This window comes from Shewanella sp. ULN5 (assembly GCF_030731885.1).
GTDB lineage: Bacteria > Pseudomonadota > Gammaproteobacteria > Enterobacterales > Shewanellaceae > Shewanella > Shewanella holmiensis.
Map to the genome: position 1 here is coordinate 16988 of NZ_JAPJEE010000005.1, position 179475 is coordinate 196462.

The following is a 179475-nucleotide window of genomic DNA, read 5'->3' on the forward strand; positions in this document are numbered from 1 at the left end:
GTGCGCGTGGGAGGATTCGAACCTCCGACCGCCTGGTTCGTAGCCAGGTACTCTATCCAGCTGAGCTACACGCGCAATATTATCAAGTAAGAAATGGCGGAGAAGGAGGGATTCGAACCCTCGATGGGAGTTAAAGCCCATACTCCCTTAGCAGGGGAGCGCCTTCGGCCACTCGGCCACCTCTCCGTTTTCTTGGCGCACATATTACTGTCTGCCGGAAATAAGTCAAACCCTTTTTAGGAAACCGATTGTCATTTGAACTGTTTTTAATCACATTGCGGAGTTAAACGGCATATAAGGCTGAAAACTCTGTTCTAATAGGTGAATAAATATAGTGAATAAAACGACCTTGAAAGCTGAAAACAAAAAAGCCAGCAAAAGCTGGCTTAATCATTTTGATAAATTTAATCAACAATAGATTAGAAATTACCACCTTCAGACGAGTCTGATTTTTCAGATTGAATTCTTTGGTAGATCTCTTCACGGTGAACAGATACTTCCTTGGGTGCGTTAACACCAATACGTACTTGGTTGCCTTTAACACCTAATACAGTAACAGTGACTTCATCACCTATCATCAATGTTTCGCCGACACGGCGAGTCAAAATTAGCATTCGGTTGCTCCTTTAGTTCACACTGCATAACACGCTTTGTCCGTAATATGCGTTTATTATAAGGTCTGCTCAGTAAAAGTCATAGTACCTTCAATTCGAAGTTTGACGATTAAGCGCACACAATTCAAAAAGTAACAATTAGCTTAAAACCAAATAAAAGTCACCTAACAGCACCATTCAAAAATGATTTTGGTAACGAGTCGTTTATAAACTGGTTAAACACGATAATACTAAAAAGTAATTCGTCCAACATAAGCTAACGAAAAATGCGCTGTGAAACAGACCAGCAACAAAACTTTGTTTACTATGCCAAAAGTGCTTAACACACTCAAGCCCTAAAGCATAATAACCACTTTAAGGCCTGAATAACCAGCAACAAAAGTCAAACAGATGTAACGTTGCTCGATTATTATTTACAATTAGCTTAAACGTTGTTCTAACCAAGGTTGTACAAGCGCTAATGCCGCATCAAGATTTTCAGGTTGTGTACCGCCAGCTTGAGCCATATCTGGACGTCCACCGCCTTTACCACCAACCTGCTGAGCAACCATAGCCACTAACTCGCCGGCTTTAATTTGCTTAGTTAAATCATTGCTGACGCCAGCAATTAAATTAACTTTACCTTCACTGGCAATACCCAACACAATAACCGCAGATTTTAGCTTTTGTTTAAGCTCATCTTGCAACCCACGTAATGAGCCAGCATCAACGCCCTCAAGCTTTTTCACTAACACTTTAATGCCATTAATCTCAATAGCATCACCAGCGAGATCTGCACTGGCTGCGGCAGCCAGTTTATCTTTGATTTGCGATAAATCTTTCTCTAACTGCTTCACTTTATCCAACTGAGCTTTTAACTTTGTGATAACAGATGCACTATCAGATTTTAGCAATGAAGCCGCTTCTTCAATTTGAGCCTGTTGTTCTGCGATATAGGCCATTGCCGCAGCGCCAGTGACCGCTTCGATGCGACGAACACCTGCAGCAATACCACCTTCAGAAGTTACCTTGAACAAACCAATGTCACCTGTACGGCCAACATGTGTTCCACCACACAGCTCTATTGAGAAGTCGCCCATGGTTACAACACGTACCTGAGCGTCATACTTCTCACCAAATAACGCCATAGCGCCTTTTTCTTTGGCCTCATCAATCGCCATTTCAGCGGTTTTAAGCTCATGGTTACGACGAATTTGAACGTTTACTAATTCTTCAACTGCTTTTAACTCAGCAGGTTTAACCGCTTCAAAATGTGCGAAATCGAAACGCAGTCTTTCAGGGTTAACTAACGAGCCTTTTTGGCTAACGTGTTCACCTAGCACTTGACGCAAAGCGGCATGCAGTAGATGCGTTACAGAATGGTTTAGTTCGGTACGATGACGTAATTTTTTATCAACTTGAGCAGTAAGCACTTGGCCAACTTTAATGTCACCAGAAATAACTTCGCCTTCGTGTCCTGTGGCAGGACCAAACTTTTGCGTATCAGCCACTTTAAACACAACGCCTTCAGCAATTAATTGACCTTGGTCGCCGACTTGACCACCTGATTCGGCATAAAATGGCGTGTTGTCTAATACAACCACACCCGTTTGGCCTTGGGTTAATTGTTCAACGGCTTTACCGTCTAGGTACAGTGCTTTGACAGCTGCATTACCGACAAGCTCTGCATAACCACAGAAAGTCGTTTCGGTATCAATAATCAAGTTACTGTTATAGTCAGTGCCAAAATTACCTGCAGCTTGTGCACGCTTGCGCTGCTGAGCCATTGCCGCTTCAAAACCCGCCTCATCCACTTGAATATCACGCTCACGACAAACGTCTGCGGTTAAATCAACAGGGAAGCCATAAGTGTCGTATAGCTTAAAGGCGGTTTCTCCGTCTAATGTTTTAGCGGTTAACTCGTTTAAAGCTGAGTCTAAGATTTGTAGTCCGCGCTCAAGTGTACGAGCAAATTGCTCTTCTTCCGCTTTCAAGGCTTTTTCGACAATAGCTTGCATTTGACCAAGCTCTTTTGCTGCATCACCCATTACTGAAATCAGTGTAGGTACGAGTTTATAGAAGAAAGATTCGTTTGCTCCTAGCTTATTGCCATGACGTACAGCGCGGCGAATGATTCGACGTAAAACGTAACCTCGACCTTCATTCGATGGCATAACACCATCGGCAATAAGGAAAGCACATGAACGGATATGGTCAGCGATAACGCGTAAAGACTTATTCTCTAAATCGGTAACACCAATGATTTCTGCCGTTTTAGCTATTAGGGTTTTAAAAATATCAATTTCATAGTTTGAATGGACGCCTTGCATAATTGCGGCAATACGTTCAATACCCATACCGGTATCAACAGAAGGTTTTGGCAGAGGCTGCATTTCACCATCAGCTTGACGGTTATATTGCATAAAGACGATGTTCCAAATCTCAATGAAACGATCGCCATCTTCTTCAGGTGTGCCAGGACGACCACCCCAGATATGATCGCCGTGATCATAAAAAACCTCAGTACATGGACCGCAGGGACCGGTATCACCCATTTGCCAGAAATTATCAGAGGCAAAAGCTGCACCTTTATTATCCCCAATTCGGATAATGTTCTCTGCCGCTACACCTATTTTTTTATTCCAGATTTCAAATGCTTCATCATCTGTTTCATAAATAGTCACGCATAGACGTTCAGTAGGCAGTTTCAAGGTTACGGTTAAGAATTCCCATGCAAAACGAATGGCTTCTTCTTTAAAATAATCACCAAAGCTGAAGTTACCGAGCATTTCAAAAAAAGTATGGTGACGCGCGGTATAACCCACATTGTCTAAATCGTTATGTTTACCACCGGCACGAACACAGCGTTGTGAGGTAGTTGCACGAGTATAGCTACGTTTATCCATGCCCAAGAACACATCTTTGAACTGGTTCATACCCGCATTGGTAAATAACAGTGTTGGATCATTAGCTGGAACGAGCGAACTACTATCTTCTACCTGATGTCCGTTATCTTCAAAATACTTTAAAAAAGCACTTCTTAACTCTGCTGTGGTCTGAAACATGGAATTGTCCTGAAATAGAGTATACAAAAGTTGTCAGCCTGCAATACAGGCCACTAAATGTGGGTATTATATACTGAATTTACTTTAATATGCGAGATGAGAGAATGGATTAAGGTATCCATAAAAAGCGATAATATTTATCACTTGATTTGAGCTAATTTGACTTGAATTAGTATTGGTCAAATTATGTTTATACAGAGATTAGTCGAGTTTATGAGCCATAGTCTATGAGGCATAGTGTTCGCACTACGTATGATGACACTGGACGCCCTAAAGTTACAAGTGACTTTAAAATCAAATGAAGTGTTAATACTGAAGGGATGAGCCATATATTGTTGGCGTGTTAAGCGGACTTTATCAAGGGAATAGTCGCGGCGCGCAAGGTGCGCTACCGCGATAGATTTTACAAACCAGCTTAGAATACTTCGCCTGTTTCTAAATCGATATTTTCATCAACATCAGTGGCAGAACTTGCACCAGTGCCTGAACTTAACAACATAGTACGTAATGTTTGTTCAATTTCCTGCGCTACTGCTGGGTTTTCTTTAAGGTATTTACCGGCATTAGCACGGCCCTGACCTATTTTGTCACCCTTATAGCTATACCAAGCGCCCGCTTTATCAACTAACTTATGAGCAACGCCTAAATCAACAAGTTCACCTGTACGGTTAATACCCTGACCATACATAATTTGGAACTCAGCCTGTTTAAATGGTGCGGCAATTTTATTTTTAACCACTTTAACGCGAGTTTCGTTACCGACAACTTCATCACCATCTTTAATCGCACCAGTACGGCGAATATCAAGACGCACAGAAGCATAAAACTTAAGCGCGTTACCACCTGTAGTAGTTTCTGGGTTACCAAACATGACACCGATTTTCATACGGATTTGGTTAATAAAGATAAGTAAGGTGTTTGACTGCTTCAAGTTACCAGCAAGTTTACGCATCGCTTGGCTCATCATACGAGCCGCTAAGCCCATATGTGAATCACCAATTTCGCCTTCAATTTCGGCTTTTGGTGTTAATGCCGCTACCGAGTCAACAATGATCACATCAACTGCACCACTACGAGTTAATGCATCACAAATTTCTAATGCTTGTTCACCAGTATCAGGCTGTGAACATAATAAGTTATCAATATCAACACCAAGCTTTTTGGCATAAATTGGGTCCAATGCGTGCTCCGCATCGATAAAGGCACATGTTTTACCTTCACGTTGTGCAGCAGCAATGACCTCTAAGGTTAGTGTTGTTTTACCAGATGATTCTGGACCGTATATTTCAACGATACGCCCCATTGGTAATCCACCAGCACCTAACGCGATGTCTAATGAAAGTGAACCGGTAGAGATAGTTTCAACATCCATTGTGCGATCTTCGCCCAACTTCATGATCGAACCTTTACCGAATTGTTTTTCAATTTGACTTAACACTGCGGCAAGTGCTTTCTCTTTATTTGGATCAGCTTTCATTTTAAACCCCTTCCAGACAATAACTGCAAAATTGGCAATTAATGGATAATATGCTTTTGGTAAATGTGTTGTTAACCGACATTATTAACATCGGCCAGCTCAATATGTTGTCAAGTATACTGTATAGTCATACAGTATCAAGCCCTGAGGTTAAATTTTTTTATTAACAAATAAAATCAGTTAATTAGTAAATTAATGGCGATAATAGGTATTTGTATTTTTCTAATCTTGGCAAATTTTGGTAAGATTAGCCGCATTAAAGTAGCATGATAATTCACAGCTAGATTAGATGAATTACGACAAGTAAACATAAGAGTATGACATAACCAATGACCGCAATTGATAACCTTGATTTAGAAAAGCATACCCCAATGATGCGTCAATACCTGACCATGAAAGCGGCTCATTCAGACATGTTGTTGTTCTATCGTATGGGCGACTTTTATGAGCTTTTTTATGAGGATGCAAAAAAAGCATCAGAAATGCTTGGCATTTCATTAACTGCACGTGGGAAAAGTGGTGGAGACCCAATCCCAATGGCAGGCATTCCGTACCATGCAGTTGAAGGTTATCTGGCTAAGTTAGTGCAAATTGGCCAATCGGTTGCGATTTGTGAGCAAATTGGCGATCCTGCAACCTCAAAAGGCCCGGTTGATCGTCAAGTTGTTCGAATTGTCACCCCAGGCACCCTGACCGATGAAGCTTTACTGCAAGAACGCCAAGACAATTTATTAGCTGCACTGTATCAAGGAAAAGTTGGCTATGGATTTGCCACATTAGATATCTCATCTGGTCGTTTCGTTATTTCTGAACTCGCATCAAGAGAAGCTTTAGAAGCAGAAATCCAACGTACCCGCCCTGCTGAGTTACTTTACAGTGAAGATTTCACTGATATGTTGTTAATCAATCAGTTAAAAGGTATTAGACGTCGACCTGAATGGGAGTTTGATTACGATACTTGCATTAACTTATTATTGAATCAATTCGGTACAAAAGATCTGCATGGTTTTGGTATTAGTGACGCTCGCTTAGCATTGCAAGCAGCTGGCTGCCTTATGCAGTACGTGAAAGATACTCAAAAAACTGCTTTACCCCATATCAATTCTATTGTTCGCTTCAATCAAACTGACTCTATTATTTTAGATGCTGCAACCAGAAGAAACTTAGAGTTAACTCAAAACCTTTCGGGTGGTCGCGAAAATACCCTTTCATGGGTATTAGATAACACAGCAACCCCTATGGGTAGCCGCATGCTTCAGCGTTGGATCCATCAGCCTCTAAGAGATCGCCTTCAAATAACGCAACGCCACAGTGCAGTTAATGAGTTAATTGAACAAGATATTTATCCACTACTGCATGATCAGCTAAAAGCATTAGGTGATATCGAAAGAATTATGGCTCGTCTTGCTTTAAGAAGTGCCCGTCCACGTGATTTTGCCCGCTTGAAACAAGCATTGGCATTACTGCCAGAGATTAAACAAACATTGCAAGTTTGCCAGCAACCACATTTGAGCAATTTAGCGATTCTATTAGGCGAGTTTCCAAACGAACATGAGTTACTTGAACGCGCAATCATCGATAACCCTCCGGTTTTGATCCGTGATGGCGGCGTAATTAGAGATGGATACAATAGTGAACTAGATGAATGGCGTAAGTTAAGTGAAGGTGCCAGTGACTATCTTGTAGAACTTGAAGCTCGCGAGAAGCAGGAAACCGGCATTAACACTCTTAAAGTCGGTTACAACCGAGTACATGGCTATTATATCGAAGTCAGCCGATTACAATCCGATCGAGTCCCCATCCATTATCAGCGTCGCCAAACGTTAAAAGGGACTGAGCGCTACATTACGCCAGAATTAAAAGAGTATGAAGAAAAGGTCTTATCAAGCCAAGGAAAGGCCCTGGCGTTAGAGAAGCGACTTTGGGAAGAGTTGTTTGATTTGCTGTTGCCAAAACTGCAAGATTTGCAGCAGTTTGCTAATGCAGCAGCAGAACTGGACGTGGTCAGCAACTTTGCTGAACGAGCCCAAACGCTTGGCTATCATTGCCCTACAATGACCAATGATATTGGTATTAACATAGAAGCTGGTCGCCACCCTGTTGTAGAAAGAGTCAGTCAAAGTCCATTTATTGCTAACCCCGTTTGTTTATCACCCGCTCGTAAAATGTTGATTGTCACGGGTCCTAACATGGGCGGTAAATCGACATATATGCGCCAAGTTGCATTAATCACGTTAATGGCGCACATTGGCTGTTTCGTTCCTGCTCAAAGTGCTTATATTGGCCATATTGATCGTATATTTACTCGAATAGGAGCTTCAGATGATCTTGCTTCAGGTCGTTCAACGTTCATGGTTGAGATGACCGAAACCGCTAATATTCTCCATAATGCGACTAAACAAAGTTTAGTGTTGATGGATGAAATTGGCCGCGGCACATCCACTTATGATGGACTATCATTGGCATGGTCTGCAGCTGAATACTTAGCTCAAAAAGTGAATGCATTAACCTTGTTTGCCACCCATTATTTTGAATTGACTCAATTACCTGAATTAATTAATGGGGTCATCAATGTGCACCTAGACGCCATCGAACATCAAGATACCATAGCCTTTATGCATGCAGTGCAAGAAGGGGCTGCTAGCAAGAGTTATGGTTTACAAGTCGCCGCCCTTGCTGGTGTACCACAAAATGTCATTAATGCCGCTAAACAGAAATTACGTCAATTAGAAAGCCGTGATGACCACCATGATAGCCATAATAGATTACCCTCTCAAATGACATTATCTATGCCTTCTATAGATTACTCACCAATTGCAGATAAATTAGCTCTGATGAATCCAGATGATTTAACGCCTAAGCAAGCATTAGAATATTTGTATCAATTAAAGCAAATGGTTAAGGTGATATAAGCCATCCACAAAACGTTTATAAGTAAAGTTAACGACTCGCCAGAGAAATGAATGCAAAACTTGATGGGGAAATGAATATACAAGTGACGATAAAGTCTTCATCTTGAATTTAATGTTAGAGTGTTTAGCTTTCGAGAGTCGGTTACAATAAAAATACCTATCTAAGATAGGTATTTTTTTATGCTTAATGATATCAATGGCTTTATGTTAATAAACTCCCACATGATTTAGATTATGAAAATTAAAAAACTCAATACCAACAATGTTAAAGGCTGTTTGAATTAATCTCTAAATAGGGCTTCGACCGATAAACCTTGTTGTCCCAACAAATCTTTTAAACGCTTCAATGCTTCAACCTGAATTTGGCGCACTCTTTCACGAGTTAAGCCGATTTCGGCCCCAACATTTTCTAAAGTTGAAGGCTCATAGCCTAATAAACCAAATCGACGAGCTAAAACTTCACGTTGTTTGGTATTAAGTTCATTTAACCAACCTACGATTGAGTTTGATAAATCTTCATCTTGCACTTGGTGATCGGGACCAACGGAATCATCATCGGCAATGACATCAAGCAAGGCCTTTTCATTGTCGCCACCAAGAGGCATATCAACTGAAGTGATGCGTTCGTTTAATTTCAACATCCGACTAACATCACCCGTGGAGACATCGAGTTTTTCTGCGATTTCTTCCGCCGTAGGTTCGTGGTCCAGTTTTTGTGCCAATTGCCTGGCTGTACGAAGGTATACATTTAACTCTTTCACTACATGAATGGGTAAACGTATAGTACGGGTTTGATTCATGATGGCGCGCTCGATGGTCTGACGGATCCACCAAGTCGCATAAGTTGAAAATCGGAAACCTCTTTCGGGATCAAATTTCTCAACTGCACGGATTAATCCTAAATTACCTTCTTCGATAAGGTCGAGTAGCGCTAAACCACGGTTATTGTATCTTCTAGCAATTTTTACAACCAGGCGAAGATTACTTTCGATCATTCGGTTACGTGATTTTTCGCAACCTTTGAGGGCTTTACGTGAAAAAAAGACTTCTTCTTCTGCGGTTAGCAGCGGAGAAAAACCTATTTCACCTAAATATAATTGAGTGGCATCTAAATTTTTATGTAAGTCTTCTTGGACTTTTTCTTCTATGTCTAATTGTTGAACTAATAGAGTATCAACGTCTTGTGGTTTTTTAGCTTGATCAACAGATTTGTCTGCCATAGCAGCGTTTGTTTTCTGGCTCATAATTGCTCTCCCAAACCCTAATTGTGATGTTATAGATCTACACTTTCTTATCCTCCGTTATTAATGTTGCTAAACAATTACTGCTTAGGTAGATATCTTAATGGGTTAACAGACTTACCATGATAGCGAATTTCAAAATGCAACATCACTTGGTTTGCCCCTGTACTGCCCATTTTTGCAACTGTTTGGCCTGCGCTAACATATTGCTTTTCTTTAACCAGAATTCTGTCGGTGTGAGCATAAGCACTTAAATATTCATCATTATGTTTGATAATCACTAAGTTACCGTATCCACGTAACGCATCTCCTGCGTAAACGACTCTCCCATCTGCGGCAGCTTTGATAATGTCGCCGCGATTTCCCGCAATCTTTATCCCCTGATTGCCTTGCTCGCTAGAAGAAAAATATCCAATAATTTTTCCTTTAACGGGCCAGTACCACTTCTGCACTTTACTGGGTAAATCTGCTATCAGTGAACTTTCAGTTTGGTTAATTTTTTGTTGGGTAGTTGTTACAGAATACGCAGGCTTAGCCTTGTGATCAAGATCTTTTTTCGTTGTCGTTGATTTTACTGTTTGCCTAGGTTTTACAGTGCTTTGTGGTTGATTAACTTTAGAATTTTTACTCGAATCTGCACTGCTATACGGCGGGGTAACTGTACCAACACTTACGCCTGAAGCACTATTTTCATTAACATTTGCCGTACTTTTTGATGACAACTGAGTTAAATTGAGCCTCTGACCTGGGTAAATGGTATAAGGTGCTTTGAGATTATTCAGTCTTGCGACTTCGGCAAAATGACGCCCTGCTCCCCAAGAAATAGAATAAAGGGTGTCACCTTTTTTAACAATATAGTCAGAATGGGATAAAGAACCACGGTGATATTTAGGTTGGTGAGCAGAAGATGAGAGGTTTTCAACAGGTGCTGGTCTATGTGCCTGAAAGCTGCAACCAGACAAAGCGATAATTACAATGAAGAGTCGCAGCCAAACCATATACATCAAATTAAATCCTATCACTGCAGTCAAAAAAGGTTAAGCGAGATCGCCATTAATTAATGGCACAAATTTTACGGCTTCGATGACCTGAGATTCGTATTCATCACCATGACGCGTTATTTTTAACAGTTGTTGATGATCATCCCCTACAGGGATAATCAAAACACCATTGTCGCTTAATTGCTCTAATAAAGCTTGCGGTACAGTGACGGCTGCCGCTGTCACCATAATGCCATCAAATGGACCACGATTGCTCCACCCCTTCCATCCATCTCCATACTTGAAAGAGACATTATGTAAGTCGAGCTTTTTGAGCCGCTGCCTGGCTTGAATTTGCAATGACTTAATCCGCTCAATTGTGCACAGTTCTGGCACTAATTGCGCTAAAACCGCTGCTTGATAACCTGACCCCGTACCAATTTCGAGTACACGTTGTGGTTTGGTTTGCATCAAAAGTTCAGTCATTCTTGCCACAATATATGGCTGAGAAATGGTTTGTCCCTGCCCGATGGGTAACGCCGTATTTTCATAAGCTTTATGCGCCAAGGCACCATCAAGAAATAATTCTCGTGGTGTATTTGCTACCGCGTCTAATACGGTTTGATCCCTGATACCTACTTCAGTCAATTTTTTTGTTAAATTGACTGCTCGTGCAGATGAAACACCTGTCATATTTTAGTTACCCAATCCGCTAGCGTTGAAAGTTGATTATATGCTGTTAAATCAACTGTTAACGGTGTGATAGAGACAAAACCCGCAGCGATTGCGCCAAAGTCTGTACCTTCGCCCGCATCTTGTTCAACACCCACTGGCCCTAACCAATAAATATCTTTACCTGCAGGATCAGTTGTTTTAACCATTCCTTCAGCTTTATGACGCGCACCAAGACGAGTCACTTTAATACCTTTAATTTGATCAAGTGGCAGATCTGGCACATTGACATTTAAAATCTGGTTTGACTCTATAGGGTGCCTCAACAGGCTTTTCACTATTCTTACCGCATACTCTGCAGCACTGTCATAATGCTGCAGTTTTTTCCCAGCTAATGAAATTGCAATTGCCGGTAGCCCTAAAAATCGACCTTCCATAGCTGCGGCTATAGTGCCTGAATATAAAGTATCATCTCCCATATTGGCGCCAGCATTGATACCAGACACCACAATTTCAGGCTCAGCAACACAAAGCTGGCGAATGGCTAAATGCACACAATCTGTTGGTGTACCATTAACCGAAATATAGCCGTTATCTAAGCTATTAATTCTTAATGGATTAGTCAAGGTTAAAGAATTACTTGCTCCTGAACAATTACGATCTGGAGCAACGGTCAACACGTTCGCAAAGGCTTTTAATGCATCAGTTAATGCAATGATCCCTGGTGCATTAACACCATCATCATTACTCACAAGAATATTAATCATTTGAGTGGTTGATCCTTTGGGTAGTAAGTTATTACTCGGACGCTTGAGATTGTTGTTCAGCCACCATAGCTTTCCAATTCATTTCTTGTACATCCTGATAATCCACTAGCTCACGCAGCACTGATGTGGCATAGCTACCAGCGGGTAACATGAACTCTATAACGCAAACATCTTCGTTGACTTGCCATTTCATTGCTTGCGGCTTAAGTAACAATAAACGCCGCTCTTGGCTCAAACCTGCATTTTCAAGTCCGCTTAGGTCTTCTTTATATTCACTCAGAGCCAATGCTTCCATTTCTGCAGCATTGGTCAATGCCAATGGTAAGCCTCTTCCCCATAGCGGTGCAGAAAAACCAATATCTTCTTCGGCTAATCGGTTTAGTAATAACTCATCCCATTGCTCTGCAACAAAATAACTTTTACTGCCCGCGAGCATGACACAGTCGCCAGCTATGGGAGTTAATTGATGATGGGCAAGACGGTAAGACACTACCTGATTAAAGATATGCGAGCGAACCGCAGATAAATACATACTTTTCTTGGCTCGGTCATGAACTTTACGAGCACCTGAAAGCATCTGCCTGCCTTGCATCAAGTTTTTACCATTATGGCCAAAACGTTGCTCACCAAAATAATTGGGCACTCCAACACTAGCAATTTGATTAAATCGCTGCTGCAATGCTTCAATATTGGTCACATTACGCAATGTTAGCGTAAATCGATTACCTATAAGTGCACCAATACGCAATTTTTTACCATGACGATGGCTGGATAAAATCGTTAATTTATCGCTATTAAGCTGCTGCCAATCTGGTGTTTCTTTACCTGGAATACGGATACCAAACCATTGCTCAGTTTGTGCATTTTTATCTTTTTGGCCTGCATATGTCACTTCTTTAGGATGTACTTTAGCAAATTTTGCTAAAGTTTCAGCAACATGGCCTGTATTTAAACCATCTTTTCGAATATGAAGCATATGATGCTCCCCCTCACCTGTCGGCGAAAAGGGTAATATTTCTTCAACAATGAAATCACTGTTATAAGTGCGTAAATCGGCGGTACTTGTTGGCTTTGAATGTAAATAATGTAATTCAGATATCATGGATAAGCGCTCTATTTTTGTAGCATTAACACGACAGACTCGACGGCGATACCTTCTTTTCGGCCGGTAAAGCCTAATTTTTCTGTGGTTGTCGCTTTAACATTAATGTCTTCAATTGAGGTGTTTAAGTCCACGGCAAGGCATTGGCGAATTGCGTCAATATGCGGTGCCATTTTAGGTGCCTGAGCAATCACTGTGACATCTAAATTGCCGATGCAATAACCTTTCTGCAGCGCTAAATCATAACAGTGACGCAGTAAGACACGGCTATCGGCACCTGCAAATTGAGCATCAGTATCAGGAAAATGTTTACCTATGTCACCAAGTGCCATCGCACCCAGTATCGCATCACTTATAGCATGCAGAACAACATCTCCATCAGAATGGGCAATGAGTCCAGTCTCATAGGGGACTGTCACTCCACCTAAAATAAGGGGTTTATCAGAGCCAAACTTATGCACATCGAAACCATGGCCTATTCGCATTTTCATTGGATAACCTTATTTATTTCAATATTGTTTGTTGAGTTAGAAACAGCTGAGCTAGCTCTAAATCGTCAGGATGAGTCACTTTTATATTATCAACACGTCCTGTTACTAATCCTGGACACATTCCTGCCCATTCCATTGCACTGGCTTCATCGGTAATGGTGGCTTTAGCTTGCAACGCTTGCTTAAGATTGTCCTTAAGCGCTGACGCTGGAAAAAGCTGAGGTGTTAATGCATGCCAAAGCTGGTTACGCTCAACAGTTTGTTCAATGGTGCCATTGGCATTACCACGTTTCATTGTATCTCTAACGGGTGCTGCTAATATCGCCCCTTGAGGAAACTCATTAAGTGCACAAATCAGTTTGTCGATATCGTTATGGGTCACACAGGGACGAGCAGCATCATGTACTAAGGCCCACGCATCATTATCTACAATTTGAAGCGCCGCCAGCACAGAATCTGCACGCTCAGAACCACCGATGACTTGTGTCAGTTTCGGATGCGCTGCCTGCGATAATTGCGTAAATAAATCATCTTCAGGGTGTAATGCCACAATCACTTGTGAAATGGCTGGATGAGTTAATAAACGATCTAGGGTATGAGACAAAATAGTCTTTTTTCCTATCGTTAAATATTGTTTGGGGATGGCTGCGCCCATTCGACTGCCAATACCCGCAGCAGGAACGATAGCGACAATGTTACGAATAGCTGCTGTCATTTGATTAATGGCCAAAACGATTTCGATCTCGTAATTCTGCTCCGACAACACGATAAAAAGTTTCCCCTTCTTTAACGAGGCCTAACTCGTTTCGGGCTCGCTCTTCTATCGCTTCGGTGCCACTTTTTAGATCGATGATTTCTTCTTTAAGAATTTGATTTCGGGCAATCAATTTGGCATTGCTTTCTTGCTGAGCTTGAATTTGAGTTTGCAGCAGAAAATATTCAGATAAATTATTTTCGCCCATCCACAATCTGTATTGGAGTAACGCTAACAGGAACGTTAAAGCGAATAAAAGTTTCTTCATAGTAGCTAAGCAAATTATCCGAAATGATGAATAAGCTTATGATACAACAAAAAAGGCCACCGAGTGGTGGCCTTTTTAATCAGCAAAGCAAAATATTATGCTTGCCCTTTAACTTCTTTAAGACCGTTGTAAGGTGCTTTTGAACCTAACGCTTCTTCGATGCGTAATAACTGGTTGTACTTAGCAACACGGTCACTGCGGCTTAATGAGCCAGTCTTGATTTGGCCTGCAGCAGTACCTACCGCTAAATCAGCAATAGTTGAGTCTTCGGTTTCACCACTACGGTGAGAGATAACGGCTGTAAAACCTGCATCTTTAGCCATTTTAATTGCAGCCAAAGTTTCGGTTAACGAACCAATTTGGTTAAATTTAATCAGGATAGAGTTGGCAATACCGTTATCAATACCACGCTTAAGGATTTTTGTATTGGTTACAAATAAATCGTCACCCACTAATTGAATTCTATCACCAAGTAATTTGGTCTGGTGAGCAAAACCGTCCCAGTCAGATTCATCTAAACCATCTTCAATAGAAACAATTGGGTACTGGTTAACAAGATCTTCTAAGAAGTAGTTAAACTCTTCAGAAGTAAATTGCTTACCTTCACCTTTAAGATCGTAAATACCTTCTTCCTTGTTATAAAACTCAGATGCTGCACAATCTAAAGCTAGGGTGATGTCTTTACCTAATTCGTAGCCAGCGTTAGCAACAGCAATTTTAATTGCTGCAAGCGCTGCAGCATTTGATTCTAGGTTTGGTGCAAAACCACCTTCATCACCCACTGCTGTAGAGTGGCCTTGAGACTTAAGCACTTTGGCTAAACTATGGAATACTTCAGCACCCATACGTAAGCCTTCACGGAAAGTCGCTGCGCCAACAGGCTGGATCATAAACTCTTGTATGTCTACTGAGTTATCAGCATGCTCGCCGCCATTAATGATGTTCATCATAGGTAAAGGCATTGAATACACACCAGGCGTGCCGTTTAAGTCAGCAATGTGTGCATATAAAGGGACTTTTTTAGATGCTGCTGCAGCTTTTGCCGCCGCTAAAGACACTGCAAGAATGGCGTTTGCACCAAAGTTAGCTTTGTTTTCTGTGCCATCTAAATCGATCATGATTTGATCAAGTTCAGCTTGCGCTAATGCATCTTTACCGATTAATGCTTTTGCGATAGGACCGTTGACTGCAGCAACGGCTTTTAATACGCCCTTACCTAAATAACGTGATTTATCACCATCACGTAATTCTAATGCTTCACGGCTACCGGTTGATGCACCTGATGGTGCAGCTGCCATACCAATAAATCCGCCTTCTAAGTGCACTTCGGCTTCAACTGTTGGGTTACCGCGTGAATCCATGATTTCGCGACCGATGACGTTAATAATGTTAGCCATAATTCCCTCGTAAATAATGTCAGTAATACTGAAAGTTTAAAATCAAATAAAAAATTAACACCAATAAAAACCCATTTATAAGCTTTTTCTAGACTTTTTATTGGTATTAACTTTCATTTTTGTAATTTAAATCCACAACAGCTAGGATAAATCGAATTGAACCTGACAGCAACTATCAATTTATCTACAAGTCGATCTAGCGCAAGTTGTGATTAAGTTTATTCAGACTCAGTAACAAAAAAGCCGCTGACATCATAGTCAGCGGCTTGATTAATTAGTTTAAATCTCTTTTCTGATAAGCTAAAGAAGCAGAAATAAAGCCTTCAAATAGTGGATGACCGTCGCGAGGTGTTGAAGTAAATTCTGGGTGGAATTGACCTGCAACAAACCAAGGATGATTTGGCAGTTCAATCATTTCAACCAATTTACGATCAGAAGATAAACCACTAAATACTAAACCCGCTTTTTCTAAACGTTCAACGTAGTTGTTGTTGACTTCATAACGGTGACGGTGACGTTCAATACACGTGGCACCTTTGTATGCAGTTGCCGCTTTAGAACCATCAAGTAAATGACAAAGCTGTGCACCTAAACGCATAGTACCGCCTAAATCTGACGCTTCATGACGTTGTTCAACATCACCATCTTCATTAATCCATTCAGTGATTAAACCGACTACTGGATATTGGGTATCTTTGTTGAATTCAGTTGAATGTGCGCCGTCAAGATTAGCCACGTTGCGGGCAAACTCAATAAGAGCAACCTGCATACCGAGACAAATACCAAAATATGGTAGGTTATTTTCACGAGCAAATTTTGCCGCTAAAATCTTACCCTCAACACCACGCTCACCAAAACCGCCTGGTACTAAAATACCATCAAGTCCCTGAAGCACTTCTTCGCCTTTAGCTTCAACCGTTTGTGAATCAATATATTTAATATTAACGTTAACACGGGTTTTCAAACCTGCATGTTTCAACGCTTCATTAACTGATTTATACGCATCAGGTAGTTCAATATATTTACCCACCATACCAATGGTGACTTCGCCATTTGGATTAGCTTCTTGATAAATTACATTTTCCCACTCAGATAAATCAGCATCCGCACAATCAATGTTGAAACGCTTGATAACTAAATCATCTAAACCTTGTGAACGTAATAGTGCTGGGATTTTATAAATACTGTCTACGTCTTTTAACGAGATAACCGCACGTTCTTCAACATTACAGAACAATGAAATTTTAGCTTTTTCATTCGCAGGAACCGCGCGATCACCACGACAAACTAACACATCTGGCGCAATACCAATTGAGCGTAGTTCTTTAACAGAATGCTGAGTCGGCTTGGTTTTAATCTCACCTGCAGCACCTAAGAATGGCACTAAAGTTAAATGAATAAATAGGGTACGTTCACGTCCTAGTTCAGCACCTAATTGACGGATAGACTCTAGGAATGGTAGTGATTCGATATCACCCACTGTGCCGCCAATCTCAACGATAGCAACATCGTGACCTTCGCCACCTGCAATCACTTTTTCTTTAATCGCATTGGTAATATGAGGAATAACCTGAATGGTTGCCCCTAAATAATCACCACGACGTTCTTTACGTAATACTTCTTCGTAAATAGAACCGGTAGTAAAGTTATTACGACGGTTCATTTTAGTACGAATAAAACGCTCGTAATGACCTAAGTCTAAGTCAGTCTCAGCACCATCTTCAGTCACGAACACTTCACCGTGCTGAGTTGGGCTCATGGTACCCGGATCAACGTTGATGTATGGGTCCAGTTTCATAATGGTTACATTGAGGCCACGAGCCTCTAAAATTGCTGCTAACGATGCTGCTGCAATGCCTTTACCTAGTGATGAAACAACGCCACCAGTAACGAAGATATACCTTGTAGTCATGCTGAACCTGAGAAAATGTGTTGGAAAATACGTGCTTGTAAGAAAGCACTAGGACGGGGCGATAGTATACCAAAGTGATGTCGATTCGACAAACCAAAACAGCGATAATTTCGCCTATATACGCTTTGCCAATTAATTAGGTCATGTATTTAGTCTGAAAGTGAGGCTTTCTCTTGGCGTTTTACTTGATCCCAATAGCAATCTAGTTGCTCAAGGTTATGGTCTTCAAATTGTTTACCGCTTTGCTGCACACAATTTTCAACGCCTCTAAAACGTCGTTCAAATTTATGATTCGCCTGACGTAATGCTTGCTCAGGATCCACATTTAAATGACGAGCGAGGTTAACAACTGCAAACAATAAATCACCCATTTCATCGACCACTTTAGGTTGGTAATGCTGAGGATCTGACTCGACTAATTTTGCTTCAACGAGTACTTCATCGACTTCCTCATAAATTTTGGCCACGACAGGCTCAAGCTCTGGCCAATCAAATCCAACTTTTGCCACTCTTTTTTGAATTTTAATTGCCCGCTTTAATGCTGGTAAAGCTTGAGGAATATCATCGAGTAAAGATAACTGCAGCTTATCAGCACGCTCTTGTGCCTTAATGGCTTCCCAACTCTGCTTTACCTGGTTGGCGGTATGCTCAGGTGACGCAATAAATTGCGAATTAAACACATGCGGATGTCGACGAATAAGCTTGGCGCAGATCCGCTCAACGACTGTTGCGAAATCAAACTTGCCCTGTTCATTGGCGAGCTGGCAATAAAATACCACTTGAAATAATAAGTCGCCAAGTTCATCTGGCAGCTCATCCCATGCGGTTCGCTCAATTGCATCGGCAACCTCATAGGCTTCTTCGATGGTAAAAGGCACAATAGTTTGAAAATCTTGCGCTAAATCCCACGGACAACCATCTAGGGGATCACGTAATTTTTGCATGATATCTAGCAAAGGCTGAATCTGCGTATTGTGCTTTGTATCCATAATTGCCTAAGTCAATTTAGCTAACAATGTAAAAGGGGGAATTACAAACGTCGCGATTCAATCACGCCATCAACCTGTGAAAGTTTAGATAACACCCGAGATAAATCATCAACATTATATAACTCAAGCTCTAACTCGACGGTTGCCGTTTGAGATTTAACATCTGACGTTGAACTCATAGCCATAACGTTTGATTTTTCAGCGGCGAGAACCGTGGTTAAATCGCGTAATAAACCACTGCGATCATGGGCAACCACTTTCACCCGGATACGATAACCGCCAGAGTAATTCTCCCCCCAAACCACCTCAACTGCACGTTCAGGGTGAGCGCGCATCAATTCTTTGACTTGCTCACAATCACTGCGATGTACTGAAATACCACGCCCCATTGTAATATAGCCAAAAATTTCATCGCCAGGGACGGGTTGGCAACAACGAGCAATGTGGCTGAGTAAATTGCCGACGCCATTGACTTCAACTTGCCCTTTACCTGGCTTTTTAGGGCGATGAACGGCTTTCTTTAGAATGTCTTCAACCAAATCTTCTTCAGATGCAGGCGCAGCACGCAACTTACTTTCAATAAAGTTAACAACCTGATTTAAGCGTAAATCGCCCCCGCCAATAGCAGCAAGCATGTCATCCATACCGTTTAGATTAAAACGCTCTACCGCAATATTGGCATCTTTCAATTTCAAGCCCGCACGCTGCAATTCTGTTTCCAGCATTTCTTTACCTGCGATAATGTTCTTATCGCGGTCTTGCTGTTTAAACCAATGCTGAATTTTTGAACGGGAACGAGAAGACTTGATATAGCCTAAATTCGGGTTTAACCAATCACGTTTAGGATTAGCTATTTTTGAGGTGATAATTTCAATGCGCTCGCCGGTTTCAACCTGGTAAGTAAATGGCACAATTCTGCCATCAACCTTGGCGCCAATACATCTGTGCCCTACTTGAGAGTGAATATAGTAAGCAAAATCTAATACCGTTGAGCCGAGCGGTAAATCGACCACCTCGCCGCTAGGGGTAAAAACATATACGCGATCTTCAAACACCTGACTACGCACTTCATCAACCAAGTTACCACTTTCGGCAACGTCTTCTTGCCATTGCAAAATTTTACGTAACCAATTGATTTTTTCTTCGTAGCCGCTTTGCTTAACGGTATTGGCACCCTCTTTATATTTCCAATGGGCGGCGACACCTAATTCGGCATCCTGGTGCATTGCTTCAGTTCGAATTTGAATTTCAACGGTTTTACCTTCCGGCCCGACAACGACAGTATGAATAGATTGATAACCGTTGGGTTTTGGATTGGCTACATAATCATCAAACTCACGCGGAATGTGATGCCATAAATCATGCACCACCCCCAAAGCGCCATAACAGTCCTGCAGCCTGTCGGTCACAATTCGCACTGCACGCACATCAAATAGCTCGTCAAACTTGAGGTCTTTACCTTTCATTTTGCGCCAAATACTGTAGATATGTTTAGGTCTACCGTAAACTTTGGCACGTATCTGATCATCATCTAAACGCTGTTGAAGTTGAGTGACAAATTTGTCGATATAGACTTCACGGTCCATCCGTTTGCCATCTAATTGTTTGGCAATATCTTTGTAAACGCTTGGATGAAGGTAGCGAAAAGAGATATCTTCTAGCTCCCATTTTAATTGACCTATCCCTAAACGGTTAGCCAATGGTGCATAAATATCTGCAATTTCCCTTGCCAGTAACACGCGGGTTTCTTCATCGGCATTTTTGACAGCGCGCAACGAGCACACTCGTTCGGCCAGCTTAATCACCACTGCCCGAACATCTTCAACCATGGCCAATAACATTTTACGAATATTATCAATTTGAGGCTCGGCGCTGCGGCTATCGGTGACTTTCAAGGCTCCAATGGCATTCATGGTTACGACACTGGCTACTAATTTGGCTAATGAATCTCCGTAAACCTCATCTATCTTATCTTCGCTAATCTGCCCTGTTTCTAAAATGACAAATAACAATGCCGCTTGCAGCGTTTCTAGATCCATATTTAATGGCGCTAAAATTTCAATCATTTCGCGGGCACGAGTCAGCAATTGCGTATGTGCAAACTTATCTTTAATAGGCAATGCTTCCATTTTCCTGAGCATATCTAGGAGCATTTGTGCATCATTTGCATCTTCGATGTACCTTGCTACCCAATCTTCAAGATTGAAATCATCTGTATTGAAATGCGCTTCGCGAACTGAAACCATGTTTTTTCCTTACCCATTGCCATTTACCAAAACAGCAATGTTATGAACTTTTTGCCAAACGGACCATTAAGTGAAAAGGCTTAATCTGCAAATAAAAATGGCAGCAACCCAAGGTAACATTCACTTTTAACGGTCAACAGCACCAAATGTTAGAGAGACTATATTGAGCGTAACGGTTTTATTTATCAATTCAATAAAATGTAAATGACTATGTTTAAGACACATTCAGTTCAAATAATGCCATTGCTTCAATATGATGCGTTTGTGGAAACATATCGACCATACCAATCTTACTTAATTGGTATCCTTGATCAATTAGCACTTTACTGTCACGAGCCAAACTGGCGGGATTACAAGAAACATAAACCACCTTTTTAGGGCGCATTTTTTTAAGCCATTGTAAGCTTTCAAAAGCACCTGCTCTCGCGGGGTCTAAAAGTAGCTTATCAATTTTGCCTAACCATTTTTCATGGGTAAGATCTGCGCTCAAATCGGCATGGTGAAATGATAAGTTGTCTAACTGATTTAACGCCGCATTGTTTTTTGCCTGCTGAACCATATCAGGTACACCTTCCACACCAATCACTTTTGCCGCACTTGACGCTAGCGGGAGTGAGAAATTACCTACGCCACAAAATAAATCAAGCACCCGCTCATCTGCCTGAGGGTCGAGCCAACTCACTGCCTGTGTGACCATATCATGATTAATAGGACCATTGACCTGAACAAAATTACCAGGAGTAAATTCACAGCGAACCGTTTGTTGCGGATGGTTTTCAGCGGCTAATGAATAAAAAGGGAGTGTCACCTTTTGCTTACCTGCCTCGGTTAACAATTGAGGATGCAATTGGGTCAGTTGATTGTCATTGTCTTGCAGCAATAAACAGATGTCATGGGTGGCAGCAAACTCTGTCAACCAACGGATATCTGAAGCGGGTAAGATTTTCGTCACACGCAATACAGCAAATAAGCCATTTTCAGCTTGGCTTAACTCTAAATGACCTAAATTTGATTTTGACTTCAATTGATTCAAATTCGCAGCAAAAGGCGTGATCAAATCCGATAATGGTTTTGCCAGCACATTACACTGGGTAATTGAGACAATTTTACTTGAAGCCGTTTGCCTAAAACCTAACTGCAAGTGGTTAGTGTTTTTATCAAAAACCGTCGCTAAACGGGCTCTGCGACGATAATGCCATGCTTCACCTGTAATGGCTGGTGCCACTATTTCATCAGCAACCAAATCTCGGCCTAGTTTGCTCATTAAATCAATTAATGCATTTTGTTTATGCTCGCGTTGCGCCGCGACATCTAAATGTTGTAAATCACATCCCCCACATTCAACATAATGAGGACAGTTTGGTTCACGACGTTGCGCTGATGCTTGATCTATTTTAATCAACTTGGCCTTGGCATAATTTTTCTTTTGCTCGGTTAATTGCACAGTCACCTTTTCATCAGGTAATCCACCGGCAACAAACACCACTTTCCCTTGATATTGGGCCATACCTGCGCCTAAATGATCCAGTTGAGTGATTTCAAGACTAAGCTTTGAAGATAATTGCTTAGATTTGTTTGGTTTAGCTTTAAAAAATTGTGCCATTTCGGCCTCTAAAAATGAATAAAACACTAGTCAAGAGTGCGCAATTTCTGGCAGTCTAGACTGAATATCAACAATATTTTGTAGGAACGTAAGCCCAAAACATGAAAAGTACCGAAAATATGACTAAATACAGCCTACGTTCATGGGTACTGGTACTGGCATTGGCTCCTACCGTTGTGGTGGGTATTCTACTTGGAAGTTACTTCACCATAAACCGCTTTTATGAACTTGAAGAAACGCTTATGGAAAAAGGTAGCAGTATTATAGAACCTTTAGCATTAGCCAGCGAGTTTGGGATTGTCACTCAGGATCGCATTTCAACAAAAAAACTGCTCTCCGCTTCACAGATGAAAAACTCTTCTCTGGTATTGTCTTTAGCCATTTTTGATAGTCAAAATCAATTATTCGTCACCTCTCATTATCACAAAGACTTTGAGATAATGCGTACGCAGTTGCCATTATCTGAATTAAATGCAACCGAGTTTAGTACCCTGGATGATATTTTAATTATCCGCAGCCCAATTATTGCAAATACAGATCTTGATCCGCTGGCATTTATCAAAAATGACTCGAGCAATTATTCCGTCGAAAGCGGCTTTCAACAAAACCACCTTGCAGGGCAAAGCATCGCTAAGCCTATTTATAATAGTAAGCAAGAACAAGTACTGGGTTACATTGCCATTCTTGTCAATAAAGAAAATGCTCTACTTGAACAGCATCGTGCTGCGATTGCCGCTTTCATTATTGTATTGATTGGAGTTCAATTTAATTTATTTTTTACCTTTCGCTTAGTCAAACATGTTAACCATCCAATCACTGAAATGGTCCGTGTGGTTGCCAAAATTCGAGAAGGCAAACTTGATACCCGCCTAGACGGCAATTTAATTGGTGAGCTGGATTTATTAAAACGCGGTATCAACGCGATGGCGGGCTCATTAAGTGAGTATCACGATGAAATGCAGCAAAATATTGATCAAGCGACATCTGATTTACGCGAAACCTTAGAACAAATTGAAATTCAAAACGTGGAATTGGACTTAGCCAAAAAACGAGCATTAGAAGCCAGTCGCATCAAGTCCGAGTTTTTGGCCAATATGTCTCACGAATTACGAACGCCACTTAATGGCGTTATCGGCTTTGCAAGACAACTCATCAAAACCCCACTGCATTCTAGCCAGCTAGATTACATCAAAACAATTGAACGAAGCGCCAGTAATTTATTGGGGATCATCAATGACATTCTGGACTTCTCCAAACTTGAAGCCGGTAAAATGGCCTTTGAGAAAATGCCTTTCGCATTGAGAGAGACCTTAGCTGACACATTAAATATTGTTTCGGGAAGTGCGCGTGAAAAAGGCTTAGAACTGGTAATAGATATTGACTCTAATGTTCCTGAGAGCGTTAGTGGTGATGCGATGCGAGTGAATCAAATTATCACCAATCTAGTTGGTAATGCGATTAAGTTTACCGATAAAGGTAGCGTGATTCTCAAGATTACCCTGGTGGGGTCAACAGAAGATAATGTCACTTTAAGGTGTGAAGTTATCGACACAGGTATTGGTATTGACGAAAGCCAGCAAGAGTATTTGTTCCAGGCATTTGGTCAGGCAGACTCCTCCATTTCTCGCCGCTTTGGTGGTACGGGTCTTGGTTTAGTTATCACTAAACGTCTAATTAACCAAATGGGTGGACAAATAGGTTTCACATCAAGTCCCAATAAAGGGTCTAACTTCTGGTTTATTTTACCACTGAGTATCAGCCAGTTTGAAATTGGTGAAGTGCTGCCAATGGATGTGCTGTCGGGTAAATCAATACTATTGTTCGAGCCTCGCGAATTAACCCGTGATGTGTTGAATCAACGTTTAGAAGCATGGCATTTAAAACTGACTAGTGTCGGTCAATTAGATCATCTCAATACAACGTTTGAACAGCCCAACATCCATTTTGATTATATATTAATGAGTTGCCATGGCTTTAGCGATCCTGAGCAAATAACTGTCACGTTAAAACAAGCTAAACAACACACTAACTGCCTTATCTTATTACACGATTGTATTGATCAAGAGGTGATTGTGAATCACTTCAAGCCTAATACCGATTTATTGCTCTCTGTACCAATTAGTGATACTCAGTTGGCAAGACACCTAATTTATCCTCCGACACCTGAAACGTTACAGCAGCTAATGCCTTTAGCTGTAAAAGATAACAATGAACGACTAAATGTTTCAGTGTTAGCAGTAGATGATAATGTCGCAAATTTAAAGTTAATTGATTCTTTACTACAGGAGTTAGTATTTAGCGTCACCACAGCCAAAAGTGGTGAAGAAGCGATCAAATTAGCTAAGTGTAAAAGCTTCGAATTAATTTTCATGGACATTCAAATGCCTGGTATTGATGGCATTACTGCGTCTCAAAAAATTCGTCATGAATCGATGAATCGCCACACTCCGATAATTGCTGTAACCGCACATGCTATTGCTGAGGAGCGGGCAAATATTCTGGCATCGGGAATGGATGGTTTTTTACCAAAACCAATTGATGAATCATCATTAAAGAAAGTGATTAATCGCTGGGTAGCTAAACCCAAATTCACCCATTTTGATCTTCACACACTCAATTGGGACTTGTGCTTGCGACAAGCAAATCAAAAACCAAATCTGGCACTTGAGATGCTTAAAATGATGGTTAATTCCATTCCAGATACCATAAACACCATAGAATCCGCTATGCAAAACCAAGATCAGCAGGCCATGCTTCAAGCGGTGCATAAATTACATGGTGCAAGTTGTTATTGTGGAGTGCCTACCACGCAAAAGCTTTGCCAAGAGATAGAGTCTGCGTTGAAACATAAAACCCAAACCAGTGAACTAGAACCGGAAATACTTGAGTTACTTGATGAGCTAACTAAGGTAGAATCAGCAGCAACACAAGTATTAGAACAGTTATCAATGGACATCAAGCATGACTAACAAACCTGGATTTTTTAAACGTTTAAAGGCGTTATCTTTACCTCAAAAGCAATTATTTGCTGTAGCCTTATGCCAGCGTATGTTGCCAAATTATGAATTATTCTCTGAAGTATGTGAGTTTGGTCAACCCATGGTGTTATCAACAGCATTAGAGCTATTGTGGCAAAGCCAATATGATAAAAAAACCAAATACAATGTTGATGTGCACCTACAACGTATAGAGGAAAACACACCCGATCCTGCTGATTTTGAAGCATATGGAGTGTACCCCGCAATGGACGCCGCTGTAGCAATATCAACGCTTATGAGTGCCATTTCTGCTAAGATGGAAGATGATATTATTAATATCAGCAAACTGTCTTCAAGCACTGTCGCTAATTATATTGAAGCAATAAGCGACGAGAGCCTAATGGACGAAGCCTTAGATGACTTTGTTTTTGCTCACCCAGTGATGCAAGAAGAAAAAGAACTGCAAGATATGCTGTTAGATATTATTGAAGCGAATCCAGACATTAATCCAGAGTTAGTTAAAGGCTTAAGAAAAGACATTATTGAAGCTGGCGTATCTAATATTGGTATTAGTATGCAATAGTCGTTAACAAGACGATTATAGAAACAAATACCACTAAAAAACACATCAAAATTAACAGCCTGAAATTCCTTAGGCTGTTTTTTTATGCCCTTTACCGCCATTCAATCCAGCAAAAGAAAAACTATCATTCTGAGGCTTTAGCTTATTGAGTATCTACAGTGGAGTCCTTAGAAATATCGCTTACTCAAGATCTTCATACACAAACATCTAGGGGCTGTTGATCTTTGCTGGTGGAATTTTGTTCGAGATAAAAACGAATTAAGCGCGGCGAGTGGAGTGAAGCCTAGCAATCTAAGCAAAGTTCACTCAACAAAGCGTAATTCGTTTTTAGCCGAATCCTTCGGACAGCGTTTGTTGGCCATTTTTACTTCGTTATCGGCTTATTATGTAGAATAACTACACAGCAAAGCCTCTGCCTTATATAAATGGCCAACAATTCGCTGCAAAAACAACCTTGAAAGATCAACAGCCCCTAGTGACTCAGTTTGAAAACACTTCAGCATAAATTCGATAATACCTCTTCAGAAAATGACAGTTCATTTGATATGTTATTCAGCAAACTAAGTCAAAAATAACAATACAGCCTTAGCATTGTGTTAGGCATAAAAGCTTACAGTCTAGTGACTAAAGACTAAGTGATTAAAGACTAAGCGATAAAAATCTAACTGTATTAAGCCCAATTGATGACTTTTAGCCATAGTCTAATTGCATCACAACAATCAGAAGTAGTAATGTGGCAACACTATCATTTTGCTAAGGAATTTCTGAGGATGTCGAGTGTATTTACGCCCCTATTTGCGGTATTCGCCATCATGTTACTAGGTGGTTTAGTCCAAAAATTAAAAATATTGCCTGTCGATACGGATCTTATCCTTAATCAATTTGTCTACTATGTCGCTTTCCCCGCTATTTTATTGATTGTTTTAGCCGAAACTCGAATAGAAGATATTATTCAATGGGGATTTATAGCGGGTTTTAGCCTAGCAATGATTATTACCTATGTGATTGTCATTTTTGTGTCTTTATGGAAAACCCCAAAAAACCAAGCAATCTCTGCTATGCGAGCCCTAAACTCAACATTCGGCAATACTGCATTTATTGGCATTCCATTATTAAGCATTATGTTTCCAAATAACAAAATGGCACTAGTCGCTGCAGCGATTGCAAGTTTACTCTCTGTCATTATGTTTGCATTTGCACTGGTATCGATAGAGCTAGCCATTAAAAATAAGCAGACTTCTCAACCCGCAATTTTGATTATGGCATCAGCATTAGCTAAAAACCCGATTGTTGTAGGCAGCTTAATTGGCATTACTTTATCAGCTTGCCATATCGAACTGCCTGATAGTATTTCATTAATGTTTCATCAACTGGGTAACACCTCTAGCCCTTGTGCATTATTCGCTATCGGTATGGTGCTGGTAAAAGCCCTACGCCAGCAAAGTGGTAATAAGCCATTCTCGGCTAGCCTTGTTGCCGAGCTAAATGCAATCAACTTGCTAAAACTGATAGTTCAACCACTCATTGCATTCGGATTGCTCCATATCTTCGGTGTTGCAAAAGAGCTAATCGCCATGGGTGTAATTTTAGCAGCATTACCCACTGCAGCGAGCGTGTACTTACTTGCAGACCGTTATAAAGTGCACGCCAATGTCAGTGCCCAAGCTATTCTCTACGGTACCTTAGTGACGTTTTTCAGTTTGCCGATTATTGAAACGCTACTAAAATCCTATGGTTAAATATCACTCACTAACAGATTAACAAACAACCAAAGATAATTTTCCATCAACCACTTTACTGTATAAAAAATCAGTATATACTGTTTATCAATACAGTAGTTTGGTAGTTTCATTGACAGGAATTCATTATGCTTTGCCAACTCAGCATCAACAATTTTGCTATCGTGCGTTTTTTAGAATTAGATTTTAAAGCCGGTATGACCACCATCACGGGTGAAACAGGTGCCGGTAAATCTATTGCTATTGATGCACTTGGTTTGTGTTTAGGTAATCGCAGTGATGCCAATACGGTTCGACCTGGCGCCAATAAAACAGAAGTCAGTGCTAGATTCACCTTACACGATGTTCCTCAAGCTAAGCGTTGGTTGGAAGATAACGATTTGGATAACGAAGATGATTGTATTCTTCGTAGAACCATTAACAGTGATGGCCGCTCCCGTGCCTATATAAATGGCAATCCTGTGCCAATTACCCAGCTAAAAGCCATTGGTCAATTGCTCATCGGTATTCATGGCCAGCATGCCCACCATGCAATGCTCAAAAGTGAACATCAACTGACGTTGCTCGATAGCTATGCCAATCATAAATTATTAATCGATACTGTGCAGGCAAGTTACCAGCGAACAAAACAAGCTGAAAACGATTTAAAAATTTTAGAACTTGCACAACATGAGCGTATTTCTCGCAAGCAATTACTGCAATATCAAGTTGAAGAATTAGATGAATTTAACTTAGGCGAAGGAGAGTTTGACGAAATTGAGCAAGAACATAAACGTCTTGCAAATGGCACTGAGCTTATCGAGTCATGTCAGGCTAGTTTAGCGTTATTGTCTGAAGACGATGAAGTCAATATTGAGTCATTGCTAAACAAAGTCATTCATTTAGCCGATAACTTACAAACGGTAGACGATAAACTTGCTCCTGTAGCCAATATGCTCAATGAAGCATTAATCAGAATACAAGAAAGCTCGGGTGAAATTGAAGACTACTTAAGCCGTTTAGAGTTAGACCCAGAGCATTTTGCATATTTAGAAAAACGCTTATCAAGTGCTATGCAACTGGCGCGCAAACATCATGTTAGCCCAGAAGACTTATCGGCACATCACGCACAACTAAAAGCTGAATTACTTGAACTATCTGATGATGAAACAAAATTAGATGAAGTCAGACAAGCTTTAGTGACCCATCGCGAAGCCTATCTAGTGCATGCACAAAAACTCAGCCAAAGTCGGACTCGCTATGCAAAAGAGCTTGATAAACTCGTGACACAATCTATTCATGAACTCAATATGCCTAAGGGACAATTTAAGATTGCAGTCAACTTTAATCCCGAGATGAACAATAGCTTAGGCTGTGATCAAGTTGAATTTTTAGTGACCACTAACCCAGGCCAGCCTTTGCAACCCATTGCCAAAGTGGCATCTGGAGGTGAGCTGTCAAGAATAGGTTTAGGCGTTCAAGTTATTACCGCTAAAAAAGTATCAACTCCAACACTTATATTTGATGAGGTTGATGTCGGTATTTCTGGCCCAACCGCAGCAGTGGTAGGCAGAATGCTCAGAAGCTTAGGTGAATCAACCCAAGTATTTTGTGTTACCCATTTACCACAAGTCGCCGGTAACGGCCATCAACACATGTTTGTTAACAAGTTTAATAAAGCCGGGCAGACTGAAACCACAATGAAAAACCTTGATAAAGAACAACGAATTAATGAGCTAGCACGCTTATTAGGCGGAGATGCCATCACAGAAAACACCCTAGCAAATGCTAGGGAATTATTGCAATAGCACAGTAATCGGGATACCTTTAAAAATCAGGATTATTTGTAAAATAATGGTTAACTACATCAAGGAAGAACAATGCTAAAAAAAATGGCAAAAATAATCGGTTATAGTGTACTTTCGTTAACCTTTGTTTTTGTAGTTTTATTTGCAAGTGCACTTTACATTAATTCACAGGATCGTTTTTTGTCTGTGAATAGCCAACAGCTAGAAAAGTGGGCTCAATTAGCCGAAAAGGACGTTGAACAAGTCAGTGAGGCGGATAATGCGTTCAAATTTTCTCAGCAGATAGTTGGCACTCAGTTAGCTCCGATAACGCTACCTTTAACCGAGGATGACAATCTTGTATTAAGACAATACAAACAAGCTTGTTATCAATCTTCGATAGAGCAATGCCAAACTTTTATTGCTAAAAACCTTTCACAAATTCAATTAATGGTACAAAACCATGCTGAGTTAATTGCTCAATATCATCAATTGATGACTTTGCCAGTCTGGCATGAAAATATTGATGTTAGCGTTGAAAGGCCACAACTGAACATTGCCGCATTATTTGAAATACAGCAAATTACAGAGATTAATGCGCTGCTTTCGTCTCGGCCTGATAGCCCAAGTATCATTAATGACTTCCTCAATGATGACTATCGTTTTTGGCATAATGTTTTTCACTCCTCTTCATACCTAATTACTTTTAACCTTGCGGGTAATATGATGAAAAGTAATTTAGAGCGCGGTGTGAAATTCCTTTCAGTCGAAGATGCAGACAAAGGAACTTATCCGATATCCTGGACACTCGATAATGAGTTATCAGCAGAAAGTATCCAACGAGTGTTTGCTGGTGAATACATTTTCGGCAAAACAGTGATGAACACTTTACGTGAAAATTCATACCAGCTGACGGATGTGGAATTTTATTCACAATGGATTTTGGGGCATTTTTTCAAAATTAATGACAGTTTGAATATAAATTCCGAAGTATTGTTAGCACAATATCAGAAAGTGATGTTAGAAAAACAAAGTTTGGATAATAAGATAAGTAAGACAGATATTAACGCAAAATTTAAGACAATTGATGATGAGTTAATGCAAAAATTTGCCTATTGCCAAATGGATTCAACTATTGAACAACTATGGGCACTAAAATATAACCCGATTGGCAAAATGCTAAGCTGCTCTCCACCCTATATAGACAAATATTTTGATATTGTTCAGGACATTAAAAAGCTTCAACAGCAATCCACAAATCTACGAGTCAGTTTGAAGTAAATCATTGTAATAATGGTGTTATTATCCGAAGGTATAAGCTGCTATTTGCAAACAGATAGCAGCAAAAATGCCCGCCAGAACATCGTCAATCATAATACCAAAACCACCATGCACCTTGGCATCTAGCCAGCGAATTGGCCAAGGTTTGATGATGTCAAAAAATCTAAAAAAGATAAAACCGACAATCAACCATGTTAAACCAGCAGGAGCTGCAATCATGGTAATAAGTAAACCTGCCACTTCATCCCAAACAATCGCACCATGGTCATGCACTTGCATATCTTTGGCTGCTTTGTCACAAATATAGACGCCAATAATCACACTGAACACAGTTAACGCCAGATAGACAGGCAAACTCAGCTGACACATTAACAAATAAAGCGGAACGGCCGCGAGAGTACCAAATGTACCAGGCGCTTTAGCCGCTAAACCGCTACCAAAGCCTAATGCAAGAAAGTGGATCGGGTGAGAAAGGCGTAAACGCTTTACGGCGGGATCTTGTGATAGTAAATTCATGAGAAATGCTCAAAACCTTTGAATTCAGGTGTAAAAGGCTGACCATCTAAGGTAAATTTAATTTTATTACCTGAGCAAATTTGGCCAATTTTAACAAACTTTACACCCGCATGAAGTAATGCTGTATCAATTGCCCCACGTTGTGCTTCAGGAACAGTGAAAAGTAACTCGTAGTCTTCACCACCAGTAAGTGCATAGGCTAAAGCCTGCTCGGCACCGACACTCTCGGTGAGAGAACTGGATAATGGGATTGCATTGGCATCGATCACCGCACCGACATTAGAGGCCTTGAGGATATGAGAAAGATCGGAAACTAAACCATCCGATAAATCAATGGCACTTGAAGCTAATCCTCTTAAAGCCTGCCCGGCTAACACACGCGGTGTCGGGTAATAATGGCGGTTTAGTAAATACTCTTTGTGTTCGGGTTTTATAACCTGTTTGTTTCTGAGCATATCAAGACCTAAGGCCGAGTCACCTAAGCTGCCAGTCACAAATACCCAGTCACCAATTTTGGCTCCACTGCGCTTTAGCGCCTTACCTTTAGGGACTTGGCCATTAATGGTGACATTAATACAACGAGGACCGCGAGTCGTGTCACCACCAACCAATGCCACACCATAGTATTCCGCAGCTTCAAATAGTCCGCTACTGAAGTCAGCAAGCCATTGTTGGTTAACATCCGGTAATGACAGCGCAAGAGTCATCCAAGCAGGCTCTGCTCCCATAGCTGCAAGGTCTGAAAGATTTACCGCAAGAGATTTATAACCCAGTGCATGCGCAGGCATATCTGCAAAGAAATGAACCCCTTCAACTAAAGTGTCACATGAAATGGCAATCACTTTACCATCAGCAGGTTGAACCAAAGCACAGTCATCGCCAATGCCGAGCATGACATCGCGACGTTTTTGGCCTTTATTCTTAAAAAATTGTTCGATAAGTTGGAATTCTTTCACGCTAACTCCGGTGCGGATCCCCGCCCAACTAACTTTGATGCATTTTGATACAAATAAAAACGGTATCCGAAGATACCGTTTCTAGCATTACTTGTTTTTAACGATCTTATCTAATAAACCGTTAACGAACTTATGACTATCATCAGCACCGAAGGCTTTCGCAAGTTCGATACCTTCATTAATGGCAACCTTAAAAGGGACATCTTTTTTGAAAGTCAGTTCAAATGTTGCTAAGCGTACGATGGCTTTTTCTACTGGTGACACTTCACTAAAATCACGATCTAAGTGTGGTTTTAATAACTCATCAATTTGAGCTACTTTAGCGGTTACACCTGCTAATAACTCACGAAAATAAGCAACATCGACACCGTCTAAACTTTGTTCTGTTAAGAATTCATGTTCAACATCAGCAACATTGTTGTCTGTCAGTTGCCATGAATAAATAGCTTGAACGGCTAAACGGCGTGCCTTACGGCGCTCTGAAGGCTTCATTAAATTTCCTACTATACCAACTGTTGTTCTAACTCTTGCAGTACGTTAACCATTTCTAACAGGCTTAATGCAGCTTCGCCGCCCTTATTGCCTGCTTTTGTACCCGAGCGCTCGATAGCTTGCTCAATGGTATCTGTTGTTAACACACCAAAAGAAACGGGGATGTCATACTCTAATGCTACTTGAGCAAGTCCCTTGTTACATTCACCGGCAACCATGTCAAAGTGAGGCGTACCACCACGAATAACTGCACCTAATGAAATAATACCGTCAAATTTACCACTTGCTGCAACACGACGGGCAGCTAATGGTAATTCCACTGCGCCAGGTACACGCACAACAGTAATGTTGTCATCTTGAACCTGACCAAAACGTTTTAAAGTATCAATTGCGCCACTGAGCAGGCTTTCAACAACAAAGCTATTGAAACGCGATACTACGATCGCCACTTTGGCATTTTTCGCTTCGATATTACCTTGAACTATGTTCATTTTTATCTTACCTAATTTAGCTAAAGCACCCAGCTTGGGCGAAAGAGGCGGTATGATAACACAGCCGACCACTCTGAGCGCAATGCAATTATTGAAATTGTTAAACTGAAAGGGTTAATTTTTACTCTGAAACATATTCAGTCACTTGCAGACCAAAGCCTGATAATGAGTGATATTGCTTAGGTGAACTCAACAAACGCATGGATGTCACGCCTAAACTAGACAAAATTTGCGAGCCTACACCCACGCGACGAGAAGTTCCCTGCCATTGCGCTGGAGCAGTTGCTTCACCATTATCTTGCGCTTCAAATGACTTCACTTTGGCTAAAATATGGCTCGTATGCTCTTGGTTGCCCAATAACACTAACACCCCACCTTCTTGCGCAATGCGCGCCATGGCTTTTTCTAATGGCCAACTACGCTTTTGATCGCGCTCTGAATGTAATAAATCATTGAAGGTATTTTGTAAGTGAACTCGCACCAAACTATTAGCAGTGACTTCACCTTTTATCAATGCATAGTGCAGTTGATTATCAATGGTGTCTCTGAATGTGACCATATCAAAATCACCAAAACGAGTCGGTAATTTACACTTAGCTTCCCGTACTACGGTCGTTTCTTTATTGTTACGATATTCGATTAGATCAGCAATTGTGCCGATTTTAATACCGTGCTTTTCACTGAAAACTTCTAAATCTGGACAGCGTGCCATAGTGCCATCTTCATTTAAAATTTCAACAATCACGCCCGATGGTTCAAAGCCTGCAAGACGAGCCAGATCGCAACCCGCTTCGGTATGCCCAGCACGAATTAACACGCCACCGTCCTGAGCCATTAATGGAAATATATGCCCTGGTTGCACTAAATCAGCTGCTTTGGCATTTTTTGCCACTGCGGCTTGCACGGTTACCGCTCTATCGTGGGCAGATATACCTGTGGTAACACCTTCTGCGGCTTCAATTGAAACGGTAAAATTCGTCGAAAACTGAGCGTTATTATTGGTGACCATTAAAGGGAGATTTAGTTGTTGGCAACGGGCTTTTGTCATGGTTTGACAAATTAATCCACGACCATAAGTTGCCATAAAATTAATCGCTTCTGGTGTGACACACTCAGCAGCCATGATCAAGTCACCTTCATTCTCTCTATCTTCATCATCCATTAAAATAACCATTTTACCTTGGCGGATATCTTCGATGATTTCTTCTATGCTATGTAAAGCCATGTGGGAACCTTTAATCGTTATTAATTATGATTGCTTGTGGGGTCGAACTTTAGGTTTACGTTTATCTGTTTTAACCTGTTTATTTCATAAATCCGGCATTAGCTAACATTGCCATTGTTACGCCAGATTTAGGATGATGCTCTGCTTGCGGCTGCATTAACCTTTCAAGGTATCGAGCGATCAAATCAACTTCAATATTAACGCTATCACCCGCTTTCAAATTGATCAGTGTAGTTTCGCTGGCGGTGTGCGGAACGATTGTTAATCTAAATGAGTTCGCTTTCACTTCGTTTACGGTCAAACTTACGCCATCTATAGTTATCGAACCTTTATGAGCTATGTATTTAGCTAACGTCGCGGGAGCTGTTAACCAAAACTCTATGGCCTGACCGCGATGCTCGCACACATCAACTTTGGCAATACCATCAACATGACCGCTGACCATATGACCACCTAAACGGGTCGTCGCGGTAACCGCTTTCTCTAAATTGACTTTTTGTCCAACCTTGTAATTTGCAAAACCGGTTAATGCCACGGTTTCTGCAGAGACATCGGCAACATAGCCGTCAGCCAAACATTGCACCACGGTTAAACAAACACCATTAGTAGCGATGCTGTCACCTAATTTAACATCAGATAAATCAAGTTTACCGCTAGCCACGGTCAAACGAATATCATTACCTTTACGTTCAATTTTTCGTAACGAGCCTAGGGCTTCAATAATGCCAGTAAACATAATGACTCACTTATATAGAAAATGCTCAACACTGCTGAACATGTATAATTAACTATTTTAGCCTAAACGGAATATCAATCGTGTGTCTTGGCCGACATTTCGCTTATCTTTTAAGACTATTTTAGGGATCATGTCCATCGTCTGATAATTGGGCAGCAACAACATATCTCGTCCTTCACTCCCCATTATTTTATCTGCTTGGTATAACACAAGCTCATCCGCTAAATTTTGTTCAATAAAACTACCTGAAAGCGTTGCACCCGCTTCAATCATAACACTATTACAACTAACGCCGAGATGCTGTAATAACTCAGTTAAGCAAACGCGCCCTTGCGAGTTAGCATTAACTCTTAGCAAGCTGACATGTTGGGCAAATGAGCATTTTACCTCATCAGAATAATCACGCGTGGAGACCAACAAAATCGGACTTTGAATGTTAAATAACTTAAACGATGAGGTTAGGCGGGCCTTTGAATCCAACACAACCCTTAATGGCTGATGTAGAGATGAGGGTAACAGTGAGCTTTTCAAGCTACCTAATTGCTCATAACGGACATTTAGGCTGGGATCATCGGCTAATATCGTTTCTACACCAGTAATAAGTGCGCAATGACGGGCGCGCATTTTTTGTACATCATCACGGGCAGTAGCGCCCGTTATCCACTTGGATTCACCATTGTTAAGCGCTGTTTTGCCGTCTAAACTGGCTGCAACTTTTACAGTTACCCAGGGAAATCCGGTTCTCATGCGTTTCATGAAGCCGAGGTTCAACTCAAATGCTTCAGATTCTAATAAACCTACGTCAACTTGAATGCCAGCATCTCGCAACATGTTAATACCGTTACCCGCCACTTGGGGATTTGCATCTTTAACAGCAATAACAACCCGAGCAACTTTAGCATTAATCACCCCTAATGCGCAGGGCGGCGTACGGCCATAATGACTGCAAGGTTCCAAGGTAACATAAGCCGTTGCACCTTCGGTTTTGTGACCATTAGCAGCAGCATGGGCTAACGCGTTAACTTCAGCATGACCTTGACCAGCCACTTGATGATAACCTTCACCAATAATCTGACCGTTTTGCACCAAAACACAACCTACACAAGGATTGGGGCGGGTGGTGTACAGTCCTTTGCGAGCCAATTGAATAGCTCGACTCATCATTTGGGTATCAAAAACACTCACGTAAGCCATACACAAAATACTCAGTGGATTTTACACATTTACTTTTGTAACTTAGCGATAGCCTCGCCAAATTGAGAGACATCTTCAAAAGCACGATAAACCGATGCAAAACGAATATAAGCCACTTTATCTAGGCTCATTAATTGTTCCATCATCAAGTTACCAATCATTTCAGAATCAATTTCACGCTCACCTGTCGCGCGTAAAGTGGATTTAATTTTGGTAATCGCCTGTTCTATCTCATCCATCGACACGGGGCGTTTTTCAACCGCTCGGAGCATGCCACCACGTAATTTTTCTTCGTCAAATGGCTGACGACTGCCATCACGTTTTATCACTCTGGGCATAACCAGTTCAGCCCCTTCAAACGTGGTGAAACGCTCATGGCATTCAGTGCATTCGCGACGACGGCGAACTTGGTGACCATCTGCCACCAAACGCGAATCGATAACTTTAGTGTCTGTCGCGCTACAAAAAGGACAATGCATTGAACCTCCACAAAATAAAATGGCCGCTAAAATTAGCGGCCATTAAAGTTTATCCTATTTGTTCATCAAGGTTAAGCTAACCTTTGGCTCAGCTTACACTCTGAACATAGAATCAAGTCTAAAACAGAATTACCCGTAAACTGGGAATTTGGCACATAAAGCCAATACTTGGCCTTTAACGCGCTCAATGACAGCTTGATTTTGGGCATCATCTAAAATGTCACAAATCCAACCCGTTAACTCTTTCGCTTCAGCCTCTTTGAAACCACGACGCGTGATTGCAGGTGAACCGATACGGATACCTGAAGTCACAAATGGTGAACGCGGATCATTTGGCACTGAGTTTTTGTTCACAGTAATGTTAGCGCTACCTAATGCGGCATCAGCTTCTTTACCGGTCAATTCACGACCGATTAAATCAACTAGCATCAAGTGGTTTTCTGTACCGCCAGACACAATTTTGTATCCGCGAGCTAAAAACACTTCAACCATCGCTTTAGCATTTTTAACAACTTGCTGCTGATACACTTTAAACTCAGGCTCTAATGCTTCTTTAAAGGCTACCGCTTTACCGGCGATAACATGCATTAATGGACCACCTTGGCCGCCAGGAAATACCGCTGAGTTTAATTTCTTATATAAATCTTCATCATCAGCTGCAGAGATAATGATACCGCCACGTGGGCCAGCTAAAGTTTTATGGGTTGTTGACGTCACAACGTGTGCGTGTGGAACTGGGTTTGGATAAACGCCAGCAGCGATTAAGCCCGCAACGTGAGCCATATCAACAAAGAAGTATGCGCCAATTTTATCAGCAATTTCGCGCATTCTAGCCCAATCAACAACACCAGAATAAGCCGAGAAACCACCGATCATCATTTTAGGCTTATGTTCAACCGCCAAACGTTCCATTTCATCGTAGTCAATTTGACCAGACTCATCGATACCGTAAGGAATGATATTATATAACTTACCAGAAAAGTTAACTGGAGAGCCGTGTGTTAAATGACCACCGTGTGCAAGGTTCATCCCTAATACAGTATCACCTGGCTTCAATAGCGCCATGAAAACAGCACTGTTTGCTTGCGAACCTGAATGAGGCTGAACGTTGGCATAGGTTGCACCAAATAATGCTTTAGCACGTTCAATTGCTAAGGTTTCAACAACGTCAACATACTCACACCCACCGTAGTAACGCTTACCAGGATAACCTTCAGCATACTTATTGGTTAACTGAGAACCTTGTGCTTCCATTACACGTGGACTGGTGTAGTTTTCAGATGCAATTAATTCGATGTGCTCTTCTTGGCGACAAGTTTCATCTTCAATGGCTTTAAATAATTCTGGATCGTAATCCGCAATATTCATCGCTTTCTTAAGCATGGTGACTCCAACGATAGGTTTTATAGTAGTAGGGTTGCGCGGTATTCTACTCTGCAAATGCAAACAATCCCAGCCTTACAGCATGAATTTAGTTACTTATGAGCAATAGAAAATCTCATGCGAAAATGAAATAGATGATTTTATTCATAAACTTAATGTTTTTATTGTAAAAAACTTTTGATGATTAGATTCATAGATAGCTTAAAACAGTCACTAAAAACACTGTTCTACTTTTGATACCTAAAAGGGCTAATTCTTAAAAGAAGCCTATACAGAGTAGCTGCATAAAATTCTGTATTTATGCATTATCTAACATATTCTTGCTCATCACTATCACCGCCTATTACTTAATTCCCCCTGAAACCTTGATACATAGACTTAGTGCTCAAGGTTTCATAATGATAAAAAACACCCATTTACATCGAAGCGATAAAATCCGATTTAAGTTAGATTCAGATTCCATTAGAATCACACCTATTCAGTGTTCATCAAATAATGGGATCCCATGGCTCAATTTGTATACAGCATGCTTAGAGTGGGCAAAATTGTTCCGCCTAAAAAGCAAATTTTAAAAGACATTTCGTTAAGTTTTTTCCCTGGTGCAAAAATTGGAGTATTAGGCTTAAACGGTTCAGGTAAATCAACATTACTGCGCATTATGGCCGGTATTGATACTGAAATTGAGGGTGAAGCTCGCCCTATGCCAGGACTAAAGATTGGTTACCTACCTCAAGAGCCAAAACTCAATCCAAATCAAACCGTGCGTGAAGCCATAGAAGAAGCGGTAAGTGATGCGAAAAACGCTTTGACCCGTTTAGATGCTGTATATGCCGCTTATGCTGAGCCTGATGCCGACTTTGACGCATTAGCTAAAGAGCAAGGTGAATTAGAAGCCATTATTCAAGCGCAGGATGCCCATAATTTAGAACACATTCTTGAACGTGCGGCCAATGCATTACGTTTACCTGACTGGGATGAAAAAATCGAAGTTTTATCCGGTGGTGAACGTCGACGTGTTGCTATTTGTCGCCTATTACTTGAAAAGCCAGAAATGCTATTACTTGATGAGCCAACCAACCACTTGGATGCTGAATCAGTAGCATGGCTTGAGCATTTTTTACAGGAATATAATGGCACAGTTGTGGCGATTACCCATGACCGTTACTTCCTAGACAATGCCGCGGGTTGGATTTTAGAACTTGACCGTGGCGAGGGTATTCCATGGGAAGGTAACTACTCTTCTTGGTTAGAGCAAAAAGATGCGCGTTTACAACAAGAATCGGCAACTGAAAGCGCACGCCAGAAGACCATTGCCAAAGAATTAGAGTGGGTTCGCCAAGGGGCAAAAGGTCGTCAATCTAAAGGTAAAGCCCGTATGGCTCGCTTTGAAGAGTTGAACACCAATGACTATCAAAAGCGTAATGAAACCAATGAATTATTCATTCCACCAGGACCACGCTTAGGCGACAAAGTTATCGAAGTCAATAACTTAACCAAATCCTATGGCGATAGAGTGTTAATTGATAATTTATCATTTACCGTGCCTAAAGGGGCGATTGTTGGCATTATTGGCGCTAACGGCGCCGGTAAATCAACCTTATTCAGAATGATTTCAGGCACTGAGCAACCAGATAGCGGCAGTATTTCGATTGGTGAATCGGTACAAATTGCCTCTGTTGAGCAGTTCCGTGACTCAATGAATGATAAAAATACCGTTTGGCAAGAAATCTCTGGCGGCCAAGACATTATGAAAGTCGGCAATATGGAAATACCTAGCCGTGCTTATGTTGGCCGCTTTAACTTCCGTGGTGGCGATCAACAAAAAATTATTGGTACGCTGTCAGGTGGTGAACGTAACCGAGTTCACCTTTCTAAGCTGCTTCAAGCTGGCGGTAACGTATTACTCCTCGATGAACCCACCAACGATTTAGATGTAGAAACCCTGCGCGCACTCGAAGAAGCTCTGCTTGAGTTCCCTGGATGTGCCATGGTGATTTCGCATGACCGTTGGTTCTTAGACCGTATCGCGACTCACATCTTAGATTACCGTGACGAAGGTAAAGTTAACTTCTATGAAGGCAACTTTACAGAATATTCAACCTGGTTAAAAAATACCTATGGTGCGGATATCGTCGAACCTCATCGTTTAAAATACAAGCGAATGACTAAGTAATCATACTGTTAATAAAACGGGAGCTTCGGCTCCTGTTTTTGTTTGTCTTGCCACAAACTGATTGCACGCTCAAAATATCATTAAATTTATATTCAAAAGCTTCAATTTTATTATCAATAGCGTGTTTTTAACACGAATGACCTTAATACCATGGTTTAAAAACGTTATTCCCCCTGACATGCCATTGGTTATTGATAAGTTGTTAATGGTTAGCGGTTAGCGGTTAGCGGTTAGCGGTTAGCGGTTAGCGGTTAGCGGTTAAGTTTGGTAAAAATATGACATGTTAACCAGCCCTTATATCTTTGCTAATTGAAATCGGCATTTTTAGCTGCAGCAAAGCGGTTGCAACGACCATTGCAATTAAGCTCACACCACTTCCTCCCTCCTCCACAGTGTAACGAATAAATAACCGTACAATTAAACCAATAAAAATCAACAACACATTAAAGCACAAGTAAAACCATTCACATATTTGCATCATCATTATGTTTAGAAACAAAAAAATCGCTGAGTTTTACACACCTTTACGCTCCAATGATAAAAAATGAATACAATAGCCCCACTAAACTCCCACTCGTGTTTTGGCTAATACTCTTATTGAGATCGCTTTTTTATGAAAAAAATTATCATCCTTATTATTTTACTGACCGCTGCAATTACCGGGATGGTGCTTAGCAAAGATAAGCCACAACCTAAAGAAAAACCGGCTTCAAGAACGATCCCTGTAATCACTGCCAAAGTGGATAATCATCCATTAGCTCAATCCATTACACTTGTCGGTAAATTAAAAGCCAAACAATCGGTGTTTCTTGCTCCGCAAATCAGTGGAAAAATAGATCAAATTAACGTCAAATCGAATCAATATGTCAGCCAAGGACAAGTACTAATCACCATAGAAAATGCCAAAGCCACTGCCAATATGGCAGAGGCCAAAGCATACTACGCCGATGAATTACGCATCCAAGATGAATTCGGACGACTCATCGACGTCAACGCCATAACGCAAACAGAAATTGAAGCACAAAAAGCCAAAGTAGATATCGCTTCAGCAAGATTAGCGGCTGCCAGTGCTGATTTACATTATCACAGCCTAATAGCACCGTTTTCAGGAAACGTTGGCTTAATAAACTTTAGTAAAGGCAAAACGGTTAATACTGGTGAGTCGTTACTGACATTGGATGATTTAAGCCAGCTATACCTAGATCTGAATATTCCTGAACATTATCTGTCGTTATTGACTACGGGGATGACAATCAATGCGACCAGTCGAGCTTGGGCTGATAAGACATTTTCAGGCAAGGTGACCGCGATTGATCCAAGAGTGAATGAAGACACATTAAACTTAACCGTGCGCGCCTCTTTTGCAAATGCAAACAACCAACTAAAACCCGGCATGATGATGTCTGCAACGCTGGTTTTCCCTAGCGTGTCATCGCCAATGGTGCCTGTTCAAGCTTTGGAGTATTCAGGTACTAAGCGATACGTTTACGTAGTCGACCAAGACAATATCGCTAGAAAAACCGAAGTTGAACTTGGCGCAAGAATAGACAATGAAGTACTTATCAATGCAGGTTTAAATATCGGCGATAATATTGTGGTGCAAGGTTTAGTCAATATGCGAGATGGCATAACAGTGAATGACTTATCCGACGCCGCTAATCTCTCATCACCTCAACCTCAGGAGCAACGCTAATGTGGTTAAGTGATACCGCGGTAAAACGCCCTGTTGTTGCCATTGTGCTGAGTATTTTATTGTGTGTATTTGGCCTAGTGTCATTCTCTAAATTATCAGTCCGAGAAATGCCCGACGTAGAAAACCCTGTAGTCACTGTGATGACGACCTATAGCGGTGCGTCGGCAACGATTATGGAAAGCCAAGTTACCAAAGCTATTGAGGATGAATTAACCGGGATCAGCGGCATTGACGAGCTGACATCAACTACCCGTAACGGTATGTCGCGAATTTCTATCGCATTTAAATTAGGCTGGAATTTAACCGAAGGTATCAGCGATGTGCGAGATGCGGTTGCCAAAGCCCAACGAAGGTTACCCGACGAAGTTGATGACCCCATAGTATCTAAAGATAATGGCACTGGTGAGCCATCTATTTATGTCAATCTTAGCTCAAGCAAAATGGATCGTACTCAGTTAACCGATTACGCCCAGCGTGTACTCGAAGATAAATTCAGCTTAATCACGGGCGTGAGTTCTGTCAGCATTTCAGGCGGCTTGTACAAGGTGATGTATGTTCAATTACAACCGCAATTAATGGCCGGTCGTAATGTTACCACCAGCGATATTATCAATGCCCTAAGAGCGGAAAATGTCGAAACACCCGGCGGTGAGGTGCGTAATGACACCACAGTTATGACCGTCAGAACCAAGCGCCTTTACAATACTGCTGCCGATTTTGATTATTTAGTGGTAAGAAATAGCAATGATGGTACGCCAATTTACCTTAAAGATGTGGCACAAGTTTTTGTTGGCGCAGAAAATGAAAACTCGACCTTTAAAAGTGACGGCGTGGTTAACCTTAGCTTGGGGATAATTCCGCAATCCGATGCTAACCCATTGGATGTGGCTAAAAATGTTCACCAACAGGTTGAAAGTGTTCAGCAATTTTTACCTGAGGGTACCCAATTAGTTGTCGATTATGATGCGAACGTATTCATTGAACGTTCGATTAATGAAGTTTACAACACACTATTTATCACCGGCGTTTTAGTTGTGCTGGTGCTGTATATCTTTATCGGTCAAGTCAGGGCGACATTAATTCCTGCGGTGACGGTACCTGTCTCACTTATTGCCGCATTTATGGCAGCCTACAGCTTAGGTTACTCAATCAATTTATTAACCTTAATGGCACTTATTCTGGCGATTGGCTTAGTCGTTGATGATGCCATTGTAGTTGTGGAAAACATATTCCATCATTTAGAAAAAGGAGAGCCTCCGTTACTCGCCGCCTACAAGGGCACTCAAGAAGTGAGCTTTGCCGTAGTGTCAACCACACTAGTACTGGTGATGGTGTTTTTACCTATTTCATTTATGGATGGCATGGTAGGACTCTTATTTACCGAGTTTTCAGTCATGCTGGCAATGTCAGTGATCTTCTCTTCGTTAATTGCATTAACGCTTACCCCTGTACTCAGCAGCAAACTGTTAAAAGCCAATGTAAAACCTAACGCCTTTAACCAATGGGTTGATATCCGCTTTCATCGCTTAGAGCAGCTTTATCGAAAAGGCGTGACATGGGCGATAAACTGGCGAGTTGCCGCACCTTTCGTCATTATCGCCTGTTTGGGTGGAAGTTACTTATTAATGCAACAGGTTCCTTCACAACTGGCACCACAAGAAGACCGTGGCGTACTGTTTGCCTTTATTAAAGGGGCTGAAGGAACAAGTTACAACCGCATGATCGCCAATATGGATATTGTTGAACAAAGGCTAATGCCATTGCTAGGACAAGGCACCATTAAATCATTCAGCGTACAGGCTCCCGCATTTGGCGGTCGAGCTGGCGACCAAACCGGTTTTGTCATCATTCAATTAGAAGATTGGGAACACAGAGACACTAATGTTAAACAGGCATTAGCACTTATTTCATCATCACTGAAAGATATCCCTGATGTAATGGTACGTCCTATGATGCCAGGCTTTAGAGGCCAATCGAGTGAGCCGGTTCAATTTGTGTTAGGAGGCTCTGACTATCAAGAATTATTTAAGTGGGCACAGATTCTTCAACAGGAAGCTGACGATAGCCCCATCTTAGAAGGCGCTGATTTAGACTATGCCGAAACCACCCCTGAGTTAGTGGTTACTATCGATAAACAAATCGCCGCTCAGCTGGGTTTAAGTGTAGCAAGCATTTCAGATACCCTTGAAGTCATGTTAGGCGGACGCAGTGCAACCACCTTTATTGACCGAGGAGAAGAGTACGACGTTTACCTTAGAGGTGATGAAAACAGTTTTAACAGTGTGTCCGACCTTAGTAAGATTTATTTACGTTCAAATAAAGGCGAGCTCATCACCTTAGATACTGTCACCAATATCGAGGAGGTCGCCTCACCGCAAAAGCTAAGCCATACCAATAAGCAAAAATCGATTACGCTAAAAGCCAATTTAGGCGAAGGGTACACTTTAGGTGAAGGGTTGGCTTTTCTTGATCAACGAGCCATCTCACTACTACCCGATGATATTTCCATTGCTTACACGGGTGAGTCTAAAGACTTCAAAGAAAACCAAAGCGGCGTCATGATTGTTTTTGGCCTGGCCTTATTGGTCGCTTACTTAGTATTAGCCGGACAATTTGAAAGCTTTATCAATCCTTTGGTCGTCATGCTAACGGTGCCGATGGGTATTTTGGGTGGCTTTATTGGTTTAACACTCACCAGCCAAGGGATCAATATTTACAGTCAAATAGGGATGATCATGCTGATCGGTATGGTGACCAAAAATGGTATTTTGATTGTTGAATTTGCTAATCAGCTAAGAGATAGAGGGCTAAGTTTAAATCAAGCGATTATTGATGCATCAGCACGCCGATTACGTCCTATTTTGATGACAGCGTTTACAACCTTAATAGGCGCTTTGCCGCTCATCCTATCAACAGGTGCAGGCAGTGAAAGCAGAATTGCCGTAGGCACCGTGATATTTTTTGGTATGGCCTTCGCAACGTTAGTCACTCTGTTTGTTATTCCTGCAATGTATCGACTGATTTCGGCTTCAACCAAATCACCAGGATACGTTGCCGCTCAATTAGATGAAGCGATAGCAAAACAGCAAAAGTCCAACAACGAGTGTGTTAACATGCCCTAACCCAGCGACCTTTACTCACACCTTGTAGGTTAATAAATGTATAAAATTGCCGTATTTGTGGATGTTCAAAATATTTATTACACCTGTAAACAGGCTTTTAATCGTAGCTTTAATTACCGTGAATTGTATAAGCAATTAGAAGAGCGTGGTGAAATTGTCCACGCTATCGCCTATGCCATAGCCCCTAATGATGATGGTCAGGTTAAATTTCAGGATGCGTTAAAGCATATTGGTTTTACCGTAAAAACCAAGCCGTATATTCAACGCAGCGATGGTTCAGCTAAAGGCGACTGGGACGTTGGAATTACCATCGATATGTTAGAACTTTCCGCAGACATCAATGAAGTGATTTTACTCTCTGGTGATGGGGATTTTGATTTACTGATACAAGCCATAAATCGTAAGTATGATTGTTTAACCCATGTGATTAGTGTGGTGCGATTAACCGCAAAATCATTAACCGATCAATGTCAATTGCACACGCCTATTGATAATAATTTGCTGCGTTAGCACGTGTATTAGCAATGGTTTTATATAGCGTTTTTGTTAACTAGCGCAACTGATTATGTATTATTTGCATCACTCGTCATTGCTAACGATACTCTGGTTAACGCTAATTTTTACGCCAATTGTGAAGCTAATGGTGACCTACGTTAGTCGACATATTGGCTACGGTTATAATCTATCGTTAAGGTATTTCCCCCTTTACTTTCACCTTAAATCACCAAACAGATTTATGTTTAAAAATAACGTAGTTTGAGCTCTAGCGACTGAAACTTAATCTTCATTTATCCCTAGATGAATTAAACCTAACTTGATCATATGACATAAAAAATGGCCTTGTAACGTCAGTAATCAGGCCATTGTCATATTAGTATTTATCGTTAAACTCAACGCTGGATAGCTCACAATACAAACGACGTTTTAATCACGGCTTAAATATCGCTAGAAGCAATTAGTTTGCACTATGAGTCACTAACGTTGGTTTTAATAAGTTATCGTGTACTGGACAGCGATGACAGACAGCATCAAGAAAATCTTGTTTTTGCTGCTCATCTAAATCAGCATCAATGGTGGCAATTAAATCGATTTGTTTAAATCCAACAGGATCATCCGTTTGCAGCCCTGAAAGCCCTGCGGTATTGAGTACTGCTTTCACTTGCACATCAAATTGACGAATATGGATTTTTTTGTCACGAGCCACCATTTTAGCTATGGCAGAAATGCACCCCGCTAACGAGAACAAAAAAGTTTCCAACGGATTTGCGCCTTCATTGCCAGCCGTTGGCTGATCAATAATTAACGTATGCTCGCGAATTTGCGCAGTCACTTTCCAACTTTCACCCATGGTTGTGTTAACTTCAACAATTTTATCAGCCATTATTGCTCCATTTATAACAACATTCATTAGAAAAATCTTATGGATAAATTATACCGCTGAAATGCTTTTATTTGCAATGCTAACTTAAACTTGCAAAATCAACTGGGATAAATTCACTGAAATAAATCTCAAAATCCTCTACACTGCCCATCGCTTATTTTAAATCGTATTTAAACACTGACAGTTAGGAACATCATGCAAAAGCCAAGTAATAGTAACGCATTTATATGGAGTGAATCAGCCCACTTTGCGGTGCAAATTTACTATGAAGATACTGATTTTTCAGGCGTGGTATACCACCCTAATTTTCTGAAATATTTTGAACGAGCGCGCGAACACGTTATTGGTGCAGATGTTTTACAAACACTATGGAATCAACAAGGTTTAGGGTTTGCGGTCTATAAGAGTGACATGATTTGCCATGATGGTGTGGAATTCGCAGATATCATCGACGTGAGAACGCAATTTTGTTTCGAAAGTAAATATCGCACTATTTGGAAACAAGAAATTTGGCGGCCCAATGCCACGAAAGCCGCTGTAACCGCACATATTGAAATGGTGTGTATGAACAACAAAAGACAACTAACGGCAATGCCAGCACAATTAATAGCCTTGCTGAATCAAACCATGCCCAAATAACGCACATAATCATCACAGCAACAATGACACCGTTTATCCCTGAGATAATTTGGGGTAGACCTGAGCGAACTCAGTTGCATCGCAGGGTTTTGAAAAATACTCCCCTTGAATTCTGTCAGCACCAAATTCAGCGAGGATTTGTAACGTACTGAGGGTTTCTACCCCCTCTACTGTCACATCAAAGCCTAACTCTTTGGCTAAAACAATGGTCATTTTCACAATACTTTGTGCTTGTTTTTCTTGCTGGAATCCCTGTAAAAAGGCTTTATCAATCTTCACTTCGTTTACTGGTAAGTGACGCAAATAAGCAAGTGAAGAGTGCCCGGTACCAAAGTCATCAATGGCCACTTTTACCCCAAGCATTTGTAATTGCTCTATAGTATTGATGACCTGTTCATAGGAGGCCATTAATGCACTTTCAGTAATTTCAATCATTAAACATTCAGCGGGAACTAAATAGCGTGTTAATAGATTAGAAATATCGGCGACTATGGGCTTACCATGCAGATCATCACTTGAAAGATTAACTGCAACCTTGACATAAATACCTTGTTCACGCCATTTTGCCTGCTGAGAAATGACTTTTTCTAACACCCAACCACTGATTAAACTGATCATACCGGTATGTTCAGCCAAAGGGATAAATTCATCCGGAGATATTTCGCCTAACCCCTCATGATGCCAACGGATCAATGCTTCCACCTCAACACACTTTCCGCTTTTTATATCCAGCTTGGGCTGATATACCATAAACAATTGATCTTGTTTTAAGCCTTTTGGCAGGCTGTTAATAATTAGCAGTTCGCGATATTGCTTTTTATCATCATCTTTGTCGTAGTAAGCGATACCTTTTTGATCTGATTTCGCTTTTTTCAATGCTAAATCTAATCTGCGCAGCATAATACTCACGTCTGCATGATGCTCAGTTAACGTTAATGCACCTAATTGTACCGTCACACTGATGGGTTGTTGTTCTATTTCGAACGGTTGCTGTAATTCATCCTTTATTGCAAGCAGCTGCTCATGATCGATTACTTCAGGAAAAAATAACAAAAACTCATTACCATTCATTCTGGCAACAAACTGAGCTTTTCTCGATAACGAATTAACCCGCTGTGAAAACGCTTTTAATAACGCGTCACCAAATACGAAGCCGAAAAGATCATTTACAAAACGAAACTGCTTAATATCAATTAATAAAATCATCCCATGTTGGATAGGCATTCGACTTAATATTTTACGTTTAAAACCAACCCGATTGGATAATCCAGTTAACTTATCGCGTTCAACATTAAAGGGAATGGATTTTTGTAAATTGATTAAAGCGGTGATAAAAGGGGTAAATACTTGGGGGATAGAACCAAAGTCGACGGGTGATATTGTTTGTATTTGACGCTCTAAGATATGTGTTAGCTGCTGTAAATAGCGTTTTTGGCGCCAGCAATAAACCCCAGCGGCAATCAACATGACACCGAGGAATATGGCTAAAATCGTCACACAAAACAAATACATTGTCTGCGTCATTAAAAGTGCCTATTCACAGTTTGGCCTTTCGGAAAAATAAGTATCACTATCAAGCTTAATAACACTTATTGGTAGCTTTCCTTAATCGAATGATATAAATCAGTAAATACATCACTGCCTAAATCTTCTGGTGTTACAGGTAATCCGCGTCCAACAAAAACATCAAGGCGCTGTGCTAATTCTTCACCTGCACGTAACTCACCAGTGTAAAACGCCGCTGCACGGATAAAATCTAAATAGGTAACCTGTTCTGGTAAATAATGGAAATCAGCCCAACGCTCAACAACTTCGGTTACTTCTGCAGCAAAATCCCAACTTTTTAATACCGCACGACCAATAGGACCTTGCATTTTTCGCACTAAACCGCGAAGTTGATCTATGCTGGTGAACAGTTCCGGATGCACCTCAGCTTCAGATAATACTGGTAGCGCGCCAATGTTATGCACTAAACCAGCTAACGTTAAAGTTTCGCGATCTAATTTTTTACTTGGGTTTCGCTTGTTGTAAATTTCTAACATGGCACAAGCAGACGCCGTTACTTCAATGGATGTTTGCCATACTTCATCCATCACTTCCCACACCATTTCATTGGTAGAAATAAATAACTGCTCCATTGCTACAGAGGTCGTAATACTTTTAATTTGCACTAAACCAATACGATTTACTGCCGCTGAAATATTCTCAGCTTTATTGCCTCTTGAGTATAGTGCGCTATTGGCGACTTTAATAATTCGCGCAGAAATTGCCGCATCTTGGCCAATAATGTCACCCACTTGTTTCAAACTAGAGTCAGGGCGCGAAACCACTTCTTGTACTCGCATCGCCACTTCAGGCAATGTCGGTAATACAAGGGCATCGGCCTTTAGTTTTTTTAATAAGCTGACCAATAGTTGATGTTCTGTAGACATGCTGTCTCCATCAAAAGTGAAAAACATAATGATAGAATTGTATACTGAATAAAGCACGTTATGCGAGCTAAGCAGAAGAAAATCAGCATAATTTCAAAACATATTACAAAAGCACGGTTAATTACTCCGGATCTCCGCTATAAATAGACAGCAATACCAAGTTAAAAAATCAAAAAGAGATTCACCTCACAAAAAGAAAGGTCTTACTTGCTCTGCTATTATAACTTCAGTACGATCGCGCCCCCGCAACCTGCGCGCTTTATTTTATCGTTAGATTGAGAGTAATTATGTTTAAACCAGAGCTATTGTCTCCTGCTGGAACCCTAAAAAACATGCGTTATGCCTTTGCTTATGGTGCTGACGCTGTATATGCAGGCCAACCTCGCTACAGTTTGCGAGTCAGAAATAATGACTTCAAAATGGAAAACTTAGCCAACGGCATTCAAGAAGCGCATGATTTAGGCAAAAAGCTCTATGTAGTCAGCAATATTGCGCCTCATAACGCCAAATTAAAAACCTACTTAAAAGACATGGAGCCCGTGGTTGCAATGCAGCCCGATGCATTGATCATGTCTGATCCAGGTTTAATTATGATGGTGCGTGAAGCATTCCCGGATCAAGTGGTACACCTTTCCGTTCAAGCCAATGCCATTAACTGGGCATCAGTAAAATTTTGGCAACAACAGGGCATTAAACGCGTGATCCTATCACGCGAGTTATCCTTAGATGAAATTGAAGAAATTCGTCAACGTTGCCCTGATATTGAGCTAGAAGTGTTTGTTCATGGTGCATTGTGTATGGCTTATTCTGGCCGCTGCTTATTATCAGGTTACATGAACAAACGCGATCCAAACCAGGGAACTTGCACCAATGCTTGTCGTTGGAAATACGATGTTCATGAAGCAAAACAAACTGAAACAGGCGATATTATTGCTGTCAATCCTGCCGTTCAAATTGAAACACCACCCACTTTAGGTGCTGGCGCACCATCAAGTGAAATAGTGCTGTTACAGGAGCCTGGCCGACCTGGCGAATACATGCCAGCATTTGAAGATGAGCATGGTACCTACATTATGAACTCAAAAGATTTACGTGCGATTCAGCATGTTGATCGCTTGACTAAAATGGGTATTGATTCATTAAAAATTGAAGGCCGTACTAAATCGTTTTACTACGTAGCACGTACTGCGCAACTTTATCGCCAGGCCATTGAAGATGCTGCTGCAGGTAAAGATTTTAATCGCACGTTAATGCACAATTTAGAAGGGTTAGCTCATCGCGGCTATACTGAAGGTTTTTTGCGTCGTCATGTACATGATGAATATCAAAACTACGATTATGGTTATTCCATTAGTGACACTCAGCAATTTGTTGGTGAATTTACCGGTAAACGAAATGCTGCTGGTTTGGCTGAAATTGACGTTAAGAATAAGTTTATTGTTGGCGACAGCGTAGAAGTCATGACGCCACAGGGTAATTTTAACCTAACGATTAAACAGTTAATTAATCGCAAAGGTGAAAGTGTTGAGGCTGGATTAGGGTCAGGACATTTTGTGTTCCTAGAACTGCCAGCTGAAGTCAACACAGATAAAGCAATTTTGATGCGTAATCTTCCACAAGGTCAGGATACGCGTAATCCTCATCAGGCAATTTAAACCATGGCTTTACTCATTGATGATAGCTGTATTAACTGTGATATGTGTGAACCTGAGTGTCCTAACTCAGCTATCACTATGGGTGAAGAGATCTATGAAATCGATCCCGATTTGTGTACTGAATGTGTAGGACATTATGACAAACCCACCTGTGTATCTGTATGCCCAATTGACTGTATCGACCCCGATCCTGCTCATGTGGAATCACAGGATGCATTAATGGTGAAATACGGCATCATTACTGGAAAAATTTAGCATAAAATAATGATACAAAAACGGCGCTTAGAAAGCGCCATTTTTATATGCGGTTAATGGATATCAATCTTCAGCGCTAAGTACAATTAACTAAATTCAGTTTATGCAGCCAAAAAAGTATCAAACAGCTGCGTTCCAGTAAACCATAACTATTCCACTCGTAATCAGGTCATGGGAGTGAGAATTGCGCGCTTTCTAAGAAACAGTTATGAAAGGGTAATGGCTCACGATATCAGCGTCTTTGGTGATAGACATCCTGCAACCAGCAGTCGTAAGCCAGCTGGCTATTCAGTAACATAGGGGGGCTAAAAGAGATAACCTGTGCTTATTGGTATTGTTGCAATGTCTGCAGAGTCACCGCTAGCTTCTCTATCGCTAACTTAGCCCCCTTAGGTAATGAGTCAAGCTCAATCCCCAAAAGTAAATTTTTAACTTCCAGCCCTAACTCTGTGTCGCCATCAATCAATAACTTTCGCTGAAAAAACAATGTATCAGGATCCTCTTTACCTGCGGCGACCAAAAGCAATTCGGGGACATTCGCGGTAAAAGTCACATCGGCTTGTTGTTGATGACATAAAATTAATTGGCCATCAAAACTCAATTGAAATTGTAATCCAATATCTGCCACAGAAATGGCAGCCCATTTGCCCTTCAAAAAATCAAGTTCAGCCTGCTCAATTTGCGGCTTCAACATTAAATTCAGAAGCTTGGATAATAGATCTAACTTTAGTTTGTCAGGTACTAAAGCTAATGACTTTTTACTCACCCGGGGGGCTAAATCTAAAACACGCGATGCAAGTTGTTGAGAAATTCCACTCACTTAATTTGTCCTTGAACAGTTGATTCATTTAATCGCGCAAGTTTAGCGATCTTTTATCAACATAAACCTGTCCTAAATCAAATCATGGCGATTGAATCACTTTTACACTCTCCTACTCTAAAAAACACTAGGATAATCCAATGGAGTTGTTGTGCCCTGCGGGCAATTTAGCCTCCCTCAAAGCGGCATTCAATGCCGGAGCCGATGCGGTATATTTGGGACTAAAAGATGACACTAATGCCCGATCTTTTGCTGGTCTTAATTTTTCTGCGGCTCAAATAAAACAAGCAAGCCAATTAGCTAAACAGCAAAACCGTAAACTCTTTCTAACGCTAAATACCTTTGCAAAACCTGGTCATGAAAGTCGTTGGCAACAAGCTATCGATTTAGCTGCTGAGTTGCATCTAGATGCTGTGATTTGTGCAGATATATCGCTTTTAGATTACGCCAGCCGAACCTATCCGGGATTAGCATTGCATTTATCGGTTCAAGCAAGTGCGACCAACGTGGCAGCATTATCCTTTTATAAGCAGCAGTTTAATATTGAACGAGCGGTATTACCCAGAGTGCTTTCGGTTAAACAGGTAAAAGATTTAGCTAAAGTCAGTCCAGTTGATTTAGAGGTTTTTGCCTTTGGTAGTTTGTGTATTATGGCTGAGGGGCGTTGTCAATTATCGAGTTACGTTACCGGACAATCACCCAATACCGGAGGTTCATGCTCGCCCGCTAATCATGTTCGTTGGCAAGATGTTGGCACGGATAAATTAACCCGATTAAATGAAGTGCTAATTGATAAATCTAGCCAAAGTGAGCAATTAGGCTATCCCGTTGTATGCAAGGGTCGTTATCAAACCCACGATGAAATGGCACCAGAATACATGCTCGAATCACCGACCAGTTTAAATACTATGAGCCTAATTCCTGAACTGGCTCAGGCAGGTATTCGTTCGCTCAAAATTGAAGGGCGCCAGCGAAGTCCAGCTTATGTAACTCAGGTCACTCAGGTATGGCGACAAGCCATAGATTGCTATCTGCAGTCTCCTGAAACGTTCGCCGATACGCTGCAAAAAAAACCTCAATGGCATTCAGCTTTAGATAAAGTATCTGAAGGCCAAGTCACGACTTTAGGTGCTTACGAACGCCAATGGCAATAGGTATTTGATATGAATTTATCCCTCGGACCACTCACATACTGCTGGAATAAAACAGTAACGTTTGAATACTATGAAGCCGTGGCAGACACGGCAATAGATACGGTGTACTTAGGTGAAGTGATTTGCAGTCGCCGCCGCGAATTAAAATATAAAGATTATCTTGAATTAGCGAGCTTATTAAACAACAAAGGTAAAAAGGTGATTCTGTCGACTTTAACCTTAATTGAGTCGGCATCAGAATTAGTTGAGCTAAAACGTATCATTGATAATGCTGAATTTGCGATTGAAGCTAATGATATGGCTGCGGTGAACCTCGCTCAGGAAGCTGCAATACCATTCGTAGCCGGCCCCACCTTGAATCTCTACAATCGTGCCAGTCTTGATATCATGCAAAAAATTGGCATGACCAGATTTATAATGCCTTATGAATTATCAAAATATTGGTTGCAGCAAGTGTTGGCTGAAAGCTCAAACACGTTTGAAACTGAAGTGCTCGGTTATGGTTATATCCCTTTGGCACACTCAGCCCGATGTTTTACAGCCAAACACCATCAAAAGCCGAAGTTAGATTGTCAAATTATTTGCCAACAATATCCCAAGGGCATACTAACCCAAACTCAAGAATCGCAACCATTACTGAGGCTCAACGGAATACAAACTCAGTCGGCAGCCAAAGTGAATTTGATTAACCAAATGACCGATATGTCAGCTATAGGAATCAATTATTTTAGAATATCACCATCAGGATTTGAAGATATAGCACTAATCAAACAACTATCTAACCTTGATGAAATAAACTTAACAGGTATCAATATTGAACGCCCTGCCAATGATTGTAATGGCTATTGGTATGGTGAACCAGGAATGAACCTGCAAGACAATGTGACTATTTAATTTTACCTAAACTTAGGTTAATAGGTAAAAATAATGAGAATTGAAGAGTTTACCGCCAAATTGATACTTTGCGCGGTTAACGAGGCGAATTTAAGCGTAAATGGCCAACAACTTGCTTTTATTTAGTAAAAAATAAAAGTAACGGTGAAAACGACTATTTAACATTCATTTTCACCTAAGTTGGCACTATTTATAGCGTTATGATTTTTTTAGCCAAGACAGCAAGGATAATACCCATAACACCAAAGTGATGTCGCTACCCCATTGTGTAAATGCCTGCCACCATAAATCGGGTTTAGGGGATAATGTTGCCGAAGAAGCAATAATGTCCATGTACGTAGCAGTTAAAAATGGCGCAAAAATGAATCCTGCATAAGGTAAAATAAACACACTTAAATTAAGGCACAAACAAATAGTAGCAAGCAATAATGGCAGCTTAACCTCCCGCCACCCTATCTGAATAGCGTAAGCCATAAAGGCAATGCTGGAAAAACACACGAAAATGAATAAGTAGCTTAAACCATGGAGGTGTAAATGATATACGTTTAAAGGAAATAGACCGGTTGCAGCCAAAGCAAGAAAGCTTGCTGAAAAACTGAACCAAAAAGGATATTTAAGCCACCCTTCTGTCACTTGCACAGCAAATAAATTAGCCAAAGCGATACATAAACTACCAAAAAATAGTCCACCGTTTAGCAGGAGTGCTGACTGTGAATGACCATAATATCCCAATTCACTGATACTTTTTTTAAACAGCAAAAAACCATCAACACTAGCATTTGTTGATTCAATGACTATCGAAATGGCTAACCCCAAGAAAAGGCCAAAACACCCCAATAAACCAAAACGTATCGAGAGTTGTTTAATTTTATCTTTGTTTGTCATAACACCAATTTATTATTAGTTACTCAAAGCTAGTTTATGCCACATATAAATAAAAAACTGCGCTCTCTACGACAGAATGTTGATCTATATCGGTTCCATATGGATGTAAAAGGCATATTTATTAACTATTTTAACCTCATTGTTACTGTAAAAATGACAAAAAAATGCATAGACAGTCAACTATGGCAGCTTCAAGTGTAAACACCTTGATATAACAACTACGATCAAGCGAAAAAACACAAGCTTAACACATTGATTACATATTAATTTATCATTACAAATGCCACTTTTTGCTTTACAATATAGTTAATCAAAAATAAGTGATAACTATGCATTTATGTGATTCGTTTTACTTAGACTGAAATTGGCGGTAACCTTGCCGCACAAAATCATGACGAACTTTCAGCAAGCGCCTCATGGACGGATTAGATAATTTATTTGCTGCCAAAATGGGTAGATTTTAAGGTACAGAAACCGTGAACCAACAAAAACCAATACATAACTTAAAAACGATACTGACTTTTATTATCCCGTCTTTAATTGGTCTTTTACTTTTCATCACGCCGGTAACGACTGATAAAGGATTAACCATTCCTATTGCTATCGTTTCTAAAGCATTGCAATCGGCAATGGGTGGCTCAATCCAACTTATTGTTACGGGCATTGTCATTTTTATGGCAATCATTTCAGTATTAGCCGCCATCATCCGCCCCGCTTTTATTCGTAAAAGCCACTTTCTAACAGCGTTACTGAATGTTTCTGGTTTTTGGTTATTAATGCGCGTCGTCGGAGCCATATTTATCACACTGACTTGCTTTAATATTGGCCCTGAAATGATTATTTCAGAGAATACTGGCAGCTTGGTCTATAACGACTTGCTTCCAGTATTATTTTCAGTATTTATCTTTGCCGGTATGCTATTACCACTATTATTGAATTTCGGTTTGCTTGAGTTTTTTGGCACCATGCTAACTAAAATCATGCGCCCTATCTTTAATTTGCCGGGTCGTAGTGCAATTGATTGTATCGCATCTTGGCTTGGTGATGGCAGTGTCGGCATTTTGATGACCAGCCAACAATATGAGACTCGTTTTTACACCCAACGTGAAGCCGCGGTTATTGGCACCACATTTTCAGCTGTATCAATCACCTTTAGTTTGGTCGTCATTTCACAGGTAAGGTTAGAGCACCTATTTGTGCCTTTTTATCTAACAGTCTGTTTTGCTGGTATCATGGCTGCGATAATTGTCCCCAAATTGCCACCATTATCGTGGAAAAAAGACCACTATATTGATAACACACCGCGCCACCCAGATGATGAAATGATCCCTCAAGGACATGGGGTGTTTTCATGGGGATACCATCAAGCGCTAAGCCGTGCATCACAAGCCACCAGCGTTAAGAAAGTTTTTATCGATGGTTTAAAAAATGTCATCGATATGATATTCGGTATTATTCCAGTGGTGATGGCGATTGGCACAATGGCGCTAATTCTCGCTGAATATACGCCAATATTTAACTACTTGGGCATGCCCTTCATTCCGTTACTAGAACTATTACAAATTCCAGAAGCCACTGCAGCGTCGAAAACGATTGTTGTTGGTTTTGCTGATATGTTTATTCCTTCAATTTTAGCTAGCTCAATTGAGTCAGATCTCACACGCTTTGTTATTGCAGCGCTATCTGTCACGCAGCTCATTTATATGAGCGAAGTGGGTGCATTGCTAATTGGCAGTAAAATTCCAGTTAACTTTTTAGAGTTATTTGTGATTTTCATTCTACGTACCGTAGTGACGTTGCCTATTATAGCCTTAATGGGTCATCTCATTTTGTAAAATTTTAATATTAAAAACGAAAAAGGAACCTAAATGGTTCCTTTTTTGTATTTAGAATCAGCACTGATTAGCATTTCATCAATTTAGATCTACACTTAAACTTAACACTCAAAAAGACAATTAAAATAGTAAAAGTGTAAGGATCATTTGTGTGATAAAAGCTAGTTTGTCAGTCTGTTCTTATGGCTTAATTTTGTTTATTTTCGGATTCACTACAGCCGTACAAGCTATGGTGAAATTTGACACGATTGAAGCTGAACATGGCTTATCGATGAATACGGTCAATGATGTTGTTACCGATAAAGATGGTTACCTGTGGATAGCCACACAAGCAGGATTAAACCGATACAATGGCAAAGACATCAAAATCTACCTTAAAGAAGATGATAATGGCCCATCAGGAAATCACATAAGCCATTTATTTTATAGCAAAAAAGGTGAGTTATGGTTAGCAACCATTAATGATGGCCTTAACAAATTCGAACCAAAAACCAAGCATTTTCAATATTACAATTCACCTGAACTCGGTTTACCCACAAGTGGTATTAACGACATAAATGAAGACAACCAAGGTAATCTTTGGCTCGCCACCAATAATGGAGTGTATATCTTCTCGCCATCCGAAAATGTACTTATAGAGCATATCAAAGCGGGAACTAAAGGCTTACTTGATGACAACGTCTCGGGATTATTTCTTGATAAGTATTCAAGACTTTGGCTATATCACGAACGAGGACTGCAACTGTATTTACCCGAAGAACAAAGTTTTAGTGCGTTTACAACTCCCTTTTTATTCGACAAAAAAATACTCAGCATTGCCAATGGCGATAACAATAGTATTTGGCTAGCGACGGATGAGGCGGAATTGCTCCATCTTGATCTATCTGTTGGATTACAGAGCCCTGTCATTACCTCACATCAATCCTTTTTTGCTGACAACTTACAGCATAATAGTATTAGTGATTTATTGTTAGATATTGACGGAAAACTTTGGATTGGCTTTAAACAAGCAGGTCTTGCATCTTACTCTCCATCATCACACCAATTTGAGCATTTTTATCACTCACCAAATAACATTCACAGTGTCAGTAGCGAGTTAATCACTCGGCTATGGATGGATGATGAACGTCAATTATGGATCGGCACACGCGGCGCTGGACTCAGTAAAGCCGATCTCAATAGCCAAGCATTCCATACCATCAATGAACATTCATTTATGACCAGTAATTTGACTGACACAGATATACGAACGATTTATCGAGATAAACAGGACACCCTTTGGATTGGTACCGCACAGGGATTATTTATTGCCGGTGAAGATGAAAACCAAAACATAACCAGATTTACACTTTTTACTCATCCACAATTTGATTCTAAAAGCTTTATCAGTTTTATTAAACAAGACAATAAACGACAACTATGGATTGGTACTCGCGGTAATGGTTTATACATATTGCATCTCGACACACAAAAAATAACCCAATATTTGGCAGACAGTCATAATCAGCAAGCTATCTCAAGTAATGTTCTTTATAGCCTTTTTTTTGATCAGCAACAACAGGCTTGGATTGCGACCAAGGATGCGGGTGTGAATCTGTTTGTATCAGAACAACAGGGATTTACCTCTTGGACGCATGATCCTGACAATCCAAACAGCCTACAAAGTAAAGAAATCAGTAATGTATTGTCTGCCCCACAGGGTGGTTATTGGATATTAACCTACGGCGCCGGCCTAATTCATATGTCCGTTGAAGGTAAGTTTACCCAACTCTCACCTAGCACGATTAAACATTTTCCTAGCAAGCATTTATTCAATGCGTATTGGATTGATGAACAATTATGGATTTCTTCTAGCGATGGCGTTTTTTCATTCAACCCTAAAACCCAAGCGGTTAAATTATTTGATAAACAGCATGGTCTGATCGATAACATTGCCTACCTCATGGTTAAAGATAGTTTAGATCAACTTTGGATTGGTACTTCTGAAGGCCTCAGCGTTATTAATACTCAAGACAATAGCATCCGTAATTACACCCTTATAGATGGGCTTCAAGACAATGAATTTAACTTTAATGCAGGTTTTGTTGATGACGACAACCGCGTTTACTTAGGCGGGATTAATGGATTTAATATGATTTATCCATTTGACTTACCTGTGACACCTGTACCTAAAAAACCAATAATTGATGAGTTTTACTTGTTAAATAAGTTGCAGCGAATACAAGATGACCATCGCTTTAACCAACCCTTTGATATTAGCTACGCCAAATCCATTCAACTTAACTATCAAGATGCATTATTTTCTTTTCGATTTCACAGTAATAACTTACATCAAGCACAACAAATGAGTTATGAATATCGCATGCAAGGATTACATCAACAATGGTTTGATGATTTAGGTAGCCGTGTTGCGCACTTTTCTGGATTAGTCCCGGGTACCTATCAGTTTCAAGTAAGAGCTAAAAATCATAATAATCAATATAGCCCTATAAGAACATTAGACATTTTCATCGCACCTGCACCATGGCAAACCTGGTGGGCTTATCTAATTTATGGGCTATTTTTTATCACTATTGTCGCTCTATTTATCTGGCTTCAAACACGAAAATATCGCTTAAAAGTGGCCATGATGGAACAAGTGTCTAAAAGTGAACAACGCTTACAGTTAGCATTATGGGGTAGTGGCGATGAGTTTTGGGACTGGGACATTCGTAATAAAAGCGCCCATAGAAGTAATACGTTTTTACAATATCCTCAACCAGAAATAGACCTCATGGATACCCTGGAAAAATGTGTTCACCCAGAAGATTTACAAAGCGTCATAGATAATATGACCCCTTGCTTTAAACAGCAGGTCAATAAGTTCGAGTTAACATATCGTGCAAAAACAGCAGACGACCTATGGGTTTGGGTGCTAAATAGGGGCCAAGTGATCGACCGAGATAATCAAGGCCGCGCCAACCGAATAACAGGCACAATTAAGAATATTCAATCGTTAAAAGAAACAGAGCAAGCACTCACACGGCTTAATTCTGAACTTGAAGATAGCGTAAAATCGCGAACAGAAGAGCTAAAACTGACACAAAATGAGCTTATAGATAAAGAAAAAATGGCCACCTTAGGTGGACTGGTTGCCAGTATCACCCACGAAGTGAATACACCGATAGGGATCAGCGTGACAGCCACCTCACATCTAGCAGACAGGGTCGTTGAATTTAATGAGCGCTATCAAGCTGGAGATGTCTCACATGAAGATTTTGAACTATATCAGACTGAAGTCGCTGATTGCACTAAGCTGGTATTATCAAACCTTAATAGGGCGGCAAAATTAATAAAAAGCTTTAAAGAAGTGTCTGTTGATCAATCTAACGAAGATGTCAGAGACTTCAATTTAAAACAGTACTTGGATGAAATATTTATCGCCCTTAACCCGTTACTGTCTCGTACCAAACACCATTATCGATATGATTGTCCAGATGATATTTTTCTCCATAGCCAACCTGGTGTATTTTACCAAATCATCAGTAATCTATTTAATAATTCGATTATTCATGCTTATCCCGATGGTAAAGTGGGTGAACTTTTTTTAAGCGTAACCCGTGAAAGTGAAGGCTTAAAAATTATTTATTCAGATGATGGTTGCGGTATGTCCGCCGATATAAAAGCACAAATATTCACCCCATTTTTTACCACAAAGCGTGGCCAAGGTGGCAGTGGTTTGGGAATGAACATTCTCTATAATTTAGTGACTCAAGTACTCAAAGGTAAAGTGACTTTAAACACTGAACCTAACCAAGGAGCAAGATTTTGTATCGAACTCCCGGAAGAAATAATCAACCATTAGTAAAAATGATTACTGTTTTATCGACAAAGGTAACGTATGCTAATAGTTAGTAATGCGTTAAATTATTAAGGACTGAACGATGGACGAAAGACGCAAGTTTTCTCGAATTTTATTTGATGCTAATGCTTATCTTGCTCAAGATGATTCGACTTGGCGTACCACAATTCTTGATTTAAGCCTTAATGGCGCACTGGTACAAATACCAGAAAATTTCACCGGCGCGCAAAACAGCCAAATCATATTAGAATTTGTGTTACCCGATTCTGACGTAGAATTAGTCATGCATACAGAGGTAGTTCATAAGACCAGTGAGCATTTAGGCTTGCGTTGTTTGCATATTGATGTTGAAAGTATCAGTCATTTACGCCGAATTATTGAGCTTAACCTTGGTGATGCAGAATTACTGAACCGTGAACTGGAAATGCTTATTCAACCGGAAGAATAAGCATCATCATAAACGCACTTTATAGTGCGTTTAATGCTTCAGATAATTTACTCACCCCAATGACTTCCATGCCTAATGGCGGCTTTTTAGGGGCATTAGCTTTAGGCACTATCGCGCGTTTAAAGCCATGTTTAGCCGCTTCGATTAATCGTTCTTGACCATTAGGTACGGGCCTAATTTCACCCGACAAGCCTACTTCACCAAAAACGACGAGGTCGCTAGGTAATACTTCACCTCGAAAACTCGACACCATTGCCAGCAATAAGGTTAAGTCAGCACTGGTTTCAGTTACTTTAACTCCGCCAACCACATTGACAAAAACATCTTGATCAGACATCAACAAGCCACCATGACGGTGCATGACGGCCAATAACATGGCTAAACGGTTCGCATCCATGCCAACTGCAACTCTTCGTGGGTTAGACATTGCAGAGCTATCAACCAATACTTGTAACTCAACAAGTAATGGACGCGTACCCTCCCACACCACCATGACTAAAGACCCCGAAGCAGCTTCATCGCCTCGAGATAAAAATATCGCAGAAGGGTTAGCCACTTCTTTTAATCCTCGTTCGGTCATCGCAAAAACACCCAGTTCATTAATCGCACCAAAACGATTTTTATGGGACCGAAGTGTTCGATAACGACTGTCGCTATCCCCCTCGAACATCACCGAACAATCAATACAGTGCTCTAATACTTTAGGTCCAGCCAAACTACCATCTTTAGTAACATGACCAACCATAATTACCGCGATGCCATGCTGCTTTGCAAATCGAGTCAAATAGGACGCTGACTCTCGTACCTGCGAGACACTGCCTGGCGAAGATTGAATGTCACTCATGTGCATCACCTGAATCGAGTCGACAACAATCACTTTCGGCTTTTCCTGTAACGCCACATCGCAAATCGCCTCTACACTCGTCTCCGACAACATTCGTAAATTCTGTGTCGGTAACCCCAATCTATGGGCACGCATAGCAACTTGCTGTAAAGACTCTTCACCTGTCACATATAACGCTGGCATGGTTTGCGCAAGTTGACATAAGGTTTGTAGTAAAAGTGTACTTTTACCCGCACCAGGATGACCACCAATTAAAATCGCACTGCCAGGAACAATGCCGCCGCCTAAGACTCTGTCGAGCTCACCAAATGTGCTGGCAATACGCGGCAATTCATTTAAATCAATTTGATCAAGTGTTTGCACTTTTTTGCTGGTCTCGCCAGCATAACCACTAAATTGATGAGTTCGAGTGGCGCTACTCGCCCCTAAACGCACCTCTGTGATTGTGTTCCATTCCTGACAAGCATTACATTGACCTTGCCAGCGAGGGAAATCTTGACCACATTCGTTACATACATATGCTGTTTTATTCTTTGCCATAATGCTCATCAGTAAATATGATTAAAAAAGGTCACAAATGAACGTTATTCCGATCACTGTAAATAAACGCCCACACCATAATTGTTTGCTAAACTTTATCATTGATTGTAAATCAGTATAGAATCCAAATCTGACCAAACAATTGATAAAGCAATATCTTTTCATGCCGATAAGATTAACAGCCAGACTCACTAGAAGCATTAAAAACGATAATAGAAGATGAGCCTAGATAATCACAGCGCGCTAATAGAACAACTCAAACCTTTGCTAATGGAACCTGACTTTCAGGAACTGTTCGAAAGCTTCACGGCGGATGAGTCGAATTCTACCCGTTTTTTACTGAAAATGGAGCTTAATCGTATTTCAGCACCTTGTACGCGTATTATTGATTTACGTGATAAAACCGAGTTGCCCTGCGAAGAAGTTGTGATTGGTAAACAAAGGCATTTTTTAGATGCACCGTCAAAAGAAGCCCTTGAACAAGCCTTACCTATTTATCGTAATAAATACACTTTAGGCGTTTACGAAAATGTGATTAAACAGCACAAAATGCGTAAGCAACAAAAACAAGACTCTCCAACTCAAGATAGCGTTACCAGCATTTCACCTTTTATCGTACCAGGTGTGGTATTAGGCAGTTATTTTAATCGTAGTGAAGAACGAATGAACTACAGTATTAAAATCTCAGCATCACAATCTGGCAGCACAGAAGTATTAGGGGCAAGCCTTGATTTATCCATCGGTGGCGCAAGAGTAAAATTGCCGATAAAGCATAACTTTCAACCAGAAAAGCCATTGCGCGTAAAATTGCTTGATTTGAATGAAGAGTTTTATTTTGAAGATCTACAACAAGGTGTTGATTACCAAATTGTTGATATACAGAATAAAGATGACAACGCAATTTTCAGATTAAAACGAGTGGGTGGCGGCGAAGAACTCGATAAGGTCATTACTCAGCTAATTCAGGGATACAAGTTTCGCTATAAAGTGGATGTTAACGATGTCATTGTTAACGCGACAGGTTTAGGGTTTGAGCGTCATTATTTACCTTTACAGCCCCATTTACCTTTGTATATTTCTATCAAAGAAGGTAAACCACACATTACCCATGCGTTACTCGGTCGCGGAAACCATCCTTTGATGCATTTCTTTCAAGATGAAAGGGATGTCAGCCAACTTACTGGAATGCTGACTAATAATCGTTTAGTGCATCTGATTAAATCGCCCGACATCGTAGAGCATCAAATTATTTTTTGTTTTACTCACGTAGCAAACGGCAAAGTACACTTCTATTCAGCCAGTCAATTTGAGTTAATCCAAAATGGTCACCTAGGACTTTTTTTAGGATTCGGGGCCAAAAAACCAAGCTGGCGTATATTTAAACTAACCAGTCAACGAATTGATCATCAGCAAAATTATAAAACCTCCACCTTACCAGGTGATGATGCTCGCTACGGTGCATTAACAGAGCAACAATTAGCGAGTTTCATCCATATCATTCAAGTCTGTGATTTAACCAACATCGAGGTTAATTCACAGTACCAATCTTGGTTTAATAACCAAGATGTTAACCAACTGAAAGTTTTCGCCCAGCGAAAAATAAATGCCAATAGCATCAAAAAAATATCTATGCCATTTACCGAGCGGCGTCACGAATCTCGTTTTGCTTTCAAAACGTTGGTCACAATTAAGCAAGGTAATAAAACCGCCTCAGGCATTACCCATGACATTTCAAGTCGTGGGTTACAAGTCACCCTAGATGAACCTATGGACTTTACCGCTCCTGCATCGGTCAGTATCAGTTTTCCACGCTTACAGGCTAAAGCGGGTAAAACAAACTTAAATGGCTTGTCATATCAGCTAATACGCACTCGTTCATATAGCAAAGTCCTTCATTTAAGCGCTTTGATTGGCCATGATCCCCACATGGGAGTAGAGTTTTTAAGTAAACTTATCAGCCATAATCAAGACAAACTTGCAAAATTATCAGACAAAGACGGTGAACAAAAAGAACTGGCCGATGGCATGAAAAATCTCATGATGCGAGAGATAGCGAGCGTGCCTTATTTTATCGAGAAACGCAGTAAATCATTTAGTATTTCAGCTATTGGCATTGGGACTAAAGTAGATGAAATCAGTCATCTATTCTCGCAAGATACTGAACAAATCATGCAGTATAACCTCGCACCAATCATGGAGAATGGGGTTTTCAAAGACCGGATCCTTGAGCCCATTAAAGCCATGAAAACGATCTCTGAACTGCAGTTTTTTGAAGTGTTTATCCAAATTACTCGCCATGCTCGCGGCACTATCAATCTTAATTGTAAAGTCGTCTCAGATTTAAGCACTGAAGAGCAACTTGCCTTTATTGATCAAAGCCAACGATTAGGCCGATTTATGGCATTAAGAGTTTATTTTGGTATGGCCGACAAACCTGATATGACCTATATAAGACGAGAATTGGCTTACATCCAAATTCATGCCAACCACAAAGCCAAACAACTTGAAGAACAACTATGGCAAGTTATAGGTTTAGGTGAGTTTGTCGATATCAGTCAAGAAGTGATATTGCGTTTCCCGCAATTAACCCAACTAAAAGAACCAAGTTAATGTGAAAGATGCGAACAACTACTGGGCTTGTGCTAAGTACCAGTTTTTCACTTTAATAAAGTGATCATCACTTGCCTGCTTATGGGTCAACATATCTGCATGGCCATAATCGTATAAATTGCCATGTTCTTTGGCTAGCAAAGTATATTCAGCCTGCTGAAAACCACACTCTGACATCATATCTTGTACATCGGAAGGATTACCCAGTACCGAGTCATTTTTACCGGCAATAAACCATGTTATAGGCCAGATTGTATTTTTAGCGGCTATGGCATAATTAAAATGATCATCATGATCTATCCATTCACCTCTTACCCAGTCAATTGATTGAGAAAGAGATTGGTGACTTTCATTATCCATACCAAATCGATAGCGATATGCATCAAAAAAGCCCTGTTTAGTGGCAACTAATGGTGCTAACCGATTCCAAAAAACATCAACCATCAGCCACTTGCGTAGGGATTTGATTTTAATGGTACGTTTGGTGCCAAAGGTTAAAAATGATGCCACATTAGCTTGTAAATCAGTAAAGCGGATCAAACTACTTGCCATCAATACACCGCCCCAAGAATGGGCACACCAATGTACTTTGGCAGCTAAAGGATGACGTTGTAAAATAAATGACTGTACTAAGGGTAACTGCTCTCTAATCACCTCACCCTGTCCAAGGTCATAATACTTGTCGATTAAAGGTGTGCTCTTGCCCCTTCCAGCGGTATCTAGAACATAAACATCAAAACCTTGTTCAGCAAGATAACAACCTAAACCACGACCTGAATCGCTATAAAAAACCCGTCCATTCGACATAGCACCATGTAACATTAAAATGGGAGTCAATTGCTTATTCATCCCTTTAGCTGGAATAAAGCACACATGTAATTGCCCTTGTCGATAAGGGATAAACAAAGACTGTTGGGTAGGTGATATCAATGTGGCAACTATTCTTATTAAAGGCGTAGATCTAAAACTTAATCATAACTGACATTAATATCAACCATAATAGAGCAAATATCCTAAATAAAGTTTTCAATTTGCTCAAGGAAGACCAATTTGTCAAAGATGGAGGTAAGCGGTAAGGATAAATAAACCTGCTTTACATTACAGTCACATTGGTTTTCCTGTTGATAGGGCACTTATTATTTGTTAGCTGCTGACTTTGAAAACAGTATTCATAGGCTGTAAAAAGAAAGGCAGAATAATAATCCTCCCCAAAAAGAGACTTTTTGGGGGGGATTATTTGAATATATTTGACGTAAAAACATTATCTGAGGGATTAATCAGCAATCAGTATGCTTAGCTCTACCCTTGCAAGCAAAATACTAACGCACGTAAATCTAGTTGACTTACCGCTAAGTTTGCCGCAGCAATGAGTTTCGGTTTAGCATGAAAAGCCACACCTAAATCAGCAGCCTGGATCATAGGGATATCATTCGCACCATCACCGATAGCCACAATTTGTCCTGGTGCTATTTGCCACTTTTGAGCGCACTTACTTATGACATTCGCTTTGTATTGCGCGTCAACCACAGCCCCAGTGACTTGCCCTGTGAGTTTGCCCTCCTCAATGACTAACTCATTAGCAAATGCCGCATCTAGCTTTAATAGATGCATAAGGTGATTCACAAATGGCGTAAAGCCGCCTGAAGCAACAACGACACGCCATTGGTTTGTTTGCAACTCTTCTAAAGCTGCGGTCAAACCGGGCATCAAGGGTAATGTTTTACATAGAGTATCAATAATAGCCGCATCTGCACTAGCAAGCTTACTCACTCTTAAGCGCAAGCTTTGTTCAAAATCCAGCTCACCACGCATAGCACTGGCCGTCACAGCTGCCACTTCTTCGCCTACGCCCGCCAATGCGGCCAACTCATCAATACACTCAATTTGAATTGCAGTGGAATCCATATCCATCACCAATAAGCCCTTTTGATATAGCAATGGTAATGGCTCTCCAATAACTAATAACTCGGCTGCTAACCCTTTTTGTGTAATAGTGTGCGCGAATGCTGTTATCAGCTCATCAAGCGGCTGCTGAGTCGCTATCTCAATGCCAATCAAATCATTGCTGCGCGAAAGTAATGAAAATCCAGCGGTAACAGATAATGATGCTAACCAGATATCGATGTGTTGTTGAACAGATTGCTCAAACACCACTCGAACACGCTTAGAAAATGATGGCGCAATCTGATTAAGATAGTCGGACTCGTTATAACGCTGGCATAATAGGCCGTTATGCTGATATTCGTTTATAGAGGATGACAACAACCACGTTAAAATAGTATCTCCATTCTTATTGACTGCGCTTGCCGTAGGCGATGCTGTGCGAAGATTGTGCATGGGTCTAACCTCTTTGATTACAACTATCTACTGATGAGTTTTTAGATTAATATAATTTCCACACCACAAACCATTGAAAAATGGCAGTCAGGCGCTATTGAAAGCGTTTCATTAAATAGAAAAATGACTAAGGATTAAAGTGATTTTTGTTAAAGGTCTCAAGAAAAGACAAAAAATTAGCAGGATCATTCAAGTCATTCTTGCCATAGGCTTAGTTTTTGGACTAATCAATCTATGGCAAAATAGCTTGAAAAACGGTCAAAAACTGCTGAGTTCACAAACACAGCTAATGGCTAGAACCCTTGCCCAACAGGCAGCTAATGGTGCGGCGCCAGCAATGTTTTTACAAAATGATGAGCAGTTGCAATGGCTAGCGTCCACTTTAGCTGCGGATCCTAAAGTAATGTCGGTTAATATCTACAATTCTCAGGGGGTCAGATTGGCTTTTGCCCAGTCAGTCACAACTGATGATTTAGGTCCTGATTCCGAGGCATTACGTCAATTACTGGCAAGTTATCCGCCGTTAATTGAAAATGTGATGCAACAGGATAATAATTTGGGCTATGTTGAGGTGCGTTTAGATCTCAGTATATTTTTTGATGAAATCAAATATTTACATCAAAAAAATATGGAGTTATTAAAGTGGATGCTAATAACAGCTTGCTTTATCGGCTTTCTCCTGTCGCGAGCATTATCATTCAAACGTGCTGACTTTGATCGTCGTAAAACGCGGATCAAACAGTTTAAGAAGCATTTTGCCGCGCAAGAAACCACTGACCAGGATGAGCCTCAAAAATAACCTACAAAAATGGGCGCTATTAGCGCCCATTTTTATTGAAGCTATAACAATACTAAAGTGTTAATGCTGCATCTAAAGTCATAATGATCATGTCGTTAAAGGTCGTTTGACGCTCTTCAGAAGTGGTTTTTTCACCCGTACGAATATGGTCAGACACTGTGACAACACATAATGCTTTGGCACCGAGCTCGTGCGCAACACCGTATAAACCTGCCGCTTCCATTTCGACGCCTAACACACCCATTCTTTCCATAACGTCAAACATTTCTGGATCTGGTGTATAGAACAAGTCGGCAGAGAAAACGTTACCAACTTGAATTTTAGTGCCGTGTGCTTTAGCTGAATCAACAACTGCACTTAATAGGCTATAGTCGGCAATGGCTGCGAAGTCTTGGTTTTTAAAGCGTAAACGGTTAGCTTGAGAGTCAGTACATGCACCCATACCGATAATTACGTCACGTACTTTTACATCTGTGCTAATTGCGCCACATGTACCAACACGGATTAAGTTTTTAACGCCGTATTCTTTAATTAACTCGTGAGCGTAGATAGAACAAGATGGAATACCCATTCCTGAACCCATAACAGAAATACGCTTACCTTTATACGTACCGGTAAAACCAAGCATGTTACGTACATCAGTCACTTGCTCAACATTTTCTAAAAATGTTTCTGCAATATACTTTGCACGTAATGGATCACCTGGAAAAAGAACTGTTTCTGCAAACGCGCCTTCAACTGCATTAATATGTGGTGTAGCCATGTTATAACCCCTATGTTTCTATTTTATTTGGTACCGCTTAATAATGTTGATAGTTTAACAAACACATTAAACTTTTTATAGAACCGTCGTTCGAAAATGTGACTAATTTAAGAAAGATTCACCATATTCCATCGGTTCTAACTTAAAATAGCTTGCAATTGACTGTCCCATATCGGCGAATGACTTACGACGACCTAATGAACCGGCTTTTAATCCTGCGCCATACGCTAAAACAGGCACGTGTTCGCGAGTATGTTCGGTTCCTTTCCAGGTTGGATCACAACCGTGATCAGCTGTCAGTAAAAGGAAATCGTCTTCAGATAAAATAGCTAGCAACTCAGGTAAACGTGAGTCGAAATATTCTAGTGCTTTGGCATACCCAGCGATATCGCGGCGATGGCCATAGTGAGAATCAAAATCAACAAAGTTGGTGAACACAATGGTATTGTCACCTGCACGTTTAACCTGCTCTAACGTCGCATCAAACAGTTGTTCAAGACCGGTCGCTTTATATTGTTGCGTAATACCGCAATTAGCATAAATATCAGCAATTTTACCGATACTCACCACTTCACCACCGGCAGCTTTTAATTTGTCGAGTACTGTTGGCGCAGGCGGCTGAACAGCGTAATCATGACGATTACCCGTACGAGCAAAGTCAGCTGGACCCGTACCAATAAATGGGCGCGCAATAACACGGCCAATGTTATATGGCTCAAGTTCTTCACGGGCGATTTCGCACAAACGATACAAATTCTCTAACCCGAAAGTTTCTTCATGACAGGCAATTTGGAACACTGAATCAGCAGAGGTATAGAAAATTGGCTTCCCTGAACTCATGTGCTCTAAGCCTATCTCTTCTAAAATCGTCGTACCAGAAGCATGACAATTTCCTAGAAACCCATCCAAACCCGCACGGGCTAGAATTTTATCGGTTAGCTCTTTTGGAAATGAGTTTTTCAAATCACTGAAATATCCCCACTCATAAAGCACAGGAACACCTGCCATTTCCCAATGACCACTTGGCGTGTCTTTACCAGAACTTAATTCTTCGGCATGACCGTAAGCGCCAATAACATCTACATTGTCACCAAAACCTGCGGCAAATTGCCCGGTAGACTCAAAGCCTGCGTGTCCTAAACCTAAGCGCGCTAAATTAGGTAACTTTAATGGGCCCTGGCGACCAACATCCGCTAAACCTTCTGCACAGGCTTTCGCAATATGCCCAAACGTGTCTGAACCTACATCACCAAACTTATCTGCATCGCCTGCTGCACCAAGACCAAATGAATCTAACATTAATATAATTGAACGTTTCATACCTAACTCCTATAAATCTTCAGCACGAATATAGCGATATATTTCAGGTGTTTTCTCAGGTTGCGTATCACCAATATGGATAGCCGCTCTAACAGCTGCAGCCGCTTCTTCAAATGCTTGCTCAGATTGAGCATGGATCATGGCAAGTGGCTTATCGGCACTAATGGCATCGCCAAGGGCACAGACTTCTGTTAATCCAACGCTATAATCTAATGCGTCACCTGGCTTACGGCGTCCGCCACCCAAAGTCACAACGGCCAAACCTAATTCTCGGGTATCCATACTGTGCGCAAAACCAACTTGGTTCGCATAGACTGGACGAATAATTTGAGCATGGGGTAAATACTTGTCGTATGCTTCAACAAAATCGCTTGGACCACCTAAGCCACTGACCATTCTACCAAAGATCTCCGCCGCTTTACCGTTATCTAATACAGCATTTAGTTTAGTACGAGCCTGGGCATCATTTTGTGCAATACCGCCCAAAATAAGCATTTCTGAGCATAAACCCATAGTGACTTCATACAATCTTGGATTGCGATATTGACCCGTTAAAAAGTTAATCGCTTCACGTACTTCCACCGCATTACCAGCACAAGATGCCAGTACTTGGTTCATGTCAGTTAACAAGGCTGTTGTTTTAGTTCCAGCACCATTTGCGACAGCAGTAATACTTCGTGCAAGTTCTTCAGATGCTTCATAGGTTGGCATGAATGCGCCACTGCCTACTTTGACATCCATCGCTAAAGCATCTAACCCTGCGGCAAGTTTCTTAGACAAAATTGACGCTGTGATTAATGAGATTGACTCAACGGTTGCTGTGTTATCGCGAATGGAATAAAAACGTTTATCTGCAGGAACAAGATCACCTGTCTGACCGATAATAGCCACACCAGCTTCTTTAACGACTTTACGAAAAAGTTCACTAGATGGCTCAGTTTGATAACCAGGGATCGCGTCAAACTTATCTAATGTACCACCAGTGTGACCTAAACCCCGACCTGAGATCATTGGAACATAGCCGCCACATGCAGCGGCCATAGGGCCCAACATCAAGCTAATAACATCGCCTACACCACCAGTACTGTGTTTATCAATAACAGGGCCATTTAGCGATAAACCACTCCAATCAAGTACCGTACCTGAATCACGCATTGCTAATGTCAGTGCAATCCGCTCATCCATGTTCATATCATTGAAATACACAGCCATACCAAGAGCCGCTATTTGGCCTTCAGAGACAGTATTATGAGTGATGCCGTTTACGAAGAATTGAATTTCTGCAGTGGAGAGTGCTTCACCGTTACGCTTTTTACGGATAATTTCTTGTGCGAGGAACATAATATAACCTCCATCTAGGCAATCCATTATGAGCTAGAGTGGGATCGCCGAAAATATCTGTAGCGATGAGGCTTATTGCCTAAAAGACAATAAACCTCAGCTACAACATTGAATAGGAATTAGTAGCCTTGAGTAGGCTTAGGCGCTTCAGCTAATTCTAATGTATGTAATAAACTATTTAACAGGCTAGAGGCACCAAAACGGAATGTATCTGGCGTTATCCATTCTTCACCTAAAATGCCCGCGGCAACCGCTAAGAACTCAGCTGTTTTCGCTGCATCTTTTACGCCGCCGGCTGGTTTAAAGCCTACTTTTCGGTTCCTTTCACTGATCACAGTTAACATGATCTCTGCAGCTTCTAGCGTGGCATTAACTGGCACTTTGCCCGTAGAGGTTTTAATAAAGTCTGCACCAGCATCAATTGACAACTCAGATGCTTTACGGATTAAAGCTGGGTCTTTTAATTCACCAGATTCAATAATCACTTTTAAAATGGCTTCATCACCACAGGCTTCTTTACAGGCTTTAACGAGTTCAAAACCCACGGTTTCATTACCGGCCATTAAAGCACGATATGGGAAAACCACATCAACTTCGTCTGCACCATAAGCAACCGCAGCACGAGTCTCTAATACTGCAATGGCAATATCGTCATTACCGTGTGGGAAGTTAGTCACTGTCGCGATTTTGATGTCTTCACAATCAAGATCATTCAAGGTTTTACGTGCAATAGGAATAAAGCGAGGGTAAATACAAATCGCCGCGGTATTACCAGCTGGCGTTTTGGCTTTGTGGCACAAATCGATGACTTTTTGATCGGTATCATCATCGTTCAAAGTGGTTAAATCCATTAAAGAAATACCCATTTGTGCCGCTTTTTTTAAATCAGTCATTTTTTGCTCTCCGTAAATAAAATCAGTAGATAATTTTTGTCAGGGCAACAAAGTGAAGTGGCATATGATTATAGTTATGGCCGAGTCTTCATATCTTGCCAGTAAATAGAAATGATTTACTAACCTAAGTATTCAATCTGATAACGAGTACCACGACTTGAATCCTTGAAGACCGGAAAAGGCAAAATAAACAATTTATTTTATCAATTCCGCGAAAAATCCATTTTAGCGCGTTTTGCTTATGCTTAATAAAAGACATTAAAACCCACATAATGCCCTTTAGTAAAGATAAAGTGGAGCCATGCTAACATGGCTCCCAAGCACAATTAGAAGTTGTACTTCGCAGTGAAAATAGCTGCGTTTTGATAAGCTGCGGTACCTAGCTTTTGATCTGCATAGCGGTATTGAACACCTAAAGTGAAGTCTTTAGTTGCATTCCACCATAGTGCTACTGCGCCATTGATACCGGTGCTGTCACCGTTAGTTTTCTGCCAGCCAGCATCACCAAGGCCAGTACAAGTTACACTATTACAGAAACCACGAGCGTGATCATCACGTGCAAATTCAATTTCGTTCCAGTTGGTAACCATAAAGTCTTGGCCAGCTAACTTGAAGTTATAACCTAAAACCCAACCAGCCATACCACCATTAAAACCAGCATTGTTTGGGTTGTTAAGAATATGAGCACCTAAGAAAGGCTTAACCCATAAACCAAAGTCAGTGTTGATGTCATAACTAACACCTAACACGATGTTTTGCTCATAGAAACCTGAAGAATCAGAAAGGCTATAAATGTGGCCGTAGTAATTCCAGTTGCTTTCACCCATGTTTACAGCAACTGAGCCTTTAGCAGCAATACGGAACTGCTTGCTTGGATCATCTTGATCTTCGCTCCAGTTTAAGTTGTTTGGGTTTTCAAAATCGATGAAGCCATAGACATCACCCCAGTTATAACCCGCGCCACCTTCAACTTCGATATAAACGAAGTCAGATTTAGCACCGAAACCATTTTGGATATCACGTGAACGATCTTCTGTACCATCAGACCAATCTAAATAGTTTACTGATACGTTAGCAAACCCGTAGTACTGCTCAGCTTGTACTGTACCAGTTGTCATTGCAGCTACTGCTGCAGCAATTAAAGTTAAAGTTTTAACGTTTTTCATCATCAACCCCATTTTTCATTGTTTGGCTATCTTCAAGGACAGCTTTTGTTTTTAAGCAAGCGCATTTTACCGTTATTGTTGTAAATCACAATATTAAACCAGCAAAAAAACGAATACTAAATTCTACTTTGTGAACAATGTCGCGACTTTCTTGCAACATGCTACTAACAATCTTTGTGTGTCACGGTTAAATGTAATAATTAAAAGCCATCACACTAGACTTAATCATTACTATTTATACTTTGGAAACTGGTGGATTAACGCCAATCATTATGACAACGTAATCTTAAATGTTGGGCTTTACGGCATAGAGCCAGTAAAGCCCGCTTCCTTTGAATATTCAGCGATTAAAGCGCTAAGAATAAACCAGCAAGTGTAGCACTCATTAAGTTAGCTAATGATGCAGCGATAACCGCACGAACACCTAACTTAGCTAAGTCATGGCGACGGCTAGGAGCCATTGCACCTAAACCACCTAATAGAATTGCAATTGAAGATAAGTTAGCAAAACCACACAGTGCAAACGAGATAATCGCTTTAGTACGATCCGTCATTGCTTGACCTGTTGCTTCAACCAAGATGCCGCCATCAGCAACGTCTTTTAGGTAAGGAGCAAAGTTTAAGTAAGCCACAAATTCGTTAACTACAATCTTTTGACCGATGAAAGAGCCAGCAACCATAGCTTCGCTCCAAGGTACACCGATTAGGAATGCTAAAGGCATAAAGATGTAACCAAGAATTAACTCAAGTGATAGACCTTCGAAACCAAACCAGCCACCGATACCACCTAGCATACCGTTAACCATGGCAATCAAACCGACGAAAGCAAGTAACATTGCGCCAACGTTCAACGCTAAGTGCATACCAGAAGCAGCACCTGATGCAGCAGCATCAATCACGTTTGCAGGCTTATCAGTATCTTCTGGTAAGTCTGTCATGTCGTTGTTTGTTTCTTCAGTTTCTGGGTGCATTAGCTTAGCCATCATTAAGCCACCTGGTGCAGCCATAAATGATGCAGCAACCAAATACTCAATTTTAACGCCCATACCTGCATAACCAGCTAATACCGCACCAGCGATTGAAGCTAAGCCACCAACCATGATTGCGAATAACTCAGAGTTAGTCATTGTAGGAATGAAAGGACGAACAACTAAAGGCGCTTCAGTTTGACCTACGAAGATGTTTGCAGTTGCAGACATAGACTCTGTACGGCTTGTACCAAGTGCTTTTTGTAATCCACCACCGATGAACTTAATTACTATCTGCATGATGCCTAAGTAATAAAGAACCGCGATTAATGAAGAGAAGAAAATAATGACAGGTAAAACGCGAACCGCAAATACGAAGCCAACGCCATTACCAAACATTGCGTCAGTACCTAAACCACCAAATAGGAAGTTGATACCCGCTTGAGAATAACCAATTACATCAGCAACAGCAGTTGAAACACCACCTAATACTTGTTGACCAACTGGAACATACAATACGAAACCAGCAAAGAACGCTTGAATTGCTAAAGCGCCACCTACCGTACGTACGTTAATAGCTTTTTTATTTGTCGATAGTAAGAAACCTATCGCAAGTAGGGTGACCACCCCTACTAAACTCATAATTATATCCATTAAACATCACCCTTATTTAATTGTTAACAGTTTTTATTAATGTTGTTAACTCACCTTATTTCCGAGACAGATTATAACCGAGCATTTGAGGAAAAGCGTCGTTTTGATCAAACTTTTAAAGTTTAGTTTCAGATATTTACGCAAGATAACTTCACAAAACAGAGCTCGTTTTAAAAAAAACAATTAAAGCTCATATAGTTGCAAAGTGTTTTTATTAACCTGTTCTAATATAGGAACAGTTGATTTTTTACGCAAAAAAGCAATTTTTTCAATAATCGAAGGCAAAATAAGCGGTGAATTACGTTTTTCAGGTGAATTTAATGGCGTCATACTTGGCGAATCTGTCTCAATGACAAACGTTTCTAAAGGAAGCTCTGACACCACGTGATGTAGCTTTTTTGCCATAGGGTTAAGCAACAAGCCACCAATACCCAGTTTAAACCCTAAAAGTTGATACTGTTTTGCAACTTCGACACTGCCATAAAAACCATGAATGACTCCGCCATGGGTTAATTGTGTTTTGTTCAATAATGTAATTAATTCGGAATGGCATTTCACTGCATGCAATATCACTGGCAAGTGGTATTTTTTAGCTAATAAAAGCTGTTTAAGGCATAGATCAACTTGTGCGGTAAAGTCAGGACGAAGCTTATCTAAACCGCACTCTCCAATAGCCACAAATAAGGGGTTTATCAGGTTATGATTAATTTGTTGTTCAAGCTTAGTTATCGCCTCATCAATACTTGACGGTATAAACCAAGGATGGATCCCCAAGCCAAAATAACATTGATATTGAGTGGCAATTTCTAACTGGCGTGACCATCGCTCAGGACTCACCCCTGGAATTAACACTTTATCAATGCCTCGGGTATTCATCTCAATGAATAATGCATCCCGGTCATGATCAAACTCTGCAAAATCGAGGTGTGCATGGGCATCGAAAAAGGTTTGCTTCATAACTGTCACTCAAAAAAAGGGATTAAAAAAGGCAGTATGCACTGCCTTTAAAAGTTCCACTAAGCCTAGCTCAAAAAGTATTAATTTTCGCGGGTTTTAGCAAACTCAACGTCTGGATAACGCTCTTTTGACAGATTAAGGTTAACCATTGTTGGCGCAATATAAGTTAAATTATTGCCACCATCTAATGCTAAGTTCGGGCTACACTTGCGGCGGAACTCTTCTAGCTTCCGCTCATCCTTACAGTAGACCCAACGAGCTGTTGACACACTGATGCCTTCATAGATAGCTTCAACGTTGTACTCACTCTTTAAACGGCCAACGACCACTTCAAACTGCAGTACACCAACAGCCCCCACAATAAGGTCGTTAGAGTCTAATGGTCTAAATACCTGCACCGCACCTTCTTCAGCAAGCTGTACTAAGCCTTTTAGTAATTGTTTTTGCTTTAATGGATCTTTTAAGCGAATACGGCGGAACATTTCTGGCGCAAAGTTTGGAATGCCAGTAAATTTAAGTGATTCACCTTGGGTGAATGTATCACCAATTTGGATGGTACCGTGGTTATGCAAACCTATGATATCACCAGGGTATGCCTCTTCAACCTGCTCGCGATCACCTGCGACAAAAGTCAACGCATCAGAAATACGCACATCTTTACCAATACGCACATGATGCATTTTCATGCCTTTCTCGTATTTTCCAGACACCACACGCATAAATGCAACACGGTCACGATGCTTTGGATCCATGTTTGCTTGAATTTTAAAGATAAAACCAGAAAAATTAGCATCTTTAGCAGTAACTTCACGCACTTCAGTATTTCGAGGTTGTGGTTTAGGAGCCCATTGGACAAGACCATCTAACATATGGTCAACACCAAAGTTACCTAATGCAGTACCAAAATACACCGGTGATAACTCACCTTTTAAAAAGGCCTCAAGATCAAATTCATGTGAAGCTCCAACAACCAACTCGAGCTCTTCACGCAATTGTTCAGCTAACTCGCTACCAATCGCTTTATCAAGTTCTGGATTATCGATACCCTTAACAATTCGAACTTCCTGAATTGTATGACCTTGACCACTTTGGTACAAAATCGCTTCTTCACGATGAATATGATAAACACCTTTGAATGATTTACCGCAACCAATTGGCCAAGTGATCGGCGCACAGGCGATTTGAAGTTCATTTTCAACTTCATCCATAACATCCATAGGATCACGAATATCACGGTCACATTTGTTCATAAAGGTGATAATAGGAGTATCACGTAAACGTGTCACTTCCATTAATTTACGCGTCCGGTCTTCAACACCTTTGGCGGCATCAATAACCATTAAACATGAATCGACAGCCGTCAGTGTACGGTAGGTATCTTCAGAGAAGTCTTCATGGCCAGGTGTATCAAGTAGATTAACCAGACATTCGCGGTAAGGGAACTGCATCACAGATGTCGTAATAGAAATACCACGATCTTTTTCCATTTCCATCCAGTCAGATTTAGCGTGCTGTTTTGAGCCGCGACCTTTGACCGTACCCGCAACTTGAATTGCTTGACCGAATAACAATACCTTTTCAGTAATTGTTGTCTTACCCGCATCCGGGTGGGAAATGATGGCGAAGGTTCGACGTTTATCGACCTCAACATTTATGCCTGACATGGTAACCTTTGCACTTGATGCTAAAAAAGGCGCAAATTATAGCGCCTATCGGTTAACTTGGCTAGGCAAACTGCCTTTTAGGATTTTGGCGATTGCTCAATGATCTGTTTTACTTTTGCCAGCTCTATACGGGCGTATCTATGCTCAACAAAATCATAAATATTGGTAGCTAACGTTAAACGATAATAATTGGCTGCATCCTGATACTGTCCGAGCTGTTCAGCGCGCTTACCTAAGTAGAAATAGGCTTCACAAAGACGTTCTGCATATTCTTTGGCATCACGTAATTCCACTTTAGCAGCTGAAAAAACCTGTTGTTTAGATAAATTACCAAGATAGTAATCAACCAGTACACTGGGCCAAGATTGATCTGCAAGTTGCGGGCGTTGACTACCCAATGCCGTTAAAGCCAATTCAGCATTCATTTTTGATGACATCAAATACAGCCATAACGCACGATAACCGTCTGATGGGTCGCGATCATAGAAGTCTTGCATGTCCTTAACAGCTAATTCATAGCGCTCACCGTAGTACAAAGCAATACCGCGATTTAAAAAGGCATAATCGTATTCTGGTGCAAGCTCTAATACACCATCAAATGCTTCATATGCACTTTCAAATTCGCCCTCTTGAGTGTAATAAATCCCAAGAAAATTATAAGCATCAGCAAGATTAGGCTGTAATTTTAACGCTTGATGAAAGTCGATTCGACCTAATAAACGTAAACCAACACTATCGTATATGACACCTCGATCGTAATGAAATCGAGCTCGTTGCTCATCGGTTAGCTCCATCGTAGCCAAAATTTCATTTAACTTGGCCAATGTCACTTCAAGTTTATAATCAGGCATAATTGGGGCAATAACCATTTGCCCAGAAGCAGCATCATTTGAACCCGATGTTGCCGCACAGCCTGAAAGCAACAAGCTAGCACCAGCCATAATGGCTACAAACGTGGTGCGTAATTTAAATTCCATCCACTTTACTCTAATCAGGTTCAACATTAATCAGCATCATAGCAACCTAGCAGAATTAGTGCTATTTGCTATTAGCTAAATTTGAAAAAAAAAATAAAAAAGGAGACCCAATGGTCTCCTTAATTCATCATTCAATACAAAAGCCTAAAATGACAACTTATTCAGCAGCTTCTTTAGTTTGTGCTTCTTTAATTGATAAACGCACGCGACCTTGACGATCTACTTCCATTACTTTAACAGCAACTTCTTGGTTCATTTCTAAATGGTCAGAAACGTTAGCTACACGCTCATCACTAATTTGTGAAATATGCACTAAGCCGTCTTTACCTGGAAGAATGTTAACAAATGCGCCGAAATCAACGATACGGATAACTTTACCGTTGTAAATACGACCCACTTCAACTTCAGCAGTGATTTCTTCGATACGACGGATAGCTTCTTTAGTTGCTTCGCCATTGTTAGAAGCAATCTTAACGGTGCCGTTATCATCTAACTCGATAGTTGTGCCCGTTTCTTCCGTAAGCGCACGAATCGTTGCACCACCTTTACCAATCACATCACGGATCTTCTCAGGGTTGATCTTGATAGTCGTAATACGTGGAGCATGGTCAGAGATATCATCACGATGTGAACCAATGGCTTGGTCCATCACGTTAAGAATATGAACACGAGCACCGTATGCTTGTTGCAAAGCAATGTCCATGATTTCTTTGGTGATACCTTCGATTTTGATATCCATTTGCAATGCAGTAATACCATCACGAGTACCGGCTACTTTAAAGTCCATGTCACCTAAGTGATCTTCGTCACCAAGAATGTCAGAAAGGACAACAAAATCGTCACCTTCTTTCACTAGACCCATCGCGATACCAGCAACAGAAGACTTAATTGGCACACCCGCATCCATAAGTGCTAGTGAAGTACCACAAACAGAAGCCATTGAGCTTGAGCCGTTTGATTCAGTAATTTCTGAAACCACACGGATGCTGTACGGGAATTCTTCAGCAGAAGGCATTACAGCATTCATACCGCGCCAGGCTAATTTGCCGTGACCAATTTCGCGACGCTTAGGTGAACCCACCATGCCAGTTTCACCAACTGAGTATGGAGGGAAGTTGTAATGAAGCATAAAGCGATTAGTACGCTCGCCCATGATGCTATCAATTTTCTGTGCATCACGCTCAGTACCTAAAGTACAGGTAACCAATGCTTGAGTTTCACCACGAGTAAATAGCGAACTACCGTGAGTACGTGGAAGTACACCGGCTAATACGCTTAGTGCGCGGATCATATCTGGTTCACGACCATCGATACGTGGCTTACCACTAATAATACGGCCACGAACAACATTTTTCTCTAAGCTACCCAGTAAGTTATCTACTTCACGTTGATCAACTTCTGGATTTTCAGCAATCAGTGCCGCTTTTGCTGCTGCTTTTACAACACCAACTTGAGCATAACGATCTTGCTTCACTTCAATTTGGTAAGCTTCAGTCATGCCGACTTCAGCTAAATCTTTAATTTTAGCGACTAAGTCTTGATCTTGAACTGGTGCAGTCCAGTCCCAAGTAGGTTTGCCAGCTTCTGCTTTGAATTCAGCAATAGCATTAACAACCACTTGTTGTTGATCATGACCGTAAGTTACCGCACCTAGCATAATTTCTTCAGCTAGTGATTTTGCTTCTGACTCAACCATTAGTACTGCACTTTCAGTACCTGCAACAACTAAATTCAAGTCGCTGTCAGCAAGTTGGTCAACTGTTGGATTTAATAGATATTCACCATTGATGTAACCTACACGAGCAGCACCTAATGGACCATTGAATGGAATACCAGAAATCGCTAGCGCTGCAGAAGTACCGATCATTGATATGATGTCCGGCTCAATTTGTGGATCAACCGAAACGACAGTAATGATAACTTGAACTTCGTTTTTAAAACCGTTAGGAAATAAAGGGCGAATAGGACGGTCAATTAGACGTGCGATCAGAGTTTCATCTTCTGAAGGACGACCTTCACGCTTAAAGAAACCACCAGGGATTTTACCCGCTGCATAGGTTTTTTCTTGATAGTTAACTGTTAACGGGAAGAAGTCGCGGCTTAAGTCAGCAACTTTTTTTCCTACTACAGTGACTAATACTGTTGTATCACCCATGCTTGCTAAAACAGCAGCATCAGCTTGACGTGCAATAACACCAGTTTCTAAGGTGACAGTATGTTGACCATACTCAAAACTCTTTACAATTGGATTCACGTGACCCATTCCTTAATTAATGACCTTTAAATTACGCGCACAAGTATACTGCAAATAGATTCAATAGTTAAATAGACACTTATCACTTGTTGAAAAAATTAATTTTTTTCATTTAAAACAAGCTCTAAATTGATCTATTTCTGAATAATTAAAATCATTTATCTCGCAAATGATACCTTATCTCTATTGATGATTAACCAAAATACAACCAATCAGGGTTAATCTGATAAATAGGGGTGACAAGCTAAGCTAATTTGACTAAAGTAAGATTGGCGTATTAACGTTTTCTTACCTATGATTCAACTTGTTACGCAAAATTAGAAACACGAGTTTATTTGTCTTAAAACACTCATAAAAAGCAGGCAAATAACCATAAGTCATCAAAGACATGGAATAAACAATGACACCAAGATTTAAATCCTTAACTTGGAAGCAAACTAATCTGGTCGTATTCACAGCACTTTTTTTCGCCATCGCGATTTTTGTTGTGGAAATAGCATTAGTAGTGGTGACAACCAAACAACAATTGACTAGCTCTCAACAAGAGCTCCTTAACTCTGTCGAACAAACGACCACCAATGCGGTTTGGGCCTTGGACGATAAACTCGCCCAGCAAACGTTAGAAGGTATTATTAAAGTCGATAACATTGGGTCCGCGACATTAGAGCTCGATGATGGCTCTCTTTTTGTTAGTGTGGTTAATGAAGGAGAAGATTTTTCTGAAAACTACGTCATATTAAGCAATCGACTTTTTGGTGATTTGAAAGAGATATCACGCCCGCTTTATAGACCTTTTTATTTCGAAGGCAGTAAGAAACAACAATTAATTGGTAGCCTGACGATATTTTATGATACTCAAAAATTAACAACCCATCTTTTTGATCAATTACAACTGAGCTTTATTGCCACATTAGCCCGCGCATTGCTATTAACCTTAGTATTAACAGTGGTTTTTCATCGTTTCTTAACCCAGCCCATCGCACGGATCAGCGAAGCGATTGATAAAATTGACCCCGATTCACCAGATGAAAACTTACTGCCAATCTCTAAAGCCCATAAAGACGATGAATTAGGTTTAGTAGCCAGTAAGTTTAATCAAATACTTCTTCAGTTTAGCCAAACACAAAATAAACTTCGGAAAATGGCAACCCGTGATCCGCTCACAGGCTTACCTAACCGTACTTTGTTACTCGAAACCCTTAACGTTACGATTCAGCGCTCAAGGGTGCACAAACGTAATTTTGCACTACTGTTTATCGATTTAGACCGATTCAAAAACGTCAACGACTCTTTAGGTCATGCATTAGGTGATCAGTTTTTAGCAAGAATCGCGCGGATCCTTGAGCGTGTGGTTGGCGACAAAGGTAGCGTTGCGCGTTTAGGTGGTGATGAGTTTGTTGTATTAGCTGATGACATTCAAAGCCCTGATCAGGCTGCTGATTTTGTCGATAAGTTATTGATGCAACTAAATACACCACTGCAATTAAATGAACATACTATACATCCGGCGGCATCTATAGGGATCTCGATTTACCCGGATGATGGTAATAGTGCTGAAGACTTAATCCGTCATGCTGATATTGCAATGTACAGTGCAAAAGCGGCTGGCTCTAATCAATGGGCATTCTTTAAAGAGCAAATGACAGAGCGTGCAGCGGTTAGACTTAGAACTGAAGCCTCATTACATGACGCTTTGAAAAACAATGAATTTGTATTATTTTTCCAGCCTAAACTCGACATCAACACCAACAAAGTGATTGGTTGCGAGGCCTTAATACGCTGGCAAAAAGATGGACGCATTATCAGCCCGATGTCATTCATTCCAGTGGCTGAAGAAACAGGTATTATCATTCCTATTGGTCGTTGGGTAATAGAACAAACCTGTAAAACCCTTAGAGATTGGCAAAAAAAATATAACTATGTCATACCGATTGCCGTTAACGTGGCATCACAACAATTTGCTGATGCCAGTTTAGTGCCCGATATAAAACAGTTAGCTTTACGCTATCAAATTAGACCTGAGTTGTTAGAAATCGAAATAACAGAAACATCTTTAATGAATGATATTGAACAAGCCATTGCCAAACTTGAACAATTAAAATCTGCTGGATTTGGTATTGCTGTGGATGATTTCGGTACAGGTTATTCGTCATTATCGTATCTACGACACTTACCTATCACTACCATGAAAATTGATCGGGCTTTTGTGAGCGACTTACCCCATGACAGCGCCATAGCATCGACTATTTTAATGTTGGGTAGACAATTAAACTTAACAATTGTCGCCGAAGGGATTGAAAATGAAGAGCAACTGAACTGGCTTCGAGAAAATGATTGTCCAATCGGACAAGGGTTCTTTTACAGTAAACCTTTGCCGTTAGATGAGTTTGAAAGTAAGTATATTGCCACACAAAGCGCGCAGATAATTCAACTGTAAACCACTTTATTACAGATAACAAAAAAGGAGGCTAAGCCTCCTTTTTTAACGTTCTCAACTTGCCTTAGCAAGCCAAAATCGTATTAACGACGTAAACCTAACTTCTGGATCAACGCAGTATAACGTGCCACGTCAGTACGCTTTAAATAAGCAGTAAGCTTACGACGAGCGCTAACCATACGTAACAAACCACGACGTGAGTGGTGGTCGTGAATGTGCGTTTTAAAGTGACCTTGAAGGTGGTTGATTTGAGCAGTTAATAAAGCAACTTGAACTTCAGTTGAACCAGTGTCGTTTTCACAACGACCGAATTCTGCTAGAATTTTTGCTTTAGTTTCAGCACTTAGTGACATGTGTATCTCCAAAATATATATAAATAATCTTCAGCCGATCACTAACTCAGCTAAAGGAAGCGCGACATTCTAACTAGAAATTGCCATTAGAGCAATACAAATTAACTTCGTATCACGCAAAGGATCCAAATTAATCAGCCGATGTAGCGCTATTTTCATCGCGAATAACAATTAAGCGTTTCGGCGCAAGTTGACCATCATCGTTCATACTACCGATCCCAACAAATTTGCGTGTTTCACCAATGGTGATCCGAACTAACTCATTGGGTTTTAATCCAGAAGCTTGTACTGCTTGCCCTTGCATAACGTAATACAACATCGATTCAGGCAAGTTTATCTCAGTAAAGTTAGCAACGGCGGTGTCCATTGGTAATAATAGTGGGTCTAACAACTCACTCGCTGGAACACCTTGCTCTATTGCCGACTCTATCAATGCTTCAAGTTGCGCTAACGTTACCATCTTCTCATATGGATACTCTGCAACTTGAGTACGACGCAGCATAATAACATGGGCTCCGCAGCCTAGCATTTCACCGAGATCATCAATGATGGTGCGGATATAAGTGCCTTTTGAGCAGTGAATATCCAGAATTAACTCATCACCTTCTAAACCCAAGAAATTCAATTCAAAGACGGTTATAGGCCTTGCTTCTCTAGGGACTTCGATCCCTTCGCGCGCGTACTTATATAACGGCTGACCTTGATGCTTTAAAGCTGAAAACATCGATGGTACTTGCATAGTATCACCACGGAAGTGATTTAACGCCTGCAGTAATTGTTCTTGAGTAAAGTTAATCTCACGCTCTTGAACTATTTCGCCATCTGAATCGCTGGTGTCAGTACGTTGGCCAAGTTTAGCTATAACCGTATAACGTTTATCCGCATCAAGCAGATGCTGAGAAAACTTGGTTGCTTCGCCTAAACAGACAGGCAACATACCTGTCGCTAAGGGATCTAACGCACCGGTATGCCCCGCTTTGTTGGCATTAAAAAAGCGTTTAACCCGCTGTAAAGCATGGTTAGAGCTGATGCCTGTACCTTTATCTAGTAGAACAATACCATCAATAAAACGACCTTTTTGACGACGAGCCATTAATCTTTCTCCTGGGTTTCGTCTTGGTCGATTTCATCAGCACGACCACTGTCTTGCTGTTTCTGTTTGTCTTTAGTAATTACCTGGCTAACAAGATTAGACATGCGCATACCTTCAACTAATGAACTGTCGTACATAAAACGCAATTCTGGCATCACACGTAACTTCATCCGCCCTGCGATTAACGTGCGAATGTAAGGAGCTGCAGCCGTTAATGCGGCAATTTTCTCTTCTACTAGCGTAATGTCTTCTTCGAAGAAAGTAACGAAAACTCGCGCATAACTTAAATCACGAGATACTTCTACATCATTAACAGTGACGAAACCGATACGAGGATCTTTCATATCACGTTGAAGGACCATCGCGAGCTCTTGCTGCAGTTGTTGTCCAATACGACGTGTGCGACTAAATTCTTTTGCCATAATTAACCCACCTGAGTCATTGAATCAAAAAGGGCGGCTAATGCCGCCCTTTCACATATTATAGCGTTCTCGCTACTTCGATGATTTCGAACACTTCAATTTGGTCGCCTACGCGCACATCGTTGTAATTCTTAACCCCGATACCACATTCCATGCCATTACGCACTTCTTGTGCATCATCTTTAAAGCGGCGTAGTGACTCTAGCTCGCCTTCATAGATAACCACGTTTTCACGTAATACACGAATTGGCGCGCTACGCTTGACGATACCTTCAGTAACCATACAACCAGCAATGGCACCAAGTTTCGGTGACTTAAACACGTCACGAACTTCAGCAAGACCAATGATCTCTTGCTTGAATTCAGGTGCTAACATACCTGTCATTGCAGCACGTACTTCATCAATTAAGTTATAAATGATGCTGTAGTAACGTAAATCAACGCTTTCTGCTTCAATAGTCTTACGCGCTTGTGCATCGGCACGAACGTTAAAACCAACCATGATAGCATTTGAAGCGGCAGCTAAAGTTGCATCAGTTTCTGTTAATGCACCAACGCCACGAGCAATAATGTTCACTTTAACTTCTTCAGTAGATAAGCCTTGTAATGAATCACAAATCGCTTCTAAAGATCCTTGAACGTCTGCTTTAAGGACGATGTTCAACTCTTGAACTTCGCCGTCGGTCATATTAGCGAACATGTTCTCTAACTTAGACTTCTGCTGACGAGCAAGTTTAACGTCACGGAATTTACCTTGACGATAAAGTGCAACTTCACGAGCTTTACGCTCATCACGTACAACTGTGGCTTCATCACCTGCTGATGGCACACCTGATAGACCTAAGATCTCTACAGGAATCGATGGGCCAGCTTCAGTAATTGGCTTACCATTTTCATCTTTCATTGCACGGATTTTACCGTATTCTAATCCACAAAGAACGATATCGCCTTGGCGTAACGTACCTTCTTGAACAAGAATGGTGGCAACTGGACCACGGCCTTTATCAAGCTGTGATTCAATAACAACACCGGCAGCCATAGTATCGCGAACCGCTTTAAGCTCTAATACTTCTGATTGAAGTAAGATGCCTTCTAACAGTTCATCAACGCCTTCACCCGTTTTAGCTGAAAGGTGGACAAACATGTTGTCTCCGCCCCAATCTTCAGACATAACGCCGTGTTGTGATAATTCACTCTTAACACGGTCTGGGTCGGCTTCTGGCTTATCCATTTTGTTAACCGCAACGATTAAAGGCACGTTACCGGCTTTAGCATGCTGGATAGCTTCAATAGTCTGTGGCATTACACCATCATCAGCAGCAACAACTAAGATAACAATATCTGTTGCTTTAGCACCACGGGCACGCATAGAAGTAAACGCGGCGTGACCAGGTGTATCTAGGAAGGTGATCATACCGTTTTCAGTTTCAACGTGATAAGCACCAATATGCTGAGTAATACCACCGGCTTCGCCTGCAGCAACTTTTGCACGACGAATATAGTCAAGTAACGACGTTTTACCGTGGTCAACGTGACCCATAATAGTCACTACTGGCGCACGAGTTTCTAACTTAACGTTATCATCGCGGTCTTGAAGCACTTGGTGCTCAAGTTCGTTTTCACGAAGCAGAACAACTTTATGACCCATTTCTTCAGCAACCATTTGTGCCGTTTCTTGGTCAAGTACTTGGTTAATAGTAACCATTGAACCCATTTTCATCATTTGCTTGATGATTTCAGTGGCTTTAATGGCCATCAAATGGGCAAGTTCAGAAACAGTAACCGTTTCACCTAAACGAACGTCACGATTCACTGCGGCAACTGGCTTGTTGAAGCCATGAGCCATAGATTGAGGCGCAGTGTTACGGCGCATATGTCTTTCACGTCCGTCACGAGCATCTTTTCCACCACGTTTTTTATTGGTGTTTTTGTTGCGTGCACGACGTCCACGTTTTTCATCATCCATATCTGAACTATCTTCAGCAGCACGAGCTACTTTCGATGTGGTCACATGGTGATCGCCATTCTTTTCTGCTTCAATACGTTGACGTTCTTCTTCAGCCCAGCGCTTAGAGTTTTCTTCAGCCAATTTACGCGCTTTTTCTGCGGCTTTGTCTGCTTCTTCTTTTTGCTTTTGGGTTAATACTTTTTCTTGAGTCGCTTTGATACGCTCAGCTTCTTCTTTTGCAGCTTGAGCAGCTGGATCTAAAGGTTTATCTGCTTTAGGTTCAGCTTTTGGTGCTTTGGCAGCTTTTGCTTTTGCTTCAGCTTCTTTAGCCGCTTTAGCTTTTGCGTCAGCATCGGCTTTTGCCTTAGCATCTGCTTTTGCTTTTTCTTCAGCAGCCGCTTTTAACTTAGCTTCTTCTTCAGCTTTTGCTTTTGCTTCAGCTTCTTGTTTTGCGATGTCGGTATCTTCGCGCTTAACAAAAGTACGTTTTTTACGCACCTCTACTTTCACATCTTTTGACTGCCCGCCAGAACCAGACACGCTTAACGTAGAAACCGTTTTACGCTGTAATGTCATTTTGGTTGGTGCGGAGTCGCCACCGTGTTGTTTTTTCAAAAAGTCTAACAGCTGCTGTTTCTCTTTTTCTGAAACGGTATCAGCTTTGGTTTTTTTAATACCGGCTTCGTTGAACTGTTCAACTAAACGATCAACACTTTTGCCCACTTCTTGAGCTAATTTATCTAAACTTGTATCTGCCATCAATTAAATCCCCTCTGTTGATCGACTTATGCTTCTTCGCCAAACCAACAGATATTGCGGGCTGCCATGATGAGCTCACCTGCTTTTTCTTCTGTCAATTCTTCTATCTCGATTAAATCATCGATACCTTGCTCTGCAAGGTCTTCCAATGTCACTACACCTTTACTTGCTAAAACAAATGCAAGGTGAGTTTCTAAACCTTCAAGCGCTAATAAGTCTTCACTTGGATGTGCACCATCTAATGCTTCTTCAGAAGCCAGTGCACGAGTAGAAATCGCCGCTTTCGCACGTTCACGTAACGAGGCAACAATATCTTCATCAAATCCGTCAATTGCTAATAACTCTGCTTCAGGTACGTAAGCGATCTCTTCTAATGAAGTAAATCCTTCTTCCGCTAATACTGATGCAAAATCTTCATCTACATCGAGTGAAGATACGAATAAATCGATTACCTTGGCACTTTCTGCCTGGTGTTTCTTATTCATATCTTCAACTGTCATTACGTTTAATTCCCAACCAGTAAGTTGAGTGGCTAAACGTACGTTTTGGCCATTACGACCAATTGCTTGCGCTAGGCTGTCAGCTTCAACGGCGATATCCATCGAATGGTTATCTTCATCAACGATGATAGAAGCGACATCTGCTGGGGCCATCGCGTTAATCACATATTGTGCTGGATTATCATCCCACAACACGATATCAACACGCTCACCACCAAGTTCATTTGAAACCGCTTGAACACGTGCTCCACGCATACCAACACACGCACCGATTGGATCAATACGACGGTCATTAGACTTTACTGCGATTTTGGCGCGAGCACCTGGATCACGAGCAGCGCCCATAACCTCAATCAATTCGTCATAAATTTCTGGTACTTCAACACGGAAAAGCTCAATCAACATCTCAGGCTTGCTGCGAGTTAAGAATATTTGCGCACCGCGAGCTTCTGGACGTACTGCATAAAGTAATGCACGCACTCTATCGCCTGGGCGGAAAGATTCGCGGCTGATTAAGTCTTCTTTGAATAACACACCATCAGCGTTGTTACCTAAATCAACAACCACGTTTTCACGGGTGCTTTTTTTAACAACACCGGTAACAATTTCGCCTTCACGCTCAATAAATTGTTCAACAATTTGAGCACGTTCAGCTTCACGTACTTTCTGTACGATCACTTGTTTAGCTGTTTGGGTAGTAATACGGTCAAATACGACTGATTCGATCTCGTCTTCTACATAATCGCCAGGTTGAAGTTCAGGGTTTTCGTAACGGGCAGCTTCAAGGGTGATTTCGCTATATGGATTTTCCAAAGCTTCACCTTGATCATCAACCACCATCCAACGACGGAAAGTGTCGTAGTGGCCAGTTTTACGATCAATTGCAACACGAACTTCAATATCGCCTTCGTATTTTTTCTTGGTTGCTGTAGCAAGCGCAATTTCTAACGCTTCAAAAATTTTCTCACGCGGAACCGCTTTCTCATTTGAAACCGCTTCTGCTACTAGCAGGATCTCTTTATTCATTTGGTCTAGCCTCGTTCTTCACCTGAAACTATTAAAATTTTGCGATGATGTTGCCTTTGCGGATATTATCCAAAGCAACAACCAAGTCTTTGCCATCTACTTTGATTGTCAGCATTTGACCTTCAACTTTAGAAATGGCGCCTTTTAAATTACGACTACCTGCAACAGGCATAGTCAATTGTACTTTTGCATCTTCGCCGATATATGCCGCATATTGCTGAGCATTAAATAGCGGTCTATCAACCCCAGGGGAAGATACTTCTAGTGTAAATTCTGTTGAAATTGGGTCTTCAACATCAAGTACCGCACTTACTTGACGACTCACCTCGGCACAATCTTCAATATTGATCCCATTTTCGTGATCAATGAAAACGCGTACGATTGAGTGTTTACCAGCCTGAACATATTCGATGCCCCAAAGCTGAAAACCAAGTGCTTCAACTGGTACAGCTAACATCTCTACCAATCTTGATTCTAGTGTTGCCAAAAATGACCCCCAAAAAAACAAAAAAAGGGCTAAAAGCCCCTATCAAATCCGCCTTAAAAACACGGAATATCAAAAGTCCATATAACAAAAAACCCCGTAATTACGAGGCTATTTTATTATAGAACCTGTATCTGTTATCAGAAAATCAATAACAGGGAGCTGGTTGCGGGAGCCGGATTTGAACCGACGACCTTCGGGTTATGAGCCCGACGAGCTACCAAACTGCTCCATCCCGCGTCAACTGAGTGCAAGTATATTGACTTACGTCTTACCTTGCAATAACTATTCAGTAAAATCCATTCAACTGAACATTTTTTAACTGGTGCCGAGAGCGGGACTTGAACCCGCACGTCCGTTAGGACACAGCCACCTCAAGGCTGCGCGTCTACCAATTCCACCACCTCGGCTTAATCTGGTAATTAGTCAGGAATCTTAGTTTCTGACTGTTGCTCTACAACTGGTGCATCATCAATGATTTGCTCAGCTGCTGAACCTAAATCGTTCCACTTATCTTCAGCTTTGTTATGGTTAGCACTTAAATTACCGATAATTAAACTTAACGCGAAGAAAGCGATTGCTAAAATGGCTGTGCTTCGTGTTAGAAAATTACCTGAACCGCTAGAACCAAATAACGTACCTGACGCGCCTGCGCCAAATGATGCGCCCATGTCGGCGCCTTTACCTTGTTGAATAAGAATCAGACCAACTAGGCCAATTGCTACCACCAAGTAAACAACTATAAGAACTTCGTACATAATAATTACGCGCTCATTGCTATGGAACATAAACTTAGGAATTCGGACGAATTTAAGCTAGCTCCGCCAATCAGTCCACCATCAACATCAGGTTGGGCGAAAATATCTGCCGCATTACTCGGCGTAACACTCCCACCGTATAAAATCCTGATATTCTCTCCAATAAATGGAGATACTTCAGACAGGCGATTGCGAATAAACGCATGAACTTCTTGTGCCTGCTCTGGAGTTGCACTTTTACCTGTTCCTACTGCCCATAAGGGTTCGTAGGCGATAATTGCATTATCAAAAGCCATGGTGCCATTTTTTTCAATGACGATATCTAGTTCTTCAGCAATAACTTCAAAAGTACGTCTTGCTTCACGAGCTGGACCTGATTCACCTACACATAAAATAGGGGTCAAACCATGTTTTTGAGCCGCAGCAAATTTCTCTGCTACTATGTTACTCGTCTCTCCGTACATACGGCGACGTTCGGAATGGCCAATAATCACATATCGACATCCTGAATCTTTTAGCATCTGCCCGGATATTTCACCGGTGTACGCACCAAAATCATGTTGACTAAGATTTTGAGCGCCCATTCTAACAAGCGCACCATCTAAGGTTTGCTTATTTGACTCAAGCAGTTGCCTAACACTTTCAAGATAAATTGAAGGCGGGCATAAAACCACTTCAGCTGAATCATTTTGCAGCTTCGAAGCAAACTTCTTGAATAACTCTTGGGCTAATGCCGAATTACCATTCATTTTCCAGTTGCCAGCTACCATAGGTCGTCTGAGTGCCATCACGGTCTCCTCTGAAAGCGGCGTGAATAATAGCGAACCACTTATCAAGTTACAATAGGTAATAGATGAATATTTACAATAAGCTGTCGAAGTGGTTATTTTTCACCCCAGCGACAGCATAAATTAAATATGACTATTTATTTTTAAGATTAGCAGGCCTGTTTTACCGACTCGGCAATTTTATTTGCAAATGCGAGTACTTGATCGTGATCATCACCTTCCACCATAACGCGAATTAACGGTTCAGTTCCCGATTTTCTTAATAGAACGCGACCGCGAGCACCTAGTTGCTGTTCAACGTAAGCCTGGGCTGATTTGACGGCATCTGAATCTAATGGATTATCACTACCTTCAAATCTCACATTGACCAATACTTGCGGTAACATTTTCATTGGTTCGGTAAGAGACTCTAAGCTTGCATTTTGTCGGCGCATTGCAGCCAGAACTAAAATGCCCGCGATAATGCCATCGCCAGTGGTACCGTGATCTAAGTTGAGAATATGGCCAGAGTTTTCACCACCAATACGCCATTCATGTTGCTTTAACAGCTCCATCACATAACGGTCGCCAACATTAGAGCGAACAAAAGGAATATTCAAATCTTGTAAGGCTAAATCAAGCCCTAGGTTGGACATTAAAGTGCCAACAACGCCACCTTTTAATACCCCGCGCTTTTGGGCATCAACAGCCAAAATGTAAAGAATTTGGTCACCGTCAATTACTTCACCACGGCGATTGACCATCATAATTCGGTCGCCATCACCGTCTAATGCAATACCAAGATCTGCATTTTCGGCTAATACGGTTTCACAAATCTTCGCCATTGAAGTTGCACCAACTTTATCGTTGATGTTCATGCCATCAGGTTTATCACCAATAGCAACCACCTCAGCACCTAGCTCACGAAAGACACTAGGAGCGATATGATAAGTGGCACCGTGGGCACAGTCGACGACAATTTTAAGTCCAGTGAGAGTGTGTTCAGCAGGGAAATTGCCTTTACAATATTCGATATAGCGACCAGCAGCATCATCAATTCGACGTGCTTTTCCGAGTAAATGTGATTCAACACAAATTAGCGGTTTTTCTAGTTCTGCTTCAATTTCTAATTCAATCGCATCATCGAGCTTACTGCCATCAGTAGAGAAAAATTTAATACCGTTATCATAATATGGATTATGCGATGCACTGATCACAACACCGGCTTCTGCTCTAAATGTTCGCGTTAAATAGGCAACAGCAGGCGTAGGCATAGGGCCAAGCAATAACACATTTAAGCCTGCAGCGGATAAACCCGCCTCTAAAGCTGACTCAAATAAATAGCCTGATATGCGAGTATCTTTACCGATGATGACTTTCTTTGTACCACTTCGAGATAATACTCTACCAGCAGCCCACCCCAGTTTTAATGCAAGCTCAGGTGTCATTTTGCCTGAACCGACCTTGCCTCGAATGCCGTCGGTGCCAAAAAATTGTCTTTGTTTCACGTTTCCCCACTTAAGTGAATTCACTCAGTTTTTTTCTTTAATCTTGATTAGCTACATGCCTAGCGTAACTGCATGTCTCAGCCATCACCTTTAATACATCGACGGTTTCGGGCACGTCGTGTACACGTATAATATGAGCACCATGTTGTGCTGCTATCAATGCACCAGCCAAGCTGCCAGCAAGACGTTCTGCAGTGTTTCGTTGTAACAAATCACCGATCATACTTTTTCGCGACAAACCAATTAATATCGGTAGGTCGAACTGATGAAATGCCGCTAACCCTGCTAATAGCTGGTAATTATGCGCTAAAGTTTTACCAAAGCCAAAGCCTGGATCTAATATAATCTGGCTTCTTGTGATCCCTGCGTCCTCACAAGCTGAAATTCGTTGTTCAAAGAATTCAAATACATCCTTAAAGACATCTTTATATTCAGGTGAGTTTTGCATTGTTTGAGGTTGACCTTGCATGTGCATTAGGCAAACAGGCACATTCAAGCTTGCAGCCATGGCTAAAGCACCAGGTAATTGCAATGCTCTTACATCATTAATCAAATTTGCACCGGCAGCAACAGCCTGCCTCATCACTTCGGGTTTACTTGTGTCTATCGAAATCCATACATCATGTTTTGACGCGGTATATTTGATGATAGGAATCACTCTATCAAGTTCTTGCTCGACAGTTACTTCAGTAGCACCAGGCCGTGTTGACTCACCACCAATATCGATGATCCTCGCCCCTTGCTCAATGATATGATCAACATGCTGACATGCGCGCTCAAAAAGATTGAACGTTCCACCATCTGAAAAAGAATCTGGAGTGACATTCACAATGCCCATAACAATTGGCTGAGTCAGTTCTAATAGCTTCTCACCATGCGATAATTTGAACATGATTTAATAACCCGTAAATGTTTTCTTATTAAACAAGAAAACCCCTTTCGGGGTTTTCTTTACTCATCACATCAGCTTATTTAGCAGGTGATTCGTCTGTATTCAATTCATCTTTTTTAGATGCGTCATCGGCACTTGAAACGACGTCTTCTGCTTTATCATCTTCTGCCGCTTGAGGTTTACTATTCCCTTTATCGTCAGATGAGTCATCAACTTGCCAATCAGCGGGTTGACGAACTTCACGGCGATTCATCAAGTCGTCAATTTGCAATGCGTCAATAGTTTCAAACTTCATCAGTGCATCTTTCATTGCATGTAAAATATCAAGGTTATCAGTCAAAAGCTGATTTGCACGTTGGTAGTTTTTATCAATAAAGACTTTAATTTCAGAATCGATTAACGCCGCAGTGTCACCAGACATTCCCTTAGCTTTGCCCATACTGCGACCTAAGAATACTTCACCTTCTTCTTCAGCATACAGTAATGGACCTAACTTATCAGAGAAGCCCCATTGAGTAACCATGTTACGCGCTATCGAAGTCGCATATTTAATATCCTGAGAAGCACCAGTAGACACTTTCTCGCTACCGTAAATTAACTCTTCAGCTAAACGTCCACCATAAGCTACGGAAATTTGTGACTCTAGTTTGCGACGACTTTGGCTAACTGCGTCAGCTTCTGGTAAGAAGAAAGTCACACCCAATGCCCGGCCACGAGGAATAATCGTCACTTTGTGCACAGGATCATGCTCTGGTACTAAGCAGCCTACAATCGCATGACCTGCTTCATGGTATGCGGTCATTTCTTTCTCTGCTTCAGACATAACCATTGAGCGACGTTCTGCACCCATCATGATTTTATCTTTTGCACGCTCAAACTCTTCCATACCCACCATTCTACGATTGCCACGGGCTGCGAACAGCGCCGCTTCGTTGACTAGGTTAGCTAGATCTGCACCAGAGAATCCAGGAGTACCACGAGCGATAACACTGGCTTTTACGTCATCTGACAATGGCACTTTACGCATATGAACTTTAAGAATTTGTTCACGGCCACGAACATCAGGTAAGCCCACAACAACTTGACGATCAAAACGTCCCGGACGCAATAAGGCAGAGTCAAGAACGTCTGGACGGTTAGTCGCAGCAATCACAATGACGCCTTCATTTCCTTCAAAACCATCCATTTCAACTAGCATTTGGTTTAGGGTTTGTTCACGTTCATCATGACCACCGCCTAAACCAGCACCACGTTGACGACCAACAGCATCGATTTCATCGATAAAAATAATGCAAGGCGCTGATTTTTTAGCTTGCTCAAACATGTCACGTACACGAGATGCACCGACACCAACAAACATTTCAACAAAGTCCGAACCTGAAATAGTAAAGAATGGTACTTTTGACTCACCAGCAATAGCTTTTGCAAGTAAGGTTTTACCTGTCCCCGGAGGACCTACCATTAAAACACCAGTAGGAATACGTCCACCGAGTTTCTGGAATTTTGTCGGGTCACGTAAATAATCAACTAATTCTTTTACTTCTTCTTTTGCTTCATCACAGCCTGCTACGTCAACAAAAGTCGTTTTTATTTGATCTTCGCTCATCAACTTGGCTTTACTTTTACCAAATGACATTGCGCCTTTACCGCCGCCGCCTTGCATCTGACGCATGAAGAAAATCCATACACCGATAAGCAGCAACATTGGGAACCATGAAATGAAGATTTGCGTCAAGAAACTTGATTCTTCCGCTTCTTGGCCTTTCATCGAGATACCTTTACGATCAAGATCATTGATTAAATCTTGGTCATACATAGGCATGATTGTAGTGAATTTCTCACCTGTACGCTTTGTTCCTTCAATCGTACGTTGGTCACTTTTAATCTCAACAGTATTAATTTGACCATCGCGAACATTATCAAGAAATGCGGAATAATCCATCTTCTGCGAGTTCGAAGAAGTAGGGGAATAACCCTGAAACACCGACATCAACACAACAGCGATGACGACCCAGAGTATTAAATTTTTTGCCATGTCACTCAAATTATTAGACCTCTATTACAGTCTTGCGATAATGGATATTAGACTACTACAACTTGTAACCAGTCGCCACTAAATAGACTTCTCTAGAACGTGCTCTAGAAGAGTCAGGTTTACGGGTTTTTACAACCTTAAATGCTTCTTTAACCGACTTCATATAATCGTCAAACCCCTCCCCCTGAAAGACTTTGACGGCAAAGCAGCCGTTTGGCGCCAATACTTGATGACACATGTCTAACGCTAACTCAACTAAATACATAGCTCGTGGTTGGTCAACAACATCTGCGCCACTCATATTAGGTGCCATATCGGATAATACCACATCCACTTTATCTTCACCTACACGACTAAGCAAAGCTTCAAGTACTTTTTCTTCTCTAAAATCACCCTGAAGGAAATCAACACCCACAATTGGATCCATAGGCAAAATGTCACAGGCGATGACTTTACCTTTATCACCAGCCAATTTAACGGCAACTTGTGACCATCCTCCTGGGGCTGCACCTAAATCGACCACTGTCATTCCAGGCTTAATTAATTGATCTTTTTGCTGAATTTCCTCTAACTTGAATGCAGCTCTAGAGCGCATCCCCCGTTTTTGAGCTAATTTCACATAATGATCATCAAAGTGTTCTTGCATCCAACGACTCGAACTGGCCGTACGTTTTTTAGCTACCATCGAAATTCCGCAACGATTGAGAGTTACATAAAGAGTATATAAGGGTAGAATAGCCGTTTTTCAACAGTAACTCAGCAAAAGTTGGTATAAATGAACTTAACAACCAAACAAAAACAGCATCTAAAGGGATTGGCACACAGTTTAAAGCCAGTTGTGATGCTTGGTGCCAATGGTTTGACTGAAGGTGTTCTGGCTGAAATTGATAGCGCTCTTAATCATCACGAATTGATCAAAGTGAAAGTAGCCTCTTCTGATAGAGAACTTAAAAATGCCATCGTTGACGCCATTATACGTGAAACTCAGTCTACGAAAGTGCAAACTATCGGCCACATTCTCGTTATATTCCGTCAGTCTCCAGAAATGAAGATTGCTATTCCAAAAGCGAAATAATCATTATTAATGAGCTAATTTATTAGTTTATTTTCTGAATTATTCAGTAACAAAAAACCACTGCCTTGCAGTGGTTTTTTATTATCTAATCAATAGCAATTTATTGATGTTAGATGTATTCAACCGAAATGATTTCGTAATCGGTGATACCACCAGGTGTTGCAATACCCACTTCGTCACCTTCATTTTTACCAATTAAGCCACGTGCAATTGGAGAGTTAACTGAAATTAAGTTTTGCTTAATATCTGCCTCATCATCTCCAACGATACGGTAAGTAACTTCAGCATCGGTTTCGAGATTCAAAATAGCCACTGTCGTACCAAAAATAACTCGCCCAGTATTTTCGATTTTAGTGACATCGATGATTTGAGCATTCGATAATTTGCCTTCAATATCACGAATACGCGCTTCACAAATACCCTGCTCTTCTCGTGCGGCATGGTACTCAGCATTTTCTTTTAAATCACCAAGCTCACGGGCAGATGCAATTGCTTCGGTAATTTTAGGGCGTCGATCAAATTTTAAGATTTCTAATTCTTTACGTAATTGATCAGCACCAACAACAGTCATTGGAACTTTATTCATGTTAAGCGATCTCCATAAAACAAAAGCATCCCTTGTCGATAAATTATCAACACAATTAAAATTGGTTTGGAATGACTTACTCTAACAAGTTAAAAGTAATTCGACAGGGATATACACAGATAATGGCAACAGCTTACCTAAGCTTTAACAGACTTGCTAGTCAGATGAGTAAAAATGCTGCCTTTGAAGTAAATAAACAAAACAACCCACTTCAATCGTGGGCTGTTAAACACAAAACTCATTCAAATTATTGAAAAGATAAAATGCTAAATGATGCGATTTTGCGCTAACTTCTCACGGCGCTCTTCTTCCGCCATGCGGCGTTTACGTTTGTCGCAAGGATCATCACAATCACAGGCTTTTTCGATGCCTAACACACCAAGGCCGCCACAGCTTCCTTCCACAGCTTTTTTCTTAACAATATAACCAATTGACATTAAGACGAAAAAAACTAATAACACCACAAATGTCGCTATTAACTCGCTCATTTTGGACTCCAGTTTAATGGATGGTTTAATCAAGATAAGGCTTGAAGGCCTCACTGTAATAGACCTGATAACCCTGTTCCTGCTTTTCAATCAGCATTATTGCTAAATTCTGCTCTTTGGCAAGTGCTAATGATGCTTCAGTCCCAAGAACCATCATGGCTGTAGCATAACCATCTGCAGTCATTGAACTTTTATGTAATACCGTAGCTGAAGCTAATTTATGCTTAATCGGATAGCCGCTACGCGGGTCTATGAGATGTGAAAAACGCTCGCCATTCTCTTCATGGTAAATACGATAATCACCTGACGTAGCTAATGCCATTGTACCAAGTTCAATGACTTGTTGCACCTCTTGGCCATCTTCACTCGGTTTTTCTACCGCGATACGCCACTCACTGCCATCAGCCTTGTGGCCTTTAACACTAATTTCGCCACCTATCTCAACGAGATAACCAGACACTTGGTACTTGTCTAATAAGCTGGCAATTTTATCCACACCAAAACCTTTGGCTATTGATGATAAATCGACATACAAATCAGCATTATCTTTAATGAGTCGATTGCCATCTATTGTTAGCTCTGATATTCCCGTCTTGGCTTTAGCGGCTTGAATGGCCTCTAACGATGGGGATGTAGTTGGGCGTTTATCAGGGCCAAAGCCCCAAAGATTGACCAATGGGCCTAAAGTAATATCCAATGCACCATCGGTGATCTTGTATAAACGAATCGCTTCTTTTACCACTGTCAGTGTATCAGGAGAGACTTCCGTTCCTTGCCTTATCTGCAGTTTATTAAATCGCGATAACTCAGAATTTGGCCGATAGGTAGACATTTGATTATTGACAATTTCAAGTGCCATATCGATTTCGGTTTGCAGTAAGTTTGCTTCAGGTAATTGATCATTTCGAATCACAGTAATGTGATAAGTTGTGCCCATGGTTTTACCGGCTAACTGTAAAGTCGGTTCAGGCTGAGAACACGCAGTGATAAGGCTTATCACTGCCATAAAAATAACGCTGCGAAGTAAATTAACCATAATGCTCTATTTCTATAAAACAAAAATTGCAGTCCGTTAACGAACTGCAATTTACAAAAAATTAAGGTGCTCTAATAGCACCTTAATTTAATTAACTTAACCGCCGAAGTCATCTAGTAAGATGTTTTCATCTTCAACGCCTAAATCTTTTAACATCGCAATAACTGCTGCGTTCATCATTGGAGGTCCACACATATAGAACTCACAATCTTCTGGTGCATCATGGTCGCGCAGGTAGTTTTCATATAATACGTTATGAATAAAACCTGTATAACCCGTCCAGTTATCTTCAGCTTGAGGATCTGATAATGCAACATGCCATTGGAAGTTTTCGTTCTCAGCCGCTAGGCCATCAAAATCTTCCACATAGAACATTTCACGCTTAGAACGAGCACCGTACCAGAAGCTCATCTTACGCTTAGAGTTAAGACGCTTAAGTTGGTCAAAAATGTGCGAACGCATCGGAGCCATACCAGCACCACCGCCAACGAATACCATTTCAGCATCTGTGTCTTTTGCAAAGAACTCACCAAACGGACCTGAGATTGTCACTTTATCACCGGCTTTTAAACTCCAAATGAATGATGACATCTTACCGCAAGGTAAGCTCAAATTGCGTGGTGGTGGCGTTGCAATACGCACGTTTAGCATAATAATGCCAAACTCTTCTGGATAGTTAGCCATTGAGTATGCACGAATAGTTTCTTCGTCTACTTTTGATTCTAACTTGAAGAAACCAAAATGCTCCCAATCGCCGCGATATTTTTCAGGGACATCAAACTCAGCATATTTAACATGATGAGCTGGTGCTTCAATCTGAATATATCCACCTGCGCGGAATGGAACTGATTCGCCATCAGGAATTTGCAGCTTAAGCTCTTTAATGAAAGTCGCTTTGTTATCGTTAGAGATAACTTCACATTCCCATTTTTTGATACCGAAGATTTCTTCTTCTAGCTCAATTTCCATGTCGGTTTTAACGTTAACCTGACAAGCTAAACGACAACCTTGACGGGCTTCGCCTTTGCTAATGTGATCAAGTTCGGTAGGAAGAATGTCTCCACCACCAGACTTGATATGTACGCGACATTGACCACAAGAGCCACCGCCACCACATGCGCTAGATACGAAAATACCGCTGTTTGATAAAGCACCAAGTAACTTGCCACCTGCGCCTGTTTTAATTGCTTTGTCAGCATCACCATTAATACCAATGGTGATATCACCGCTCGCAACCAGTTTCGATTTAGCAAATAAAATCACTAAAACCAACACCAGTACGATAACGGTAAACATACTCACACCTAGATAAACATCTATTGGAGTAGATTCAAGAATACCCATTCACTTATTCCTTAAAGGTTCAAATTAATGCTTCGTCTCAGTACTTCTTACAAAGAAACACCAGAGAACGACATGAAACCTAGAGCCATAAGACCTGCTGTAACAAAGGTAATACCTAAGCCACGTAGACCGTTTGGCACATCAGAATACTTCATTTTCTCACGGATACCCGCTAACAATACAATTGCTAACGCCCAACCGATCCCAGAGCCAATACCAAACACTACGCTTTCGCTTAGGTTATAGTCGCGCTCAACCATAAATGATACCGCACCGAAAATCGCACAGTTAACAGTAATCAATGGTAAGAAGATACCTAACGCGTTGTATAAAGGTGGAAAGTACTTATCTAAAGTCATTTCCAAAATTTGTACTAGCGCTGCAATCACACCAATAAAGGTAATAAACTTCAAGAAGCTTAAGTCTGCTTCTGGAACGCCAGCCCAAGCCAGTGCACCAGGGGCAAGTAAACCTTGATAGATGATTTGGTTAGCAGGTACTGAAATGGCCAAAACCACAATAACTGCTACACCCAAACCCATCGAGGTCGTCACTTTTTTAGACACAGCTAAGAAGGTACACATACCCAAGAAGAAGGCTAATGCCATGTTCTCAATGAATATTGAACGAATTAATAAACTAATATAATGTTCCATTCTGCTTACCCTTTTGCTTCTACTTGCTCTGGCTTATAAGTACGTATCATCCAGATTAAACCACCAATCAAGAAGAATGCACTTGGTGGAAGTAGTAATAAACCATTTGGTTGATACCAGCCACCGTCAGAGATTTTGCTGAGGATTTCAATACCGAATAATGAACCGTTACCGAATAATTCGCGAATGAAGCCTACTGATAATAAGATTGCACCGTAACCTAAACCGTTACCGATACCATCCATAAAACTCATCATTGGAGGTGTTTTCATTGCATAAGCTTCAGCACGACCCATTACGATACAGTTAGTAATAATCAAACCAACGAATACAGATAACTGCTTCGCAATATCATAAGCATAAGCTTGTAATACTTGGTCTACGACAATTACTAAAGATGCAATAACGGTCATTTGAACAATGATACGAACACTGCTAGGAATGTGATTACGCAAAAGCGAAATAAACAAGTTAGAAAACGCAGTCACAACCGTCAATGCTAATGTCATTACGATAGCGGTTTCCATTTTAGCGGTAACAGCTAGGGCACTACAGACACCCAAGATTTGCAGAGCAATTGGGTTATTATTGATGATTGGTCCGGTTAGAACCTGCTTCAGTTCTTTAGCATTAGCCATTAGCTAAGTCCTCCATTGCGTGCTTTTTCAATAAAGCGAGCAAAACCTTCTTCACCTAACCAAAATGTTAATGAATGTTGGACACCATTACTGGTTAACGTTGCACCAGATAATGCATCAACACCATGAACAGAAGCGGCTACTGTCGGTAACTTGGTCACTTGAATAGCTAACTCACCATTCTCATTATAAAGTTTTTTACCTTCCCACTTAGCGATCCACTGTGGATTTTGAACTTCACCACCTAGACCTGGTGTTTCACCAGAACCAGTAAAGTCATAATACACAAGGCTACGAATGGTGTTCATATCCGCTTCAACAGCTAAGAATGCAAACATCGTTGACCATAGACCGTACCCTTTAACAGGAATAATCACAGTCTGTAGTTGCTTGTTATCATCTTTAATCAGATAAACAACACCTGTGTTTGCCACGCGCTTAACCGACGCAATATCGTGCTGCGGTTTGAAAGACGTTGCAGGAGTACGAGCTGCCTTTTCAACATCAAAAGTATCTGCGTTACCTTCTATAAAGTCACCGGTTTTAAGATCAACCAGACGCGCTTCTACGTATTTATTATACGTGTCGATAACGGTTTTCTTTTCAAGCTTGCCAGCTTTAGTATCCACTAAACCCGCCGCTTCAAGAATGTACTTTTGCTTATCTAAAAGCTTATTTTCTTGTTGTGTTGGCTTAAGCAAAACGGCTGCTGTAGACACAAACATCGAGCAGACAAAGCAAAGACCAATCACAACAAATAATGTTTTTCCAAACGAATCTTTATTACTAGCCACGTGCGATCCTCCGTTTGATATTTGCTTGAACGACGAAGTGGTCAAATAACGGCGCGAATAAGTTAGCGAATAAAATTGCTAACATCATACCTTCAGGGAATGCAGGGTTAATCACACGGATGAACACCACCATTGCACCAATTAGGATGCCATAGGCCCACTTTGCAGAGTTAGTAAATGACGCAGACACAGGGTCTGTTGCCATAAACATCATTCCGAAAGCAAAACCACCTAGTACCAAGTGCCAATGCCATGGCATGGCAAACATTGGATTAGTGTCGCTACCAATAACATTCAATAACGTTGCGATTGAAGCCATACCAATCATCACACCACCCACAATGCGCCATGAAGCGATGCGAGTATAGATGATGACTAAACCACCTAATAGGATAGCAAAGGTAGAAACTTCACCCACTGAGCCAGGAATAAAGCCCATAAAGGCATCAATCCAAGTCGCGTTGTTTGCGTAATCAAATGTGCCTTGTGCAGCTTGGCTTAATGCAGTTGCACCAGAGAAACCATCAGCAACAACCCATGTCGTGTCACCTGACATACTTAAAGGATAAGCAAAGAACAGGAACGCACGACCAGCTAGCGCAGGGTTTAGGAAGTTTCGGCCGGTACCACCAAAGATTTCTTTAGCTACAACGACACCAAACGTAATACCTAAAGCTACCATCCATAAAGGAATTGTTGCTGGCAAGGTTAACGCAAACAGTACAGATGTAACGAAGAAGCCTTCGTTAACTTCATGACCACGGACAGAGGCGAATAAGACTTCCCAGAAACCACCTACAGCGAAAGTCACTGCGTAGATAGGTAAGAAGAAACATGCACCATACCACATCAATGATGCAATACCTGAGTCAGCGGTTAACTGAGCACCAAATAATTCAAACAATCCAACTTGCCAAACATCAGGAGTACCAAAGCCTGCAGCTAATGCCACTTGTGCTTGTAAACCCACGTTGTACATACCAAAAAACATTGCTGGAAATGTACACGCCCAAACCGTAATCATCATACGCTTTAGGTCGATGTTATCACGAACATGGGTTCTACCCTTGTTCACTTTACCTGGAGTATAAAATACAGTGGCTGCCGCTTCATAAAGGGCATACCACTTTTCGTATTTTCCGCCTTTTTCAAATTGCGGTTCAATACGCTCGATAAAATCTTTCAAGCTCATTAGCCTTCCCTCTCGATCGTATCTAAACAGTCTCGTAGATATGAACCATAGTCATACTTACCTGGACATACGAAAGTACATAACGCCAAGTCTTCTTCATCTAGCTCAAGAGCACCGAGTGTCACCGCGCCATCATAATCACCTGACACTAAGTCACGTAATAACATGGTAGGAAGAATATCTAGTGGCATAACACGTTCATAGTTGCCAATGGGTACCATCGCACGGTCAGAACCACCGGTACTGGTTGTCATTGGGAATAAACGAGAAGGACTTAAGTGACCTAAGAATGCACGAGTAATCGAATATTTATTGGCACCAGGCATTGCCCAACCAAATAACTCTTTTTCGTAACCTTCTTCAACTAAGCTTACTTGTGCGTGGTAACGACCTAAATATGCATGTGGGCCTTTAGCTTCACGTCCATTTAATACCGAACCAGAAATAACGCGAACGTTACCGTCTTGCACTTCATTTAATGTTAACTCAGCAATGCTTGCGCCAATGTGAGTTCTCACTAAACGAGGTTGTTTGGCTTTAGGGCCTGAAATGGCAATAACACGCTCAGTGTTTAACACACCTTGAGTAAATAATTGGCCAATTGCGATAACATCCTGATAGCCAACATGCCAAACACTACGTTTAGCTGAAGCTGGAAGAATATTATGAATATGAGTACCTACAAGACCTGCTGGATGCTTACCTGCAAACTCTGCCACTTGGGCATTTGCTGAAGGAATATCGGCTCCAGGAGCTTTACATAAGTAAACTTTGCCTTCAGTTAAACGTGCAAGCACTTTTAAACCATTAGCAAAATCATCTTTATGTTCGGCAATGACTACCACAGGATCGGCAGCAAGAGGTTGTGTATCTATCGCGGTAACAAAAATACCTTGCGTCGTAGCATCAACGGCCGGCACTTTGCTGAATGGGCGCGTACGCAATGCAGTCCACAAACCTGATTCAATCAGATTGTCGCGAACAACTTGCGAGTCTAACGTGTCTAATGTACCTGCATCATATTGAGTAAACGCAACGCTATCGTCACCTTCCACCGCAATAACAACAGACTGAAGTACACGCTTTGCACCTCGATTAATTTCTAAAATAGTACCACTGGCTAAAGCTGTATATTTAACGCCTAAATTCTTTTTATCTTCAAAAAGAACCTGGCCTTTTTGTACTTTATCGCCCACTTTAATTTTCATCGTTGGACGTAAGCCAATATACTCTTCACCCAAAGTAGCTAGATGTTTAATGGCTGGGCCATCATGGATAACTTGCTCTGGTCCGCCTGCTATAGGCAGTTCCAATCCTTTCTTAATTGTAATCATATCCACAAGCACTACGTTTGAAGGAAAGACAATGCGCCACGTTCCGCTACAAAAACAATATGTTAACAAACACACCATTATTGAGCTAGCGCAGGTTTAACACGGAAATGCGATCGTAATCACGCTGGTCGCGCGCATTTTACCCCAAATATGAGACTATCGCCACGAAAATAATAGGTGTTTTCAAACCAATGCACCAACTTTGCCCCCTAAACTAGCGCAAAGCAGAGTGTGGCGTTATAACCAATCAATAATAGCGTGGAGGCACCGTGCGAACAAAACTATAGCATTAATTTTAAAAGAAATATTTTTGAAATGAATTTTTTTAAATATTAGAAGTGATGAATAAAGCCCTCGCTAAATTGCCAAGGGCGTTAACATTTTTTAAACACAAGCGAATTATTTATCAACTAGAACAAGCTTTACCATCAAATAAACAGGTTAGCTTAACGTATTAACGCAAGTCTGTTTTTGACTTTCATTAAAAATGACCTTGATAGCCTAGATACGTTGTCATTTCGGTTTGCTGTAACATGCCCATTTGATAATTTTTAGCGACTAAATCTTCATCTAGTAGATTTTCTACACGCACATAAAATTCATGTGATGGTGTCATTTGATACTTTGCTGCTAAATCGACTTTAAGCTGAGAATCAACACCATAATTTCCTGGTGTAAATGCATTGCCTGTTTCTGTCTGATACAGACCATTCGCAACTAGGCTAAATTGTCCCATCATCACACCAATACTGGCACTTAATTGCTGTTCAGGTACCCAAGGTAGCTGCTCACCATCTCTATAGCATCCAATAATGGCGTCACAATCAGTTTGGCCAAATTCTGCTTGGCTGTAGGTATAAGCTAACGACATAGGGATCGAAAAGCTGTCAAATGTCATACTGTAATCAAGATTTACATCAACGCCATTGACAGCAACATCTTTTAAATTCACCTGCGCGGCTTCTTGCCCGGGCAGACAATTTATCCCCCACTGGCAGGTGACATGTTGATTATCAAAATCATGTATATAGGTACTTAAGCCTGCAACAAATGCCCCTTGCTGATATTGCAATGCTAACTGGTATTGCAGCGCCTCTTGTGCGCGTTGCTGGCTATTTCCTGCAGATGCAGCGGTCCAAGCTTGTTTAGCACTTAAGGCAAAAAGCCATGCATCATTTTTATAAGCCACTTCAATAGTTGGTAACCAACCGTCATCAGAAAAATCAGCCGCTGTCATTAAGTCAGTATTATTACCAAGCTCTCGACTCACGCTAACATGTTCGTACCCTAGCCCAATGTTGACTGACCAAGCATCATAGTTAAGTTTGGTATTAACTGATGACGTAATCGCATCCGCTTCATCAGTATAATCTGATACTCCATAAAGAGTATCTTGCAAGGCTAAATGAAGGTTTTCGCCAAGAAAATAATCTAATTGGCTTACTTTTATTTCAGCTTTATCAGTGTGATATCTGGCCTGATACGTCACCTCATGGGCCCCATACATACTGATCCCTTTGGTTTGTACACCAAAGCCATCAAAATCATTGTCTGATATTGCAGTATTCGTTGTTAACCCTTGAGCAGTTGGATTTTTCTCAAATTCAGAGAGTTGCTGCAACAATTGGCGATTAATCAATTGATCATCAACAAACAAGGTGTCCTGCCCCTCCTGCGAGAAGCTCTGATAATAAAAGTCGGTAAACATTGTTGAACCGCTTAAATTCACTTGATGTGCTAAAGCGTAGCGTTGACGTTTGCCTTTTTCATAATCTAATTGTGTTGCCGCATAACGGTTATCAGGCGCTAGTGAAAAATCGTTTTCAGTCAAGCCAATACTGCTATTATCTAGTCTGGTATCTGTAAAATGGTAACTGAACTCTGTTTTTTGCGGATTGCGCGCCCCAGCTAAACTGCCAGCATTGATTTTAAAGAGGATATCGGTTTTTTCATGTTTATCATCAAAACTAGTGTTAAATCCTGCATCATCTTCACTTTTTTGATAATCAACGCCCAAGAGCATGCCATATTCTTTAGTTTTACCGCTGACGATTAACCCACCAGCAGGAGAACCATCTTCATCGATTTCGATATTAACGATGGCATCTGTGTCACGTTCGCTAATGACAGCGGTAGTGTAATCAAGTACACCAAAAGAGCCTTGACCACCTTGTCCTACATTTGTTTGCTTGTTGCTTGAAAGTGAAGATTGAAAAAACAAATTAGGTAAGGAAACAAGATTTTGAGCTGAATAAGGTGCTGCAGAATAAAAAATGTTGTCTTGCATTACCGCTATGCCGTTGGTGGCACCACGGATTGAAATAGCGTTATCTGCATTTGCCACATTGGGATGGACAGTAACCCCAGTTTGAGCAAGTAAGTTAGACGATTGGCGATAATGAAATAAGGAGACGTCAGCCTGCCCCATATCGATATGAGAGTTTTTCGTTTCAAATGATTCAGTTACTGTATCAGCCATACTGGGAAAGCTACCCAGAATTAACACCACTGCAGACGCTACCATTGAAACGCTAAAAGAGCGATCAGACATATAAATCTCCATATTCTATCTTGGCTTTGTAAAATTACGGCTTAATGTTGTATACAATAACGGTTTCAGCAACACAAAAACAGCATCATTCACATACCGCCAAAGAATATCCAACACCTTGCACCCACCAAACCTTAATCGCCAACAAAAATCCTTTATTTACATCAATCTAAACACCCTACCTAAATACACTTGTTAAAATATAATATTTCAGACACAAAAAAAGCGGCTGTGTGCCGCTTTTTGAATACTTCAATAAGATCAAAGTGTGCCTAAAATCTCACCACTTAGAGCAAGATCATCATTTTTATTAACACTTACACCTGCTGCAATGATGTTTTTGGCAATATCTTGTGCCTGTTCAAGTGAGTGCATTTCATAGGTTCCACATTGATATTCATTTAATTCTGGAATATCTTTTTGTTGTGTCACTTTCAATACATCTTCCATTGCCGCCAACCAAGCATTAGCAACATCTTGCTCTGAAGGCTGACCAATGAGGCTCATATAAAAACCGGTGCGACAGCCCATGGGTGAAATATCAATAATCTCGACACTGTCACCATTCAAATGATCGCGCATGAAACCAGCAAATAAATGCTCGAGAGTGTGAATACCACGCTCACTTAATATATCTTTATTTGGTGCGCAAAAACGTAAATCAAACACAGTAATCGTGTCGCCTTTCGGTGTGCTCATATGTTTAGCAACTCTTACTGCAGGCGCATTCATACGGGTATGGTCTACGGTAAAACTGTCTAATAACGGCATGGTTTTCTCCCAAAAATGGATACGTTTACAGGTTAGAACATTAACAAACGTATTTAACGGTAATGGCGATATAGTAACATTAACATTCACTAACTCTCTAGCGTCATTCATCAAACTAACTCAGTGATTATTTTCAACTAGTCATAAAATAACTAAAAAGCCTTTAAAACGTTTGTGTTTATTGACCTAAATCAGAGCTCAACAAAGCACAATTACTGGGGATAATCACCTCATAAAATTTGAACAATAATCAGATTAATACGGTGCTCGAGAAAGAAAACGGGACGACAACAAACAAACTATCACTTAGGATCGCGTCATTTCTGCTAATGCATGTTCAGTATATTGAAAATAGCGTTTCACTTGCTTCTCATTTTCTAGGTAAGCTTGAAGTACCTTTTTGAACATAGGATCTTTTTCAGCTTCAGCATATAGCACAGTATCTCTGGCGCTTTTAAGTTGAGCAATAACCTCTTCAGGAAAACGCTTCAATTGCACATTATGATCATTAACTAAGGTATTTAACGCCTCAATATGCCCTTGGGTATAGTCATCTAACATATCTTGATTAACGGCTCTTGCCGCAGTGATAATAATTTGCTGCAAGTCATCTGGCAGTGCTAAAAAGGCTTGCTGATTAACCATAAACTCCATATTTGAGCCAGGTTCGTGCCATCCTGGATAATAATAAAACTTAGCGACCTGATAAAGACCGAGTGGCAGATCATTGTACGGTCCCACCCATTCTGCCGCATCGATAGCACCGCTTTGTAAGGCGCCATAAAGTTCTCGACCAGCGAGTTCTTCAACCGGTACGCCACCGACTTGCTTTAACACTTCACCGCCAATACCTGGTAATCGCATTTTAAGTCCATTTAAATCTTCAATCGAATTAATTGGCTGATTAAACCAACCGCCCATTTGCATTCCAGTATTTCCTCCAGCCATAGGAATAATACCAAATGGCTGGTAAACCTCTTGCCACAGCTCCATACCACCACCGTGATATAACCAAGCATTCATTTGTTGAGCATTCAAACCAAAAGGAATCGATGAAAAAAATTGTGCAGCGGGAGCCTTTCCTTTCCAGTAATAAGATGCACTATGAGCCATTTGCACTTTACCTTCACTCACACCATCAAATACTGACAATGCTGGCATCAATTCGCCTGCGCCATAAACACTAATATGTAAACGGCCATTGGACATAAGGTTGACCTTTTGCGCGAAGTTTTCTGGAGCCATTCCTAAGCCTGGTAAATTTTTAGGCCACGATGTTGCCAATCGCCACTCGATAACTGGAGAGGTATGTTCAATCACGGTAACTTTTTGGGGGGCTTGTGGTTCACAAGCTTGAAGTAGCGACACGAAAATGAGAATTGGTAACAATAAACGGCGATACATCTAGATATCCTTTTCTAATTGTATTATGAGTAAGACATTGCTAAACAACAAAAATAACACTTTAGCCAACGTACTAAAAAATAACACTATAGCCAACGCACTAAATGAGGGCAATAAAAAACCCCACTAATTAGTGAGGTTTTATGTGGTATGACTGCTCTCAACTAGCCTTTGCAGTTTGGCGTACGAGGGACTTCCTCGAGCTCCTGCCATTCCACCTCAGTATAAGTATTGATTGACAAAGCATGAACGCCATTGGCTAATTCATCAGCAAGTGCGCTATTGACCGCTCTGTGTCTTGCTAACGGTCGCTGCCCATCAAACAACTGACTGACAATCACAACTTTGAAGTGAGTTTCAGAATTAGGTGGCACATGATGGCGATTACTTTCGTTAATAACTTCAAGATGTGACGGTGTGAACGACTGATTCAGTTTATCAGTGATTGTCTGTGCAACTGACATAATGACCTACTCTTGGGTTCTTAAAAATCGAAGGTTACTGGGTTAACACTTAAACGTCAAACACTGTCATGGCAAAACGTTAACTGTTAATCACGTTTTATTGTTATAGGCTTATCTTCGATAAAAATCAGGCGTAATTAACCTAAAAGTAAAATTAACCCTTGGTTGTGTTATCGATAAACGCTTAGGTAACGCATGTTGCCAAGTTTGCTGCATACCTGGCGCCATAATGATTAAGTCACCAGAAAAAGGGGTATATGTCACTTTTTGCTGACTTGCTTTATGACGTACCACAAAATCTCGACAAGCACCTAGAGTAATTGAGGCAATTGCACTCCCCGCAATAATTTCTGGCTCATCGTCACTGTGCCATCCCATACAATCATGGCCATCTTTATAATGATTAACCAATACGGCATTAAAATTAAGCTGACAACGATTGATTAAGGTTTGGCGTAACTTTGCAAGCATAGGCGGCCATGGCAAAGGATTGATTAACGTTTTTGAGTATTTACAATCACATCCATCATCACCAAACCAAGCTTGAGTGCGCGGAATAAGGTGTTTTTTGCCAAAAACTTCAATTTCAATTTTAGTCAGTGGGTAATCACTAACTTCATTTAACAATAATTGTTGCTGACGTTGAGTCAAAAAATTTGGATGTAGCGTAACAGGAGGGGCGATAATATTTGGGTCCTGTCCATCAAATAAGTCCAACATCATAGTAAGCCGTTAATCCTTGGTTCGTGGCTAGAAGAGTAATAAACGTAAACCCCTACCATACGACATAAAATGTCGTTATAGTCATTACCGAGCATAAAAAGACGAATGGATTTATATGAACGACATTGAGCATCAACATCAATCATTACCAAATACGGATATTTATCAATATGGTGAGCCATTGCAAGCACAGCAATTGACCCCCATGACTGAGTTAGTATTAACTCACATCGATGATAATTACCCTAAGTTACAACTCTATGTAGCTGGTGTAGTATACAGCCTGATAGCAACCATTATTTGTTTCTTTATTGGTTTTATAGCCCCTTTATCAATTACAGCCAAATTGCTGCTTATAGTATTTATCTTAATCGTTGCCGTGTTGATCATTCGTCTAACTTACTTGAAGGCATTGACCGTTTGCTACGGGGTTTTTAAAGATGAATTGATCATGCGACAGGGGTTATTTTGGATGTCAACTACGGCATTACCTTACACGCGTTTGCAGCATGTAAATTTATCTCAAGGTCCGCTGGAGCGCCAATATCAACTGGTCACACTGAAATGTTTTAGTGCCGGTTCTGGTGAGGCTGAAATCAATTTACCCGGACTAAACGCTGACACCGCTGAGCACCTAAGACAACATTTACTGTATCAAGCCGCTGAAAATCAATCATCTGAGCACAAGGTGATAACGGCGTCTTTGGACTCATAACATGAATGATCTTCAACCACAACAATCAGACACACAGAAAAATGCGATCCCCTGCGCATTATTAACTGATTGGCAGGCTTTATCTCCCTGGTCGATCCTCAGCTTTGTCATGACTTCATTAAGAAGTATATTCACTAATGGCTATGCTTTAGTACCGATATTTTATGCCGGTTGGACAAATGATATTTCATTATTTTGGATCATTGACGGCGCAGCTATTCTAATCGGACTATTAACAACTTTTGCGTTTATTCAATGGCGTAAATTTCGCTACCGAGTAAAGGTAAATCAGCTAGATGTTAAACGCGGACTTTTTTTTACCAAAAAAGATGAAATCCCACTTAATCGAATTCAAAACATTCGTTTTGAACAACCCTTTTATTTTAAGCCGCTTAACCTAGCTGTGTTAGTGATTGAAACTGCAGGATCCAGTAAAGACGAAGCAAGGCTATCAGCTATTAATGCACAGCATGCACATGTTTTAAAACAGCAATTATTGCAGCTGCAGCACGAAGACGTCGAATCATCACAGCTAAAACAAAATGAGAATACGCCACATCAAAGCCTTGCGTTAACGCAACCAATCATCACCCGCAGTTTGAAAGAGTTAATTCTATTTGGTTTTTATCAAAATAATTTTATTTGGTTTGCCATAATCGCTGGCCCAATAGCGGGTCAGATTGAATGGGAAAAAATTGTCCAGTCAGCGCTTTTTCAACAACTCATCACGTGGGTTAATCACACCACCCATGAAAGCTTTATATTGCAATTAGTGTTGTTTGTGGGGCTGTTTATTGCTGGATACGTGCTATTTTCTGCGATTTCAATTATCGCTTCAGTACTAAAGTATTACCCCTATACATTAGATAAACGCCAACAAACACTGCAAAGAAGCGGTGGTATTATTGCCCATCAACAAGATGCGTTAGCGATCAAACGTATACAGGTGATCCATTTCCACCAACCCTTACTTGCAAGGGTTGTTAATCGCTGGACTCTTTACCTTAAACAAGTAAAAGGCAATGAAGTAGAAGAAAAAACCAAACAGCATATGTTAATTCCTGCTGTAAAACCGAATGAAATTGAGCAGATATTTCACCCGCTCTCGTCTTTAAGCCAAACCCCCATTCGTTTACCAGAGGGTTATATGCCAATTAATATTGCTTGGTTATATAAACGTATTTGGCTGCCTTTTATCCCTTTTACTGCATTGTCGGTTTTAGCGTTACTTACGCCATTACCTATTGATAAAGCACTTATTGAAGTCGCACTGGTTGCCGCGCTAATTGTCTGTGCTTTACTTTTTGTCCGCTTTAAAAGATGGGGGTATTTTTTGCAACATGACGCGGTATGGCAACACAGTGGATTATTTGGTAAGCATTGGAAACGCATTCCTTTTGAAAAAATTCAACACGTTAAAATAATTCAAACACATGCCCAAAAGAAAAAACAACTTGCCTATATTGAGCTCGGATTAGCCAGTGGCGCAATTGTGCTACCCTATATTGCTATCGATACAGCCAATCTGATAGCAGCTAGAGCATTCAACACCATTTCGCCGCATTATAAGCAGTGGATTTAATATCGATTTTCGTTCTGGCAATACTGCAACGAGCCTATTTTGAGGTTAAGAGGCTCAGTCTAAACTGAGCTTCCAATAAATTAATCTCACTATCACCATTAAGAGGATTACAACGATTTAAGCAAGTTTTATCACCAAGCTAAATAGCATTAACACATAGGCGGTTAATAGCCCTAAAAGCTAATTTATCTAAGCGAAGTCATTAGCAAAAGGTTATTTCACCACTAGCACTGGGCAATGGGCTTGATTGGCCACCGTTTCAGCTACGTTTTCATGTAAAAAATGCGCCAAACCCGTTCTGCCATGACTTGCAATCACTACCATACCAATATCGCCGGAATTAGCTTCTGCCACGATTTCAGCGGCAGCATCACCACGACGGATGACTGTTTCAATCGGCATTTTGGTATTTAACCCTGCAAGTAATGAATGCATCTTTTTCGCCGCGGCTTCTTCCATGCTTTTAGCCAATTCCTCTGGCGTAACGGCTAATATCATGTAGTTTTCATCACCAAATGGCTGATCAACAACATGCACAATTCTAATACCTACATCATAGAGATTAGCCATTTCAATAGCATACTGGAGAGCATGAGATGCCGTTTCAGAAAAATCCGTTGGCCATAAAATTGTTTTACTTCGCATAATTTCCTCCGGTCACATGGAAATATCTCAATTCAAAATATCTGTTATCTCAGCCATTATATTGAGTGAGATAGTCAGCACAACTGACAAACATTGTTGAAAACAAGATGTCATCTTGAAAATAATACCAGCTAAAACAGACACCCTTTTACCAACCGCATCTAGGCTCATTAGCCCATAAGATACCTTCTAAAGTGTAGCCTGTTGTAAGATGCAATTATTGATATAGCGCATATTATCAACAATTGTTGCATCTATCAGTCGTAGGGGGTAATATCAGACCGACTAATCAGTCGGCTTTTTTTATTGACGTCTAATTGACATTTTTTTGCTGGAGTAACTTATGAATATGACTGTTGAACAATCACAATTGTCACCATTACAACAATTATTGCAGACGCAACGCAGCCACTATTTGTCGCATCCCGCCCCTAGCTATCAATCCAGAGTAGAAAAACTAAAACAACTCAAGCAATTACTTTTACAGTATCAACAGCCAATCGTTGCCGCCTTGATGAAAGACTATGGTCATCGCTCTGAAAACGACACCGTTATTTCAGATATCATGCCGTGTATCAATAATATTAACTACACCCTCAAAAACCTTAAATCATGGATGAAGCCCAGTAAACGTCATGCAGGTTTATTACTTTCACCGTCAAAAGTGTCTGTGCATTATCAACCTTTAGGCGTTGTAGGCATTATCGTTCCATGGAATTTTCCGGTGATGTTATCTATTGGACCATTGATTACCGCAATCGCTGCGGGTAATAGAGCTATGCTCAAAATGTCAGAATTCACCCCACATACCAATCAAGTTCTCAATGATTTATTAGGGCAGGTTTTTGCAGAAAATGAAGTCGCGTTAGTGGAAGGAGAAGCAGATATAGCAGCACAATTTTCTGCTCTGCCTTTTGATCATATTTTATTCACAGGCTCAACCTTAGTCGGCCGCCATGTGATGCGAGCGGCGGCTGAGAACTTAACACCAGTCACCCTTGAGTTAGGTGGTAAATCTCCAGCGATTATTGCACCAGATATGCCAATTGATACCGCCGTTGAGCGATTAATTTTTGGTAAGTGTTTAAATGCCGGTCAAATATGTGTCGCACCCGATTATGTGCTCTGTCCTGAAGATAAAATTGATGAATTAATCAAAGCCTACCAAGCTAGGTTCAATAAAATGTACCCTGATTTTGATAACAACCCTGATTACGGCAATATTATCAATGACCGTCAGTTTGATCGATTAATAAAAGTGATTGACGATGCAAAATCAAAAGGGGCAAGGGTCGTTTCAGCATCAAACAGTGCAACAACTGTCGGCAAACGCAAACTCGCCACCCAATTAATGACTCAGGTCAATCCAGATATGCTTGTTATGCAGGATGAGATTTTTGGGCCTATTTTACCAATTATCGGTTACAAATCGGTTGATGAAGCAATTGGTTATGTTAATCAGCGCGATAGACCATTAGCACTGTATATTTTAAGTTTTGATAGCAGCGCTCAAAATCATATTCTACATCACACCCATTCTGGCGGCGTGTGTATCAATGATACGGTATTTCATGTAGCCGCTGACGACGCGCCATTTGGAGGGATTGGGCCATCGGGTATGGGGCACTATCACGGTAAAGAAGGTTTTCTCACCTTCAGCCATGCAAAAACCGTATTAAACAGTGGTAAAATTAATACCGGTATTTTTGTGCATCCTCCCTATGGCACATTTATTCAAAAAGCATTGATGAAGTTCTTTTTACGTTAGGAATAACCCACTGTGACCATCGAACATGCCACAAAAAAACAAACAGATAAAAAAAACGCCATTTTAACATCGGCTTTGGCGTTATTTGTTCGTCAAGGGTTTCATGCCACATCCACAGCCTCTATTGCGAAGGCTGCGGGAGTGGCTACTGGAACCCTATTTCACCACTTCCCTACAAAAGACTGTATCATTAACCATCTTTTTTTAACTATTAAACAAGAGTTTGCCGATACTATCATCAGCAAAAGCCAAGTCAGCGGCAATATCGAATCAGATGCAAACGCCCTATGGCAAAATGCCATTGATTGGGCGATCTCTGAGCCATTAAAGCAAAAGTTTTTTCTGCAGTTTTCATTGTCAGCGGAAATTAATGCTGCCACGCGGCAACAAGCAATGAATGGTATTTTAGGTTTTATCGTGGAGTTAATAGAAGAAGGCCAGCAACAAAATATCATTGCGCACTACCCTGTCGATTTGTTGTTGGGAAATTGCCACGGTCAATATTTAGCCGCTATTCGTTTTTTTACCGACCACCCAGAGTTAGGCAAAGACACGTCCCATCGCCATGCCAGCTTTCAATTATTTTGGAAGGCCATCAAAGCTTAAGCCTGTATAATAGCTTTGATGCATCAGTAACATTTTGTATCCAACCGTTGTTAATTATTAATGCCGTAGAGAGATAGTGATAACATGATGTTTACGACTTGTTCTCTATTTAACCGTAACGTGTTTAAAAGGTTAAATATCAGAAATTTAGTACTAAACACATAGAAGGTTATAAAGTCATTTATGCTTAAATACATACGTAATGTTTTATTATTCTTGATTGCCACCCCAGCATCTATGGCGTTGGCAAAGGCTGAACCAGTGTGTTTAACCTCAAGTGACTGTATTACTCAAGGGGAGTGGGACATCTCTTTGGCCGTGGGTTATGGCAAGAAAACGAATCCATTACAAGATTATGATGACATTCCATTGTATGTGCTGCCGTCAATTGCTTACTACGGTGAACAGTGGTTTTTTGACAATGGTAATTTAGGCTACAGCCTAAAAGAGGCGGAAAGATTTTCTATCAATCTTGTGACCAGTTACAGCGATGATAGAGCGTTTTTCTACGATTGGGATCCAAGTAATCTTTTTTTAAGTGGGGATCGCACCTCCGCAGATGTGAATATCATGCCAATGAGAACCATGTCGCGAGAGATAACCGAGCCACCTAAAGTTTTCGAAGAATTAGAAAGTCGTCACTTTACTTTTTACGGTGGCATTGAGGCATTTTATTATGCGCGCTGGGGCTTTTTAAAGTTTGCTTATGCCCATGATTTACTGAATGTTCACAATGGTGAAACGCTTCACTTTAGCTGGAACTATGGCATAGCCATTGAACAATGGGTGTTTGATGCTGCATTACGAGCTGATTGGAAGAGTGCTGAGGTGATTCAATATTACTATGGCGTTAGAGAAAGTGAAAATAGCTATTGGAGCGAACATTATCGCGCCGATTCAGGCTGGAATACCGGGTTAGAATTAACCACACGCTACATTATTAATGAGCAATGGAACATTTTAATGGCATATCGCTACACAGGGTTGTCAGATGAAATAAAAGATAGCCCATTAGTCAATGAAGATAACAGTCAAAGTTATTTTGTTGGCGCAGCTTATAGGTTTTAACGTTGAAGTATTTCACCCTGCGTGCCGCATATTGCTTTTGGAGCATTTTAATTCTATCGATGAGTGCTTTTGGTATAAAAGCTGAAACACTCGAACAACAGGCGCACCTGAAAGCTACGCCTAATTTGTGTTTAACGGATGATCAATTTAGTTACTGTGAAATAGACCTGTTGTTAACATGGGAAACAGTTAATGACGATCTTGTTTGCATCATATCTGATTATCCAACCATACCGCGTTGGTGCTCGGACGATCCAAGCGAAAAATCTGTCAACTTAACAATAAAAACCGATAAAGATATTCAATTTATACTCGTAAGAAAGGACAACAACCTCACCCTTGCTGGCGTAAAGTTGAAAATAAATAAAGCCTCGACACAACAAGTACGCAGGCGCTATCGGAACCCTTGGAGTTTATTTTAATGACCACGCCACAATTTACACATAGAGTTCTATTGGTTGAAGACGACATCAGGTTAGCCAATCTCATTGTTGATTATTTAAAATCCCACGACATGCACGTTGAAGTTGAACGCCGTGGCGATACCGTATTAACCCGTCTAATCAGCTATAAGCCTGATATTATCTTACTAGACATTATGTTACCCGGTCTTGATGGCTTAAGTCTTTGCGAGAAACTACCTGACTATTTCTCTGGCCCTATTTTGTTAATGAGCGCACTAGGCAGTAATGAAGACCAAATTAAAGGTCTTGAATTAGGCGCTGATGACTATATCGTTAAGCCTGTCGATCCTGCTTTATTAGTCGCTAGAATGAACAACCTACTGCGTCGTCAAGCTCAGCCAAACAAACCAGAATCACATTGTCTCAACTTTGGGAAACTCAGCATCGATCCTCACACCCAAGCTATTCGCTTAGGCAATACTGAAGTCGATCTCACCAGTCACGAATTTGAATTGTTATGGTTGCTGGCTTCTCAAGCGGGTCAAATACTCAGCCGCCAATATATTTATCAATACCTCTTAAACATCGACTTTGACGGTAAAGATCGTAAAATTGATGTGCGTATTTCACGTCTTCGTAAAAAGCTCGGTGATAGCATTGAAACACCTTTCCGTATAAAAACGGTTTGGGGGCAAGGTTATTTATTCGCGCCTGAAGCGTGGAATAATTAATTTAGTCGTAAAATCAATTGAAACGCCTCTTCATCAGCCTGTATCTCCTATTAAGCTTAAGCTTTTTAGGGATCGGCTGGACATTAGATAGTTTGTGGCAAAACCATGTTGAAGATAGTGGTGACGTCGATGCACCGCTCATCGCGCTGGCATTAATACTATCTAAACATTCCGAAGCAGAACGGCAAATGCTGCTTGATGAAATAAGCAAGCAGCATGCTTTTCCACTTCAACTACTGCAGCGAGATCAAATTGCCTTAAATGGTAACATGCAGCTTTCTCATAATGAGATTCTCACCACTCAAACCGACAAGACCCAATTGCAATTCATCGCTGTGGGTAACCAGGTGCTGATTGCTGGCCCGTTTGACATCGATCCTCGAGATAAATTGCGCGGCATATTTACCATCATCTTTTACTTATCCTTAGCATTAGTTGCATTAGTGTGGGTATGGCCTTTATCTCGAGACTTAAAAGTACTGCGAAGTGCCACAAAAAAGTTTGGTGAAGCACATTGGGATACACGCATTGAGCTGAACAGCCGCTCACAGGTTGCCCCTCTGGCGTTAACATTTAATGATATGGCGCAGCATATTAGCAGCCTAATAGACAACCAAAAGCATCTGACTAACGCAGTGTCACATGAAATTAGAACTCCATTAGCCAGGCTTAAATTTGCGTTGGCATTACTGCCTAAATATTGCTTACCTGACAGTGATATGCAACAACGCACTCACTTTTTAAATGAGATGCAAACTGATATCAAAGAAATGGAAGACTTGCTGCAAGAATTACTCACTTATGCCAGTTTAGAAACCATGCAGATAGAGCCTGTGTTAGAAAACTGTGAATTAATCAATATCAGTAAGCAGCTTATCATTAGGCTTAAAGATTTAAGCGTGCATCACATTGAGTTAACCTTACCTGATCAGACTGATGAAATTTACATAAAGGGTGAAGGTTCGTTGGTTGAGCGCGCGATTCAAAATCTCATTATTAATGCCCAACGTTATGCTAAATCCACAATCATCATTCATCTCAGGCACGACCTAAATAACGTTTATTTAACGGTTAGTAATAATGGTCCTTGTATTCCTTTAGAAGATCAGCCGCATATATTTAAAGCCTTTTATCGTAGTCAATCACAATATCATGGTAATAAAGGGCATGGATTAGGCTTAGCCATTATCAAAAGGATCATGTTGCGCCATCGTGGTAACGTCAGCATAGAGAGCAATGATCAAAAAACGGCGTTTACACTAAGCTGGCCTAAAAACTAATCCAGCTTAAAATCACTGATATCGCCTAACACATCATTATCGTCCGACTCATCAAAGTCCAATTGAGTATTGATACTGGCTTGCAATTGCTGTTGCTGTAATTTTCTTGCATTAAAAATAGCGTATTGGCGACGCCTTTTACGTTGGACACACAAGCGGATCACATCTTGTTTTTGCAGTTCAGAGAAACTCATCCAATTAAAACGTTCATCTCGGCTACGAAAACAGCCCAAGCAATAACCTTTAGGATCTGACTGGCAGATACCGATACAGGGGCTTGGTACTGCAAAAAAACTTAATTGTTCCATAGTTGAGCGTAATTGACTTATTGACGTATAGTTAAGGTTATACTAATAGCAGTAAAATTGTACAATTTTTGGAGAGTCATATTATGTTGCAGTACATTTTTAGTGGAAATTTTTATCGCTGTATTTTTTCGGCTTCAGCATTACTCATGGCTAGCTTGACAATATCTGGTTGCCAAAGCACACCTAAAAATGACTATGATGTTGACTATGATTTTAGCCAACTGAAAAGCTTTACGCTATTAGATGTGGTTAATGCTGAAGATCCACTGACTGTTCAACGTGTGCGTGAAAACATTATTCAAACACTAACCCAGCAAGGTTTTACCCAACAAGCACAACCAAGTGATTTTAACGTTAGCTTTGCCTTTAAAACCGAAGATAAACCCAAAAGTTCAGGTATGTCGATTGGTTTAGGTACTGGAGGTTGGGGCAGTAGCGGCGGCGCCAGCATTGGTACTAGTGTGGGGGTTCCGATAGGAAGCGACACTGCCAAAATACAAACTATTCAAATCGACATAATCGATCCGATTAAAAACCGTTTAATTTGGCGTGGTTCAGATATGTATGACTTCGACATGGGTGGCCAAGATAAAGCAGACAGGACAGCAGAAACCGTGCAGCAAATTCTCAAACAGTTTCCGCCTAAAAAAAATCAATAACCTTCAACTCCTCATCATTATTGGAAGGTTATCATTCAAGGTTTACGTTGAAGATTGAAGGTTAAGTCTAACACTTAACCACTGATATGATTTATCGATGTAAAAACCTAAGCTAGCAATAAAAAACGTCCGCTATTACGGACGTTTTTATTAAGAGCTGGCGAAGCCACCTCGACTCGTGATAGTCAAACGGCCTGACTTTATTCAGCCAATGTAACGAGGGCCTGTTGTTCTTTGCTGGTTGAGTTTTGTTCGAGTTAAAAACGTTTTAATTGAGGCGAATGGATTGATGCCTAGTCATCTAAGCACTCTTTGTTCGCAAAAAATTCATTAAACAAAGAGTAAAACGTTTTTAGCCGAACCCTTCGGGCAGCATTTGTTGATCATTTGTACTGCGTTCTCGACTTCTTATGTAGAATAACTACACCACAAAGTCTCTGCCTTGTACAAATGACCAACTATTCGCTGTAAAAAAACCTATAAAGATCAACAGGCCATAGGGTATTAGTGGCCCTCACCAAATAAGTAATTTAACCAGCCTTGCATTCTAAGTAATACTTTTCGCATGACCGACACATGGCTGAAATGTTCAGTATAAATTGCGGCCTGCCCTGCGACACCTGCGGGTAACGAATTAATTAACTCGTGATCATCAAGATCAATTAATACTAATACCCTGCCTCGTTGAAATAACCGATTTGATGACTGCAAGCTGCCACTAAACTGAAGCTCACCTTCAGCCATAGCGGGTAGTATTTTAGCGACTTTACCCTTGAATACCATACCAGGCACAGCATCAAGAATCATCTCTGCTTCATCACCTTCTTTTAAACGCAGTAATGAGTTCTGCCAAAACGCACCGGCAAAATAACGCTCTGCATCAGGAATGAATGTTAATGCTGGGCGAAGTGGAAGTGGAACGGCCATTGCACCTTCCCTAAGCGCTAATTGAGTCACCACACCGTTTGATGGGGCACGTACAATGGTTTGCTCTAATTCAAACTGCGCTTTGTCAAGTTCAGCCTGTAAGCCGGCAACTTTTGTATTAACGCCATCAATATTTGACTCATACGCCAAACGATTACGAAGCTCTTCAGCTCTTGCACCATCTAATTGCGCTAACGATGCTAAATACACCTGACGACGATTATCTAATTCAAGTTCAGTAAACGGGGAGTTTTTCCCGCCTTTTCTACGACCCTCATCATATCTTCTAAAGGCTGACTCGTTACGCGTCGCATCTGCTTGAGCTTGTTCAAATTTTGCATGTGCTGCCTCATATGCGGCTTTCAATTGTGGTACTTGCTGCTCAGCTTCTTTTAATGCAGCTTGTTTTTGCTTCACAGTAGCGGCATAAGGTGTGGGATCAATTCTAAAAAGAATATCACCTTTCGATACTGGCATATTGGGGACAACATTAACTTCAGTGACAATACCTTTTACCCCTGGGGTAATAGGAATGGAGACAAAGTATTCCCGAGCAAATTTAGTATAAGGATGGTTATAGTTCATCAATAACAACAGGGTACCGATTAACACTATGCCCCCTAATATTGCGGTTGGCACAGTCCATTTAGTCAAAGGGATTTTGAATATTTTAAAAATCGCGATACACAGTGCGCCATAAGTAAGAATGAGTAATAAATCCATTATTTAAGTTCCTCACTATGAGATTTAGTGGCTTCTTCAGCGTTAAACTCAGCTGTATTGGTGTTTTCCACAAGTGCTAATCGCTGCGACAGTTCTGTAACCTGTTGAATAAGCTCTTTAACCTCCCCCTCAAGAATCAACTCTCTTTTACGACTATCGCTAAAGCCCCAGCCCCTATCTTCTCGATACAAGGTGGCCCATATCCATAAAAATGGCCAAATGGCATGTAAAGTGAACAAACTCACCCATCCGGCAATATGCAGTGCATCTTGCTGGGGATGATTGCGCTTTTTAGCTATTTCATACGGGATATCATGAATAGCGATAATGCCGTAAAAGATGAAAATCACGACAAAAAACAATACCCCTAACGCGAAGTAATCTAGAAACATTTTAGCCTCCAAGCCAAATTTAACACTCTACCCACAAATCTTACATAACCCGTTACACTTTACAATGCTTGTTTTATTGCTAGAACAAACAGAACAGGTAAATCTAACGAATCTATATCACAAATAATGTTCAAAAATGGCAAAGTTGCTTATTGAACAGGTAAACTGTTCCGATAATAGAACACTAAGAAAGGTTTATTATGAGTCATTCTTCATTAGAAATTTTAGGTACTCCGAATCGTGCTGATGCCGTGAAAGCCATGTTACTTGGCTGTGGTGAATTAGGTAAAGAAGTTGCCATTGAGCTGCAACGATTTGGTATTGAAGTCATCGGGGTCGATAGGTATCCCAACGCGCCGGCCATGCAAGTCGCCCATCGCTTCCATGTCATTAATATGCTCGATGGCGCGGTATTATCGGCATTAATTGAGTCTGAAAAACCAGATATCGTGATCCCAGAAATTGAAGCGATTGCAACGGATATTCTAGTGTCTCTAGAGGCAAAAGGCTTGAATGTCGTACCTTGTGCGCAAGCAGCAAAGCTCACCATGGACAGAGAAGGCATTCGTCGCCTTGCAGCAGAAACCTTAGGTTTACCCACCTCTGCATACTTTTTCTGCGACAGCTTAGATGAACTCACCATTGCAATTAACGAGATAGGTTTTCCCTGCGTCATAAAACCTGTCATGAGCTCTTCTGGTAAAGGTCAAAGTGTCATTAAGTCGGCTGCAGATATTCACCCCTCATGGGATTATGCTCAACAAGGTGGAAGAGCGGGCCAGGGACGCGTTATTGTTGAAGGTTTTATCGCGTTTGACTATGAAATCACCTTATTAACCATCAATGCCATTGATGGCATTCATTTTTGTGATCCTATTGGTCATAGACAAGAGGATGGCGATTATCGTGAGTCATGGCAGCCTCAGAACATGCCTGATCATGTGCTAGAAAAGGCACAAATAGTCGCGATGAAAGCCGTTAAAGCATTAGGTGGTTTTGGATTATTTGGTGTTGAGTTATTTATTCAAGGCGATGAAGTGTATTTCTCTGAAGTCTCACCCCGCCCTCACGATACCGGACTTGTCACGCTCATCAGCCAAGACTTATCCGAATTTGCTTTACATGTTCGTGCCATTTTAGGGCTACCTATTGGTAAAATAACCCAGTATGGGCCTTCTGCATCTGCCGTTATCCTTGGTGAAGGAAAATCAGACAATATTCGTTTTCAAGGAATGGGTAAAGCACTGGCTCTGCCAGATACTCAACTCAGATTATTTGGAAAACCCGATATTGATGGCCGCAGAAGGTTAGGCGTGGCTTTAGCAAAAGATATCAGCATCGACAATGCGGTCACAAAAGCCAAGAAGGTTGTAGCAGAAATCACCGTAATTCTGTAACGATCAGCGTTTGTTCTCACGTTCAAAATATCAAAGCAAGTACGCCATATTTCATAATATGGCGTCTCTGTATTTTAGTCGCGAGTTGGTGGCGAGTTATTGGCGACGAGGCAAAGCTTTATCGGCAAGATGGTAATGAACCAGCATGAAAAATCGAAATAACGATTTTAATTTAAGCTGCTGATCATGTTGCCCTGCTGCGATGAGCTTTTTTAGAAGGTGCAATCTTAAATAGGCTCGTTCGATTAACTTATCAGCGTGCCAGTGCAGATATTTTTCAAATTCTTTGTAGCCATTAATTGTTGAACTTTTTAATGGTTTAGCATTGATAGTGTAAGACTGCTGCATAAGCTGTTTAAACACGCTATTTTCCAATCCCGCAACAATCACATCGCTGGGCAGGTGCTGCTTAAAGGCGCTTGCCATATAATGAATATTTGATTCAATTTCAAATTGCAGTTGGCGTAAATGGGCATCGGAAGCTTTCTTTAAATTGCGTTCTTTGTCGAATACATCATAGAGTTCTTTGTAAATACTCATGCTAATTCCGGCGATATCCTTAAACCAAGTTAATTGGTGTACCATTTATATACTGAACAACATTGTTCACCGCTATGTTCATTAGATTTTGTCTGGCTTCCGTAGTTGCCCAAGCAATATGCGGGGTAATACTAACATTATCTGCTGACAATAATGGATTATTCGCTTGAGGCGGCTCAGTTGATAACACATCTACACAAGCATAGCCTTGATTTTGATTAAGCCAATTGGCTAGGGCTTGCTCGTCAATCAGGTCACCTCTGGCTGTGTTTATCACCATGGCATTTAAGGGCAGCGCTTTCAAAGTTGTAGCATTGATCATTCGATATGTTGCCTCGGTCAAAGGGCAATGCAAAGATAAAAACTGCGCCTGAGGTAACAACTCATTCAACTCGCACCAGCTTACGCCCTGTGGCAAATGTTTTTTGCGCTGGGGTGTATGAATCAATACTTTCATTCCAAACGCAAGGGCAATTGCAGCCACTTGCTGGGCAATATCACCATATCCAACTAGGCCTAATATTTTACCTTTTAATGACATTAAAGGCTTTAACGTAAAACAAAAGTCTCGCTGCTGAGTCCACCCCCCCTGTTTAACCGCATGATCGTGTAACGCGACATGTTGGCAGTGATGCAAAATATGAGCAAATACCATTTGCGCGACGGCATCTGGGCCATAAGCTGGCACGTTAGTCACCACTATGCCTTGTTGTTTAGCAAAAGCGACGTCGACAACATTGGTACCTGTCGCAAGTACCCCAATATATTTAACTTGGGGCAGCTGCCTGATCACATCAGCAGTTAAGGCAGTTTTGTTAGTTAATACGATGTCACAATCTTGGCATCTGTTAACGACATCTGCCGCCAAGGTATGTTCGTAAACTTGGCACTGCTCTGCTAAATCGCTAAAACCGTTCCAGCTCAAGTCACCAGGGTTTAAGGTATATCCGTCTAAAATGACTATGTTCATGACTATCCTAACGCTTCAAGACTGACTTAAAAGGCAACCGCAACGCCTATATTGGTTTGACCTTGCCACATTAAATCACCTTCAATTTGCCAAACACAACGGGTTTCGTTACAAAACAAACCACCTGTCGAGTTAACAAACGTGGCATAGCCCCGAATATCAGCAAATAAACTGACGTTGTCGGTTAACTCGTACGCCACTCCACCACCAAATCCCATAGAGAAATTAGTTTCACTTGAATATTGTTTATCAGGGCGAAGTTGGGTTAAACCGGCACTAGCAGTGATGTAAGGTTTAAAATGACCATTGGGGAAATATAATGTACCGCCCAAATGAAAATAGTTAACCTCTAAGTCGGTCAATACCTCGGAAGATAATAATCCTTGACGTAAATCAGTATTATGGTGGCTAACCAGTAGGTAAATGTTCCCGGGGTCATTAGTGGTGATGCCCAGCATTAATCCTGCATTTCCGCCCTCGTTCATCTCTAAGTCTGTGGAAGTCTCATCACTGACTAAAACCTCCAAACCATTGCCGCCAAAACTGTAACCGCCAAAAGGCGCAATAAACACATCAGCATGACTAGAAACACTGACGGTTAAGCATCCTGCTATAAGTCCGAATATTATCTTTTTCATCATTGAATCACTCCTGTATTCACCAACAATAAAAATATTGCCTAATGTCTAACGCATGCCCCTTGACGTTTTTATCACCTCATAAGCCGCTTGAATATCTTGCGCCTTATCTTTAGCAATCATCATCATTTCTTCGGGTAAGCCTTTAGCCACCAACTTATCGGGATGGTGTTCATTCATTAACTTACGATATGCCCGCTTGATTTGCTGATCACTTGCAGACTCATCAGAACCCAATACTAAATATGCATCCTTAATAGGCATTTTACTGCCATGGCTAGATTGATGATGTTGAAATTCAGCTTGCCAACGGGATAACAAGTCTTTTAATACACCCGACATCCCTAACTGTTCAGCGATGACAGCTAATACTTGTTGCTCTTTTGCCTGAAGTTCACCATCGGACAATGCGGTTTGAATTTGAATTTCTAAAAACATCTGCAGCAATTCATGTCGACTTTGGGTGACTCTTTTAAAGTCAGCAAGTTGCTTGAATAGATCAAATCCACTTTGACGCCCAGACCGAAACGCTTCTTGAGCCGCTTGGCGTGCTCGGCCTGTGAGCTGCATTTTATCCATGAGTAATGTGGCAACCCGAATATCCGCTTCAGTAACATGACCCGATGCTTTAGCAACATGCCCCATGACCGCAAAAGTGGTATTAAAGAAAATCGCTTGGCGCTCACCCGCATCTTGGATCAAGCTTGATAATCGTTGACGTTTATCATAAAGGTGCCCCAGCCATAGTCCCAACAGACCACCGAACACTTTGCCAAACATAAAACCTATAATAAATCCGAAAACCTTTCCCCAAATTCGCATCGACTTGTCCGTTATATTAAAAAGTGTATTTTAAGTTAGTGACCTTAAGCGGTCATTCAAAGCATCTAATCTGGCTATCGTGCCAACATCGCACCAATATTGCGTTAAACAGTGGCCATATATCTGCTCTTGCGCAATAGATTGTCTTAATAACGGCCCCAATGGCTGTGAACCCTCTGCGAGCCCAGCAAACATTTTGGGATGATAAACGCCCATTCCACTGTAAGTAAATCGAGGCTCACCCTCTAATGCAACCAGCGATAGAGTTTCAAGATCAATATCTTGTGTGCTAGTCACAAGACTAAAATCACCTTGAGGGTGATGCGCCGGATTATCAACAAACCAAATATAAGCATCGGCTTGCTGCTGATTCAACACCAAGAGAGCCTGGGTGATATCAGGTAATTCATCAATAAAAATATCACCATTTAGCAATAGAAAAGGCTCTGTTCCCAATAAAGAAAGCGCTTGTTTAATTCCGCCTGCGGTTTCTAATGCCTCAGCTTCTGCGCTATATTGAATCGATAATCCCCAACGTTCACCATTGCCTAATGTTTCAGGCAACAGATGTCCGAGCCAAGCGTGATTGATCACCACCTGCTTAATCCCGATGGCGGCTAGCTTTTCCAAATGATATTCAATTAGTGGTTTACCATTAACGGCAACTAAAGGTTTGGGTAAGGTATCGGTTAATGGTCTTAAACGCTCGCCTCTTCCTGCCGCTAAAATCATAGCCTTCATTGAGTTAACTCCTTAGAAAGACGATTTCTCTGTTGCACCAAAGGCAATACAACCTTTTCAACCCACTCACCTAAAGGTGTTAAGTTTTGGTATCGTTTAGCAATATCAATGACATATTGTAGTGTTAGCGGAATATCGGCCATGTAGCCTGGCTTGCCATCTCGTAGCTTTAATCTTGCAAAAATTCCGGCGGCTTTAAGATGACGCTGCAAGCCCATCAAATCAAACCATTGTAGATACTGCGCAAAACTTATATCGGCTGTCATTAATTGATGCTTAATCGCCAATGCATAATGATATTTGATTAATGGATTAATTAAATTTTCAGGCCATCTGATATAACAATCTCGCAAAAGTGATACCGCATCATAAGTAACCGGCCCAATAACCGCATCTTGAAAATCAATCACTGCAAGGCGAACTTGTTGTGGATCATCATGATTAATCAGCAAATTTCGACTGTGAAAATCTCTATGCATCCCCACTTTAGGTTGTTGTTCCACATTATCGACAAGAAGCTGAAAACAGGTTGTTAGCATAGTGGTTTCTGCTGCGGTCATTTCATATTGAAGGTGTTCGCCAATGAGCCACTGAGTGAAAATAGCTAACTCCCGCTCGACAAAGGCCGAGTCATATTCGGGTAAAAGTGATTGCTGCCCCGTCACATTAGTAATGGTAGTTACTTGACTGATGGGAACGAGTAGGTCTAGAGCTTGTTGATAATAATTGCTGACATTGGCTGGCGTAATGACCGACAGTAATTGTGCTTGACCAACATCCGTTTGCAAAACAAAACCATGCTCATTGCAAACATGAATAATTTGCGGCACCAATAGCCCAGCTTGTTGGTAAGCCTTTGCTACCGACACAAAAGGGGCTACAGGCACTAAAGAAATGGGAGAATCTGCGACAATATAATCGACTTTATTAACTGTTAACCTAAAGTAACGTCTAAAACTGGCATCTCCACAAATCAGCGATATGCACACTTCTTGACCAAAGTATTGGGCTAGCCAAGACACTAATAAATTGAATCTTAAATCTGTTTCACTCATCTCAATGGCTCTTCATCAAAAATTGCTTTATTATAGCCAGCATAACATTTGGAAACAGCTAAAGAATGGATTGTTTTGCATATACTTAACTAGCTGCATTTCTTTATCTCTCCAAACTTTCCAGAACAAGAATTCATAATTATTTGACTATAATGCAAATCCGATATTTTCTGGCCTTATGCCTTTTGCCTCATACAGTGTTTGCCCAAGCACCAGCTCCCGAAGCGGAACAACTTCCACTTTGCGTTGTTGAACCCCCTTTTTCACGTTCATTTAATGATCGTGAAAAACTTTCAGGCATTCAAGACACCGACATTGTCATTATTTCAGATAATTCTTCCGCGGCTTTTGATGATAAAGCCCATTTCAGTGGAGATGTAAGTTTTAGCCAAGGCTCTAGGCATATTGCTGCAGATCAGGCTATTTTAGATCAGAAAAAGCAGCAACTAAGTGCCAATGGAAATCTTATTTTTAAAGATGATCAGTTTACGATTACCGCTGAAAGCTTACAGGCGCAAATGAGCAGTAGCAGTGCCACATTAGAAGGCGCTGAATATTGGTTTCATGGGCAACAAGCCCACGGCGACGCTAAAAAATTACAAATCACCTCAGAGAATAACTTAATCCTTTCCGGCACCAACTTTACAACTTGCCCACCTGGCGATGAATCTTGGTTGCTTGAAGCTGACATGATCAAAATAGACAGTGAAGAGGAATGGGGCGAAATTTGGAACGCTAAACTACGGATTGCGGATGTCCCAGTGATGTACATTCCTTATATGACCATTCCGGTGTCAGATAAGCGTAAAACAGGATTCTTATTCCCAAGTTTTAGCACAAGTACGACAAATGGTGTGCAACTTAGTACGCCTTATTATTGGAATATTGCGCCAGAATACGATTTAACCTTTACACCTGATGTGATGTCATCGCGGGGTTTATTTGTCAAAACTGAGTTCCGTTATTTAGCGGGCGAGCAACAAAATGGCCAACTAAATGTTGAATACTTAGGTAATGACCGTAAGTTATTTAATAACCCTGAACGCTATTTATTCCATTGGAGTCATCAAGGTGCAATCGACGAAAATTGGCGAGTCAGAGCAAATTATACCGATGTTTCAGACAACAATTATTTCAATGATTTAAATTCGGATGTAAACCGCTCAACGGATAACCAATTATCACGAATTGGAGAAGCCAGTTATTTTGAACAAAACTGGGACTTCAACATGCGAGTTCAAGATATTAAAGTGCTTGGCGAAGACGAACTTCCTTACCAGGTTATGCCGCAGCTGAACTTCAATTATCGAAAAATTAATTTCTGGAATGCGATTGATTTTAGATTCAACTCTGAGCTGACAAACTTTCAGCATCAAGATAATCAATACACCACAGCCACACGTTTACACATGGTTCCAAGCCTAACATTACCGATTCAAGGCCCTGCCGGAAGCTTAACCAGCGAAATAAAACTGCTGCAAACCCAATATTGGCAAGCACCAGATGAAAAAGACACCCAGCTTTCTGAATCCGTTAGCAGAACCATTCCACAAGTGCGCCTGCACGGCCAAATTAATTTTGAGCGCCCAACAACGTTTTTTGATAGTGAATTTAAGCAAACATTAGAACCACAATTTCAATACCTATATGTCGGTTATGAAGACCAATCTGACATAGGTATTTACGATACAGCTCAACTTCAAGAAGATTATTTCGGGCTATTCCGTGACCGACGCTTTTCGGGATTAGACAGAATTGCTGATGCAAATCAATTAACCCTCGGATTCACAACTCGATTTTTGGATGACAATAATCTAGAGAAATTCAAATTTAGTCTAGGACAAACCCTCTACTTTGAAGACTCCAAAGTGTTATTAGAGAACCATTACCTTCAAGAGTCTGAATCTACTTCGGTTTTAGCCGCCGAACTCGATGCTCACCTTTATAAAGATTGGTTTATTAGCGGCTCAATGCAGCACGATACCGAAAATAATAAAAACAAAAAGAATGAAGTGACATTAGATTTCAGACCGAGCAAAGATAAGTTACTGCAGTTTAGTTATCGTTACGTTCCTGACTTACTGAATACCAATACCAATGATCGAGTCAATATTTCTCAAGCAGGTATCAGAACGTCATGGCCAATAAGTGATGACTTATATTTTGTGGGTAACTGGTATTATGATTTGAATGAATCCCGCCGTATTGAAACCTATACCGGCTTCCAATACGAATCGTGTTGTTGGGCTGTTCGCTTAAGTTATCATTACCGCATCAAAACCAATTACGACGATGACTTATCAGAAAGCATTGATAGTCGTGAAGAGTTTGAAAAAGGTGTTTACTTAAACTTTGTTATCAAAGGGCTCGGTGGTTCTGGACCACTTGGGGTTGATGATATGTTGAATGAAGGTTTATTTAACTACCGAAAACCACTTTACTTAAGGAATTAAGCGGCTTTTATGCTAGCTTATGGTAAATTGCTGAACCAAGATTAAAAAGCGTAGTCCAACGTTAAGTTAATTGAGTTTTACTTAACGAAACAATAACGATAGATTTGGGCTCAACACCCGATTTGACAGAATTAAAGTGCCAAGGATTTTTTGGATGAAACACAGTAAGAAACTTTTTATTGCATTATGCGCACTCGCTATGAGCCAAACAGCTTATTCTGCTCCACAACCGTTAGATCACGTTGCGGTTCAATTAAATGACGGCATTATTTTAGAAAGTGAAATTAGCAATATGATTGCTAATGTTACCGCCAATGCAAAAAAGTCAAATCAGACTTTACCATCGGCTGAAGCACTGCGTACGCAAGTCATCGAACGTCTTATATTGACGCGCTTACAATTGCAAACAGCAGATAGAATCGGTCTTTCAATTGGTGATTTACAATTAGACCAAACCATCGAGAATATTGCTAAAGAGCAAAAATCCACTGTAGCTGAAATGCAACAAGAACTTGAAAAAGATGGCGTAAGTTTTAGTCAATACCGCGAGCAATTACGTGAAGAGATCACCCTAGGTGAAATTCAACGTATTCAGGTTCAACGCCGTATTCAAGTATCACCTCAAGAAGTGAATAATCTTGTTAAACTCATTTCAGAACAGGGATTAAAAGATGTTGAATTTCAAATTGGTCACATTCTGATAGAAATCCCAAGTAACCCATCGAGTGAACAACTTGAATCATCAAGCAAGCGTGCAGAAATTGTTCTTAAACGCTTAGATGAGGGTGAAGATTTCCGCAGTACAGCTATTGCATCATCATCTGGACCTAAGGCACTAGAAGGCGGTATTTGGGATTTCATGAACATTAATGAAATGCCAACCCTGTTTGCTGAAGTCATTTCAGGTGCAAAAAAAGGTGACATATTTGGCCCGATCAAATCTGGTTCGGGTTTTCATATCATTAAAGTGATGGATACCCGTGGATTACAAACACAGGAAATTGACGAAGTAAAATCGCGTCATATTTTATTAAAGCCATCACCGATTTTATCCGATGACCGTGCCCAAGCCATGTTAGCTAATTTCCTAAAAGATATTCGCAGTGGCGATGCTGAGTTTGGTAAATTAGCGCGTCAATATTCTGAAGACCCAGGCTCAGCAACAAAAGGCGGAGAATTAGGCTGGGCTGAGCCTAGCTTGTATGTTCCAGAGTTTTCACAGACGCTAGCCAGCTTAACACCCGGCCAAATCAGTGAACCATTTCGTACAACTCATGGCTGGCATATTGTACAATTAGAAGAACGCCGCAAAACGGATGCTACAGACAAGTTCAACAGCAATCGAGCGTATCAATTAATTTTTCGCCGTAAATTTAACGAAGAATTACAAAACTGGTTAGATGAAATGCGCAGTGATGCATACATCGAAATATTCGAGCCTGAAAATTTACGAGGCTAATATAATAATGATCAAACGTATCGCGATAACGCCGGGTGAACCGGCGAGTATCGGCCCTGACATAGTCATTAAACTAGCTCAGCAGGAATGGCCTGCTGAGTTAGTTGTTTGTGCCGATCCACAATTATTAATAGATAGAGCTAAATTACTCAATTTACCTCTTGAACTGCGCCTATATGACGCATTAAAACCCGCGCAAGCTCAACAGGCTGGCACACTCACCATCATGCCCTTTACCTTGGCTGAACCAGTAGAGTGTGGTGTACTAAATGAAGCCAACAGTGCTTATGTGGTGGAAACGCTGCGCGTAGCCGGTGAGAAAAACATGTCGAAGGAATTTGATGCTGTTGTCACAGGTCCTGTTCATAAAGGTATTATCAATCAAGCTGGTATTCCTTTTAGTGGCCACACAGAATACTTCGCCTTACAGGCTAACTGCCCTGACGTAGTCATGATGTTGGCTACACCAGGGTTGCAAGTAGCGTTGATGACCACACATATTCCTTTAGCGTACGTGTCAAAAGCCATCACTCGAGACAGATTGCACCATATTATCAAAATTTTACATCGTGAATTAGTCAGTAAATTTGGCTTAGGTTCGCCCAAAATCTTTGTATGTGGTTTAAATCCACATGCGGGTGAAGATGGTCATTTAGGACGTGAAGAAATTGATGTCATGATCCCTGCATTGAACGAATTACGTGAACAAGGCATTGATATTATTGGGCCATTGCCGGCAGACACCTTGTTCCAACCTAAATATCTAGAACAAGCGGATGTTGTACTCGCTATGTACCACGACCAAGGATTACCCGTACTAAAATCTATCGGTTTTGGTAAATCGGTCAATATCACCTTAGGTTTACCGTATATAAGAACTTCTGTTGATCACGGCACCGCACTCGATCTTGCAGGCTCCGGAAAAGCAGATAGTGGCAGTTTATTCTGCGCACTTCACAAAGCCATTGAAATGATCGACAAGAGTAAATAAATAAACGTAATGAGCAATAAAGTACACTTAGGCCACACGGCCAGAAAACGATTTGGACAAAACTTTCTCACTGACGAAGGTGTCATTAGCAGCATTGTTGGTGCTATTTCACCTGACAACGACCATGTGATGGTTGAAATTGGTCCTGGCCTTGGCGCGCTAACTGAGCCTGTTGCAGACACAATTGACAATTTAACCGTTGTTGAATTAGACCGTGACTTGGTTGAGCGTTTAAAAGTACATCCAATTTTAAAAGACAAACTCACGATACATCAAGGTGATGCACTGCAGTTTGACTTTACCCAATTACTACAAGATGGCAAGAAAATGAAAGTGTTTGGTAATTTACCTTACAATATTTCCACGCCATTAATGTTCCATTTATTTGAATTTGCTGAACATATCGAAACCATGCACTTTATGCTTCAAAAAGAAGTGGTGCTTCGATTATCCGCCAGTCCAGGTTGTAAAGCATATGGCCGTTTAACCGTTATGGCACAATATTACTGCCAAGTAGTGCCAGTATTAGAAGTGCCACCAGGCTGTTTCACTCCACCGCCTAAAGTGGATTCAGCGGTTGTGCGGTTACTTCCATACGAGCAAAAACCCTGGCCCTGTAAAGATGTGACTGTCATGCGTCATCTATGTACTACCGCCTTTAATATGCGCCGTAAGACACTGCGTAATAATTTAAAAGGAATGTTAGATGATGAAGACTTTGCCGTTTTAGGTATCGATTCAACCTTAAGACCAGAGCAAATAAGTGTCGAACAATATGTGGCGATGGCAAACTTGTTCATTGATAAAAGCCCCGCTAATTAATCTCTACCTTAAAGGGCACATTCATTGAATCTGCCCTTTTGTTTTAGGATCCCCTTATGAGTCAAGCTGAATCTCCGATCAAAATTAAAGTTGAAACAGAATACCTCAAACAGCAATCTGATATCGCAGAACAGAAATTCCTGTTTACGTACACTATCACCATTATTAATACTGGTGACCAAGATGTTACCTTGAAAGATCGCCATTGGATCATCACCGATGCAGATGGCAATAAGAGTGAAGTAAAAGGTCCTGGTGTTGTTGGCGAGACTCCTACAATAGCGCCTAATACAGCATATCAATACTCGAGTGGAACCGTGTTAGATACCCCGATTGGATTTATGGAAGGCGCTTATGGCATGACATACAATGACGGTAAAACGTTCTCCGCCCCTATCCCGACATTCAGATTATCAGTGCCTGGAATATTACAATAGATTATGGCCAATTATTTTGTCGGCGATATTCAAGGCTGCTATGAAGAACTGCAGCGCTTATTGATAAAAGTCAGTTTTAACGCTTCAAGAGATACGCTTTGGGCTGTTGGCGATTTAGTTGCAAGAGGTCCTGGATCACTTGAAACACTGCGTTTTTTCGAATCACTCAACGATAGTGGTAAAGTGGTACTCGGTAATCATGACCTCCATTTAATGGCGGTACAGGGTAACGTAAAACGAGCAAATCCCAATGATCATTTACAAGCTTTATTGAATGCACCAGACTGCCCTAAACTGATTGATTGGTTAAGACTACAACCTCTAACACGCTTTTTACCTGAACACAATTTGATCATGTGTCATGCCGGAGTTCCCCCTCAATGGGATCTCAACACCTTAAAACAAGAAAGTGAAAGAGTGAGTGAGCAACTAGCAAAAGCGGATTATCTTGATGCTGTGATTCGTCAAATGTATCAAAACCAACCCAGTGTCTGGAATAAAGATCTGATAGGCATAGAACGGACAATATATTGCATTAATGCCTTAACTAGAATGCGTTTTTTATATCCAGACGCTAGCTTAGACTTTGAATGTAAACACCCCCCATGCCAAATAAACGATAAAAATTTATCTCCCTGGTTTACATTTGAATCTAATCTTCAAGCCCCCTACCAAATTGTTTTTGGCCATTGGGCTGCATTAATGGGTAAAACACCGCATACTTATCTTCACGCATTAGACACAGGGTGCTGTTGGGGTGAGCATTTAACTATGTGGCACCTTGAAACAAATGAAAAAATTACCCAAAAAAAGTTAAATTAGCGTTAAACTAAAAGTCAAATAAGCCGATACTTAACTATCGGATTTAGAAATACCTGAGTACCCGAGCCCGCATTACAGGGATAAAATAATAATAGGTTGGAGTAACATATGAAAATTAACGTGGCCACTAGGGTTATTGGTGGGTTTTCTGCCGTAACGTTATTGCTGATAATTCTTGGGGGTGTCACCCTCTTAGGCAATAGCAGCATTAAAGATGGGACTCAAATATTACAGCAAGTTAGTCTACCAGCTTTAGAGTCAACAAATTTGCTCAGCGAAAACTTAAGCAGCCAACAACTAGAATCATTACAAGGCTATTACAGTAATCACTCTTCAAAAATTCCTGCTATTGAAAAAAATCTTGCCAACGAAAATAAAAAATTTCAAACAGAGTTTAGTAAGTTAACGAACTTAATCTCTGGTCAAGCACAACTGACGCAACCGTTAAACCAATTGAAATCAGCTTACCTGAGTTATGAAACTATCGCTGAAAAAATGCTTAACGAAAGAACACTGGCGTTATCAAAGCAGGAAACACTACTCAAAATGAGAAGTGATTTAGAAAATGCAGCCGATGATGGCTCATCAATTCTATTGGATATCATTGACTTAGAAACTAGCGAAGATGAAACAGAGAGAAGCCTTGCGGCATCAGCAAGTGTAGTTGATAACACCTTTATCAACTTAATTACCACTGTATATGATTTAGTCGGCGCAACTGAGCAAAGTAAATACGACCTTATAATTAAAGAACTAGATTACATGGTCAGTGAAGCAAAAGGTAAATTAAGCCACATTAATATGCAGGGCCAAGATGTTATCGACAATGATATTTTATCTGATTTAAGCAAAGAAACGGATAAAGTATTTAACCTTTTATCTGGTTCAAATTCTATCATTGCATTAAAAAGTCAGCAGTTACAACACGATGACACATCAACTAAAGCCCTAAACGAAACCCAAAAGAAAGCGAAAGTAGCTAACGCCAAAATGACGGAACTGGCAAATGCTATTGAAGGCTTTACGGATGATATCAGCACTCAGGCAATCGAAGTTATCGATTCTGCAGCAATTAAAACCATGGTCGTGGTATTAATCGCCATTTTTGTCGCAATATTCGTCAGCATTGCTGTGGTGCGACCTTTAACACGCTCATTAGAGCAAGTTAACCAAGCGCTGAACGTGCTTGCTTCAGGCGATTTAACCCATAAACTTGACGATACTGGTCACGACGAATTTGCCGAGCTATCTAAAAACTGTAATCGTTTAGTCGACAGTTTACGCAGTTTGATTGCCGGTATTTTAGACCGCTCTAACCAACTAGCCGCCGCCGCTGAAGAAACATCCGCGATTACCTCTCAAACCACAATAGGTATTCAAGAACAAAAGAGCCAAGTTGATCAAATTGCTACAGCAACTACGGAACTGAGTTCAAGTGCACAGCAAGTTTCAATGAGCGCGGATCAAGCACTAGAACAAATCAAACAAGCGGATCAAGAAACCCAACATATGCGTGCTCTTGCTGATGAAAGTAAGCTTACCATTCTGGCGCTTGCTGACGAAGTATCTAAAGCAGGTACCGTGATTAATAAGCTGCATACAGACAGTGCTTCTATCGGCTCTATTCTAGATGTTATCCGTGGCATTGCCGAGCAAACAAACTTACTGGCTTTAAATGCTGCTATTGAAGCAGCTCGTGCTGGTGAACAAGGCCGAGGTTTTGCTGTTGTTGCTGATGAAGTGAGAAGCCTGGCTTCACGTACACAAGATTCAACCCGTGAAATTCAACTTATGATTGAAGTATTACAACAGGGTGCGCAACAAGCCGTTGCGGTAATGGAGCTAGGTCGCTCACAAGCAAACTCCTGTGTAGACAAAAATGAACAAGCTAATTTAGCCCTTGAGTCTATCATTAAATCTGTTCACAAGGCTTACGATTCAGGTACCCATATTGCGCACGCGGCGCAAGAGCAAAACCTTGTTAGTCAGCAAGTTTCAGAGAAACTTGAACACATTGCTCTTATCTCTGAAGAAACAGCGACAGGTGCAGAGCAAACTGCACAATCAAGTCATCAGGTTGCTGTGCTCGCTGAAGAGCTTCAAGCATCTGTGGGTGAGTTTAAAGTGTAATCTCGCGACCTTACACTCAAATAAAAAAGGCCATATTGGCCTTTTTTATTTTATGAAATAATGTTCAAGATAAAAACGAATTAAGCACGACGAATGGATTGCAGCCTAGCAATCTAAATAAAATTCACTCAACAAAGATTATTCGTTTTTAGCTGAATTCTTCTAACCGTGTTAATTGACCATTTTATCGCGTTATCACCTTTTATATTGAATAGCGACATGACAAAGCCTTTGCCTTACATTAAGGGCTAATAATTCGTTGCAAAAAATAGGTTGAAGGGTCAACAGCCACTAAATACAAATTTCTGCCCAAAAAATACCGACTATTTAAGTCGGTATGTTTGGTGACAACGATTAACTTATTTAAGCTATTAAGAATTAATCTTCATCACCGGCACCACCACTAACACGATCATTAATCGCAGCAGTGATTGGACTACCACTATGACCATTAGCATTTGCCCAATCAAGAATGGTTTTACCATCGGATTCAACAACAGAAAGATCTGAACCAGGTAAACGCTTCGCAATAAACTCACCAACATCATTTGCATTTGAATTGTAGGCAGTACGCAATAAACTGCTGCCATCACAACTTAATCCAGTATAAATGTTGCGTAATTTTACGCGGGCTTCTTTCAATTTTTTACGTAAACGGTTTTTATCATCTGACTTAACATAATCACATATGTTAGCCACTAACTGATCAGTGTTTGCGACGGCAGGGGCTGACACAGAAGATGCTGCAATCAGGACAGCAACGGCAACAGCCGCAGGCATTAAACGCATCTGACACTCCTTTTATATTATTATAGTATTTTGAACATTCCATCTTGGTGGATATGATTCATTGTTCTTAGGGTAACTCGTGATCAAGTTTACAGTTTTTAACAAAAGTGTTAAAGCTATATTGCAAACCTTTGTCATTTGTTGCAGTAACAGTTTGTTGCCGTTGCCAACTACCATCGTCCCAATCAGGAAAATAGGTATCCCCATCTACATCCAGTTCAATGTGGGTTAAATATAGTACATCTGCTTTAGGAAGCAACTGTGCATAAAGCTGGCCACCACCAATAATGACAAGCTCTTCACATTCCCCTGCTGCCAAGATGGCTTGTTCAAAACTGGTAACGCAGGTTATCCCCTCGGGTGAATAATCATGCTGACGTGTAATAACAATATTGTGCCTTCCGGGTAAAGGTCTTCCTATTGACTCAAAGGTTTTACGCCCCATGACCACAGGCTTGGCTAGTGTCATTGCTTTAAAGTGCTTTAAGTCTTCAGGTAAATGCCAAGGCATTTGGTTGTCTTTACCAATCACTCGATTGTTAGCCATAGCGGCAATCATTGCGATACGCATACAAAATCCTATGATTAAATAATGGGTCTATTTCGATAATACAGCAAACTCGGTAATGCAAGTCCGACGGCTAAAGCACCAAGTATAAATACGGTTTTTAAACCATTAACAATAACTTGGGCACTTAATTCAGGGCTTACCTGGCTCTGGGCTGTTAACTGAATAAGGGCAATGACGGTATTAAATGCATATGTGCCTGGCACCATAGGAATAATAGCCGCTACAGCATACATTAATGGCGGAGCAAGATGACGCTTAGCAAATTGAATGGTAATAACACCGACTAATGCTGCTGCAACAAACGTGGCCCATTCAATTGGCATATTAACATGCATTAGTAAGGTTCTAGCACTATGCCCTAGAGCACCGGCCAAAGCGCAATAGACAAGATAACGCTGAGGAACATTAAATAAAATGGCAAAACCTAATGCTGGAATAGCTGAAAAAAATGCATCATTGAGTAAATCGAGTAATAGTGACGACATTAGAAAATGCCCCCTAACTGCATCGCAATAGTAATACCAATCACTGATGCTAAAGTGAGCAAACTAGCATTGCCCCAGCGAGAAATACCCACGTTAATATGGCCTTTTACCATATCCGAGATGGCATTTATCAACGGAAAGCCTGGAACAAGCATTAATACACTCGCAGCAAGAGTGACTTGAGGAGTGTCAGTAATTGGAAATATATACCCGAGTTGAGCGACAACATTAGTAACAAATGCGGTAATAGCAAAATTAACAAGTAGATTGTAATGACGTTTGGCAAAATACAACCTGACTGCCATTCCTACTGAAGAGGCTAGAAACGTCAGTAGACATGCCACTAAATCGCCACCAAATAAATGACAAAAACTAGCACAAGATATACCAATGATGGGAATAACAATTTTAGCAGGGTAAGTTTTGGGTTTAATTCTAGCAAGGCGACGGCGAACTTCATTCGCGCCGTAAACGCCTTTCTCGGTTAACAGACATAACCGTTGCAATTCGCAAACCACCATCATATTGATCCCATGAGCACGAATGCGTCGGGTTGTGGTAATACAACGACCATGTACAAGACTGGTCAACACAAGGGCATTAGAGGAAATAGAAAGTTCAACACTTGCAAGACCCAAAGCCTTACCGAGGCGCTGACTCAATTCTTCAACCAAGTCAGAATCAGCACCATAGGCAAGCAACAATTGGGCACTGCGAACAACTAAACGGGTAATATCATTTTGGTTGTCAGCGTACACGGTAATCCTTGAAAATTAACGTTGGTAAATAACTTCAACATCGTAGTCATCTTCATCGAAGTCATCATCATCTAGGTCGTCACTATCATCATAATTTTCATTGATGTTATCGTCTTTACCCTGATGGTAATTATCCCATTTGAATTCTACTTCTTTCTCACCATCTTGCTCATCGTCATCGACAGGCAGAGCTTGTATATAGTCTAACAATTTAACACTTAGCTCTTCTGTACCCTGACGACTATATGCTGACATAGTGAAAACCTCGCCTTCCCAGGCAAGTTCTTTAACAATGCGTTGTACTTTTTCTACAACTTCATCTTCAAACAATAAATCGATTTTATTAAAGACTAACCAACGTGGTTTTGCTGCTAATTTAGGAGAGTATTTTTCTAGCTCTGCCACAATAGCTTTAGCTGACTCAACCGGATCGCTTCCATCAATAGGGTTAATATCAACAATGTGCAACAAAGCTCGGCAACGTTCTAAATGCTTTAAGAAACGAATACCTAAACCTGCGCCGTCAGCAGCACCTTCAATCAAACCAGGAATATCTGCAATAACAAAACTTTGCCCTGGACGTGGGTTAACCACACCTAAGTTAGGAACCAAAGTTGTAAATGGATAATCGGCCACTTTTGGTGTTGCACGAGAGACTGAACGAATAAAGGTTGATTTACCAGCGTTTGGCAAACCGAGCAAACCAACATCAGCGAGCAATAACAGTTCGAGTTTAATCTCGCGAACTTCACCTGGTGTACCCAGTGTTTTTTGGCGAGGCGCACGGTTGGTGCTGCTTTTGAAGCGCGTGTTACCTAAACCGTGAAAGCCACCTTTAGCAACTAATAACTTTTGGCCATGGGTAGTTAAATCGCCTAAACTTTCTTCAGTTTCGATATCAATAGCACGCGTTCCTACAGGAACTTGCAAAACTAAATCTTTACCAGCATGACCCGTACAATCGCGACCTCGGCCATTTGAACCACGCTCAGCCATATGAAATCGAGTAAATCGATAATCAATAAGGGTATTGAGGTTTTCGTTTGCTTCTAAAAAGACGCTCCCACCATCACCACCGTCACCACCGTCAGGACCGCCATCAGGGACATATTTTTCACGGCGAAAACTAACACAACCGCTACCACCGTCTCCGGCTTCTACACGGATATTGGCTTCATCAACAAACTTCATACTGACTCCTAACACTCCAACCTTCAAAAACAAATCCGACAGAACCGTTTCATTTTTGAACTATGGCGCTAATTATAACCCTAAATACAGTAAATATCAGGGAGCAGAAAAGCGTTGTGTACGTCAATACATCTTGCGCTTGCTGCAACAAATAATACTTCAAATATGATGTTCACTGTTCGTTATACAAAACAGGATAACATCATTATTTTAAGTAAATCTTGTATCGGTTTTTTAAAGAAAACTGATAACAAAAACACAAAAGCCCTACCAGAGGCAGGGCTTTAGATTCTAGCTTAGTTAAAGAATTAAGCTTCGATGCTAATAAACTTACGGTTATTAGGACCTTTAACTTCAAACTTTACTTTGCCGTCAGTTAATGCAAACAGAGTATGGTCACGACCAATACCTACGTTTACACCAGCGTGGAATTTAGTGCCACGTTGACGAACAATAATGTTACCAGCTAGAACTGATTCACCGCCAAAGCGCTTAACACCAAGACGTTTACTTTCTGAATCGCGGCCGTTACGAGTAGAACCGCCAGCTTTTTTATGTGCCATGAGTTAGACTCCTAAATTATGCGCTGATCGCAGTGATTTTAACTTCAGTGAACCACTGACGGTGGCCGGTTTTCTTTTCGTGATGCTTACGGCGATTAAACTTTTGAATAGTAATCTTTTCACCGCGACCGTGGCTAACCACTTGAGCAACAACTTTACCACCAGCAACTAGTGGAGCACCGATGTGAACGTTCTCACCGTCAGCAACCAATAGTACTTGGTCAAACTCAATAGTTTCACCAGTAGCAACTTCAATTTTTTCTAAACGAACTGTATGACCTTCAGCAACACGGTGTTGCTTTCCGCCACTTTGAAAAACAGCATACATAGCTATTTTACTCCAAATGACTAGCACACTAACTCGATCTTACGAGACTAGGTGCTAAAAAACTTTTAATGACAATGGGCGCGGATTCTACGCGAAGATTTTTAAACTGGCAAGGATTAATTCATCATCAAATGAAAAAGCCCTAACTACTGCACAATATTCATCTATATAAGCTGAACATTACCTAAACATTAAGTAACATCGCCACATAAAGAGGCTGCAGTACTATCAGAGTCGTAAATAAATCTTCTTGGATTATCTTTGCTGTATTTTGAAGTGATTTTACCTAAATCCATATAGAAAAGCACTGACTCTTTTGCCTTGAAGCACTTTAATTCATTAACTTGCTGCCAAGGGTTAGGTTAAAAAGAGCATTATATTGATAAAGTGCGTTAAATATTCATTTTTAGTCATAACAACTTTGAAAAACAGCTGCTTTCTCCTGTAAGATATGTACCCAAATGCGACCCTATTTAGAACGACGGACAACGTCTTCCACCAATAAACCAGAGAGTATTATGGATTTAACCGCCATTCGACAGTTGACAGACACGGACATGCAAGCCGTAGATCAACTTATTTATAAGCAACTCGAATCTGATGTTGCCCTAATTAACCAATTAGGGTTTTACATTATCAATGGTGGCGGAAAACGTCTAAGACCTTTGTTATCTATCCTCGCTGCACGTGCCATTGACTATAAAGGTCAACACCACGTCAAATTAGCTGCCATTATTGAATTTATTCACACCGCATCGTTACTTCATGATGATGTTGTTGATGAATCAACACTTCGCCGAGGCCGCGAAACAGCTAATGCATTATTTGGTAATAGTGCTAGCGTACTGGTAGGTGATTTTCTCTACACTCGCTCTTTTCAAATGATGACAGAACTTGAGAGCATGCAAGTGCTGAAAGTGTTAGCCGATACCACAAACGTGCTTGCAGAAGGTGAAGTTTTACAATTAATGAATTGTAACGACCCAGACACCACAGAAGAAATCTATATGCGGGTCATTTATTGCAAAACGGCAAAACTTTTTGAAGCGGCAACTCTTTTAGCCGCTGTACTCGCCAATGTGACTCCCGAATGGCAACAAGCACTTGGTGATTATGGTAAATTTTTGGGAACGGCATTCCAGTTAACGGATGATTTACTGGATTACACCGCAGATACTGACGAGTTAGGAAAGAACATAGGTGACGATTTAGCTGAAGGAAAACCAACCTTACCGTTAATTTATGCCATGGAGCATGGTAATGAGCAGGCTAAAAAACTGATTAAAACTGCAATTGAAAACGCAGACGGGACTCAGGCGATTGATGAAATCGTTGCCGCATTGCATGCTTGCGGCGCACTTGATTACACCCAACAAAAAGCTGAACAAGAAGCGCAAAAAGCCATTGACTCACTTTCTGTACTGCCGGACACTGACTACAAAAAAGCATTGATTTCATTAGCGCATTTATCGGTTAATCGTAAAAACTAACCAATAATTGCATAATAACTAAAAGCAGTCGCTAAGGTGGCTGCTTTTTTGTATCTTCCTAGTACTTGCCAAGCTATACCTGCCAATCAATTGGCGTGGTTCCATTTTTAATGAGCAATTCATTAATTTTAGAAAAGTGATGGCAGCCAAAAAAGCCTCGATATGCAGACAAAGGTGATGGATGAGGTCCTGACAAGACAGTATGCTGCTCAGCATTTATTAAACGCCCTTTCTTGATTGCATGACTCCCCCATAATACAAATACAATTGGTTTTTCTGAACGGTTTAACAAGTACAAAACATTATCTGTAAAGGTTTCCCATCCAGCTTTGGCGTGTGAATGCGCTAACGACTGCTCAACGGTTAGCACCGTATTTAACATTAATACTCCCTGCTCAGCCCATTTGGTTAAGTTGCCATGTGATGGCGTAACAAAATCATCTATATCTTGATTCAATTCTTTGTATATGTTGGCCAGCGACGGGGGGATTTTAACGCCTGTTTTAACAGAAAATGCCAACCCATGGGCTTGTCCCTCTCCGTGATAAGGATCTTGCCCGATGATCACCACGTTTACCTTGTCTATAGGGGTTAACTCAAAAGCACGAAAAATATCGCCTTTAGGAGGATAAATTATTTTACCTAAAGCATATTCCTGAGTTAAAAAATCATTTAACTCAACAAAATATGGCTGTTGCTGTTGATTTTGAATAAATGTCTGCCAATTTCCCAATCAAATTCCCCCTCGATAACTCATTGATAAATTGCTAATTATTTTCAGCTATTCTAATATAAAATCATTATAAAGATATTAACGGTAATTATAAAACTTATGCCCTTTTATCGTCTTAAACAAAATGGTTTTACCCTAATAGAATTAGTCGTAGTAATTATTATACTGGCAATTCTTGCCGTCATTGCTTTACCTAAATTTATCAACTTACAGCAGGATGCACATGTCTCCAATGTAAAAGGTACAGGTGGTGCATTCTCTTCAGGTATTGGCCTTGCGCATGTTAAGTGGGCTGCCATGGGAAATTCGGGCCCCGCTGACAATTTACAGATTTATGAAAACGCAGGTGTTAACGGTCAACTTGACATGAACTTATGGGGATATCCAGCACAAAATTATCCGCCATTCGAAAGCTCGCCTCGTCTTGATAATAGTGCCGACTGCATCTCGGTATGGACAACCATACTTCAAGATGCACCAAGTATCTCGACCAGCCCCAGCCCAGATACATCTGATTACAGAGCGACTTATATAAATCCTGATCAGTGTCGATATTTTTATAATCAACTCAACACACTTTCTATTTATTACGACTCTCGTAATGGGCAGGTCATCACAGATTCGGATCCTGATAGCTAAGTTTTAACTGAATTTTAACCCAAAACTCGGTACACTTAGCTTTTTTACTGATCATCTAAAGTGAGCATTATGTCTGAACAATCTGCACCTCAAGAAGCCCAAAGCGCAACGACAATTTATCAACTAGCCGATCAATTTATTGCATTAGCGAACCAGCTTGGTCAATCAGAAAATGATATTGGCAAAGTCGGCACAGCATTACGTTATGCTGCTGCACGCTATAATGCCTTTGAAGCGGCGATAAAATCATCTGATTTAGCGGCAGAAAAAGAAAATGCCTTGGCCTGGTTTTCGAATGAATTTAAAGAAATGCTCAATGAAAATTTAGACGACCACATTAAACATCCCCCAGTCAGTAACCCTGAGCAAGAACCAGTAAAAGATGACAGTGTTCAAGTATTCAAGAACTAGAATCATTTTATCTTTGAAACAAAAATGCCATCGTAATGATGGCTTTTTTGTTTCTTAAATCGACTCAACCAAAACTAACGCTAAAAAATAGTTATTATCACTCTGCAGGCCAATGCAATTAACACGACACCTGATAACCTGTCGATCCACAAGGCCTTTTCACGCAGTTTGGGTAATATAGCTGAATGGGATAACACAATAGCAATTAACGTATACCACAGCCCGTCTATAACTAAAGGGGTTAGTACAATTAACGTTTGCCCGGTTATATTTTCAGCAGCCAAAACAAACTGACTAAATAAAGCTAAAAAGAATAATAATATTTTTGGGTTGAATATTGAAATAGCTAGGCCATCTCGAGCTGCTGTCCATAAACTGGTTTTAGTGCCAGCTTGCAGTTTTTGCTGCATTCCACCTTTTGACCTCAAAGCTTGAATTCCTATCCAAGCAAGATATAAAGCGCCTACAAGCGCGATGCCATTAAATAATAATGGTGAGGCTTTCAGTACTACAGCTAAACCAAGTAATGTGACTAAGGCATAAACACCAATTCCAATAGAATGTGCCCAGGCACAAACAATACCGTGCAAGCGGCTACCACCAAGCGTGTGCCTCACAACCATAGCTAAACTCGGCCCTGGTGACATAGCTCCCAAACAACATATAGCCAGCAAACCTAGCCACGTAGTAAAACTCATACTTCCCCTTAGTTATTTTTCAATTTGTGAAAGTACAACAAACTCAATGCTGATTAATCAAAACATATTAAACAGCTATTTGTACCTTATATCAGTGAATTATTTACTTAAGAAAACTTACAACAGGTTCACTATTAACGCTTAACTTCGCATGATTATACCCAAGTTTAGCGTTTGATTTTCATCATATAAATACTCGCTTTTCATTTCGTTCATTCATCGATTAGTCACAATTGAGGTTAAAATAATAAATCACATTAACACCAAATTAAGTAAATCTTGATATGCTAACCACTCTATTTACTCAATAAGTATTATTATGTCCATTATCGCGTCTTTATTGCTCATTTTATTAATGCTGGCTATAGCGGGTTTATTGTTTGCAAAATACCAAGGTAAAGCGATCCCAATGGCTGTGATTGTAGTACTTGGAGGGTTAGCCATCTGCCTTGCGAGTATCATTGCCTTTGTCCATAGAGGCGAAAATTATAATGCGTATCAAAAACTGCATTGGCAACCATTAACGCCGGAAAAAATTGCTCCCTATGTAGAACAAGGGTACACAGTTTTTGTGGATATAACTGCTGATTGGTGTGTCCCTTGTCAAGCCAATAAAGCTAACGTTCTGCATCGAGAGCAAGTGGTGAATACACTATTGGCAGACAATATTGTGCTTATGCAAGGTAACTGGTCAGAAGCTGATAGTGTGATCGAACAATACATGGGTATTCAGGGCGCTGCGGGCACTCCGTATAATAAAGTCTATGGCCCAGCCTACCCCCAAGGTATCGAACTCCCTAGAGAGCTTGCTATCACTCATGTTTATCAAGCGCTAGCTATGATGAACAAATAATATCAATCTTTTCACCAGAGTTCATATTGAGTGCAATGTCGAATTTGATACTTTCTTTGCGCAACACTGCAGGCCAAAAGATTAAAGGTTTGTTCATTATTCATTGAATGAGTGAACCTTTAAAGCTCTGCCTACCATCCAAAAGGTGATTAAACGTCTCTTTTGCCACACCTAAAGTTACCTTGTAAAGTGACCTTGTTATCTGCCGTTAGAATTAACGCAACGGTAAAATTAGCTTTGATATTACTCCTCTACGCTTTGATCATGATATTTAACCTCAACTCGGGGAAATAAACGCCAACAAAACAGCAGATTGCCTTGCTAGCTGCGTTTCATTAACGTGCAATAGGCCAGCTATTGAGGTGTTAATGTGTCTTGATTCCAAAAATGAAAAGTTTGCTACAAAATTAGCTAAATCTATTGAATTCAGCTTATTTAGCCCATCTATTAAGCGAGTTGAGGTTTTTTACAGAACAATGAAATCTACTTTGATTGACCAAATTATTGTTTAACACTTGTCATCAGCAGCAATAAAAAAAGACTGCCTAAGCAGTCTTTTTATTCAAACATTGAGTGATTTCTAGAAACGGTAGTTTATTTTACCGTAGTAGTAGCCACCATTGTAATCAAATGGACCACTTTCATAGTAAACAGCACCTAACTCACCTAATGTACCATCTTTTAGCTTCTGCGCTTCTTGGTCGAATATATTATTCGCACCAACCGAGAAGGTTAAACTATCCATAACTGTGTAGCTCACTTCAAGGTCAAAGGTCACTGCTGAGTCAGCCATTTCAGAACCCCAATCAGAAGTGTCGTCAGCGTGGGTAGCATAATATTCACCGAAATAATTAGCACGTAAGTTCATGCTTAAATCATCCCAATTTTGACCCCATGTCAAAGTACCACGATGTGCAGGAATACCATCCTCTAAACGGCGTACTTTACCCGGGTCTGTCGTTTCTTCATTGAACTTATCAACGCTAGTATCAGTCCAGCCATATGCTAGGCTAAATTTAGTGTCACCTGCGAACAACTCAGTATCATAAGAACCTACAATATCCACACCTTGAGTTGTAGTATCAAAGTCATTGGTATAGTAAGTGACTGCAGAAATCAGTTCAGGGAACTCAACACCTGCAGCTCGTAGAGCATCGTAATCTTTAGCTTCTACTTCAATCCGACTTGATTGAGCAATGCGGCCTGTTACTTCAATATTATAATAATCAACGGTTAAGAAGAAATCACCACTTTGATAAACAGCACCTAAAGCATAGTTAATTGACTCTTCAGGCTTTAACACTTCGCCACCATAAAATGCCGCTAGCGGATCGGTAGGTGGAGCAATATATGATTGAATTAAATCGCCATTAACAATAGAGGTTTGAGTGTTAACGACGTTTTCTTGGCCAACAGTTGGCGCACGGAAACCGGTACTGTGTGATGCGCGAAACGCTAAATCATCGGTAGCTGAGAACTGCGCGGTGATTTTATAGTTCAGTGTATCGCCAAAGGTTGAGAAGTCCTCGTAACGAAGGGCTGCACCAAGCAACCATCTGTCACCTATATAAGCTTCAACATCGGTATAAACAGCAATATTGCTACGATCATTTTTTCCAGCGGACTCTGGCCCAAAACCTTTAAAACCGTGTGAGCCAATGTTGAATCCTTGCTCGGCATATGGACCCGCTACCCAAGAAGCTTCTTCACCTTGGGTAATTTCGAAAGATTCTTCGCGGTATTCAAAACCTGACGCAAAGTTAAGACCATCAAACACATCAAACAAGCGAGAAAAGTCTAAGTTAACAGTTGTTTCAACTTGCTCGTAGGCACCCGTTTCAAAATCTGTAGGCGTATCTAGACCCATAGAAGGGTTTAAAGAGTTACGTAAACTGAAGGTTGCTTTGTTCGAGCCAGTACCCGCACTGGCATCATAATCCCATTCTGCAATTTCACCTTTAACGCCGGCGAAGAAAGACATATCGTCAATCGTACCCGCAAATTGAGGAGTATACCCGCCAGGGCGAACTTGGTTCATAGAAAAACAGTTAGGATCTGCGACCATCGCTTTATAGGCATCGGTCTCTAAAACGTTACCATCAACCACTGTACCATCTGGTCTAGTTACTTTAGGGATTGGCACTTTAGAATTACAACTTGCGACTCCATTCGTAGCAAGACCCACATCACCCACTAAAAGGTTTTCGCCATCATCATTAGAGTAAACAAGCCCACGATTATGTGGATTACGGTAATAGAAACCACCAATCGCTTCGCGCGATGACACGTTACCAAACGCATATATGCTGTGTTTATCGTTAATATCGAATCCTGCGTTAATAAAGACAGTATAATCGTCTTTTAACTCAGGATTACCCCATACTTGCGCAGGGTCATTAACATAAGTATTACCTTGAGCAATTAAGTTTGCGGCATCGGGACGTTGTACGCTGCGACTTGTCGAATCTGCGGTTTTATATTGAGCACTTAAATTAATAAAGCCGTCATCCGTTAATGGTAAACCGATATTGCCATCAATCGTTGTAGCTGCGCCGTCGCCTTCATAATACTCGCCTTGGCTTACTGAAATTGAGCCACCTTCAGCACTGTCTTTTAAAACAAAGTTCATTACACCTGCAATAGCATCTGAGCCATATTGCGCAGCAGCCCCATCACGTAATACTTCAACTTGCTTTAACGCTGCACTTGGGATTACTGAAATATCGGGGCCCTGTGCACCATCGTTTACACCACCACCTTGGAAAGCAATAACCGATGCACGATGACGGCGCTTACCATTAACCAGTAATAAAGTACTGTCCGAAGGCAAGCCACGTAAGTTAACTGGACGCACTAATGTTGCGGCATCACTAATAGGTTGTGCACGGGAGTTAAAAGAAGGCACTGATGTCACCAACATGTCAATCATGTCAGTCGAACCATTTTTCTTTAAATCATCACTGCTAATAATATCAATCGGTACCGGTGACTCACCCACTGAACGGGGGGCTGAGCGAGAACCAATTACCGCAATTTTTTCTACTTTCTCACTCACGGCCTCTTCTTCAGCGGCAAAGGCTTGTGAGCTTAACAAAGTACCAGATAGCGCTATCGAAACGGCTAAGCTTAATGAGCTTTTACCGAATTTACTTTTATGATTAATTGTCATTATATGTTCTCAGTCATTATTATTTTGTTTAATGCTTGATGACTATTTCCAAACACATCCTGTGTGAGAAATCGTCTCTCCCAAAGATAAAATCATCATTACAGCTACATTTTTATAACAATACTCATACAAATGCTAATACTTATTGCTGATTTATAGACAGAATTAATAATTAACAAAGAACAAAACACAACTAAATAGCAAAGTAACTATATAAAATCAATAACTTAACAAAATCAAAAATAATTCAACAATTTGAGTTAATTTCAACAGCAAATGTGCGTATTAAAATATTTACATATAAGTGTTACCTTATATTTATTTAAATATGCTCAATAAATCAACTATATAGTTGTATTAGTACAGGATGCTTTACTGGTCATTTGGCGATGACTTAGCCTAAATTCAAAGCGGAACTAAACATCAATGAAACTCCACCCTAAATAGAGTAAATACTCTTAAATACAATGGCATACTTATCTCAATACAATCACACAAAACAGCAGTTTTCCATTGACCTGAAACCTAAAAACACACTAATCTAAACACTCGTTTGATTTCTTAACACCCAAGATAATTACAATATAAAAGGTGATCTTTATGGCTTACGATGCAGATTCAACACTTGACCTAAACAATTATTCCTCAATTGTTGATTTAATAGAAAAAAGTTGTGCCAAATACGGCAATAAGACTGCTTATGCTTGCCTGGGCAAAGACACCACATTTAATGAAATAGAAACACTGTCACGAGATTTTGCCGCTTATCTTCAAAACTGCACTGATCTTAAACTGGGTGATCGTGTCGCGATCCAGTTACCTAACATCACTCAATTTGTTATTGCGGCTTATGGCGTTATTCGTGCAGGTTTAGTGATCGTCAATACGAACCCCCTCTATACCGAGCGCGAGTTAATCCATCAATTTAATGATTCGGGAGCAAAGGCATTAGTCGTCCTATCAGATCTTTTACCGTCATTAGCCAAAGTGGTTAAATCCACACCGATTGAACATGTTATTTCTACCCATGCTTTAGACCTAATTTCACCACAAGTGCAACCTAAGACGGCGATGAACAATGTAGAGTTCAATACTGTACTGAAGTTAGGTAAACAGCACACCTATGTACCTGTAAAACCAAACCATGAAGATTTAATAGCACTGCAATACACGGGGGGCACGACCGGGTTATCCAAAGGCGCTATGCTAACGCACCGTAATTTGTTGGCGAACTCAGGCCAGGTGAAATCAAGAATTGCGAGTACAATGACAGAGGGGCAGGATATCTTTGTCGCGCCATTACCGATTTATCATATTTATGCATTTATGGTGAATCTTGTATTGTATTTTGAATCTGGCGGTTGCTCGGTATTAATCCCTAATCCACGTGATGTTGGCGGTTTAATCAACACGATGAAGTCTTATCCATTTACTGGATTTGCGGGGCTAAATACGCTCTTCATAGGTTTGTGTCACCAACCAGAATTTAAAGCACTCGATTTTAGCAAAATGACGATTACAATCTCCGGCGGCACCGCATTGACAAGTGCGGCGGCCAATTTATGGCAACAAACCACGGGTTGTATGATTTCTGAAGGTTATGGCTTATCTGAAACCTCTCCCGTAGTGAGCTTAAATGCTCCGGGCCACCAGCGTCTTGGCACCATTGGCAAACCCGTGTTAGACACTAAAGTTAAAATCTTAGATATGGATGATAACGAAGTCGCTACGGGCACTGCTGGAGAACTGGCAGTCAGTGGCCCTCAAGTCATGTCTGGTTATTGGAATAAACCTGAAGAAACAGCCAAGGTTATGACGAAAGACGGTTATTTCAAAACTGGCGATATTGCGATAGCCTCTGAAGATGGTTACCACTCGATTGTCGATCGTAAAAAAGACATGATCATTGTTTCTGGATTTAACGTTTATCCCAATGAAGTGGAAGATGTGCTTTCAGGGCATGAACTGATTATGGAATGTGCCGTGGTAGGTGTGGCTGATGATCATTCTGGAGAAGCGGTAAAAGCCGTTATTGTACTTAAAGATCCAGACCAAGATCAGGATGCTGCAAAGTCAGCTATTAACACGTATTGCCGTACCCAGCTTACCGCTTATAAAGTACCGCGAATTATTGAGTTCACTCAGCAGTTACCCAAAAGCACCGTTGGAAAAATTCTTCGAAGAGAGCTAAGAAAATAGCCGTTCGGTTTATCTGGTTTAGGGATAATCACACTTCAATAATAGGCTGATGAAACGCCTACCCCGTCACTCAAACCCATAAAAAAAGATGCTTCTGCATCTTTTTTTATGGGTCACTTACCTAGGGCCTGGCTAATTAGGTTTCAGGCTGTTCTGACAATAATTGTAAATTAGCAAACTCGCGATACAGCTCATTCGATTGCATAAGTTGATTGTGGGTCCCCGCTGCAACTAACTGACCTTTATCTAACACTAAAATACGATCAACGTTAATTACAGTGGCTAACCTGTGAGCAATAATCAATGTAGTACGCCCCTGCATTAATGTCTCTAACGCTTGCTTTACCTTCACTTCACTCACCGCATCAAGCGCACTTGTGGCTTCATCTAACAATAAAACCGGTCTATCCGCCAAAATAGCTCTGGCAATCGCAATTCGTTGCTTTTGCCCTCCAGATAAACGCACACCTCGCTCACCTAAATAGGTTTCGTAGCCCTGTGGAAAATCAACAATAAACTCATCAGCTTTGGCCGCAATACAGGCCAGCTTGACTTCCTCGGCTGTCGCATCAATTCGTCCATAACGGACATTTTCAAACACACTCGCAGCGAAAATTACCGACTCTTGAGGAACTAAAGCATATTGCTGACGCAATTGTGATAAAGACAAATTGGCAATATCAATCCCATCTAATGATATTAACCCCGACTTAGGTTGATAAAAGCGTAATAGCAACTCAAATAAGGTGCTTTTTCCTGCACCACTAGGGCCGACTAAAGCCACTCGTTCACCGGCTTTAATCTCCACATTTAAATGATTTATCACTACATTATTGGGTTCTGATGGGTAAGCGAACACTAACTCAGATAGAGATAATGCACCATGTGTTTTACCCATTAACTGCTGCGGTTGTGCCAACTCAATTATATCTTTAGGTACCTGACTTAATTCAATCAAACGCTCGGTGGCGCCTGATGCCCGTTGAATTTCACTGAACACTTCACTAATTGTTGCCACAGCGCCTGCCACCATTACGGCATAAAACATAAAAGCAGAAAGCTCACCTGCTGAGATGTTTCCTAACATGACATCTTGCGCGCCAACCCATGTTACAAAAGCAATCGCCGAAATGCTTAACAGCATCACTGTTGAAATTAGCAATGCGCGATACTTTATTCGCCCTTTAGCCACACTCATGACTGCCTCAACCCGAGTAGCAAAAGCCACGTTATCTTCAGCTTCATGGGTATAGGCTTGTACTGTATGTATTTCATGAAGCGTTTCATCAATATAAGCACCAAGATCGCCAACCTTATCTTGGCTCTCTCGTGAAAAACGCCTCACCTTATTACCAAAAAAAGCCACAGGCCCTAATACTAGCGGCACCGCCAACAATACTAATCCGGTCAGTTTTACCGAGGTAAACCCCATCATGATAATACCGCCCAACACGGTAACAGACGAACGTAATGCCATTGATAAACTTGAGCCAACAACACTTTGAAGCAAGGTACTGTCTGCCGTAAAACGAGAAATAACCTCACCCGTACGTTGGGATGCAAAAAATGACGGTGATAACGTAAGCAAGTGTGAATAGACTTTTAATCGAATATCGGCGCTAACCCGTTCGCCCAACCAAGTCATCAAATAAAATCGACAAAATACTGCCGATGCACTGACGATAGTGATAGCAACAATGAGTAAAATAATTTCATTTAAGCGGGCGGCATTATCGGCAATAAATCCCTCATCAACCATCAACTTTACCCCTTGTCCCAGCGACAACCAAGCAAGCGACCCGATAAACAAAAACACAACAGCTGCGAAGACCTTCACTTTATAAGGGCGCAGGAAACTCATAATCCAAGGGAGAACGCGATAGGATGAAGTGTGCGACGAAGCGTCAACCGACTGTGCCTTCGTGGTGATAAGAGTCAATTTAATAATCCGCTAAAAACTAAGTTAACCAGATAGTAACAACAAAACACCTTATTGTGGATGTATTATCAATAGCCCTCATTGAGTAAAGCTATGCAACCGCTGCTTATTGAATTAACGACCAAATAATGTGTTTGTTAACCTGGCAAGTTCTTATCGATTGCTTTTAACGAGCGTAAAAATATCCCTAAACCGCCCACACTCAAGACTAAAATAACGATCAAGTCGAATGCACTCATATGAGTAAACCGAAAATTAATTGAGCTTATAACGCCAAAAACAAGCCCAACTAAAGAGCCAAAAGTAAGAATCCAACCAAAAATATTTTTCGCATTATAAAACATCAGCCCAATACCAAACATAAACGGGATCATAATCATCCCACTTGTTAGGTTCATGCCGCCAACACTATAAAGGCTATGACTAAAACCAAATGAACTAGTGACCTTTATCGCTTTTAACAGCATATAAAAACCACCACACATCATAACCAAACCAATAAAAAATGATCCTATTCCACCTGAAGTTCCACCAGCACCTTTCATATCAATCCTTTGTTTAATCTGTATTAATCTGTTTATCTTACGCACAATTTACATAGACTAGCAAATAGTCATATCAGTATCCGTTGATTATCAGTTTTACATCTAAGCCTATTTTATTAATGGCTAACCTCTGTAAGCACACGCCCCATTGCAAGGCTTGGTTGCATGAGGTTTGCCTTATGACACAATATTAGAAAAGTAACCTCACTATCCATTCGCTGCCAAGAATATCGTAATCAGCTTAAGATATTTTGGCGTAAACAATAAAGTAGGCTCGTAGCTTGAATAAAATGAGCGCTAGCATTTAACCGCGAAAATACGCTTAACTAACTAGGTTAACTTGAAACTTAACTGTCAGCATATCACTTTAAGATGGCATTAATTGATTTCAATCTTACGCTTGAACTGAGATAATTAGCGGCTTTAATGCTATAAACTTCTGGGTAAATTTATGACTGCTAGCCAATTCTCCTGCCAAGGTATCGTACTTTCACTATTTCGTTACCCTAAACAGCAAGAATCTAATCTGCAGGCATGGGATGCTGGCGACGAGCACCTTGTGAAACATCTGCTTGAGCAGCAGCTAGAACCTGTCAATACTGCGATTATTAATGACAGCTTCGGTGCCCTTCAGTGTGCATTAACTGCAATCAATCCAAATTGGCCGTTAATGGTTGAAACAGACGCAAAAACCAGTTTGTTAGGTGCGCAACAAAACTTACTCGCTAACCAACTCAGTAATGCCCATATCAACAACTTTAATAGCCGAGAATTACTGCCGAGCAATATTCAACTGGTGTTAATGAAGTTACCTAAAAACTTAAGTTACTTCGCCCATCAATTACAGCGCCTGTCACATGTATTGCCAAAGGGCGTACAAGTGTTAATTAGCGCTAAAGCCAAATCAATTAACAAAACAATTATTGAGTTGATTACCAAAAATTTAGGGCCAGCGTCTGCAAGTTTAACCTGGAAGAAAACGCGTATTATTACCTGTATTAGTGATGGGTTTGAGCGTGAATTACCTAAAAAGGTAAGCTGGAATGTAGATGAGTTAAACTTAACGATTGAAAACCTTACTAACGTGTTTGCGGCTAACAAGCTCGATATTGGCGCGCGATTTATGTTAGATAATATGCCAAAAGGTGAATACCGTAATATCGTTGATTTAGGCTGTGGTAATGGCATTTTGGGTTTACGTGCTGCGCAGTTACACCCTAATGCAACTATCCACTTTGTTGATGACTCAGAAATGGCGGTAGAATCAAGTCGGATTAACTATCATGCAAATCAACTTCAAGCAAAAGCTGAGTTTCACTGGGATGATTGCTTAACCAATCTTGGTGATGATACTCCCGACCTAGTGTTGTGCAATCCTCCTTTCCATCAAGGTGAAGCCATAACAGATCATATTGCCTGGCAGATGTTCTTAGATGCATATCGCAAACTGTCAACAGGCGGCGTGTTACACATAGTAGGTAATCGCCATTTAGCCTATCACGTTAAAATAAAACGTATTTTTAAAAATTGCACCACTATAGCATCAAACGATAAGTTCGTTATTTTGCAGGCTATTAAGCAATAAGCGACCGAGTAATTCACTCTTTCGCCTGTAAACGCTATCCCTGTTGCTCTCTATCAGCAGGTTCATTTTCAAGTGAGCGAGCAGTTTGCGGCGGTGAAAACAACAGCTTAACTTTTTGCCTTCCACTTAATTTAGGATCTTTAAGGTCAGTCAGTAAATCTCGCCATTCTGCGAATGTTACTGTGATAGGGTTCAGGCTATTAACAGGTTTAGTGATGCCATATTCAACCGTGGCAACTTCTGGCTCAAATGTGCCAAATATCTTATCCCAAATGATTAACACACCAGCGTAATTTTTATCAATATACTGCGGATTACGCCCATGGTGCACCCTATGATGAGACGGGGTATTAAAAATGTACTCAATAACACCTAATGACTTAACGGCTTGAGTATGCACAAAAAATTGCAAACCTAAATTAAGCAATACCGCAAACACAACCCAGTTAGGGTCGAAGCCTATAATGACAAGTGGCAACCAAAATAGCCACATACCCGCTAATGGATACATTAGACTTTGTCTAAACGCAGTGCTGAAATTCATGGTTTCTGAGCTGTGATGCACAACATGTGCTGCCCACATCCAGCGAATGCGATGACTTGCACGGTGAAACCAGTAATAACAAAAATCTTGTGCTATTAGCAAAACGATAAAACTCACCAATGTCATTTGTATATCAAACAAGCGCCAATCAAACAGCCACAAATACAGCTTGGCAATCAATAATCCGCTAAGCAGGTCGGCAAGTTGATGCATTGCCGCAAGTGCAAAGTTACACATTACTTCAACGCCATGGTATTGCGCGCTGGCAGGTAAACGATTTCGAACAAGCCATTCAAGCAAAATACACACAAAAAATAGCGGAGCAAGCACTAACAACAGCACTTCAGGGTGAGATATCAGCCAATCAAAATTCATTTAGTGTTCCGTTCATCATCCGTAAAGTAAAACTTCATTACCATTTTGCAAAATGGTCTTCCGCTAATCCGAGTTGATTATGCAATTGATATCTTTTACCGTTATTATCAGTCAACACACCGCTGTAATACCCGATATATTGGCGGAAGTTATTTTTTATAAATCCAAGGTTTAATTTTTCTTTACGGCAATTAAGTGATCTAAAGGTTAAATCAACTTGGCCATCATTTGTGGTTATTTGCCAAAAATCATCACTAATATGACGATTAAACATAAAGTTAGCAGCCCCTAAAAAATGCCGTTGACCATTCACCCACATCACATTTTCAGTATTTCCAGTTTCATTTACACCTGCCGCTAAGTTTAATCCTATAGTACCTTGCGGCGTCATAGCGCTTATCGAAGCCCAGCGCCAGGCCGTTTTCGCCCGCATATAACCTGCTGAAAAATCATAACTTGCCAAAGCATGTTGTAATGGTTGTGGCTCACTAAAAATGGTCAGCTCACCAGCAACTGTTAGTGCATTGTGTTTTTGGGTATAGGTCCAGCCGTTATAACCCGTTGGAGTTGATAAGCTCAGCGGTAAACTCAATGGCGGAGCAGACAAGGTCAGTTTGGCTTGAATATTAGTTAGCATAATATTGACGTGCCAATGACCCTCTTTAATTTCAAACTGGAAATGATGCAGCTTACTGCCAACCCTAGCTATCCCATTTTGAGGCGATGCACTTAACCGGCAACCTAAGCCAAATGGTCTTAACCACTCAGACTGCACTAAACGATTCGATTTAATGTCATAAAGATAACAAAAGCTCGACGCAGCATAACGAATATCCGCGATTGCCAAGCCTAAAATATACCGTTGAGTAACAATACTCACAAATTGAAACTGTTTAAAATCAAAATGCTTTGCCATTACCGATGCAGGTTTGTCCATTTCGTTATGGTACTTAAACGCCTTTACATTGAGATTTTCAACGCTGCCATCAAATAAACCAAAAGTAGGTTGGCCATCAGGGCCGATTAAATTTGCTGGAGCCAGTTGCGGTTGCACAAGCTGCATAATACATCCATACCATTAACATCATTATTGCTGTTAACTTGACCTGAACAATGCCGATTGTCAATCAACATAAAGCCAACCCAAGACAATTCCAACCCTGTTAAAAAGCAAGATTTCTGGTATCCTTTACGCATCTGTATTTGTTAACACAATGATTTTTAAACTCACCATGAAAAAAATAATTCTAACTGTATTGAGCATTCTGCTATTAAGCGCTTGTGCCAGCAACGAGCCCACTCACATTGCATTAAATCCCACTCTGGGCGCAGTAAGTTTGCATACCAACAATGACACGGCTATCAGTTTTGAAATGGTTGATACTCGCTCAAAAAACTTTATTGTTCAATTTGATCAAGCGCCAAAGCCACCTAGATTAGTCAGTGCCAGTGAACCTGTTCGAGTGCAACTTGATGCTTTGTTTCGTGCTGGCATGCGAAAAGCGGGTTATGTAATAGATCCCGCGGCAAGTAAGCAAGTGCAATTCCAGCTGGAATATTTACTGACAGATGTAACGGATAACACGATGAATTACGAGGCTAAAACGCGTCTGGTTATTAATGTGAAGGCGACTAATTTACGTCAAGAATTTACCAAAAGCTTTAGTGGAAATGGCTATCTCAAAGGTGCATTTAGTCCTGACTTCGCCACACTCGAATTAGACATTAACAAATTAATCGATAAATTAACCACAGAAATTCTAAATGATGATGAACTGCATCAGTTCTTAAATAATTAACGGATAAACATTCAATAGATAAACGCTGACATCACATATAAGAAAAGGAATACCCATGTTTGCTAGATTAAATGCCATTATCGCAGTTGTCGTAATTGTGCTTATCAGCATGAGTCATGCTCAAGCCGCCGTTGATATTCAACCCGATACGCTTTATCCCAAAGTCGCATTTGACACCTCTATGGGTAAAATTGTTGTAGAACTAGACCGTACTAGAGCTCCCAGAACAGTGGATAACTTTCTGACTTATGTGGTAAAAGGTGAGTATAACAACACCATTTTTCACCGCGTGATTGCTGAGTTTGTCGTACAAGGTGGTGGATTAACGCCTGCATTAGCAGAGCTTCCTTCCACTGATCCTGTTGTTAATGAGTCTGGAAATGGTTTATCTAATGGATTAGGTACAATTGCGATGGCACGCGATAACGACCCGCACTCAGCCACTCGTCAATTTTATTTCAATGTTGGTGACAATAAAAAACTGGATCCGTCAAAACGTCGCTGGGGATATGCGGTATTTGGTGAGGTAGTGGAAGGAATGGATGTATTAGAAGCCATATCTTTAGTACCAACGGCGCATAATAAAACCTTAAACTGGCCTGATGTTCCTGTTAATCAGGTTATTTTAAATAAAGCGACATTGTTAGCACGTTAAATCATTAGCTCGATAGTCATTATTTCACTAAAATTGATCCGCTTTATGTCACTCGATAGCGCATTCCTATTCCGAAAAATGCGCTATCGACAAAAACCTTACTTTCTTTATTGTTATTTTTATTGCTATCACCGCTTTAAATCTATTTTCCATCTGTAACCTATTAAATTAATTCGTTAATCTACTTAATTTTAACAAAGATTAATTTTTCAGTCCTTGCTTATCGATTTACACTTTTACGTCTATACTCTAAAGGTAGTTTACATGCTGTTTCCTACACGCATTCATTTCAAGGACGTTCATATGACAGCTAACGATTTTATTGAAACTAAAGCACCACAACTGGCTTTTTACGGTAAAGCCTTCTTAGATAACCAACTAGAATATAAAGAAATTCAACTTTACATGTGGGATGTTCTTGAAGAGTGGCAACACTTAACAGAGATTTCCCCTGCGATGGAATGCCCACAAACTGACACTGAAACCGTATTTTGGTATTTATTACATTGCTTCGACAAATGGCCTGATTGGGCACTTCGTGGTAATCAATTGCTACGCAGCCAAGTGGATGAATGTTGCGATTACATCAATATTGGCGGTACGTTTCCACAAAGTTGTGTCGGTATTCGGCCCTAGCCATTTGGGTTCGGTTATAATAACAACACACCACTTTTGATACTCACTCTCAACAACGAGCCATTGATTTAAGCTAAATTAATAATCAATGGCTTGAACCATTCAATCACACCCCGTAAGCTAGCCCTATTGCCTCTTTAGCCTTGAATTCATGTCGGATATATTAAGTCGTTGTCGTGACCTAGTTGCTGTTTATTATCATAAACGGGTACTTATTTTATTATTGCTTGGCTTTTCAGCGGGCTTACCGTTAATGCTGGTTTTTTCAACCTTAAGCTTTTGGTTAAGAGAGGCTGGTGTTGATAGGGCTGCCATTGGCTACTTTAGCTGGATAGCACTAACATATGCCTTCAAATGGGCTTGGTCGCCGTTAGTTGATCGCATGTCGTTACCCATATTCACGGCTTTTTTTGGCAGGCGTCGAGGATGGATGATCTTCGCCCAACTGTGCTTAATTGGCTCGATCATAGGCATGTCGATGAGTGATCCTTTAGAGGATCTAGAACGACTTGCCCTTTGTGCCCTGCTATTAGCTTTTGCTTCTGCTACCCAAGATATTGTTATTGATGCATTTAGAATCGAGTCAGCCCCAGAAAAAATGCAAGCTGCATTGGCAGCCGCTTATCAGGTTGGTTATCGCAGTGCCATGATCGTCGCCACCGCAGGCGCACTAACTATTGCTGCTTGGGTATCGCCAGATAATCAAGGATACAATCTTGAATCTTGGCAAACTGCGTATTTGATCATGGCGTTGTTAATGGGAGTCGGTCTGATAACAACATTGTTTGCCAAAGAGCCGCTTGTTGATACTAAAGAAGCCGATGAAGAAGAGCGCTTGCTACAATTGCACTTTTCTGAGCGTTATCCTGATAAAGTCGCTAAGGCTTTTGCATGGTTTTACAGTGCCAGTGTGTTGCCATTCAGTGACTTTTTTAGGCGTTATGGCAAAACCGCCATTTTGATATTGTTACTGATCTCCTGCTACCGAATCTCCGATATTGTCATGGGCGTTATGGCCAATGTGTTTTATGTGGATATGGGTTTTAGCAAAGAAGAAATCGCTTTTTTAAGCAAAGTATACGGTTTAATCATGACCTTGCTCGGAGCGGGTGCGGGTGGCATTTTAGTAATGAAATACGGCACGATGCGGATTCTATTTTTAGGAGCCTTGTTAGTTGCGTTAACCAATTTATTGTTTGCGTGGCAAGCCCACATTGGTTACAACGTATCATTTTTGACCTTTGCTATTTCGGTCGACAATTTTAGTGCCGGCATTGCAACTGCAGCCTTTATTGCCTATTTATCAAAATTAACCAGCAGCGGTTATAGCGCAACTCAATATGCGTTATTGTCGTCAATTATGATTTTATTCCCCAAATTTATTGCTGGGTTTTCAGGGGAGTACGTTAATGCATTTGGTTATGTAAACTTTTTTATCGCAGCCAGTTTTATCGGCTTTCCGGTATTGTTATTGATAAGCTTACTTAATAGAGCCAACATCATAGAAGAACAACGCATTGAAGCTAAAGCTAAAACTGAAGCAGAAAATGAAGCTGAAAATGAGCAGAAGTCAGATAAGAAATAATACGGTGTAAACGCCACAATTTTAGTGAAATTTATGACTCGGCTTTATGAAGATACAATCTAACGTGAATCCGCTATTGGCAAGCGAAAAGCTGACTTAATGATTATAAAGCAGCCTTTTATTATTGAACGCTAGAACATAAAAACCGACACATTAATGGTCGGTTTTTTTGTTTAACGCACAGGTTAGGGTCTATTGACCTTTCAAGCTCGTTTTGACAGCAAATTATTGACCATTTATACAAGGCTGAGGCTTTGCAATGCAATTATTCTTCTTGATATGTCTATAACGCCGTAATAAATGCCACAGACGCCGTCTGAGGGATTCAGCTAAAACGAATTAAACTGTGTTGAGTGAATTTTGCTTAGTATGCAAGGCTGCACTCCACTCGGCATGCTTAATTCGTTTTATCTCGTACAATATTTCACCGAAAAAGATCAACAGCCGCTAGTCTTTAAAGTTATTAAACTGGAAAGGTTGGTCTAATTCAGATTCTCGGGCGATACGCATAACAGCTTGCAGATCATCACGCTTCTTACCAGTGACTCGAATACTGTCACCCTGAATGGCTGCCTGTACCTTTAATTTGCTATCTTTAATCAGCTTAACCAATTTTTTAGCAGTTAATGCTTCAATACCTTCTTTAAATTTCACTTTTAAGGAAAAAGTTTTACCACTGTGAACCGCTTTTTCATCCACCTCCATTGAGGCGGGATCAACATCGCGTTTGCTTAATTGCATGCGTAACATGTCAACTAACTGATTACACTGAAAGTCGTCTTCAGCAGATAATGTAACCACTAAATCTTTAAGCTCAACATTGGCATTCTTGCCTCGAAAATCAAAGCGCGTGTCTAATTCACGTTTAGTATTATCGACTGCGTTGCGCACTTCTTCTTTTTTAACTTCAGACACAATATCCATTGATGGCATAAGAAACCTTAACTAAAACTGGGAAAATTTAATCTATTTTAACGCAATAATGGGCTTTTAGGCGAGATAGACACGGAATATAGATGACTTTAAGCACGAGTTTTCTTATGATGGGGCAAATTTTTGCTAAGCCTCAAGGCAGATGTAACACTTGTGATCAATTATCGGAACTTTTTTAAGCTAGCGTTACTGGTAGCGGTTGTAGTAACCAGTTACTTAGTTTTCTCAAAACCTAATTATCCGCAAACGTTCCAACATATGGATAAAGTTGGCCATTTAGGTAGTTTCTTCGGCTTAGCATTCCTGGCGCATTATGCATTTAAACCCAAATGGTATTATTTGTTCGGGGTATTGGCTGGCTATGCCATGTTAATTGAAATTGTTCAATCCAGATTACCTTATCGCAGTGCTTCAATTGGTGATGTTATCGCTGATTTAGCAGGAATAGTGTTGTTTTACCTACTTAACTTCAGCTTTGTGCAATATAAAAAGCTTAAAGCTAAGTCTAGTCACCCTAAGTAATCGGCCCAATTCTGATGACAAAACATAGAATTGGCGTCGTTGGTGCTGGTGCTATTGGGCAATTAATATTCCAGCAATTATCAACAAGTACATCACCCCTACCGAATAAACTCTCGGTACAATTAATTTGCCGCGAATCCGAATCGCAGCAGCAAACCTTATTTTTTACCAATATAAATCATGCTGTTCAGCACAAAATGATTACGGTACTTGGGCAACACACCCCTAAAATCAAAAAACTTGATGTAATTATTGTGTGCGTAAAAGCCTATCAAGTTGATGATCTGATCGATGCCTTACTACCAACGCTGGCACAAAACTGCCATATTATCTTATTACACAACGGCATGGGGCCTCATATCTCTTTAGCCCGAAAACTATCAGATTATCCGCAAATGGGGTTAAGTTTAGCAACAACCTCTCAAGGGGCTCTTCGCTCGGCTAAATGGCAAATTACTCATACTGGTATAGGGCAAACAACCCTAGGTCATTATTCAGGATTAGCACTTAAACAACCACTTAAAGAAGCTATTTTAGAGGCGATCCCTAATGCCAGTTGGCATGATCATATTCTTAGTGCTTTATGGCAAAAACTCGTCATAAATTGCGCCATTAACCCACTAACCGCATTTTATCAGTGCAAAAATGGTCAATTAGCAAATGATGAATATAAAGCCGAAATTACGCAGATTATTACAGAATGCATTATCGTCGCTAAAGCCGATAATGTTGAACTTGATGATCTTGCTTGCCATGAACTTGTTTATCAAGTGATAACGCTAACCAGTAATAATCTGTCTTCAATGTACCAAGACATTTATCATCAGCGTCAAACTGAAATTGACTATATTAGCGGTTACATTGTCGCTCGAGGTACGCACCATAATATTAATGTGCCGGCCAATACTCTTAATTTACAGCGTATAAAAAGCCTTGAAACAAAATATCAGCAATAAAGCTAATTCCACATGACTAAAATTGCCGCAACGGCAATCAGCAGTAACCCCAGCATATCGTTCACTTTCACCTTTTGCTTAAGCCAAAAACTGGCGATCAACATCATGAAGAACACCTCTATTTGCCCAAGTGTTTTTACATAGGGTACAGCCTGTAAAGACATTGCCGTAAACCAACCTATTGAGCCAATACAACTGGTTATACTGATCAGTAAAGTTAATTTAGGCCGTTTAAATAAATCAGTTAACGTCAGTTTGTCATAAACCAACAAATATCCAACCAGTAAAAGCGTTTGCAAGCTGATCACCGCCAACAATACCCAAGCAGCACCATGAGGGAAAGGCGCATCAAGTTGTAAGCTAGCTTCTCGTACCCACAGCGACGTCAACGCAAAAGCGCTACCACAGGCTAAACCAAGTAATACTGTTTTGATGGATAACTGCTTAAAGCCTTGCTTAGCACTTAATAGCATAATGGCGATACCGCCTATAACCACGCCCAACCAACCGAGTAAAGTCAACTGGGTGCCAAAGAACAACACGCCTAAAATTGCCGCGACCAATGCCTCACTTTTTGCCAGCCCTGCCCCGACCGCAAAATTTTGCATTTTAAACAGTTTAACCATCAAACCTGTGGCCAAGATTTGCATCAAAGATGCACCAATCACAAATAGACAAAAAGAGAAATTAAAATAGGGGATCTCAGTGGGTTGCCACTGATACAAACTGAATAGATAAAAAAGCGCTATAGGACCAGCCCAGATAAAGCGGGCCAATGTGACACCAGCAATGTTAACCTCTTGGCTTAATTGGCTTTGAAATGCATTGCGCCAAGCCTGCATAAAAGCGGCAAGTACCGTAAAAGCTATCCACATTACCTATTCGTCCTTGTGCATTTATCTATAAAAAAGCCCTGAATGTTCAGGGCTTTAGATATGTAGATTACTTACTGGTATCGATATAATCAAACGATTTAACTAAATCATCAACCGCTTTCATTTGAGAGAGATAATTTTCTAATTGATGTAATGGTAAAGCACATGGACCATCGCATTTAGCGTTGTCAGGATCAGGATGCGCCTCGATAAATAATCCCGCAATACCTAACGCCATACCACTTCTGGCCAGTTCTGTCGCTTGAGCACGACGCCCGCCAGCTGAATCGGTTCTGCCACCGGGACGCTGCAGCGCATGCGTTGCATCAAATATCACCGGATAACCAGATTGCTTCATTTCGTCCATACCCAGCATATCAACAACTAAGTTATTATAACCAAAGCAACTGCCACGTTCACAAAGTAAAATATTATCATTACCCGCTTCGTTAAACTTTTTAACGATATGACGCATTTCATGTGGTGCTAAAAACTGCGGTTTTTTCACATTAATAATGGCGCCAGTCTCTGCCATAGCAACCACTAAGTCAGTTTGACGAGCTAGAAATGCTGGTAACTGGATCACATCAACCACTTCGGCAACAGGTTTACATTGATACACTTCATGCACATCGGTAATGATAGGGACATTGAAGGTGCGCTTAATTTCTTCAAAAATTTTCAAACCTTCTTCCATACCTGGGCCACGATATGAATGAACGGATGAACGATTCGCTTTATCAAAAGAAGCTTTAAACACATATGGAATACCCAATTTTTGGGTCACTTCAACATAGTGTTCAGCTATCGACATGGCTAAGTCACGCGATTCAAGCACATTCATGCCACCAAATAAAACAAAGGGTTTATCGTTGGCAACTTCAATGCCATTAGCTAATTCAATGATTTTCTGATTCATTTAACCTTCTTAGCGAATTACGCGCCAATAATTTGTAAAAACTGACCACATAGCCAAGCCATGTAAGTACCTAATGCATAACCTAATACTGCCAGTAATACCCCAACCGGGGCGAGAGCTGGATGGAATGCTGCAGCCACGACCGGCGCAGAAGCTGCACCACCAACGTTAGCTTGACTGCCTACCGCCATATAAAACAATGGCGCTTTAATTAATTTAGCGACTAAGAGCATAAATCCTGCGTGTACCAGCATCCATACAATACCCACTAAAAAGTAAATGGGGGTATCCATTATTTTAGTCACATCCATATGTAAACCAATAGTCGCAACTAAGATGTATAAAAATGCTGTTGCCACTTTAGATGCGCCTGCTGCTTCTAAGTGCCTCACAGGGCTAAATGACATAGCTAAGCCGACTGTCGTCACTATCACCACTAACCAAAAAAACTTTGACGTTAAACTGTAATCTGCAGTCCATGGATAATTGGTTTCAAAGAACGGCCCTAAAAAGTCAGCAGCCAAATGGGCAAAACCGGTAATACTAAAACCAACAGCAACGATCATCATTAAATCGCGTTGACTAGGAATGCGAGCATTTTCTGCCTGATACTTTTCAACCTTAGCTTTAAGCACTTCAATGGCACGGGTATCTGCGCCCGTTTTAGCATCAATCTCTTTGGCTTTAGATGCCATAAATAATAGCACTGCCATCCAAATATTGGCGACAATCACATCAACAGTCACCATCACAGAAAATATTTCACCGCCAACATCATAAATTTCTTTCATAGCAGCTTGGTTAGCTCCACCACCAATCCAGCTACCCGCAAGTGTTGTCATTCCCCGCCAAACCGCGTCTGGGCCATTGTTACCAATTAGCGTAGGGTCGATAAATGAAACCAGTAACAAAGCAATCGGCCCACCAATAACAATACCGACAGTACCAGTTAAAAACATGATGACGGCTTTAGGCCCCAGACCTAAAATAGCCTTTAAATCAACGCTGAGAATTAGTAGCACTAAGCATGCAGGTAAAAGATAGCGCGATGCAACAAAATACAAATGCGATGCATGACCGTCAACAACCCCAAATGTATTCAGTAGCGAGGGCAAGAAGTAGCACAATAACAGTGCAGGTATAAACTTATAGAATTTTTGCCAAAAAGGATGTGGCGAAGAACTAGTGTAAAATACAAAACCCAAAATGGCAGCGAGCAAACCCAGTGCGGTGGCGTCATTCGTGACCAGTGCAGACGTCGTCATGCAATTCTCTCCCTTGCAAATGCAGTGTAAAAGCGATTTTCGCTTAAATTATTTTATTATTTTTTTACTGTTTATTTTTATTCTAATGACTAAACAATAATCACCATATGGGTGAAATAAGATTATTTAGCCAATAAAGTCAGTTGATATTCTATTGTAAACTGGCTTCATACTTAACTGTATGTGGCTTTACCACACTTTTATCAAGGCGAGATGCTGACAACAAATTGCAAACACCAAATGATAAAAGAGTGACATGCTAAAACCACGTCCTTTTTAAATACAGGTATTGGTACCTCTGTATATTAAAAGGAGGATATCATAACAAATCAGGCTCAAAAGAGCCTGATTTGTTAATGATAAATTTGTGAATGTTGGCTAAGTTCCTTTAACTGCATTTTAACCAATTCAATGACAGGATCATGCGGACTATTATCAATAAAATGCTGCAGATCTGACATAGCCACTTTTATACAGCCTAATTGCTGAGCAATAAAAGCACGTTCCCGATTAAGGTGCACATCGTCAGGATGCCATTGCAACAATAAATTACAGCATTCCATTGCCTGCTCATATTTTTGGCTAACAATACAACCTGCTTTTAATTCATGAAGCATACGGCTAATTAAACGCTTTAACGTGGCAGGCTTAATATGGCTCGGCTTCAATTTCGCCGCATTACCAAGCTCGCCACGCACTAAAGAGTGTAATTGATGTCGACTTAGCTCTTTACCTGTTAATGGATCAAAGTAACTGATTTTATCATTCAATAAGCTACGCAACACCGTTTGCCCTGGCAGTAATACGGCATCTAAAGGTAAATCTAGCTGCTTTGCTAACAGCACCAATAAAGTGGCAAGCGTAGTACTATTACCCTGTCTTTTTAACACGCAATAACACAGATCAGCCGCTTCCACGCTGAAGTAATCATCCCGTGCTTGAAAGCCTAAATCATTATAAAACCAATTAAATAGTCTTTGTAAGCGCGCATTTTGATCGACTACATAATGGCTCAATACTGAGCCTGCAATTTCATACCATGCCCATAAGGCCGGTTGTGCGCGAGAAAAACCTAAATGTTCAGAAAGCTCAAATGCAGTTTCAGGTATAGAAACTGCATCATCAAGTTGAAGTTTTGCCATTAAAAATCAATTAACCCATTAATACGACTTGTTTAAAATGAGCCAGCTTGGCCGCTAACACTAACCAACCGATTGCACCAATAAAGGCGAAAAACTTGAACAGTTTATTTCGGTTAGATTTAAGTGCCATGATCCCTAATACAATATATGCCACAACACAGATGATTTTTTCGGTCATCCATGGATCCACAAACGGATACTGCTTGATCATAAAGCAAAGTGTAAAGCCTGACACTAATAAGAAAGTATCAATTACATGCGGTGCCACTTTAAGAAACTTTCTATCCATAAGCGGTGATTGACGAATATGCAGTACAAAGCGCAAAATAAAAAACGCAACGCTCAAAGCAATAAACATTAAATGTGTATGTTTTACCGCCGGATATAAACTGTAAAATGTTTCCATTATTGTGTTCTCAGTTAGGCATAAATAAAATAGCGGCTAGTTTACTCGATAAACTAACCGCTTTCCAATAGCATTGGGTACGATCACTAATCAGTCCATGTACCTATAGTGCAGCGATCGTTACTGCCAAAATCACGCACTGTCGCGACATCTTTGTAACCTAAATCAATCAATTTTTGTCTCACCTTTATCGCTTGCTGGTAACCATGTTCAAGCAATAAAAAACCACCAGGCAATAAATGCTCACGGGCTTTATCAGCAATATGATAAAGATCGGCATAACCCTCATCGGCAGCCGTTAATGCACTTTGTGGTTCAAAGCGAACATCGCCCATGTGTAAATGTTCATCTTGCTCGTCAATATAAGGCGGATTAGAGACAATCAAATCAAAGTCTCTATCTTTGACAGCACTAAACCAATCAGATTGTAAAATCTCGACTTGTTCAAGATTCAAATTTGCGCGGTTTGCTTTGGCTAGCGCTACCGCCTCAGGAACTTTATCTATCGCGGTAATGCGCCATTTAGGATTTTCATGGGCAAGAGATAATGCAATAGCACCAGTACCTGTGCCTAAGTCCAACACTCTAGCATTAAATCGCACATCAAGATTGAGGGCGGTTTCAACTAAAATTTCAGTATCTGGGCGCGGAATGAGTGTCGACTCATTAACAATAAAAGGTAACGACCAAAATTCACGCTCGCCGATAATATGCGCAACTGGCATACCTTGTTGGCGTTTTTTGATCATTTGCTGAAAGTTTTTAAATTGCTCGACCGTCAATGTCTTTTCAGGCCAAGTATATAAAAAACTACGTGATTTATTGAGGCAATGAACCAGCAATGCCTCTGCATCCACATGAGCAGATTCAGAGGTTGAGGCCAGTTGTGAAAAAGCCCATTGTTGGGCTTCAACTATTGTGGAATAGGATGACTGGGGCAAGAGATGTCCTTAGTCGCCAGACAAGGCTGCAAGTAAGTCCGCTTGATGCTCTTGCATAATGGGATCTAACAAAGCATTCAAATCACCTTCCATCACTTCACCTAAGCGATAAAGTGTTAAGTTGATGCGATGATCACTGACTCGACCTTGTGGATAATTGTAAGTTCTAATACGCTCAGAGCGATCGCCACTTGCCACTAGACTGCGACGAGTAGACTCTTCTTCACTGCGACGTTTTTCATCTTCAACGGCTTGAATGCGAGCAGCCAAAACACTCATCGCCTGGGCGCGGTTTTTGTGCTGCGAACGTTGATCCTGACATTCAACAATAATACCCGATGGAATATGGGTAATACGAATAGCTGAGTCAGTTTTGTTAACGTGCTGCCCACCGGCACCTGATGCGCGGAAAGTATCGACTTTTAAATCGGCTGGATTAATTGAAATCGCTTCAGCTTCAGGTACTTCGTGCATAACAACCACAGTACAGGCTGAAGTATGCACCCGACCTTGAGATTCTGTTTCAGGTACGCGCTGAACGCGGTGTCCACCTGACTCATACTTCAAGCGGCCATAAACGCTTTCGCCACTCACTTTAACAATAATCTCTTTAAAGCCGCCGTGTTCGCCTTCGTTGACGCTCATGACTTCCATCTGCCAGCGGTTTGCTTCAGCATACTTGCTGTACATACGATATAAATCGCCAGCAAAAATAGCGGCTTCATCACCACCAGCACCCGCACGAATTTCCATGAATGCATTGGTATCATCGTTTGGATCTTTTGGCAGTAACAGAATTTGCAATTCATCTTCTAAACGGGCTAATTCAACTTTAGCTTGTTTGATTTCTTCTTGGGCCATTTCACGCATTTCTGCGTCATCTTCTTCAAGCATTTCTTTTGCAGACTCTAAATCTACTTGGGCCTGTTGAAAATCTTTGAAACCCTTTACGACATCTTCAAGTTGAGAATATTCTTTTGATAGTGCGCGAAAACGCTCTTGATCGGCGATAACGCCAGCATCAGATAATAAAGCCAATACTTCTTCATTTCGCTCAAGCAAGCCTTCAAGCTTGCGGATAACGGATTCTTTCATTTAGCTCGCTAACCTTAATTTTTATCGAGTCCGAGCGCTATTCTTAATTGTCCTAACGTATTCAGATCGCCTTGACGGCTTGCTGCCGTAAGTGCTTGTGTGGGTGCGTGGATCAGGCGATTGGTTAATCTGTTCGCTAATTCCAATAATACTTGCTCGCCATCGCCACCTTGAGCCAATTTGTTCAAGGCACGTTCAACTAACTCGTCTTTAATTGCCACACTTTGGCTGCGATACTCACGAATACTGTCAACAGACTCTAAAGAGCGAACCCATTCCATAAATACATGGGATTGTTCTTCAGTGATTAATTCAGCTTGCTCGGCCGCTTCCTTTCGGGAAGCCATGTTCTGTTCAATGATACTATGTAAATCGTCCACAGTATAAAGGAAAGCGTCGTCTAACTCACCGACTTCCGCTTCAATATCTCTTGGCACGGCAATATCAACAAGCAACATAGGTTGATGACGACGTTGTTTTAGTGCCTTTTCGACCATGCCTTTACCTAAAATAGGTAATGGACTGGCGGTAGAGGATATCACAATATCAGCCTTAGCAAGGTAATCTGGAATTTGCTGTAGGGTAATTGCTGTCGCATTGAACTCTTCACACATGGCTTGTGCACGTTCGATAGTGCGATTAGCCACAACAATTGATGCCACGTCATTGTCTTTTAGGTGTTTTGCTACGAGTTCAATCGTCTCACCCGCACCAATCAACAGCACTTTTGTGCGACTTAAACTAGAGAAAATGTGTTTGGCCATACTGACAGCAGCAAAGGCAACTGATACCGCTGCAGCGCCGATTTCAGTTTCAGTACGGACTTTTTTAGCCACTGAAAAAGTATTTTGAAATAATCTATCGATGGTAATTGCGGTTGTTCCCGCTTCTTTGGCTTTCGCAAAAGCTTGTTTTACCTGGCCTAGAATTTGCGGTTCACCTAAGACCAAAGAATCTAATCCTGACGATACTCGCATCAAATGTTTTACCGCAACTTGCTCTTTGTAAGCGTAAATACAGGGCATTAATTCTTCATGGCTTAAACCATGATAATCCTGCAGCCATTCTATAATGTCGGCTTCGCTGGCATTATTACAGTAAAGTTCGGTACGGTTACAGGTAGACACGATCACAGCTTCACCCGTTGAGGTACGGCTGGCCAAGCTTTTCATCGCATCGTGTATTCTGTCTGGCGAAAAAGCGACTTTCTCACGCAAATCTACCGTGGCGGTTTTATGGTTTATCCCGATTGCTACTAGGCTCATCTGACTCGTTCTAAGTTCTTCTCGGTATCGTTAATTAGGCCATTCTACTTAATCAGCTCAATTAAAAACACAATAGGGTTAACAAAACCGAATATATGTCTAATTTTTTCTTTCTGGTAACAATATCTTAATTTGAATCGCAAAAGCATTTTTACAACTTTGCCAATGAGCAGTATTATAAAGACATCCTCTGTTTTGTATACGAGTCACTTTTGCAACGTTTTTTTAAATCACAATATTATGCGATAGCATCTGCTCTACTGCTGTTAAGTGCTTGTAGCACGTTACCGACTCAAGAATACCAGCCAATTAACGTGGCAAATACCCAAGAAGCGAGTAACTGGGAGCTTCAGGGCAAGATTGCATTCAAATCTTCAACCGACAAGTTTAGCACTAACTTATATTGGTTCCATCATACTCAGGGTAATGAATTGCGCCTAACTACACCACTGGGGACCAATGTACTGACCTTAAAAAATGATCAAGGCCTTGCAACATTAAATGTTGATGGTAAAACCTACCATGATAATAACGCCCAAGCTTTGCTCGAAGGGGTGAGTGGCATCACCATTCCTTATAATGATATTCCGTTGTGGCTAACAGGTAGAATTGGTGCCCACGACAAAGTTATCAGCTATAATTCTGCAGGCCAAATTAAGCAATTCAGTAGCCCTGATGCCCAATCCGACTGGAAAGTAAGTTTTATTAACTGGCAACAGCAAAGCGGGGCTTTGGTGCCGAGACTGTTAAAAATAGAACGAAATGATGTGCAAATTAGAATCCAAACCAATTTATGGCAGGCATTAGACGCCAAAGTAAAAAGCCCAAATGTGAATCAATAGGATAATAAATTGAAAACCACTCTCCCAGTGTCCAAAAGTTGGCCCGCACCTGCTAAATTAAATTTATTTTTACACATAACTGGCCAACGTGAAGATGGTTACCACGAGCTGCAAACTCTGTTTCAATTTATCGATCATTGCGACTACCTTGATTTTCATATCACTGAAACACCAGAAATTCGTCTTCATTCAAATATGTCTGATTCTGTCCCTGACAGCGATAACTTAATTCTTAAGGCTGCAAAATCGTTAAAAGATTACAGTGGATATCATGGTGGTGCAGACATCTGGTTAGATAAATTATTGCCAATGGGTGGCGGTCTTGGTGGCGGCTCATCTGACGCTGCAACCACATTAGTCGCACTTAATGCACTGTGGAATACTCGCTTGCCGAATGCCAAACTGGCTGAGCTAGGATTAGCGCTAGGTGCTGATGTACCTGTATTTATTAATGGGTTAGCGGCTTTTGCTGAGGGGGTTGGTGAGAAACTTCAAAGCGTTACCCCTCCAGAGCTTTGGTACTTAGTGATCACCCCTGACACCCACGTTTGTACTCGCAGTATTTTTCAACATTCCGATTTACCCCGTTGTACACCAAAGCTTCACTTGGACACATTAATGTCCAATAAATGGACAAATGATTGTCAAAATTTAGTTATCAAAGAGCACCCTCAAGTTGCCAATGCCTTAAGCTGGCTGGTAGAATATGCGCCGTCGAGAATGACCGGAACAGGCGCATGTGTGTTTGGGGAATTCAAGCATTCGCAACAAGCATTAGACGTATTAGCGCAATTACCGGCTGACATGAAAGGCTTTGTCGCAAAAGGGCTCAATACTTCTCCGCTGTTAGCGCGTTTAAGTAAGCTCGATTAATATTCTTCTGAGTCAATTTTGAGTGCAAACACATAAAATTGATTTAGCCACTAATTTAAGCAAACACCTGAGGTTCATAAAGTGCCCGACATCAAGCTCTTTGCTGGTAACGCTACCCCAAATCTAGCCGCCAAGATTGCCGACCGTTTATTTTGCAAACTTGGAGACGCAGTTGTAGGCCGTTTCAGCGACGGTGAAATCAGTGTTCAAATTAACGAAAACGTACGTGGTGCAGATGTATTTATCATCCAATCTACTTGTGCACCAACCAACGATAACCTAATGGAACTCATCGTAATGGTTGATGCGCTACGTCGCGCTTCTGCTGGCCGTATTACCGCTGTAATTCCTTACTTTGGTTACGCTCGTCAAGACCGTCGTGTACGCAGTGCTCGTGTCCCTATTACCGCTAAAGTGGTTGCCGACTTCTTATCAAGTGTCGGTGTTGACCGCGTGTTAACCTGTGATTTACATGCTGAGCAAATTCAAGGTTTCTTTGATGTGCCTGTAGATAACGTATTTGGTAGCCCTGTGTTACTTGAAGATATGTTAGCGAAGAAATTAGATAACCCGGTTGTGGTTTCACCAGACATTGGTGGTGTTGTTCGTGCACGTGCCGTTGCTAAATTATTAGATGATTCTGATCTCGCCATCATCGATAAACGCCGTCCACAAGCAAACGTTGCTCAAGTCATGCACATCATTGGTGATGTTCAAGGCCGTGACTGTATTATTGTTGACGACATGATTGATACGGGTGGCACTTTATGTAAAGCCGCTGAAGCGCTAAAAGAACACGGTGCTAACCGCGTGTTTGCTTATGCGACTCACCCAGTATTCTCTGGTAATGCTGCCCAAAATATCGCTAACTCTGTGATTGATGAAGTGATCGTAACCGATACTGTACCGTTAAGCCCTGAAATGCTTAAAGTCGGTAAAGTTTCCCAGCTAACTATGTCAGCTGTACTTGCTGAAGCAATTCGTCGCGTCAGCAACGAAGAGTCTATCTCTGCAATGTTCCGCCACTAAATATCACGCTCAGTAAACATTTACTGATCCCGTTTTATGAATGCCGTTTGTATTATTACAAACGGCATTTTTTATGGATAAAATTCGTCATTATCGCTTTTGCTCATGGGATTAAGACGCTTTTAAGATTGGATTGTTACCTTGTCGGCACAAAAATAATAGACACAATTTATTGAAGGTTCACTCATATGCACAAGGCATTACTGGCAGTATCAATAGCCGCATCTTTTATGGCGACAGGTTGTTCAATCGCAAATGACACATCAGCAACTCAAACCACTGTCGCTCAAAATGTACAGATGCTAAATCCATTGTTAACACCCAGCACTTTACAGTATCAAGCCCCCGACTTTAGCATTATCAAAGATGCCCATTTTCAACCCGCATTAGAGCAAGGCATTAAAGAGCATTATCAGCAAATTCTGAATATTGCTAATAATAGTGAAGCGCCAACCTTCAGCAACACGATTGTTGCGATGGAAACAAGTGGTGAATTACTGAATCGTACTTCGCAAGTTTTTTACAATCTAACGGGCTCAAATAGCAATCCAACATTGCTTAAGATCCAAGGTGAAATGGCGCCAGTTATGGCCGCTCATTCAGATAACATTCATCTTAACAGTGCACTATTCTCGCGTGTTGACAGCCTTTATCAGCAACGAGATTTACTCAATTTAACCGCCGAAGAAGTGCGTTTAATTGAGGTGTATCATCAACGTTTTGTGTTGGCTGGTGCAAAATTAACCGACCAACAAAAAGCACAGATCCGTTTACTAAACGAAGAGCAATCCACTTTAACCAATGAGTTTAGCCAGCGATTACTAGCATTAACCAAGCAAAATGCCGTGGTGGTTGATTCTGCTGATGAATTAGCAGGATTATCAGACAGTGAGATACGAGCTGCAAAAATGGACGCAGAGGTTCAAGGTCATGCCGGTAAATACGTCATCAATATCACCAACACGACACGCCAACCTGTATTAGCCAAACTTGAAAATCGTCAACTTCGCGAGCGTATCTGGTTAGCATCAGCTAACCGTGGTTTAAGTGGTGAAAATGAAACGGCATCATTAGTGTCACGTTTAGCACAACTTCGCGCCGAGCGAGCTAAATTGCTAGGTTTTAAAAGTTGGGCTGATTATCAATTAGCGCCGCAAATGGCAAAAACGCCTGAAGCGGTTTACAGCATGTTTGGTTCTATGGTGCCTGCTGTTGTGGCCAATACCGAAAAAGAAGCCGCTGATATTCAAGCGATGATCACCAAAACCGGTGGTGACTTTACTTTAGCCCCATGGGATTGGGAATTTTATGCAGAAAAGGTACGCCAAGATAAATTTGATTTAGATTCTGAAACAATTAAACCGTATTTCGAATTTGATCGAGTTTTACAAGATGGGGTGTTTTTCACCCTTGAAAAACTTTATGGCGTCACTCTCAAGCCTCGTCCAGATTTGCCTGTTTATCATGAAGATGTCAAAGCTTACGAAATGTTTGATGTTGATGGTAGTTCAATGGCCATTTTCTATGCCGACTACTTTGCCCGTGAAGGGAAGCGTGGTGGCGCATGGATGAGCTCGTTCGTAGGTCAATCGACATTACTAGACACCAAACCTGTGGTTGTTAATGTCATGAACATTAAAAAAGCTCCAGAGGGTGAACCGACATTTGTCAGCTACGATGAAGTCACGACCATGTTCCATGAGATGGGTCATGGCACCCATGGTATGTTCTCCAAAGTGAAATATCCAAGCTTAGCGGGAACGGCTGTATCACGTGATTTTGTTGAATTTCCATCAACATTTGAGGAAGACTGGGCTGCACATCCTGAAGTGTTAGCCAATTACGCTAAACATTACCAAACCGGCGAAGTGATCCCAGAAGCCCTGCTGCAAAAGTTACTGAATTCACGTAGCTTTAACCAAGGATTCGACACCTTGGAATACATGGCTGCTGCATTGGTGGATTTAGAATGGCACTCACTGCCAGCTGATGCACCACAGCAAGATGTTGCAACCTTTGAAGCCGCTGCACTCAAAAAGCATGGAGTTGACATTGCTGCGGTACCACCACGTTATAAATCAAGCTTCTTTGCACATTCATTCCCTGGTGGCTATTCTGCTAGTTACTATGCCTATATGTGGAGTGAGATTTTAGCTGCTGATGCCTTTGCTTATGTACAAACACAAGGCGGCTTAAACCGTGAAATAGGCATGAAGTATCGTAAAACGATTCGTGAAGTAGGCAATAGCGTGCCACCAATGGAAGCTTACCAATCCTTCAGAGGACAAGCACCAACCACAGAAGCATTACTTAAGCGTCGTGGGTTAAACTAACACGCATTAAAACGACAATGCCGCTAATCTTAGCGGCATTTTTTTATCTTGATGACGCGCTGGTAAGTAAAAATTAACTCACCTCAGCCCTTTGGGTGACACATTCATATGAGCCCATTTCAAATTCTCGGCAAATCCAGGGACGGTTCTCATAAATCGTGCACATCATGGTTTCTCTATCTAATGCTGAGCACCAACCATCAGACAAACGTAACATGGTTTCCCCGCCCCACTTATCAAACTCGATATATTTCTTAGGTACACCCGTTTCAGAAATAATCATGACTTCTAAGCGGCAGCAGCATGCCTGGCAATTTGAGCAACTCACAGTTTCAGTAGTAATGTCTTTTATTTCAATCTTCATGTCAGTCTAGGTTTACACTCGTTACACAGCATCATGGTTGGTATTAACGGTATATTTGGGCTTTCTGGTTCGGCAATGAACCTTAAATCTAAATGCCATCTTCCATCCGCAATAAACCGCTCAAAAAATACTACAAAAGAAAGTAGAGTCACTAAGAAGTATGACTACAGGCTACAGGAAAAGGCTAATTATTATCACAAATGTTTTATACAAATGTGGTTTATCATAAGATTTGAGAATAACAATAAAGATAAAAATGGCTGGGGTACCAGGATTCGAACCTGGGAATGCCGAGATCAAAACCCGGTGCCTTACCACTTGGCGATACCCCAATTATTTTTTATTTCGAAAGGAAGTACTTTAGAAGAATTTGATGGTACGGGAAGAGAGACTTGAACTCTCACACCTTGCGGCACCAGAACCTAAATCTGGCGTGTCTACCAATTTCAC

The 179475-nt window shown here is 40.9% G+C and carries 158 protein-coding genes and 5 tRNA genes; 55 read left to right on the top strand and 108 right to left on the bottom strand.

The features are described 5' to 3' along the window. Position 1 precedes the first annotated feature (1 nt). The 5 genes from ORI98_RS06425 to recA form a co-directional block, all read right to left on the bottom strand. Positions 2 to 75: transfer RNA gene (locus ORI98_RS06425), tRNA-Arg, on the bottom strand. A 19-nt stretch (positions 76 to 94) separates the two neighbouring features. Beyond that, positions 95 to 186, bottom strand: a tRNA-Ser gene (locus ORI98_RS06430). A 233-nt stretch (positions 187 to 419) separates the two neighbouring features. Then, positions 420 to 614 (bottom strand): carbon storage regulator CsrA, encoded by a 195-nt coding sequence (csrA, locus tag ORI98_RS06435; RefSeq protein WP_188840632.1) that lies wholly within the window; start codon positions 612 to 614, stop codon positions 420 to 422. 419 nt (positions 615 to 1033) lie between these two features. Further along, on the bottom strand, positions 1034 to 3658 hold the full coding sequence (gene alaS / locus ORI98_RS06440) for an alanine--tRNA ligase (protein WP_261297258.1): 2625 nt from the start codon (positions 3656 to 3658) through the stop codon (positions 1034 to 1036). 415 nt (positions 3659 to 4073) lie between these two features. Further along, entirely contained in the window at positions 4074 to 5135 is a 1062-nt protein-coding gene (gene recA / locus ORI98_RS06445) for a recombinase RecA (protein ID WP_261297259.1), read from the bottom strand. 329 nt (positions 5136 to 5464) lie between these two features. On the opposite strand from recA, the gene mutS reads away from it, so the two are divergent. After that, positions 5465 to 8047 carry a DNA mismatch repair protein MutS gene (gene mutS / locus ORI98_RS06450; RefSeq protein ID WP_261297260.1) on the top strand — a complete coding sequence of 861 codons (2583 nt, stop codon included), beginning with the start codon at positions 5465 to 5467 and terminating at the stop codon, positions 8045 to 8047. A 281-nt stretch (positions 8048 to 8328) separates the two neighbouring features. Here mutS and rpoS read toward each other — a convergent pair whose 3' ends face one another. From rpoS to rlmD, 13 genes are all read right to left on the bottom strand, one after another. Continuing rightward, positions 8329 to 9291 (bottom strand): RNA polymerase sigma factor RpoS, encoded by a 963-nt coding sequence (rpoS, locus tag ORI98_RS06455; RefSeq protein ID WP_261297261.1) that lies wholly within the window; start codon positions 9289 to 9291, stop codon positions 8329 to 8331. A gap of 77 nt (positions 9292 to 9368) precedes the next feature. Beyond that, positions 9369 to 10292, bottom strand: coding sequence for a peptidoglycan DD-metalloendopeptidase family protein (locus ORI98_RS06460; RefSeq protein WP_306134695.1), 924 nt, complete (start codon positions 10290 to 10292; stop codon positions 9369 to 9371). 33 nt (positions 10293 to 10325) lie between these two features. Next, positions 10326 to 10961, bottom strand: coding sequence for a protein-L-isoaspartate(D-aspartate) O-methyltransferase (locus tag ORI98_RS06465; RefSeq protein ID WP_261297263.1), 636 nt, complete (start codon positions 10959 to 10961; stop codon positions 10326 to 10328). Next, on the bottom strand, positions 10958 to 11707 hold the full coding sequence (gene surE, locus ORI98_RS06470) for a 5'/3'-nucleotidase SurE (RefSeq protein ID WP_261297264.1): 750 nt from the start codon (positions 11705 to 11707) through the stop codon (positions 10958 to 10960). Before surE ends, ORI98_RS06465 begins: the two co-directional genes overlap by 4 nt. Positions 11708 to 11738: 31 nt before the next feature. After that, on the bottom strand, positions 11739 to 12806 hold the full coding sequence (gene truD, locus ORI98_RS06475) for a tRNA pseudouridine(13) synthase TruD (protein WP_306134796.1): 1068 nt from the start codon (positions 12804 to 12806) through the stop codon (positions 11739 to 11741). Positions 12807 to 12820: 14 nt separating this feature from the next. After that, entirely contained in the window at positions 12821 to 13300 is a 480-nt protein-coding gene (gene ispF, locus ORI98_RS06480; protein WP_306134696.1) for a 2-C-methyl-D-erythritol 2,4-cyclodiphosphate synthase, read from the bottom strand. Between the two features lie 13 nt (positions 13301 to 13313). Continuing rightward, complete coding sequence (gene ispD, locus ORI98_RS06485; protein WP_261297266.1) at positions 13314 to 14015, bottom strand: 2-C-methyl-D-erythritol 4-phosphate cytidylyltransferase; 702 nt, start codon at positions 14013 to 14015, stop codon at positions 13314 to 13316. A 4-nt stretch (positions 14016 to 14019) separates the two neighbouring features. Then, the gene (gene ftsB, locus ORI98_RS06490; RefSeq protein WP_261297267.1) at positions 14020 to 14322 is read right to left on the bottom strand and encodes a cell division protein FtsB; all 303 of its coding nucleotides are present in this window, start codon (positions 14320 to 14322) and stop codon (positions 14020 to 14022) included. A gap of 95 nt (positions 14323 to 14417) precedes the next feature. After that, positions 14418 to 15719: a phosphopyruvate hydratase gene (gene eno, locus ORI98_RS06495; protein ID WP_261297268.1), complete on the bottom strand. Its 1302-nt coding sequence runs from the start codon at positions 15717 to 15719 to the stop codon at positions 14418 to 14420. Between the two features lie 274 nt (positions 15720 to 15993). Continuing rightward, on the bottom strand, positions 15994 to 17631 hold the full coding sequence (locus ORI98_RS06500; RefSeq protein WP_261297269.1) for a CTP synthase: 1638 nt from the start codon (positions 17629 to 17631) through the stop codon (positions 15994 to 15996). A 149-nt stretch (positions 17632 to 17780) separates the two neighbouring features. Next, on the bottom strand, positions 17781 to 18620 hold the full coding sequence (gene mazG, locus ORI98_RS06505) for a nucleoside triphosphate pyrophosphohydrolase (RefSeq protein ID WP_261297270.1): 840 nt from the start codon (positions 18618 to 18620) through the stop codon (positions 17781 to 17783). Between the two features lie 41 nt (positions 18621 to 18661). After that, positions 18662 to 20866: a GTP diphosphokinase gene (relA, locus tag ORI98_RS06510; protein WP_306134697.1), complete on the bottom strand. Its 2205-nt coding sequence runs from the start codon at positions 20864 to 20866 to the stop codon at positions 18662 to 18664. 214 nt (positions 20867 to 21080) lie between these two features. Then, on the bottom strand, positions 21081 to 22469 hold the full coding sequence (rlmD, locus tag ORI98_RS06515; RefSeq protein WP_306134698.1) for a 23S rRNA (uracil(1939)-C(5))-methyltransferase RlmD: 1389 nt from the start codon (positions 22467 to 22469) through the stop codon (positions 21081 to 21083). Between the two features lie 101 nt (positions 22470 to 22570). On the opposite strand from rlmD, the gene barA reads away from it, so the two are divergent. From barA to ORI98_RS06545, 5 genes are all read left to right on the top strand, one after another. After that, positions 22571 to 25438, top strand: a complete 2868-nt coding sequence (barA, locus tag ORI98_RS06520) for a two-component sensor histidine kinase BarA (RefSeq protein ID WP_306134699.1) — start codon at positions 22571 to 22573, stop codon at positions 25436 to 25438. Further along, the gene (locus ORI98_RS06525) at positions 25431 to 26030 is read left to right on the top strand and encodes a YjaG family protein (RefSeq protein ID WP_261297274.1); all 600 of its coding nucleotides are present in this window, start codon (positions 25431 to 25433) and stop codon (positions 26028 to 26030) included. Before barA ends, ORI98_RS06525 begins: the two co-directional genes overlap by 8 nt. Positions 26031 to 26800: 770 nt before the next feature. After that, positions 26801 to 27769, top strand: coding sequence for an AEC family transporter (locus tag ORI98_RS06535; RefSeq protein ID WP_261297275.1), 969 nt, complete (start codon positions 26801 to 26803; stop codon positions 27767 to 27769). Positions 27770 to 27897: 128 nt separating this feature from the next. Then, on the top strand, positions 27898 to 29556 hold the full coding sequence (gene recN / locus ORI98_RS06540; protein WP_261297276.1) for a DNA repair protein RecN: 1659 nt from the start codon (positions 27898 to 27900) through the stop codon (positions 29554 to 29556). Between the two features lie 72 nt (positions 29557 to 29628). Next, complete coding sequence (locus ORI98_RS06545) at positions 29629 to 30816, top strand: hypothetical protein (RefSeq protein WP_306134700.1); 1188 nt, start codon at positions 29629 to 29631, stop codon at positions 30814 to 30816. 21 nt (positions 30817 to 30837) lie between these two features. Here ORI98_RS06545 and ORI98_RS06550 read toward each other — a convergent pair whose 3' ends face one another. From ORI98_RS06550 to glyA, 9 genes are all read right to left on the bottom strand, one after another. Next, complete coding sequence (locus ORI98_RS06550; protein ID WP_261297278.1) at positions 30838 to 31332, bottom strand: phosphatidylglycerophosphatase A; 495 nt, start codon at positions 31330 to 31332, stop codon at positions 30838 to 30840. Continuing rightward, positions 31329 to 32288, bottom strand: coding sequence for a thiamine-phosphate kinase (gene thiL, locus ORI98_RS06555; protein ID WP_306134701.1), 960 nt, complete (start codon positions 32286 to 32288; stop codon positions 31329 to 31331). The genes ORI98_RS06550 and thiL overlap by 4 nt, the downstream gene beginning before the upstream one ends. Positions 32289 to 32375: 87 nt before the next feature. Next, on the bottom strand, positions 32376 to 32780 hold the full coding sequence (nusB, locus tag ORI98_RS06560) for a transcription antitermination factor NusB (RefSeq protein ID WP_261297280.1): 405 nt from the start codon (positions 32778 to 32780) through the stop codon (positions 32376 to 32378). Positions 32781 to 32791: 11 nt separating this feature from the next. Continuing rightward, on the bottom strand, positions 32792 to 33271 hold the full coding sequence (gene ribE / locus ORI98_RS06565; RefSeq protein ID WP_261297281.1) for a 6,7-dimethyl-8-ribityllumazine synthase: 480 nt from the start codon (positions 33269 to 33271) through the stop codon (positions 32792 to 32794). Between the two features lie 121 nt (positions 33272 to 33392). Further along, complete coding sequence (gene ribBA / locus ORI98_RS06570) at positions 33393 to 34496, bottom strand: bifunctional 3,4-dihydroxy-2-butanone-4-phosphate synthase/GTP cyclohydrolase II (RefSeq protein ID WP_261297282.1); 1104 nt, start codon at positions 34494 to 34496, stop codon at positions 33393 to 33395. Between the two features lie 79 nt (positions 34497 to 34575). Beyond that, positions 34576 to 35232 carry a riboflavin synthase gene (locus ORI98_RS06575; RefSeq protein ID WP_261297283.1) on the bottom strand — a complete coding sequence of 219 codons (657 nt, stop codon included), beginning with the start codon at positions 35230 to 35232 and terminating at the stop codon, positions 34576 to 34578. A 57-nt stretch (positions 35233 to 35289) separates the two neighbouring features. Then, the gene (gene ribD / locus ORI98_RS06580) at positions 35290 to 36426 is read right to left on the bottom strand and encodes a bifunctional diaminohydroxyphosphoribosylaminopyrimidine deaminase/5-amino-6-(5-phosphoribosylamino)uracil reductase RibD (protein ID WP_306134702.1); all 1137 of its coding nucleotides are present in this window, start codon (positions 36424 to 36426) and stop codon (positions 35290 to 35292) included. A gap of 29 nt (positions 36427 to 36455) precedes the next feature. Then, positions 36456 to 36905 (bottom strand): transcriptional regulator NrdR, encoded by a 450-nt coding sequence (gene nrdR / locus ORI98_RS06585; RefSeq protein ID WP_261297285.1) that lies wholly within the window; start codon positions 36903 to 36905, stop codon positions 36456 to 36458. 129 nt (positions 36906 to 37034) lie between these two features. Continuing rightward, positions 37035 to 38288, bottom strand: coding sequence for a serine hydroxymethyltransferase (gene glyA / locus ORI98_RS06590; protein WP_306134703.1), 1254 nt, complete (start codon positions 38286 to 38288; stop codon positions 37035 to 37037). A gap of 505 nt (positions 38289 to 38793) precedes the next feature. On the opposite strand from glyA, the gene ettA reads away from it, so the two are divergent. The 4 genes from ettA to ORI98_RS06610 all read left to right on the top strand — a co-directional run bounded on the left by ettA (position 38794) and on the right by ORI98_RS06610 (position 45786). Then, on the top strand, positions 38794 to 40461 hold the full coding sequence (ettA, locus tag ORI98_RS06595; RefSeq protein ID WP_306134704.1) for an energy-dependent translational throttle protein EttA: 1668 nt from the start codon (positions 38794 to 38796) through the stop codon (positions 40459 to 40461). Positions 40462 to 41074: 613 nt separating this feature from the next. Further along, positions 41075 to 42154, top strand: coding sequence for an efflux RND transporter periplasmic adaptor subunit (locus ORI98_RS06600; protein ID WP_261297288.1), 1080 nt, complete (start codon positions 41075 to 41077; stop codon positions 42152 to 42154). After that, entirely contained in the window at positions 42154 to 45276 is a 3123-nt protein-coding gene (locus tag ORI98_RS06605) for a multidrug efflux RND transporter permease subunit (protein WP_306134705.1), read from the top strand. Before ORI98_RS06600 ends, ORI98_RS06605 begins: the two co-directional genes overlap by 1 nt. Positions 45277 to 45312: 36 nt before the next feature. Continuing rightward, positions 45313 to 45786, top strand: coding sequence for an NYN domain-containing protein (locus ORI98_RS06610; RefSeq protein WP_306134706.1), 474 nt, complete (start codon positions 45313 to 45315; stop codon positions 45784 to 45786). 445 nt (positions 45787 to 46231) lie between these two features. Here ORI98_RS06610 and ORI98_RS06615 read toward each other — a convergent pair whose 3' ends face one another. Further along, on the bottom strand, positions 46232 to 46657 hold the full coding sequence (locus tag ORI98_RS06615) for an OsmC family protein (RefSeq protein WP_261297291.1): 426 nt from the start codon (positions 46655 to 46657) through the stop codon (positions 46232 to 46234). A gap of 195 nt (positions 46658 to 46852) precedes the next feature. Between ORI98_RS06615 and ORI98_RS06620 the strand changes: the two genes are divergently transcribed. Next, entirely contained in the window at positions 46853 to 47296 is a 444-nt protein-coding gene (locus ORI98_RS06620) for a thioesterase family protein (RefSeq protein WP_306134707.1), read from the top strand. Between the two features lie 33 nt (positions 47297 to 47329). On the opposite strand, the gene ORI98_RS06625 is transcribed toward ORI98_RS06620, so the two are convergent. After that, positions 47330 to 48820, bottom strand: coding sequence for a bifunctional diguanylate cyclase/phosphodiesterase (locus ORI98_RS06625; protein WP_306134708.1), 1491 nt, complete (start codon positions 48818 to 48820; stop codon positions 47330 to 47332). Positions 48821 to 48885: 65 nt separating this feature from the next. Next, positions 48886 to 49728, bottom strand: a complete 843-nt coding sequence (locus ORI98_RS06630; protein WP_306134709.1) for an HDOD domain-containing protein — start codon at positions 49726 to 49728, stop codon at positions 48886 to 48888. Between the two features lie 287 nt (positions 49729 to 50015). On the opposite strand from ORI98_RS06630, the gene yegQ reads away from it, so the two are divergent. Beyond that, positions 50016 to 51383, top strand: a complete 1368-nt coding sequence (gene yegQ / locus ORI98_RS06635; RefSeq protein ID WP_306134710.1) for a tRNA 5-hydroxyuridine modification protein YegQ — start codon at positions 50016 to 50018, stop codon at positions 51381 to 51383. A 3-nt stretch (positions 51384 to 51386) separates the two neighbouring features. Next, complete coding sequence (locus ORI98_RS06640) at positions 51387 to 51638, top strand: YfhL family 4Fe-4S dicluster ferredoxin (protein ID WP_188840596.1); 252 nt, start codon at positions 51387 to 51389, stop codon at positions 51636 to 51638. A 325-nt stretch (positions 51639 to 51963) separates the two neighbouring features. Here ORI98_RS06640 and ORI98_RS06645 read toward each other — a convergent pair whose 3' ends face one another. Next, positions 51964 to 52458, bottom strand: a complete 495-nt coding sequence (locus ORI98_RS06645; RefSeq protein WP_261297296.1) for an SCP2 domain-containing protein — start codon at positions 52456 to 52458, stop codon at positions 51964 to 51966. Between the two features lie 140 nt (positions 52459 to 52598). Here ORI98_RS06645 and ORI98_RS06650 point away from each other — a divergent pair, with 140 nt between their 5' ends. Beyond that, positions 52599 to 53612 carry a peptidase U32 family protein gene (locus tag ORI98_RS06650; protein WP_261297297.1) on the top strand — a complete coding sequence of 338 codons (1014 nt, stop codon included), beginning with the start codon at positions 52599 to 52601 and terminating at the stop codon, positions 53610 to 53612. 9 nt (positions 53613 to 53621) lie between these two features. Continuing rightward, entirely contained in the window at positions 53622 to 54506 is an 885-nt protein-coding gene (locus ORI98_RS06655; protein WP_306134711.1) for a U32 family peptidase, read from the top strand. 198 nt (positions 54507 to 54704) lie between these two features. Here the strand turns inward: ORI98_RS06655 and ORI98_RS06660 are convergent, their stop codons facing one another. After that, on the bottom strand, positions 54705 to 55391 hold the full coding sequence (locus ORI98_RS06660) for a hypothetical protein (RefSeq protein ID WP_306134712.1): 687 nt from the start codon (positions 55389 to 55391) through the stop codon (positions 54705 to 54707). Between the two features lie 476 nt (positions 55392 to 55867). On the opposite strand from ORI98_RS06660, the gene ORI98_RS06665 reads away from it, so the two are divergent. From ORI98_RS06665 to ORI98_RS06675, 3 genes are all read left to right on the top strand, one after another. Next, positions 55868 to 57226 carry a YjiH family protein gene (locus ORI98_RS06665; RefSeq protein ID WP_306134713.1) on the top strand — a complete coding sequence of 453 codons (1359 nt, stop codon included), beginning with the start codon at positions 55868 to 55870 and terminating at the stop codon, positions 57224 to 57226. A 151-nt stretch (positions 57227 to 57377) separates the two neighbouring features. Then, positions 57378 to 61070 carry a two-component regulator propeller domain-containing protein gene (locus ORI98_RS06670; RefSeq protein WP_306134714.1) on the top strand — a complete coding sequence of 1231 codons (3693 nt, stop codon included), beginning with the start codon at positions 57378 to 57380 and terminating at the stop codon, positions 61068 to 61070. Positions 61071 to 61149: 79 nt separating this feature from the next. Then, positions 61150 to 61515 carry a PilZ domain-containing protein gene (locus ORI98_RS06675; RefSeq protein ID WP_306134715.1) on the top strand — a complete coding sequence of 122 codons (366 nt, stop codon included), beginning with the start codon at positions 61150 to 61152 and terminating at the stop codon, positions 61513 to 61515. Positions 61516 to 61534: 19 nt separating this feature from the next. Here the strand turns inward: ORI98_RS06675 and radA are convergent, their stop codons facing one another. Next, the gene (radA, locus tag ORI98_RS06680; protein WP_261297303.1) at positions 61535 to 62899 is read right to left on the bottom strand and encodes a DNA repair protein RadA; all 1365 of its coding nucleotides are present in this window, start codon (positions 62897 to 62899) and stop codon (positions 61535 to 61537) included. A 219-nt stretch (positions 62900 to 63118) separates the two neighbouring features. On the opposite strand from radA, the gene ORI98_RS06685 reads away from it, so the two are divergent. Next, entirely contained in the window at positions 63119 to 65509 is a 2391-nt protein-coding gene (locus ORI98_RS06685) for a PilZ domain-containing protein (protein WP_306134716.1), read from the top strand. 18 nt (positions 65510 to 65527) lie between these two features. Here ORI98_RS06685 and ORI98_RS06690 read toward each other — a convergent pair whose 3' ends face one another. Together ORI98_RS06690 and serB are read right to left on the bottom strand one after the other, a co-directional pair. Beyond that, entirely contained in the window at positions 65528 to 66436 is a 909-nt protein-coding gene (locus ORI98_RS06690; RefSeq protein WP_306134797.1) for an alpha/beta fold hydrolase, read from the bottom strand. 372 nt (positions 66437 to 66808) lie between these two features. Beyond that, positions 66809 to 67846, bottom strand: a complete 1038-nt coding sequence (serB, locus tag ORI98_RS06695; protein WP_306134717.1) for a phosphoserine phosphatase SerB — start codon at positions 67844 to 67846, stop codon at positions 66809 to 66811. A 139-nt stretch (positions 67847 to 67985) separates the two neighbouring features. Here serB and ORI98_RS06700 point away from each other — a divergent pair, with 139 nt between their 5' ends. Continuing rightward, entirely contained in the window at positions 67986 to 68645 is a 660-nt protein-coding gene (locus tag ORI98_RS06700) for an AhpA/YtjB family protein (protein ID WP_261297306.1), read from the top strand. Between the two features lie 52 nt (positions 68646 to 68697). Here ORI98_RS06700 and deoD read toward each other — a convergent pair whose 3' ends face one another. The 10 genes from deoD to pnp all read right to left on the bottom strand — a co-directional run bounded on the left by deoD (position 68698) and on the right by pnp (position 81602). Further along, positions 68698 to 69408 (bottom strand): purine-nucleoside phosphorylase, encoded by a 711-nt coding sequence (deoD, locus tag ORI98_RS06705; RefSeq protein WP_261297307.1) that lies wholly within the window; start codon positions 69406 to 69408, stop codon positions 68698 to 68700. A gap of 102 nt (positions 69409 to 69510) precedes the next feature. Then, the gene (locus ORI98_RS06710) at positions 69511 to 70728 is read right to left on the bottom strand and encodes a phosphopentomutase (protein ID WP_261297308.1); all 1218 of its coding nucleotides are present in this window, start codon (positions 70726 to 70728) and stop codon (positions 69511 to 69513) included. 9 nt (positions 70729 to 70737) lie between these two features. Then, positions 70738 to 72069, bottom strand: a complete 1332-nt coding sequence (gene deoA, locus ORI98_RS06715) for a thymidine phosphorylase (RefSeq protein ID WP_306134718.1) — start codon at positions 72067 to 72069, stop codon at positions 70738 to 70740. A 119-nt stretch (positions 72070 to 72188) separates the two neighbouring features. After that, positions 72189 to 72962 carry a deoxyribose-phosphate aldolase gene (deoC, locus tag ORI98_RS06720; RefSeq protein ID WP_306134719.1) on the bottom strand — a complete coding sequence of 258 codons (774 nt, stop codon included), beginning with the start codon at positions 72960 to 72962 and terminating at the stop codon, positions 72189 to 72191. A gap of 326 nt (positions 72963 to 73288) precedes the next feature. Beyond that, on the bottom strand, positions 73289 to 74128 hold the full coding sequence (locus ORI98_RS06725; protein WP_306134720.1) for an outer membrane protein OmpK: 840 nt from the start codon (positions 74126 to 74128) through the stop codon (positions 73289 to 73291). Positions 74129 to 74475: 347 nt separating this feature from the next. After that, the gene (locus ORI98_RS06730; protein WP_306134721.1) at positions 74476 to 75750 is read right to left on the bottom strand and encodes a NupC/NupG family nucleoside CNT transporter; all 1275 of its coding nucleotides are present in this window, start codon (positions 75748 to 75750) and stop codon (positions 74476 to 74478) included. Between the two features lie 183 nt (positions 75751 to 75933). Then, entirely contained in the window at positions 75934 to 76707 is a 774-nt protein-coding gene (locus tag ORI98_RS06735; protein ID WP_306134722.1) for a TatD family hydrolase, read from the bottom strand. Positions 76708 to 76787: 80 nt separating this feature from the next. Then, positions 76788 to 78371 (bottom strand): peptide chain release factor 3, encoded by a 1584-nt coding sequence (gene prfC, locus ORI98_RS06740; RefSeq protein WP_306134723.1) that lies wholly within the window; start codon positions 78369 to 78371, stop codon positions 76788 to 76790. Positions 78372 to 78448: 77 nt separating this feature from the next. Then, positions 78449 to 79348 carry a lipoprotein NlpI gene (nlpI, locus tag ORI98_RS06745; protein WP_306134724.1) on the bottom strand — a complete coding sequence of 300 codons (900 nt, stop codon included), beginning with the start codon at positions 79346 to 79348 and terminating at the stop codon, positions 78449 to 78451. Positions 79349 to 79505: 157 nt separating this feature from the next. Then, positions 79506 to 81602, bottom strand: coding sequence for a polyribonucleotide nucleotidyltransferase (gene pnp / locus ORI98_RS06750; RefSeq protein ID WP_306134725.1), 2097 nt, complete (start codon positions 81600 to 81602; stop codon positions 79506 to 79508). A gap of 400 nt (positions 81603 to 82002) precedes the next feature. Here pnp and ORI98_RS06755 point away from each other — a divergent pair, with 400 nt between their 5' ends. Then, positions 82003 to 84039 (top strand): bifunctional diguanylate cyclase/phosphodiesterase, encoded by a 2037-nt coding sequence (locus ORI98_RS06755; protein ID WP_261297317.1) that lies wholly within the window; start codon positions 82003 to 82005, stop codon positions 84037 to 84039. Between the two features lie 83 nt (positions 84040 to 84122). Here ORI98_RS06755 and rpsO read toward each other — a convergent pair whose 3' ends face one another. The 14 genes from rpsO to rlmE form a co-directional block, all read right to left on the bottom strand. After that, positions 84123 to 84392, bottom strand: a complete 270-nt coding sequence (gene rpsO / locus ORI98_RS06760; protein WP_261297318.1) for a 30S ribosomal protein S15 — start codon at positions 84390 to 84392, stop codon at positions 84123 to 84125. Positions 84393 to 84522: 130 nt separating this feature from the next. After that, on the bottom strand, positions 84523 to 85485 hold the full coding sequence (gene truB, locus ORI98_RS06765; RefSeq protein ID WP_306134726.1) for a tRNA pseudouridine(55) synthase TruB: 963 nt from the start codon (positions 85483 to 85485) through the stop codon (positions 84523 to 84525). After that, positions 85485 to 85907 (bottom strand): 30S ribosome-binding factor RbfA, encoded by a 423-nt coding sequence (gene rbfA / locus ORI98_RS06770; protein ID WP_261297320.1) that lies wholly within the window; start codon positions 85905 to 85907, stop codon positions 85485 to 85487. Before rbfA ends, truB begins: the two co-directional genes overlap by 1 nt. Positions 85908 to 85965: 58 nt before the next feature. After that, on the bottom strand, positions 85966 to 88614 hold the full coding sequence (gene infB / locus ORI98_RS06775; RefSeq protein WP_306134727.1) for a translation initiation factor IF-2: 2649 nt from the start codon (positions 88612 to 88614) through the stop codon (positions 85966 to 85968). A gap of 26 nt (positions 88615 to 88640) precedes the next feature. After that, complete coding sequence (gene nusA, locus ORI98_RS06780) at positions 88641 to 90140, bottom strand: transcription termination factor NusA (protein WP_261297322.1); 1500 nt, start codon at positions 90138 to 90140, stop codon at positions 88641 to 88643. Positions 90141 to 90171: 31 nt separating this feature from the next. Beyond that, positions 90172 to 90627: a ribosome maturation factor RimP gene (gene rimP / locus ORI98_RS06785; RefSeq protein ID WP_261297323.1), complete on the bottom strand. Its 456-nt coding sequence runs from the start codon at positions 90625 to 90627 to the stop codon at positions 90172 to 90174. 160 nt (positions 90628 to 90787) lie between these two features. Continuing rightward, positions 90788 to 90864: transfer RNA gene (locus tag ORI98_RS06790), tRNA-Met, on the bottom strand. Between the two features lie 83 nt (positions 90865 to 90947). After that, positions 90948 to 91034, bottom strand: a tRNA-Leu gene (locus ORI98_RS06795). Between the two features lie 12 nt (positions 91035 to 91046). Beyond that, positions 91047 to 91382 (bottom strand): preprotein translocase subunit SecG, encoded by a 336-nt coding sequence (gene secG, locus ORI98_RS06800; RefSeq protein ID WP_261297324.1) that lies wholly within the window; start codon positions 91380 to 91382, stop codon positions 91047 to 91049. A gap of 5 nt (positions 91383 to 91387) precedes the next feature. Beyond that, complete coding sequence (gene tpiA, locus ORI98_RS06805; protein ID WP_188840567.1) at positions 91388 to 92170, bottom strand: triose-phosphate isomerase; 783 nt, start codon at positions 92168 to 92170, stop codon at positions 91388 to 91390. Between the two features lie 149 nt (positions 92171 to 92319). After that, the gene (gene glmM / locus ORI98_RS06810; protein WP_261297325.1) at positions 92320 to 93657 is read right to left on the bottom strand and encodes a phosphoglucosamine mutase; all 1338 of its coding nucleotides are present in this window, start codon (positions 93655 to 93657) and stop codon (positions 92320 to 92322) included. Between the two features lie 37 nt (positions 93658 to 93694). Continuing rightward, positions 93695 to 94549: a dihydropteroate synthase gene (gene folP / locus ORI98_RS06815; protein WP_306134728.1), complete on the bottom strand. Its 855-nt coding sequence runs from the start codon at positions 94547 to 94549 to the stop codon at positions 93695 to 93697. Positions 94550 to 94625: 76 nt separating this feature from the next. Next, positions 94626 to 96593 carry an ATP-dependent zinc metalloprotease FtsH gene (gene ftsH / locus ORI98_RS06820; protein ID WP_306134729.1) on the bottom strand — a complete coding sequence of 656 codons (1968 nt, stop codon included), beginning with the start codon at positions 96591 to 96593 and terminating at the stop codon, positions 94626 to 94628. Positions 96594 to 96639: 46 nt separating this feature from the next. Further along, positions 96640 to 97269: a 23S rRNA (uridine(2552)-2'-O)-methyltransferase RlmE gene (gene rlmE / locus ORI98_RS06825; RefSeq protein ID WP_261297328.1), complete on the bottom strand. Its 630-nt coding sequence runs from the start codon at positions 97267 to 97269 to the stop codon at positions 96640 to 96642. Between the two features lie 90 nt (positions 97270 to 97359). Between rlmE and yhbY the strand changes: the two genes are divergently transcribed. After that, on the top strand, positions 97360 to 97659 hold the full coding sequence (gene yhbY, locus ORI98_RS06830) for a ribosome assembly RNA-binding protein YhbY (RefSeq protein ID WP_188840562.1): 300 nt from the start codon (positions 97360 to 97362) through the stop codon (positions 97657 to 97659). A 109-nt stretch (positions 97660 to 97768) separates the two neighbouring features. Here the strand turns inward: yhbY and greA are convergent, their stop codons facing one another. The 14 genes from greA to ORI98_RS06900 all read right to left on the bottom strand — a co-directional run bounded on the left by greA (position 97769) and on the right by ORI98_RS06900 (position 111640). Then, positions 97769 to 98245 (bottom strand): transcription elongation factor GreA, encoded by a 477-nt coding sequence (gene greA, locus ORI98_RS06835; RefSeq protein ID WP_306134730.1) that lies wholly within the window; start codon positions 98243 to 98245, stop codon positions 97769 to 97771. Between the two features lie 266 nt (positions 98246 to 98511). Beyond that, positions 98512 to 98733, bottom strand: coding sequence for a (Na+)-NQR maturation NqrM (gene nqrM / locus ORI98_RS06840; protein ID WP_188840560.1), 222 nt, complete (start codon positions 98731 to 98733; stop codon positions 98512 to 98514). A gap of 25 nt (positions 98734 to 98758) precedes the next feature. Further along, entirely contained in the window at positions 98759 to 99739 is a 981-nt protein-coding gene (locus ORI98_RS06845; RefSeq protein WP_371931129.1) for an FAD:protein FMN transferase, read from the bottom strand. Positions 99740 to 99865: 126 nt separating this feature from the next. Next, positions 99866 to 101113 (bottom strand): NADH:ubiquinone reductase (Na(+)-transporting) subunit F, encoded by a 1248-nt coding sequence (gene nqrF, locus ORI98_RS06850; protein WP_261297336.1) that lies wholly within the window; start codon positions 101111 to 101113, stop codon positions 99866 to 99868. A 47-nt stretch (positions 101114 to 101160) separates the two neighbouring features. Further along, positions 101161 to 101769, bottom strand: a complete 609-nt coding sequence (gene nqrE, locus ORI98_RS06855; RefSeq protein WP_261297337.1) for an NADH:ubiquinone reductase (Na(+)-transporting) subunit E — start codon at positions 101767 to 101769, stop codon at positions 101161 to 101163. Positions 101770 to 101774: 5 nt separating this feature from the next. Beyond that, entirely contained in the window at positions 101775 to 102407 is a 633-nt protein-coding gene (locus ORI98_RS06860) for an NADH:ubiquinone reductase (Na(+)-transporting) subunit D (RefSeq protein ID WP_188840556.1), read from the bottom strand. Then, positions 102407 to 103201, bottom strand: a complete 795-nt coding sequence (locus ORI98_RS06865; protein WP_261297338.1) for a Na(+)-translocating NADH-quinone reductase subunit C — start codon at positions 103199 to 103201, stop codon at positions 102407 to 102409. Before ORI98_RS06865 ends, ORI98_RS06860 begins: the two co-directional genes overlap by 1 nt. After that, complete coding sequence (locus ORI98_RS06870) at positions 103194 to 104393, bottom strand: NADH:ubiquinone reductase (Na(+)-transporting) subunit B (RefSeq protein WP_261297339.1); 1200 nt, start codon at positions 104391 to 104393, stop codon at positions 103194 to 103196. Before ORI98_RS06870 ends, ORI98_RS06865 begins: the two co-directional genes overlap by 8 nt. Next, positions 104393 to 105727: a Na(+)-translocating NADH-quinone reductase subunit A gene (locus tag ORI98_RS06875; RefSeq protein WP_306134732.1), complete on the bottom strand. Its 1335-nt coding sequence runs from the start codon at positions 105725 to 105727 to the stop codon at positions 104393 to 104395. The genes ORI98_RS06870 and ORI98_RS06875 overlap by 1 nt, the downstream gene beginning before the upstream one ends. Positions 105728 to 106208: 481 nt before the next feature. Beyond that, positions 106209 to 108278, bottom strand: coding sequence for a TonB-dependent receptor (locus ORI98_RS06880; RefSeq protein ID WP_306134733.1), 2070 nt, complete (start codon positions 108276 to 108278; stop codon positions 106209 to 106211). Between the two features lie 261 nt (positions 108279 to 108539). Then, entirely contained in the window at positions 108540 to 109049 is a 510-nt protein-coding gene (gene luxS / locus ORI98_RS06885) for an S-ribosylhomocysteine lyase (RefSeq protein WP_188840721.1), read from the bottom strand. 306 nt (positions 109050 to 109355) lie between these two features. Further along, positions 109356 to 110453, bottom strand: coding sequence for a TRAP transporter substrate-binding protein (locus tag ORI98_RS06890; protein ID WP_306134734.1), 1098 nt, complete (start codon positions 110451 to 110453; stop codon positions 109356 to 109358). Positions 110454 to 110617: 164 nt separating this feature from the next. Beyond that, a complete protein-coding gene (locus tag ORI98_RS06895; RefSeq protein WP_261297342.1) occupies positions 110618 to 110917 on the bottom strand; it encodes a BolA family transcriptional regulator in 300 nt (99 codons plus the stop codon). A gap of 111 nt (positions 110918 to 111028) precedes the next feature. Beyond that, positions 111029 to 111640, bottom strand: a complete 612-nt coding sequence (locus ORI98_RS06900; RefSeq protein WP_261297343.1) for an alpha-ketoglutarate-dependent dioxygenase AlkB — start codon at positions 111638 to 111640, stop codon at positions 111029 to 111031. A 115-nt stretch (positions 111641 to 111755) separates the two neighbouring features. On the opposite strand from ORI98_RS06900, the gene ORI98_RS06905 reads away from it, so the two are divergent. Further along, a complete protein-coding gene (locus tag ORI98_RS06905) occupies positions 111756 to 112355 on the top strand; it encodes a PH domain-containing protein (RefSeq protein WP_306134735.1) in 600 nt (199 codons plus the stop codon). A 1-nt stretch (position 112356) separates the two neighbouring features. Continuing rightward, complete coding sequence (locus ORI98_RS06910; protein ID WP_306134736.1) at positions 112357 to 113937, top strand: PH domain-containing protein; 1581 nt, start codon at positions 112357 to 112359, stop codon at positions 113935 to 113937. Between the two features lie 213 nt (positions 113938 to 114150). On the opposite strand, the gene ORI98_RS06915 is transcribed toward ORI98_RS06910, so the two are convergent. After that, positions 114151 to 114582 carry a universal stress protein gene (locus tag ORI98_RS06915; protein WP_261297346.1) on the bottom strand — a complete coding sequence of 144 codons (432 nt, stop codon included), beginning with the start codon at positions 114580 to 114582 and terminating at the stop codon, positions 114151 to 114153. 343 nt (positions 114583 to 114925) lie between these two features. Here ORI98_RS06915 and ORI98_RS06920 point away from each other — a divergent pair, with 343 nt between their 5' ends. From ORI98_RS06920 to ORI98_RS06945, 6 genes are all read left to right on the top strand, one after another. Beyond that, on the top strand, positions 114926 to 116350 hold the full coding sequence (locus ORI98_RS06920; RefSeq protein ID WP_306134737.1) for a coniferyl aldehyde dehydrogenase: 1425 nt from the start codon (positions 114926 to 114928) through the stop codon (positions 116348 to 116350). Between the two features lie 12 nt (positions 116351 to 116362). Beyond that, the gene (locus ORI98_RS06925) at positions 116363 to 116956 is read left to right on the top strand and encodes a TetR/AcrR family transcriptional regulator (RefSeq protein ID WP_306134738.1); all 594 of its coding nucleotides are present in this window, start codon (positions 116363 to 116365) and stop codon (positions 116954 to 116956) included. A 183-nt stretch (positions 116957 to 117139) separates the two neighbouring features. Further along, entirely contained in the window at positions 117140 to 118024 is an 885-nt protein-coding gene (locus ORI98_RS06930) for a MipA/OmpV family protein (RefSeq protein WP_261297349.1), read from the top strand. A 2-nt stretch (positions 118025 to 118026) separates the two neighbouring features. Then, complete coding sequence (locus ORI98_RS06935) at positions 118027 to 118446, top strand: DUF3019 domain-containing protein (RefSeq protein ID WP_261297350.1); 420 nt, start codon at positions 118027 to 118029, stop codon at positions 118444 to 118446. Beyond that, positions 118446 to 119159 (top strand): winged helix-turn-helix domain-containing protein, encoded by a 714-nt coding sequence (locus ORI98_RS06940; RefSeq protein ID WP_188840543.1) that lies wholly within the window; start codon positions 118446 to 118448, stop codon positions 119157 to 119159. The genes ORI98_RS06935 and ORI98_RS06940 overlap by 1 nt, the downstream gene beginning before the upstream one ends. Positions 119160 to 119176: 17 nt before the next feature. Further along, a complete protein-coding gene (locus ORI98_RS06945) occupies positions 119177 to 120439 on the top strand; it encodes an ATP-binding protein (RefSeq protein ID WP_306134739.1) in 1263 nt (420 codons plus the stop codon). Here ORI98_RS06945 and ORI98_RS06950 read toward each other — a convergent pair. Beyond that, positions 120436 to 120747 (bottom strand): DUF1289 domain-containing protein, encoded by a 312-nt coding sequence (locus tag ORI98_RS06950; protein WP_261297352.1) that lies wholly within the window; start codon positions 120745 to 120747, stop codon positions 120436 to 120438. The two genes, ORI98_RS06945 and ORI98_RS06950, sit on opposite strands and share 4 nt — an antisense overlap. Positions 120748 to 120830: 83 nt before the next feature. Between ORI98_RS06950 and ORI98_RS06955 the strand changes: the two genes are divergently transcribed. Continuing rightward, on the top strand, positions 120831 to 121406 hold the full coding sequence (locus tag ORI98_RS06955; protein WP_306134740.1) for a DUF4136 domain-containing protein: 576 nt from the start codon (positions 120831 to 120833) through the stop codon (positions 121404 to 121406). 504 nt (positions 121407 to 121910) lie between these two features. Here the strand turns inward: ORI98_RS06955 and ORI98_RS06960 are convergent. Both ORI98_RS06960 and ORI98_RS06965 read right to left on the bottom strand, forming a co-directional pair. Then, complete coding sequence (locus ORI98_RS06960; protein ID WP_306134741.1) at positions 121911 to 123056, bottom strand: HlyD family secretion protein; 1146 nt, start codon at positions 123054 to 123056, stop codon at positions 121911 to 121913. Next, the gene (locus ORI98_RS06965) at positions 123056 to 123448 is read right to left on the bottom strand and encodes a DUF3302 domain-containing protein (protein WP_261297355.1); all 393 of its coding nucleotides are present in this window, start codon (positions 123446 to 123448) and stop codon (positions 123056 to 123058) included. The genes ORI98_RS06960 and ORI98_RS06965 overlap by 1 nt, the downstream gene beginning before the upstream one ends. Positions 123449 to 123669: 221 nt before the next feature. On the opposite strand from ORI98_RS06965, the gene purT reads away from it, so the two are divergent. Continuing rightward, positions 123670 to 124845 carry a formate-dependent phosphoribosylglycinamide formyltransferase gene (gene purT / locus ORI98_RS06970; RefSeq protein ID WP_306134798.1) on the top strand — a complete coding sequence of 392 codons (1176 nt, stop codon included), beginning with the start codon at positions 123670 to 123672 and terminating at the stop codon, positions 124843 to 124845. Between the two features lie 96 nt (positions 124846 to 124941). On the opposite strand, the gene ORI98_RS06975 is transcribed toward purT, so the two are convergent. From ORI98_RS06975 to ORI98_RS07000, 6 genes are read right to left on the bottom strand one after another with little or no spacing between them, the layout of a single operon-like run. Next, positions 124942 to 125385: a hypothetical protein gene (locus ORI98_RS06975; protein WP_306134742.1), complete on the bottom strand. Its 444-nt coding sequence runs from the start codon at positions 125383 to 125385 to the stop codon at positions 124942 to 124944. 19 nt (positions 125386 to 125404) lie between these two features. Continuing rightward, the gene (locus ORI98_RS06980; protein ID WP_306134743.1) at positions 125405 to 126355 is read right to left on the bottom strand and encodes a D-2-hydroxyacid dehydrogenase; all 951 of its coding nucleotides are present in this window, start codon (positions 126353 to 126355) and stop codon (positions 125405 to 125407) included. Between the two features lie 26 nt (positions 126356 to 126381). After that, the gene (locus ORI98_RS06985; RefSeq protein WP_306134744.1) at positions 126382 to 126996 is read right to left on the bottom strand and encodes an outer membrane beta-barrel protein; all 615 of its coding nucleotides are present in this window, start codon (positions 126994 to 126996) and stop codon (positions 126382 to 126384) included. A 45-nt stretch (positions 126997 to 127041) separates the two neighbouring features. Beyond that, a complete protein-coding gene (djlA, locus tag ORI98_RS06990) occupies positions 127042 to 127815 on the bottom strand; it encodes a co-chaperone DjlA (protein WP_306134745.1) in 774 nt (257 codons plus the stop codon). Between the two features lie 30 nt (positions 127816 to 127845). Next, positions 127846 to 128556 carry an N-acetylmuramate alpha-1-phosphate uridylyltransferase MurU gene (gene murU, locus ORI98_RS06995; RefSeq protein ID WP_261297360.1) on the bottom strand — a complete coding sequence of 237 codons (711 nt, stop codon included), beginning with the start codon at positions 128554 to 128556 and terminating at the stop codon, positions 127846 to 127848. After that, entirely contained in the window at positions 128553 to 129611 is a 1059-nt protein-coding gene (locus tag ORI98_RS07000) for an aminoglycoside phosphotransferase family protein (protein ID WP_306134746.1), read from the bottom strand. Before ORI98_RS07000 ends, murU begins: the two co-directional genes overlap by 4 nt. Before the next feature lie 152 nt (positions 129612 to 129763). On the opposite strand from ORI98_RS07000, the gene lptD reads away from it, so the two are divergent. From lptD to ORI98_RS07035, 7 genes are all read left to right on the top strand, one after another. After that, positions 129764 to 132064 (top strand): LPS assembly protein LptD, encoded by a 2301-nt coding sequence (gene lptD, locus ORI98_RS07005; protein WP_306134747.1) that lies wholly within the window; start codon positions 129764 to 129766, stop codon positions 132062 to 132064. 154 nt (positions 132065 to 132218) lie between these two features. Then, positions 132219 to 133523: a peptidylprolyl isomerase SurA gene (surA, locus tag ORI98_RS07010; RefSeq protein ID WP_306134748.1), complete on the top strand. Its 1305-nt coding sequence runs from the start codon at positions 132219 to 132221 to the stop codon at positions 133521 to 133523. Positions 133524 to 133527: 4 nt separating this feature from the next. Next, complete coding sequence (gene pdxA, locus ORI98_RS07015; protein WP_306134799.1) at positions 133528 to 134514, top strand: 4-hydroxythreonine-4-phosphate dehydrogenase PdxA; 987 nt, start codon at positions 133528 to 133530, stop codon at positions 134512 to 134514. A gap of 9 nt (positions 134515 to 134523) precedes the next feature. Continuing rightward, a complete protein-coding gene (gene rsmA / locus ORI98_RS07020; RefSeq protein ID WP_261297364.1) occupies positions 134524 to 135336 on the top strand; it encodes a 16S rRNA (adenine(1518)-N(6)/adenine(1519)-N(6))-dimethyltransferase RsmA in 813 nt (270 codons plus the stop codon). A 56-nt stretch (positions 135337 to 135392) separates the two neighbouring features. After that, the gene (apaG, locus tag ORI98_RS07025) at positions 135393 to 135773 is read left to right on the top strand and encodes a Co2+/Mg2+ efflux protein ApaG (RefSeq protein WP_261297365.1); all 381 of its coding nucleotides are present in this window, start codon (positions 135393 to 135395) and stop codon (positions 135771 to 135773) included. 3 nt (positions 135774 to 135776) lie between these two features. Next, complete coding sequence (locus ORI98_RS07030; protein WP_306134749.1) at positions 135777 to 136595, top strand: symmetrical bis(5'-nucleosyl)-tetraphosphatase; 819 nt, start codon at positions 135777 to 135779, stop codon at positions 136593 to 136595. 108 nt (positions 136596 to 136703) lie between these two features. Beyond that, positions 136704 to 138725, top strand: a complete 2022-nt coding sequence (locus ORI98_RS07035; protein WP_306134750.1) for a methyl-accepting chemotaxis protein — start codon at positions 136704 to 136706, stop codon at positions 138723 to 138725. Between the two features lie 378 nt (positions 138726 to 139103). On the opposite strand, the gene ORI98_RS07040 is transcribed toward ORI98_RS07035, so the two are convergent. From ORI98_RS07040 to rplU, 7 genes are all read right to left on the bottom strand, one after another. After that, positions 139104 to 139514 (bottom strand): DUF3718 domain-containing protein, encoded by a 411-nt coding sequence (locus ORI98_RS07040; protein WP_261297368.1) that lies wholly within the window; start codon positions 139512 to 139514, stop codon positions 139104 to 139106. 67 nt (positions 139515 to 139581) lie between these two features. Beyond that, complete coding sequence (gene folA / locus ORI98_RS07045; protein ID WP_261297369.1) at positions 139582 to 140085, bottom strand: type 3 dihydrofolate reductase; 504 nt, start codon at positions 140083 to 140085, stop codon at positions 139582 to 139584. A gap of 14 nt (positions 140086 to 140099) precedes the next feature. Then, complete coding sequence (locus tag ORI98_RS07050; protein ID WP_306134751.1) at positions 140100 to 140570, bottom strand: threonine/serine exporter family protein; 471 nt, start codon at positions 140568 to 140570, stop codon at positions 140100 to 140102. Continuing rightward, positions 140570 to 141328: a threonine/serine exporter family protein gene (locus ORI98_RS07055; RefSeq protein ID WP_306134752.1), complete on the bottom strand. Its 759-nt coding sequence runs from the start codon at positions 141326 to 141328 to the stop codon at positions 140570 to 140572. The genes ORI98_RS07050 and ORI98_RS07055 overlap by 1 nt, the downstream gene beginning before the upstream one ends. Positions 141329 to 141343: 15 nt before the next feature. After that, on the bottom strand, positions 141344 to 142519 hold the full coding sequence (gene cgtA, locus ORI98_RS07060; RefSeq protein ID WP_306134753.1) for an Obg family GTPase CgtA: 1176 nt from the start codon (positions 142517 to 142519) through the stop codon (positions 141344 to 141346). A 308-nt stretch (positions 142520 to 142827) separates the two neighbouring features. Beyond that, positions 142828 to 143082: a 50S ribosomal protein L27 gene (gene rpmA, locus ORI98_RS07065; RefSeq protein WP_007650346.1), complete on the bottom strand. Its 255-nt coding sequence runs from the start codon at positions 143080 to 143082 to the stop codon at positions 142828 to 142830. A 16-nt stretch (positions 143083 to 143098) separates the two neighbouring features. Further along, entirely contained in the window at positions 143099 to 143410 is a 312-nt protein-coding gene (rplU, locus tag ORI98_RS07070; RefSeq protein WP_188840520.1) for a 50S ribosomal protein L21, read from the bottom strand. 518 nt (positions 143411 to 143928) lie between these two features. On the opposite strand from rplU, the gene ispB reads away from it, so the two are divergent. Further along, positions 143929 to 144900 carry an octaprenyl diphosphate synthase gene (ispB, locus tag ORI98_RS07075; protein ID WP_306134754.1) on the top strand — a complete coding sequence of 324 codons (972 nt, stop codon included), beginning with the start codon at positions 143929 to 143931 and terminating at the stop codon, positions 144898 to 144900. A 73-nt stretch (positions 144901 to 144973) separates the two neighbouring features. On the opposite strand, the gene ung is transcribed toward ispB, so the two are convergent. After that, the gene (gene ung / locus ORI98_RS07080; RefSeq protein ID WP_261297374.1) at positions 144974 to 145633 is read right to left on the bottom strand and encodes a uracil-DNA glycosylase; all 660 of its coding nucleotides are present in this window, start codon (positions 145631 to 145633) and stop codon (positions 144974 to 144976) included. A 99-nt stretch (positions 145634 to 145732) separates the two neighbouring features. Between ung and ORI98_RS07085 the strand changes: the two genes are divergently transcribed. Together ORI98_RS07085 and ORI98_RS07090 are read left to right on the top strand one after the other, a co-directional pair. Further along, a complete protein-coding gene (locus ORI98_RS07085) occupies positions 145733 to 146272 on the top strand; it encodes a prepilin-type N-terminal cleavage/methylation domain-containing protein (protein WP_306134755.1) in 540 nt (179 codons plus the stop codon). Positions 146273 to 146341: 69 nt separating this feature from the next. After that, positions 146342 to 146683: a DUF3144 domain-containing protein gene (locus ORI98_RS07090; protein WP_261297376.1), complete on the top strand. Its 342-nt coding sequence runs from the start codon at positions 146342 to 146344 to the stop codon at positions 146681 to 146683. Positions 146684 to 146763: 80 nt separating this feature from the next. On the opposite strand, the gene ORI98_RS07095 is transcribed toward ORI98_RS07090, so the two are convergent. Continuing rightward, on the bottom strand, positions 146764 to 147381 hold the full coding sequence (locus ORI98_RS07095; protein WP_261297377.1) for a LysE family translocator: 618 nt from the start codon (positions 147379 to 147381) through the stop codon (positions 146764 to 146766). Between the two features lie 319 nt (positions 147382 to 147700). Between ORI98_RS07095 and ORI98_RS07100 the strand changes: the two genes are divergently transcribed. Beyond that, on the top strand, positions 147701 to 148234 hold the full coding sequence (locus ORI98_RS07100) for a thioredoxin family protein (protein WP_306134756.1): 534 nt from the start codon (positions 147701 to 147703) through the stop codon (positions 148232 to 148234). A gap of 580 nt (positions 148235 to 148814) precedes the next feature. Here ORI98_RS07100 and ORI98_RS07105 read toward each other — a convergent pair. Further along, positions 148815 to 151403, bottom strand: a complete 2589-nt coding sequence (locus ORI98_RS07105; protein ID WP_306134757.1) for a TonB-dependent siderophore receptor — start codon at positions 151401 to 151403, stop codon at positions 148815 to 148817. Positions 151404 to 152003: 600 nt separating this feature from the next. Here ORI98_RS07105 and ORI98_RS07110 point away from each other — a divergent pair. After that, positions 152004 to 153602, top strand: coding sequence for an AMP-binding protein (locus ORI98_RS07110; RefSeq protein WP_306134758.1), 1599 nt, complete (start codon positions 152004 to 152006; stop codon positions 153600 to 153602). A 136-nt stretch (positions 153603 to 153738) separates the two neighbouring features. On the opposite strand, the gene ORI98_RS07115 is transcribed toward ORI98_RS07110, so the two are convergent. Both ORI98_RS07115 and ORI98_RS07120 read right to left on the bottom strand, forming a co-directional pair. After that, a complete protein-coding gene (locus tag ORI98_RS07115; RefSeq protein WP_371931130.1) occupies positions 153739 to 155463 on the bottom strand; it encodes an ABC transporter transmembrane domain-containing protein in 1725 nt (574 codons plus the stop codon). Positions 155464 to 155678: 215 nt separating this feature from the next. Further along, on the bottom strand, positions 155679 to 156086 hold the full coding sequence (locus ORI98_RS07120) for a hypothetical protein (protein WP_306134759.1): 408 nt from the start codon (positions 156084 to 156086) through the stop codon (positions 155679 to 155681). A gap of 451 nt (positions 156087 to 156537) precedes the next feature. On the opposite strand from ORI98_RS07120, the gene ORI98_RS07125 reads away from it, so the two are divergent. Continuing rightward, positions 156538 to 157671 carry a methyltransferase gene (locus ORI98_RS07125; protein ID WP_306134760.1) on the top strand — a complete coding sequence of 378 codons (1134 nt, stop codon included), beginning with the start codon at positions 156538 to 156540 and terminating at the stop codon, positions 157669 to 157671. A gap of 34 nt (positions 157672 to 157705) precedes the next feature. Here ORI98_RS07125 and ORI98_RS07130 read toward each other — a convergent pair whose 3' ends face one another. Both ORI98_RS07130 and ORI98_RS07135 read right to left on the bottom strand, forming a co-directional pair. After that, positions 157706 to 158590: a sterol desaturase family protein gene (locus ORI98_RS07130; RefSeq protein WP_306134761.1), complete on the bottom strand. Its 885-nt coding sequence runs from the start codon at positions 158588 to 158590 to the stop codon at positions 157706 to 157708. Between the two features lie 37 nt (positions 158591 to 158627). Continuing rightward, entirely contained in the window at positions 158628 to 159653 is a 1026-nt protein-coding gene (locus ORI98_RS07135; protein WP_306134762.1) for a DUF2804 domain-containing protein, read from the bottom strand. 169 nt (positions 159654 to 159822) lie between these two features. On the opposite strand from ORI98_RS07135, the gene ORI98_RS07140 reads away from it, so the two are divergent. From ORI98_RS07140 to ORI98_RS07155, 4 genes are all read left to right on the top strand, one after another. Further along, the gene (locus ORI98_RS07140) at positions 159823 to 160389 is read left to right on the top strand and encodes a YajG family lipoprotein (RefSeq protein ID WP_306134763.1); all 567 of its coding nucleotides are present in this window, start codon (positions 159823 to 159825) and stop codon (positions 160387 to 160389) included. A 109-nt stretch (positions 160390 to 160498) separates the two neighbouring features. Then, positions 160499 to 161044: a peptidylprolyl isomerase gene (locus ORI98_RS07145; protein ID WP_371931131.1), complete on the top strand. Its 546-nt coding sequence runs from the start codon at positions 160499 to 160501 to the stop codon at positions 161042 to 161044. 303 nt (positions 161045 to 161347) lie between these two features. After that, a complete protein-coding gene (locus tag ORI98_RS07150) occupies positions 161348 to 161680 on the top strand; it encodes a hypothetical protein (protein ID WP_306134765.1) in 333 nt (110 codons plus the stop codon). Positions 161681 to 161831: 151 nt separating this feature from the next. Continuing rightward, a complete protein-coding gene (locus ORI98_RS07155) occupies positions 161832 to 163265 on the top strand; it encodes an MFS transporter (RefSeq protein WP_306134766.1) in 1434 nt (477 codons plus the stop codon). Between the two features lie 447 nt (positions 163266 to 163712). Here the strand turns inward: ORI98_RS07155 and ORI98_RS07160 are convergent, their stop codons facing one another. Next, positions 163713 to 164198 carry a YajQ family cyclic di-GMP-binding protein gene (locus ORI98_RS07160; protein ID WP_188840503.1) on the bottom strand — a complete coding sequence of 162 codons (486 nt, stop codon included), beginning with the start codon at positions 164196 to 164198 and terminating at the stop codon, positions 163713 to 163715. A 153-nt stretch (positions 164199 to 164351) separates the two neighbouring features. Here ORI98_RS07160 and ORI98_RS07165 point away from each other — a divergent pair, with 153 nt between their 5' ends. Both ORI98_RS07165 and ORI98_RS07170 read left to right on the top strand, forming a co-directional pair. Further along, a complete protein-coding gene (locus tag ORI98_RS07165; RefSeq protein ID WP_306134801.1) occupies positions 164352 to 164720 on the top strand; it encodes a VanZ family protein in 369 nt (122 codons plus the stop codon). Between the two features lie 14 nt (positions 164721 to 164734). Beyond that, positions 164735 to 165676, top strand: coding sequence for a ketopantoate reductase family protein (locus ORI98_RS07170; RefSeq protein WP_261297391.1), 942 nt, complete (start codon positions 164735 to 164737; stop codon positions 165674 to 165676). A 2-nt stretch (positions 165677 to 165678) separates the two neighbouring features. Here ORI98_RS07170 and ORI98_RS07175 read toward each other — a convergent pair whose 3' ends face one another. The 8 genes from ORI98_RS07175 to hemA all read right to left on the bottom strand — a co-directional run bounded on the left by ORI98_RS07175 (position 165679) and on the right by hemA (position 173584). Further along, on the bottom strand, positions 165679 to 166551 hold the full coding sequence (locus ORI98_RS07175) for a DMT family transporter (RefSeq protein WP_261297392.1): 873 nt from the start codon (positions 166549 to 166551) through the stop codon (positions 165679 to 165681). 67 nt (positions 166552 to 166618) lie between these two features. Beyond that, a complete protein-coding gene (gene kdsA, locus ORI98_RS07180; RefSeq protein ID WP_306134767.1) occupies positions 166619 to 167470 on the bottom strand; it encodes a 3-deoxy-8-phosphooctulonate synthase in 852 nt (283 codons plus the stop codon). A gap of 17 nt (positions 167471 to 167487) precedes the next feature. After that, the gene (locus ORI98_RS07185; RefSeq protein ID WP_306134768.1) at positions 167488 to 168735 is read right to left on the bottom strand and encodes a DUF819 domain-containing protein; all 1248 of its coding nucleotides are present in this window, start codon (positions 168733 to 168735) and stop codon (positions 167488 to 167490) included. A gap of 353 nt (positions 168736 to 169088) precedes the next feature. After that, entirely contained in the window at positions 169089 to 169877 is a 789-nt protein-coding gene (locus ORI98_RS07190) for a tetratricopeptide repeat protein (protein WP_261297395.1), read from the bottom strand. Between the two features lie 10 nt (positions 169878 to 169887). Continuing rightward, a complete protein-coding gene (locus ORI98_RS07195; RefSeq protein WP_188840497.1) occupies positions 169888 to 170283 on the bottom strand; it encodes a SirB2 family protein in 396 nt (131 codons plus the stop codon). An 86-nt stretch (positions 170284 to 170369) separates the two neighbouring features. Next, a complete protein-coding gene (gene prmC, locus ORI98_RS07200; RefSeq protein WP_306134769.1) occupies positions 170370 to 171224 on the bottom strand; it encodes a peptide chain release factor N(5)-glutamine methyltransferase in 855 nt (284 codons plus the stop codon). A gap of 9 nt (positions 171225 to 171233) precedes the next feature. Further along, the gene (gene prfA, locus ORI98_RS07205; protein WP_261297397.1) at positions 171234 to 172319 is read right to left on the bottom strand and encodes a peptide chain release factor 1; all 1086 of its coding nucleotides are present in this window, start codon (positions 172317 to 172319) and stop codon (positions 171234 to 171236) included. 14 nt (positions 172320 to 172333) lie between these two features. Then, entirely contained in the window at positions 172334 to 173584 is a 1251-nt protein-coding gene (hemA, locus tag ORI98_RS07210) for a glutamyl-tRNA reductase (protein WP_261297398.1), read from the bottom strand. 212 nt (positions 173585 to 173796) lie between these two features. Between hemA and lolB the strand changes: the two genes are divergently transcribed. The 4 genes from lolB (at position 173797) to ORI98_RS07230 (ending at position 178661) form a co-directional block, all read left to right on the top strand. Beyond that, on the top strand, positions 173797 to 174426 hold the full coding sequence (gene lolB / locus ORI98_RS07215; protein WP_306134770.1) for a lipoprotein insertase outer membrane protein LolB: 630 nt from the start codon (positions 173797 to 173799) through the stop codon (positions 174424 to 174426). A gap of 9 nt (positions 174427 to 174435) precedes the next feature. Then, positions 174436 to 175299, top strand: a complete 864-nt coding sequence (gene ispE / locus ORI98_RS07220) for a 4-(cytidine 5'-diphospho)-2-C-methyl-D-erythritol kinase (RefSeq protein WP_306134771.1) — start codon at positions 174436 to 174438, stop codon at positions 175297 to 175299. Between the two features lie 81 nt (positions 175300 to 175380). Further along, a complete protein-coding gene (locus tag ORI98_RS07225; RefSeq protein WP_261297401.1) occupies positions 175381 to 176328 on the top strand; it encodes a ribose-phosphate pyrophosphokinase in 948 nt (315 codons plus the stop codon). Between the two features lie 188 nt (positions 176329 to 176516). After that, positions 176517 to 178661, top strand: coding sequence for a M3 family metallopeptidase (locus ORI98_RS07230; protein WP_306134772.1), 2145 nt, complete (start codon positions 176517 to 176519; stop codon positions 178659 to 178661). Positions 178662 to 178734: 73 nt separating this feature from the next. On the opposite strand, the gene ORI98_RS07235 is transcribed toward ORI98_RS07230, so the two are convergent. After that, positions 178735 to 179025, bottom strand: coding sequence for a YkgJ family cysteine cluster protein (locus tag ORI98_RS07235; protein WP_306134773.1), 291 nt, complete (start codon positions 179023 to 179025; stop codon positions 178735 to 178737). A gap of 257 nt (positions 179026 to 179282) precedes the next feature. After that, positions 179283 to 179357, bottom strand: a tRNA-Gln gene (locus ORI98_RS07240). Positions 179358 to 179475 lie beyond the last annotated feature (118 nt).

Coding starts and splice junctions, on each gene's coding strand:
- ORI98_RS07185 (WP_306134768.1), bottom strand. CDS start 168,735: ATGACGACGTCTGCACTGGTCACGAATGACGCCACCGCACTGGGTTTG.
- rlmE (WP_261297328.1), bottom strand. CDS start 97,269: ATGGTAGCTAAAAAACGTACGGCCAGTTCGAGTCGTTGGATGCAAGAA.
- ORI98_RS07030 (WP_306134749.1), top strand. CDS start 135,777: ATGGCCAATTATTTTGTCGGCGATATTCAAGGCTGCTATGAAGAACTG.
- ORI98_RS06465 (WP_261297263.1), bottom strand. CDS start 10,961: ATGACAGGTGTTTCATCTGCACGAGCAGTCAATTTAACAAAAAAATTG.
- ORI98_RS06725 (WP_306134720.1), bottom strand. CDS start 74,128: ATGAAAAACGTTAAAACTTTAACTTTAATTGCTGCAGCAGTAGCTGCA.
- ORI98_RS06600 (WP_261297288.1), top strand. CDS start 41,075: ATGAAAAAAATTATCATCCTTATTATTTTACTGACCGCTGCAATTACC.
- ORI98_RS06875 (WP_306134732.1), bottom strand. CDS start 105,727: ATGATTACAATTAAGAAAGGATTGGAACTGCCTATAGCAGGCGGACCA.
- djlA (WP_306134745.1), bottom strand. CDS start 127,815: ATGCGAATTTGGGGAAAGGTTTTCGGATTTATTATAGGTTTTATGTTT.
- ORI98_RS06955 (WP_306134740.1), top strand. CDS start 120,831: ATGTTGCAGTACATTTTTAGTGGAAATTTTTATCGCTGTATTTTTTCG.
- murU (WP_261297360.1), bottom strand. CDS start 128,556: ATGAAGGCTATGATTTTAGCGGCAGGAAGAGGCGAGCGTTTAAGACCA.
- secG (WP_261297324.1), bottom strand. CDS start 91,382: ATGTACGAAGTTCTTATAGTTGTTTACTTGGTGGTAGCAATTGGCCTA.
- nlpI (WP_306134724.1), bottom strand. CDS start 79,348: ATGGAATTTAAATTACGCACCACGTTTGTAGCCATTATGGCTGGTGCT.
- apaG (WP_261297365.1), top strand. CDS start 135,393: ATGAGTCAAGCTGAATCTCCGATCAAAATTAAAGTTGAAACAGAATAC.
- ORI98_RS07110 (WP_306134758.1), top strand. CDS start 152,004: ATGGCTTACGATGCAGATTCAACACTTGACCTAAACAATTATTCCTCA.
- ORI98_RS07135 (WP_306134762.1), bottom strand. CDS start 159,653: ATGCAGCTTGTGCAACCGCAACTGGCTCCAGCAAATTTAATCGGCCCT.
- ORI98_RS07085 (WP_306134755.1), top strand. CDS start 145,733: ATGCCCTTTTATCGTCTTAAACAAAATGGTTTTACCCTAATAGAATTA.
- yhbY (WP_188840562.1), top strand. CDS start 97,360: ATGAACTTAACAACCAAACAAAAACAGCATCTAAAGGGATTGGCACAC.
- ORI98_RS07125 (WP_306134760.1), top strand. CDS start 156,538: ATGACTGCTAGCCAATTCTCCTGCCAAGGTATCGTACTTTCACTATTT.
- ORI98_RS06625 (WP_306134708.1), bottom strand. CDS start 48,820: ATGACGCAGACAATGTATTTGTTTTGTGTGACGATTTTAGCCATATTC.
- ribE (WP_261297281.1), bottom strand. CDS start 33,271: ATGAACATAGTTCAAGGTAATATCGAAGCGAAAAATGCCAAAGTGGCG.
- ORI98_RS07120 (WP_306134759.1), bottom strand. CDS start 156,086: ATGAAAGGTGCTGGTGGAACTTCAGGTGGAATAGGATCATTTTTTATT.
- ORI98_RS06915 (WP_261297346.1), bottom strand. CDS start 114,582: ATGCGAAGTAAAACAATTTTATGGCCAACGGATTTTTCTGAAACGGCA.
- ORI98_RS06870 (WP_261297339.1), bottom strand. CDS start 104,393: ATGAGCTTGAAAGATTTTATCGAGCGTATTGAACCGCAATTTGAAAAA.
- ORI98_RS06630 (WP_306134709.1), bottom strand. CDS start 49,728: ATGTCTACAGAACATCAACTATTGGTCAGCTTATTAAAAAAACTAAAG.
- ORI98_RS07230 (WP_306134772.1), top strand. CDS start 176,517: ATGCACAAGGCATTACTGGCAGTATCAATAGCCGCATCTTTTATGGCG.
- ettA (WP_306134704.1), top strand. CDS start 38,794: ATGGCTCAATTTGTATACAGCATGCTTAGAGTGGGCAAAATTGTTCCG.
- ORI98_RS06960 (WP_306134741.1), bottom strand. CDS start 123,056: ATGGATTTATTACTCATTCTTACTTATGGCGCACTGTGTATCGCGATT.
- ORI98_RS07155 (WP_306134766.1), top strand. CDS start 161,832: ATGTCGGATATATTAAGTCGTTGTCGTGACCTAGTTGCTGTTTATTAT.
- ORI98_RS06640 (WP_188840596.1), top strand. CDS start 51,387: ATGGCTTTACTCATTGATGATAGCTGTATTAACTGTGATATGTGTGAA.
- ORI98_RS06910 (WP_306134736.1), top strand. CDS start 112,357: ATGAATGATCTTCAACCACAACAATCAGACACACAGAAAAATGCGATC.
- radA (WP_261297303.1), bottom strand. CDS start 62,899: ATGGCAAAGAATAAAACAGCATATGTATGTAACGAATGTGGTCAAGAT.
- ORI98_RS06675 (WP_306134715.1), top strand. CDS start 61,150: ATGGACGAAAGACGCAAGTTTTCTCGAATTTTATTTGATGCTAATGCT.
- ORI98_RS06755 (WP_261297317.1), top strand. CDS start 82,003: ATGACACCAAGATTTAAATCCTTAACTTGGAAGCAAACTAATCTGGTC.
- ORI98_RS07195 (WP_188840497.1), bottom strand. CDS start 170,283: ATGGAAACATTTTACAGTTTATATCCGGCGGTAAAACATACACATTTA.
- nusA (WP_261297322.1), bottom strand. CDS start 90,140: ATGAATAAAGAGATCCTGCTAGTAGCAGAAGCGGTTTCAAATGAGAAA.
- ORI98_RS06660 (WP_306134712.1), bottom strand. CDS start 55,391: ATGACAAACAAAGATAAAATTAAACAACTCTCGATACGTTTTGGTTTA.
- ORI98_RS06620 (WP_306134707.1), top strand. CDS start 46,853: ATGCAAAAGCCAAGTAATAGTAACGCATTTATATGGAGTGAATCAGCC.
- deoA (WP_306134718.1), bottom strand. CDS start 72,069: ATGTTCCTCGCACAAGAAATTATCCGTAAAAAGCGTAACGGTGAAGCA.
- rplU (WP_188840520.1), bottom strand. CDS start 143,410: ATGTATGCTGTTTTTCAAAGTGGCGGAAAGCAACACCGTGTTGCTGAA.
- rbfA (WP_261297320.1), bottom strand. CDS start 85,907: ATGGCAAAAGAATTTAGTCGCACACGTCGTATTGGACAACAACTGCAG.
- ORI98_RS07040 (WP_261297368.1), bottom strand. CDS start 139,514: ATGCGTTTAATGCCTGCGGCTGTTGCCGTTGCTGTCCTGATTGCAGCA.
- ORI98_RS06895 (WP_261297342.1), bottom strand. CDS start 110,917: ATGTCAGTTGCACAGACAATCACTGATAAACTGAATCAGTCGTTCACA.
- ORI98_RS07090 (WP_261297376.1), top strand. CDS start 146,342: ATGTCTGAACAATCTGCACCTCAAGAAGCCCAAAGCGCAACGACAATT.
- ORI98_RS06890 (WP_306134734.1), bottom strand. CDS start 110,453: ATGTATCGCCGTTTATTGTTACCAATTCTCATTTTCGTGTCGCTACTT.
- nqrM (WP_188840560.1), bottom strand. CDS start 98,733: ATGAGCGAGTTAATAGCGACATTTGTGGTGTTATTAGTTTTTTTCGTC.
- ORI98_RS06985 (WP_306134744.1), bottom strand. CDS start 126,996: ATGATGAAAAAGATAATATTCGGACTTATAGCAGGATGCTTAACCGTC.
- ORI98_RS06920 (WP_306134737.1), top strand. CDS start 114,926: ATGAATATGACTGTTGAACAATCACAATTGTCACCATTACAACAATTA.
- infB (WP_306134727.1), bottom strand. CDS start 88,614: ATGGCAGATACAAGTTTAGATAAATTAGCTCAAGAAGTGGGCAAAAGT.
- rsmA (WP_261297364.1), top strand. CDS start 134,524: ATGAGCAATAAAGTACACTTAGGCCACACGGCCAGAAAACGATTTGGA.
- nqrF (WP_261297336.1), bottom strand. CDS start 101,113: ATGGGTATTCTTGAATCTACTCCAATAGATGTTTATCTAGGTGTGAGT.
- ORI98_RS06880 (WP_306134733.1), bottom strand. CDS start 108,278: ATGTCTGATCGCTCTTTTAGCGTTTCAATGGTAGCGTCTGCAGTGGTG.
- ispF (WP_306134696.1), bottom strand. CDS start 13,300: ATGAAAATGCGAATAGGCCATGGTTTCGATGTGCATAAGTTTGGCTCT.
- eno (WP_261297268.1), bottom strand. CDS start 15,719: ATGGCTAACATTATTAACGTCATCGGTCGCGAAATCATGGATTCACGC.
- yegQ (WP_306134710.1), top strand. CDS start 50,016: ATGTTTAAACCAGAGCTATTGTCTCCTGCTGGAACCCTAAAAAACATG.
- ORI98_RS07100 (WP_306134756.1), top strand. CDS start 147,701: ATGTCCATTATCGCGTCTTTATTGCTCATTTTATTAATGCTGGCTATA.
- ORI98_RS06845 (WP_371931129.1), bottom strand. CDS start 99,739: ATGGCAGTGATAAGCCTTATCACTGCGTGTTCTCAGCCTGAACCGACT.
- prfA (WP_261297397.1), bottom strand. CDS start 172,319: ATGAAAGAATCCGTTATCCGCAAGCTTGAAGGCTTGCTTGAGCGAAAT.
- ORI98_RS06940 (WP_188840543.1), top strand. CDS start 118,446: ATGACCACGCCACAATTTACACATAGAGTTCTATTGGTTGAAGACGAC.
- ORI98_RS06950 (WP_261297352.1), bottom strand. CDS start 120,747: ATGGAACAATTAAGTTTTTTTGCAGTACCAAGCCCCTGTATCGGTATC.
- nqrE (WP_261297337.1), bottom strand. CDS start 101,769: ATGGAACATTATATTAGTTTATTAATTCGTTCAATATTCATTGAGAAC.
- ORI98_RS06605 (WP_306134705.1), top strand. CDS start 42,154: ATGTGGTTAAGTGATACCGCGGTAAAACGCCCTGTTGTTGCCATTGTG.
- ORI98_RS06730 (WP_306134721.1), bottom strand. CDS start 75,750: ATGGATATAATTATGAGTTTAGTAGGGGTGGTCACCCTACTTGCGATA.
- ORI98_RS06525 (WP_261297274.1), top strand. CDS start 25,431: ATGACTAACAAACCTGGATTTTTTAAACGTTTAAAGGCGTTATCTTTA.
- ORI98_RS07050 (WP_306134751.1), bottom strand. CDS start 140,570: ATGTCGTCACTATTACTCGATTTACTCAATGATGCATTTTTTTCAGCT.
- deoD (WP_261297307.1), bottom strand. CDS start 69,408: ATGGCTACACCACATATTAATGCAGTTGAAGGCGCGTTTGCAGAAACA.
- rpoS (WP_261297261.1), bottom strand. CDS start 9,291: ATGAGCCAGAAAACAAACGCTGCTATGGCAGACAAATCTGTTGATCAA.
- folP (WP_306134728.1), bottom strand. CDS start 94,549: ATGTTCAAATTATCGCATGGTGAGAAGCTATTAGAACTGACTCAGCCA.
- serB (WP_306134717.1), bottom strand. CDS start 67,846: ATGCACAATCTTCGCACAGCATCGCCTACGGCAAGCGCAGTCAATAAG.
- ORI98_RS06655 (WP_306134711.1), top strand. CDS start 53,622: ATGAATTTATCCCTCGGACCACTCACATACTGCTGGAATAAAACAGTA.
- ORI98_RS07095 (WP_261297377.1), bottom strand. CDS start 147,381: ATGAGTTTTACTACGTGGCTAGGTTTGCTGGCTATATGTTGTTTGGGA.
- cgtA (WP_306134753.1), bottom strand. CDS start 142,519: ATGAAGTTTGTTGATGAAGCCAATATCCGTGTAGAAGCCGGAGACGGT.
- greA (WP_306134730.1), bottom strand. CDS start 98,245: ATGAATAAAGTTCCAATGACTGTTGTTGGTGCTGATCAATTACGTAAA.
- ORI98_RS07175 (WP_261297392.1), bottom strand. CDS start 166,551: ATGTGGATAGCTTTTACGGTACTTGCCGCTTTTATGCAGGCTTGGCGC.
- ftsB (WP_261297267.1), bottom strand. CDS start 14,322: ATGAAGAAACTTTTATTCGCTTTAACGTTCCTGTTAGCGTTACTCCAA.
- ORI98_RS06900 (WP_261297343.1), bottom strand. CDS start 111,640: ATGATGTTGGACTTATTTGATGGACAGGACCCAAATATTATCGCCCCT.
- kdsA (WP_306134767.1), bottom strand. CDS start 167,470: ATGAATCAGAAAATCATTGAATTAGCTAATGGCATTGAAGTTGCCAAC.
- recA (WP_261297259.1), bottom strand. CDS start 5,135: ATGAAAGCTGATCCAAATAAAGAGAAAGCACTTGCCGCAGTGTTAAGT.
- ORI98_RS06610 (WP_306134706.1), top strand. CDS start 45,313: ATGTATAAAATTGCCGTATTTGTGGATGTTCAAAATATTTATTACACC.
- ORI98_RS06685 (WP_306134716.1), top strand. CDS start 63,119: ATGAGCCTAGATAATCACAGCGCGCTAATAGAACAACTCAAACCTTTG.
- surE (WP_261297264.1), bottom strand. CDS start 11,707: ATGATTAATATTCTTGTGAGTAATGATGATGGTGTTAATGCACCAGGG.
- ORI98_RS07140 (WP_306134763.1), top strand. CDS start 159,823: ATGAAAAAAATAATTCTAACTGTATTGAGCATTCTGCTATTAAGCGCT.
- ORI98_RS06575 (WP_261297283.1), bottom strand. CDS start 35,232: ATGTTTACTGGCATTATTGAAGCCCTAGGCTCGTTACGAAAAATTGAA.
- lptD (WP_306134747.1), top strand. CDS start 129,764: ATGCAAATCCGATATTTTCTGGCCTTATGCCTTTTGCCTCATACAGTG.
- deoC (WP_306134719.1), bottom strand. CDS start 72,962: ATGACTGATTTAAAAAAAGCGGCACAAATGGGTATTTCTTTAATGGAT.
- ORI98_RS06965 (WP_261297355.1), bottom strand. CDS start 123,448: ATGTTTCTAGATTACTTCGCGTTAGGGGTATTGTTTTTTGTCGTGATT.
- ORI98_RS06500 (WP_261297269.1), bottom strand. CDS start 17,631: ATGACTACAAGGTATATCTTCGTTACTGGTGGCGTTGTTTCATCACTA.
- ORI98_RS06860 (WP_188840556.1), bottom strand. CDS start 102,407: ATGGCTAATGCTAAAGAACTGAAGCAGGTTCTAACCGGACCAATCATC.
- ORI98_RS06650 (WP_261297297.1), top strand. CDS start 52,599: ATGGAGTTGTTGTGCCCTGCGGGCAATTTAGCCTCCCTCAAAGCGGCA.
- barA (WP_306134699.1), top strand. CDS start 22,571: ATGAAAAGTACCGAAAATATGACTAAATACAGCCTACGTTCATGGGTA.
- ORI98_RS07130 (WP_306134761.1), bottom strand. CDS start 158,590: ATGAATTTTGATTGGCTGATATCTCACCCTGAAGTGCTGTTGTTAGTG.
- alaS (WP_261297258.1), bottom strand. CDS start 3,658: ATGTTTCAGACCACAGCAGAGTTAAGAAGTGCTTTTTTAAAGTATTTT.
- prfC (WP_306134723.1), bottom strand. CDS start 78,371: ATGTCAGGCATAAATGTTGAGGTCGATAAACGTCGAACCTTCGCCATC.
- surA (WP_306134748.1), top strand. CDS start 132,219: ATGAAACACAGTAAGAAACTTTTTATTGCATTATGCGCACTCGCTATG.
- ORI98_RS06980 (WP_306134743.1), bottom strand. CDS start 126,355: ATGAACATAGTCATTTTAGACGGATATACCTTAAACCCTGGTGACTTG.
- ribBA (WP_261297282.1), bottom strand. CDS start 34,496: ATGGCTTTACATAGCATAGAAGAAATCATCGAAGATATCCGCCAAGGT.
- nusB (WP_261297280.1), bottom strand. CDS start 32,780: ATGAAGCCTTCAGAGCGCCGTAAGGCACGCCGTTTAGCCGTTCAAGCT.
- ORI98_RS06930 (WP_261297349.1), top strand. CDS start 117,140: ATGCTTAAATACATACGTAATGTTTTATTATTCTTGATTGCCACCCCA.
- rlmD (WP_306134698.1), bottom strand. CDS start 22,469: ATGGCACAATTTTTTAAAGCTAAACCAAACAAATCTAAGCAATTATCT.
- mazG (WP_261297270.1), bottom strand. CDS start 18,620: ATGGATACAAAGCACAATACGCAGATTCAGCCTTTGCTAGATATCATG.
- glyA (WP_306134703.1), bottom strand. CDS start 38,288: ATGCTTAAGAAAGCGATGAATATTGCGGATTACGATCCAGAATTATTT.
- mutS (WP_261297260.1), top strand. CDS start 5,465: ATGACCGCAATTGATAACCTTGATTTAGAAAAGCATACCCCAATGATG.
- luxS (WP_188840721.1), bottom strand. CDS start 109,049: ATGCCGTTATTAGACAGTTTTACCGTAGACCATACCCGTATGAATGCG.
- ORI98_RS06460 (WP_306134695.1), bottom strand. CDS start 10,292: ATGTATATGGTTTGGCTGCGACTCTTCATTGTAATTATCGCTTTGTCT.
- truB (WP_306134726.1), bottom strand. CDS start 85,485: ATGGCTCGTCGTCAAAAAGGTCGTTTTATTGATGGTATTGTTCTACTA.
- csrA (WP_188840632.1), bottom strand. CDS start 614: ATGCTAATTTTGACTCGCCGTGTCGGCGAAACATTGATGATAGGTGAT.
- ORI98_RS06545 (WP_306134700.1), top strand. CDS start 29,629: ATGCTAAAAAAAATGGCAAAAATAATCGGTTATAGTGTACTTTCGTTA.
- ORI98_RS07115 (WP_371931130.1), bottom strand. CDS start 155,463: ATGAGTTTCCTGCGCCCTTATAAAGTGAAGGTCTTCGCAGCTGTTGTG.
- rpsO (WP_261297318.1), bottom strand. CDS start 84,392: ATGTCACTAAGTGCTGAAACTAAAGCAAAAATTCTAGCAGAATTCGGT.
- ORI98_RS06735 (WP_306134722.1), bottom strand. CDS start 76,707: ATGAAGCAAACCTTTTTCGATGCCCATGCACACCTCGATTTTGCAGAG.
- ORI98_RS07105 (WP_306134757.1), bottom strand. CDS start 151,403: ATGACAATTAATCATAAAAGTAAATTCGGTAAAAGCTCATTAAGCTTA.
- rpmA (WP_007650346.1), bottom strand. CDS start 143,082: ATGGCACATAAAAAAGCTGGCGGTTCTACTCGTAACGGCCGCGATTCA.
- ORI98_RS07000 (WP_306134746.1), bottom strand. CDS start 129,611: ATGAGTGAAACAGATTTAAGATTCAATTTATTAGTGTCTTGGCTAGCC.
- nrdR (WP_261297285.1), bottom strand. CDS start 36,905: ATGCATTGTCCTTTTTGTAGCGCGACAGACACTAAAGTTATCGATTCG.
- ORI98_RS06975 (WP_306134742.1), bottom strand. CDS start 125,385: ATGAGTATTTACAAAGAACTCTATGATGTATTCGACAAAGAACGCAAT.
- tpiA (WP_188840567.1), bottom strand. CDS start 92,170: ATGGCACTCAGACGACCTATGGTAGCTGGCAACTGGAAAATGAATGGT.
- ORI98_RS07235 (WP_306134773.1), bottom strand. CDS start 179,025: ATGAAGATTGAAATAAAAGACATTACTACTGAAACTGTGAGTTGCTCA.
- ispB (WP_306134754.1), top strand. CDS start 143,929: ATGGATTTAACCGCCATTCGACAGTTGACAGACACGGACATGCAAGCC.
- ispD (WP_261297266.1), bottom strand. CDS start 14,015: ATGACAGCAGCTATTCGTAACATTGTCGCTATCGTTCCTGCTGCGGGT.
- folA (WP_261297369.1), bottom strand. CDS start 140,085: ATGCGTATCGCAATGATTGCCGCTATGGCTAACAATCGAGTGATTGGT.
- ribD (WP_306134702.1), bottom strand. CDS start 36,426: ATGGCTTACGTGAGTGTTTTTGATACCCAAATGATGAGTCGAGCTATT.
- ORI98_RS07035 (WP_306134750.1), top strand. CDS start 136,704: ATGAAAATTAACGTGGCCACTAGGGTTATTGGTGGGTTTTCTGCCGTA.
- ORI98_RS06710 (WP_261297308.1), bottom strand. CDS start 70,728: ATGAAACGTTCAATTATATTAATGTTAGATTCATTTGGTCTTGGTGCA.
- ORI98_RS07160 (WP_188840503.1), bottom strand. CDS start 164,198: ATGCCATCAATGGATATTGTGTCTGAAGTTAAAAAAGAAGAAGTGCGC.
- ORI98_RS07170 (WP_261297391.1), top strand. CDS start 164,735: ATGACAAAACATAGAATTGGCGTCGTTGGTGCTGGTGCTATTGGGCAA.
- ORI98_RS06550 (WP_261297278.1), bottom strand. CDS start 31,332: ATGAATTTACTATCACAAGATCCCGCCGTAAAGCGTTTACGCCTTTCT.
- ORI98_RS06535 (WP_261297275.1), top strand. CDS start 26,801: ATGTCGAGTGTATTTACGCCCCTATTTGCGGTATTCGCCATCATGTTA.
- relA (WP_306134697.1), bottom strand. CDS start 20,866: ATGGTTTCAGTTCGCGAAGCGCATTTCAATACAGATGATTTCAATCTT.
- ORI98_RS07190 (WP_261297395.1), bottom strand. CDS start 169,877: ATGGCAAAACTTCAACTTGATGATGCAGTTTCTATACCTGAAACTGCA.
- ORI98_RS06615 (WP_261297291.1), bottom strand. CDS start 46,657: ATGGCTGATAAAATTGTTGAAGTTAACACAACCATGGGTGAAAGTTGG.
- hemA (WP_261297398.1), bottom strand. CDS start 173,584: ATGAGCCTAGTAGCAATCGGGATAAACCATAAAACCGCCACGGTAGAT.
- ORI98_RS07145 (WP_371931131.1), top strand. CDS start 160,499: ATGAGTCATGCTCAAGCCGCCGTTGATATTCAACCCGATACGCTTTAT.
- ORI98_RS07150 (WP_306134765.1), top strand. CDS start 161,348: ATGACAGCTAACGATTTTATTGAAACTAAAGCACCACAACTGGCTTTT.
- ORI98_RS06905 (WP_306134735.1), top strand. CDS start 111,756: ATGAACGACATTGAGCATCAACATCAATCATTACCAAATACGGATATT.
- recN (WP_261297276.1), top strand. CDS start 27,898: ATGCTTTGCCAACTCAGCATCAACAATTTTGCTATCGTGCGTTTTTTA.